A 223493-nucleotide genomic window follows, 5' to 3' on the forward strand; every position below is an offset into this window, starting at 1 on the left:
CTGGTGACGGGCCGGGTGTGGAAGGGCACCGCCTTCGGCGGCGCCAAGGGCCGCACCGACGTGCCGAAGTTCGTCGACTGGTACATGGACGGCAAGATCGAGATCGACCCGATGATCACCCACAAGCTGACCCTCGACGAGATCAACCACGGCTTCGATCTTATGCACGAGGGCAAGTCGATCCGCGCGGTGGTGGAGTTCTGATCCATCCGGGCAACCGGCACGAAATTTCTCTCGGCGGGCGCTTGGCTTGCCGGGAGTCCCGCGCCACCCTATAGCTTCGAGGAACCGGAAGGGGACGGCGGACATGGGCCTGCGCGACAAGCTGAGGGAACTCTACGAGGGCGACGGCGATGAGGCGCATCGCTTCCGCTACGCGCTGCTCGGCTTCGACATATTCACCGTTCTCTTCGTCATCGCCACCTCCTTCACCTCGCATGGCCGCGTGGTTGAGATCATCGACGTCGCCTTCGGCTTGGTGATCCTCGCGGATTTCCTCGCCCGGCTCTGGATCGCGCCCAAGAAAACCGGCTTCCTGCTCAGTCCGACCACCGTGGCCGACCTGGTCTCGATGATCTCCTTTCTTGCGCCGCTCGCGGGCGAGGGGCTGGGCTTCCTGCGGGTGCTGCGGACGCTGCGGCTCTTGCACACCTACCAGCTCAGCAAGCGCCTGCGCGAAGACTTCCGGTTCTTCCGCCAGAACGAGGATGTGCTCATCGCGGTGGTGAACCTGATGGTCTTCCTCTTCGTGATGACAGGGCTTGTCTACGCCACGCAGTACCGGACCAACCCGGACATCGACAACTACGCGGACGCGCTCTATTTCACTGTCACCACGCTCACCACCACCGGCTATGGCGACATCACGCTCGACGGGTCCTGGGGGCGTATCATCTCGGTGCTGGTGATGATCTGCGGCGTGACCCTTTTCCTGCGCCTTGCTCAGGTGCTGTTCCGGCCGATCAAGGTGAAGAAGACCTGCGACACCTGCGGGCTTCGCCTGCATGACGCCGACGCCATACATTGCAAACACTGCGGCGAAATCATCCGCATCGAGACCGAGGGACAGAGTTGATGAGCGAGACGCTGGAGCTGCGCGCCTATGCCCCCGCCGACGCCGAGGCGGTCTGGCAGATGCTGGAGCCGGTGTTCCGCGCCGGCGACACCTACGCCATCGACGCCGACATCTCGCGCGAGGCGGCGATCGCCTATTGGACGGGCCCGGAACGCCGCGTCTTCGTCATGAGTGACGGCGCGCGCCTGCTCGGCACCTATTACATCGTCCGCAACCAGAAGGGCGGGGGCTCGCACGTCTGCAACTGCGGCTATATCACTGCGGCCGAGGCCCGCGGGCGCGGCGTGGCGCGGCGGATGCTGGCGCATTCGCTGGAGATCGCACCGAGCCTCGGGTTCCGCGCCATGCAATTCAACTTTGTGGTTTCGACCAACACCCGCGCGATCGACACCTGGCTGCGCGCCGGCTTCGAGATCGTCGGTCGCCTTCCCGGCGCCTTCCATCACCCGACACAGGGCGACGTTGACGCGCTGGTCCTTTACAAGACACTTGCGGGCAGCTGAAGCTGAGCCCGCTGAGGAGTATCCCATGCGAGACGACACCCGCCTGCTTGCGGTCCTGATCGACGCGGACAACACGTCCCCCAAATATGCCAAGGCAATCTTCGACGAACTGGCCAGCCTCGGCGAGGCCAGCGTGCGCCGCTGCTACGGCGATTTTTCCAGTCAGCAAATGGCGGGCTGGTCGAAGATCGCCGCCGAGTTCGGCCTGGTGCCGCATCACCAGCCGGCCAATACCGTGGGCAAGAACGCCAGTGACATCGCTCTGGTGATCGATGCCATGGACCTGATGCACTCGGGCCGCTTCGACGGCTTCGTGCTGGTCAGCTCGGACAGCGATTTCACCCGCCTCGCCAGCCGCATCCGCGAGCAGGGGCTCGACGTCTTCGGCATGGGCATGCAGAAAACGCCAGACGCCTTCCGCAAGGCCTGCAAGCGGTTCATCTTTCTCGAGAACCTCGACAGCGCCCCGGAAAAGGCGGCGGGCATCAAGCCGCAGAAGAGCGGCAGCCTCGAGGATGCGCGCAATCTCTTCTTCACCGCCATGGATGCGATCGAGCAGGAAGACGACTGGTACACGCTCGGCCAGCTTGGCCAGTTCATCACCGCGGCCAACCCCGATTTCGACACCCGCAGCTACGGCAAGCGCAAGCTCTCGGATCTGGTGGACGAGCTCAAGGTCTTCGAGACCAAGCGTGGGCCGGGCAACCAGATGCTGGTGCGGCGGCTCGACTGACCGGCACTCAAGCGCCGTAGCGCGCGAGGAAGGTCGCGACTGCGCCATCGACGGTGCGGGCGATCTCGGCCTCGCAGGGCGCCTTGGCCACGCCGAAGACGCAGCGGGTCCAGAGGCTGGCCTTGCAGAGCTCGGTGAACTGGTCGGCGGCGAGTTCGAGGTCGTCGATGGCGACCTCGCCGCGGTCGCGCGCGGTGGCAAGGTAGCTGACCAGCTTGCCGCGCATGGTCATCGGCCCGCTCTGGTAGAACTGCCGCCCGAGGTCGGGAAAGCGGTCCGCCTCGGCGATGCAGATTCGAAAGATGCGCTGGCCCATCTCCGAGAGCACGAACTTCAGGAAGCTGCGCGCCACCAGCGGCAGCACCTCGGCGGGCGGGCGGCTGGGGTCGATCTTCAGCATCGCCTCGTCGGCCTGCAGCGCGCATTGCCGGCTGGCCATCTCCATGAAGAGCAGCCGCTTGTCGGGGAAATAGCTGTAAAGCGTTGCCTTGGAGACCCCCGCCGCGCGGGCGATGTCATCCACATTGGCCCCTTCGAACCCGTCGCGCAGGAAGATGCTGCGCGCACCTTCCAGCACCTGCTCGAACTTGCGCCCGCGGCGCACACCAGCGGTCTCGGTCTCCATCAGGCAGCTCCTTTGTCCGGATGAGTTTAAACCGGGCAGTTCAGTTCAGGCAAGCAACATGCCGCGGGCCAAGAAGATTCTGCCGCTTGCGCATGGCGTAAACCGCTTTAGATTGGAATCATTCTAAAGTGATTACAGGCCGGAGCTTCCCATGCGATTCTTCACCCAGCGCCGTCATTTCCGCGATCTGAGCGAACAGGAGGTGCTTGCCTTGGCGATTTCCTCGGAGGAGGACGACGCGCGGATCTACCGCTCCTATGGCGAGCGGCTGCGCGCCGAATACCCCGACTCCGCGGCGATCTTCGACGGCATGGCCGAAGAGGAGGACGGCCACCGCCGCGCGCTGATCAACCTGCACCGGATGCGCTTTGGCGAGGTGATCCCGCTGATCCGGCGCGAGCACGTGGCCGGCTTCTACGCGCGCCGACCGGTCTGGCTGGTGCAGAACCTGCCGCTCGAGCGCATCCGCGATGAGGCCGAGGCGATGGAGCGCGAGGCCGAGCGCTTCTACCACGAGGCCGCCAAGCGCAGCAGCGACGCCGCCACGCGCAAGCTGCTGGGCGATCTCGCTGCCGCCGAGGCCGGTCACGAGGAGCGCGCCGGAGAATTGATCGAGAAACATCTCGACGGCGCGGCGCGCGACAGCGAGGATCGCATGGCGCACCGGCAGTTCGTGCTCACCTGGGTGCAGCCGGGGCTCGCGGGGCTGATGGATGGCTCGGTCTCCACCCTCGCGCCGATCTTCGCCACCGCCTTCGCCACGCAGGACACCTGGACCACATTCCTCGTCGGCCTCGCCGCCTCGGTTGGCGCCGGCATCTCCATGGGGTTCACTGAGGCCGCCTCGGACGACGGCGAGCTTTCGGGCCGCGGTTCGCCGCTGAAGCGCGGTTTGGCCTCGGGGGTGATGACCGCGGTGGGAGGCCTCGGCCACGCGCTTCCCTATCTCATCCCGCATTTCTGGACCGCGACGATCATCGCCTGGATCGTCGTCTTCTTCGAGCTTTGGGCCATCGCCTGGATCCAGAAGCGCTACATGGAGACGCCCTTCCTGCGCGCCGCGCTGCAGGTGGTCCTCGGCGGCGCGCTGGTGTTGGCCGCGGGTGTGCTGATCGGCAGCGGTTGAGCCCAGCGTCTGCCCGGCTCGGGTGGCGCCCTCTTCTGCCCGGTTTGCGGTCGTGGCGGGGGCGCTCGTGGGCCCGTCTGGTGATCCCCTCTGGCACCCCGCGCCCGCCCGTGGCAAACCCTTGCAAAAGCGCGAGGCCAAGGAGACGCCACCATGACCCAGTTCGGCAAAGGCTGCCACCTGCATCTGATCGACGGTTCGGCCTTCATCTTCCGGGCCTACCACGCGCTGCCGCCGCTCACGCGCAAATCCGACGGGCTGCCCATCGGCGCTGTCTCGGGCTTTTGCAACATGCTGCAGAAATACGTGGAGGACAGCTCCGGCCCCGATGCGCCGACCCATGTGGCGGTGATCTTCGACAAGGGCAGCCATACCTTCCGCAACGACCTCTACGACCAGTACAAGGCCAATCGCGAGGCGATGCCCGAGGACCTGCGCCCGCAGATCCCGCTAACCCGCGAGGCCACGATCGCCTTCAACATCGCCTGCAAGGAACTCGAGGGCTACGAGGCCGATGACATCATCGCCACGCTGTCGTGCCAGGCGCGCGAGGCGGGCGGGCGCGTGACGATCATCTCCTCGGACAAGGACCTCATGCAGCTGGTCGGCGACGGCGTCGAAATGCTGGATGCGATGAAAAACCGCCGCATCGACCGCGACGGCGTGATCGAGAAGTTCGGCGTTGGGCCGGAGCGGGTGGTCGACGTGCAGGCGCTGGCCGGGGACTCTGTCGACAACGTGCCGGGCGCGCCGGGCATCGGCATCAAGACCGCCGCGCTGCTAATCAACGAATACGGATCGCTCGAGGAGCTTCTCGATCGCGCCGAGGAGATCAAGCAGCCCAAGCGCCGCCAGACGCTGGTCGAGAACCGCGCGCAGATCGAGCTGTCGAAGAAGCTGGTACAACTCGACTGCGACACGCCGCTCGATTTCACGCTGGACGATCTCGAGGTACAGGATCCCGATCCCGAGAAGCTGCTCGCCTTCCTCGCCGCAATGGAATTCTCGACCCTCACCAAGCGCATCGCAAACACCCTCGGGGCCGAGGCGCCGGTGATCACCGAGGCCAAGGCCCCGGCGGCCAATGCGCCCGCAGCCGCGGATGCGCCCGAGATGCCGCCCATCGACCCCGCCAACTATACTTGGGTCAAAAGCGCCGCCGACCTCGCGCCGTGGATCGCGCAGGCGCGCCAGCGCGGCTGGGTGGCGGTGGACACCGAGACCACGGGCCTCAACGAGATGACCTGCGAGCTGGTCGGTATCTCGCTGGCCATCGAGCCGGGGCAGGCCTGCTATATCCCGCTGGCGCACCGCGCGGCGGGGGGCGAGGCGGATCTCTTCGGTTCGGACGATCTCGCCGAGGGGCAGATGCCGATGAACGAGGCGCTCGACCTGCTCAAGCCGCTGCTGGAAGACCCGGCGGTGATGAAGATCGGCCAGAACATGAAATACGATGCCAAGGTGCTGTCGCGCTACGGCATCGGCGTCGCGCCAATCGACGACACCATGCTGATCTCCTATGCGCTGAACGCCGGGCTGCACAATCACGGCATGGATGCACTGTCCGAGCGCTACCTCGGCCACGTGCCGATCCCGATCAAGGACCTGCTCGGCTCGGGCAAGAAGATGATCACCTTCGACCGGGTGCCGATCGAGGACGCGGTGAAATACGCCGCCGAAGACGCCGACATCACCCTGCGCCTGTGGAAGCTGCTGAAGCCGAGGCTGCACCAGTCCCGTGTCACCCGCGTCTACGAGGGCACCGAGCGCCCGCTGGTGCCGGTGCTGGCCGAGATGGAGCTTGCCGGCGTGCAGGTGGATCGGAACACGCTATCGCGCATGTCCACCGCCTTTGCCCAGAAGATGGCAGGGCTGGAGGCCGAGCTGCACGAGCTGGCGGGGCATTCGTTCAACGTCAACTCCCCGGCGCAGGTGGGCGAGATCCTCTTTGCCGAGATGGGGCTCGAGGGCGGCAAGAAGACCAAGACCGGCGCCTGGTCGACACCCGCCGAGGTGCTGGAGGATCTGGCGACCGAGCATGACTTCGCCGCCCGCGTGCTGGACTACCGCCAGCTGCAGAAGCTGAAGTCGACCTATACCGACGCGCTGCAGGAGCACATCAACCCCGAGACCGGTCGTGTGCACACCTCCTATTCCATCGCCGGGGCCAATACTGGCCGTCTCGCCTCGACCGAGCCGAACCTGCAGAACATCCCGGTCCGCTCGGAAGAGGGGCGGCGCATCCGCGAGGCGTTCGTCGCGCCCGAGGGCAAGGTCATCGTCTCGCTCGACTACAGCCAGATCGAGCTGCGCATCCTCGCACATATGGCCGATATCGACGCGCTGAAGCAGGCGTTTCGCGACGGGCAGGACATCCACGCCATGACTGCGTCCGAGATGTTCGGCGTGCCGATGGAGGAGATGACCTCTGAGGTGCGCCGCCGCGCCAAGGCAATCAACTTCGGCGTCATCTACGGCATCTCGGGCTTTGGTCTTGCCCGCAACCTGCGGATCCCGCGTGGCGAAGCGCAGGCCTTCATCGATCGCTATTTCGAGCGGTTCCCGGGCATCAAGACCTACATGGACGACACCATCGCCTTCGCCAAGGAACACGACCGGGTCGAGACGCTCTTCGGCCGGGTGATCCACACGCCCGAGATCAACGCCAAGGGACCGCATGCCGGGTTTGCCCGCCGCGCGGCGATCAACGCGCCGATCCAGGGCACGGCGGCGGATATCATCCGGCGGGCGATGATCCGCATGCCTGCAGCGATCGAGGGCCAGCCCGCCAAGATGCTGCTGCAGGTCCACGACGAACTGATCTTCGAGGTTGCCGAGGAGGGGGTCGACAAGCTGATCGCCACCGCGCGCGAGGTCATGGAAGGTGCCGCCGAGCCGGTGGTGAAGCTCGACGTGCCCTTGGTGGTGGACGCCGGGCAGGGCAAGAACTGGGCCGAGGCGCACTGAGCCCCGGTCATCGCGGCAAAGAAAAACGGCGTCCCCGCGGGGACGCCGTTTCTGGTTTCAGCGGCAGCTTCTGGGGCAGGGGGCTCAGAGCAGCCCGGCCTGTTTGAACAGCTCGGGCAGGCTGGCCTCGGGGCGCGGTCCCATGTGGGTGATCACCTCGGTCGCGGCCACGGTGCCCATGCGGCCCGCGGTCAGCATGTCGGTGCCCGTCGCGAGGCCATAGAGGAAGCCCGCGGCGAACTGATCACCCGCGCCGGTTGCGTCGACAGGAACGATCTTGGTCACGGGCACATCGGTGCGCACGCCATCCTTGACGATGGTCACCCCGTCGCCAGAGCGGGTGCAGATCACCAGCGGGCAGATCGCCGCGACTCGTTGCAGGTCTGCCTCCAGCGAGTTGTCCTGATAGAGCGAGCGGATCTCGGCCTCGTTGCCGATCACGTAGTCCATCTCGTGCTCGATGAGCTGCAGGAAGTCCTCGCGGTGGCGTTCGACGCAGAACGGATCCGAGATGGCGATGCCGGCCTTGCCCCCCGCCGCGCGGCAGGCGCGGGCGAGGCGGATGAAGGCCTCCTTGCCCTTGTCCTTGTCGAAAAGATAGCCCTCGAGGAAGACGATCTCGGCTTCGGCGGCGACCGCCTCATCCACATCTTCCGGCCCCAGCTCGGCCGAGATGCCGAGGTAGGTGTTCATCGACCGCTCGCCGTCCGGGGACACGAAGATCATCGAGCGCGAGGTCGGCAGCTCGCCGCCGGGCACCGGCGGGTTGACGAAGGCGGTGCCGTCCTTCTCCATCGCCTCGGCGTAGAAGCGCCCCAGAGCATCGTCATGCACGCGGCCGATGAAGGCGGTGCGCAGCCCGAGATTGCCGAGGCCTGCGAGCGTGTTCGCGACCGAGCCGCCGGGGGCCTGCACGCGCCCGTCCATGGCGCCGTAAAGCAGTTCGGCGCGCTCGCGCTCGATCAGCTGCATGATGCCCTTGGTGATGCCCATGTGCTCGAGAAACGAGTCATCGGCCCGCGTCAGCACATCGACGATGGCGTTGCCGATTCCGACAACCTGGTACTTCTTCATAGGGTCTTTTCCTCGAACTGGCAGAGGTCGCGGATCAGGCAGGCCCCGCATTTGGGCTTGCGAGCGACGCAGGTGTAGCGCCCGTGCAGAATCATCCAGTGATGCGCATGCTGCTGGAAATCCACGGGGATATTGTCTTCGATGGCGCGCTCGACAGCGACCACGTCCTTGCCCGGACAGACGCCCGAGCGATTGCCGAAGCGGAAGATATGCGTGTCCACCGCCTGCGCCGGGTAGTGCCACCACATGTTGAGCACGACGTTGGCGGTCTTGCGCCCGACGCCCGGCAGGCTCTCCAGCGCGGCGCGCGAGCAGGGCACCTCGCCGCCGTAGTCCTCGACGAGGATCTTCGACAGCTTCATGACGTTCTTGGCCTTGTTGCGGTAAAGCCCGATGGTCTTGATGTGCTGGGTCAGGGCCTCTTCGCCCAAGGCGAGCATCTTCTCGGGCGTGTCGGCGATCTTGAACAGCGCGTGCGTGGCACGGTTCACACCAGCGTCCGTCGCTTGCGCAGAGAGCGCCACCGCCACAACCAGCGTGTAGGCGTTGACGTGATCGAGCTCCCCCTTCGGCTCCGGTTCGGAGGCGTGAAAGCGGGTGAAGATCTCGCGGATCGTGTGATAATCGAGCTGCTTGGCCATGTTTGAGCTATGCAACGACGGGCTCCGTGCCGCAAGTCCGGCGTCTTCTCTTTGACAAATACGCCTGCGGTGCCCGCGCCGCTTGCGCAACATTCGGGTCGCGCGATACGCCCGTTTCCCGCTATTCCAGAGGTGAGAGCATAGGAGGCCGCGATGGGCGAGCTTGCACAGCAGGGCTACCACTTCCACGTCATGCGCCGGGCGATCGAATTGATCGACGCGGGCGGCCCGCAAATGACGCTCGAGCGGCTGGCCGACGAGATGGACATGAGCCCGGCGCATTTCCAGCGCCTCTTTTCGCGGTGGGCGGGAGTCTCGCCCAAGCGGTTCCAACAGTATCTCGCGCTCGGCCATGCAAAGGCGCTGCTGTCGGAACGCTTTTCGACGCTGGAGACCGCGCATGCGGCGGGGCTCTCGGGCGGCGGGCGGCTGCATGACCTCTTCCTGCGCTGGGAGGCGATGAGCCCCGGCGAGTTCGCCCGGGGAGGGCAAGGGCTGACGATCTTCTGGGGCTGGTTCGAGAGCCCGTTCGGCCCGGCGCTGGCCATGGGCACCGAGAAGGGCATCTGCGGCATGGGGTTTGCCGCCGAGGCAGGAGAGGAAGAAACCTTCCGCGACCTGCTCGCCCGCTGGCCCAAAGCCGAGTTCATCGAGGACCCGATGTTCTTGCGACCTTGGGTGCTAGCTGCCTTCGGGGTGCAGCAGCAGGGCGAGGTCCCGATCTATCTCATCGGCGCGCCCTTCCAGATCAAGGTCTGGGAGGCGCTGATGCGCATCCCCTCGGGCCATGTCACCAGCTATTCGGAGATCGCCGAGGCCATCGGCAGCCCGCGCGCGGTGCGTGCCGTGGGCACGGCAGTGGGGCGCAACCCGGTCTCGTGGCTGATCCCCTGCCACCGGGCGCTGCGCAAGTCGGGTGGGCTGGGGGGCTATCATTGGGGCCTGCCGGTCAAGCGGGCGATACTCGCCTGGGAGTCGGCGCGGCTCGAGGCGGAAGAGCGCGCGCTCTGAGCAGGAGATGTTGCAGCCATGGGCGGAGACTTGCCAACATTGTGCGTGGACGGCCATTGGCGAAACGGCGCGGCGCACTATAACTGGGGCACACCCAGTTTGGGCAAATGACACGAGGCATTACATGTTCCGGGCAAAGACCACAGTTTTCCTGACGCTTGCAGCAGCCATGGCGCTGACCGCCTGTACTGACGTCAACGACCCCAACCGCCAGGCGAAGAACGGCGTGATGATCGGCGCGCTCGGCGGCGCCGTCGCCGGCCGCGCCATTGGCGGCAACAACGACGACGCGGTGAAGAACGCTCTGGCCGGTGCGGCTGCGGGCGCCATCGCCGGCGGCCTCATTGGCAACAATCTCGACAAGCAGGAAGCGGCTCTGCGCCAGCAGCTGGGCAACAACGTCGGCATCACCAACACCGGTGACCGCCTGATCGTGACCATGCCGCAGGACATCCTGTTCGCCACCGACAGCGCCTCGCTGCGCCCCGACCTGCAGGGCGATATCGCCACCGTCGGCCGGAGCCTGCTCGAGTACCCGAACACCACCGTGCAGGTGATCGGCCACACTGACAGCGACGGCGCAGCCGCCTACAACCAGTCGCTGTCGCAGCGCCGTGCGTCTTCGGTGGCCGCACTGCTGATGCAGCAGGGTGTTCCGTCGTACCGCGTGCAGGCTATCGGTCGCGGTGAAGACCAGCCGATCGCGTCGAACCTGACGCCGGAAGGCAAGCAGCAGAACCGCCGCGTCGAGATCGTCATCCTGCCGAACGGCTGATCCGCGCAGCACAGCGTGCAATCGAGAAGGGTGCTCCGGGAGACCGGAGCGCCCTTTTTTGCTGTCATCGGGCAGAGGGTCAGCAGCCGGTGCCGACCCAGACCACCTTCGCCGTCCGCAGCAGCAGCTTGAGGTCGGTGACCAGCGACACGTCGCGCAGGTAGTCGGTGTCGAAACGGGCACGTTCGGTGAAGCTGGCCTCGTTGCGCACAGACGTCTGCCAGAAGCCGGTGATGCCGGGGCGCAGCGCGTAATAGGCAGTGCCGGGGTAGATCGCCCGTTGCTCGACCATCATCGGACGCGGACCGACAAGCGACATGTCACCGCGCAGCACGTTCCACAGCTGCGGCAGCTCATCGATCGAGCTCTTGCGGATGATCCGCCCGATCGGGGTGATCCGGGGGTCGTTGCGCAGCTTCTGGGCGAACTCCCATTCCATGCGCGCCTGTGGGTGGGAGCGCAGATGCGCTTCGAGAAGCCGGTCGGCATCGGGGACCATCGAGCGCAGTTTCCACATGTGGAAGACGCTGCCATTCCGCCCCACGCGCTTCTGCAGGTAAATCGGTGAGTGACCGTCCCGCGCGATGAGGGCGGCGCAGATCAGCACAACGAGGAGCGCAGGAAGCGCGAGCAGCAGAACGAGGGTCACGTCGAGCAGGCGCTTGAACAGGGAGCGGTAGGCGATGTGACGCGGCGCGCCCGACAGCGTTTCGTCGATCAGTGTCTCGAGTTCGAGCACCGCACTGCGCGGCAAAGAAACATGCGTCGTCAATTCGACCTCCTCGAGGGTCATCGACGGAAGCGCTGCAAGGCGGTGGGGCTCTCCGGCAGAGGCTCGGCATGCACGGACCCGGCGCATTGCCAGGCGGCAATACGAGACGCAGGTTCCCGATCATGTCCGAGTGTTAGTTCCGAAAGACCTTCAGCAAACTCGCAAACACTCCCAAAAGTGGAAGCACCAACCCCCAGTGCCGACATGTGGCCGAAATAAGGCGTTCGACCGACAGGACCGGTTATGCATCCGCCTGCCGTACGCGTCAACGCAACCTTTGGAGTGCAACTCGGGGACGAATGGGTAGGGTCCGGGCGCGGATGGGGAGGGCTGCGCCGGGCAAGGCGGGAGACGCCCGCAAGACGCGCTGGGCGAGCCTGGAGCGGCGGCGTAGTGACCGGTTTATCATCCTGCAGTCGGAAACAGTTTTCGCTCCCGCATATGCCGGTGTGCGCACAGGCACTGGACAATCTGCGTCTTCAAGACGGACTGTTGCAACAACTTCGCAAGTTCCGGCCGCTGTCCCGTCGCGGCGCGGTTCTAAAGCCGAAACAGTTCCGCATGGCGTGTCACGCCGTGTTCCGCAGTGTCACACGGGGTGAGCTATTGAGCGGCCTGTGGACTGGGTGGATCTGGGCGACACGCAGGGGGTGAGTGGAGTCGCTCACGAAATGTTACAAGCGTATGCTTTACGAGAGGTTTAGGTCCGAATCACACCGCGGGTTCGCCGAAAATCTGCCTCAGAAAGCGCAATTGATGTCATAATTTGATGGATGCGGACGGGGAGTATGGCGGTCCTGCCTTGCCACGCGCAGTTGCATGGCGCCGGGCTCGGGCCTATGTGCGGGCGTGCGGGTGAGTTGCAAGCGAAAGGGCCGTCATGGCGAACCATCTTTATCAGGGGGATCTGCCGGACGGGCTTGATCTTGGTCCGGCCGTGGCCATCGACTGCGAGACCATGGGGCTCAACCCGCAACGGGACCGGCTCTGCGTGGTGCAGCTCTCTGGCGGCGACGGCGAGGCCCATCTCGTGCAGATCGCCCGTGGACAGACCGAGGCGCCGAACCTCTGCCGCCTGCTCGAGGATCCACAGGTGCTGAAGCTCTTCCACTTCGGCCGCTTCGACATCGCCGCCATGTACCATGCCTTCGGCGCTCTGGCCGCACCGGTCTATTGCACCAAGATCGCCAGCCGGCTGGTGCGCACCTATACAGACCGCCACGGGCTGAAGAACCTCACGCACGAATTGCTCGGCGTCGACATCTCGAAGCAGCAGCAGTCGAGCGACTGGGGTGCCGCCGAGCTCAAGCCCGCGCAACTCGACTATGCCGCCTCGGACGTGCTGCACCTGCACCGCCTGCGCGCGGTTCTGGACGCGATGCTGGAGCGCGAGGGGCGCCGCGAGATCGCCCAGGCCTGTTTCGAGTTCCTGCCGACCCGAGCGAAGCTCGACCTCGCCGGCTGGCCGGACACTGACATCTTTGCCCATGTCTGACCGATGGTGCAGCGCGGGGACACATACTCACGGCTGATCGCCTGGCTGAAGCTGCTCCTTCCGCTGGTGGCGTTGGCGTCGCTTTCGACGCTGTTCCTGCTGTCGCGCGGCTCGCAGACTTCGCAGGATCTGCCCTTCGCCGAGGGCAGCGTGCCGGATTCGGAAGTGGTGATGGCGCCGCAATACGCCGGGACCACGGCGCGCGGCGATGCCATCACCATGACCGCACAGCGCCTCCGCCCAACGGGCAAACGCGAGGGCGAACTGGAGGCGGATGGCTTTTCCGCCACCATGGACATGACCGACGGCAGCCATCTGACGCTCGACGCCGACCTCGCCACGATCCGCGAGGAGGAGAAGGGCGCACTGCTGCAGAAGAGCGTCCGCATCACCAGTTCCGCGGGCTACGAGATGGTCACCGAGAAGATGCGCACCGCGCTCGACCGGATCGAGGCGGAGACGCTGGCTCCGGTCAGCGGAGAAGGGCCGGCCGGCCGTTTCACTGCGGGTCGGCTCAAAATCACCTCTTCCGGCGAAACCGATGACGTGCAACTGCTTTTCACCGATGGCGTGAAGCTGATATACGATCCGAAAAAGAAGTGAGATCCCGATGGTCCGCAGTGTCGCCCTGATGATTGCCCTCTTCGCCTGGAGCGGGCTTGCCGCTGCCCAGGGCACGCAGGTGGCCTTTGGCGGCATGACGCAGGACACCAGCGCGCCGGTCGAGGTCACCGCCGATCAGCTCGAGGTCAACCAGACCGACGGGACCGCGCTCTATACTGGCAATGTTGTCATCGGGCAGGGCGAGATGCGCCTCGCCGCGCCGCGGGTGCTGGTGGTCTATGCCGAAGGGCAGGACGGCGGCCAGGGTCGGATCCAGCGCATGGAGGCCAGCGGCGGCGTCACGCTGGTCAGCGGCGAGGAAGCCGCCGAGGCCGAACGTGCCGATTACGACATCGATGGCGGCACCGTGGTGATGTCCGGCAATGTCCTGCTGACACAGGGGGGCAACGCGCTGACTTCCGAGCGCATGGTGGTGAACCTGACAAACGGCACGGCGCAGATGGCCGGGCGGGTGAAGACGGTGATCAATCAGGACGGCAGCGGGCAGGGACAGAACTGATGGCGCGTCCGACGCTCACCGTCACCGAAGGCAGCCACGGCCTGCGGATCGATCACCTGCGCAAGAGCTACCGCAAGCGCACGGTCATCCGCGACGTTTCGCTCAAGCTCGACCGCGGCGAGGTCGTCGCGCTGCTCGGGCCAAACGGCTCCGGCAAGACCACGACCTTTTATTCCATCGCCGGCCTTGTGAACCCCGAGGGCGGTCAGGTCACCATCGACGGGCGCGACGTGACCTACCTGCCGATGTACCGCCGCGCGCGGCTCGGCATTGGCTACCTGCCGCAGGAGAAGTCGATCTTCCGCGGCCTCTCGGTCGAGGACAACATCGCCGCGGTGCTCGATATCGCCGAGAGCGATCGCCACCGCCGCCGCGAGCGGCTCGAGGAGTTGCTCGGCAGTTTCTCGATCGAGCATCTGCGCCGCGCGCCGTCGCTGGCGCTGTCGGGCGGCGAGCGGCGCCGGGTCGAGATTGCCCGCTGCCTCGCAGCCAACCCCAAGTACCTGCTGCTCGACGAACCCTTCGCCGGTGTCGACCCGATCAGCGTCGGCGACATCCGGCATCTCGTGGCCGATCTGAAGAAGCGCGGCATTGGCGTGCTGATCACCGACCATAACGTTCGCGAGACGCTCGAGATCGTCGACCGGGCCTATATCCTGCACGACGGGCATGTGCTCATGTCGGGCACGCCGGCCGAGGTGGTGCAAAACGAAAACGTGCGCCGCGTTTACCTAGGTGAGAATTTCCGCATCAGCTGACGCGATTCTCCGAGCGAATCCGCCTATGATGGGCTCACCCGTTCGCGACAGATCATTGACAAATCGGGGGCTGCTGACCTCAAATGAGTGTATGACGCACCGTTATTCTGCAGCTCCGGAACTCGCGTCCCCTGAGGAGAGGGACTCCCGGATCCATTCTGCAGCGGGCTTGCGTCACCCCTGATCCGCACCACATCTGAGGCAGCCCTAGGGCTGGATGCGAACGGATCCAAAGAGAGAAGGAACAAAGATGCGCTATCAGATCACAGGAAAGCAGATCGATATCGGCGACGCACTTCAAACCCATGTCAAACAAGAGCTTGGCACGGTATTTGGCAAGTACTCCGGGCGTCCGACCGATGCGACTATCACCTTTTCCAAGAGTGCGCATGAATATGTCTGCGAGGTCACGGTTCACCTCTCTACAGGGCTGACCACCTCGGCCAAGGACAAGGCGACCGAGATCTACTCAGCCTTCGACGGCTGCGGCGAAAAGATCGACAAGCAGCTGCGGCGCTACAAGCGGCGGCTGAAGGACCATCACAAGGATCGCGCGGAGCCCGTTGAACTCCACAACGCGGCCTCGTATATCCTCGCCCGCGAAGAGGACTCTCAGGACTACGACGAGCCCGACACGCTGCAGCCGATCATCGTGGCTGAGATGGAAACCAAGATTCCCTCTCTGACCGTCGGCGAAGCCGTTATGCAGATGGAACTGGCCGGAGCTCCCGTCCTGGTCTTCCGCAATGATAAGAAGGATGGCGTGAACGTCGTTTATCGGCGTGAAGACGGCAATATCGGCTGGATCGATCCGTAAGGGATGGGGCAGTCGGTGGATCGGCGCCTTCGAGCAGACAGTAAAGGGCGGTCAATGACCTTTCTTGAACTCCTGAAACCGCAGGCCGTGAAGGTCGTCGGGGCGGCAAGCAGCAAGAAGCGGCTGATGCATGACATCGCTGAGCTGGCCGAATCCGCCTATGGCATTCACGCGGCCTCGGCCGTGGAGGCTCTGATGGAGCGCGAAAGCCTCGGACCCACTGGTGTGGGCCACGGCGTGGCGCTGCCGCATGCCCGTATCACCGGTATCGACCGGGTGCACGGCGTGTTCATCCTGTTGGAGAAACCCGTCGAATTCGAGGCGGTGGACCGGCAACCGGTGGACATCGTCTTTGCCCTTTTCGCGCCGGAAGATGCCGGCGTGGAGCACCTGAAGGCGCTGGCGCTGGTGTCGCGTTCGCTGCGCGACGCGGCGCTCTGCACCAAGCTGCGGGCGAACCCCGATCCGTCGACGCTCTACGCTGTGCTGACCGAGGACCGCTCGTCGCAGGCGGCCTGAGCTGGACAGACAGGACATTCCAGAGGAGCGGGCCGAGAGGTCCGCTCCTTGTCTTTTCCGTGTCCGGCTCGGGGGAGACCGGTTCAACCCAGATCGCCAAAGCCGAACATCAGGTAATCGCGCTGGTAGGCCTCGCGGGCGAGCGATTCCAGAGAGGCGTCGTAGATGTCCGCCAGCGCGTAGGGTGCGGCATCCTGCTGCGGCTCGGCCTCCGGTTCAGGGGGCGCGGCGTGGCCAACCTGCATCGCAAGAGCCGGCAGGTAGATGGCCATCTCCTCCTCGCGGACGATCATGTCGGGCAGGGTGAATTCGGCCATTCCCTGCAGGCATTGCGCCTGCGAGGCCCAATGGCCGTCGACCCGCACCGCGGTCTGCCCGGCGAGGTTGGCCTTGAGGAAGACCAGGAAGGCGGCAAAGGCGTCGCGGTGCTGGGCGAGGCTGTAGCCGGCACCGGGCGCACCCTCGGGCAGGGGCAGGCCATGGGCGCGGCGCAGGGTCTTGCGGATGCGCCCGAAGCTGCCGGGACCGGTCGACAGGATACGGCTGCAGAAGGCCTCATGGGCGCGGGCAAGGGGATGGCGGATCACCGTGAAGCTGCGGTGCCCGGGCCGCGCGCGTTTCCATTGGCGCAGGGACTTTTGGCTGAAGTCGCCGGTGAGGGCCTCGTCCTCGACCAAGTCGAGGGCGCAGAGCCAGCGGCGCACGGTGCCGGTCGGGCCGGAGTGGATCGGCATGTAGAGCAGCGGCGTCTCGGCAGCGGCGACATAGCCCGGCACCACTGGCCCGCGCCTCGGCTCGAAATTGGGGGTGCGGGACAGGTTAAACCGGTCGAGCCGGGTCAACGCGCGCTCCATCTCGCCAGCATTGGCGACTTTCTCGATTACCGGCTCGGGGTTCTGCCGCTTGAGCTTGCCGTCAAGCGACTCGAGCCGCGACGGTGTGCCGAGCCATTTGGCCAGCCCGTTCATCACCTCGAGGCTCTGCAGGTCCTCGTAGCCCACGTAAAAGGCCGTCTGCCCGCTCACCTGCAGCGCGGTCATCAGCCGGAGCTGGAAGTCCTGCAGACGCGCCAGATGCGTTTCGAACTCCGCGCCGTCGAAGGTGGCCTGCGCGTCCTTGCGCTTGCTGACGTTGGTCAGCTTCCACTGGCCGGTGGTCTGGGCGATCTTCCAGCTGACGTAGCTTTCCACCGGGTTGCGGGTCAGCACGATCTTGGCGACGCGCTCGTCGTCCAGCAAAGGCTGCAACACCCGAGGGTCATGGTCGTGGAAGAAACGGAAGCCGCCCATCCCGGGCGTCTCCTGCCGGATCGCTTGCAGGAGACGGACCGGATCGGCTTCGCGCTCGGGCTGGCTGATCCCGAGGATATCGCTCGCGTTGGGATAGCCGATGAAATGCGGATTGAAGGCCTCGCCGTGGCAGGTGACGCCGTCCAGCGCGTTGAGGTTGGCCTCGAGGAAATTCGAGCCGGTGCGCATCTCGGCAAAGACGACGAAACTGTCGAAACGATCGGACATGAAAACTCAGTTCTTCACGAGGTAGGGCTTGCGGGTGGGTGCGGCGGTGGGGCGTGGGGCCGGCTCGACCGGGAAGTCGCCCATGAGGTAGGGGTGCATCCCTTGGTTCTTGAGGTTTTGCAGGAAGCGCCCGAAGCCGTCGAGGTCCCGCAGCACCGGTGCTTCGGCAAGCCGGCGCGGTTCCTTCTGGCCGATCTCATCGAGGATCAGCTGCAGCGGCTCCATCGGCGCCTCGATGAACTCGGCCATTGTCCAGATGCGGATGCGCGCCTTGGCCTCGGGCGAGCGCAGCTCGTCGAGCAGCAGGTGCTCGGCCCTCTGCAGCGCGGCCGCCTCGGCGCGGAGGGTGGAGAAATCCCCGCCCGCGCGGAACAGCGGCACGGCCCAGGCGCCCGAGATGACGCTGATCTGCGCATTGGGATCGCGTGCGAGGTCCCACATGATCTCGGGAGCATCGTGTGGGCCGAACTGGAAGCACTGGCGGGTGCCACGGGTGTTCCAGATGAGGTTGGTCAGGAAGGCCCGGTGGTTCCAGTCGCGCAGCGCGGCGCTGTCCGAAAGCGCGCCGCTCAGAACGCGCTGCCCTTCGGCGAACCCCGCCCGCTCGGGGGCGAAGAGGTGGCCATGCACCTGCGCACCGGTTGCGCGGGCGAGCCAAGGCTCGAATTCCTCGAAGAGCTCGGAAAACCCCTGGAAGACCGAATACGGCCCGGCGGTCATCCCGTTTTCCCAACCGAAGTTGGGGAAGCGCGACTGCATGTAAAGCCCGGCGCGGCCCCGGGTCCGCCGGTCCACCGCCTTGGCAAAGACGCGGTCGATCTTGCCGGGCTTCGGCTCTTGCCGGTTGGCGAGGCTTTCGGGGTGGTTGAGGAAGGCGTCATAGAGACGCCTCGCATACGGCCAGATCTTGCGCGCAACGAAACAGTCGGAGCGGCGCAGGAGCTGCAAGTGGTCGTCGTAGAAGGTGTGCGGCTTGCCCTGGAAGTCGAACTTCGACAGCGTCAGCGACCGGCTTTCGATATTGCGCGAATGCAGGCGGGCGAGGGACTGGAAGTAGCTCTCGTCTGGGATCCAGACGCGGCGGAAATAGCGCTCGTGCCGGCGTCGCTCCGGCGAGGAGAGGATCGCCGACAGTGTGTGCCGGGTCAGACACCACCATTGGCTGCCCATGTGCGGCACCACGCCCCTGGGGATACGGCGGCTCACGCGGAGCACACGCTGCACCTCTACCAGCCGGTCGAAGAGATAGCGGTTCCGGCGCCAGGAGAAGGGGAAGAAGAGGGTGAAGCGCTCATGGTCGAGCCCGCCCACGGTCCAGGGCACATCGGCGGTGGTGGCGCTTTCGATGAAATCGGTCTGCGGGCGCGCGTCGAGGTAGTCGATCAGCTCCTCCACCGGGCGAAGCGGCAGGCAGGAACCCGAGGTTAGATAGACATGGCGCACGCCCTCGAAGCGCTCGAGCATCAGCTCGGCGGCGTCCTGGCTGGCGGCGACAAGCCCCCAGGTGCCCCAGTCGCAGCGATGGCGGCGCGAGAACAGTGTCTGCGGCAGGTCCGACAGCGCCGTGGTGAAGGCGGAATAGGTTTTCCTTGCCACCTTCTCGTCGACATGGATCACCACGGGGCAGCCCGCCTTCGCCCAGTGCCGCGCCACCTGCTCGGCGCGGTCGAAGGCGGTGTGCACCAGCATGACGATCCCGACGCTCATGCCCAGTTGCCCTTGGACATGAGGCCGAGGATCTCGAGCTGGCGCCAGTTGATGTACTTCTCGGACCACTTGCACCAGAGATCCGGGTTGTCGCGGATGCCGTCCGCGTAGGCGATGTACTCGGTCGAGCCCGCGTAGTGCTGTTTGCGGCTCAGCTCTTCCTCGGCCTTGGCATTGAACGTGTCGAGGAACTTGGTGTGCAGCAGCAGGCCCGAGGCCTTCTCTCCTCCCCATTCGTCATAGACGAGGTTCAATCCGCGCGGCAGCAGCATGTGTGTAGAGCTGACGTAGGTGTAGCGCCGGTCCCATTTCACAAGCGGCACCTTGTTCAGCGCCGGGGCGCGCTCGGGCTGGTCCGGAAAGAACACCCGCGCCCTCGGCCCGCCCTGGATCCAGAGGTTTCCGAAGCGCTTGTTGCGCTTCACCGAGTAGTTGCCCGAGTCGAACCACGACGCGATCTCCAGCGGATCCTGCCCAGCGGTGTAGGGCTGCGCGTCGAGCCGCCCCTTGGGATACATGTCGAGCAGCATGGCCGAGAAGCTCTTGATCGACGAGGCGTCGAGCCAGTCGGTCAGGGCACGCAGCGGGCGGGTGTCACAGAACGGGTAGAGGAAGAGCTCGTCGGGATCGACCACCAGCACCCAGTGCCCGTCACCATAGGTGCGCAGCAGCCAATTGATCCAGTCCATGCCGAAGCGCGCGCGCTTGTAGCTGGCCCGCGTGTGCCAGACCGACACGTCCTCTTGCCGGGCGAGATAGTCGAGCGAGCCATCGGTGCTGTCGTTGTCGACCATGACGAAATGGTTCACGCCCATGTCGCGATAGTACTCGAGGAACCACGGGAGGCGCACACCCTCGTTCCGGGCAGTGCAGAAGACAATAAGGTCAGAAGGACGGATGCGGTCGGTGCGGTCGGAGACGCAGCGCAGCTCGCGCCGCTTGCGCAACGCCCGGATCAGCCACCGCTTGCGCTGCAGCCGAAGCCTGTATGACTGCCATGCACCCACAACACTTCCCTCGTTCGGGGCAGGGCCCCGGAGCCGGCCCCCCGGCATCGGCTCGGGCACCGGCTATCAGATCAGGGTTAACACGGCTTTGAAATGGGAGTCCCACGTCGGCGGGAGATACCCTGCCTGCGTGGCATCCGCCTCGTCCGGTTGCGCCCGATACCCCTTGGCCATTTGCCTTATTCTTGCGGCCCAAAGATATCGGTCCGATTCGTCTGCGTAAATGGGTATATCGCCAAGTACTTCGCGCAGGACCGGAAGTGGCGCAGCGAGCACGGGCACGCCGAGCGCGGCGGCTTCGACCGGGGGCAGGCCGTAGCCTTCGGCATGGCTGGGGAACAGCAGCCCGGCGCTCCGGGCGAGCAGACCTGCGATCTCGGCGTCGTTGAGGCCCGGGAGCTCGTGCACATTCGCGATGCCGGCGTCGAGGGCGGCGAAGACCTCGGTATTGTTCCAGCCGCGTGCGCCGCAGATGAGTAGATGCGCGGGCGGGGTCAACTCGCGCCAGATATCCAGAAGCAGAGCGTGGTTCTTGCGCGGCTCGATGGTGCCGAGGACGACGAAGTAGGGCGCATTGGCCCATGGCCCCTCGGGCGGAATGCCGATGGCGTGCGGCTGGACGCCCAGATGCGCGACGACAGTCTTGGGCAGAAGGGGTGGGCCAAGGTGCCGGGTCATGTCGGCGCGGGTCACCTCGGAATTGCAGATCACCAAATCGGCATTTTCAGCGACACGTTGCAGGAAACTGGCGAAGCGCTGGGCGCTGCCCGCGCGCTGGAACTGCGGCCAGTCGAGCGGAATGGTGTCGTGCAGCAGCACCGCGATGCGGCTGTCCTCGACGCGGTGCAGCGCCGCGACGACCTGTTCCGAGAAGTTGGAGTGCCCGGTATTGAGATAGACCGCTCCCGCGGGCAGGTGGCGCCGGAGCATGCGTCCCAGCGTTGCGGGAATGGCGCGCGCAAGGGCGCTGGCTCGGAGCGCGGTCTCAGCCCCGGCGCGGCGAGGGTCTCTGCGCCGGGCAAGTCGGCCCAGCACGTCTGGTTCAGGCCAGTCCCCCGCATCCAGCCGCCGCTTCAGCGCGCGGCACCCCGCACCGTCGAGCAGCAGGTAGCCCAGCGAGGTTCTCACCAGGCCAAAAAGCGGAACCGGCTCCTGCAGGAGCCGGCCCAGGTAGGCGTATTCCACACGGTCCACCCCGGTCCTAACCCGGCCCGCGCGGCTGACCAGTCGGGTCAGGTCGAGCAGCCGGGCGGGGGGGTTGGTCTCAGTGATCGTAGTGCCCATTGAGATGCCAGTTCCAAGCATCGGCGATCATCTGCGGCATGGTCGAGCGCGACGGCTCCCAGCCGAGCTCGGCCAGCGCCCGCGTCGAGCCCGAGACCAGCTTGGTCGCATCCCCCGCGCGGCGCGGCCCTTCGGAGTGCGGCACCTCGCGGTTGGTCACCGCGCGCGACGCGTCAATCACTTCGCGCACCGAGAAGCCCTTGCCCGTGCCGAGGTTGAAGACCGAGGACGGCTTGCCCTGTTCAAGCCATTTCAGGCCCAGCACATGCGCGTCGACGAGGTCCATCACATGCACGTAGTCGCGGATACAGGTGCCGTCGGGCGTGTCGTAGTCCGTGCCGTGGATGGTCAGCGCCGGGCGCTTTCCGTCGATGGCCTCGAGCATGACCGGAATCAGGTGCGTTTCGGGACGGTGGTGCTCGCCCACCTCGCCCTCGGGATCGGCGCCCGCGACGTTGAAGTAGCGAAAGATCACGTGGTTCAGCCCGTCAGAAGCGGCGAAGTCGCGCAGGATATTTTCCACCGCGCGCTTCGAGGCGCCATAGGCGTTGAGCGGGATCTGCGGCGTCTCTTCGTCGAGCACCACGTTGTCATGCTCGCCGTAGGTGGCGCAGGTCGAGGAGAAGACGAAACTCTTGCAGCCAGCGGCGCAGGCGGCCTCGATCAGCGTCAGCGAGCCCTCGACGTTGTTGCGCCAGTAGAGGCCGGGCTGGGACATCGCCTCGCCGACCTGGCTGAGCGCGGCGAAATGCATCACCGCGACCGGCTGGTACTTTGCAAAGACCTCGTCGAGCCGCGTGCGATCCGAAAGGCTGCCCTTTTCGAAGGGGCCGAATTTCACCGCCTGCTGCCAGCCGGTGACAAGATTGTCGTAAGCAACGGGCGTGTAGCCCGCCGCCTTGAGTGCCTTGCAGGCGTGCGAGCCGATGTAGCCCGCGCCGCCGGTAACCAGAACGTTTGTCATGGAATGCTCAGGCGTGCCTTATTGCGCGGCTTTTCGCGCGGACATGACCTCGTGCAGGTAGCCTTCGAGATCGTCGCGCAGTTCGTCGCGGCTGAGGCCGAAGGAGACGGTGGCCTGCAGGAAGCCGGCCTTGGAGCCGCAGTCGAAGCGCTGGCCGTTGAAGCGGAAGCCGTAGACGCCCTCGTCGGTGCCGATCTGCTTGGCGATGGCATCGGTCAGCTGAATCTCGCCGCCGGCGCCGACCTGCTTGTCCTCGAGGTTCTGCAGGACCTGCGGCGACAGGATGTAGCGGCCGATCACCGCCAGGTTCGACGGCGCCGTGCCGGGCGCGGGCTTTTCGACCATGCCTTTGACCGAGACCAGCGAGCCCATGTCTTCCTGCACGTCGAGGACGCCGTAGGACGAGGCCTTGTCGGCGGGCACTTCCATCGCGGCGACCATGTTGCCGCCCACTTCCTCGTAGGCCTCGACCATCTGCTGCAGGCAGGGTTTGTCGGCGGCGATCACGTCATCGGGCAGCATCACCGCGAAGGGCTCGTCGCCGATCAGCCGGCGCGCGCACCAGATCGCGTGGCCGAGGCCGAGCGCCTTATGCTGGCGGATGTAGGCGATCTCGCCCGAATCCATGTTGGTGTCCTGCAGGATTTTCAGCAGCTTATCCTTGCCCTTGGCTTCAAGCTCGCGCTCGAGCTGCGGGGCGTGGTCGAAATAGTCCTCGAGCGCGCCCTTGCCGCGCGAGGTGACGAAGATGAATTCCTTGATGCCGGCGGCGCGCGCCTCGTCGATGGCGTATTGAACGAGCGGGCGGTCGACCAGGGTCATAATTTCCTTGGGCACCGACTTGGTTGCCGGAAGAAAACGGGTGCCGAGACCGGCGACGGGGAAAATTGCTTTGGTAACCTTGCGGGACATGGGAGGTGCTCCTGGTACTTTCTCTGGGCCTCGGGCCCGAGAGTGAATCAATTAATCAACAGCATATTGCTGCGATAGCGTAAAAGTAAATCTAGCGTCTATGGAAGAGCAAAGACCCGATTGAGCCACGGACTTTCTCGGTGCGAGAGATTTCTTTGCTCGTGCGGGATTCGAAACTCTGGAAACGAAGAATTTTTCCTGTCCTTTCGCTGCGCCCGAACAGCCCGCCGGCCTGTTCCCAGAATCCGCCGGGATGGAAGCGCAGTTGGTGGAAAATCGCCGTCCGCGAGAAACGGTAGACTGTGACAATGTGCTGCTCTTCGGCGTATTGTTTCGCCTGCATTCGCAGCGCCCGGCGCTGCGCTGCGCGGCCCGCGAGGGCAATGCGCTTTGCAGCGTGACGCCCGGGGTAGGGCAGAAATGGCGCAACCGGGGCAGAGAGTGGCGTCATTCCGCTGCCTGCGGGACGCTGGGCGCCGTCCTGCCAACCACGGTCCAGTCCCCGCAGCAGCCGCGCCACGTCGTCCGCGCCGAGCGGGCCGCGCTGCATGCACCGCAGCAGACGCGCGCGCTGCGCTTCGCGGAGTCGCGCCCAGGCGGCCCTGCGTTCGGCTTGCGGGCAATGCCGCTCGAGAAAGCAGCGAATCGAGGCGCCGATCTCGGTCAGGTCGCGCGGCGTGCGGTCCGCGCCCCGGCGCGGGCTTGCGGCGTAGCCGTGATGCACTTCGGCCAGCGGAGCGACGGCGACAAGATGGCCCGCCGCGGCGTGGCGCAGGTCGAGGTCGGTTTCATCGAGGTAGAAGCGGAAGGCCGAATCGAAGCCCCCCAACGCGGCGAGCGGCGCGCGCCGGTGCGCCATGTTGGTGCCCTGCAGCTTCACCGTCTCGCCGGGCGGAAGTTCGAGCAGGTGCGGGCCGGGGGCGTCCAGCCCAAGGTCGCGCTCGCGCAGATCGCGCGTCACCGAACGGGCGCGCCACTGGAAAGAGATGCCGTTGCGCCCGCGCACGAAGCCGCCACAGGCGGCGACCCGCGGATCGGTGAAGGGGGCGCAGAGGTGATGCAGCCAGAGCGGCTCGGGCACCGCGTCGTCATCGAGGAAGGCGACGATCTCGCCCGCCGCCTGCGTGATGCCGAGATTGCGGGCCGCTGAGATGTTGCCCTCGTCGAACTGCACGAGCTTGATGTGCGGCCGGTCGGCCCGGGCCGCGACGACAGCGGCCCCGGCGGGGCATGCGACCACCACCACCTCGAAGGCGGGGTGGTCGAGCTGCGAGACGCCGGTCAGGCAGAGATCGAGCGCCGCGGGGCGTCCGCGGCTCACGACAACCACGCTGACCGGCAGGGCGGTCATGCCCGCCTCAGCCCTCTTTCAGTGCGACGTCGGGCGAGTAGGCGATGAAGAACGGGTTGGCGAAGCCGGGCTTGCCGTAGGCCAGCGGGGTGTGATCGTCGAAACGCACCACGCGCCCGCCCGCGCCTTGCAGCACGGCCTGGCCGGCGGCGGTGTCCCATTCCATTGTCCGCCCGAGACGCGGGTAGATGTCCGCCTCGCCGGTGGCCACGAGGCAGAATTTCAGCGACGAGCCGGCGCTCTTCATGTCGGCGGTGCTGTACTTGTTGATGTAATCGTCGGTCGCCTGATCGCGGTGGGATTTCGAGGCGACGACCAGCAGCGCCGAATTGTCGGGGGTCGAGACCCTGATCGGCTTGGTCTCGCCGGGGGTCTCCTTGTCGAAGGGGCCCAGTTCCTCGACCGAATTGCCGACGCTGTCGGTGTAGAACATGCGCTCCTTGGCCGGGGCGTAGACCACGCCGAAGGTCGGCACGCCGTCCTGAACCAGCGCGATGTTCACGGTGAAATCGCCGCGGCGGTTGACAAATTCCTTGGTGCCGTCGAGCGGATCGACAATGAGGAAGGTCATCGCCTGCACGTCGTGGCTGTCGGCCTGTTCCTCGGTGACCAGAGGCATGTCGGGGAACGCCTCACGCAGGCCGGCCGAGATCAGCGCGTCGGCGGCTTCATCGGCTTCGGTCACCGGGCTGGAGTCGGACTTGGACTTCACTTCAAAATCGTCGGAGTTGTAAATTTCCATGATCTTGTCCCCCGCTTCGAGCGCGAGACGACGGATCACGGCAACAAGATTTTCATAATTCAAAGAGCTACTCCTTTCCGCAGCGCGGATTTATTGATTTGAAGGCCTGCGACTCTTATGCTGCGCAGCGTGAAGATGGGCAAGCAGACCCGTCTGTTTGAGCCCGTACCGGAGCCGAGTTGCCATGTTTCAGTCCACAAAGCCGCGCTCCCGGCTCGGGTCCGCCATCTACATTTGCGAGCTGATCTACCACAATTCGGTGCGCGCCGTGCGCAAGAGCCATGGAAATGCGTTCATCGCGATTTTCATGAACATGCTTCAGACGGTCATCTTCGTGCTCGCCTTCTACTTCATGTTCCATGTTCTGGGGATGCGCGGCTCGGCGATCCGCGGCGACTTCATGATTTACATCATGACCGGCGTCTTTCTCTACATGACCCATTCCAAGACCTTGGGGGCAGTCGCGGGCTCCGAGGGACCGGCGAGCCCGATGATGCAGCACGCGCCGATGAACACGGCGATCGCCATCGCCTCGGCCATGCTCTCGACGCTCTACATCCAGGTGCTGTCGCTTTTCGCGATCCTCTTCGTCTACGACGTGGCGTTCAATCCCTTCGTCATGAGCGAGATTCACGATCCCATCGGCGCGTTGGGGATGCTGCTACTGTCCTGGTTCTCCGGCGCGGCGATCGGCATGGTCCTGCTTGCGGCAAAGCCCTGGTTCCCGACGCCGGTGTCGATCGTCACCACGGTCTATCAGCGTGCAAACATGATCGCTTCGGGCAAGATGTTCGTGGCCAATTCGCTGACGCCGGGGATGCTCGCGATCTTCGACTGGAACCCGCTCTTCCACACCATCGACCAGTCGCGCGGCTATGCCTTCGCCAACTATTTCCCGCGCAACTCGAGCTGGGAATATGCGCTTTGGGTGTCGATCGTGCTGTTGATGATCGGCTTGATGGGCGAATTCTACACCCGCAAGCACGCCTCGGCCTCCTGGTCGGCGCGGCGATAGGCGGCGTTCCCAGGCGGTGCTGGACGCAGCGCGACCGTCTGCGCATGATGTGGGGTGACGGACCCCGGGAAGGAGCCTTTCATGCGCCATGTCATCACGCTGACCGCCCTTTTGCTCACGACATCTGCCGCGGCCCAGGAGTTGCCCGCCTTCTACGCGGTCACCGGTGTTGCGCTGGATGACGTGCTGAACATCCGCGCGGCGCCCGATCCCACGGCGGCGGTGCTCGGAACCCTCGCACCCACCGCGGTGGCGGTGCAGGTCGGCGCGCTGAACGAAGCGGGCACCTGGGGGCGGATCACATCGGGAGAGGGCGTGGGCTGGGTCTCGATGGAGTTCCTCGCTCCAGAGGAAAACGGCAGCCTGCCACAGGTCGAGGGGCTGCGCTGCTTCGGCACCGAGCCCTTCTGGAGCTACGAGGTCCGGCAGGGCGAGACGGCGACCTGGACAACGCCCGAGGACCCCGAGGAGGTTCTGCTGGCCGGCACTTTCGAGGCTGCCAGCGGTCAGCGCTGGCCGTTCAGCTCGGTGGCTGGAGCGGACCAACTGCAGGCGGTGCTGGTCACCAGCCCGGACGCACAGTGCAGCGACGGCATGTCCGACCAACTCTACGGGCTCTCGGCGGTGCTGGTGCTGACCGGCCGGGTCAACCGCACGCTGTCGGGGTGCTGCGAGTTGATGCGCTGAGCCTCAGGTGACCACGCGCAGGGTGAGGTTGATCCGCCCGCCCTGCGGCAGCAGCGTCGACGAGCCGAAGCGGATGCGGTCAACGCCGTGGTGTTTCAGACGCGCCGCGCCGCCCATCACCACCACATCCCCGGACTTCAGCCAGACCGACTCGGTCTTGCCGCCCCGCGCCTCGTTGCCCATGCGAAACAGACCCTCGTCGCCCAGCGAGACCGAAAGCACCGGGCAGGAGAAATCCGCCTCGTCCTTGTCCTGGTGCAGCCCCATGCGGGCGCCTTCGCCGTACCAGTTGATCAGGCAGCATTCGGGATCGCGCGCCACGCCCGAGAGCGCGCGCCAGATCGACAGCACTTCTTCCGGGATCGGCGGCCAGTCCATGCCGCCGGGGTGGCGCGGCTCGTAGCGGTAGCCACGGCGGTCGGTGACCCAGCCGAAGCGGCCGGCCGCGCTCATCCGTACCGACATCTTCTGACCGCGCGGGGTGACCGGCTGATAGAGCGGCGCAACGCGCAGCAGATTGCGCAGCGCGTCGACAAGCGACTCCTGCGCCGGGCGGTCGAGGAAACCCTGGAAGAGCTGGAAGCCACGGATGTCGAGAGGGGCCGTCATGGCCTTCTTGTCGGGCATTCCGTGGCGACGCGCAAAGAAAATCGCCGGAAATGCAGGCAAAGCCCCGCCAAGGCCGCTTGCAGGGCTCAAACCCCCTCCTTATATACCCTCCGAACGCCGCGAGGCCCCCGCCGGACGGCTTCTTCAACAAGCGGGGCTGGATGCCGTAACGGGTCCGTATGCCTCGCGTCATCGCCTTGAATTGGAAAAGGGATCGAATCATGGGCAAAGTGATCGGTATCGACCTCGGCACCACGAACTCCTGCGTCGCCATTATGGACGGCAGCCAGGCTCGCGTGATCGAAAACGCCGAAGGCGCACGTACCACCCCGTCGATCGTCGCCTTCACCGACGACGAACGCCTCGTCGGCCAGCCCGCCAAGCGGCAGGCCGTGACCAACCCGGAAGCCACCATCTTCGCCGTTAAGCGTCTGATCGGTCGCCGCACCACCGATGCGGAAGTGACCAAGGACCAGAACATCGTCCCCTACAAGATCGTGGACGGCGGCAATGGCGATGCCTGGGTTGAAGCCAAGGGTGAGAAATACTCCCCGTCGCAAATCTCTGCCTTCATCCTCGGCAAGATGAAGGAAACCGCCGAGAGCTACCTCGGCGAGGAAGTGACCCAGGCCGTCATCACGGTCCCGGCCTACTTCAACGACGCCCAGCGTCAGGCCACCAAGGACGCCGGCAAGATCGCTGGCCTCGAAGTGCTGCGGATCATCAACGAGCCGACCGCGGCTGCGCTCGCCTACGGCCTCGACAAGAAAGAATCGAAGACCATCGCGGTCTATGACCTCGGCGGCGGCACCTTCGACGTGACCATCCTCGAGATCGACGATGGCCTCTTCGAGGTGAAGTCCACCAACGGCGACACGTTCCTCGGCGGTGAAGACTTCGACATGCGGATCGTCAACTACCTGGCGGACGAGTTCAAGAAAGAGCATTCGGTCGACCTGACCAAGGACAAGATGGCCCTGCAGCGTCTCAAGGAAGCTGCCGAGAAGGCCAAGATCGAGCTGTCCAGCTCGAGCCAGACCGAGATCAACCAGCCGTTCATCTCGATGGGCTCGAACGGCCAGCCGCTGCACATGGTCATGAAGCTGACCCGTGCCAAGCTGGAAAGCCTCGTGGGCGACCTGATCAAGGCCTCGCTGAAGCCCTGCGCCGCCGCGCTGAAGGATGCCGGCATTTCGAAGGAAGAGATCGACGAGGTCGTTCTGGTCGGCGGTCAGACCCGTATGCCGAAGGTCATCGAAGAGGTGACCAAGTTCTTCGGCAAGGAGCCGCACAAGGGCGTGAACCCGGACGAAGTGGTTGCCATGGGCGCCGCGATCCAGGCCGGTGTTCTGCAGGGTGACGTGAAGGACGTGGTCCTGCTCGACGTGACCCCGCTGTCGCTGGGCATCGAGACGCTGGGTGGCGTGTTCACCCGCCTGATCGACCGCAACACCACGATCCCGACCAAGAAGTCGCAGATCTTCTCGACCGCCGAGGACAACCAAGGCGCCGTGACGATCCGTGTCTTCCAGGGTGAGCGCGAGATGGCGGCCGACAACAAGCTGCTCGGCCAGTTCAACCTCGAGAACATCCCGCCGGCGCCGCGCGGCATGCCGCAGATCGAGGTGACCTTCGACATCGACGCCAACGGCATCGTTTCCGTGTCGGCCAAGGACAAGGGCACCGGCAAGGAACAGAAGATCACCATCCAGGCATCGGGTGGCCTCACCGACGCGGACATCGAGCGCATGGTCAAGGACGCCGAGGAGAACGCCGAGGCGGACGGCAAGCGCAAGGAGCTCGTCGAGGCCCGCAACCAGGCCGAGAGCCTCATCCACTCGACCGAAAAGTCGATCGAGGAGCATGGCGACAAGGTCGATCCCTCGACCATCGAAGCCATCGAGCTGGCGATTGCCGCGCTCAAGGATGACCTCGAGAAGGACGATGTCACCGGCGAGAAGCTGAAGTCCGGCATCCAGAACGTGACCGAAGTGGCCATGCGTCTGGGCGAGGCGATCTACAAGGCGCAGGCCGAGGCGGGCGACAGCGCTCCCGAAGCCGACGCCGGCGACTCCGGCGACAAGTCGGGCCCGTCGGATGACGACAACATCGTGGACGCGGACTTCGAAGACCTCGACGACCGCAAGCGCAGCTAAGCCATAGCGGAACCAGACGGGGGCCGGTCCGGATGCCGGACCGGCCCTTTTCTGTTCCGGGCCAAGGAGGGCATGTATGTCCAAGCGTGACTATTACGAGCTGCTCGGCGTCGCCAAAGGGGCCTCCGCGGACGAGATCAAGAAGGGCTATCGCAAGAAAGCGAAGGAACTTCACCCCGACCGGAACGCGGACAACCCTGAGGCGGAAGCCCAGTTCAAGGAAATCAATGAGGCCTACGAGGTTCTCAAGGACGCCGACAAGAAGGCGGCCTATGACCGCTACGGCCACGCGGCCTTCGAAGGCGGCATGGGCGGCGGGGGACGTCCCGGCGGCGGCTTCGGCCAGCAGGGTGATTTCGCCTCGGCTTTCTCCGACGTCTTCGACGATCTCTTCGGCGACTTCATGGGCGGCGGCCGCGGTGGCGGCGGACGCCAGCGCGCGGCGCGCGGCGCGGACCTGCGCTACAATCTGCGCGTGACGCTGGAGGACGCCTACGGCGGCCTGCAGAAGACCATCAACGTGCCGACCTCGGTGCAATGCGGCGAGTGCCATGGCTCGGGTGCCGAGGGCGGCGCCGAGCCGGTGACCTGCCCGACCTGTTCGGGCATGGGCAAGGTCCGCGCAACGCAGGGCTTCTTCACGGTCGAGCGCACCTGTCCGACCTGTTCGGGTCTCGGCCAGATCATCAAGAACCCCTGTTCCTCCTGTGGCGGCCAAGGGCGTGTGCAGAAAGAGCGTTCGCTGTCGGTCAACATTCCTGCGGGGGTCGAGACCGGTACCCGCATCCGTCTGGCCGGTGAAGGCGAGGCGGGGATGCGCGGCGGTCCTCCGGGCGATCTCTACATCTTCATCGAGGTGAAGAAGCACGGCATCTTCGAGCGCGATGGCACCGAGCTGCATTGCCGCGTGCCGGTGTCGATGACCACCGCCGCACTTGGCGGCGACATCGAGGTGCCGACCATCGACGGCGGCCGCAGCCGGGTGAAAATCCCCTCTGGCAGCCAGTCCGGTCGCCAGATGCGCCTGCGTGGCAAGGGCATGCCCGCCCTGCGCGGCGGCCCGGCCGGGGATATGTTCATCGAGCTGGCGGTCGAGACCCCGGTAAACCTCACCTCGCGCCAGAAAGAACTTCTGCGCGAGTTCGAGGATCAGTCCGAGGATAACAACCCGGAATCGAAGAGCTTCTTCTCTTCGGTGAAGGGGTTCTGGGATTCGATGAAGGGCTGATCGGCCCTTTCACAAGGATCGGACACGGCGCGGGATGGTCCGCGCCGTTTTCTTTTGCGGCACTGCGGCCACGGGTGCGTTTCGGCCTGCGCTATGTCTCGCGCTTGGCTTAACGCTTTTCTAACCGTGATTCCGTCACCCTGACGCGATGAGCCCCCCCCGCCATTTCTCCGACATTCAGCCCTCGCTCTTTGCCGGCGACGAGGCACCGGTTCGCCCTGCGCCCGGCGGGCGGCCGCTCCCGTCCTACATCCGCGATCACCGGAGGCGGCTGCGCGATCGCTTTCTCACCGGGGGGGCCGATGCCGTGCCCGACTACGAGCTGCTGGAGCTGCTGCTGTTTCGTGCCATCCCCCGGCAGGACATGAAGCCGCTCGCCCGCCGCCTGCTCGAGCATTTCGGCGATTTCAACGCCGTTGTCTCGGCCCCGCCCGCCCGGCTGCGCGACGTTGACGGGGTGGGGGAGGCCGTGGTGACCGAGCTGAAGATCGTCGAGGCGGCGGCGCATCGTTTGGCACGCAGCCGGGTGCTGCAGCGGCAGGTGGTCAGCTCTTGGGAGGCGTTGCTGGACTATTGCCAGACCGCCATGGCGCACCGCGACACAGAGCAGTTCCGCGTGCTCTTCCTCGACCGCAAGAACGTGCTCATTGCCGACGAGCCGCAGGCGCGTGGCACGGTGGACCATGTCCCGGTCTACCCGCGCGAGGTGGTCAAACGGGCGCTGGAGCTGAACGCCAGCGCGCTCATTCTAGTGCACAACCATCCGTCGGGCGATCCCACGCCCAGCGATGCCGACATCGAGATGACCGAGCAGATCCGGCTGGCGGCAGAGGCTCTGGGCATCACCTTGCACGACCATCTGGTGATCGGCCGCTCGCGCGAATTGAGCTTCCGGGCCGAGGGGCTGCTCTGAGCCCTAGCGCAGCCAGACCTCGACGCGGCGGTTTACCTGCCGACCCCAGACCGTGTCGTCGCAGGCCATGGGCATGGCCTCGCCGAAGGCGTCGGTTTGCAGGGTAATGCCTGCAAGGTCATTGGCCTCGGCAGCCGCGATCACCGCGTCGCGGACCGAGGCGGCGCGCTCGGCGGCGATTTGCAGGTTGCCCTCGCTCGGCCCCTCTCCGTCCGAGAAGCCGACGAAGACCAGCGTGCGCCCATCGTACTCGCCCAGCTCCAGCGCCCGGGCGAGCTGCTGAACGTTCGAGCGGGACTGCGTGTCGAGCCCTGCCGAGCCCGCTTCGAAGCGGAAGGAGGTGGTCAGGCGACGCATCGGCGCGAGCGCGGCCACGAGCCGTTTCAGTTCGCTCAGGCCCGCGTCGCCCTCGGCAATGGCAATGGCGTTGGCCAGCCGGTCTCCTTGCGCGTCGAGCGGTAGCTCTTCGGGGCTCTGGTCGACGAAGCCGGCGCGTCGGATGACGATCTGCGCGGGGGCGGAGCGGGTGAACTCGAGGAACTCGCGCGCCAGCTTGGGCAGGCGGCGGGCGGGCATGTAGACGAAGACCGGCATGGTGAGCGGGTAGTCCTCGGTCTTGATCGCCTGCCGCGTGCCACGCAGGTGGAAGCCGCAGCTGCCGGTGAGCACGACGGGGCGGCTGTTGCCAACCTCTGCCGCGCTGACAAAGCCGAGCCCCAGGGCATCTTCGGAGACCGCCGCGGCGAGCGCCGAGGCGCTGTCATGGCGGACGGTTTCTGAGGTGCGCAGGGTCAGGGTGGGGGGCTGAAGGAGATGGTCCTCGAGCGCCTGCACCAGCCCCGACCCCTCGCGCGGGAGGTGCAGCACGATTGGCGCATCCGGGCCACCCAGGTCCTGCCAGTTGTCGATCTCGCCAGAGAGCACCGCCGCCAGGTTGGGCAGCGAGACCTTGGTGACCGGATTGGCGGGGGCCACCACCGGTACCAGCGCGTCGAGCGCCAGCACCCGGCTGCGGTTGGGCTGCGTCAGATCGCCAAGCCCCGCCTGCCGCGCAAGCTCCTGCTCGGCGGGACGGACCTCGCGCAGGGCGACGACGATATCGGCCTCGTCGGCGAGCAGGTCGGCAAAGCCCTCGTCGGTGCTGGACGGGGTGATGTCAAAATGGCCGATCTCGCGCTCGCCGTCGGTCAGCGCGTAGCGTGTGCCGCCCCCGGCCAGCGTGCCCGGCTCGGCGCCGTAGCCATTGCGCTGCGCGAAGCTCTCGATCAGCGCAGGCATCAGCAGCGCGCCCAGGGAGGTGGCTCCGGAAATGCGCAGCTCGGCGACGAAATCGGTCAGCGAGGGGCAACCGACGCCCTCGCAGAGCACGCCCGAGCTGTCGACGGTCAACTCGCCGTAGCGGCTGTCGATACGGTAGAACTCGCCGTCGAAGCCAAGCATGGTCCCGCTCAGCTCGATACCGCCGTCGCGCGAGCGCAGAGTCACATCCTGAGCTTCGGCGCGTGTCGGCAAGAGGAGGCCTGAAAGGGCGCCCGGAATGAAAAGTGCGGCGATGATCGCCGCACGGACCTGTCGCATCGGGGCCTCTTGACCGCTCGTTCTAGTTGGCGGCGATCTTCAGGTCTTCGAGCAGGTTTTTCAACACCAGAAAGTCGCCGGTGGCGCTGCAATCTGGCATGGAAAGCGTGAGGTCGCGGGCACGCAGGCTGCCGCCCAGGCGGAACTCCAGCGTCTGCGCCTCGATCCCCCGGCCGCAATTGGCCTTGGTGATCTCTGCCTCGATGGTGAGCGCGACCGCGCCGGCGGTCTTTGCCGCGGCGGCGGGGAAGGTGTAGACCTCGGCCATGCGCGCCTCGGGGCTGGTGGCATCGCCAAGGCGGGTCATGAACCCGCCCTCGCCGCGCGCGGTCCGGGTCAAATCTCCGGCGGCGGCGGCCCAGACGTGGCCCGCCTCGTCTCCGGTCGCGCCGAATTCATTTGCGTGAAGTGCAAGCCCGCTCTCGCCACGCCATTGCAGCACGACCCTGTCGTAGAAGGGCAGGGCCGGGACGTCGGCCATGGCGGTCGCCCCCGCGCCAGTGGCGAAGGAGGCGATGAAGAGCGCCTTCTCCGCCAGCGCGGGCACCTCGACACGGAGTGTGCCGTCGGGCTGAGTGACCTCGGTGAACATCAGTCCGTTGTGGTGGATCGTCACGCGCTCGGAAGCGAAGCAGGGGGCCACGATGTCGAGCGCGACCATCGCCCCGGCTCCGGAGCGCGCGGACATGGTGACCGAACAATCTGCGGCCGTGATCTCGGTCTCCTCGGGAAGGACCGCCGGGCGTGTCCCTGCCTCGGAGAGGGCGGCGGTGCGGATTTTCTGTGGCGCAGGCAGGCTGGCCTCGGCGGCACGATCAGCGGGAAGCTCCGGAAGCCGGACCGAGGAGGTGTCCTCGATCTGGGCGATCTGCATGGCCCCGGCGCGTTGGCCGCGGGCGTCGAGCTGCTGCATCGCGAAGCCGATGATGACGGCCGCGCTGAGGGTCATAATTGCAAGTCTGTAGCTCTTGATCCGTCCCATGATCGTCCCCGACAACTGAACTCGTACCGGAAACAATCTAAGCCGGAAAAGAGGCATGGTTGCGGCAGTGCGGAGGAGTCATCGGGGCGGGCCCGGGGCATTTGCGCCCCGGGCCCGCCCCGGAATGTCGGTCTGCGATGTCAGCGGCGCCTGATCAGGCGAGGCTACCATGGCAATGCTTGAACTTCTTGCCCGAGCCGCAGGGGCAGGGATCGTTGCGGCTCGGATTGCCCCAGGTTGCCGGCTCGTTCTCGTCGAAGCCGTCGACCAGCGGCTCGTGCGATTCCGGCACAGCCGCGTTCTCGCTCGGGCCGACCGCATGCGCCTGTTCGGCGAGCTTCTGCTGCTGCGCCTGTTGTTCGGCCATCTGCTGCAGCATCTTCTGCTGCTCTTCCTGGGTCATCGGGCGCACCCGGCCAAGCTGCTCGGTCACGCGCTCGCGCAGGGATTCCAGCATCGACTCGAAGAGCTGGAAGGCTTCGTTTTTATACTCGTTGAGCGGGTCACGCTGCGCATAGCCACGGAAGCCCACGACCGACCGCAGGTGCTCGAGCGTCAGAAGGTGCTCGCGCCACTTGGTGTCGATGGTCTGCAGCAGCACCTGCTTCTCGATCTGGCGCATGGTCTCGGGACCGAAGGCCTCGGCCTTCTCGGCCATCTGCTTGTCGGTGGCCTCTTCGATGCGCTCGCGGATGGTTTCCGCGTCGACGCCCTCTTCGTCGCCCCAGGCGATGACCGGCAGGTCGATGCCCAGCTTCTCGATGCAGGCGGCGTAGAGACCCTGCATGTCCCACTGGTCGGCATAAGCCTTCGCGGGCACATAGGTTTCCACCAGCTCGTCGATCACCTCGTGGCGCATGTCCTCTGCGATCTCCGAGAGATCCTTGGCTTCCATGATCTCCAGACGCTGCGCGAAGATCACCTTGCGCTGGTCGTTCATCACGTCGTCGAATTTCAGCAGCTGCTTGCGGATGTCGAAGTTGCGGCCTTCGACCTTGGCCTGCGCGCGCTCCAGCGACTTGTTCACCCAAGGGTGGATGATTGCCTCGCCTTCCTTCATGCCGAGCTTGGTCAACACCTTGTCGAGCCGCTCAGAGCCGAAGATGCGCATCAGGTCATCTTCGAGCGACAGGTAGAAGGAGCTGCGGCCCGGGTCACCCTGGCGGCCCGAACGGCCGCGCAACTGGTTGTCGATGCGGCGGCTCTCGTGGCGCTCGGTGGCCAGCACGAAGAGACCGCCGGCCTCCTTCACCTCGGCCTCGGCCTTGGCGTGCTCGGTCTCGATGCGGGCGCGGATTTCTTCAGGGTCGGCCTCGGGATCGGCGGCGATGGCCTCCATCACGAGGAATTCGAAGTTGCCGCCCAGCTTGATGTCGGTGCCGCGGCCAGCCATGTTCGTCGCGATGGTGACCGCGCCCAGCTTGCCGGCGTCAGCGACGATCTGCGCTTCCTGCTCGTGCTGGCGGGCGTTGAGCACGTTGTGCGTCAGCCCGGCCTTGCTCAGCAGCTGCGAGAGCAGTTCGGATTTCTCGATCGAGGTGGTGCCGACGAGAACCGGTTGTCCCTTCGCATGCGCGTTCTTGATCTCTTCGGTGATCGCCGCGTACTTCTCGGCGGTGGTGCGGTAGACCTTGTCGTCGTCGTCGATCCGCGCGATCGGCCGGTTGGTCGGCACTTCGACCACGCCCAGCTTGTAGATCTCGGCAAATTCCTCGGCCTCGGTCAGCGCGGTGCCGGTCATGCCCGACAGCTTGTCGTAAAGGCGGAAGTAGTTCTGGAAGGTCACGCTGGCGAGGGTGACGTTCTCGGGCTGGATCTGGCAGCCTTCCTTCGCCTCGATCGCCTGGTGCAGGCCATCCGACAGACGGCGGCCGGCCATCATCCGGCCGGTGAATTCGTCGATCAGCACGACCTGCCCGTCTCGGACGATGTAGTCCTTGTCACGGGTGTAGAGCTTATGTGCGCGCAGGCCCTGGTTGACGTGGTGCACCACGGTGGTGCTCTCCGGGTCGTAGAGCGTCTGGCCTTCGGGGAGGATGCCGCGGCGGTGGAGCATGTCCTCGAGCGCCTCGTTGCCCTCGTCGGTGAAGGTGACGTTGCGGCTCTTTTCATCGAGCGTGTAGCCGTCCTCGGGCAGTTCGGGGATCAGCCGGTCGATGGCGACATAGAGGTCCGAGCGGTCCTGGCTGGGGCCGGAGATGATCAGCGGGGTGCGGGCCTCGTCGATGAGGATCGAGTCCACCTCGTCAACCACGGCGAAGCCATGGCCGCGCTGCATCATCTGGTCCAGTTCGGACTTCATGTTGTCGCGCAGGTAGTCGAAGCCCAGCTCGTTGTTGGTGGCATAGGTGATGTCGCAGGCATAGGCCTGCTTCTTCTCGTCCTCGGGCTGCTGCGGGTAGACCACGCCGGTGGTCATGCCGAGCGCGGCGAACACCTTGGACATCCACTCGGCGTCACGGCGGGCCAGGTAGTCGTTCACCGTCACCACGTGCACGCTCTTTCCCGAAAGGGCGTTGAGGTACGACGGGAAGGTGGCGACCAGCGTTTTGCCCTCGCCGGTCTTCATCTCGGAGATGTTACCCTGGTGAAGGAAGATCCCGCCCATCAGCTGCACATCAAAGGCGCGCAGGCCGAGCGCGCGCTTGGCCGCCTCGCGGCAGTTGGCAAAGGCCTCGGGCAGCAGCGCGTCGAGGCTTTCGCCCTCGGCAAAGCGCTTGCGGAACTCCTCGGTCTTGGCGATCAGCGCGGCATCGTCCAGCGCCTCGTACTCGGGTTCCAGCGCGTTGATTTGAGAGATCAGAGGTCGGGTGGCCTTGATCTTGCGGTCGTTCGGGGTGCCGAACACCTTCCGCGCGAGTTTTCCCATTCCGAGCATGTGGCCTGCCTGTCCTGTCTGACAAAGTCGTGTTCCGCGTGAGGCATCCGCTTGCCCGCCTCGCACTCAACCCATATGACACAGGGGAACGACCGGCCTTGCAGAGCCTTGTGGCGATGTAAGCGGCAGGTTGGTAAGTGTCAACGCCGCCCGGTGGCGGGCGGCCAACTGGAAGGACGCCTAGATGCCCAAAACCCTCACCACACTGGGGGCGGCCGCGCTCGCCCTGACCCTCGCGCTGCCCCTTCACGCCCAGGATCAGGCTGCGGAGCAGACCGAGGCGCTGAGCGCCGACACCGTCGTGGCGACGGTGAATGGCACGGACATCACCCTCGGCGAGATGCTGGTCGTGCGCGCCAGCCTGCCCGAGCAGTACCAGCAGCTTGGCGATGACGTGCTCTGGGACGGCATCCTCGACCAGCTGGTTCAGCAGGAAGTGCTCGCACAGGACGAGAAGGCGGTCGAGACCAAGCGCGTGGACCTGTCGCTGAAGACCGAGCGCCGCACGCTGCTCGCCGCCGAGACCGTGTCGGCCGTGGCCGACGCCGCGGTGACCGACGAGGCGCTGCAGGCCGCCTATGACGCGCAGTTCGCCGATGCCGACCAGGGCCAGGAATACAACGCCTCGCACATCCTCGTGGAGAGCGAGGACGAAGCCAAGGCGATCATCGAGGAGCTGAACGGCGGCGCCGATTTCGCCACCGTGGCCAAGGAGAAATCCACCGGCCCGTCCGGCCCCAATGGCGGAGAACTCGGCTGGTTCAGCAAGGGCATGATGGTCGAGCCCTTCGAGACCGCGGTCGCGGACATGGAGCCGGGCGCGATCTCCGAAGCGCCGGTGCAGACCCAGTTCGGCTGGCATGTGATCAAGCTCAACGAGACTCGCGCCAAGGAAGCGCCGAAGCTCGACGAGGTGCGGGATCAGCTCGCCCAGCAGGTGCAGCAGCAAGCCGTCGCAGCCTATATGGACGACGCCGAGGCTGGCGCCGAGATCACCCGCAAGTCCTCGGGGGATATCGATCCCTCCATCCTGTCCAACCTGCAGCTGCTGGAGGACTGAGTGGCCAAGACCCTCGCCGTTTCCCCGCTGGCCCCTGCGGCCTTTCCCGACCTGCCGGTGATCGACGGGGTGCGTTTTGCCTCTGTCGCGGCGGGGGTGCGCTACGCGGGGCGCACCGACGTCATGCTGGCCCTGCTCGACGCAGGCAGCACCATGGCGGGGGTCTTCACCCGCTCGGCCACGCGCTCGGCCCCCGTGCTCGACTGCCAGGCCAAGATCGGCGCCACCTCTGACGAGGGCGCGGCGATCATCGTGAACTCGGGCAACTCCAATGCCTTCACCGGCCGCAATGGCATCGAGTCCACCCGCGCGGTGACCTCGGCGGTGGCGGCGGCGACGGGCCTGCCCGAGGCGCGCGTCTTCTCCTCCTCGACCGGGGTGATCGGCGAGCCGCTGCCGCATGAGCGCATCACCGCCAAAGTGGACGAGCTGGTGAATGCGCTTGATGCCACCGGCATCGCCGGCGCGGCCAAGGCGATCATGACCACCGACACCTTCCCCAAGGGCTCGACCGTCACGGTCGACTTGCCGGGCGGGCCGGTGAAGATCGCCGGCATCGCCAAGGGCTCGGGCATGATCGCGCCCGACATGGCGACCATGCTTGTCTACATCTTCACCGACGCGAAGGTGCCGCAGACCCTGCTGCAGAAACTGGTCAGCCAGATCAACGACCGCAGCTTCAACTGCATCACCGTCGACAGCGACACCTCCACTTCCGACACGCTGCTCATGGGCGCCACCGGCGCCTCGGGCATCGAGGTGACCGAAGCGGACACGGCCTTCGCCGAGGCGCTCGAGACCGTCTTCCTCGATCTCGCGCACCAGGTGGTCAAGGACGGCGAGGGGGCGACCAAGTTCGTCACCGTCGAAGTGACCGGCGCCGCCAGTGACGCCGACGCGCGCACCCACGCCATGGCCATCGCCAACTCACCGCTGGTCAAGACCGCCATCGCCGGCGAGGACCCGAACTGGGGCCGCATCGTCATGGCGATCGGCAAGTCCGGCGCGGCGGCGGATCGTGACCTTCTGACGATCCGCTTTGGCGACGTGCTGGTGGCGGAAAAGGGCTGGCGCTCGCCGGACTACCGCGAAGAAGACGGTGCCCGGCTGATGAAGGCGCCCGAGATCACCGTCTCGGTCGATCTTGGTCTGGGGCAGGGCATGGCCACCGTCTGGACCTGTGATCTGACCCACGGCTACATCTCGATCAACGCCGATTACCGGTCGTAACAGCCTTGCCCCTCTTTGTGGGGGCACATATCCCGGAGAGCGCGAGGGGCTCCGCCCCTCGCGTTTCTGCATCTACGGAAAGCCCCTCGCCATGAAAAACATCGTTCTCGTCTCTGCCGTTGCCCTCATCGACGTCGAGGGGCGCGTGCTCTTAGCGCAGCGGCCCGAGGGCAAGTCCATGGCCGGGCTCTGGGAATTTCCGGGGGGCAAGGTCGAGCCGGGCGAGACCCCGGAGGCGGCGCTCATCCGGGAACTGCACGAGGAGCTTGGGATCGAGACCTGGGACAGCTGCCTTGCGCCGCTGACCTTTGCCTCGCATGCCTATGACGATTTCCACCTGCTGATGCCGCTTTTTGCCTGTCGCAAATGGCAGGGCGTGCCCCAGGCGCGCGAGGGGCAGGTGCTGAAATGGGCGCGGGCGCGCGAACTCACCGACTACCCGATGCCGCCTGCCGACGTGCCACTGATACCGATTCTCAGGGATTTGCTCTGATCAAGGATTTCTTGATGCTTTGGGGCGTATGATCAGAAAATCAGCGCAAAAACAGGCAGTTTTGCTCATTATTGAAACAGTTTTGTGCAAGAATTGTGTAGTTTCGGATCGCCCACTGGGGTAATAATGGTTCGCACAGAGTTTTAGTTTAGGACACAACATGTTGCGCACCATCATCATGGGGAGCTGCATCTCGGTCCAGGGCTTTCTTGAGAAGACCCTTCCCGATGGGCGTCTCGTCGTCCGCGTCGGCCAGCAGGTTTTCACCGGGCGCCCGGTCTGATTGTACGCCCCGTAGAAGTCAACGACATGCGAGTCGCCTGAAAAGGCGGCTCGTATTTTTTTGCCCCAAGCTGACGTCGGCAAAGATCGCACGGTCCACGGTGCAGGGAAGATGAACGCTCCAAGGGCAAGCCAAAGGCTCAAGCAAAAAGGCCGGCGAGGTGATCGCCGGCCTTTTCAAATTCAGCTGCCGCAGGAGGGCAGGGCGATCAGAGCGACCGCTCGACTTCCTCGCGCTCGAAGATCTCGATGACATCGCCGGGGCGGATATCATCGTAGTTCTCGAAGGCCATGCCGCATTCCTGGCCGGATTGCACCTCGGCAACCTCGTCCTTGAAGCGCTTGAGGGTCTTCAGCGTGCCTTCGTGGATCACCACGTTGTCGCGCAGCAGGCGAACACCTGCGGAGCGGCGGGCGATGCCCTCGGTGACCAGGCAGCCGGCGACTTTGCCGACGTTGGACACCTTGAAGACTTCCTTGATCGCCGCGTAGCCGATGAAGTTCTCGCGGATTTCGTTCGACAGCAGGCCCGAGGCCGCCGCTCTCACATCGTCCACGAGGTCGTAGATCACCGAGTAGTAGCGGATCTCCACGCCCTTCTGGTTGGCCGCGTTGCGGGCCGGAGCGTTGGCACGGACGTTGAAGCCGATGACCGGGCAGCCCGAGGCTTCGGCGAGGCCGATGTCGGTCTCGGTGATCGCGCCCACACCGGAGTGGATGACGCGCACGCGGACCTCGTCGTTGCCGACCTTCTCGAGCGCCTGGACGATCGCTTCGGTCGAGCCCTGCACGTCCGCTTTCACGATGACGGGCAGTTCCGAGACGTTCTCGTCGTCCTTGGCCTTCTGCATCAGCTGTTCCAAGGTCGTCGCGGCACCGGCTGCGGCGCGCTTGTCCTTGGTCACATGTGCGCGGTACTCGGCGATCTCGCGTGCCTGCGCCTCGGTCTCGGTGACGTTGAGAACGTCGCCGGCCTCGGGCGTGCCGTTGAGACCCAGCACCTCGACAGGCACCGACGGTCCCGCTTCCTGAACGCGCTCACCCTTGTCGTTGATCAGCGCACGGACTTTGCCGTACTGCTCGCCCACGACGAAGATGTCGCCCTGCTTGAGCGTGCCGTTCTGCACGAGCACCGTCGCCACCGGACCACGGCCCACGTCGAGCTGCGCTTCGATGACAGCCCCCTGTGCGGCGCGGTTCGGGTTGGCCTTGAGCTCAAGGATTTCCGCCTGCAGCGCGATGGCTTCGAGCAGCGTGTCGAGACCCTGGCCGGTCTTGGCCGAAACCTCGACGTCCTGCACGTCACCCGACATTTCCTCGACGACGACTTCGTGCTGCAACAGGTCGGTGCGCACCTTGGTCGTGTTCGCGGACGGCTTGTCGACCTTGTTGATCGCCACGATCATCGGCACCTTGGCCGCTTTCGCGTGGCTGATCGCCTCGACCGTCTGCGGCATCACGGCGTCATCCGCGGCAACCACCAGCACGACGATGTCCGTCACCTGCGCGCCACGCGAGCGCATCGAGGTGAAGGCGGCGTGACCCGGGGTGTCGAGGAAGGACAGCACGTCGCCGTTCTTCGTCGTCACCTGGTAGGCGCCGATGTGCTGGGTGATGCCGCCGGCTTCGCCGGAGGTCACACTGGTGTTGCGGATCGCGTCGAGCAGCGAGGTCTTGCCGTGGTCGACGTGGCCCATGATCGTGATGACCGGCGGACGCGGCAGGAGGTCTTCCGGCTTGTCGTCCACGGTTTTGATCACGTCCTCGACGTCAGCATCGGACACGCGGGTCACGCGGTGGCCGAACTCCTCGATGATCAGTTCCGCCGTGTCGGCGTCAATGCTCTGGTTTTGCGTCGCCATGATGCCGCTCTGCATGAGCGACTTCACCACGTCAGCCACGCGCTCGGCCATACGGTTGGCGAGTTCCGCCACCGTGATCGCCTCGGGCAGCTGAACGTCGCGCACGACCTTCTCGCGCGACTGCGCACCGCCCATGGCCTTCTGACGCGCGCGCTCCTGCTTGCGCTTCATCGCGGCCATGGATTTCTGCCGGCCACCTTCGCCGCCCAGAGCCTGGTTCAGCGTCAGTTTGCCGGAGCGGCGGTTGCCATCGTCGCGGGCACGCGCCGAGCGGCCACGCTCTTCGCGCTCGCGTTCGGCCTTGCGCTGCGGCTGAGCCGCCGGCTTGGCCCCGGGCGCACCGCCTGCGCGGGCCGGAGCCCCTGCAGCGCTGTCGTCCTTGGCCGCAGCAGCGGCTTTCTTGGGCGCGGCTTCTGCCTTCTTGGCCGCTTCCGCGGCCTCGGCAGCTTCGCGGGCCTTGCGCTGTTCTTCCTCGGCTTTCGCCTTGGCACGCTCTTCGGCCTCGCGCTGCTCGCGCTCTTTCTGTTCCTTTTCGGCGCGCATGCGCTCACGCTCCTCGGCGCGGGCCTTTTCCACGGCCTCGCGCTGAGCAGTCTCTTCGGCTTCGCGCGCCTTAGCGGCCTGCAGCGCGCGCAGCCGGCGTTCCATCTCCGAGTCGGTGATGCCCGCCGGGCGCTTGCCCGATCCGCCATGCGATCCGCCGCCCGAACCCTTTGCACCGCCTGCGGCGCCCGCTTTCGGGACCACGACGCGTTTGCGCTTGGTTTCTACCACGACGTTCTTTGTGCGGCCGTGGCTGAAGCTCTGCTTCACGTTCCCCGAGTGGGAGCCGCCGCGCAAACCCAAAGTCTTCTTGCCGTCGTTATCGCTCATTAAGATTCTCTTATCCTTTCCGGCGGCCCTTGCCGCCCGCGGCAGCCCCTGCTGCCGTTTTCGCGTCTGCCGATGCGACGCGCAGGCCCTTCAAACGTTGGGCCTCCTCTACAACACGTTTGGTGAGTCCACCAGCGCCAAGCGCTGCATGTATCACCTTTTCGCGTCCGAAGGCCAGCCCCAGCTCGTCCGCAGTGAGCCAGCCGATGTAGTTCCCCCCGTAGGGAGTACTCAATTTCGTCTTCCCGCGGGCCGATCCGTCCTCGGCCTGGATCAGGACGCGGGCTTCCTCTTTCGAAAGCCAGTCCTTCACCTTTTCATAACCCGAGACCGCGCCGCCGCCCTTGCGGGCGAGACTGATCAGCTCGACCACCCGTCGGGCAAGCATGCCCTCGATGAGGTCTGGCAGCCCTTCGGGAACCGTTACCGGCCCCTTGGCCGCGCGGGCAAAGAGACCCTTGCCCGCCGCCTTTTCCAATGCCTTGCGATCGGCCGAGACCCAGATGCCCCGACCGGGCAGCTTGCCCGCGAGGTCAGGAACGACCTGACCCTCGGGCCCGACCACGAAACGGATCAGACCGCCCTTGGGCTCCACGTCGCCAGTGGCGATGCAGCGCCGTTCGGGCCCGTCTGCCCCGTCCTTATCCTGACCTCCGCGGCTCATCTGGGACTCAGGCCTCCGCCTCGTCGGGCTCGCCGTCGAGCTCATCGCTCTCTGCCGCGCCGGACACGAGTTCCTCGGGGTCGACCCAGCCCAGCATCACGCGGGCGGTCATGATCATATTCTGCGCCTCTTCGAGGTCCACGCCGAATTTCTCGAGCAGACCGTCGTCCTTCTGGCGCTGGCCGTCGACCGTGGTCCAGCCACCGGCAAGTTCCCAGTCTGCGCAGGTGGCGAAGTCTTCGAGCGACTTGATGTCGTCCTGCGCCAGTGCCTCTACCATCTGGGGAGTGAGGCCCTCGAATTCAATGAGGCTCTCCTCAACGCCCAGCTCGCGCGCCTTCTCGAGCGCCTTGCGGGCCTGCTCTTCGATGAACTCGCGGGCACGGGTCTGCAGCTCTTCGGCGGTGCCTTCGTCGACGCCGTCAATCACCAGCAGCTCGTCGAGCTCGACGTAGGCCACTTCCTCGAGGTTGGTGAAGCCCTCGGCCACCAGCAGCTGCGCGAAGAACTCGTCGACGTCCAGCGTGTCCATGAAGAGCTTGGTGCGCTCTTCGAACTCGGCCTGGCGGCGCTTCGATTCTTCTTCCTCGGTCATGATATCGATGTCGAGGCCGGTCAGCTGCGAGGCGAGGCGCACGTTCTGGCCGCGGCGGCCGATGGCCAGCGACAGCTGTTCATCGGGCACGACGACTTCGATGCGCTCGGCGTCCTCGTCGAGAACCACCTTCGACACTTCGGCCGGCTGCAGCGCGTTCACGAGGAAGGTCGGCATGTCCTCGTTCCACGGGATGATGTCGATCTTCTCGCCCTGCAGTTCGTTCACAACGGCCTGCACGCGGCTGCCGCGCATACCCACGCAAGCGCCGACCGGGTCGATCGAGCCATCGTAGGACACGACGCCGATCTTGGCGCGCGAGCCCGGGTCACGGGCCACGGCCTTGATCTCGATGATGCCGTCGTAGATTTCCGGCACTTCCATCTTGAACAGCTCGGCCATGAATTCCGGCGCGGTGCGCGACAGGAAGATCTGCGGGCCGCGCGCTTCGCGGCGCACGTCCTTGACGTAGCAGCGGATGCGGTCGCCGGGGCGGTAACTCTCGCGGCCGATCTTCTCGTTGCGGCGCAGGATGGCTTCGCCACGGCCCACGTCGACGATGACGTTGCCGTATTCCTCGCGCTTGACCTGGCCGTTGATGATCGTGCCCTGACGGTCCTTGAATTCCTCGTACTGGCGGTCACGCTCGGCTTCGCGCACCTTCTGCAGGATCACCTGCTTGGCGCTCTGCGCGGCGATACGGCCGAGGTCGACCGGCGGGACTTCCTCGACATAGGTGTCGCCGACCTTGGGCTCGGCCATGTACTGCTTGGCCTGCTGGACGGTCATCTCGGCCTGGTAGTTCTCGAGAAGGTCATCCTCGACCACGGTGCGCACGCGGGTGAAGCTGGCGCGACCGGTCTTGCGGTCGATCTTCACGCGGATGTCCATCTCCGAGCCGTAGCGGCTCTTGGCGGCGCGGGCGAGGCTCTCTTCCATCGCTTCGATCACCAGCGAGGGGTCGATCATCTTCTCGCGAGCGACGGCTTCTGCGGTCTGCAGAAGCTCGAGCTGGTTGGCAGAGGTGATGGCCATGGTCTTAGTCCTCCTGAGCGGCCGCGTCGTCGGCCTCGATGTCGTCGAATTTGGTTTCGTCCACTTCCTGCGCCTTGCGGGCACGAAGCATGTCTCGGATCAGATCGTCGGTGAGCACCAGCTTGGCGTCCGACAGCCAGTCGAATTGCAGGCCAATGGTTTGGTCTTCGCCGCCCTCCTCGATGTTGAGCAGCACTTCGCCGCCCTCGACCCCGGCGACCACGCCGCGCCAGCGCTTGCGGCCGTCGATCATCTCGGCGGTTTCGATCTTCACCTCGTAGCCCTCGAAGGTCTCGAAGTCCTTGAGGCGGGTGAGGGGGCGGTCGATCCCGGGCGAGGAAACCTCGAGCGTATACGCGTCGATGATCGGGTCCTCGACGTCGAGCACGGCGGAGACCGCGGTGGAGATGTCGGCGCATTCATCGACTTCGATGCCGCCCTCGGGGCGTTCGGCCATGATCTGCAGGGTGGCGGTCTTGCCCCCCATGAGACGGATGCGCACAAGTTCGAACCCCATGTCTTCGATGACGGGGCCGACGATCTCGGCGAGGCGCTTGTCGAGCGATGATTTGGCGATGAGGTCGGTCATGTTTCTCCGACTCCTTCGGAAACAAAAATACGGGCGCGCGGCCCGTCGGTGTTTCCCGGTGGAGCTTCGGTGCCAGGACCGACGCGCCGCTGTTGAAGGGGCATATACGTGTCTGCTGCGGATTTCGCAAGGGTGATTCACCCAAGGGCGGCTGTGGCTGCGCGCGCTTTGCCGCCGAGAACGCGCGCCACCGTCTCCACCCCTCACGCAATCCCCTTTCCATGCGCCCTCTGATGGGCTTGATTGATGCATGGGAACGCATGGTCGCCCCGAGAAGTTACCGACTCGTACCCCGCACATGAGAATCCCAGATGCAAATCTTCCGCTGCCCCGCCTGCTCGAGCAGGGTCTACTTCCACAACCTCGCCTGCAGCTGCGGGCAGGAGGTCAGCTTCGATCCCGACGCGCAGGCCATGCTCGCGGGCGCCCGGCATTGCGCCAATCGCGATGACATCGCCTGCAACTGGGTGGCAGAAGAGGGCGATCTCTGCCGGTCCTGCGCAATGACCGAGACGGTGCCCGACCTGCGCGCCGAGCAGAACCTTCCGCTCTGGGCCGACAGCGAGCTGGTCAAGCGCCAGATGCTCGCCGAGCTGGCGCGCTGGGGCTGGTTCACGCCCGCCGACATCGGCCCGCGCCCGGTCTTTCGCATGCTCTCGGAGGAGACGCTTCATGGCGAGGCGGACGTGGTCATGGGACATGCGAACGGGGTCATCACCATTAACGTCACCGAGGCGAGCGAGGCAGTCCTCGCGCGCCGGCAGGAGCAGTTCGAAGAACTCTACCGCACGATGCTCGGGCACATGCGGCACGAGATGGCGCATTTCCTCTTCCTGCGGCTGGCCGAGGATCCGGCCTTTCTCGAAGATTTCCGGGCGCGCTTCGGGGACGAGCGCGCGGATTACGCGGAGGCCCTGGATCAGCATTACAAGGCTCCGAAAGAGCCCGGCTCGGAGTACATCACGACCTATGCCACCGCCCACCCGCACGAGGACTGGGCCGAAACCCTCGCGCATCTGCAGCATCTTGTCTCGATGCTCGACAGCGGTCTGGCCAGCGGTTTGCGGCTGCCGGATTTCCCGGCGGAGGGCTACGATCCCTACCTAGAAACCGACACCGAGGCGCTGATCACCCGCGCCGTAAACCTGTCGATCGCGGTGAACCACGTGAACCGGGCGCTCGACCTGCCCGATCTCTATCCCTTCGTGCTGACCCAGCCGGTGCGCGAGAAGATGGCGCTGGCGCACCGCTGGCTGCGGCGTCTCTAAGGCGTGCTTTTAGCGCGCCAGCAATGCCGCGCTGCGCGCCGCATGGCGGAAGATCTCGGCATCCGCCCCGATTTCACGCCGCGCAAGACGGCTGAGGGCGCCTTCGGCGCGAGCCGGAGTTTCGCGGATGCGTTCGAGCCGGGCCAGCGCCGCCTTGAGTGCGCGGCGTTTGGCGGGAGGCGTGGCGGGGTTTGCGAGGATCTCATGCGCCCGCAGGGTCGCATGGCCAAGATCAAGCAGCGCCAGCCCGCTGTCTAGTGCGCTGCGCTGCGCCCTTGCCGAGCGCCCGGTCAGCCGGAAGAGCCGCAGCATTCGGTGATAGAACCGGGCGCGCCAGGCCGCGCGGTGGCGCAGCGCTTCGCCATCACCGGCCAACGCCGCCACATCGTGCAGCATCATCTTCGCCAGCGTGACCTGCTTGCGGCGCAGGGTCGGCGGATAGACCGTGCGATAGGCCACCAGTGCGGTGAGCGGCGCGGCTACAACGGCAAGAGCCATAAGCACAGAAGTGCCAAAATCGCCGGTGAGCGGCAGCGCCGGGTGCAGCAGGAGCAGCATCACCATGTTGACATCGAAGCTGACCCTCATGCCCCGGTCGTGCCCGCCGAGCAGGCCGCCAAGCAAGATGAACGGCAGCACCATCGCCACAAGCTGCCAATCCGCCCCCGCCTGCGGCCAGATCAGCCAGCGGATCGCCAGTGCCATGCCCGCGCCCATGAGCTGGCCAAGGAACACGTAGGGCAGCAGGGCGATCGGGTTCTCGAAGGTGGTGAAGATAGAGATCATGATCGACATCCCGAGCAGCAGGAAGGCGCCGGCCGCGAAGCCGGTGATCTGCCAGATCAGGCCGAAGAGCAGCAGTGCGCCGGTGGCGCGGATCGCCGCCTCGCGGGCGCCGATCCAATCGCGGTGCAGCACCACGGGCAAAAGGTGCTCGGCCCCCGGGGCCGAGCGGTTTTCGGGCGCGCGCCAGCGGGCGAGGGCCTGGACCAGGGGTTGCAGTGTCTCCGCAGCGTCGGGATCGGCCGCGGCGCGCCCGAGCGCGGCGTGCGCTGCAGCGCTGTCGCCCCCGCGCAGGGCCTCGGCGGCCTCATTCAGGGCCAAGCACGCGGCGTCGGGCAGGGTGTTTGCCTTTTGCCCGCGGTGCCAGAGCAGCACCGACAGCGCGGTCGACAGCAGCGCGCGGCTGGCGCGAGTCTCGCGGCGCGAGCGAAGCGAGCCAGCGGCATGCGGGTCGAGCGCCTCCTCAATGTCTGCCATGTCCGAGATCAGGCGCCGCGCCGCTTCGGGGTCGGAGCCATGCCTCGAAAGCTGGTCGCAGAGGTCGGCCAGTATGCCACGGACGCGCGAGCGCAACGCGTCGCCGTCGGCGGCGGGCGCAAAAAGCCAACCCACCACCAGCGCGGCGAGCACGCCCACCAGCACCGTCGCCATCCGGTCTGCGCCGAGCGCCCAGACGGTCTCGGGGTGGCCGACGTCGAGCAGGGCGACCATCGCGGCGGTATAGCCCGCCAGCACCGTGCCATAGGCGAAAAAGCCGCGCAGGAGGTTGGCGAGCCCGGTGCAGAGCCCGACCCAGAGTGCCAGCCCGATGACCAGCAGGGCCGGGTGGACCTGCATGGCCAGGATCAGCCCGACGCCGGCGACCGTGCCGATCACCGTGCCGGCGAAGCGGAAAAGGCCCTTTTCCAGCAATTGCCCCCGGACTGGCTGCGAGGCCGCCCAGACGGTCATCCCCGCCCATTGAGGGTGCTCCAGACCGAGCAGCCAGGCCGCCACCAGCGCCAGGCAGGCGGCAAAGGCGGTGCGCAGGGCAAAGGTCAGCCGGGCCTTGTTGAAGCCAAGGCTTTCCAGCGCGGCGCTCACGCCTCCGCCTCCTCGGTCAGCATGGCCTCGGCGCGGGCGGCGATGCGGGTGAAGGCGTCCAGCATGGCGCCTGTCTCGTCTTCGGTGATCTCGGCGAGGAGTTCACGTTCGGCCTGCAACAGCATGGCGCGGATGCGCGCGAGCTCGGTCCGCCCCTCCGCGGTCAGATGGATGCGGCGCGCGCGGCGGTCCGAGGAATCGACCCGCCGCTCGACGAGGCCGCGGGTCTCCAACATGTCGAGGAGCCGCACCAACGTCGAGGTGTCGAGGCTGATCCGCGCCGCGAGATCGCGCTGGCTTATGCCGTCTCCGCCTTCGGCGAGGTGGACGAGCGGACGCCAAGTGGCGTCGCTGAGGCCGGCTTCTGCAAGGCGCGTGTCGACCACCCGGTGCCATTGCCGGGCAAGGGTGATGAAGGCAAAGCCGAAGCGGTCGCGGGGGGAGGGAGTCTGTGTCATGAAAAGCATGTATGTCAAAATGATTTGGAATACAAATCAAACACTGATGCCGGGAGAGCGGCAAATGGTTGCAACGCTCGGCGTGTGTGCCGGCGGGGCCTCGCGCTCGCCGCCCCGTGAACGGGGCGCGGATTGCGCCGGGGAGCGGCGCGGTCTAGTCTTCGCGCCAACCAATCAACAGGAGGCGGCATGTCGGGCAAGGCATTCGGGACACTTCGCGGCACGGTTCTCGCGCTTGCACTGATGGTGGCAGGGGCCGGGGCGGTTTCCGCCGACAGCCTGTCGGGCGACTACCTTGCCGCACGGCAGGCCAGCTTCGCCGGGGACTTCAAGGCGGCGGCCCGCTACTACGGCGAGGCGGTCAAGCACGACCCCGAGAACGCAGACCTGCTCGAGCGCGCCGCGCTGGCGAACATCGGCCTCGGCGATTTCGTCCGGGCCGAGGCGCTGGCCGAACGTCTCACGGCACTGGGCCACAGCAGTCAGATCGGCCAGCTTGCCGAGATTGCCGTGCTGGCCCACGAAGAGAACTACGCCGAGCTGCTGAAGCGGATCGAAGAAGGCCGCTCGGCGGGGGCGCTGGTCGACGGGCTGCTGAAGGCCTGGGCCGAGCTGGGCCGCGGCGACGTGAGCGCGGCACTGGCCTCCTTCGATGCCGTGGCCGAAGAGCGTGGACTCGCCGGTTTCGCCGCCTATCACAAGGCCATGGCGCTGGCATCCGTCGGCGACTTCGAGGGGGCCGAGGCGATTTTTGCCGATCCTGCGGGCGGCGGCATGCAGATGACCCGCAGCGCGGTGCTGGCGCGGATCCAGATCTTGTCGCAGATCAACCGCCAGTCCGATGCCGTGTCGCTGATCGACGAGGCCTTCGGGCAGCAGCTCGACCCCGGCATGGAGGATCTGCGTGCCAAGCTCGAGGCGGGCGAGACGCTGCCATTCGACATCGTCACCTCGGCCCGCGACGGCATTGCCGAGGTCTTCTTCACCATTGCCGGTGCGCTGGCCAATGAATCCGCCGAGGATTACACGCTGCTGCACGTGCGCGTGGCCGAGTACCTGCGCCCCGATCACGTCGGCGCGCTGCTGATGGCGGGTGAACTGCTGGAGAAGATGGGCCAGTACGAGCTCGCCGCCGCTACCTATCGCCGCGTGCCACGCGAAGATGCCGCATACCACGTGGCAGAGCTGGGCCGGTCCGACGCGCTGCGCGCCGAGGGCAAGCTCGATGCCGCGGTCGAGGTGCTGGAACAGCTGGCCGACACGCATGGCAACCTGCCGGCGGTGCAATCGGCGCTTGGGGATCTGATGCGGCAGCTCGAGCGCTACGGGGAGGCGATCACCGCCTATGACCGGGCGCTGGCCACCTTCGCCGAGCCCGATCCGGCGCAATGGTTCCTCTATTACGCCCGCGGGATCTGCAAGGAGCGGGACGGGAACTGGGAGGCCGCCGAAAAGGACTTCCGCGCCGCGCTGGAGTTCGTGCCGAACCAGCCGCAGGTGCTGAACTACCTCGGGTATTCCATGGTCGAGCACCACGTGAACCTCGACGAGGCGCTGGAGATGATCGAGCGCGCCGTCGAGGCAGAGCCGCAGAGCGGCTATATCGTCGACAGCCTCGGCTGGGCGCTCTACCGGCTGGGGCGCTACGACGAGGCGGTGGGCCACATGGAGCGCGCTGCCGAGCTGATGGCGGTCGACCCGGTGGTCAACGACCACCTCGGCGACGTCTACTGGGCCGTCGGCCGCAAGACCGAGGCGCGCTTCCAGTGGCAGCGCGCGCTCTCCTTCGTCGGCTGGGAAGACGCCTCGGACGATGTCGAGCCAGAGCGTATCCGCCGGAAGCTGGCAGTTGGGCTCGATACCGTGCTTGCCGAAGAGGGCCGGCCGCCGCTGAAGGTGGCGCATGACGTGGAGTGACGTCTTCGCCCCGGCGAAGGTCAATCTGACCCTGCACATTACCGGCCAGCGCGACGACGGCTATCACCTGCTCGACTCGCTGGTCGCCTTCGCGCCGGTGGGCGACACGCTTCGCGTCGCGCCAGCCGAGGAGCTGACCCTTCGCCTCGAAGGGCCGGAGGCCGAGGGGCTGCCCGCCAATGGCGACAATCTCGCCCTGCGCGCCGCCGCCATGGTGGGGGAGGGTCAGGGCGCCGCGATCGTGCTGGAAAAGGTCCTGCCGGTGGCCTCGGGCATCGGCGGCGGCTCGGCGGACGCTGCGGCGGCGGCCCGCGCCGTGCTGGCCGAGGCCGGGGCGTTGGATGCCGATGGTCTGGCGCGGGCGGAAGCGGCGCTTCTGGCGCTCGGGGCGGACGTGCCCATGTGTCTTGCTTCGCGCCCGGTACGGGTTCGCGGGATCGGCGAAGGTCTGACGCACGTCAGCCTGCCCCCGCTGCCCGCTGTGCTCGTCAACCCGCGGGTGCCGGTCTCGACACCGCAGATTTTCCGTAGCCTCACCGCGCGCGACAATCCCCCGATGCCCGAGCATCTGCCGGAGTTCACCGAACCCGAGCCGCTGATCAACTGGCTGGCGGGCATGCGCAACGACATGGAGCCCGCGGCCATCGCGCTGGAGCCGGTGATCGGCACCCTGCTGGCGGAACTGGCCGCTCTGCCGGGCTGCCGGCTGGCGCGCATGTCGGGATCGGGGGCCACCTGCTTCGGGCTCTTCGCCACGATGGCAGAGGCAGGGGCGGGGGCAGAGGCCCTGCGCGCGGCCCGCCCGGAGTGGTGGATCGCCGAGGGGCTCTTGGGGGATCAGCAGGCGCGGGCGATGCCGCGCCGGGGCTGATCTTGGCCTTACCGCGACGGGCGCGGGCTCAGTAGAGCCGCGCCACCACGAAATCTGCCAACTCGATCATCACGTCGCGGAGTTCGGACTGCGGCAGCTGCGCCATCGCGGCCTTGGCCTTTTCCGACCAGCCGAGCGCATCCTCGCGCGTGGCGTCCAGCGCCCCGTGCTTGTGCAGCAGCTCGAGCGCGTAGTCGAGATCGCCCTCTTCCTGCTTGCCCTTCTCGATGGTGCGCTGCCAGAAGGCGCGCTCCTCGGAGTCGGCGGCGGCCACGGCCTTGATTACGGGCAGGGTCAACTTTCGTTCGCGGAAGTCGTCGCCGACGTTCTTGCCGGTGGCCGCGCTTTCACCCATGTAATCGAGCAGGTCATCGGCGATCTGGAAGGCGATGCCAAGCGCGTCGCCATAATCGAAGAGCGCCTGCACCTGCGCCGGGTCGGCCCCGGAAATGACTCCGCCCACCTCGGTCGCGGCCGAGAAGAGCGCGGCGGTCTTGCCGCGCACGACCTGCAGGTAGATGTCCTCGGTGGTGCCGAGATCCTGCGCAGCGGTGAGTTGCAGCACCTCGCCCTCGGCGATGGTTGCAGAGGCGTTCGACAGGATTTCCAGCACGCGCAAGTTGCCGGTCTCGGTCATCAGCTGGAAGCTGCGGGCAAAGAGATAGTCGCCGACCAGCACCGAGGACTTGTTGTCCCACAGCAGGTTGGCGGTGGGCCGGCCGCGCCGCTGCGCGCTTTCGTCGACCACGTCGTCATGCAGCAGGGTCGCGGTATGGATGAACTCCACCGTCGCGGCGAGATGCACGTGGTAGGGGCCGTCGTAGCCACAGATATTCGCCGCGGCCAGCGTCAGCATCGGACGCAGGCGCTTGCCGCCCGCCTCGACCAGATGCGCGGTCACCTCCGGGATGCGCGGCGCATGTTTCGAGGCCATCCGCTCGCGGATCAGGGTGTTCACCGCACCCATCTCGTCGGACAGCATCGACGCCAGGCGATCGTGCGGTTTCGCTTTTGCCGTATCCAAGCCCATCAGACCCCCGTCACAGGCTCGACAAGGCCGGGGCCCTGTCCTTACATCCCCAGTATGGAAGAACTTCTGCGCACAACCGACATCACCCTGATACCGCTGGCGAAGACCCTCCTTGATGGGCAGGGTATAGACAGCTTTGAGTTGGACGTAAATATGAGCGTCCTCGAGGGCTCCTTGGGTATACTTCCGCGCAGGCTGATGGTCCGCAGCGGCGAGCTCGAGGCGGCACGGCGGGTGCTGCGCGACTTCGGCATTTCGTTCGAGTCCGGCGCGTGAGACGCGACATCTTTGCCGAGGAGGCGCTGCGCTGCGACGACTTCCTCGGCGGGCGTGCAAAGATATGGCAGCCGAAACAAGGTCTTGGATATCGCGCCGGGGTGGATCCCGTACTGCTGGCGGCGAGTGTCGAGGCGCGGCCCGGGCAGGAGGTGCTGGAGCTCGGCTGCGGCGCAGCCCCGGCGCTGGTCTGTCTTGGCGTGCGTGTTGGCGGGCTGCGGGTGGCCGGCGTGGAGCTTCAGCCCGGCTATGCCGCGCTCGCGCGGCGTAACATTGCCGAGAACGGTCTCGAGGGGGAGATCCTCGAAGCGGACCTCGCGCGGCCGCCCGCCGCGCTGAAGGCGCGCTGCTTCGATCACGTTTTCGCCAACCCGCCGTATTTCGAGCCGGGCAAGCGCAGCGTCTCGCCGGATGCGGGGATCGAGCTGGCGCAGGCCGGCGCGCTTCCGCTGGGGGATTGGGTGGCGCTGGCCGCGAAGCGTCTCAAGCCACGCGGTACCGCGACCTTCGTGCAACGGGTGGAGCGGTTGCCGGAACTGCTGGCCGCGCTGAATGCGCATCTGGGCTCTGTCGAGGTGCTGCCGCTTGCCCCGCGCGAGGGCCGCGCGCCCCGGCTGATTCTCGCGCGCGGACGCAAAGGAGGGCGGGCAGCTTTCCGCCTTTGCCCGCCGCTCGTGCTTCACGCTGGCGCGTGCCACCTTGAAGACGGCGAAGATTATACAAATGTCGTTAAAGCAGCCTTGCGTGACGGAAAATCGATCATCTTTGGTGGGTGAGCGAAAGTCCGAGCATCGCCTTGAGCCTGCGCTAAGCAATGCTGCGGGTGCGGCGTGACAGAATGTAAAAGTTATGCTGCACTGTATGTGCCCAAAGCAAGAAGGAGGATATAATGAGCTTAACTTCTCACCTGCAGGAACTGAAGAAGAAGCACCAGAACCTCGCCACCACGGTGGAAGAAATGCAGCGTAGTCCGGGCGTGGACGACCTGCATGTTGCAGCCCTGAAGAAGCAGAAACTCCGGATCAAGGAAGAGATTAGCCGGCTCTCGGCAGAGGCCACCTAACTAGGCACGGGCAGGCAGCACCCGCGAGGGACAGCCACCTACCTGCCTCGAGAGTGGACGTGAGACACCGATCCAAGTGGCCGCCGCGCCTCAGGATCGCAGAGGTTCCGGGCCCGAATCTCCGGGCCCGGGCAGCAGGGCAAGGCGCCAACCGGCGCGCGACGATGCGGCATTTCAGAGCACGCCTTTCAACACGCATCCCTTTTCACCCTTGCAAGGATGGCCGCGGCCCGATTGGTCCGCGCATTCGGAAGGTCGTGCGTGCCGCGCCCTGTCAAAGAAAGCGCCCCCGGAGACCCAAACTCCGGGGGCGCTGCCTTGAGAGGAGGGATTCCAATCTGCGATAAATTGGTCCCGGAAGACATCAGTCGATGGGCTCGAGGGTCTTCTCGAGCTGCTCGCGCAGATGCGCGTGCTGACTCGGCAGCTTCAGCGCCTCGCCGAGGTGCGCGCGATCCTCGTCACGGTCGAAGCCGGGTTCGTTGGTCGCCACTTCGAAGAGAACGCCGCCGGGGCTTCGGAAGTAGATCGCATAGAAGTAATCCCGGTCGATCTGCGGCGTGATCTGGTAGCCCTGCTCGGTGAGCGCCTTGCGCACTTCGAGCTGTGCCGCGCGATCCTCCACCGCGAAGGCGATGTGATGGACGCTGCCGGCGCTCTGGGTTCCTTGGGGGGCGTCGACGGTTTCAATGTCGATGGTGCCCGCACCATTATGCTCCGGCAACACCAGGCGCATCACGTTGGCCTGGCGGCACTCTTCCTTGTAGCCCATGGCGCCCATCAGCTCGGCGGTCGGCCCCGCGTCGCGCAGGCGCATCTGCACCGAGTGGAAGCCGCGGATCGCAATGTCCTCACCGACACTGCCAACGGTCCAGGGAAGACGGCTGTCTTCGGCCTCGACCAGTGCCAGCCCTTCGCCGTCCGGTCCCTCGAAGGCGAGGCGGTGCTCGCCGTAGCGGTTGAGCCGGTCGATCCCGGTGACGCCGGCCTCGGTCAGTCGCGCCTCCCAGGCGTCGAGCGACCCCTCGGGGACGGCGAAGGCGGTGGTCGCGACCTCGCCGGTGCCCCGGCGGCCGCGGGTGGCATGGGGGAAGGGGAAGTAGGTCATGACGCTGCCGGGAGTGCCCAGTTCGTCACCGTAGTAAAGGTGATAGACGTCGGGGGCGTCGAAGTTGACGGTCTTTTTGACCCGCCGCAGGCCAAGCGTGTGGGTGAAGAAGGTGTTGTTCCGAGACGCACTGCTGGCCAGCGCGGTCACGTGATGCAGGCCCTTGATCTGTGTAAGCATGGTCTCTCTCCTGATGAAGAATTGATCCCCATATAGGCGCTAGCGGGTTTTCTGAAAACGAATATGGCCGCGCGAAAGGGCTGCATCAGTGCACAGCCGACGGAAAGGTGCCGACCTGTTATACCAAAAGGCCCCGGAGCGGGCGCCCGGGGCCTGTCATTGATCATGTCTGCGCGGGCGTCAGACGAAGAACTGACCGCCGTTGGCCGAGATTGTCGAGCCGTTCACGAAGCCAGCCTTCTCGTCGGCGAGGAAGACCACGCAGCGGGCGATCTCCTCGGGCTCGCCAAGGCGGCCGGCGGGGATCTGCGCGATGATCTGCTCGCGCACCTTCTCGGGCACGGCCATGACCATCTCGGTGGCGATGTACCCGGGGCAGATGGCATTGGCGGTGATGCCATAGCGTGCGCCTTCCTGCGCCAGAGACTTGATGATGCCTAGATCACCCGCCTTGGTTGCGGCGTAGTTCACTTGCGCGAACTGGCCCTTCTGGCCATTGATCGACGAGATGACGATGACCCGCCCGAACTTGCGCTCGCGCATGCCCGGCCAGAGCGGGTGCACGGTGTTGAACACGCCGGTGAGGTTGGTGTCGATGACCTCTTTCCATTGCTCGGGGGTCATCTTGTGGAAGGGCGCGTCGCGGGTGATGCCGGCATTGGCCACCACCACGTCGATCGGGCCGAGATCCGCCTCGACCTGCGCGATGCCAGCCTTGGATGCCTCGTAATCCGCGACGTTCCACTTGTAGGTCTTGATGCCCGTTTCCGCGGTGAAGGCCTGGGCCTTCTCGTCGTTGCCGGCGTATGTCGCTGCGACTTCGTAACCTTCGGCCTTGAGTGCCTTCGAGATCGCCTCCCCGATCCCGCGGCTGCCGCCGGTGACCAATGCAACTTTCGTCATTCTTCCCTCCAATTCGGAACCTTCGTAGTCCGGTAATGTTCTTACTCTGTTTAAAACTTTACAGCAATATTATTGCGCAGAGATTTTCCACGTGCGGCAATCCGCGCTAAGAAAAAGGGGCGCCGGGGCGCCCCTCTTCACGTCGTCAGTCTCGTTCGACACACAGGGCGACGCCCATACCGCCCCCGATGCAGAGCGTCGCGAGGCCCTTCTTGGCGTCGCGCCGCTTCATCTCGAAGAGCAGCGTGTTCAGAATGCGGGCGCCCGAGGCACCGATCGGGTGGCCGATGGCGATGGCGCCGCCGTTCACGTTCACGATCGCCGGATCCCAGCCCATGTCCTTGTTCACCGCGCAGGCCTGCGCGGCGAAGGCCTCGTTGGCCTCGACGAGATCGAGGTCCTCGGGCTTCCAGCCGGCTTTCTCCAGCGCCTTTCGCGAGGCGTGGATCGGTCCGACGCCCATGATCGACGGGTCGAGACCCGCGGTGGCGTAAGAGACGATGCGGGCGAGCGGCTCGATGCCGCGCTTTTCGGCATTGTCGGCGCTCATCAGCAGCACACCTGCGGCGCCGTCGTTGATGCCCGAGGCGTTGGCCGCGGTGACCGAGCCGTCCTTGGCGAAGGCCGGGCGCAGCTTCTGCATCGCCTCTATGGTGGCGCCGTGGCGGATGTACTCGTCCTTGTCGACGATGATCTCGCCCTTGCGGGTCTTGACGGTGAAGGGGATCACCTCGTCGTCGAACTTGCCGGCCTTCTGTGCCGCCTCGGCTTTGTTCTGCGAGGCCAGCGCGAATTCGTCCTGCTGCTCGCGGCTGATCTGCCACTGCTGCGCGACGTTTTCGGCGGTCTGGCCCATGTGGTACCCGTTGAAGGCATCCCAGAGGCCGTCGCGGATCATCGTGTCGATGTAGCTCACATCGCCCATCTTGTGGCCGGCGCGCAGATGCGCGGCATGGGGCGCAAGGGTCATGTTCTCCTGACCGCCGGCGCAGACGATGTCGGCGTCGCCAAGCAGGATGTGCTGTGCGCCCAGCATCACGGTGCGCAGGCCCGAGCCGCAGACTTGGTTGATCGACCAGGCCGAGCTTTCCTTGGGCAGACCGGCATTGATATGCGCCTGGCGCGCCGGGTTCTGACCCTGGGCCGCGGTGAGCACCTGGCCGAGGATGGTCTCGGACACCTCGCCCTTGTCGATGCCGGCGCGGGCGACCAGCGCGTCGAGCATGGCCGCGCCGAGGTCATGGGCGGGGGTATTGGCGAAGGCGCCGCTGAAGCTGCCCACGGCGGTACGTGCCGCGGACGCGATTACGACATTGGTCATGAAATTCTCCCTCCAAGCAAACATGCGATCGGACCGCGTCCCCTCGCCCTCTTGGCGGGGGCAGTGGCTCCGCATCTGGCCTTGGTTCTTTTGATAACGCGGGGATCCGCAACTGCACAGAGGCGGCGGCGTCGATTCTCACCTGTTTGCGCAATTCGTCGCAGGCTGTGAAGTCAGGCGGGAGAAAATCGTCCGCAGGGGGAGTTGCGCCGATTTTGCAAGAATTTAGGGAGAGGAGACGTTTGGCGCCTAGCCCAGCGTCCCTTTGAGCACGATCGGCGCGGCTTGGTCGTACCGATCCAGGCAGGTGTCCTCGGCGGTCGTGGCGAGCTCTGACTTGGTCCGCGTCTCAATCGATTCGGCCGCGGTGACGCGCAGCAGCACCGCTTCGTCCGGGGCCCGGTCGATGCCGCGGATCACCTGTCTGCCGATCTCGAGGATGTCGAAGCTGAAGCGCGTATACGGCCGAAGCGCGGTCATCGCCCGCCGAAATCGTGCATCGCAAGGTGGCGCGCACGGCGCTTCCCCCGCCCGCCTGCAGGCCGGCTGGAAGACCGGCAACACCTGCTGGTGATGGACCGCGACGCGCACGCTTCGTGGTGTCGGTGTCGCGCGGGCCGAGCGCCCCGTCAGGTTGCAGGCACGAGGTTTGGCATTGGATCAAGCGCCGCAGGGCCAGGGAAGACAGGGTGCGCCTGCAAACAGCAGTTGACTCCCACCGCGATCCCCATATAAGCGCCCGCTCATTGGTGTTGGTGGCCCCCGCAAGGGGATGCCTGTCGGCCTCCGGGCAGAAGGACAACGCCCTTCACAACTTATGAAGGAGATCAGCCGTGACCAAACGCACGTCTGCCAAGTACAAAATTGACCGCCGCATGGGCGAGAACATCTGGGGCCGTGCCAAGTCCCCGGTGAACAAGCGCGAATACGGCCCCGGCCAGCACGGCCAGCGCCGCAAGGGCAAGATGTCGGACTTCGGTCTGCAGCTCCGCGCCAAGCAGAAACTCAAGGGCTACTACGGTGACCTGACCGAGAAGCAGTTCCGTCGCATCTTCGGCGACGCGGAACGCCTCAAGGGTGACACCGGTGAGCTGCTCATCGGCCTGCTCGAGCGCCGCCTGGACGCCGTCGTCTACCGCGCCAAGTTCGTGCCGACCGTCTTCGCGGCCCGTCAGTTCGTGAACCACGGCCACGTGATGGTGAACGGCAAGCGCGTGAACATCCCCTCCTACCGCGTGAAGGAAGGCGACGTGATCGAGGTCCGCGAGAAGTCGAAGCAGATGGTTGTTCTGCTCGAGGCCGTCCAGCTCGCAGAGCGTGACGTTCCCGACTACATCGAGGCCGACCACTCCAAGATGACCGCGACCTTCGTGCGCACCCCCGGCCTCGCCGACGTGCCCTACGCGGTTCAGATGGAACCGAACCTCGTCATCGAATACTACGCGCAGAACTGATCCTTCTGTTCGTACGATCCTTGGAAGGCCGCGCAGCGATGCGCGGCCTTTCTGCGTTTCTGCCCGGGTTTTGAGCAATTTCCCCCGCGTCGGGCGATGCAATTATTTTACCGATTGATAAAAAATTTGACCTGTGAGAGCGTTTCTCCATTGCGCAAGGCAGCGGGGAGGCGACCGATGGACGCAAGACAACTGGCAGGAGGGATCCGCGCGGGACGGCTTGAGCCGCAGGCGCTGGAAGAGGGGTTCTCGGACCTGCACCCACCTTACGATGATCACGAGGCCCTGGTGGCGGCGGATCGCTGCTATTTCTGCCACGACGCGCCCTGCGCGACGGCATGCCCGACCTCGATCGACATTCCGCTCTTCATCCGGCAGATCGCCACCGGCACGCCCGAGGCGGCGGCCAAGACGATCCTGTCGCAGAACATCCTCGGCGGCATGTGCGCCCGGGTCTGCCCCACCGAGACGCTCTGCGAGGAGGTCTGCGTGCGCGAGGTGGCCGAGGGCAAGCCGGTCGAGATCGGTCGGCTGCAGCGCTACGCCACAGACCGCATCATGGCGCGCAACACCCACCCATTCGAGCGCGCCGCGCCGACGGGAAAGCGCGTTGCGGTGGTTGGGGCGGGGCCTGCGGGCCTGTCCTGCGCGCACCGTCTGGCGATGAAGGGTCATGACGTCGTGATCCTCGATGCGCGCGCCAAGCCCGGCGGGCTCAACGAGTTCGGCATCGCCGCCTACAAGAGCACAGACGATTTCGCCGCGCGCGAGGTGGACTGGCTGCTGGGAATCGGTGGCATCGCCATCGAGACGGGCCGGATGCTCGGGCGTGACATTACGTTGGCAGAGCTGAGCTCGGATTATGACGCGGTGTTCCTCGGACTGGGCCTTGGCGGGGTCAATGCGCTGGGGATCGGCGGCGACGATCGCGAGGGCGTCACGAACGCGGTCGATTTCATTGCCGATCTGCGGCAGGCGGGTGATCTCGCCGCGCTGCCGGTGGGCCGCGACGTGGTGGTGATTGGCGGTGGCATGACCGCAGTCGATGCCGCCGTGCAGTCGAAGTTGCTGGGCGCGCTCAACGTGACCATCGTCTACCGCCGCTCGCAGGAGCGCATGGCGGCGAGCGCATTCGAGCAGGAACTGGCGCAGGCCAAGGGCGTGCGGATCATCTGCAATGCCACGCCGAAGGCGGTACACGGCAACGGCGCGGTGCGCGAGATCGAGTTCGAGTTCACCGACGATGATCTGACGCCCACGGGCGAGAGCTTCCGCCTGCCCGCCGATCAGGTCTTCCGGGCCATCGGCCAGAGCCTGGTTGCCGAGGGCTTGCCAGAGCTCGATGGCCGCAAGATCGCGGTCGAGGGACCGGGGCGCACCTCCGTGCCCGGGGTCTGGGCCGGGGGCGACTGCGCCGCCGGGGGGGATGACCTGACCGTCACCGCCGTCGCCGAGGGCCGCGACGCGGCCGAAGACATCCACGCCACGTTGATGCGCTGAGGAGGGACCGACATGGCAAATCTGACGAGTGACTTCGTGGGCATCAAATCGCCCAACCCGTTCTGGCTGGCCTCCGCGCCGCCGACCGACAAGGAGTACAACGTCCGCCGCGCCTACGAGGCGGGCTGGGGCGGGGTGGTCTGGAAGACCCTCGGCGAGGAAGGCCCGCCGGTGGTCAACGTCAACGGCCCGCGCTACGGCGCGATCTGGGGGGCGGACCGGCGGCTTCTGGGGCTCAACAACATCGAGCTGATCACCGACCGCCCGCTCGAGGTGAACCTGCGCGAGATCAAGGCGGTCAAGCGCGACTATCCCGACCGCGCGCTCGTGGTCTCGCTCATGGTTCCTTGCGAAGAGGCGGCGTGGAAGGCGATCCTGCCGCTGGTCGAGGAGACCGGCGCGGATGGCGTCGAGTTGAACTTCGGCTGCCCGCACGGCATGAGCGAGCGCGGCATGGGCTCGGCGGTGGGGCAGGTGCCCGAGTACATCGAGATGGTGACCCGCTGGGTGAAGCAGAACTCGCGCATGCCCTGCATCGTCAAATTGACGCCCAACATCACCGACGTCCGCAAGCCCGCCGAGGCGGCCAAGCGCGGGGGCGCGGATGCGGTCAGCCTGATCAACACGATCAACTCGATCACCTCGGTCGATCTCGACCTCTTCGCTCCCGAGCCGACCATCGACGGCAAGGGCGCGCACGGCGGTTATTGCGGCCCGGCGGTGAAGCCCATCGCGCTCAACATGGTGGCCGAGATCGCCCGCTCGCCGGAAACGCGCGGGATGCCGATCTCGGGCATTGGCGGGGTGACGACGTGGCGCGACGCGGCGGAGTTCATGGCGCTGGGGGCGGGCAACGTGCAGGTCTGCACGGCGGCGATGACCTATGGCTTCAAGGTCGTGCAGGAGATGATCTCGGGGCTGTCGCAGTATCTCGACGAAAAGGGCGTCGAGCTGTCCGATCTGGTAGGCCGCGCGGTGCCGAACGTGTCGGACTGGCAGAACCTGAACCTCAACGCCATCTCCAAGGCGAAGATCGACCAGGACCTCTGCATCTCCTGCGGGCGCTGCTATGCGGCCTGCGAGGACACCTCGCATCAGGCCATCGCCATGTCCGAAGATCGGGTGTTCACGGTCAAGGACGATGAATGCGTGGCTTGCAACCTCTGCGTCAACGTCTGCCCGGTCGAGGGCTGCATCAGCATGGAGCGGATGGACGTGGGCGCGACGGACCCGCGCACCGGCAAGGTGGTGCCCGCCGAGTTCGACGATTGGACCACCCATCCCAACAACCCGATGGCCCGCGCGGCGGAGTGATCAAAGGGGCGGGGCCTATTGGCCCTGCCTTACCCCTCAGGCGTCAGGATCGCCCGGAAGATCGTTTCCACATGGGCATTGGCGGCCGTCCAGCCCGCCACCTCGTCGGGCACCAGCACCCGCACCTGCGTGTCGAAGTCGGCGAAATGCTGGGTCAGCGCCCAGATCGACATGATGAGCTGCTGCGGATCCTGCGGCGCCAGCTTGCCCGCCGCCATCCATCCCGCGATCAGCGCGCATTTCTCGTCGAAGAGCGGCTTCAGATCGCTTTCGAGGTGCGGCAGCATGCGCGGCGCGCCCTGGATGATCTCGATCGCGAAGAGCCGGCTCTCGCGCGGGAACTGGCGGCTCATCTCCATCTTGCGGCGCACGTAGCCGAGGATCTCCTCGAGCGGGTCGCCTTGCGCATCAAGCTCGCGCAGCGGGTCGAGCCATTCGGTCATCAGCGCGTTCAGCAGGGCGACGTGGATCGCCTCCTTGCCGTCGAAATAATAGATGAGGTTGGGCTTGGACATGCCTGCCGCCTCGGCGATCTGGTCGAGCGTCGCGCCGCGGAAGCCGTGCTGCGAGAAGATATCAAGTGCTGCGTCCATGATCTTGCGGCGGTTGCGGATCTGGATTCGGCTAGGCTTCTTTTCGGGGCGGATTTCGGAGGGAGCGGGCATGGCATTCCTTGGCTGCTGCTTTTCCGGGCGGCGCTGCCCGCTCTATGCGCATCCGTTCCGGGAGCCAAGGCAGGGATTTCTTGACAGGTTCGGGGCGCATTGCAATCGTGGCTTTACCAAATGGTAAAAAACACGCGCGGCCCGCGCAAGCGCGACCGCGCAATGCAAGATGCAAAGCAAGGCAGCGAGGACAAAAAGATGGCGGCACCGGGCGAGAACCTCCGGATCGATGGCGACCGACTCTGGGACAGCCTGATGGAGATGGCCAAGATCGGCCCCGGCATCGCGGGGGGCAACAACCGCCAGACGCTCACCGACGAGGATGCCGAGGGGCGCGCGCTGTTCCAGAACTGGTGCGAGGCCGCGGGCATGACCATGGGTGTTGACGCCATGGGTAGCATGTTCGCCACCCGCCCCGGTGAGGACCCGGACGCGCTGCCCGTCTACGTCGGCTCGCACCTCGATACCCAGCCAACCGGCGGCAAGTACGACGGGGTGCTTGGGGTGCTCGGCGCGCTCGAGGCGGTGCGCACGATGAACGATCTCGGCATCAAGACCAAGCACCCGATCGTGGTCACCAACTGGGCCAACGAGGAAGGCGCGCGCTTTGCCCCCGCCATGCTGGCTTCGGGGGTCTTCGCCGGGGTGCTTGACCTCGATTACGCCTACGGACGTAAGGATCTCGAGGGCAAGACCTACGGCGACGAGCTTAAGCGCATCGGCTGGCTGGGCGAGGAAGAGGTCGGCGCGCGCAAGATGCACGCCTATTACGAACTGCACATCGAGCAAGGGCCGATTCTCGAGGCCGAGGGCAAGGACATCGGCGTGGTCACCCATTGCCAAGGGCTCTGGTGGCTCGAGTTTACTTTGACCGGCAAGGCCGCGCACACCGGCTCGACTCCGATGGACATGCGGGTGAACGCGGGTCTGGCCATGGGCCGTATCTTCGAGATGGTGCAGGAGGTGGCAATGGCCGCGCAGCCCGGCGCCGTCGGCGGGGTGGGGCAGGTGACCTTCTCGCCCAATTCGCGGAACGTGCTGCCCGGCAGCGTGGTCTTCACCGTCGACATTCGCTCGCCCGACCAGGCCAAGCTCGACGGCATGCGCGCCGAGATCGAGCAACGCGCCGCGGAAATCTGCACGGAGCTGGGCGTCGGCTGCGCGGTCGACCCGGTCGGCCACTTCGACCCGGTGACCTTCGCCCCCGAGCTGGTCGAGAACGTCCGCAATGCCGCCGAGCGGCTGGGCTACTCGCATATGAACCTCATCTCGGGCGCGGGCCACGATGCCTGCTGGGCCGCCAAGGTGGCGCCCGCGACCATGGTCATGTGCCCCTGCGTCGACGGCATCTCGCACAACGAGGCCGAGGAGATCTCGAAGGACTGGGCGGCGGCGGGCACAGACGTGCTGTTTCACGCGGTGCTCGAGACCGCGGAGATCGTCGCCTGAGGCCGGTGAAAGATAGGGGGCTCAGCCCCGTCCGCGGCCCGCGGGCCGCGGGCCTCCCGGGATATTCTTGCCTAGAAGACATCCCGGACACGGACTTCCAAGGGAGGGAAACATGTCCACAGTGATCAAGGGCGGCACCATCGTCACCGCCGACCTGAGCTATGACGCAGACGTGCTGGTCGAAGGCGGCCGCATTGTCGAGATCGGCCAGAACCTCAAGGGCGACGAGGTGCTGGACGCCTCGGGCTGCTACGTGATGCCCGGCGGGATCGACCCGCACACCCACCTCGAGATGCCCTTCATGGGGACCTATTCGGCCGACGACTTCGACAGCGGCACCCGCGCGGCGCTGGCCGGTGGCACCACCATGGTGGTCGACTTCGCGCTGCCCTCGCCGGGGCAGGGGCTGCTCGACGCGCTGCAGATGTGGGACAACAAATCGACCCGCGCGCATTGCGACTATTCGTTCCACATGGCGGTCACATGGTGGAGCGAGCAAGTCTTCAACGAGATGAAGGAGGTGGTAGATCGCGGCATCACCACCTTCAAGCACTTCATGGCCTATAAGGGCGCGCTGATGGTGAACGACGACGAGCTCTTCGCCTCGTTCCAGCGCTGCGCCGAGCTGGGGGCGATCCCGCTGGTGCATGCCGAGAACGGCGACGTGGTGGCCGAGCTCTCCGCCAAGCTGCTCGCCGCCGGCAACAACGGCCCCGAGGCGCACGCCTACTCGCGCCCGCCGCAGGTCGAGGGCGAGGCCACCAACCGCGCCATCATGATCGCCGACATGGCCGGTGTGCCGCTCTACGTGGTGCATGTCAGCTGCGAGGAAAGCCACGAGGCGATCCGCCGCGCGCGGCAGGCGGGCAAGCGGGTCTGGGGCGAGCCGCTGATCCAGCACCTGACGCTCGACGAGAGCGAATATGCGAGCCCCGATTGGGACCATGCCGCGCGCCGCGTGATGTCGCCGCCGTTCCGCAACAAGGCGCATCAAGACAGCCTCTGGGCCGGGCTGGCCGCGGGCTCGCTCTCCTGCGTGGCGACGGACCATTGCGCCTTCACAACCGACCAGAAGCGCTACGGGGTCGGTGATTTCACCAAGATTCCGAATGGCACCGGCGGGCTCGAGGACCGGCTGCCGATGCTCTGGACTCAGGGCGTGGGCACTGGCCGGCTGACGCCGCAGGAGTTCGTGGCGGTGACCTCGACCAACATCGCCAAGATCCTCAACATCTATCCGCGCAAGGGGGCGATCCTCGTGGGGGCCGATGCCGACATCGTCGTGCTCGACCCCAACCGCGAGAAGGTGATCTCGGCCAAGACCCAGCAATCGGCGATCGACTACAACGTCTTCGAGGGGATGACGGTCAAGGGTCTGCCGCGATTCGTGCTGAGCCGCGGCAAGGTCTCGGTCACCGAAGGCGCGATGAGCTCCGAAGAGGGCCACGGCCAGTTCGTCGCCCGCCCGCCCGCCGGGCCGGTGAACAAGGCGCTGAGCTCGTGGAAGGAGCTGACCGCCCCGCGCAAGGTGGAGCGTACGGGCATCCCGGCATCCGGGGTGTGATGCCGAAAACATGGACTGACGAAGACTGAAGACGACCGGGGCAGGGGGCCAGAAGACGCCCCCGCCCCAAACAGGGAATGAAGATGATGACAGAACAAGCGGTCGCTTCAGCGGCCAGGGTCCTGCATGCTCCGACGGTGATCTCGGCCGAGGGGCTGAACCTCGTCTACGAGACGAACGACGGCCCGGTTCAGGCGCTGAAAGACGTGGACTTGAAAATCGGCAAGGGCGACTTCGTCTCCTTCATCGGTCCCTCGGGTTGTGGCAAGACCACCTTCCTGCGGGTGATGGCGGACCTCGAGACGCCGACCTCGGGCACGGTGCTGGTCAATGGCGTGACCCCCGAGGCCGCCCGCAAGGCGCGCGCCTATGGTTATGTCTTTCAGGCGGCGGGGCTCTACCCGTGGCGCACCATCGGTGGCAACATCCGCCTACCACTGGAGATCATGGGCTATTCGAAAGCCGAGCAGGCCGAGCGGGTGCAGCGCGTGCTCGACCTGGTGGAGCTGGCGGGCTTCGAGAAGAAGTACCCCTGGCAGCTTTCGGGCGGCATGCAGCAGCGGGCCTCCATCGCCCGGGCGCTGGCTTTCGATGCCGACATTCTGCTGATGGATGAGCCCTTCGGGGCGCTCGACGAGATCGTTCGCGATCACCTCAACGAGCAGCTTTTGGCGCTCTGGGCGCGCACCGAAAAGACCATCTGCTTCGTCACCCACTCGATCCCCGAAGCGGTGTACCTGTCGACCAGGATCGTCGTCATGTCGCCGCGCCCGGGGCGGATCACCGATATCATCGAGAGCCCGCTGCCGAAGGATCGCCCGCTCGAGATCCGCGACACGCCGGAATTCCTCGAGATCGCCCACCGCGTACGCGAGGGGCTGCGGGCGGGGCATGCCTATGACTGATCTGTCTGTCAGGCGCGCCGTGGACACCGACATTGGCACCTGCGCGGCGGTGTTGAACGGCTGGATCGACGCCACCCCGTGGTTCCCGCGCGTGCATTCGGCCGAAGAGGTCGAGGGCTTCCTGCGGGACGCCTTCCCAGCGCGCGAGGTCTGGGTGATCGGCAATCCGGTCGAGGGCTATCTCTCGGTCGATCCCGAAGCGGGCAAAATCGGCGCTCTCTACTGTGCGCGCAGCGGCGCGGGGCTTGGCAAGGCGCTGATGGACAAGGCGAAGGAGGGGCGCGATCGGCTCTTCCTGCACACCCACGTTGCCAACGAGGCGGCGCAGCGCTTTTACCGGCGCGAGGGCTTCGTCGGCGCGGGGGCGGTCGATCCGGAGCCGCCGCACGAGCTGCCCGAGCTGCGGATGGAGTGGGTGCGATGAGAAACGTGATCCCGGTCCTCACCGTCGTTCTGGCAATCCTGGTGATCTGGTACGGCGCCGCCGTTATGCTCAACAAGCAATGGGTTCTCGACCAGGCGGCGCGACAGGACCGTGTGCTGACCACGCCCGAGCTGATCGCCGAGACCTGGGCACAAGAGAAACCCAAGCTGCCCGCGCCGCACCAAGTGGCGGCCGAGCTCTGGGACACGGTGGCGATGAAGAAGCCCACCTCGAAGCGCAGCCTCGTCTACCACGCCTGGGTGACCATGAGCGCCACGGTGCTGGGCTTCGGGCTCGGCACGCTGCTTGGTTTCGCGCTGGCGGTGGGCATCGTCTACAACCGGGTGATGGACAAATCGGTCATGCCTTGGGTGATCGCCAGCCAAACCATCCCCATCCTCGCCATCGCACCGATGATCATCGTGGTGCTGAACGCCATCGGCATCTCGGGGTTGCTGCCCAAGGCGATGATCTCGATGTACCTGTCGTTCTTCCCGGTGGTGGTGGGCATGGTGAAGGGGCTGCGCAGCCCGGACTCCATGCAGCTTGACCAGATGCGCACATGGAGCGCGACCCGGGCTCAGGAGTTCTGGCGGCTGCGGCTGCCGGCCTCGATGCCCTATCTCTTTGCCTCGATGAAGATCGCCATGGCGGCAAGCCTCGTTGGGGCCATCGTCGGCGAGCTGCCGACCGGCGCGGTGGCGGGGCTCGGCGCGCGGCTGCTGGCCGGAAGCTATTACGGGCAGACCATCCAGATCTGGTCGGCGCTGTTGATGGCGGCTGCTCTGGCAGCGGCGCTGGTGGGGCTGATCGGGCTCATTCAGCGTGTCACCCTCAAGCGGATGGGAATGGCATGAGCTGGATTGTTGCAGGGCTGATCATCTGGGCGCTGGGTCTCTGGGCCAACGTCCGGCTCTCGAAACGGAGGGGCCGGGTGGCGGCGCTGGCCGTGCCGGTGATCTTCGGGCTGGTGCTGGTCTTCGTCTGGGAGGCAGTGGTGCGCGGCTTCGGTATCTCGCCGGTGCTGCTGCCCGCGCCCTCGGTGATCGCGGCGCGCTTCGGGCAGTCGTCGAGCGTGCTCTGGCAGGACTTCGTGCAGACGGTGCTTAAAGGGGCGCTCACCGGCTACGTGCTGGGCTGCGGCGCGGCACTGCTGACGGCCGTCGTGGTCGATCGCTTCGACTTTCTGCGGCGCGGGCTTCTGCCGGTGGGCAACTTCGTCGCGGCGCTGCCGATCATCGGCATCGCGCCCATTCTGGTCATGTGGTTCGGTTTCGACTGGCAGTCCAAGGCGGCGGTCGTGGTGGTCATGGTGTTCTTTCCGGTGCTGGTCAACGCGGTGCAGGGGCTTTCCGACACCAGTGCCATGCAGCGCGATCTCATGCGCACCTATGCCGCCGGCTATTGGACCAGCCTTTGGAAGCTGCGCCTGCCGGCGGCGCTGCCCTTCATCTTCAACGGGCTGAAGATCGCCTCCACCCTCGCGCTGATTGGCGCCATCGTTGCCGAGTTCTTCGGCTCGCCGATCACCGGAATGGGCTTTCGTATTTCCACCAGCGTCGGGCTCTTGCAGCTCGACCTCGTGTGGGCAGAGATCGTGGTGGCCGCGCTTGCGGGCTCGGCCTTCTACGGCGGCGTGGCGCTGATCGAACGCGCCGCGACCTTCTGGCACCCGTCGCAGCGGGGTCGGTGAAAAAGCAAACTGCGGCAAAAGACAAAGAAACGCGCAATGCAACAGGAGAGACAGATGACCAAGTTTACCGGATGGGGGATCGCGTCGGCTATGCTGCTCGCTGCGGGCGGGGCACAGGCCGCGGACGAGCTGACGCTGCAGCTCAAATGGGTGACCCAGGCCCAGTTCGCCGGCTATTACGTGGCCGCCGAGAAGGGCTTTTACGAGGAAGAGGACCTCGACGTGACGATCAAGCCGGGCGGGCCGGACATCGCGCCGGTGCAGGTGCTGCTGGGCGGCGGCGCGGACGTGATGGTCGACTGGCTGCCCTCGGCGCTGGCCGCGCGAGAGAACGGCGCGCCGATCGTCAACATCGCCCAGCCCTTCAAATCCTCGGGTCTCATGCTGACCTGCCTCAAGGAGCACGGCATCGAGAGCCCCGAGGATTTCCCGGGCCACACGCTCGGCACCTGGTTCTTTGGCAACGAGCTGCCGCTCTATTCGTGGATGTCCAAGCTCGGCTACGCGACCGACGGCTCCGAGGGCGGGGTGACCATCCAGAAGATCAACTTCAACGTCGACCCGCTGCTGCAGAAGCAGGTCGAATGCGCCACCACCATGACCTACAACGAGTACTGGCAGGTGATCGACGCGGGACTCACCCCCGAGGACCTGGTGGTCTTCAAGTACCAGGACGAGGGCATCTCGACGCTCGAGGACGGTCTTTACACCACCGAGGAAAACCTCGCCGACCCCGAGATGACCGAAAAGTTGGTGCGCTTCGTGCGCGCCTCGATGAAGGGCTGGAAATATGCCGAGGAGAACCCGGATGAGGCCGCCGAGATCGTGCTCGAGAACGACGAGACCGGCGCCCAGACCGAAAAGCATCAGAAGCGCATGATGGGCGAGATCGCCAAGCTGACCGCCGGATCGAATGGCGCGCTGGACCCGGCCGATTTCACCCGCACCGTCGAGGTGCTGCTGAGCGCCGGCGCCGACCCGGTGATCACAAAGGACCCGGGCGAGGCCGCCTGGACCCATGCGATCACCGACGAAGCGCTGAAGTAAGCGCTCTCGGCCCTGCAAAGGAAAACGGGGGTGGCGCAAGCGCCACCCCCTTCTTCATTAAATCACTGCTATTTTGACCGGGGGCGCGGGGTAATCCGCAGGGGTACCACGGCACTCGCAAAGAACGCCCCGAGTCTTAGACCGCGCAGGTAACGCGGCGATGACAGCAGGGGGCGCGGCCCCGGCAGCCGTACCATTCAGCCCGCCCGTGCGCGGCTCAGAGTCAACAGGAGCTCGGCGCTGCTGAACGGGCGTTGAAGCACCTCGTAGGCGCAGGCGGGTCCCTGCTGCTCGGCGGCATCCCCGGCAAGCGCGATGCGGGTCCCGGCGGCGCTCAGCAACTGGCCGAGCGCGCTCTTGGGGACCTCTTCAGGGGCCATCTGCAGCAGTGCCACGCCCACATGTCCTTCGGACTGGACAAGCAGCAACGCCGCCTCGGGGGTGCGCGCGCAGACAACGCGCGCCGTGGGGTCGTGCTCGGAAATGCTTCGTGCAACATCTTCGGCCACGAAGGGATCATTCAACAGCACCAGAAACCCCGGCCCAGCGTCGGGCATGTCATCGGGAATCATGCGCGGTCTCCTCTCGTTGCGCGCAGACTGGAACCAAACCGGCAGGGACGCATTAATCTGTGACATAGGAGGTCGAGATGCGTCAGATATCCTGCCAGAGCTGCCCTTTGCGCCGCAAGGCTCTGTTCCGGCCATTCGAGGAGGACGAATTGGCCTTCATGGATCGCTTCAAGGTCGGAGAACTGAGCGTCGATCCCGGCACGCACCTGCTGATCGAGGGGGCGAATTCACCGCAGATCTTCACCGTCCTGGAGGGTATGGGCCTGCGTTACAAGACACTCGAGAACGGGCGGCGGCAGGTGATCAACTTCCTGCTGCCCGGCGATCTGACCGGGCTTCAGGCAGGGCTTCTGGGCGAGATGAAGCACTCTGTGCAGGCGACCAGCGCCATGCGCCTTTGCGTGTTCAACCGCTCGGACCTCTGGTCGCTCTACCGCAAGCAGCCGTCATTGGCCTATGATGTGACGTGGATTGCCGCCTCGGAGGAGCATTTCCTCGGCGAGACACTGGCCACCGTCGGCCAGCGCGACGCGGCGGAGCGCGTGGCCTGGGCGCTGCTGAAGATCTTCCGGCGGCTCTCCGAGATGGGGATCGGGCAGGGACCGCGTGTGCCGTTGCCCTACCGCCAGCAGGACCTTGCGGATGCGCTCGGCCTGTCGCTGGTCCACACCAACAAGACGTTGGCGCGGTTGCGGGCGCGGGGCCTGGCGGAATGGGCGGACGGTGAACTGCATGTCAGCGATGTTGACGGCATGGCCGAACTGGCCATGGCCGACGCCGACGAGCCCTCGGTACGTCCGCTTCTCTGAGCGCGGCGCGCCGGATCAGCGGCGCAGCGTGTCGCCGTAGGCGATCTTTGGGGTCAGTTCGACGATGCGCTCGTAATCCGCGTCGGGATTCTCGACCCGCGCCGCGATGATCTGGGCCGCCTTGCGACCGATTTCGGCCCGGTGCGCATCCATGGTCGCCAGCTGCCGCGGCAGCCCTTGCAGCAATTCGACTCCGTTAAAGCCGGCAAGGCCGATCTCGCCGGGGATGTCGCGGCCCTGTTCCATCAGGTAGAGCAGCCCGCCCGCGCCGATCATGTCGTTGGAGTAATAGAGGAAGTCGATCTCCGGCTCGCGCTCGAGGATGGCCTGCGTCATCTCGCGGCCCTTCTTCAGGGCCGAACCGCCGGAGTAGAACTCCTGATCCACCACCTCGACACCGCTTTTCGCCAGCGCCTCGGTGAAGCCCTCGAAGCGTTTCCGGGCGCGGTGGTCCAGCGGCATCTTGGTGCCGAGGAAGCCGATCTTCTGGTAGCCCGCGCGCAGGATCGCCTTGGCCATCTCGCGTCCGGCGCGGCGGTGCGAGATTCCGACGGCGCAATCGACCGGCGTGCCGTCGATGTCCATGATTTCGACCACGGGAATGCCGCTGGCCTTCATCATCGCCTTTGCGGCTTCGGTGTGCTCGAGCCCGGCGATGATCACACCCGAGGGGCGCCACGAGAGCATCTCGTAGAGCACCCGCTCTTCTTTTTCCGGCATGTAGTCGGTGATGCCGACCACCGGCTGCAGCTCTGTCTCCTCGAGCACCGATGCAATGCCCGCCATGACCTCGGGGAAGACCATGTTGCGCATCGACGGAATGATCACCGCGACAAGGTTCACCCGCTGGCTCGCCAGCGCCCCGGCGATCTTGTTGGGCACGTAGCCAAGCGTCTTGGCCGCTTCGAGCACCTTTGCCCGCGTGGCCTCGGACACGTCGCCCCGGTTGCGCAACACCCGGCTCACGGTCATCTCGGACACGCCGGAGGCCTCGGAGACGTCTCTGAGGGTGAGGGGGCGGGGATCGGTGTCGGCCACGGGCGGCTCCTTCGAAGCACTAAATACCTGAATGTTAGCCTTTCTGCCCCGCCATACAAGCCAAAGCCGCGGCGCGGCGAATTTTCCGCTTGCCGGGTGACAACCGGGTGAACGCGCGCTATTGGAAGGCCGTCGGTCCCGTGGCTCAACTGGATAGAGCAGCCCCCTCCTAAGGGGCAGGTTGCAGGTTCGAATCCTGCCGGGATCGCCAGCTTTCCTTGTCCGAATGTTTGAGAAGCCTGCGGCATCGCGCGTTCGTTGAGGGGGCCGACGAGGCGTGAGGCGGTTGGGATGTCCGGCTCCGGGTCTCCCGCCGGCGCCGTGCCCTAGGGGCGCAGCATCTCGTTCACCGGGTGGTGCTCTGCCTGGAGCTGCTTGACCAGATAAGGTTTCAGCAGATCGCCCATGTATCTTGCCCCTTCCGGCGTGAGGTGCGTGCCGTCGAACGTCAGCGGAGAGCCCGAGGGATCGGCGTTGGCGCAGGTCTCGTAGCTGCCGCACAGAAGCCTCTGAAGATCGACGTATTCGGCCAGCTTGGGAATTGTTTCGCTCATTTCGAGGCTGACCGCGGAAGGGTCTTCGGGAACCGGACGCCTGCCGATCAGTGCGTCAATGCCATCGGCAAAGACGCGATAGGTCAGCCGGTCTCCGAAATGCTTGCGCCCGAAGACGACGAGCTTGGCATCGGTGTCGGCCGAGAGCGCTTCGAGGGATTTGGGCAGCAGCGGCGCGGTCCAGGGGTTCCAGGACGACACCAGCCAGAGCTGATCGGCTTCGCGGAGCCGGGCTTGAAGCTTCGGGTCCTGGTAGCCGGGCAACCTGGCGCATTCCTCGCGGTTTTCGCGGTTTCGGTACTTGTCCAAGTTGTCGATCATCAGATTCCCGCACCGCCCGGGGATGTGGTAGGTCGAGAGGTCGAAGTCCCGGTCCATTCCCGTCTCGTAGAGCGCGTTCACCAGATCCTGCCCGTAGGAGTCTCCGACGATCAGCACCTTTGGAAGGTCGCCGTCGCCGCTGAACGCGCGGCCCTTCAGCGCGTCGAAGCGCGTCGGCACATAGTCGTCGGCCTCGACGAAGCTTCTGAGAATGCGTTGCTCTTCGGGGCTGTAGCGGCGCTCCCAGCCGGTGTCGGCGGTCAGGGCGAGGCCGAGAAGGGCGAAAAGGCTGAGCGCGGCGAAGGAGGAGGTCAGCACCCGTTTTGCGGGGACTCCCGGTGTCCGCCTCCGGAAAGGCTGCTCGATAAATTTCCAGGTCAGCCAGGCGAGGGGGAAGGTCAGAAGCGCGCATATCGCGACGCCGAGCTTATCGTCGGGAAAGGCGTGCCGGTAAAAGGTCATGAGCGGCTGGTGCCAAAGGTAGGCGCTGTAGGAGATCAGTCCGATCAGCACGATCCAGCGCGTTGTCAGAATGCGGTGCACCACCGTTCCGGGCTTTGTATAGAGGATGACCAGCGCGGCGCCCAGACAGGCGGGCAGCGCATAAAGGCCGCTCGACAGTCGGGTTTCATCGACGATGGCATAACTGATCAGGATCGCCGCGAAGCCGGCCAGCGACAGGAGGCCGTAAAGAGATGGGCGGGGAGAGACTTCGGTTCTGGCGAAGGACAGCGACGCGAGCGCGCCGATCAGAAGCTCCCATGCGCGCATCGGGAAGAGGTAGAAGGCATACTTGGGGTCCGATGCGACCGAGTTCATCACCAGTGCCAGGCTCAGCAGAGCGGCGCCGATCAAGGCATGGACCAGGTAGCGCCGGGCCTTGCGATAGATGAGCGCCAGGAAGATCGGATAGACAATGTAGAATTGCTCCTCGACCGCGAGACTCCAAGTGTGGAGGAGGGGATTCAGCTCTGCATGGGTATGGAAATAATTGATTTCCTTCAGGAAGAAGATATTCGACAGAAAGGTCATCGCGGCCACCACGCTCTTTCCGAACGTTTGCAGGTCGCTAGGGGGAAGAAAGATCAATGCGGCGGGAATGGTGCATGCAATGATGAAGATCAAGGCCGGCAGAATACGCCTTGCGCGCCTCTCGTAGAAATCGACAATACTGAATCTGTCGGATTTCAGGTCAGACATCAGAAGGGATGTGATTAGAAACCCGCTTATGACGAAAAAGACATCAACCCCGATGAAGCCGCCGGGGACTGCAGTGTGAGACGCGTGAAAGGCAATAACTGGAACGACAGCAAAGGCGCGCAAGCCATCAATATGTGCTTTGTAATTCACTAAGCGGCTCCAAATATTCAAAAAAATTTTGGGACAAATGACACATGGGCCGGGGAGGAAACGGACCCAAGTTGCGTCCCTCCATGAATGCTAGTGCATGGGTGGCACTCGATCCACCACGTTGAACCTCGCCGCGGCTCCCTCTCCAAGAGCGCAATCTCGCCGTCTTGCCTCGAGAGGCGCCCCATGCTGCGCAACGCCAAATTGTTGGAAGAGATAGCAGGCACATAGCGCCGACGAAGCGGGCAGACGCCTGCCGCGCGCCGAGTCCGCCTCGGTGACGCCTTTTCCGTGCAGGAGGCAGATGTCTGCCGATCGCCTTTTCATTCGGCAGTAGGTTCCAGGCTTTCGTCGGAGCGCCGAGGCGGGGGTGATTCTCGCCCCCCGGCCTCCGAGACCCGCCGCGCGCGGTCTGCGGGCCGGATCCGAGGCGGGCGGGGCCTGGATTGCGCCCGCTGATCATTGCCGAGACACCCGGTGCGTATCTGCATAAAATCTCAAATAACTTGCGTGGTCTGCGAGGCGATCTTCTCGGTCCCATCCGCACCAAATTTCATGGTCCCAAATATTCCAAACTCGCGTACAACATTATGCCGCGACCGTTTGTCTCACTTTCGTCTCGGTGCTCCACAGATGCTCCGGGACAGCGCACATGTCTGATCATGCAGAATTCGGAGTTTCGACGATGCCGAGCCTTCTCGATTGCTGCGCAGGTCGGCAGACCCGCCTCGGGATTCCGGGATATTTCCGGCGCGCGTGTTTTCGCCTCGGTCGTCGCCTGTACGCTCGACGGGGACGCGGCGGGATTTCGCGAAGACGACATGTGCGAGCTCCACATGAGCGAGGTCCCGAGCGCGCAGAACGGATGGCGCGGCCTGTTCGTGCTCCTTTCTGGCACAAGGACGCTTGCTGCCAAGATCCTCACGGGCTTTGCGCGCCGGAATGGACGGTCGAACGCGAGGCGACGCGCGCGCAGGCGATCCGGCATTGCCCTTGCCGATCTCGCGAGCGATCATGATCGAAACCGTGTGTTTCTATAGGTCTTCATGATCGCCAAGCTGGAAATGTTCATTGCGCTTGCTCGGGAGAAGCATTTTGGTCGGGCGGCGCTCAGCCTCGGCATCACCCAGCCAACGCTCTCCACCGGCATCCGCCAGCTCGAGGAGCAGCTCGGCGTCAAGCTGGTGCAGCGCGGTTCGCGCTTTGGCGGGCTGACGCCCGAGGGCCAGCGCGCGCTGGTCTGGGCGCGTCAGATCGTCGGAGACACGCGGCGGCTGCGCGATGAGATGCGTGCGTCGCGTGAGGGTCTGGCCGGTCACCTGCGGCTTGCGGTGATCCCCACCGCGTTGACGTGGGCCTCGACGCTCACGGCGCGCTTCATCGAGCGTCACCCGCGGGTAACCTTCACCGTGCTCTCGCGTGCCTCGGCGGAGATCCTCTCGATGCTCGACGATCTGGAGATTGACGCCGGCATCTCCTACCTCGACAACGAGCCGCTGGGCCGGGTCACCACCCGCCCGCTCTACCGAGAGGCTTACCAACTCGTCTGCCGCAAGGATCATCCGTTGGCCGGGCGAAAGATGCTGGATTGGGCCGAGCTCGGAAGCCTGAAGCTCTGCCTGCTGACCCCCGAGATGCAGAACCGCCGGATCATCAACCGGCAATTCATGGAGGCCGGGGTCGCGCCGGTCTCGGCCATTGAATCAAACTCCACGGTTGTACTGGTGAGCAACGTGCTGACAGGCGACTGGGTCACGATCCTGCCGACCGACCTCGCGAAGTTCCTTGCCGAAGGCAAACCGCTTTCGTTGGTGCCGCTTGCGACGGACAGCCGCGCGCATGAGGTCGGGCTTATCGCACCTTGGCAGGAGCCCTACACGCCGGTCCTGCAGGCGCTGCTCGACGAGGCAAAGGCCCTTGCGCGCCCCGGCTGACGCCGAAGCATTTGATCCGGCTCAAATCAGGCCGCGCCTCGCTGCCCTAGGGTGGCAACAGAGGAGGGCCTGCCATGTCGCATCCGCCGCCGATCTACCGTGTCGAAGGGCTCACCCGTGTGTACGGCGAGGGGGCGTCGGCCGTGCATGCGCTGCGCGGGGTCGACCTGGAGCTGCCGCCGGGCGAGATCACAGTGCTGCTCGGCCCCTCGGGCAGCGGCAAGTCGACCTTGCTCAACATTCTCGGCGGGCTCGACCGGCCGAGCGACGGCCGTGCCTGGTTCCGGGGTGAGGATCTGACCGCCATGTCGGACCGGGCGCTCACCCGCTACCGGCGTGACAACCTCGGCTTCGTCTTCCAGTTCTACAATCTCATGCCCTCGCTCACTGCAGAGGAAAACGTCGAGCTCGTCACCGAGATTGCCCGCGATCCGATGGACCCCGAGGAGGCACTGGCGCTGGTTGGCCTCGGCAGCCGAAAGGATCACTTTCCGAGCCAGCTTTCGGGGGGCGAGCAGCAACGCGTCGCAATTGCTCGTGCGGTGGCCAAGCAGCCCGACGTGCTGCTCTGCGACGAGCCGACCGGGGCGCTCGACAGCGCCACCGGTCGCGAGGTGCTGGGGGTGCTGCAGCATCTCAACCGCAGCCTCGGGACCACGGTGATGATCGTCACCCATGCCGCCGCGACCGCCGAGATGGCCGACCGTGTGATCCGTTTCGCCGACGGCGCGATCCGCACGGTCGAGCGCAACGACGCCCCGCGCGCCGCCGCCGAGATCGAGTGGTGAGCGCATGAGTAGCCTCGACCGCAAGCTCTCGCGCGACCTTTGGCGGATGAAGGGGCAGGCGGCGGCGATTGCCGTCGTCATGGCGCTGGGCGTGATGATGCAGGTGATGATGGCCGGTCTCGTCGTGACGCTCGACGAGACCCGCCGGGGCTACTACGAGCGCTACCGCTTCGCCGAGGTCTTCGCCCCGGTGACCCGCGCGCCGGGTCACCTGCTGCACCAGGTTGCGGCACTTCCAGGCGTGGCGCGGGCCGAGGGGCGCATCTCCGGCGCGGCGCGGATCGAGCTGCCGGACCACGCGGTCCCGGTGGCGGCCCGGGCCCTGTCCTTGCCCGACCACGCCGAACCCGCGCTCAACGCCATCAGGGTGCAGCAGGGGCGGCTCTTCAACCCCGGCGCGCCCGAGGAGGTGGTCCTGCTCGACACGTTCGCCGCCGCGCATGGACTGCGGCCCGGCGACAGCCTGCAGGTGGTCATGAACGGCGCGCGGCGCAGTCTGCGGATCACCGGGCTCGCGCGCTCGCCGGAATTTCTCTACGCCGCGGCACCGGGCGAGATGGTGCCGGACGATACGCGCTTTGCCGTGCTGTGGATGTCGCAGACCTCGCTTGCCGCCGCCTTCGACATGAAGGGTGCCTATTCCGAGTTTCTCGTCACGCTCACCCGCGGCACCGATCCGCGTGGGGTGATCGCGGCGCTCGATCACCTTCTCAAGCCTTGGGGCGCGGCGGGGGCCTATGACCGCGAGGACCAGTTCTCGCATCGCTTCGTCTCGGAGGAGATCAGCGGGCTGCGCGACACGGCAGCGGCGATCCCGCCGGTGTTCCTCGGCATCGCCGCCTTCCTGCTGAACATCGTCATCGCCCGGATGGTGCAGGCCGAGCGCGAGGAGATCGGCCTGCTCAAGGCCTTCGGCTACCGCGGTGCCGAGATCGGCGGGCACTACCTCAAGCTGGTGCTGGCGATCGCCGTGGCCGGAGCGCTGCTGGGCGCGCTGCTTGGCATCCTCGCGGGGCGCGGGATGGTGCAGCTCTACCTGCAGTTCTACAAGTTTCCCTTCCTTGTCTTCCGGCTCGACCCGGGCGCGCTGGCTCTGGGGCTGGTGGTGAGCGTGCTGGCGGCGGCGGCGGGAGGGGCGGTGGTGCTGCGCCGCATCTTCGCGCTGCAACCGGCCGAGGCGATGCGCCCGCCCACCCCCGCCGACTACCGCCGCGCCGGCCGCTGGGCGCGGGCGGTGAAGTCGCTTGACCAGCCCACCCGCATGGTGCTGCGCCGCTTCACCCGCACGCCCTTTCGCATGCTCGGTGCCGTGGTGGGGATCACCTTCGGCATGGGGCTCTCGGTGGGGATGCTGACCATCCACGCGGGGTTCAACCAGGCGGTGGCGCTCAGCTTCGACGTGCTCGATCGCTCCGAGGCTAGCGTGACCTTTACCCATGCCGTGTCGCAGAAGACCCTGCTCGAGCTGGCGCGCCACCCGGGCGTGCTGCAGGCCGAGGGCTCACGTGCGGTGGCGGTGGTGCTGCGCAATGGACGCCTGACCCACCGGGGAGCGATCACCGGGCTGCCGCCGAAGCCCGAGTTGGTCCGCGCATTGACACCCGACTTTGTCCCTCTCGCGCTCGACGGCTCGGGGCTGGTGCTGAGCACGGCACTGGCGCGCAAGCTGAAGGCGCAGGCGGGGGACGTGCTGACCGTCGAGGTGCGCGAGGGCGCGCAGCCAGTGCTGCGCCTGCCGGTCACAGGCGTTTCGGAGACCGTGCTCGGCGCCCCTGCCTATATGGCGCTGGCGGCGCTGGACCGGGCGCTCTTCGAGCCGGGCCGGATTTCCAGCGCCGCCCTGAGGCTCGACCCGGCGCAGGCCGAGGCGGTGCAGGTCTGGCTGCGCGACCAGCCGGTGGTGGCCGGGGTGAGCCTCAAGTCCGAGGCGCGCGCGGCCTTCGAGCGGGTGATGAACCAGGGCACCGGCGCGACGCGCTTCATCATGGCGGCGGTGGCCTTCACCATCACCTTCGGCATCATCTACAACGCCGCGCGCATCGCGCTCGCCGAACGCGCCCACGACCTCGCCAGCCTGCGTGTCATCGGCTTTTCCAAAGGCGAGGCTGCCTATGTGCTGCTTGGTGAACTCGGGCTGGTGACGCTGCTGGCGCTGCCCTGCGGCGCGCTGCTCGGCTGGGGCATCGCGCATATGCTGGCCGCCGCCTATTCCTCGGACCTCTACACGATCACGGTGGTGTTCCGGCCCGCCGCCTTCGGATTCGCCGCGTTGGTGGTGATCGCGGGCGCGGTCCTCTCGGGGCTGCTAGTGAAACGCGACGTGGACCGCGCCGACCTCGTCGCCGCGCTCAAGACACGGGATTGACCTCATGGCTCTCAACCGACCCCGCAACCGCACCCGGCTGGTCCTTGGCCTCGGTCTTGCGCTGCTGCTCGTTCTGACGCTGGCCGCCGCCTTCTGGCCACGGTCCGAGCTCGTCGATCTCGGGCGGGTGACGCGCGGGCCGCTGGTGGTGACCATTGACGAGGAGGGCAAGACCGAGGTGCGCGACGTCTACGTGGTGACCACGCCCGTCGCCGGGCGGCTCTTGCGGGTGCAGGCCATCGATGGTGACGCGGTGACGCAGGGCGACGTGGTGGCGCACATGCGCCCCGCCGCGCCCTCGGTGCTCGACCTGCGCACGCGCGAGCAGGCGCGGGCGGTGGTGGCGGCGGCGCAGGCGGCCTTGCTGCAGGCCAAGGCCGAGGTGAACGTGGCGCAGGCGGACGTGGAGCTGGCGGTCTCGGACCATGACCGGGCCAAGGCGCTGGCGGCACGGGGCACGATCTCGACCGCGGCGCTTGATCAGGCGCGGACCGCGGCGCTGGCGTCGCAGGCCCGGCTCGAGACGGCGCGCGCGGCGGTGGCCATGCGCGAGGCGGAGCTGGCCAACGCGCAGGCCCAGCTCATCGGCTTTGACGATCAGGGCCTGGCCGAGGCGCTGGCCGAGGTCGGGGCCTCGGACATCCCGCTGCGCGCCCCGGTCGACGGGCGCATCCTGCGGGTGGTCGAGGAGTCCGAGACCTCACTGGCGGCGGGGGCGCCGGTGCTCGAGATCGGCAACATCGCGCAGGACTTGCAGGTGGCGGTGGACCTCATTTCCTCGGACGCGGTGCAGGTGGTGCCGGGCGCGCGTGTGATGCTGGAAGACTGGGGCGGGTCGGGCGCGTTGGAGGCGCAGGTCGAGCGGATCGCGCCGCTTGGCACCACCGAGATCTCGGCGCTGGGGGTCGAGGAGCAGCGGGTGCGGGTGATCCTGCGGTTCATGGCGCCCCCCGAGGCCCGCGCGGCGCTGGGGCATGGCTACCGCGTGCTGGCGAGGATCGTGATCTGGGAGGAGGCGGAGACGCTGCAGATCCCGCAGAGCGCGGCCTTCCGCGAGGGGGCGGGCTGGGCGGTGTTCCGCGTCGAAGACGGGCGCGCGGCGAAGCTGCCGGTCACGCTCGGGCAGGGGAATGGGCGGCAGGTCCAGGTGCTCGAGGGGCTGGAGGAGGGCGATCATATCGTGCTCTACCCGCCCGCGGATCTGTTGGATGGCGGTCTCGTGGCGCAGCGGCGGGCCGGATGAAACGTAGGCGACCCGGGGCTTGTCGCCCCGGGCCCGCGACTGGGCCCGGGGAATGGGAGCGAGGATCAGGCGCGCCGACCGCTCCGGGTCAGCCCTGACCTTTTTCCAGCGCGTCGAGGCGCGCCTTGAGGGCCTCGTTCTCTTCGCGGGCCTTCTGCGCCATGGCGCGGACCGCGTCGAATTCCTCGCGGGTCACGAAATCGCGATCCGCCAGCCAGCGGTCGATCATCGATTTCATCGCCGTTTCGGCCTCATCCTTCGCGCCCTGCGCCACGCCCATGGCGTTGGTCATGAGCTGCGACAGATCTTCGAATACCTTGTTGCGCGTCTGCATTGGGCTCTCCGTCATATGCTTGTCTCCTATATGGGCCGAGAGCCCCCGGGTCACAAGGTTGACTTCCCCCGGAAACTCCCGTCACTCATCGCGCATGAAAGCCGCAATTCCTTTTCCGCCCCTGTCCTCCGAGGTCTTCTCGATCTCGGTCTTCGGCATGGATTTCGCCCTGCGCTGGTACGCGCTTGCCTATATCGCGGGCATCGTCATCGGCTGGCGCATCGCCGTCGCCGCGGTGAAACGCGTCCACCTCTGGCCGGGCGACCAGCCGCCGATGAGCCCGGCACAGGTCGAGCAGCTGCTGACGTGGGTGATCCTCGGTATCATCCTCGGCGGGCGGCTCGGATTTGTGCTGTTCTACCAGCCCGCCTACTACCTGAGCCACCCGGCCGAGATCCTGATGGTCTGGCATGGTGGCATGTCCTTCCATGGCGGCTTCCTGGGGGTGCTGATCGGCTTCCTCGGTTTCTGCCTGAAGAACCGCATCCGGATCGGGTCCACTGCCGATATGCTGGCGATCGCCGTGCCGCCGGGACTGCTGCTTGGCCGCATCGCCAATTTCGTCAACGCCGAGCTCTGGGGCCGCCCGACCGAGCTGCCCTGGGGGGTGATCTTCCCCGGCGAGGCGGCGCAGGCGTGCGGACAGGCGGTGGGCGAGTTTTGCGCCCGCCACCCGTCGCAGCTCTACGAAGCGGCGCTCGAGGGCATATTGCTCGGCGGTCTTCTGCTTTGGCTGGCGCTTCGCAAGGGCGGGCTGAAGACGCCGTGGCAGATGGCGGGCGTGTTTCTCGCCGGCTATGGCATCGCGCGCTTCCTCGTGGAATTCGTGCGCCAGCCCGACGCGCAGTTCGTCTCGCCCGGCAACCCCCTGGGGCTGGCCTGGCACCTTGGGGGCTACGGGCTCACCATGGGACAGATGCTGTCGCTGCCGATGGTGCTTGTCGGGATCGGCCTGATCCTCTGGGCGCGGCGCCGCGCATGAGCGCGCTGCTCCCGTTGCTCGAGGCGCGCATCGCGGCCGAGGGGCCGATGAGCGTTGCCGAATACATGACGTGGTGCCTGCTGCATCCGCAGCACGGCTATTACACCACCCGCGATCCGCTTGGCGCCAAGGGCGATTTCACCACCGCGCCGGAGATCAGCCAGATGTTCGGCGAGCTGCTGGGCCTGGCGCTGGCGCAGAGCTGGGTGGATCAGGGGCGCCCGGAGCGGGTCATCCTTGCCGAGCTGGGGCCCGGGCGTGGCACGCTGATGGCCGACGCGCTGCGCGCCATGCGCGCGGTGCCCGAACTGATCGCGGCGGCAGAACTGCATCTCGTCGAGGCCTCGCCCGCACTTCGCGCCGAACAGGCCAAGCGGCTCGGCGGCTTTGCGCCCAGATGGCATGACAGCCTGGCCGACCTGCCCGAGGGGCCGCTCTTCCTGCTCGCCAACGAGTTCTTCGACGTGCTGCCGGTGCGCCAGTTCCTGCGCGACGGAGAGGGCTGGCGCGAGCGCGTGGTGGGCTGGCACGAGGGGCAGCTGTCCTTCGGGCTCACCGACATCGCGCCACAGGCCGCGCTCGAGCACCGGCTGGCCGACACCGAGCAGGGCGACATGGTCGAAATCTGCGCCCCCGCCGAGGCCCTCGTGCAAGAGGTCGGACGGCGAATCGCGGCCCATGGCGGCGCCGCGCTGGTCATCGATTACGGCAGCTGGGGCAGCCTAGGCGACACGCTTCAGGCGGTGCGGTCGCATGAAAGAACGGCACCGCTGGAGACCCCCGGAGAGGCCGATCTGACCGCCCATGTGGACTTTCGCGCACTGGCACAGGCGGCTGCCCCGGCAGCCCACGCGCCTTTGACCGCGCAGGGCGTCTTCCTTGAACGGCTCGGCATCACCGAGCGCGCCCGCGCGCTCGCGGCTCGGTTGCAGGGTGCGGCACTGGAAAGCCACATCGCCGCACATCGCCGGTTGACGCACCCCGGTGAAATGGGAAGTTTGTTCAAGGTTCTGGCGCTGCACGCGCCGCACTCACCGCCGCCGCCCGGATTGGACATATGACGCTGGAAATCATCACCGCCGAGTCACTCAGCCCCCTCCGGCACGGGTTCTTCACCCGCAAGGGAGGCGCGTCCTCTGGGGTGTTTTCCGGTCTCAACTGCGGGCCGGGCTCGTCGGACCAGCGCGAGATCGTTGCGATCAACCGCGCCCGGGTGGCGCAGGCCATGGAAGTGCCCAACGAAGCGCTGGTCACGGTCAGCCAAGTCCATTCCTCCAAAGTGGTCACGGTGACCGGGCCGCTATCCAACCCGCGTCCCGAGGCCGACGGGCTTGTGACCCGCGAGCCGGGCATCGCGCTCGCCGTGCTCACCGCCGACTGCCAGCCGGTGCTCTTTGCCGACTCCGAGGCTGGGGTGATCGGCGCCGCCCACGCGGGCTGGCGCGGCGCGCAGGCCGGCGTGCTGGAAGAGACGATCGACGCGATGATCGCCCTCGGCGCCAGCCGCGATGGCATCCGCGCGGTGATCGGGCCGACCATCAGCCAGCGCGCCTACGAGGTCGGGCCGGAATTCCTCGAGGAGTTCATGGCGGAGGACCCGGGCAACGGTCGTTTCTTCGCGGGCGGGCAGGGCAATCGCGCGCAGTTCGACCTGCCGGCCTATGGGCTGCACCGGCTGCGCAGCGCGGGGGTCGCGGCAGAATGGACCCGCCACTGCACCTATTCCGACCCGGACCGCTTCTACTCCTTCCGCCGGGCGACCCACCTGCGCGAGGCCGACTATGGTCGGCTGATCTCGGCGATCCGTCTCTGACGCAGCCGCAGTTCCGGAGCGAGGGCGCTGCCACGATTCGTCCGCGTGTTGGGCAAAATATGGCAAGGTGGTTCTCGTATCTCGGACAATCCCTATCTGCAGCTGGGATTGAGCGAATAAGTCGCTGTCAATTCATCGAAATTTTGACAGAAATGCCCGAATTCGGCCAGATCGTGTCAGTCGATTAGACGTCCTTCTGTCGTTGTTGGTGGGGGCCAGCACGGATGTGACAGCCTGCCAAGGGATGTTGATATGACCAGTTTTCATCACGTGGCCCGCGGCCACGACGGTGTCGTTTCGCAAGATACTCCGCGGCCTCCGGCTTCTCTCCGGAACGGGCGGCCTCGTCGCGCCACTTCTCTCATGCGCAAGTACGAGGTCGCTGCCCTGTCGCCCGATCTCTCGATCTCGATGAAACAGCAGGTGGCGCCGGCGCTGCCGCTGTTCGAAGAGGCCTGCTCTGCCTTTGCGCGCGGCACCTTGATCCAGACCCTGCGCGGCCCCGTGGCCGTCGAGGATCTTCTGCCGGGTGATTACATCGAGACCAGCAGGGGCACCCAGTCGATCACCTGGATCGGCTCGACTACCTATGTGCCGGGGGTGCATTCCGACGAGAGTGCGCTCGACTCGCTCATCCGGGTCACCGCGGAGGCCTTCGGTCTCGGCCGTCCCGGCGTCGACCTTCTGCTTGGCCCGGCAGCCCGCATGGTCGTCACCCGCGCCCGCTTCCGGGCGCTGCTCGGGCAGGACAGCGTGCTGGTGCCGGTCATCGACGAGGCGGATTGGGATCGCATCGTGCCGGTGACCCCGGCGGGCGGGGTGCAACTCTACCACCTGATGGTACAGCGCCACGCGACAATCAGGGTCGGCGGGCTCGAGATGGAGACCTACCACCCGGGCAAGATGCTGCACAGCTTGACCAGCCCGAACATGCGCGCGCTGTTCCTGTCGATGTTCGACAACCTGTCGGAGCTTCAGGACTTCGGCGAGCTGTCTATGACCCGTTCCTCGCGCGAGGCGGTCGACAGCCTGTTGGCCAGCTGAGCGGATCGCAAAGCCGGCACCGGCCCGCCGTCAGGCGGTCCGGTTCAGCCGTTCCTCGAGCACGTCAAAGGGCACGCCCGGCTCGTCCTTGGCGCCGCGGATGACCAGCGAGGTCTTGACCGAGGCGACGTTCGGCGCGGTCAGCAGTTTCTCGGTCAGAAAGGCCTGGAAGGTCGATAGATCGGGCGCCACGCACTTGAGGATGAAGTCCACCTCGCCGTTGAGCATGTGACACTCGCGCACCAGCGGCCAGCTGCGGCAGCGGTCCTCGAAGGCGCGCAGATCGGCCTCGGCCTGGCTCTGCAAACCGACGCTGGCAAACACCTGCACCTCGAAGCCGAGTTCGCGGGAATCGACTTCGGCGTGGTAGCCCTTGATGAAGCCCTGCTCCTCGAGTGTGCGCACGCGGCGGAGGCAGGGCGGGGCCGAAATGCCCACGCGGCGGGCAAGTTCGACGTTGGTCATGCGGCCATCGGCCTGCAGTTCTGCCAGAATCTTACGATCGATGGGATCAAGCCTGTGGGCGGGCATGCGTCTTCCTTGAGCTTTTCGCGATTATTATACCAGCCGGAACGTTAGCGCAATAATCTTTCATATTCGTGAAAGATTATTAACTGGACGAGATTCCGGGGGACATGGCGGAGGCACGGGGTTTGCGTCGCCGCCGCGCGTGGCTATATGCAATTCCCAAACCGAATGCCATAGCTCGCGAGAGGCACGATATGTCTGACACCCGCCACACACGGCTCCTCATCATCGGCTCCGGCCCGGCCGGCTACACCGCGGGAGTCTACGCCTCGCGCGCCATGCTTTCGCCGCTGCTCGTGCAGGGCCTCGAGCCCGGCGGCCAGCTGACCACCACCACCGAGGTCGAAAACTGGCCCGGCGAAACCGAGATTCAAGGCCCTGACCTGATGGTGAAGATGGAAGCCCATGCCCGCGCCATGGGGTGCGAGATCGTCGGCGACATCATCACCGATCTCGACCTCGGCCAGCGCCCCTTCGTTGCGAAGGGCGACAGCGGCACCACCTACACCGCCGACGCGGTGGTGCTCGCGACCGGCGCGCGGGCGAAGTGGCTGGGCCTGCCGACCGAGGAAGAATTCAAGGGCTTCGGCGTTTCCGCCTGCGCGACCTGTGACGGCTTCTTCTACCGCGGGCAGGAGATCGTGGTGATCGGCGGCGGCAACACCGCCGTGGAAGAGGCGCTGTTTCTGACCAACTTCGCCTCGAAGGTCACGCTGATCCACCGCCGCGACGAGCTGCGCGCCGAGAAGATCCTGCAGGAACGCCTGTTCAACCACCCCAAGATCGAGACCCTCTGGCACCATCAGCTCGAGGAAGTGGTCGGCGAGGACATGCCCAAGGGCGTCACCGGCGTAAAGGTCAAGCACGTGACCACGGGCGAGATCACCGAGATCCCCGCGAAGGGTGTCTTCGTCGCCATCGGACATGCGCCCGCATCGGAGCTGGTGAAGGACCAGCTCGAGACCCACATGGGCGGCTACGTGGTGACCAAGCCCGGCACCACCGAGACCTCGATCCCCGGCGTCTTTGCCGCGGGGGACCTGACCGACCACACCTACCGCCAGGCGGTGACCTCGGCGGGCATGGGCTGCATGGCGGCGCTGGAAGCCGAGCGCTGGCTCGCCGAGCAGGGGCTCGACGCGGGCAAGGACACCTCCGAGCCGCTCGGCTACGGGGCGCCGGTCGAACAGGCCTCCTGATCCTCGCCCACAGTGTGCGACGCGAGCGCGATGCCGGGACCCGGCGTCGCGCTTTTTCTTTGCCGGCGCTGAAAGCGCGGGACATCTGCGCGGAGACAGTGCGACGCTGCGTCTCTCGCGCGAAATTGAGTGCAGATGCGGCGCCGAGGACTTTGCTGCCAAATCGCTGCCCCTTATGTCTGGGCCAAGCCACAAGACCACAGACCTCGCCCCAGCGCCGCCTCGCGGCGCACGGCTGCAAACCTCCAGCCCGGCCCCATGTCGCCCTGACCTCTCCCCCGGAGGACGCCATGAAGACCGCACTTCTGATGCGCAGGCTTGCGCTGCTGACCTGTCTTCTGCCCGCCGCGCCCGCGCTGGCGGCGGACCAGTTGCGCACGGCTTATCGCAGCAGCGTCTCGACCACCCTCAACGCCTCGGTCGGGGCCTTCGACAGCGTCCTGGGTCATGCGCTGAACGGCTATGGCAAGGTGCGGCTGAACAGCAAGGGGCTGTTCCTGGCGACGCCGGGACCGGGATCTGCGCCGCGCATGTGGTGGGCCTTCGAGGCCCGCGAGTACCATGGCAGCACCTTCGGCCGAAAATTCGACATGCTGCTGGGGATCGAGAAGCCGATCGGAACGGGCACGCGGCTGGGTTTTGCCACCGGCTACGGGGTGGCAGATCTTGATACCGGGCGTGACATCCGCACCCAGACCTTCAGCTTCGCGCCCTACGTGCAAACCGCGCTGACGGACCATATCGGACTCAAGGCCTGGGCGGCGCTGGCGCGGCCCGACTACCGGCTCGGCAACTCGCCGCGCAGCGCTTGGCGCACCGCCGCGGGGCTCAACGCGAATGGCAGCTACGAGCTTCGGCGCATGGATGTTTCGGGGGCGGCCGGCCTGTCGCTGTCGCAGCAGACCAGCAGTGGCATCGGGGATCTCTCGACCTGGCAGGTGGGCAAGCTCTCGGCCTCGCTGCGCACCCGCGCCACGCTGCGGCTCGAGCGCAACTTCCGCCCCTATTTCGAGCTGGGCTACAACTATGGCAGCTGGATCGATGCGGGCAAGTCCGGCGAGACCCATGCCCCCAGCCTCAAGACCGGCCTGAGCTGGACCCACAAGAAGCGCAGCTTCACGCTGAGCCTGATCGGCACGCAGGTCTTCGACCCGGTGCAGCCGCTTGTGCTCAACACGCGCTACAGCATCCGCTTCTGAGCAAGGAGGGATGTCGGCTCAGAGGTGGATCTCGCCAGAGATCAGCACATGCGCCTGCCCGCCGACCCGCACGCCGGTGATCGCCTCGGGCGGCCCGAGCACCTCGACCTGCGCCTGGCCCGGGCGGCCCATGCCATGGCCCTGCTCGGCTGTGAAGACGGGGGCTGCGATCAGCCCCTTCGACCAGAGATAGGCTGCCATGGCGCCGGTGGCCGAGCCGGTGAAGGGATCTTCGGGTGGGTTCGGAGGCGGAAGCAGCAATCGCGCATAGGTGGCGCCGGCGTCTGTCGCGCCTTCGAGGGTGACGAGGAAGGGCTCGGCGAACTCTGCCTCGCCCCTGCCGAGCGCCACGTGGAGGCGGCTCAGCGCCTCGGGGTCCAGCAGGGCGCGGTCGAGCGCCGCGCGGTCTTTCAGCACGGTCACGCAGCAGGGCAGGCCGGTCGAAACCAGTTGCGGCTGGCCGAGAATGTCGGACGGCGAGAGAGAGACCGCGTCAGCCACCAGCGCCTTGTCGGGGCAAGGACCGAACTCCGGGGACTTCTGGGTCATCACGATGCGCGGCGGGCTCACCGAGCGGTCGATCTCGACTGGGATGAGCCCGGCCAGGGTCTCGAGGGTCAGCCGGTCGCCCGTGACCAGTCCCCGGTGCACCAGCGCCGCGACGGTGGCGATGGTGGGATGGCCGGCAAAGGGAATTTCGCCGCTGGCGAGGAAGTAGCGCACCCGCACGTCCGCCACCTCGGAGGGGCCGGTGAAGGTGCATTCGACCAGTGATGTCTCGCGCACGACGCGGATGCAGGTCTCGTCGTCCAGCGCCGCCCCGCCATGCAGGACGGCGCAGCCGTTGCCGCCAAAGGGCACGTCCGTGAAGGCGTCGGCCCAGTCAAGCGGCAGCTTGGTCATGCGGTGCTCTCCGGGCGCGCCCCTAGTGGACGGTGACAGGGGCGAGGTCGTTCTGCCGGGCCAGCGCAAAGGCGAGGCCGCGATCGCGGACCAGCGCCAGCCGCTCGCCATCGGCGCGGTGTACCGCGTAGAGGCGGGTCTGGTCACCGACCTGTTCCTGCACGTCCTCGGGCAACTCGCTCACCTCGACCGAGCGGACGTAGACGATGCGCTCTGCGTCAAACTCGGAGAAATCATACTTCGTGTTCATGGCTCAACCCTTTCTGATGTTGATGGTCTGCACCACCGTCTCGGGACGGGACATGGTCAGATCCACGTGCAGCAGACCGTTTTCCATGACCGCTTCCCCCACCTCGACGCCATCGGCCAGCACGAAGCTGCGCTGGAACTGCCGCGCCGCGATGCCGCGGTGCAGGAAGATCCGGTCGGACCCGTCGTCGCGCTGCCGTCCGCGGATCACCAGCTGGCGGTCCTCGACGGTGATGGCGAGATCGGCCTCCGAGAAGCCGGCCACGGCGAGCGTGATCCGGTAGGAGTGATCCGACGTCTGTTCGATGTTGAAGGGGGGGTATCCCTCGCTCGACTTGGCCGTGCGCTCGAGCAGGCGCTCGAGTTGCTCGAAGCCGAGCATGTGCGGATAGGAACCCAGGGTCAGTTTGCTCATGACATGTCCTTGACAGGGAAGCGACCGTCCGCCGGGCCCCGTGAGCGGCAACCCGACATCAGGGAATATGGGAAGGGCCGAAGGGCAGTGCAAGGGCTTTGCGGGCGCGGCAAGACTTGGTAGTCTAATGTTTCCCGTGACGTCGAAGGACAGACCCTCATGAATGCGCCGCAAGACATCTCGATGAAGACGGAAGAGGTGTTGCGTGTTGAGCTGGAAGTCTTCCGGCGCGAGCACCGCGATCTCGACGAGGCAATCCTTGCCTTGCAGGAGCGCGGCACCGCCGATCAGCTGACCCTGCAGCGGCTGAAGAAGAAGAAGCTCTTCCTCAAGGACAAGATCGCGATGATCGAGGACCGGCTGACCCCCGACATCATCGCCTGACCCTGCGCGGGTTCGCGCCGGGCGCCCGGCGCCCGGCGCCGGTGTCATCTTGCTGCCCGCCCCCTGTGGGATCGCGGGCTAAGCTATGGCGTGCGAAGGCCCGCTTTGCGGGCGATTTTCCTTCGTAGAGCAAAACTAGAGCCCACATTTCCGCCTTTTCGACCGGGGCGTTGCGCGATCTGGTTTGCCCGCGTATCACAGCCACGACGTCGACAGGAGGGATCGCCATGAAGGACGGTGAGCTGGCGCAGCGCGGTTTGGTGTTGCTGGGATGCGGGAAGATGGGATCGGCCATGCTCGAGGGCTGGCTGGGACGGGGGCTGCCGCCCGCGTCGGTCTGGGTCAACGACCCGAACCCCTCGGAGCGGCTGCAGGCGCAGGGCGTGCGTCTCAACGAGGTGCTGCCCGAAAGCCCGGCGATCGTGCTCATCGCGGTCAAGCCGCAGATGATGGCCGATGCGCTGCCGGTGCTGGCGAGCTACGGCAATGCCGACACGGTCTTCCTGTCGGTGGCGGCGGGTGTGACCATCGCCACCTACGAGCGGATGCTCGGCGACAAGACCCCGATCATCCGCGCCATGCCCAACACCCCCGCCGCCGTGGGGCAGGGGATCACGGCCATCTCCGGCAACACCAACGCGCGCGCCGAGGACATGGCCATGGCCGAGGAGCTGCTCTCGGCAGTGGGTGAGGTCGTGCGCCTCGAAGGTGAGGGCCAGATGGACGCGGTCACCGGCGTCAGCGGCTCGGGCCCGGCTTACGTCTTCCACATGATCGAATGCCTCGCCAAGGCCGGCGAAGCCGAGGGTCTGGCCCCCGAGCTCGCCATGCAACTCGCCAAGGCCACCGTCGCGGGGGCCGGCGCGCTGGCGATGCAGGCGGCCGAGGATCCGGCGCAGCTGCGCAAGAACGTGACCTCGCCCAACGGCACCACACAGGCCGGGCTCGACGTGCTGATGGACGACGACAAGGGCCTGCCGCCGCTGATCCGCGCCACCGTCTCTGCCGCCGTGCGGCGCTCGCAAGAGCTGGCAAATGGCTGAGATCAGCTACGACGACTTCCTCAAGGTCGATATCCGCGTGGGCCGGGTGACCCGCGCGGAGCCCTTCCCCGAGGCCCGCAAGCCCGCCATCAAGCTCTGGATCGATTTCGGCCCCGAGCTCGGCGAAAAGAAGAGCTCGGCGCAGATCACAGTCCATTATGCGCCCGAGGCGCTGGTGGGCAAATCGGTCATGGCGGTGGTGAATTTCCCGCCGCGGCAGATTGGGCCCTTCATGTCCGAGGTTCTTGTTCTAGGTTTCTCCGACGAGACCGGGGCGATCGTGCTCGCGACCCCCGACAAGACCGTACCGCCGGGAGGACGCCTGCATTGACCAAGATCCTGATCGCCCGAAACCTACCCGAGAGCGTCGTCGCCGAGGCCCGCGCCGCGTTCGACGTGACCTATCGCGACCGGCCCGACCCGATGAGCCGCGACGAGATGCTGGCCTCGCTGTCGGACTACGACGGCGTGCTGATGACGCTGGGCGACCAGTACAATGCCGAGGTCTTCGCCGCCGCCGGGGTGCCGCGGGCCAGGATCCTTGCCAACTTCGGGGTGGGCTTCAACCACATCGACGTCGAGGTGGCCAAGCACGCCGGGATCACCGTTACGAACACGCCCGGCGCTGTCACCGATGCCACCGCGGACATTGCGATGACGCTGATCCTGATGTCCTGCCGCCGCGCGGGCGAGGGCGAGCGGCTTGTGCGCATGGGCAATTGGCGGGGCTGGCACCCGGTGCAGATGCTCGGCCTGCACGTGACCGGCAAGACCGTCGGGATCCTCGGCATGGGGCGCATCGGCCAGGCCATCGCCCGGCGCTGCCACTACGGCTTTGGCATGGAGGTGGCCTACATGAGCCGCTCCGAGAAAGCGCTCGATCATCCGGCCACGCGCTACGACACGCCCCAGGACCTCGCGGCCAATGTCGACATCCTCGTCACCGCCCTGCCAGGCGGCGCCCAGACGCACCACACGGTGAACGAAAGCGTTCTGGCGGCGATGCGCCCGCATGCGCATTTCGTCAACATTGCGCGCGGCGACGTGGTCGACGAGGCGGCGCTGATCGCGGCGCTGCAGCAGAAGCGGATCGCCGGCGCCGGGCTCGACGTCTACGAGTTCGAACCCCGGGTGCCCGACGCTCTGCGCGATCTCGAGAGCGTGGTGCTGCTGCCGCATCTCGGCACGGCGGCGCTGGAAGTGCGCGAGGACATGGGGCGCATGGCCGTGGCCAACCTGCGGGCCTTCTTCGCCGGTGAGCCCGTACCGAACCCGGTCTGAGACCCGCAGACCCGGGCGGTCCCCGCCCGGGACCTGCTCAGGCGGGGGTGTCGCCCATCGCCGCGCGCCAGTGCTTGCGGCAGAGCGAGACATAGGTCTCGTTGCCGCCGATCTGCACCTGAGCACCATCGCTGAGCGCCTTGCCGGTCTCGTCCTGCCGGATCACCATGGTCGCCTTCCGCCCGCAATGGCAGATGGTGCGCACCTCGCGCAGCGAATCTGCGAGCGCCAGCAACGCCGCCGAGCCGGGAAAGAGCTGACCGCGGAAATCCACCCGCAGCCCATAGGCCATGGCCGGCAGCCCAAGATCGTCCACCACCCGCGCCAGCTGCCAGACCTGCTTCTCGGTGAGGAACTGGGCCTCGTCGATGAACACGCAGGCGAGCGGGGTCTTGCGGTGCGCCGCGGCGATCACCGCGAAGAGATCGTCCTCGCCGCCGAAGGTCTCGGCATCCTGTCCCAGACCGATGCGCGAGCCGATGCGGCCATGACCGGCGCGCGTGTCGAGCCGCGCAGTTAGCAGGAAGACCTCCATGCCCCGTTCGCGGTAGTTGTGCGCCGCCTGCAGCAGCAGGGTCGATTTGCCGGCGTTCATGGTGGAGTAGTGGAAATGCAGCTTGGCCATGGCGGTTTCTTGCACCAGCCCGGAAGGGGGAGCAAGGCTCAGGGAGCTGCGCGCTCCGCCTGACCGAAGATCAAGTCCAGCTGCTTCTCGGAGGGCACGCGTTTCAGCGAGAGCTTCTGCATCGGCGCATCGAGCAGGCTGAGCAGCTCTTGGTCGGTCATCCGCGCGTAGTCGCGCTTCCAGTGCCGCACCATGAGGTGCCGGTAGGAGGGGCGTTTCGGCACCTCGGCCCAGGCGGTGCGGAAGGGCTCGCTGCGGTGAAGTTGCAAATCGAACAAGTAGTGCGGCCAGAAATAGGGGTGCACCGGGCGCTCGGCCCCACCGCCGGACTGCACGGACCACAGGCGGTCCTTCGGCTCGATCACCCGCTTGCGCGTCTCGCCGCCGCGCATCCCGGCAAGCCGGCAGGCGAGCGCCCCCTTGCCGCCGCGGTCGAGCTCGCGCCGGGCGCTCTGTGCGCGGCGGGGGCGGTCCCAATAGCCGCGCATCGCCTCGAGCCACCCGCGGGTGATCGCATGGCCGGGCTCGGAGACAAGGAACCAGTTCTCCACCGGGCGGTGCCGGTAGGGGTCGTGGAACGCGAAGAAACCAGCATGGGTCAGCGATTCCAGCCACGCGTCGAGCGGCGCGCAGGGGATGGTACCGCAATCGACATAGACCCCGCCGTTGCGGTCGAGATCTTGCACGCGGAAGATGTCGCCGCGGCCCTGCAGCGTGGTGGGGACATGCGTGAGCCCAAGATCGCGAAACGACGCCTCGGCGTGGCTTTCGTCGGCGATCTCCAGCGACCAGCCCGGGTTGAGCCGCGCCCAGGCGTCCCAACAGCGTTTCACCAGGTCGGGGGCGGCGGCTTCGCCTTGCGCCCAGAACATCGAAATGCGCCTTGGTATCATGCCTGCCTCGTGGTCCTGACGTCCGCCCTGTTGCGCAGACTGCGCAACTTGGTCAAAAGGAAACGCACCCGGCTTAGCCCGGGCACCGGCCCCGCGCAAGCGGCGGACCCCCGGCCGCAACGAATGGAGAACAGCCTTGTCCCTCGCCCTAATGAAGCTGCGCACCATCGTGAAGTACCGCCGGATGACCCGCGCCCTGCGCAAAACCGTGCGCCGCATCGAGCATGACAGCAGCGGCATCTCCAACGAGTTCGACCGCGCGCCGCTGCAGCGCGAGGCCCTGTTGCCGCTGATCGGCAGCGCGCCGGTGCATGCGGGCGAGAGCAGCGAGATGGCGGTCTACTCGACCTACTGCGGCCCGCTCGGCAGCTTCACCTACGACAAGAACAACCGGCCCACGACCTGGCCTCATTACTTCGTGTCGAACAACCGAAGCGCGCTTGAGATCGTCGAGGGGCTGGGGTGGAAGCCGATCTTCCTCGACCTGCCGGTGTCGAAGAACCCGGTGCTGAGCGCGCATCAGGCCAAGGTGGCCAAGGCGTTGCCGCATCTTTTCCCCGATCTCGCGCGGCACCGCTTCCTGACTTACATGGACGACAAGCGGCGTATCCCGCACGGCGATCTCGAAGGCATCCGCGACCAGCTGGTCGAGGCGGGCGGCGCCATGGCGCTGAGGCTGAGCCCGCATATCGAGGGCAATATCCTCTGGGAGTTCACCGACTCTCTGTTCCAGGACCGCTATCGCGAGCAGGCGCACCAGATGCTGCGCTACACGCTGGCGCAGATGGAGTCCGGCAAGACGCTGGAGACAGATCGGCTCTTCACCACCAACTTCATCCTGCGCGACATGGCAGACCCGCGGATCGCGGCGCTGAACGAGCGCTGGTACGACGATATCCTTGCCTGCGGCATCGACTGTCAGCTTGCCTTTGCCTTCCTCGCGCAGGGCGAGCCGGCGATCGTCGACCTGCCGGCCCCGCCGCGCAAGAAGTATCTTGGCAAGAAGATCGCCGCGCCCGAAGGCGCGGCCTGAGTCTCAGACCAGCCGGCCCCAGAGGTCGTACTCGCCGGCCTCGTCCACCTCGACGGTGACCATGTCGCCGGGCTTGAGGTGTTCGAAGCCCTCGTCGATGAAGAGGTTGCCGTCGATCTCCGGCGCATCGGCCTTGGTGCGGCAGGTGGCGGCCTCCTCGTCGACCTCGTCCACGAGCACCTGCATCGTCGTGCCGACCTTGGCCGCGAGCTTGGCTTCCGAGATGGCCTGCGCCTTCTCCATGAATCGCTCCCAGCGCTCCTGCTTGATCTCTTCGGGCAGGTGATCGGGCAGCGCGTTGGAGCGCGCGCCGTCGACATTCTCGTATTTAAAGCAGCCGACCCGGTCGAGCTGCGCCTCGTCCATCCAGTCGAGCAGGGTCTGGAACTCATCCTCGGTCTCGCCGGGGTAGCCGACGATGAAGGTCGAGCGCAGGGTGATGTCCGGGCAGTCCGACCGCCAGGCGGCGATCTCGTCGAGCGTGCGCGCTGCGGCGGCGGGGCGGGCCATGCGCTTCAGCGTCTCGGGATGGGCGTGCTGGAAGGGGATGTCGAGATAGGGGAGCACCAGCCCTTCGGCCATCGCCGGAATGAGCTCGCGGACATGCGGGTACGGATAGACGTAATGCATCCGCACCCAGGCGCCGAGCTGTCCCAGCTCACGCGCCAGCGAGAGGATCGGGAACTTCTCGTCCCGATTCTTCCAGTCGGTGCCATAGGCTGAGGTGTCTTGCGAGATCACCAGCAGCTCTTTCACGCCCGCCTCGACCAGCTTCTCGGCCTCGCGCAGAACAGCGCGCTGCGGCCGCGAGGTCAGCAGGCCGCGCATGTCGGGGATGATGCAGAACTTGCACTTGTGGTTACAGCCCTCGGAGATCTTCAGGTAGCTGTAGTGGCGCGGCGTGAGCTTCACGCCCGAGGCCGGCAGCAGGTCGACAAAGGGATCGGGAACCGGCGGCACGGCGCCATGCACCGCGTCGAGCACCTGCTCGTATTGATGCGGGCCGGTCACCGCGAGCACCTTGGGGTGCACGCCGGTGATATACTCGGGTTCGGCGCCGAGACAGCCGGTGACGATGACCCGGCCGTTTTCCTTCAACGCCTCGCCGATCGCCTCGAGGCTTTCGGCCTTGGCGCTGTCGAGAAACCCGCAAGTGTTGACGATCACCGCGTCGGCGCCGGCGTAGTCGGCCGAGATGCCATAGCCCTCGGCGCGCAGCCGGGTGAGGATGCGTTCGCTGTCGACCAGCGCCTTCGGGCAGCCAAGCGAGACCATGCCGATGGTCGGCTGGCCGTCGCGGCGGGTTTCCATGACGCGGGCGCGGGCAAGGTCGGGGCGAAGATCGGGCGGATTCTGCATGGGCGGCATATACGCGCTCTCTCGCTCTGCGAAAAGGGTGGTCGCGCGCGGCGCGTCAATCCGCGGCGCCGTGCGTCTGGGGGCGGACGGGCAGGCGTACTTGGAGCGGCGAAGAAGTCCCCAGTGCCCCCCGAAACTTCTTCTCTTTTCAGTCACGCAGGGGTCGAACGCGCAGCGCCGAAGGGGCATCGCCCCTTCGCTGCCTTAGCCGAACAGCCAGAGGATCCCGCCGCAGGCGGCCAGCGCGGCGACGAGGTTCATCGCCAGCCCGATCTTCAGGAAGTCGGAGAATCGGTAGTTCCCGGCGCCGTAGACCAACGTGTTGGTCTGGTAGCCGATGGGCGTGGCGAAGCTGGCCGAGGCGCCGAACATCACCGCCATCGTCAGCGCGCGGGGATCGAGCCCGGTGCTCTCGGCGAGTCCGATGGCAATCGGGGTGAAGACCACGGCGACGGCATTGTTGGTGACGGTCTCGGTGAGCAGCGAGGCCAGCAGGTAGACCGCCAGCAGCGCGAAGAAGGGCGGCAGCCCAGAGATCGGCGGCGCCAGCCAGCTGACCAGCAGGTCCATCGCGCCGGTGTTCTGCAGCCCGAGGCCGACCACAAGCATCGCGAAGATCAGCACCAGCACCGAGCCGTCAATCGCCCCCCAGGCCTCATCGGCATCGATACAGCGCAACAGGAGGATCGCCGCGACCGCGATGATCGAGAGCGTCGCGATGTCCATCAGCCCGAGGGCGCCAAGGGCGACGACGGCGGCCAGTGCCGCCAGCACGAGCGGCGCGCGACCGCGGCGGAAAGCGCGGCCGGTGGGGCGGCTGACCGAGACAAGCTGCGCCTCGTCCTCCAGCGTCTGGAAGGCGGTGGCGGGCCCCTCGAGCAGCAGCTTGTCGGCCGGGCGCAGCTGGACGGAGCCGAGGTCGGGGCCCGGGTTGTGCTCGTGGCGATGCGCCCCCAGCACCCGAACGCCGAAGCGCCGTCCCAGCGACATGCTGCGCAGGCTGCGGCCGAGCGAGGACTTGCGCGGTGAGACGACCACCTCGACGGTCACCAGCTCGCCCTCGGGCGGCTCGCCGCGGCGCAGGCCGATTTTCAACCCCGGATCGTCGTGCAGGGTCAGCAGCTCGGAAGTGGGCGCGCGCAGGATCACCGTGTCGCCTTTCTGCAGCACCTGCTCTTCGAGGGGCGCGGGCAAAGGACTGCCCTTGCGCCGCAGACCGGTCACCCGCACCCCGCCGCGCGCAAGCGGTGCGATCTCGGAGAGCGGCTTGCCCGCGTAGGTGTCATCGGCCAGCGCCGCTTCCGACAGGAAGGTGGTCTCTCCCAGCATCTGCTCGGGATCGCTCGCCTCTCGGTCCGGCAACAGGAGCGGTCCGAGCAGGGCGAGGGTGGCGCCGCCGGCGAGGGCCACGATCAGCCCCACCGGGGTGATCTCGAATATGCCGAAGGGCTCTAGCCCCTGGCCGCGCGCCACGCCGTCGACCAGCAGGTTGGTCGAGGTGCCGATCAGCGTGCAGGTGCCGCCGAGAATCGCCACGTAGCTCAGTGGGATCAGCAGCCGGGTCGGCGCTTTGCCGAGCGCGGCGGCAAGGCGGATCACCACCGGGATCAGCACCAGGACCACAGGCGTGTTGTTGACAAAGCCCGAGGCGAACAAGGTCACGCTCAGGATCACCCCCAACGCGAGGCCGGGGCGTTCCTTCGCCTGGCTGATCACCAGATCCGAGATCGCTTCGAGCACCCCTGTGCGTACCAGCGCGCCGGACAGCACGAACATCGCTGCGATGGTCAACGGCGCTGGATTGGAGAAGACGGAAAGGAGTTGGTCCGACGTGACGTAGCCGAAGGCCACGAACAAGGCTGCGAGCCCGGCGGCGGGCACCTCGGGCGGATAGAGCTCGAGCATGAAGATAACGAAGAGACCGACGATCAACCCCAATGCGATCACGGCGTCATAGTCGGCGATCAGCGAAAAATAGTCTGTCATCTCTGCTCACTCTTGCGTCTCGTATAACGCTGGAGTGCGCGAGTAGGTTGCGCAACCCCCTGCCGTTCGGGGAAAAATCGCGCGGGCAGACGATATTGCGCGGGGAGGGCGGGGAAGCGGCAAAGAAAAACCGCCCGGGCCGGGAGGGCTCGGGCGGTTGATGGTCTTGCGGAGCGGCTCAGCGGCGGCGGTCGCGGCGCGAGGACATCGGCTGGAAGGCCACGCCCACATGCGCCTCGCAGTAGGGTTTGCCCTGCTGCACAGGCAGGCCGCAGAACCAGAAGTCGTCGGTCGCGGGGTCGCCCACGGGCCACTTGCAGGTCCGCTCGGTGAGATCCATCAGCGAGAGCTTCTTCGCCTTCTTCTCGATCTCACTGACCTTGGCCAGTGCCTCGGGGCTGATCTCGTTGGCCGAGGGCTGCGGCGGCAGCGGCTGGCCCGCGGGCACGATCGGCTTGCGCGACGGGCCGAGCGGGGCCGGGCGCGTCTCGACTGCCGTGGCGGTCTCGCGCGCGGGTTCGGAGGCTGCGGCCGGTTCGGGTTTCGGGGCGGGCTTGGCCTTGGCCTCTTTGGGCGCAGGCTTGGCTTCCTTGGCAGGGGCCGCCGGGGCGACAGGGGCCGCCGCGCCCGCAGGGGCGGTGCGGTTCGACAGGCCGAGCCGGTGCACCTTGCCGATCACCGCGTTGCGGGTGACGCCGCCAAGTTCCTTGGCGATCTGGCTGGCCGACTGGCCCTCGGCCCACATCTTCTTGAGAAGCTCGACGCGCTCATCCGTCCAGGACATGTCCGATCCTTGCTTGAGAAAAAGCGGCCCGTGATCCAGAGCCGCCTGAAAATTCCATCAGGGGGCCTATTGTAGTCATCAACCGGCGAGTTACAAGCCGGACCCAGACGGAAAGGAGACCTTATGGACAGCCAACCCCGCCATGAGCCCGGAGCGCGCCGGTTCGGTGCCGTGAACTGGCTCGGACTCGCCACCCTCTGCCGCAGGGAAACCCAGCGCTTCCTCGCGGTCTGGACCCAGACCCTGCTGGCGCCGCTGGTCACTGCGGGGCTGTTCCTGGTGATCTTCACCATCGCGATAGGCCCGAGCCGTGGCGAGGTGATGGGGGTGCCCTTCACCCGGTTCATCGCGCCGGGCATCCTGATGATGACGGTGATCCAGAACGCCTTTGCCAATACCTCCTCGTCGATCGTGATCTCCAAGGTGCAGGGCAATATCGTCGACACGCTGATGCCGCCGCTCGCGCCCTTCGAGTTGGTGATCGGCTATCTCGCGGGCGGAGTCGCGCGCGGGCTGGTGGTGGCCTGCGCGATCCTGGTGGGGCTCTGGGTGACCACCGGGCTGGTGCCGGCGCATCCAATGATCGTGCTGGGTTTCGTCCTCCTTGGCGGGGCCTTCCTGTCGGCGGTGGGCATCGTCGCGGGGCTCTTTGCCAACAAGTTTGACCAGATGGCCGCGATCACCAACTTCATTGTCACGCCGCTCGCCTTCCTGTCGGGCACCTTCTACTCGGTCGAGGCGTTGCCCCGGGGGCTCTACGAGATCACCCATTTCAACCCCGTTTTCTACCTGATCGACGGGGCACGCTATGGCGTGCTGGGTGTCTCCGACGCCAATCCGGCGCTCGGCGCCGCGGTGGCGATCTTCGCCACGCTGCTGGTCTCGCTGATGGCGTGGGGGCTGTTCCGCACCGGCTGGCGGCTCAAGGCCTGAGCCGACTGCGGGATGCAGGCGATGAAAAGGGGGCCTTGGCCCCCTTTTTTTGTTCGTGTGCTCTCTCGGAAAAGACGCCTCGTCAGGCGCGCTTCGCTTCGGCCTGCGGCACGACCTGCTGCGCGATACCGGCGAACAGCAGGTAGACCGAGGTGACAACGAGGCCCCAGTGCGCCCAGCTCTGCGGGTGGAAATCGACCCAGGCGGCCCAGCCGGCGAAGAACGTCCAGGCAATGGCGATGGGCAGCGACAGCGGGCGCCAGCGCTCGGTGCGCACGGGGTGGATAAACTTCAGCGGCAGGAACATCGCCACGGCAAGCAGGCTCACCAGCGCGAGGATCACCCAGAAGTTCGGCTGCAGCGCGAAGAGCACCAGCACCAGCATGTTCCAGCAGCCCGGAAAGCCGTGGAAGGAATTGTCCGAAGTCTTCATTCTGCAGTCGGCGAAGTACATCGCCGAGGCGAAGGTGATGATGATGATCGCGATCCAGCCGGTCCAGCCAGGCAGCAGGCCCGAATGGAAAAGCGCGAACGCCGGGATGAAGACGTAAGTCAGATAGTCGATGATCAGGTCGAGCAGCACGCCATCAAAGCGCGGCGCGTTCGACTTCACGTCGTACTTGCGGGCCAGCGGTCCGTCGACGCCGTCGACGAAGAAGGCCACGACCAGCCAGAGGAACATGATCGACCATTGCTCCTGCGCGGCGGCAAGCATGGCGAGCATGGCGAAGACCGCGCCGGTGGCGGTCAGCAGGTGAACGATGAGAGCACGGGTTTTCAGGGTCATGCCGCCTGACATGACCGATCTGCGCGCGCCTTGCAATCATCACGCCTCGTCTGGCGGAGGATCCTGCATGAGCGTGGCCAGCCCGCCGAGCTCCTGGCCGAAGCCCGTCTCGATGTGTGCGGCCGCGGAGAGGCGCATCTGCGCTGTCTTGTTCTGCGAGAGCTTCCAGGTGCTGTCGATCTCGTCGATGTGCAGGCGGAAAGGCAGGATCATGCGCTGAAGCCTGCTGCGGACCTCAGGGTCCATCTTGTCCATGGTCCAGGGGGTCTTGGGGGCAAGCCTGCCTTCGAAGGCGGCGCTTTGCGCGGCGAGCAACAGGTCGATTTGCTCGTGTGGCAGCGGTGCAAGGCGGCCGATGAGGTGGACGGCGACGTAGTTCCAGGTCGGCACCTGTCCGGGATCGCCGTACCAGTCGGGCGAGATGTAGCCATCAGGACCGCTCACCGCGAGCCTGGCCGGGGTTCCCTCGCGGGCAGCGCGGCAGATCGGGTTCGATCGAACGAGGTGCAGATCGGCGTAGGAGCCATCCTCGGACAGCAGGAAGGGCACATGTGACAACAGCGGCGCGCCCTCGGCGCTGACCGCCAGCGTGCCGAAGGCCCGGTCGCGCACCAGCTCGAGGCTCGGGGCCTTCTCAGTGCGGCGAAAGACCGAGTTTGGGTGCACCGGCTCAGGCCGCCGTCAGCTGGGTGCCGCGGATGCCGGTGATCGCCGCGGTGACGATGGCACCTTCGGTCTGCGGACTGTCGAAGAGCACCTCGGTGAACTGCTCGGTGCGGCCCATCACCGGGCTCTCCATCAGGATGTGATGGGTGCGGCCGGGCTGGGCGGCGAGGTGGCGCTCCACGGCAGCGTCTCCGGCGGCGCGCAGGCGGGCGGCGCGCTCCTTGATCACGGTGCCATTCACCTTGCTCGGGATGCGTGCGGCGGGGGTGCCGGGGCGCGAGGAGTAGGGGAAGACGTGCAGCCAGGTCAGGTCGCAGTCCTCGACCAGCTTCAGCGAGTTGGCGAAATGCTCTTCGGTCTCGGTGGGGAAGCCGGCGATGATGTCGGCGCCAAAGGTCATCTCGGGGCGCAGCTTGCGCGCCTCCTCGCAGAATCGGATGGCATCGTCGCGCAAGTGGCGGCGCTTCATGCGCTTGAGGATCAGGTCGTCGCCGTGCTGAAGGGACAGGTGCAGGTGGGGCATCAGCCGCGGTTCGGTGGCGATGGCCTGCATCAGGTTCTCGTCGGCCTCGATGGAATCGATCGACGAGATGCGCAGGCGCGGCAGATCGGGGATCAGCTTGAGGATGCGCATGACCAGATCGCCAAGCCGCGGCGTCCCCGGCAGGTCGGCACCCCAGGAGGTGAGATCAACGCCGGTCAGCACCACCTCGTTGTAGCCCTGCTGCACCAGCCGCTTGATCTGGTCCACGACCACACCGGCGGGGACCGAGCGGGAATTGCCGCGGCCATAGGGGATGATGCAGAAGGTGCAGCGGTGATCGCAGCCGTTCTGCACCTGCACGTAGGCGCGCGACCGGGTGCCGAAGCCGTCGATCAGGTGGCCGGCGGTTTCGGTCACCGACATGATGTCGTTGACCATGACCCGCTCGGTCTCGCCGATAAAGCCGTTCGACAGTCGCGACCAGGTCTCGGGAGCCATCTTCTCGGTGTTGCCGATGACCGCGTCGACCTCGGTCATCGCGGCAAAGCTGTCGGGGTCGATCTGCGCGGCGCAGCCGGTGACGATGACCTTGGCATCGGGGTTCTCGCGGCGGAGGCGGCGGATCTCCTGCCGCGCCTTGCGCACCGCCTCGGAGGTCACGGCGCAGGTGTTCACGATCACCGCGTTTTCCATGCCGGCCTGCGCGGCAAGATCCTTCATCGCCTCGGTCTCATAGGCATTGAGACGGCAGCCGAGGGTGGTGAACTTGGGTGCGCCTGTCACGAGACCATCTCCAGCCAGTCGTGGGTGAAATGCCCGTCAAAGACGTGGGCGGTGGGGCCGGTCATCCAGACGCCATCCTCGCGCCAGTCGACCTGCAGCGTGCCACCGTCGAGCTCGATGGTCACCTTGCGCCCGGTGAGGCCGCGGCGCGCCGCGGCAACGGCGGTGGCGCAGGAGGACGAGCCCGAGGCCAGCGTGAGCCCTGCGCCGCGCTCCCACACGCGCATCCGCAGGTGGTCAGGGCCGATCAGGCTCGCAACCTGCACATTGGTGCGCTGCGGGTAGAGCGGGTGATGTTCATGTGCCGGGCCGAAGCTCTCGATGTCCACCGACTCGGCATCCTCGACGAAGAAGGTGCAGTGCGGGTTGCCCATGCCGGTGGCGGTGGGCTTGCCCTCGATCGGCAGCTCCAGCGTGTCCATTTCGGAGGCGAGGGGGATCTCGTGCCACTCGAGCTGCGGCGGGCCCATGTTCACAGACGTTAGCCCCTCACCAGCGTCGCGGGCAAAGAGCGTGCCGCGCTCGGTGGTGAGGGTGAGCTCGGATTTGCCGGTCTCGTCCATCAGGAAGCGCGCGATGCAGCGCGTGGCGTTGCCGCAAGCGCCCGCGGTCGAGCCGTCGGCGTTATAGAAGGTCAGATGCGCATCGCCGCTGCCCTGCTCGATCAGCGCCAGTTGGTCGAAGCCGACGCCGCGGTGGCGGTCGGCGATCGCCATGGCGAGGGCAGGGGTCATGACGACGGAGCGCGCACGCGCGTCCAGCACGACGAAGTCGTTTCCGAGCCCGTGCATTTTCATGAAGGGCAAGTTTTGTGCGCGCGTGTGTTTCATCCGGGCGCATATACGCTTCTTGAGGGTACGTTTCCAGCCTACGTTGCGGGGGGCAGCCTTGCTGCGAATGCATGCGCCGGCGAAGGGCGGGGCCAGGGCCGCGGGAGAAGTTCGGCAGGATTGTCATTTTTCCGCTTGACCCCCCACGCCACAGTTCCTAGAAGCCGCCCACACACAGTGGGCCGTTAGCTCAGTTGGTAGAGCAACTGACTTTTAATCAGTGGGTCGCAGGTTCGAATCCTGCACGGCTCACCACTGTGTCAAAGTCCCGAGAGAGTGGGCCGTTAGCTCAGTTGGTAGAGCAACTGACTTTTAATCAGTGGGTCGCAGGTTCGAATCCTGCACGGCTCACCACTCTGGCAAGTTTCCCGATATGAAAAAGACTTGGCGCTTACCCCGTTGGGGTCTTGCGGCTTGATCGGGCCCGCGGGGGCCGCGCGCGAATCCGTCGCCGTTTCCTGCGCGCCGCTCGGCCCGGTCAGCGGGCACCGTGCAATGGCCACGGCTGAACATTCCCCTGGTTGGCTGGCCCGGGGAGGCGTGATTCCGGCCGCGTCCGTGCTCGCCGGGCGACGCAGAATCGGTCAGCGGGTCCGGACGGGATAGGGCTCGGTCACGCGGCGGGTCCTGAACTGGAGTGCTGGGTGATCGGCGTAGATGCAGCGGATGATCATCAGCGACTCGGCGGCGAGCGAGACCACATACCAGAGGAATCGCGGGATTCCGTCCTGAAGAAAGGTCATTGCCGCCAGATAGCCGACGAAGGCGGCGCAGAAGGCGACCAGCCGCCTTGCCATCAGCTCGTCCCCGACGCTGCGCGCGAGCGCGGCGCCTCGGAAAAAACTCACAGCGCCGAAGGCGGCGAAGCCGAGAAAGACCATCAGCCCGATCAGCCCCTGCTCGGTGAGGAACTCGAGGTAAAGACTGTGAGTCGCCCGGGCCTCGCCGCGGAAGATCAGCCCGTCCTCGAGCGCGTTGTTCTGGTAGTGGACCTTGAAGTTGCCTACGCCGACTCCGAGCCAAGGATGCTCGTTGAAGAGGTTGTAGGCCACCGTCCAGCTCGCAAGGCGGCCTTCGGTGCTGGTGTCCTGCGCCGCTCCCGCGGCGGCGGTGTCGAATATGCTGGTGAATCGGTCGATAAAGCGGTCGCCGGCGAAAACACCGGCCAAGACCACCACCAGCCCGCCGATCGCCGCAGCGGCGACGAACTGCTTGCGGGTGAAGCTGGTGCTCAGAACCACCAGTCCGAGGGCAAGCCCGATCAGCGCGCCGCGGGACTGCGTGGCGAGCAGCCCGGCGATCAGGATGCCGCAGGCCAGGGTCCAGAGCAACATCTTGGTGGGGCTGCGCGCGTTGAGCAGGTGGAAAAGTCCCAGCGGCAGGACGAAGACCACGATCGCACCGAAGAAGTTGGGGTCGAACAGCATCCCCGAGAACCGGCCGGACCCATAGGTGAACCGCGAGAAGCCGAAAAAGCCGGTGGGCGAGTAGTCGACCAGCAGCTGGTAAAGGCCAAGCCCGCAGATCAATACGATGGGCAGCACTGTGGACAGCGCCACGGTCTCGAAGCCGCGCTTGTTGTTCATGAAGGCAAGGGCCAGGATCGCCACCGCGGCTTCCTTGAGGAAGTCGATCGAGAGCGCGATGCTCAGCTCCCAGCGCAGGGCGTAGGTCGCGCTCAGCATCTTCATGGCAAAGATTATCGACAGGAAGATGATCGCGATGCGCGGTATATAGGGCAGCTCGCGGTAGACCGCGTAGCGCGCGGCCAGCAGCACGAAGAGACCGGGTGCGGTGATCTTCGCGAGCGAAGGGGCCCCGAAGGACTCGATCAGGTTGTCCGACATGTTGGTCATGATCAGGACCAGAAGACCCGCCAGCGCGATCATCGGAAAGCGGATGCCGACGGCAAAGATCAGCAGGGCGAAGGGGAAAGCGATCAGCAGGGTGTCACGGCCGAGGAGCACGAAGCTGGCCGCCATGGCAAAGAGACCGCAGACCAGGATTATCGCCGAACCGCGCCAGTCAAAGCCCTTGCGTGGGGGGAGGGTGGCGTCGCTCATTCCGGCCTCCGCGTGCGGGTCCGGCCTTCGGAGGGGGCTGGTGTGGCTGCGCCGCGCCGCGAGCGGGCGTTTCCGAGAATCTCGCGCATGGCATGGTGCAGGGGCACCCAGCCGGCTTGGTCGCGCCGGCCCTGCCCGGGGCGGGAGCTGGCAAAACTCGAAGTGGCTTGCACCGCGGTCCGCGGCTGTCTCGGCGGTGTCATGCGCGCCTCCGCTTTAGGATGAAGCGATGCCCGGCCGCGAAGGCTCCTGGCAGCATCACCCGGAGCGCGACGAGATAGACCGCCGCGAAGGCCGTGGCTCCAGCCATCAGGCGCAGCAGCTCGGAACCGGTGTGCATCTGAAGCGCCAGAAAGGCGGCCAGCGAGGCGCTGGCGGCGCAGATCAGCGCCGGGCGCAGCGCGGCGAATATCTTGGCAATCGTCACGTTCATCACCCGCTTGGTGGCCAAGTAGATCGGGATGAAGCGGATGAAGGCCATCGCGAGCTGCGCCGCGGCGACCGCGGTGATGCCGAAAGGGATCGCTCCGGCCAGCAGCAGGATGAAGATTGGCAGGTTGAAGAGCGCGGCGCGGAACATGAGGTCGGTGCGGCTCACCGCCTTGAGCAGCTCGCCGGGCACCATGTTCAGCGTGCTGACGGCGAGGGCGGCCGCGATGAACTGCATCGGCGCGACCATGCCGTACCATTTCTCGGTGTAGAGCACATGCACGGTGGGCTCGGCGAGCACAGCGATCGCCGCGCCGATGCCGAACATCAGCAGCGCGCAGTAGCGCAGCGCCTGGTAGTAGTATTTCGCCAGATCCTCGGGGTGGGTCTGCATTTTCGACATCACGGGGTGGAGCACCGTGCCCGCGACAGAGGTGAAGCTCTTGATCGCCAGCTCGGGGATTCGATAGGCGATGGCGTAGATTCCCAGCGCCGCCGGCCCGAGGAACTTGCCGACAAGCAGGTTGTCAAGCAGACGCGGCGTGGCGTTGATGGTCTCGGCGCCGATCAGGTAGGAGCCGAAGCTCATCACGTAACGCACGGTTGGCCAGTCTGGGAGGGCGCTGGGCTTCCAGGGTCGGATCCAGAAGAGCAGCAGCGTCGAGACCAGCGCTCCGGCGACGTAGCCGATCACCAGTGACCACACCCCGTATCCCAGGATCGCGAGGGCGATCGAGATCAGCCCCTTTGCCAGGCCCTGCGCCACGTCGGGCACCAGCTTCTTGCGCAGGTTGAGCTCGCGGAACAGCAGGCTGTAGTGCACCGAGCCGAGCGCGCGGATCACCAGCACCAGGCAGACGGTGCCCAGAAGTGGCTCCAGTTCGGGCGATTCGAAGAGCCCGGAGATTGCGCCCGAGCCCCACCAGAGCAGCAGCGCCATGAGGGTCGAGGTGAAGATCGCGCAGTAGAAGACCGCGTTGGCGGTCTCCTCTTGCCGATCCTTGACCGAGATCAGCGCCGCGCCGAGGCCGAACTTCGAGATGATCTCGAAATAGCCCATGATCGCGAGGCAGATCGCCATCAGGCCGAATTCGACCGGATCGACGTAGCGGGCAATGATGATGACCGCGACGAAGTTCAGAAGCTTGGTGGAGATGAAAGAGAGGTAGGCCCAGAACAGGTTCTTGGAGGTGGCCTTGCCGGGAGAGAATACCATGCAGCAAATCCTCGAAAACATGAGGAGAAAAATGAAAAATCCGACCTGAAAAATGCAGTGGCCGGGCGTGAGAATCGAGATCAGTCTAAGGGCATCCCCGCGCAGGGCAAAGCTTTAAACCGCCTTGGACGGACTGCTGCCCAAGATTGCCGCGTTCGGACCCAAAGGGCGCTCACTTGCGTGTGAACTCTGCCGCAAGCCGTTCGAAATATTGCCGCAGGGCGGCGCGAGTGCTACAGTCATTCCCCGGAAGACTACATTTTTGATCTATTTCTATTTCTTTTTTACCGACGCCGCATGGTGTCCATGGATTGGTTTGACCGTGAAACGCATCATTCTTGCTATTGTCGTGTTCGGCGCAACTCTCACCCCCATGCTTTTCGCCATCAAGGAGTCGACCCCCACGTTCGAGGCGCGGTCGCTGGTGTCCTTCGCTCTCGGGCGCGAATATGTCTACGTGCCAGACCCCAGCCTCACGGATATCCGTGCGCCCAACGCCGGGGACTTCCAGGGCTTTGTGAACGCCGAGATGCTGCTTCTCGACAACCCCAAGCTGGTGCGCAAGGCGATCGAGAAGGTGGGTCTGAATCGTGTGTACCCCAACATGCCCGACACCGCGGAGGGACTCGTCGAGGCGACGATTTGGCTTGATGAAAGCACGATGATTGAGCTGATCACCGGATCCTACGTGGTGAAGGTGTCGGTCTTTCACAGCAATCCGGTGATCGCGGCGGAACTGGTGAACGCGCTGGTCGAGGCCTTCCTCGATCACCGCCGGGTCATGTACACAGAGCGCGAGCTTTCCACGATCACGGCGCGGTTGGACAAGGCGCAGCAGGAAGCCGAAGAGATCGACGCGGCGCTGATCGCTCTGCTCGGCGCACCCGATGCGACCGGTCTGCAGATCGAATACGAGAACGCGGTGCGCGACGAGGTCGCGCTCAATGCCGAGTTGCGCGAGGCGCGGCTGAACATGATCTCGCTGCAACAGCGCAAGGCATCTTTGGAAAACCGGCTGGGCTTCGAGGCGGATGCGCTGGAAGCGGAGACGGAGATCGAGGAGGCGCAGAGCCGGATCAGCTATCTCGAGCAGGAGTTCCAGAACACCCAATCTCATATTTCGGGCCTGTCAGAGGTGATGCCGAAGGCGCGGCTCCTGCAGGCACGTCAGGAAGCGCAGACCGAAAGGATCGCCGAGCTTGACCTGCGGTTGCGCGATGCGCGGGCGGTGGAGGTCTCGGGCTTTGACAACGTGCGGGTGATCGAAGAGGGCACGCCGCCGATAAACCCGGTCAGCCTGTCGCCAAAGGCGCAGTTCGCCATCGCGATCATCGTTGCGGGGATCGCTGCCTTTGCAGCCTACATGATCGCCTTCCTGCTGGCCTCGCGGCCCAAGAAGACCCGAGAGGAAGATCTGCATGCGCCCGGGGTGACAGTGATGAAGCAATCGCCGCGCGGCGACGATCGTCCGGCGCATCTGGCGCGCTGAGCAAGACGCGCGCGACCGGGTCCGGCCGCGCGTTGCCTCCCTTATGCAAGGCGGACTTTCCCATGAAGGCTGCGAAGATTGATCTGCAAGGCCATGCGCTTGCCGTGGACGATCCGGCGCCGTTGCGCCTCGGCTACATGATCGACACCCTGTTAACTGGCGGCGCCGAGCGGCTTGTGCTTACCTTTGCCGAAGCGGTGCGCGGGCGGGCGGACATGAGCCTCACGGTGTTCGTGCTGAGCGATCTCGAGACGCCGTTCCTCCAGCGGCTGAGGGACACGGGCACCAAGGTGGTGTTGCTGCCGGGGCGCAATCTCGTGGACCTCGGGCGCTTCCGGCGGCTGGTCGCGGCGCTGCGGGCCCACCGGATCGAATACCTGCACGCGCATCTCGCCTCATCGAGCACGCTCGGGGCCTATGCCGCGCGCCTGCTGGGGATCCCCTTCATCACCACGATCCACAATGTGAAACCCTCGGTGCGAAGAATTCGCCCCGGCCGGCGCCTGTTGCAGGGCATCGCCATGCGCCTGCCCGGAGTCAACAAGATCGCTGTCGGCGAGGCCGTCGCCGTGGCCGCGGCGGGCGAGATCGGGCCGGCTGGCTGCCGGGTGGTGCCGAATGCGGTTTCCGAAAACGTGGTGGCCCCCTTCGGCGCGCGGGCGCGGCTTCGCCGCGAGCTTGGCCTCGGCGACGAGCAAGTCGCGCTTGTCTGCGTCGGCGCCATCATCGGCCAGAAGGCGCATGAGGTGCTTCTGGATGCCTTCGCCGCGATTCGCGCGCGGGCACCGCAGGCGGTTCTGCTGCTTGTCGGCGACGCCCGCGACGCCCTGCGCTTCGAAGCCCTTCTCGCGCAAGCGGGACAACTCGGCCTTGGCGACGAGCTGCGCTTCCTGGGCATGCGCAGCGACATCCCCGAAGTGCTGGCGGCCAGCGACATTTTTGTCAGCGCGTCGCATTGGGAAGGGGCGCCGGTCTCCCTGCTCGAGGCCATGGCCAACGGGCTGCCGCCAGTGGTGACCGATGTGGGCGAGAACGCGCTGGTTCTGGAGGGGACCGGCGCCATTCTCGTGCGGCCACGCGATCCGGAGGCACTGGCGCGGGGCGTTCTCGAGATGATCGAGACGAAGGGCCTGGCGGAGCGCACCGCCCATGCGGTCCGCGAGCGGGCGCTGGGGCGTTACGGCGTGGCCACCTGGGTTGAGCGGCTCTTGGCGATCTACGCCGAGACCGGTCGCCGCAGCGACTGGCACAGGGCGCGGCCGGATGTTCCCGCGCCCCGCCTGCAACCTCGGCGGGTGCCGCGGTGACGGGCAGAACGGTCACTCTTCGGTGTGCCTCCCGGCGCGCAGGTCTTAATTCCTTGACGCGTCTTCCGGCGGTTGCGTATCGTCGGGGCATAGTAACGCGCAACGGGTCCGCCGCTGGTTTTGGTCCGGGTCCATATTTTTGGAATTTGTCCCAAATGTTTAGGGGGACCAAGTGTCGGTCATCATTGCCAACCCGGCTGAAACACCTTCGGATCTTCTCCGATTGGTCAGGATTGGAAGATGCCACTCAACACTCTAGAAAGGAGGCTACGTGTCACGCGCGGTCGCGGTTCTGCAGACCCGTCGCAAACATCGCCCATGGACAAGCAGGCTGAACGGCCGCCGCGGCGAGACCGCCAGTATGTCCGGCAGGCGATACTCATTATTTCTTGTGCGCTAACCGCAATTTTTTACGCTTGGCTTATTTCATTCATCGTTGGTTTCAGCCTTGGGGCGGTTGCCTGGATCGGGATTGCATTTTTGGGCGCTCTTGCCGGGTTCTTTCTGTCGATCATCCTCTGATCGTCTGACCCGGGCGCTCCGAACGGCCCCGCAAATCGGCCAATTTATGGCCTCGATCCGTGCGATCATCCCGAAATTCACTCTGGCGCCGCTGCGGCGCCGTGGCCCGAGGCGACCGGCGACGCAGTAGGAGACGCTGCCTGTGTCGACGCATTCCCTTCCGTCTGATCCCGAACCAATATCTCGGGCGGACCTCTTTCCGCCCGCCGCCTACCTGATCGGCGCGCCGAAATGCGGCACGACGGCGTTGGGACACTATCTTGCGGGGCACCCGGGGGTGGGCTTCAGCAACCCCAAGGAGCCGCACTACTTTTCGCGCGACCTGCGCGGGCTGTGCCTGTGCGATGACCTTGAAGCCTATCGCGCGACCTTCGCGCCGGGTCCGCAGGCCGAGGTGCTGATGGAAGGATCGGTCTGGTATCTCTATTCGGACAGCGCGATCACCGAGATCCTCAAGGCGCGGCCCGATGCGAAATTCATCGTCATGTTGCGCAATCCGGTGAAGATGCTGGCCTCGTTGCATCGGCAGCTGATCCATGCGCTCGACGAGAGCGAAGAGGACTTCCGCACGGCCTGGGACCTCTCGGATGCGCGCGCTGCGGGCAAGAACATCCCCCGCAGCTGTCGCGCCCCGTCAACGTTGCTCTACAAGCGCACCGCCGCTTTCGGAGAAATGCTCTCACGGCTCTACGCCCGGGTGCCGCGCGATCGGGTCTTGGTGCTGTTCCAAGAGGACATGCGGGCGGACACGCCCGGCATCTACCGCCGGACTCTGGCGTTCCTCGGTCTCGAGGACGACGGGCGGCGGGACTTCCCTTCGATCAACGAGGCCAAGCGAGCGCGCTCGAAGCTGGTGCGCTACGTGGTGACGCGGGCCGGTCCCGCGCGCCAGCTCGTGTCACGACCGATCAAGCGCGCCTTCGGGCTCGAGTCGCTGGGACTGCTGAAAAAACTGGATGCGCTCAATACCGCCAAGCTCGCCAAGGTGCCGGTCCCCGCCGACCTCGCCGAGGAGATCGCGGCAACCTACGCCGAGGACATGCTGCTGCTCCAGCTGCTTGTCGGACGTGACCTCGCCGATCTGGGCTGGCCGATGCCGGACCCGGCGCGGCCCAAATCCGCCGCGGTGGGATGATCCCCTGGGCGACATGTTTTTTTGTGACTGATTTGATTCATTTTTTTGAAAAGGAAGCACCATGTTGAAGCGCAATTACGACAGTCGAAAGCGCATCCTCGTCACTGGGGGGGCGGGTTTTCTGGGCTCGCATCTGTGCGACCGGCTGCTGGAACGCGGGGCAGAGGTCCTGTGCGTCGACAACCTGTTCACCGGCACGAAACGCAATATCGAGCATCTGCTCGGCAATCCGCGTTTCGAGTTCCTGCGCCATGACGTGACCATCCCTCTCTATGTCGAGGTGGACGAGATCTATAATCTCGCCTGTCCGGCCTCGCCGATCCACTACCAGCACGACCCGGTGCAGACGACCAAGACCTCGGTGCACGGCGCGATCAACATGCTGGGGCTGGCGCGGCGGCTGAAATGCCCGATCCTGCAGGCTTCGACCTCTGAAGTTTACGGTGACGCGCTGGTCAGCCCGCAGGCCGAAGGCTACTGGGGCAATGTGAACCCGATCGGCGTGCGCTCCTGCTACGACGAGGGCAAGCGCTGCGCCGAGACGCTGTTCTTCGACTACAACCGCCAGCACGGCCTCCCGATCAAGGTGGTACGCATCTTCAACACCTACGGTCCGCGCATGCACCCGCAGGATGGCCGCGTGGTGTCGAACTTCATCCGGCAGGCGCTCTACGACGAGGACATTACCATCTACGGCGATGGCAGCCAGACCCGGTCGTTCTGCTACATGGATGAGTTGATCGAGGGCATGATGCGCATGATGGCCACCGACGAAGGCTTCACCGGCCCGGTGAATCTTGGCAACCCGCAGGAATGCACCGTGAAGCAGCTTGCGGAGATGATCGTGGCGCAAACCGGCTCGAAGTCGAAGCTGGTGTCGCGGGAACTGCCCAGCGACGATCCGGTGCAGCGCCGCCCCGACATCACCCTCGCGCGCAAGCATCTCGGCTGGAGCCCTTCGATCGAGCTTTCCGAGGGCATCGCCAAGACCATCGCCTACTTCGAGGACCTGCTCGGCAAGAAGTCCCGCCAGATGCAGACGACCTCCTGAGCAGAAGGCGCGCGCCGCTGGCGGCGCGTGCTCCGACCGACCCTAGTGAGCCCGGTCGCTCCGGCGTCCGGGTGTGACGTTGTTCTTCATGGGAGCAGGTGATGACCCTTTTTGTGTCTCCTCGGCGCCGTATGGTGCTGGCATGTTTCATTCTCTCGACCGCTTTGGCGGGATTTTCGCTGCCCGTCGACCTCGTCCGGGCGGATACCGCCTCCTCGGCGGATGACCCGGAGCAGGCTGGTTTCGGCGCCCTGACCCGTGGCGGCGGTGATGGCCGCACCATCCACGTGACCACGCTGGCCGACGACGGGCCGGGCAGTCTCCGCTGGGCCGCCGAACAGGAGCAGGGGCCGCGCATCATCCACTTCGATGTCGGGGGGACCATAGCTCTGTCGCACCAGATCCAGATCGGACCGGACGTCACGCTCGATGGTCGCAGCGCGCCGGGGGGGATCACCCTCACCGGCGGACGGCTGCGGGTGGTGGGCAGCAACGTGATCGTGCGCGGGATGCACCTGCGCCCGGGCGACGGTCCGGGCGATGCGCCCGACAACCGCGACGGGCTGTCGATCGGGGACGGATCCAAGCCGATCCGCAATGTGCTGATCGAGGGCAATTCGATCAGCTGGGCGGTCGACGAGAACCTCGCGGTCTGGGGCAACGTGGCCGATGTCACCATCTCCAACAACATCATCGCCGAGGCGCTCGACCAGTCGATCCATCCCAAGGGGCGGCACAGCATGGGGCTTCTTATCGGCGGCGGCTCGGCCAAGCGCATCACCGTGATCGGCAATCTTCTCGCGCATAACCGGCATCGCAACCCCAACATCAAGGATGACAGCCGGCAGATCGAGTTCATCAACAACCTGGTGTACAATTGGGGCCCGAGCGGCTTTCAGGGCACCGGTTCGACGGTCAACATCATCGGCAATGTCTACATCCCCGGACCGAACAGCGTCGAGCGGCCGCCACTTCACCTGCAGGACGCGGGGCGTCCCGGCCCGAACTTCTACGTATCGGACACCGAGGGCGAGATCCGCGCCGATGCGGAGGTCGCGCTCTCGAAAGCCCCGGCGTTCGCAGGCAGCGGAGCGCCGGTGATCCCCTCGGCGCAGGTCGAGGACGCCGTGCTCGCCAACGCGGGCGCGCGCCACCCTCAGGTTGATGCCACTGATCTTCGGCTCCTCGAAGAGGTGAGGGGACGCACCGGGTACATCATCGATTCGCCCCGGCAGGTGATCCAGGGCCGCCTGCCGAGAAAGGCGGGAGGAAATGCGGGCGAGGCCGCACAAAGTTCGAACTAAGTCCCCGCCATTAAAGGCGAAACTTGGGAAAAAATGGGGCTGGACAGCGAGGCGCCTGATTTGGTGGGAGAAGCTATTGTTGCGACGTGCTGCACAGTGTCCGTGCAACCTTTGCGTGACAAGCCCACGAAGTCCCTAGTTGTTCCGGGTTTGCGGTCTAGGTCCCAAAAAACAGCTTTGCACCGCTGGCCCATAAAGTTAGTATTTTCGACAGAATGATGCGCTTTAATTAACATACAAAACGATCTGTCCCCGTATTGGTCAGGGGACATTTGAGGCAGTTTCTGGCCGAAGTCCGAGCATCATGAAGGTTTTCATGATCGCCGCGCGTCTATGCGGCACCGTTTGCATTTTGCTTTTTGGCTAGGGTTTTTCCCAGGCTCCTTGAGTTTTCCGAGGATATTTCCGATGAATTTTTCAACACAAAAAGAACTAGAAAAACCGCATACATACAGAACTTTAGACGACTCCTCCCCCCGCTTCAGCGATTTCCAATCCTCCCACTACCGCACGGAGCTCTCCTCCCAATCCGTGCGCGACACTGGCTATGCGAGCGGCGCGGTCGCCGGAGCCGAGGCATGGCCGTCGGGCGGCCGGCGCGCCATTTGGCCGCGGTTCTCGGTCGGCTTCCAGCCGCGCTCGCGGTTTGTTTACCGGGCTTACAATTTCGCCATCGCCATGACGCTCTTTCTGATGGTCCTGCCGCTGTTCCTGGTGATCACCGCGCTTCTCGCCCTCACCCAAGGTGCACCGATTTTCTACCGCGGCCCGCGTATCGGCGAGAACGGCGAGCTCTTCGACGTTTTCAAGTTCCGCAGCCTCGACAGCAACAAGGCGGCGATGATCACCAAGGACAAGGTGCTGCCCAAGGGGTCGGGCATCGAAACGCCGATGGGACTGTTCCTGCGTGAAACCCGTCTCGACGAGATTCCGCAGCTTCTGAACGTGATCAAGGGCGACATGAACATGTGCGGCCCGCGCCCCGTGCGCCCGGAGATCGCGGCACAATATGCCGCCACGATCCCCGACTACGAACGCCGGTTCCGGGTCAAGCCCGGGATGATAGGCCCGGCCCAGGCTTTCATGAGCCACGGGACCTCCAAGGCGATCCGCTCGCGGCTGAACAACAAGCTGTGCCGCACCGAGGTGTCTTATCTCGGCGAGATCTCCCTCGTGTTCATCGTCGGGGCCTGCGTGGTTGCGCGGACGGTGTCCCGGATCGGCGCGACGGTCTTCGGTCGCCGGTCAGAACGTATCGAGGCCGCGCGTGCGCGGGTCTACGACATGCGCTTCGTTTCTGATGACGGCCAGTCGCGGGCGGTGTTCTGGGTCGACGAGGACCAGCTTATCCTCGACCAGGGGAACGCGCTGAACGTGCCGCTCTTGGGTCGGCTGACCATGCTCCTTCCGGACGGTCAGACCCGCAATGCGGCGGTGGAACTGAGCACGGTCCAGGCGACGGCGCCGAACGGCCGGGTGCAGGTCAGTTACAAGCCGAAAAGCGAATACGCCGAACACATCCTAAGCCGCTACCTGTTCCAGGCAGTTGTTGTGCCACACCGGTCCGAGTTCCTTTCCGCAAAGCTGCGACGCGCGCTCACCCGCTCGACCGCGGCATGATGCCGGACGGGGCTTAGCCCCTCCGGCAATCGCGAGTTCCTCTGCCACGGCGCAGGCCAAAAAAACCGTAATTAATTAAAAACAAAAAATAAAAACTGATTTCATAGTTGATTTTACCCCTCTCATCAGAGGACTCTATTATGCCCGATACCATTACATTCGGTGTCACTGATCTTTCCGGGGAACAGAGCACCAACCCGACGGCGCTGGATTTCAGCGAAACGGGAAATCCGGTGCTTTTTGTCGCCCAGCAAAATGGCACCATCTATCGCTACGAAATCGAACGGCAGCCGGATGGGGCGGATGCCGACACGAGCCCCGACTTTGTCGTGACCTCGTCGACGGCGATTGGCGTCATTCCGGCCGAAACCCAGAACTTCAACGATGACGGAACCCTGAACTCCAAGACGTTCCGCCAAATGACCGGCCTCGTCGCGACCACCGACGCGGAGGGCAACGACGTGCTCTACGTCACCTCCTCCGACTGGCGCATCTCGGTGGGTGAAGACAGCGGGCTTGACACCAACTCGAGCCAGATTCATCGGCTCGTGCTGGATCCGGACACCGGCGAGGTGCTTTCCAATGTCGCCATCGTGCGCGGCCTGCCGCGTTCGGAAGAGAACCATTCGATCAATGGGCTCGACCTGTCGGTGGACCCCGACACCGGCGATACCTACCTGTGGGTCGCGATAGGCGGCAATACCAACAAGGGCGCGCCTGGCAACAACTTTGCCGGGACGGTGGATTTCGCCTACTCGGCCTCGGTCATTAAGATCAACCTGACCGACCTGGAATCCTACGACATTCGCACGGACGCCAGCGGGAACCTTTTCATTCTGGACATGCCGACGCTCGACGATCCCTCGCGTCCGAACGTCGATCTCACCACGCTGGACATCGAGAACCTGAATCTCGATCCCAACTTCACGCTCGACAACAACGGCAGCAGCGGCGGTGTTCTGCGGCCCGATTGGGCGGGAGGGAACAATGGCCTCAACATGGCCAAGATCACTGACTACGTGCTGGTCAGCGAGGATGGGCAGCTCAAGCTGGTCGACAACCCGCTGACCATCCATTCGCCGGGATTCCGCAATCCCTTTGACGTGCTGGTGACCGAGGACGGCCAGGTCTACACCTTTGACAACGGTCCCAACGGTGGCTGGGGCGGCCAAGCAGTCTCGTACTCCGATGGCGCGATCGTTGACGACTGGACCTCGGAATTCGCCACCAACCATTTCAGCGAAGACGGCAGCAAGGGCTACGGCGACCAGCTGCATTACCTTGGCGAGATCACCGACGAATACGGCCCCTACGGCGGCCATGCCAACCCGATCCGCGCCGCGGCCGAAGCGCTGTCGCTGGCCTTCAAAAGCGACGGGAGCTATGCCGGGGCGACCTCCGGTTCACCGATCATGGCCTATGGCGCGGTGCTCTTTGCCAATGAGGCGCAGGCGCGCGATTTCCTGTCCGAGCTGCTGATCATCTACGCGCAGGATTCCGCGGGAAGCTGGGTCGATACGACGTCGCTCACCGGTCTGCCGGATGATTTCTTCGACGTGGTCTCGGGCTACGACTGGGAGCATCCCGGAAGTTCGATCGCCAACGTGCTGGATTTCTTCGACGGCACCTCAGTGATGGATGGCACGGCGCATTCGCCCGAAGCCCAGCTGCTCGATTACACCCAAGACGGATCGCTGCTCACGCTGCCGGAATCCACCAACGGGCTCGAGGAATACACCGCGACATTCTTCGGCGGAGCGCTGCAGAACACCGTCGTCGCAGCCAGCTTCGACGGCACGCTCTATTTCGTCAAGGTCGAGGACACCGACGGTGACGGCCGCACGGATTCCGCCTCGGTGGTCTACGAGCTGGGCAACTTCGGCTCGCAGCCGCTGGCCGTGACGGCGCTGGGGGACGACGGGCTCGGGGTCTTCATCGACAATGACGGGGATGGGCTGGACGATTTCGCCGGGCTCATCGTCAGCGGTGTCTACGGCAAGGACAATATCGCCATCTTCATCCCCGGCGGCGAGCCGCTCGATCCGAGCGACGATCTCGACCTCGACGGGGTGGATAACATCCTCGACAGCCACGTCGGCGACCCGACCGATGGCACCGGCGTCAACGTGGGGCCGAATTCGACGGCCAAGTGGGACTTCGAATTGAACAACCCCGCCTCGACTCCGCCCGGCGCCGTGCCAAGCGGCGACAGCATCGCGGGCGGCATAGGCGTCAACGCGGTGTGGCGCAACAACGTGCTTCCGGCAACCGACAATGCCGGAGATCCGACGCAGGGTCTCTATAATGGCGGCGTGTTCAACCTTGGTGGCGCCTCGAGCTTTGTCAGCATCGACGAAGCCTATGCGGGCACCGCTGTCGGCGCGGCGAACACCCAGCAGGACGTGCTTGGCATCGGCTTCATGTCCTCGGGGGCGCAGCAGCTCGCGATCACCAGCGAGATGGTCAACATCTTCACCTATTCGCTCAACAAGGACGCGCCGGCCAAGACCTGGGACGGCGGCGAGAAAGTCGGCCTCATGGTCGGGCCGGGCGATCAGGACACCTTCGTCGAGGCCACGATCGCCGTCGTCGAAGAGGGCGGCACGATCAAATACGGCGTGCAACTGATCGTCGAGGAAAACAACAGCTATGTCAGCAGCTTCGTCGAGGTGCCGGGGATCGAGGATCCGGATATCCTCGGTGTCGGCGATCCGAACTTCGAGGTGGCGATCGACCTCGACATGACCTCCGGGGCCGAGACCGCCACCGCGCGGGCGCGCTACGTGAACAACGGCGTCTACACGGACTGGGTGCCGACCGCGACGCTGGCGCTTCCGGCGGCCGTCGTCGAGGCGGTGAAGGGTGAGTATGACAACCTCGGCTCGGTCACCGGCGCAGTGGTCGGCATGGTTGCCTCGACCCCCACCGGGGACGACAGCTTTGCCGCCTCGTGGGACTGGATCGAGGTCACCAACACCTCGGAGGGCGAGGTCGTGCACCGATGGGTCGGCGGCAATTCCGACGTGGCGGCCAGCGATGGGGGCATGGACTGGAGCAGCTCGACCTCGGTGCTGGTGGCCGGCACCACGTCGGTGTCGACGTTCAACCTCGCAACGCTTGACAGCTCGGTGCCCTCGAGCACCCCGCTCGGTGTCTTCGCGCAGGAACGCTGGGCGCAGCCCACCGGCCAGGGCATGCAGTATGAGTTCGCCGTGGATCCGGGCAGCTACGCGATCCGCCTCTACATGGGCAACGGCTACAACGGCACTGACCAGGTCGGTGAGCGGATTTTCGACGTGTCTATCGAGGGCTCACTCTTCTTGAACGACTTCGACCTCGTGGCGGCTTTCGGCAGCGGCGTCGGCGGTATGGTGCAATGGACCGGCCAGATCAACGACGGGATCGCCGACATCGACTTCGCGTCGGTGCTGGAGAATCCGCTGATCAACGCCATCGAGATCATCGCCATCGACGACGTCGCGCCGGGTCCGTCGATCTCGGTCGGTGACGCAATTGCCGGCGAGGCCGACGGCTCGGTCACCGTCGCGCTCTCGGCGAGCAACTACGTGCCCTCCGAGAGCACCGTGCTCGTGCAGTTCGAGGTGCGTCCGCTCACCGCGACGGCGGGCAGCGACTACACCGTGGCCAATGCGACGCTGAACGCCGCGACCGGCGTCTACAGCGGCAGCCGGCAGATCGCGGGCGGCGCGGCGGATACCAGCGTGCTGATCAATATTCTGAACGACACGCTGGTCGAGGGGGCCGAGAGGTTCGAGGTGGTGATCACCGGGGTCAGCGGAGCCAATGCAACCATCGGGGAGGACACCGGCTTGGTAACGATTCTTGACAACGACAGCGGCACGCCCGGGTCAGGGGGTGGCGCGGTCACACTGGCGATCACCCCGACGGCCGACAACGTACAGAAGTCGAACTACGACTCCGGCTCCTTCGTGCTCAGCAATACCGGGACCAAGGTGGTCACCAAGGTCGAGATCGATGTCTCGGGGGCGGTGCTGAAGGACGCGGTCTTCGATCCTTTCGGCCTCGCCGGGGATACCGTCGCCAAGGCGCTGACCATCAACAGCGCAGGCAATACCGGCGTGGTCGCGCCGAACAACAATGCCAGCGATCCGAACAATGCGACCTACGTCGGCGCTGGCGGCACTGCTGGCTACGAAGGCATCGTCCTGACCTTCAACCAGGCGACTGCGGGTGGCTTCCAATCCGGCGAGACGGTGACCTTCTCGGTCGACATGGACCCCAACTCCATCGCCGGCGCAAAGAAGTCGACGCTCGATGCGGGCACGTCTCCCAATTGGGACGTGGGCGGGGTCTCGGGGGCCGAGCTGATCGGCTCGAGCTTCACCGTGACCTATGCCGACGGCACCACCAGCACGGGATACCTGCAGGGCACCGACACGCAAGCGGGCGCCAAGGGGCTTTCGTCGCAGTCTGCGGCCGGCACCGAGGCCAGCATCGTGGTCAACGGGCTTATCGAGGGTGGCGTCGGGACCTACAGCGACAGCGACTTCAGCATGATGGTCAGCGGCCCGGCCGGGGCGACCATGCGGGTCGTGCTGATGAAGGGCATGATCCAGCCCACCACCAACGCCTTCTCGACCGGCACCAGCACGGAGCAGGCCTATGCGCCGCAGCTCGATGCGCAGCTGGCAGCGCTGGCGGCATCGGACTTCCCGGCCAATAACGCCGTGGAATTCCAGACCGTTGACATTACCCTGACAGGCGGCGTGCAGGACATATCGTCGATGTTCGACCTCTCGGGGGTGGCGGCCTATGACTTCACCGGCGAAGACCAGCTCCCGCTCGGCATCGTCGCGGCGGTGATCGACCCGAGCAACGGCAACCTGCCTGTGGGCCCGACCACGTCGCCGATCTACCTGACCTACGACGCCGACAGCTCGAGCGGCGGCGGCAATGGCGGTGGCGGAAATGGAGGCGGCGGCACGCCCATCGGCGATCCGTTCATCGTCGAGGCCGAGGACATGACCCTCGTGCAGGGCTTCGCGGTCTTCGGCAACCCGCACGCCTCGGGCGACCAGCTGATCCAGGCCACCGACCCGGGCACGCAGATCGCCAATTACACCGTGGCCACGGCCGGGACCTTCGACATCAAGATCGGCTATTTCGACGAATCCGACGGTCAATCGGTGCTGAACGTGCTGGTCAACGGCACGGTGATCGACAGCTTTACCTGGGATCTCGATGCGGCCGAGACGACGGTCACCCCGTCCTCCTTTGCCGAGCACATCATCTCGGGCGTCGAGTTGAAGGTGGGCGACACCCTGCAACTGTCGGGCGTGTCCGACGGCGGCGAGCCGCTGCGCATCGACTTTGCCGAGTTCACCCCTGTCGAGGGTAGTCCCGGCGGCGGCGGCACTGGCGGCACCGGGGGTGGCGGCACGGGCGGAGGCTCTAGCTCGGGCGAGACCTTCCGCGTCGAGGCCGAGAGCCTCAGCCTCGTGCAAGGTTTCGCGGTCTTCGGCAACCCGCATGCTTCGGGCGATCAGCTCATCCAGGCCACGGATCCGGGCACGCAGATTGCCAGCTACAGCGTGACACAGTCTGGCAGCTTCGATCTCACCCTCGGGTATTTTGATGAATCCGATGGGCAGTCGGTGCTGAACGTCGTGCTCAATGGCTCGGTGATCGACAGTTTCACCTGGGATCTCGATGCGGACGGGACGACGGTCACCCCGGGCGCCCTAGCCGAACGCACCATTTCGGGACTCGATCTGGTGGCCGGCGATATCCTGGAGCTGTCGGGCGTCTCCAACGGCGGTGAGCCGCTGCGCATAGACTACCTCGACTTCACTCCGCTCGACGGCGGCTCGGGCGGCGGCAGTGCGCCTGCCAACCCGGGCGAGCTGGTGCGCCTCGAGGCCGAGACTTTCTCGCTCGACCAAGGTTTCATCATCAGCAGCAATGGCCATGCCTCCGGGGATCAATTGATCAGGGCGGGCGACGCGGGCGTGCAGAGCGCAAGCTTCGTCTTTGCGGATGCGACCGGAACCTATAACCTTACCTTGGGTCACTTTGACGAGTCCGATGGTCAGTCGCAGCTCGACATCGAGGTGAACGGCGTGGTGGTGGACAGCTTCGTCTGGAACCTCGATGCGGGCGATGCGATCGTGAACGGCACATCTTTTGCCGAGCACAGCACCTTCGGGGTCGAACTCGCGGCGGGCGACGTGGTCAGTCTCACCGGTATTTCGGACGGCGGCGAGCCGCTCAGAATTGATTATCTGGACTACATTTACGTGGATGGGATCATTGGGTGAGATGAAGGATTTTTCAATGGTTGGTCCCGCACGGTCGCGGGGATTGTTCGTGATCCGCGGGAGCTTCTCGCACATCAATGCCCAACTCGAGGCGGCCCTGCGCAGGGTCCGCCCCGAGATCGATCTCGATGTCATCGACGTCGGAAAGGAGTTCAAGGAGAACATGCTGAGCCAGCTGCGGTGCCTCCTCGGGGTGCAGCGCGAGTACGGGCTGTCCAGCTGGAGTTCCAAGGACATGCTGCGCTACCGCCTGGCGCGCTCGCGGACGTACTACCAGGCGGTGAGCGAGATGGTGCGGGATCGGTTCGATCCCGCCGACTACGACTTCACCCTGCAGACCCAGTCGCTGTTCAACGCGGCACTGCCCGGCATCCCCAACTTCGTCTATACCGACCACGTGGCGCGGGCGGGGATGTCGAGCCTGCAGGGCCTCTTCGGGGCGCCCAGCGACGGTTGGTTCGCCTGCGAGAGCGAGATCTACACTCAGGCCCGGCATGTCTTCACCTTCGGGCCCAAAATTCGCCGGATGCTCACCGAGCAATACCGCATCGCGCCGGAAAAGAGCTCGGCCATCGGGGCAGGGGCCTCGGTGCTTCCCAAGCGGCCGGTGGATCTGAGCACCGAGCGTTTCGCCCGACGCCGCATCCTCTTTGTCGGGGTCGACTGGGAGCGCAAGGGCGGGCCCGAGTTGGTCGATGCCTTCAAGCTGCTCCGCACGCGGCTGCCGGATGCGACACTCACCGTGATCGGCTGCAGCCCCGAGTTGCAGGTCGAGGGGGTCGAGGTGTTGGGGCGCCTGCCTCTGGAGGAGGTCGCCGAACATTTCCACGAGGCTTCCTGCTTCTGCATGCCCTCGCGGCTCGAGCCCTTCGGCGTGGTCTTCTGCGAGGCCATGCAGTTCGGCCTGCCGGTGGTCTCGACCGACGTCGGCGACATTGGCTCCATCGTGGTCGAGGGCGAGACCGGCCACGTGGTCCCGGTGCGGAGCCCCGAGGCGCTTTCCGAAGCGCTCTTTCAGACGCTCGCCATGCCCGACCGCGCCCTGCGCCTCGGCACGGCGGCCAAGGCACGTGCAACGCAGTTCACCTGGGACGCGGTGGCGGAACGGATCGCCGCGCATTTTCCGGGCGAGCCCGCCATGCCGCGCGCCGAACTGGAGGTGGCCTGGTGAGCAAGCGCATTCTCTACGTAATCGACAGCCTCAAGTTCGGCGGCGCCGAGATGCTGCTGCTGGGCCTGCTGGATGCGGCGCGGGACCGTGGCTGCGAGGCGCATGTGGCCTATTTCACGCCTGGCCCGCTCGAGGCGCGTGTGGCCGAGCGCGACGTCGGCATGACCCGGCTGAGCACCAGGGGGCTGCGCGATCCGCGCGCGCTCGCACGCTGCATGAAGCTGATCCGCGACTGGCGGCCCGACATCGTGCACAGCCACCTGATCAAGAGCGATCTCGTCGGCCAGACGGCCGCGCGCCTCTCGGGCGTGCCGCGCATCATAACCTTGCACAACACCGATCCTTGGCGCGAGAAGAAGGCCAAGAGCCTGATGTATCGGACAATCACAGCTGGGGCCGACGCCTGTATCGGCGTGTCGGATCGGGTGGCCAACCACGTCGCCCGCACCGGAGGCTTCCGCGCCGAACGCATCGAGACCATCGTCAACGGCATCGACCTGCATCACTTCGACCCGGCGCGCACCCAGCCGCTCGATCTGGCCCGCTACGGCGTGCAACCGGGGGCGAAGGTCGTGGCGGTGATCGGCAGCCTTACGCCGCAGAAGGACCACGAGAATTTCCTGCGCAGCGCCGCCATCCTCGCGCAGCGCGTCCCGCAGGCGGTGTTCCTCGTCGTGGGCGAGGGGCCATTGGGGCCGCAGATCGAGGCGCAGGCCCGCGGGCTTGGGCTGGGGCCGGAAAGGCTCATCCTGACCGGGGCCATCAGCCGGATGCGCGAGCTCTTGGCGGCGCTCGACGTGATGGTGGTCTCTTCGGCCTGGGAAGGGCTGCCGATGGTGCTGCTCGAGGGCATGGCGATGCAATGCGCCGTCGCCTCGACCGATGTCGGCGGCATTCCCGATGTGCTCGAAGATGGCCGCTCCGGACGCCTCGTGCCCGCGCATGATCCCGAGGCGCTGGCGCAGGCGGTGGCCGGGCTGCTGGCCGATCCGGCCGCCGCCGCCCGGCTTGGCGGCGCGGCACGCGACACCGTGGTTGCCCGGTTCAGCGCCGAGGTCATGCGCGAGCGCATCTTCGCCCTTTACGACAGCAAGACCCGTCCGCGCCCCGGCGCGCATCGCCAGCCCGGCGCGCCGCGGCTGGACAGTCCCAACTGAGGAGTAGCGAGAATGGTTGTTTATCTTCGCCAGTTTGCCGCCTGCACGGCGCTTGCCCTGGCCCTCGCCGTGACCGGCGGGCCGGCCAAGGCCGACACGCCCGACTACCACGTCGACGTGGGCGACCGGCTGACCATCTCGGTCTATGGCAAGCCCGAGATGTCGGGCAATTTCCAGGTCCGCGCCGACGGCCAGATCGCGATGCACCTGCTGGGGCCGATCGATGTGGCCGGGCTGACCATGCGCCAGGTCGAGGAGCGCATCGAGACCGAGGCGCGCGAGCGCTTCTCCAGCCGAGAATCGGTGGTGGTCGATATGCTCGAATACCGCGATGTCTTCGTGCTCGGCGCGGTCGACACGCCCGGCGCCTACGAGTTCCGCCCCGGGCTGACGGTGATGAAGGCCATCGCCATGGCGGGCGGCATCGAGCGCGTTCAGGAAGACCTGCGCAGCGAGCGTGACATCGAGAACGCCCGCAACAACCTCGCCGAGGCGCAGAGCCGCCTGACCTTTGCCCAGTCCGAGCGCGACGCCCTGGCGCGGGAACTGGCCCGGCTCGACGGGGTGACCACCGAGGCCCAGGTGCCCGAGGCCCGTCTCGACCAGGAACAGGAACAGCTCGTCGGCCTGCGCCGCTCGCTGATGCAGGACCTGATGGAAGGCGCCACCATGCGCAGCACGCTTGCCGACGAGGAAGCCGGGATGCTCGACCAGCGCCGGGAACTGATCAACGAGCGGCTCGACGCCACGCAGGAGCAGCTCGAGAGCATGCAGGAACTTGAGGCCCGCGGTCTCGCTCGCAAGGAGCAGACGCTGGGGCTGAAGATTGACCTCTCCGAATACAACGCCGACCTGCTCGAGGTCGCCGCCTTCGTCTCGCGCGCCAAGCAGACCCGTGCCAATGCCGAGAGCGACATCCAGGAGGCCCAGACCGAGTACCGGCTGAACCTGCTGCAGGACAAGATCGAGGCCGAGCAGCGCGTGGCGCAGGAGCGTACCGAGGTGCAGATGGCGCTGAATTTCCTGCGCCGTGCCAGTCCCGCCGCCGCCGCCGAGTTGGGCGAGGCAGTCGAGACCGTCTACGAAGTCTTCCGCAACGGTTCGGATACGCCCGAGCGGGTGGCGCCGACGGCGCTGCTCGGCCCCGAGGACGTGCTGAACATCAGCTTCGAGGCGGTGATGCAGTGAAACGCGCGAGCGCGGCTCAGGCGGTCCCGGACACCGCCTCGGCCTCGCGCACGGCCAGATCGGCCATCGCGAGGATTGCCTCGCGGCTGCCCGCCACGGCGATGAAGCGCCCGTTGTGGCAGAACTTTGCCCCCGCGACGCCGCTTGCCTCTTCCAGCGCCGCGTCGGTCAGCCCGGCCCAGGCGGCGGGAAGATCGGCGCGCTGCTCGAAGCCGTCGGCGTTCTTGCGGATGCCGGTGAGCGCCCAATCTTCGCCGCGCGGGTGCACCACGAAGAGCAGGTGATCGGCCCCCGCGGCCACCACTGCCGAGCGGAAGGGCATGCCCTGCGGCAGCTCCAGCACGCGGCCCGCACCGGCGGTCTCGATCGCCGCCATCACCTGCGCTTCGGCGCGGCGCTTGGCGGCCTTGCGGCGGATCTGCGCCTCGACGAAGGCGCGCGCGATGTGCAGCGCATCGGCAAATGCCATGTCTTCGGCCTCGGGCGCCTTGTCATCATAGACCGGCTTGAGGCTTTCCAGCAGCATGGGCAGCGTGAGATCCGACAGCATCGGGCCAGCCTCGGACGGGCTGAGAGCGCCGTTGTCCATCAGGTCGACCGGCAGCACGAAGCCCGAATCGAAGCTGGCGTGGATGCCTTCGAGATCGGCCTCTGGCACCTCCAGCGCGCGCAGGTAGTCGCGGCCATAGTGTTTCCAGATCAGCCCGAAGGAGCTGAACGGCTGGCCGTCATCGCGCAGCGGTGCGTCTTTCTGGTGGTGGTCGTAGATGCCCTGCGCGTGGTCGTATGCGCGGCCCACGTCGTAGATGATCTTGTCCGCTCCGGGCGTGATCCATGCCGCGTCGCGGGTGCGGAGGATCTCGGCCTCGGGGTGGAGCCGGGTGAGGATCACCGACGACAGCAGCTCGTCGGCATGGAAGCCGCCGGAATGGGTGACAAGGTGGGTGATCTGCATCGTCGGCCTCTGGATTGCTCGGCGCCCCCATATCGCGGGAGCGCCCTGCTGCCAAGGCGCGAGCGGTCAGGCGCAGGCGCCGGTCCGGGTGCGGGTCAGCCCGCCGCTAGCCTCAGCCGCACTGCCCGGGCCAGCAGAGCCGCAGTTTCCTGCGCAAAGCCGTGCGCCTCGGCGCGGACGTCCGGGCTTTCGGCAAGGCCTGATGCGCGAGCCTGCCAAGCCTCGCAGGCCACAACCAGACTGGGCTCTGCGCCGCCGAGCCGCGTCACCAGTGCCGCGAACTGACCGATGGCCGCGCCGCCCTCCAGCTTCAGCCCGCGTGTCGCCAGCGTCAGCGCGTGGATGCCATTCGCCCCCTCGTAGATCGAGGTGATCCGCGCATCGCGCCAGACCTGCGCCATGCCGTATTCTTCCAGATAACCGTAGCCGCCGAGAATCTGGATGCCGAGATCCGCCGCGCGGATGCCCGCCTCGGTGGCGTAGATCTTGCACAGCGGCGTCAGGAACTCGATCAAGGCAGGTGTCTCGCCCGTTTCAAGCTCGGCCAGCGCGAGATGGCACATGCCGCGGGCGGTGCGGGCGAGATCCTGCTGTTCGTCAAGCATGCGTCGCACGTCGGGGTGGTCGGTGAGCAGCGCCGGAGCGCCCTCGATGGTGCGGCCTTGCGTGCGCTCCGCGGCATAGGCGCTGGCGATTGCGCAGGCGCGGGTTGCATGCGCAACACCCTGCAGAGCGACGTCGAGCCGCGCGTGGTTCATCATGGTGAACATCGCCACCAGGCCGCGCCCCTCGCCGCCGACGAGCTCGGCCTTGGCACCGTCGAATTCCATCTGGCAGGTCGGCGAGGCGTGCAGGCCGAGCTTTTCCTCGATGCGGGTGACGGTGATGGCGTTGCGCAGGCCATCGATTTCCGAGGCGCAAAGGAACAGCGACAGGCCCTTCACCCCGTCCTCTGCCGTTCCGGTGCGGGCGAGGACGAGATGCAAGATGCCCTGCGACATGTCCTGATCGCCGCCCGAGATGAAGATCTTCTGCCCCTCGATCGTCCACCCATCCGCATCCCGTGTCGCCTTGCAGCGGATGCGCGACAGATCCGATCCCGCCCCGGCCTCGGTCAGGCACATGGTCGAGAGCCACGCACCGGAGGTGAGGCGCGGGATATAGGCTGCCTGTTGCTCGGCCGTGCCATGGGCGAGCAGGGTCGAGATCGCGCCAGGTACCAGCCCCGTCACCATCTGCAGCGCGTGATTGGCGCCCGAGAAGATCTCGGAAACCGCCGCCGCCGTCAGATGATCGAGCGCCTGACCGCCGAACGCCTCGGGGGCGGTGAGCCCCTGCCAGCCACTCTCGGCCAGTTCGGAATAGGCCGCGGCGAAGCCTTCGGGCATCCGCACACGGCCATTCTCCAGCCGGCACCCTTGCCGGTCTCCGGGTTCGTTGAGCGGGGCGAGCACGCCCTCGGCGAAGGCGGCGAAATGCTGGGTGATCTCCTGCGAGAGCTCGGCATCCCAGCCGGGGGCATTGCCGGCAAAGATATGTAGGCTGTGGAAGATCTCGTCGGTGGGGGCCTGGAAGGGGATCATCTGTGCCTCGCTCGCAAGGGGAAACAGGGCGGCGCAGGAGCACCGCCGTAGAGCCGGGACCGGCTCCGCGCATAAAGGAGGAAGGTCCGCGCGCCGGAACGCGCGGAAGAAGGTCAGGCCTCGATGCCCAGCAGGCGCATCGCGTTCTGTTTGAGGATCAACGGGCGCACCTCCTCCTTGAACTCGACCTGATCGAAGGCGTTGAGCCACTTCTCGGGCGCGATCATCGGCCAATCCGAGCCGAAGAGCATCTTCTTCTTCAGGATCGAGTTGGCGTACTGCACGAGGATCTTCGGGAAGTACTTCGGCGACCAGCCCGAGAGGTCGATGTAGACGTTGGGCTTGTGCTGGGCGACGGAAAGCGCCTCTTCCTGCCAGGGGAAAGAGGGATGCGCGAGGATGATCGGCATATCGGGGAAATCCACCGCCAGGTCATCCATGTACATCGGGTTCGAATACTTCAACCGCATGCCATTGCCACCGCGCATGCCCGAGCCGACGCCGGTCTGGCCGGTGTGGAAGAGCGCGGGCACCCCGGCCTCCGCGATCGCCTCGTAAAGCGGGTAGGCCATGCGGTCGTTGGGGTAGAAGCCCTGCATCGTGGGGTGGAACTTGAAACCCTTGATGCCGTGGTTCTCCACCAGATCGCGGGCCTCGCGCGCTCCGAGCTTGCCCTTCGCCGGGTCGATCGAGGCGAAGGGGATGAGGATGTCGTCGTTCTTGGCGCAGGCGTCGGCGACCTCGTAGTTGTCGTAGCGCCGGTAGCCGGTCTCGCGCTCGCTATCGACGGGGAAGATCACAGCCGCGATGTTCATTTCGCGGTAATGCGCGGCGGTCTCGTCGATGGTCGGGGGATGCGCCCAGGGCGCGCCGAAATACTTGGCCATCGTCGATTGCAGCTCGTCGTAGCCGTCGTCGGTATGACAGCCGCAGGCTTCCTCGGCGTGGGTATGGAAATCGATCGCGCGGATCTTGGCGAAGTCGATCATGGTTGCCTCCTCAGACGCGGATAAGTGCCGGGTCTTCGTTGTCGTAGAGCCGCTCCAGCAGGTCGGCGCGGCGGGTCAGGATCTTCTTGATGTTGAGCGAGCCCTTGTCGGTGATCTCGTGATGCTCCAGCGAGGGCGGCTCGGCAAGCACCAGCGCGCGGGTGACGCGCTTGGCCGAGCCCGTCACATGCGCGTTCATCTCGCGCAGCCGCAGCTCGATCTTGGTCATCAGCTCCGCGTCCGTGACGGCGCCCTGGGTGATCTCGCCCGGCTTGGCCGCACCGGCGGCGGGGAAGACGAAGAGCCCCACCTCGCCCCGGTCATGGCCGCAGATCACCACGTCCTGCGCCAGGCCGGCCAGTTCCTTCAGCGCGCTCATGCGCAGGTTGCCCGCCTGCACCCAAGTGCCGGTGTCGAGCTTGAAGTCCTCGGACACGCGTCCGTCGAAGACGAGGCCGCGGTTGGCGTCCTCGGGATCGACGAAACGCACCGCGTCGCCGGTGATGAAATAGCCTTCCTCGTCGAAGGCCGCGGCGGTCTTCTCGGGGTCATTGAAGTAGCCCTGCATCACGTTGGGGCCCTTCACCCGGATCTCGCAGCGCATGTCCTCGTCGGGGATCAGCTTGACCTCGACGCCGGGCAGCGGCACGCCGATCACCCCCGAGCGGCCGATGGGCTCATGCACCATGAGGCAGGCGGGGGCGGTCTCGGTCAGGCCCCAGCTCGAGATCATCATCGGCAGCCCGCCGCGGGCGTGGATGCAGAACTGCTCGAGCGCCTCCCACACGTCCTGCGGCAGCGAGGCGCCGGCATAGAACAGCAGCTGCTGGTCCTTGAAGAGATGCTCCTGCAGCGCCGGATCATCCTTGATCGCCTCCACGAGCATGTTCCAGCCAACCGGGACGTTGAAGGCCAGCGTACCGGGGCGGTCGGTGCGGTTCTTGAGCGTCGTGGCGAAGCCCTTGCCGGTGGGCTTGCCGCTGTCGATGGTCAGCGTGCCGCCATGGGCGAGCATCATGTTCACGTTGTGCGAGCCGCCAAAGACGTGGTTCCACGGCAGCCAGTCGGTGATGCGCGGCGCGTGGTCCATCAGGAAGGGCAGGGCGACCTGCATCTGCACCTGGTTGACGCACATCATGCGGTGCGTGGTCAGCACCCCTTTGGGATCGGAGCTTGAACCCGAGGTGAAAAGGATCTTCGCCAGAGTCTCCGGCCCGACAGTGGCGTGCACCGCGTCAAGCTCGGGGCTTTCCTCGGTGGCGAGAAGCTCGGCCATCGGGGTCACCGGGCGCCCGGCCTCGCCGCGCGCGGCCACGATCTCGACCTCGGCGAGATGCGGCAGGGCGAGCGCAGAGGCGTAGCGCGTCGCGTCATCGACGAAGGCGAGCTTCGGGGTCACCTTGTCGAGCACGTAGGTGAGGCGGCCATGCGCCTCGGGGATCAGCGAATACTGCTCAGCCAGCGGCACCACCGGCACGCCGATGTATTGCGCCGCCAGCGAGACCAGCAAGTGGTCGAGCCCGTTGCCGGACAGCATGGCGATGGTGTCGCCCTGTCCCAGCCCGCGCGCCATCAGCGCCGAGGCGATGGCGCGCACCTGCTGCAAGAGCTCGAGATAAGTCACGTTGCGCCAGCCGGGGCCTTCGGTGGGGCGCTCCGAGACGGCGACGCGGTAGGGTGCCTTGACGGCCCATTCGTGCAGCCAGGCGCCGGTATTCTCCACAGCCTCGGGCAGCTCGTAGCCCGAGCGCAGCAGGATCGTGCCGTCCTCGCGGTCCTCGCGGATCACCTTGTGCGGCACGTAGCGGGTCAGCGTGTGTCGTCTGGCCCAGTCGGCGCGGGCCTCGTGTCCGGTCGGGGCGCTTTCTACGATGGTCATGTCCATTCCTCCTCCCTCCGTCCGGCTCAGCGGAACACGGGCGCGCGCTTCTCGAGGAAGGCGTTCAGCCCCTCTTCGGCATCCGGCGTTGTCTGCACCAGCGCGGCGCAGAGGCTCTCGGTGAAGAGCCCGTCGTTGCGCGACATGTCGTTGATCCGGCTCAGCGCCTGCACCATGAAGTAATTCGACATCGGCGCGTTCCCGGCGATCTGCTCCGCCAGCTTGCGCGCCAGCGGCAGCGCCTCGCCCTCTCCGACGCTGTAGTGGGTCAGTCCTAGCCGCAACCCTTCCTCGGCATTGTATTTGCGCCCGGTGAGCATCATCTCGACCATCCGGTCCGCTCCGAGGATGCGCCCGACGCGCACCGAGGCCCCACCGCCGACGAAGATGCCGCGCCGCCCCTCGGGCAGCTGGAAGATCACCGAGGGCTCGGCGATGCGCACATGGGTCGAGGCCGCCAGCTCCAGCCCGCCGCCGATCACCGCGCCTTGCATGGCGGAGACCGTGACCTTGCCGCCGAACTGGATCATCTCCATCACCCGGTGCCAGTTGCGCGAGTGGTAGACGCCGTCCTCGGCGCTGCGCGAGACGTGCTCCGACAGATCAAGCCCCGAGCAGAAATGCCCGCCCGCGCCGGTCAGGATCACCACGCGCACCTCTTTCGGGAGCGTCGCGTAGGCATTCTCCAGCGCCGCGATCAGCCCGTCGCTCATGGCATTGCGCTTGTCGGTGCGGATCATGGTGAGGGTGGCGATCTGGCCGTCCACCTCGGTGGTCAGGTACTTGGCGTGGTCGGACATGGCGGTCTCCTTGGGGACGTCTTGGAGTAGGGTCATTTGGGGGCGAGCCGGGCGGCACTGTCGAGGCGGATGACCTCGCCGTTCAGCAGCGGGTTCTCGATGATCTGCTGCACCAGCAGGGCAAACTCGTCGGGCTTTCCCATGCGCGAGGGGAAGGGCAGTCCGGCCTCGAGCGCGGCGCGGGCGTCCGGCGGGAGCCCGGCGCTCATCGCGGTCTCGAAGAGGCCCGGGGCGATGGTCATCACGCGGATGCCGAAACGGGCAAGCTCGCGTGCGGCGGGCAGGGTGAGCGAGGCGATTCCGCCCTTAGAGGCGGCATAGGCGGCCTGTCCGATCTGCCCGTCCTGGTAGGCGACCGAGGCGGTGTGGAGGATGATCCCCCGCGCACCATCCGCATCGACCGGATCAAGTCCCGACATGGCGCGGGCGGCGTGGCTGAGCACGATGTAGCTGCCGAGCGTGTTGATCTTCAGCGTGCGCTCGAAGGCCTCGATGGGCAGTGAACCGTCGCGGGGCAGGATGCGGGTGGCGGTGCCGATACCGGCGCAATTGACCGTGATGCGGGGCGTGCCGATCTTTCCGATGACCTCGGCAAAGGCGGCTTCCACCGCCGCTGCGTCCGAGACGTCGACCGCCAGGGCCATGCCGCCGATGTCGCCAGCGACGCGTTGACCGGCCTCGGGTGAAAGGTCCAGCACGGCCACCGTCGCACCTGCCGCCGCCAGCCGCCGCGCGGTGGCCTCTCCAAGGCCGCTTCCGGCGCCGGTGACGAGGGCGATGGTTCCTTTTATGTCCATGAAAGACCTCCTCAGAAGAAGCCGCGCAGGGCGAGCATGCCGCCGACCAACACGAGGTCGGCGAGGATGAAGGGCACGATCCCCGCGAAGACCTGCTCCAGCCGCACGTAGTCGCGGGCGACGGAATGGATGACGAAGACGTTGAGCCCCACCGGCGGCGTGATCATCCCGATCTCCAGCAGCTTGGCGACAAGCAGGCCGAACCACAGCTTGTCGACGCCGTGCTGTGCAAGGATCGGCAGGAACAGCGGCAGGGTCAGCAGCAGCGCCCCGATCGGCTCGAGGAACATGCCGAGGATCAGGTAGATCACCACGATCACCAGCAACAGCGCAAAGGTGCCAAGGCCGAGCCCCTCGACGAACATGCCCATCTGCATCGACAGGCCGGACATGGCCACGAGCCGGGTGAAGAGGTTGGCGCCGATGGTGATGATGAAGAGCGCCCCCGACGAAAGCAGCGTGTCGATCAGGCTTTCCTTGAAGTCGGCCCAGCTCAGCGAGCGGCGGGCGATACCGAGCAGCAGCGCGACGAAGCTGCCGAAGGCGCCCGCCTCGGTGGCGGTGAAGAAGCCGGTGAAGAGCCCGCCGAACACCGCGCCGATGAGCAGCAGCACGGGCCAGATCTCGGCGGTCTTCTGCCAGCGGTCGCCCATGGTGTAGGGCTCGGCGCGGGGCAGGCTTTCGGGATTGCGCCACCAGACGATCAGCACGGCGCAGATGTAGAAGGCCAGCGAGGCAAGGCCGACGAAGAGCCCGCCGAGGAAGAGGTCGTTGATCGAGATCTCGGCCTGGATGCCGAAGAGGATCAGGATGATCGAGGGCGGGATCAGCGCGCCGATGGTGCCGCCCGCCGCGACCGCGCCGGTGGCGATGCGCAGGTCGTACTTCTGCCGCGCCATCTCGGGCACCGCGATGCGGCCGATGGCGGCGGAACAGGCAACCGACGAGCCCGAGACCGCAGCAAAGCCCGAGGCGCCCGCGAGAGAGGCGATGGCCAGCCCGCCGGGCAGCCAGCCCCACCAGACCCGCGCCGCCTCGAACAGGCCGCGTGTCAGGCCCGAGTGATAGGCGATGTATCCCATCAGCAGGAACATCGGGATCGAGCTGAGCGTCCAGCTGGCCGAGGTCGTGTAGGGGATGGTCGAGAGCATCGACAGCGCCGGGCGGAGGCCCGCGACGGCCCAGATGCCGAGGAAGGAAACGAGGATCAGGCTGGCGGCGATGGGCACGCGCAGGCCGATCAGGATGAGCAGGGCGACGAGCGCCAGAATGCCGATGGTGACGGGATCCATCAGATGTCCTCTCCGGAATTGGACGTGTCTTCGAGGGCGCCGACGGGATCGTGGTCATGCGCGCCGAAGCGTCCGGTCAGCACCTCGTAGATGCGGATCGACATGATCAGCAGGGCGAGGCCGAAGGAAATGGGCAGGATCCAGTAGCTCGGCCAGGTGACGAAGCGCAGCGTGCCGGCCTCGATATAGGCGCCGCGCGACATCTGGCGCATCGCCTCGAGGCAGGAGCCATAGGTCAGCACCGCCAGCACCGCCGCGAAGATGCCGAACCCGAGCAGCTGCACCAGTTTCAACGGCGTGCCGGTGAGCGTCTGGGTGAACACCGTCGCCTCGATGTGGCGGCGCTTCAGCTCGGTCAGCGCGAGCGGCAGAACGCTGACGGCGACCATGTAATACTTGCCGACAAGATCAGCGGTGGCGGGGAAACCGGCGCCGAGAAAGGCGCGCATGAAGACGTCCACCACGACCTGCAGCATCATCGCCAGCAGCACGAGGCCGCCCAATATCATACTGATCCGCGCCACGGCGGTCTCAATCGGAGCAAGCATCCGATCCTCCGGGGGGTGAGAGGGAAAACTCTGGAAGGCGCGCGCCGGGAGAGCGCCGGCGCACGCTTGGCAGGCTTAGCTGCCGTAGGAGGTCAGGTCGATCTTCGACCAGATTTCCTCGGTGCGCAGCGCGCCCAGATCTTCGGGGGACATGCCGGGGGTGACCAGTCCTTCCCACTTTTCGATAAGCGCCATGTAGCGGTCGATCTTCGTCTGGGCGTCGCTCACGCCACGCTCCTCGAGGATCGAGGCCGCATTCGCGAGGCGCTCCTCGTTGAAGCTGTCGCGGGCGTCGATCAGGCTCTGGTCGGGCTCGATGAACTCGACCATGTCGCCGGCGCGGACCTCCTCGATCTGCCGATCAAAGGCGGCCATGCCGGTCGCGATGCCGTATTGCGCTGCGGTGGCCAGCGCCATGCGGTCGTCGGCATCCATGCGGTCCCAGAGCATCGTGCTCGCGGTGGTGATCGCGGCGCCGTTGAACACGCCCTGCTCGATCTCGGTCACGTAGTCGACCACGTCGCCGAGGCGGTTGGCGATGATCTCGTGCGGCGAAGAGAAGGTCGCGTCGATCACGCCCTGGCTGAGGCTCTCGAAGAGCTCGGACGAGGGCATCTGCACCGGTGCACCGCCGACACTTTCGATGAAGGCCGCGTAGAAGGGCGACCCCGAACGGACCTTGAGGCCCTTCATGTCGTCCAAGGTCTTCACCGGCTTTGTCGACAGCAGGTCATAGAGCGGCGTGGTGTCCGAGCCGAGGTAGATCTGCCCGTTACGGGTGAACTCGGCCTGGCAGGGCTCGCAGGTGGCGATGTACTCGGTCACCGCAGAGCTGACGACCGCGGCGCTGGAGCCCAGCATCGAAAGTTCCGACACGAGCACGCTCTCGGGGTACTCGGCGACGAAATAGGGCATGAGCAGCGCGCCGAACTCGGTCACGCCGTCGCGCAGGCCGGTGGACATCTCGTTCGGGGCGACCAGCCCCGAGGGCGTGTCCTGACCTGTCCAGCGCCCGTCCGTCAGCTCTTCGAGCTTTTTGAACATCGTCGGATAGACGTCCTTGGCGACGGCGTGGTTGGGGCCGAAGCCACTGGTGGCGCGGATGGTGTCCGCCGAAGCGCTGACGGCAAGCGCGGAAATCGAGCAGGCGAGCAGGCTCGCTGCAAAATGCATCTTCATGGTTATCCTCCCTGTGACAGTTCGCGGCCGGACTCCTCTGCCGCCCGCGCCCTTCGTTCAGCGCGTATTGTCCTCGAGCCGCTGCAAGACGGCCATCAGGTGCGCGCGGTCCTTTTCGTCGAGCCGGCCGATGATCTGGTCCTCGGCCGTTCTCACCTTCTGAGCGGCACGGTCGCGCAGGCGGCGTCCACGCAGCGTTGCCGCCAGCGCGTAGCGCCGACGGTCGGTGGGAACCTTCTTGCGGGTGATGAGGCCGCGCTGTTCCAGCTCGTCGATGATCACGACAAGGTTCGAGCGCTCCATCTGCAAGGCGTCCGCAAGCTCCGACTGCACGATCCCGGCGTTGTCGGCGATGATCGACAGACACGAAAAGCTGACCACGCGCAGGTCGTCCTCGGCCAGCGCACGCTGCGCCTCGGGCTGAATCTGCATGTAGGCGCGTTTCAGCCGGTATCCGATCAGCTCGCCAAGCACCGTATCCTCCACAGTCGGCCCGCCACGGTCTTCGGAAAGGTCGTCAGTCTGCGGCATGGGCTCCTCCTTCGCAAAACGGTATGTAGGATAATAGTTATAGTCAATAACTATTTCCGCAGGCGCTTTGCCGCCCATGGCGGGGCGGCGGGCCGAAGGCGTCCACCGAGCTAAGCTGGGAGCAGAAAGCCATTGAAGTAAATAGAAATTTCATCCTCTGCGTCGAGTGGGAGAACCTGCGCGACATACTGGTCCGGACGCAGGACAATCAGCGCCCCGCGCGACCTGTCGATGCCGCGAAGGTCGAAGATATCGGGGCCGTTGGGCGCCGGGCAGAAGGCTTTTTCAAAGTCGGTCAGCCCATGTCTGCCCTTCTTCGGCAGCAGCGCGGGGGGCAGTGCCTCGAGTCGCATCGCGCGGTGCGGGGTCTGGAAGACCGCACGCAGGTCGATGACGCTGTCTGGATCCGCGCCCTTCGGCGTGAACCGCGCGATCACCGGCACCAACGCGTCGCAGAGCCGAGCGATGGCGCCGCCCGGCTGGCCGCTGTCGCCTTGGGGCGCGAAGGCCAGCACCCGCCAGCGTCCGTCGGCCTTGAACGCATGGCCGAGCTGCATCGGCTTCGCATCCGCCAGCCGTACCACCGGCGCTGAATGGAAGCGCTCGCCGACCACTTGCCCTGCCGCCAGTGCCTGGTGCTCGGTGCCGCCGGTGATCAGCGAGGCATCGTAGCGCGTTTCGACCCCGGCGGTGTAGCGCCCGTGCTGCTTGAAATAGCGTTGGAACTGAGCGGCCTCGGCATCGTCCTTCGGCTTGGCGCTGAACAGCCGCGCCATGTCGCGGTCGAAGTCGATCAGCTCCTTGGCCTTGGCGCGGCGCTCTTCGGAGTAGGTGTCGAGCAGGGCAGGGGCGGCGCGTCCGCGCAGCACGGCAGCGAGCTTCCAGCCGAGGTTGAACGTATCGGCCATGCTGACGTTCATGCCTTGCCCGGCCTTGGGGCTGTGGGTGTGGCAGGCGTCCCCGGCGATGAAGACGCGCGGGCTGCGGGTGCCGCGCGCGTCCTCGGGTACGTCGTCGAAGGCATCGCAGACGCGCTGGCCGATCTCGTAGGCGGACCACCAGGCGACTTCCTTTACCTCGAGCGTGTAAGGAGACAGAATCGCCTGCGCCTTGGCGATCAGCAGCGCGGCGCTCACATCGCGGTCGGCGGCGCGTTCGTCGCCGCGCAGGTCGCCCAATTCGATGTAGAGGCGCACCATGTAGCCGCCTTCGCGCGGGATGATCAGCACGCTGCCCTGACCCTCGGACTGGATCGCCGCCTTGAGCCGGATGTCAGGGAAATCCGTCACCGGCAGTACATCCATCACGCCCCAGAGCTGGCGCGCCGACTCGCCCTTGAGCGCATGGCCCATCGCGCCGCGCACGGTGCTGCGCGCGCCGTCACAGCCGACGACGTAACGGGCGCGGATGGTCTCGGTGCCCTTGCCGTCGCGCCGGTTGAACGTGGCCTGCATCGGGTGGTCGGCATCGTCGCTCTTGGACAGCGCCACCAACTCGCGGTTGTAGTCCGGTGTCAGGCGGCGTGGAGAATTGCGCATGATCTCCAGATAGAAATCATGCACGCGGGCCTGATTGAGGATCACATGCGGCATCTCGGACAGATCATCCGCGACATCCTGGATGCGGTCGGCGCGGTGCAGGGTGCCGTCCGTGTCCGGGCGCCAGAAGGCGACCTCGTTGACCCAGTAGCCCTCTTTCATGACCTTTTCGGCAAAGCCAAAGGCCTCGAACATCTCCACCGAACGGCAGGCGATGCCATCGGCCTGTCCAACCTCGAGCGGGCCGGGCTTGCGCTCGGCGATGCGCACCGTGATTTCCGGGAAGGCCGAGAGCTGGGCGGCCAGCGTGAGCCCGGCCGGGCCGCAGCCGACAATCAGCACATCGACGTCCTGCGCCTTGTGATCTGCGCCGGGCAGGGCAGGGGCGACGGCGGGATCCCCGCTGCGAAATCCGTTCAGGTGAAACTGCATGGTCCAATCCTCCCCATTTAGTAAGTGTACATATTATAATCCTGTGGTCGGGCGTCGAGTCAATATGGTAAGTTCACGTATCATCTATCGGAGCCTACCCCATGACGTCACGGGACGATCTTAACAGGATGCCCGGCCACCTGATCCGCAGGCTGAACCAGCGCTCGACCGCGGTTTTCTCGGAGCGGTTGAAATCGGCACCTGTGGAGCTGACCTCGGTGCAATATGCCGCGCTCGACGTGCTGGCGCGCGAGCCGGGGATCGACCAGGCCCGGCTTGCAGCGCTCATCGCCTATGACCGGGCGACGATCGGCGAGGTGGTGAAGCGGCTCGAGAGAAAGGAGCTGGTGGCGCGGCAGGTGAACGAGGAGGATCGGCGCGCCCGCAGCCTGCGCCTGACCGCAGCGGGCGAGATCGCCCTCGCGCAGGTCGCCCCGATGGTCGCGGCGCTGCAGGCAGAGATACTTGGCAATCTCGATGAGGACGAAAGAACGCAGTTCATGGAGCTCCTGCGCAAGGCGGTGGAAGCCTGAAGGGTTTTTTCCGCCCCGGGGGGTGACTTCGTGAGCGGGCTAAATACATTCACTGTGTAGAATGTGATCGGACGGTCCGACCTGCTTGACCGCAAGGAGACAAAGATGACCCCAAGCCCCGTCGTTAAGTCGTTCTGGGACGAGCCCACCGGCAGCTGGCAATACGTTTTCCATGACCCGCGGACCCTGAAGGGCGCCATCGTCGACCCGGTGCTGGACTTTGACCCGCTGGCCGCTGCGACGCGGACCCATAACGCCGATGCGATCATTGCCTACGTGCGCGAGGCCGGGATCGAGATCACCCACATCCTCGACACGCACCCCCACGCCGACCATTTCTCGGCCGCGCCCTACATTAAGTCAAAGATCGGTGGCACCACCGCCATTGGCGAACACGTGACCAAGGTGCAGAAGCTCTGGCAGGACATCTACAACCTGCCCGACCTGCCGACCGACGGTGCGCAATGGGACGTGCTCTATGCCGACGGCGACGCGTTCTTGGTCGGCGACATCCCGGTGCAGGTGATCTTCAGCCCTGGCCACACGCTGGCCTCGATCACCTATGTGGCGGGCGACGCGGCCTTCGTGCATGACACCTTCATGATGCCCGACAGCGGCACCTCGCGGGCGGACTTCCCGGGAGGCAGCTCGGCGGACCTCTACGAGAGCCTGATGAGGATCCTCTCCCTGCCGGACGAGACGCGGCTCTACGTCGGCCACGACTACGCCCCCGACGGCCGCGAGGCGCAATGCTGCGCCACGGTGGCCGAGCACAAGGCGCGCAACATCCATCTCAAAGGCGCCCCGACAGAGGCCGAGTACCGCGCGGTGCGCGACGAGCGCGACGCGACATTGCCGCTTCCCAAGCTGATGCTTGCGGCGCTGCAGGTGAACATCCGCGGCGGGCGCCTGCCCGAGGCCGAGGAGAACGGCCGCAGCTACCTCAAGATCCCGCTGAACCACTTCGAGCCGCGGTAAGGACGCCGTGCCGCCCGCCGCGCTGACCGTCTCAGGCGTGCTCGGCCCCGGTAAGGCCCGCGAACTTCCCGTCGTGGTAGAGCAGCGGATCCGAGGGGCTGCCCCAATCGGTGACCGCGACCACCTCGCCGATGAAGATCGTGTGGGTGCCGAAGCTGCTCTTCTGCGCCGGGCGGCAGTCGAAGCTCACCTGTGCGCCACGCAGGGCAGGGGCGCCGGTTTCCAGCGCCGACCACTCGCCCATTTCGAAGCGGGTCTCGCGGTCCCTGGGGGTGGCGAAGCGCATGGCCACGTCTTTCTGGTCGCGCGACAGCACGTTGACGCAGAATGACCGGGCCTCGCTCAGGTGCTCGTGGATCGAGGCCGAGGCGTTGACGCAGATCAGCAGGCTCGGCGGCTCGGCGCTGAGCGAGGTGACGGCGGTGGCGATCAGCCCGTGCCGCGCATTGCCTGCCTCGCAGGTGACCAGCGAAACGCCGGCGGCAAGGCGGCGCATGCCGGATTTGAAATCGTTGGGATCCATTCAGTCATCCTTTCCTTCGGTCACGGCGGGCCGGGAGGAAGCCAGCGCCGGGGCAATCCGGGGGGCACGCCGCGCTGCGGGCCGAGCGGCGGCGGGTCCGGGACTGCTGGTCCATGAATGCAGGGCACCGGCGCCGCCGTCCAGAGCACATCGACCTTCGAAAGGCTGGGCCGGCCCCGGCGTCACGAAAGCGCCCTGTCATTTGCGAGAGGCCGCGGGTGCCGCCGGGTGCCCGGATCTTGGGCACCCGGTGCGTGACATGGCGCCCCGGGGAGCCTCCGCTCCGGGGCGAAGGCCCGTCGCTCTTGCACCCGCTCTCCGGGCGGGGGAAGTCATCGAGCGGCGCCCCGCCCCCGACGCCCGAATGACGACTGAAAGGCAAGATAGATGAAAGACCTCCTCCCCACCGGCGCGCTCGACGCCGAGGCGCTCGACACGCTTTTCCTCGAGGCCCGCAGCCAGAACGCCTGGCAGGACAAGGACATCCCCGAGGAGACCCTCGAACAGCTCTATGATCTGGTAAAGATGGGCCCGACCTCGGCCAACTGTTCCCCCGCGCGCTTCGTCTTCATCCGCAGCCGGGAGGCCAAGGAACTGCTCGCCCCCGCCCTGTCGAGCGGCAACCGCGACAAGACCATGTCGGCCCCGGTCACCGTCATCGTCTGTCAGGACATGGCGTTCTACGACAAGCTCGGAGAACTCTTCCCGCATGTCGATGCGAAGCCCTGGTTCACCGGCTCCGAGGCGATGATCTCCGAGACTGCCTTCCGCAATTCCTCGCTTCAGGGCGGCTACCTGATCATGGCGGCCCGTGCGCTTGGTCTCGACTGTGGTCCGATGTCGGGCTTCGATGCCAATCTGGTCGAGCAGACGTTCCTCGCCGGCACCAGTTGGAAAGTGAACTTCATGGTGAACCTCGGCTACGGTGATCCCTCGCAGGTCTTCGGACGCCTGCCGCGCCTGAAGATGGAAGACGCCTGCAAGCTGCTCTGACGCGTGCCTGCTCCGGCGCGCGCCACCGGAGCCTTTCTCCGTCTCTTTCCCAATATCCCGCGGGTGACTTGGTCGCAGGCCAAGAGAGGCATCGCTTGCTCTCTCCGTCCGGGCCCGGGGACCTCTCCGGGCCAACCCCCTTTCCCCTCCCGCCTCATTCCGCTAAGGACCGGAGCCAAGCGAAACCAAGCCGGGCCGAGAGATGAAATTCACGCTTTCCTGGTTGAAAGACCACCTCGACACCTCCGCCACGGTGGAGGAAATCACCGAGGCACTGACCGATCTGGGGCTGGAAGTCGAAGGGGTCGAGAACCCCGCCGACCGCCTGTCGGCCTTTACCATCGGCAAGGTGCTCAAGGCCGAGAAACACCCCGACGCCGACAAGCTGCGCGTCTGCACGGTCATGACGGACGAGGGTGAGAGCCAGATCATCTGCGGCGCCCCCAACGCGCGCGAGGGGATCACCGTCGTCGTCGCCAAGCCCGGCACCTATGTGCCCGGCATCGACACCACCATTCAGGTCGGCAAGATCCGCGGCATCGAGAGCTTCGGCATGATGTGCTCCGAGCGCGAGATGGAGCTCTCGGAAGAGCATGACGGCATCATCGAGCTGCCCTCGGGCGAGGTCGGCGAGCGCTTCATCGACTGGCTGGCGTCCAACGATCCGGCCAAGGTCGACCCGGTGATCGAGATCGCCATCACCCCGAACCGCCCCGACGCGCTCGGCGTGCATGGCATCGCCCGCGACCTTGCGGCGCGCGGCCTCGGCACGCTGAAGCCGCTGCCCGAGGTCACCGTGCCCGGCAGCTTCGCCTCGCCGATCAGCGTGACCATCGACGAAGACACGCTGGACGACTGCCCGGTGTTCTACGGCCGTGTCATCCGCGGCGTGAAGAACGGCCCCTCGCCTGAGTGGCTGCAGGACCGGCTGAAGGCCATCGGCCTGCGCCCGATCAGCTTCCTCGTCGATGTGACCAACTATTTCACCTTCGACCGCAACCGCCCGCTCCACGTCTTCGACGCCGGCAAGGTAACAGGCGATCTGCGCGTGCACCGCGCCAAGGGCGGCGAGACGCTGGAGGCGCTGGACGAGCGCACCTACACGCTCGAGCCCGGCATGGTGGTGATCTCGGCGGGTGACACCGTGGAAAGCCTTGGCGGCGTGATGGGCGGCGAGCCCACGGGCGTGTCGGACGAGACCGTCGACGTCTTCCTCGAGGCCGCGTATTTCCAGACCGTCCGCACCGCCTACACGGGCCGCGCGCTGAAGATCAACTCCGACGCCCGCTACCGCTTCGAGCGCGGCATCGACCCGGCCTCTGCCGCTCCGGGCATCGAGGCGGCCACCCAGATGATCCTCGAGATCGCCGGTGGCGAGGCTTCGGACGTTGTCGTCGCGGGCGCCACGCCGGACGTCAGCCGCGCGTACAAGCTCGACACCGATCGGGTGATCAGCCTCGTGGGCATGGAGATCCCGGCGGACGAACAGCGCGCCACGCTGACCGCGCTCGGCTTCACCTTCGACGGTGACATGGCAAATGTCCCGAGCTGGCGTCCCGACGTGATGGGCGAGGCCGATCTGGTGGAAGAGGTGGCCCGCGTCGCCTCGCTCACCAAGCTGCAGGGCCAGCCGATGCGCCGTGCCCAGCCGGGCGTGCCGAAGCCGATCCTTTCGCCGCTTCAGAAGCGCGAGCAGGTCGCGCGCCGCACCACGGCGGAGCTCGGCTACAACGAGTGCGTCACCTATAGCTTCGTCGATCAGGCCTCGGCCGAGATTTTCGGCGGCGGCACCGATGCGACCATGCTGGCCAACCCGATCAGCTCTGAGATGAGCCACATGCGCCCCTCGCTGCTGCCGGGGCTGCTGCAGGCTGCGGCGCGCAACCAGGCGCGCGGATTTGCCGACATGGCGCTCTTCGAGTGCGGGCCCGCCTTCGCAGGCGGTGAGCCGGGCGAGCAGGCCACGCAGGTCTCCGGCATTCTCGTCGGCCGCACTGGTCCCAAGGACGTGCACGGTGCCTCGCGCCCGGTGGATGTGTTCGATGCCAAGGCCGACGCCGAGGCGATCCTTGCCGCCCTGGGCGCGCCCGCCAAGATGCAGATCCTGCGCGGCGCCGAAGAGTGGTGGCACCCGGGCCGTCATGGCAAGCTCTGCCTTGGCCCGAAGAAGGTGCTGGGCGTCTTCGGAGAGCTGCACCCCAAGGTGCTGCAGGCGATGGACGTGAAGGGGCCGGTCGTGGCCTTCACCCTCTACCCGCAGGAGATCCCGCTGCCGCGCAACGCAGGCGGTGCGCGTCCGGCGCTGAAGCTGAACGACCTGCAGGCTGTCGAGCGCGACTTCGCCTTCGTGGTGGATGCGGATGTGGCGGCTCTCGACCTGGTGAACGCCGCTGCCGGTGCCGACAAGGCGCTGATCGAGGATGTGCGCGTGTTCGACGAGTTCATCGGCGGCAGCCTCGGGGAGGGCAAGAAGTCGCTCGCCATCACCGTGCGCCTGCAGCCGAGCGACGCGACGCTGAAGGAAAAGGACATCGAGGCGGTTGCGGCCAAGATCGTCGCCAAGGTCGAGAAGGCTACCGGCGGCACGCTGCGCGGCTGAGCCCGGTTCGTATGATGACAAAGGCCCCGGCGGAGCGTTCCGCCGGGGCCTTTTTTCTTAATCAGGGGGCCTTTTTGTGCATCGGAGGAAGGCTGCTCAGCCGAGCAGACGTCGCGCGATCACCTGGGCCTGGATCTCCGCCGCCCCCTCGAAGATGTTGAGGATGCGCGCGTCGCACAGGATGCGGCTGATCGAATATTCCAGCGCGAACCCGTTGCCGCCGTGGATCTGCAGCGCATTGTCGGCATTGGCCCATGCCACGCGCGCGCCGAGCAGCTTGGCCATCCCGGCTTCGAGGTCGCAGCGGATGCCCTCGTCCTTTTCGCGGGCCGAGAAATAGGTGAGCTGGCGGGCGATCATGATCTCGACGGCCATCATCGCCAGCTTGCCCGATACGCGCGGGAAGGCGATCAGCGATTTGCCGAACTGCTTGCGCTCCTGCGCGTAGCGCATCCCGACGTCGAGCGCCGATTGCGCGACGCCGATGGCGCGGGCGGCGGTCTGGATGCGGGCGCTCTCGAAGGTCTCCATGAGCTGCTTGAAGCCCTTGCCCTCCTCCCCGCCGAGCAGGTTCTCGCCCTTCACCTTGAAGCCGTCGAAGCCAAGCTCGAACTCCTTCATGCCGCGATAGCCGAGCACCTCGATCTCGCCGCCCGTCATGCCGGTGGTGGGGAAGGGGGTCTCGTCGTCGCCGGGGGTCTTCTCGGCGAGGAACATCGACAGGCCCTTGTAGTCGGAGCTGCCGGGATCGGTGCGCGCGAGCAGGGTCATCACATGGGCGCGGGCGGCATGGGTGATCCAGGTCTTGTTGCCGGTGACCATGTAGTCGCCCTGTTCATCCTTCACCGCCCGAGTGCGCAGAGAGCCGAGGTCGGAGCCGGTGTTGGGCTCGGTGAAAACCGCCGTCGGGAGCTTTTCGCCGCTCGCGATCTGCGGCAGCCATTTGGCTTTCTGCTCTTCGGTGCCGCCGGCGAGGATCAGCTCTGCCGCAATCTCCGAGCGGGTGCCGAGGGAGCCGACGCCGATATAGCCGCGCGAAAGCTCCTCGGAGACGACGCACATCGAGGCCTTCGACAGGCCGAAACCGCCGAATTCCTCGGGGATAGTCAAGCCGAAGACGCCCATCTCGGCCAGTTCCTCGATCACCTCCATCGGGATGTAGTCGTCCTTGAGGTGCCACTCATGGGCAACGGGCTCGACCTTCTCGACGGCGTAGCGGCGGAACTGCTCGCGGATCATCTCAAGCTCGTCGTCGAGGCCGGTGCGGCCGACGGTGATCTCGGCGCTGCGCTCCTCCATGAGCGCGACTAGACGGCTGCGGGCGGACTGAGAGTTGCCGCTGGCGGCAAGCGTCCCTGCGGCGCCCTCGTGAAGTGGCGCGGCGGCAGAGGCGGGCAGGCCGAGGTCGGTGAGGCGCACCATTTCGCCCTGGTTCATCTGGATGCCGCCAGCGATCTGGCTCAGGTATTCGCCAAAGGCGATCTGCAAGAGGAGTTGCTCGACTTCGCCGAAGGTGCCTTCGGCCTCCAACCGCTCGGCCCAGCCATGCATCTGGCGCAGCGACTCGGCGTAGGTGGCGAGCCATGCAAGGCCGTGGGCGGCGAACTGGTGGGCCTCGATCAGTGTGCCCGAGACGCGGCCATGCTCCTCGACGCGCGCGCGGACGGCAGCGCGGGCCGCGTCGAAGATCTGCTCGACCGGGGTAATTGCCGCGCCGGTCAGTTCCAGGAGGTTTGCAAGCACGACGCCCTGTTCCGCCGCGCCACCCTGTCCGTCATGAGCCATGAATCATCTCCTCCTGCTGCCGAAGATCGAGATAACGATTTTGCAACCGCAGCGCAACAAAAATACCAATGGAACGATTATATGGTTCTAATATTACCTTGTTGATTGTGGCTGTCTGGGCGTTCCGCGCATGATATGAGCGACTTATGGACGCGCTCTTGACCCTTGTATCGCCGCCGATGCTGGCGCTCGCTTTCGCCGTTGCAGCACTGGCGGGGATGGTCAAGGGCATGGTCGGTTTCGCCATGCCGATGATCATGATCTCGGGCCTGGGCTCGGTGGTCTCACCCGAGCTTGCGCTCGCCGGGCTGATCTTGCCGACACTGGCCACCAACGCCTTTCAGGCCTTCGGCGAGGGACCGGGCGCCGCCTGGGAGACGGTCAAGCGCTTCAAGGTCTTCCTCATCGTCGCCTTCGTCATGCTGGCGCTCTCGGCGCAGCTGGTGCGGGTGCTGCCGGTGCAGGTGCTGCTGGCGATGATCGGCGGGCCGGTCTTTGTCTTTTGCCTGATGCAGCTGGCGGGCTGGCGGCCGAACCTGCCGAACGGGCCGACCCCGAGGATCGAGGCGGCGGTGGGCGGCGTGGCCGGGTTCATCGGCGGCATGTCCGGCGTCTGGGGGCCGCCTTTCGTGGCGTACCTCACGGCGATCGGCACGGAAAAGCGCGATCAGATCCGGGTGCAGGGCGTCGCCTACGGGCTGGGGGCGATCTCGCTCACCGCCGCGCATTGGGTGTCGGGCGTGTTCAACGCCCAGACGGCGCCCTTCTCGGCGGCGATGCTGGTCCCGGCCATGGGCGGCATGTGGCTGGGTCGGCGCATCCACGACCGCATCGACCAGGCGATGTTCCGCAAGCTGACGTTGATCGTTCTGCTGGTGGCGGCGCTGAACCTGCTGCGGCGGGCGTTCTTCGGCTGAGATCCTTGCTGGAGGGGCTCCTGCCCCCGTCCGCCTCTGGCGGGCTCGACACGGTATGTTGCTGTCTAAAGCAAAGCGCGCGGGTCAATCGAACTGCAGCTCGGGGTAGCCGGTGCGTGGATCGATCATGCGCCGGAAGTGCACCGGGGCGAGGCCGATCACCACCTCGACGGTGGTGCGCACCAGAGAGCCCTCGAGCAGGTGACCGCCAAGCATCGCGCCGCTGGAATCCGACACGGCGATGTGCAGGTGCGGGCCATGCTCCGAGAAGGTGCCAGAGAGCGAGACGATTTCCAGCGTGACCTCCAGCGCCAGCGGCGAGTCGAGGCCGGCCGGGCGCAGGCTGACCTTCGACAGGCTGCCGACGCAGGCGACGATGAATCCCGCATGCTCGCGCTCGGCGGCAAAGGCCTGCTCCAGAGCTTGCCGCAGATCAGCGCCCGGCAAAAGGCGCAGGGCGAGAAAGCGCGTGGCAGCGCCGGGCCAGGTGGATTTCAGTGCGGCGTCCAGCTTGGGGTCCATGACGTTCAGGATGCCACAGCGCGGGCCACTCCCCCAAGCGCTTTGCGTCCCCTTTGCGGCAAGGGGCGGCGTTTCAGGGGTGACGCGGCGGCGCGCCGGCTGCTAGGAAACGGCACCTTCAGCGCCAGGAGCCTGCCGTGTTCGATTTCTCGCATCCTTTCTTCCGGCCGCTCTGGCTGCGCGTGGCGATCACCCTCGTCTGCCTCGGCTGGGGGCTGTTGGAGACGCAGATCGGATCGCCCGGCTGGGCGGTGGTCTTTCTTGGGCTGGGGGCGATCTGTGGCTACAAGCTGCTGCTGACCTACCAGCCACCGAGCGGCGGGGAATGACAATAGCAGGCCACCCTCCGCCGGCGGCAGCGGGCGTCGCGAGGGAAGCGGATTTTCCCGCTGTTCCCCTGTTGACCCTGCCAACAGAACCTTCTAATTAGCGCAGCACCACAGGGGTATAGCTCAGCTGGTAGAGCGACGGTCTCCAAAACCGTAGGTCGCGGGTTCGAACCCTGCTGCCCCTGCCAAGCATCTTTCGACGGATGCGCCTTTCCCGACATTATAATTCGATGCCGCCTTGGCCCTTGGCCCTGTTGCGGCTGCATTCTTCCGTGGCGAAATTGTCCAGTTTCCGCTGGGTCAACCTCATGCGCGGAAAAGTTGTTTCGTGGAACGGGCGAATGCGCCTAGGCTTCGCAGTAGCGTGATCTCGGTCCCTTTTTCTGCATGACATTTGATTGGAGCGCTCCCATGACCAAATTCTCCCTAGCCTTTTTGCCTGGCGTCGCCGCAACGCTGCTTGCGACCCCGCTCTTTGCACAAGCATCGTCCGACGCGGCGGAACTGCAAAAGCAGCTCTCGAATCCAGTCGCGTCGCTGATTTCGGTGCCGTTCCAGTTCAACTTCGATGACAATATCGGCCCGAAGGGCAAGGGCGAACGCTGGACGATGAACATCCAGCCCGTCATCCCCTTCGATCTCGGAGGCGGCTGGAATCTGATCTCGCGGACCATCGTGCCCGTCGTGTCGCAATATAACCTTCCCTCGCAGGGCCAGGACGACTGGGGGCTTGGCGATACCACGCAGAGTTTCTTCTTCTCGCCGGCCGCGAGCGCGGGCGGGCTGATCTGGGGCGTCGGCCCTGCCTTCTTGTTCCCGACCGCGACCGAGGACACCCTCGGGCTCGATACCTTTGCCGCGGGGGTGACGGGCGTGGTTCTCAAGCAGAACGGGCCCTGGACGCTGGGGGTGCTGGCCAATCACCTCTGGGACTGGGACGGGCCTGTGGAAATCGACTCGACCTTCACCCAGCCGTTCCTCGCCTATGCCTACGACAACGGTTGGACCGCGACGCTGCAGGCAGAATGGACGCATGATTGGGTCAACGACACCGACTCCGCGCCGATCGGCCTGCTTGCGTCCAAGCTCGGCAGTATCGGCGGCCAGCCGGTGAGCTGGCAGGGCGGGGTGCGCTACTACGCGGATTCCGCTCCGAACGGGCCGGAAGGCTGGGGCGCGCGCTTCGGCGTGACGCTTCTCTTCCCGAAGTGATGCGGCGCGCCCTCACGCGATCAGGCGTCGACAGGGCACTGCAGCCGGACCTGGGCGGCATGAGGCCGCCCAAGCGTCGGAAGAAGAACAGTATTTTTGGGTCGAGCGGGAACCAGTGGCGGCATCTGCGTGTTCTGGCCGGTGGAGCGTCACACGGACGATACATCGATTCGCCATAAGGCGGGCGAACAGTGAAGGAACATGCCCGGATGCCGACATTTTCCGATGGCCGGAGCGCCCGCACCTCTTATCGCAGCCTGTTCATCTCCGACTTGCACCTGGGCGCGCGCGCCTGCCGGACCGGCCCCATCCTTGACTTCCTGCGCGGCGTCGAGGCGGAGACCATCTACCTCGTCGGCGACATCTTCGATCTCTGGCACGGCGGGCGGTTGCACTGGGCGGCGGCGCATGACGCGATCATGGCCGAGCTTCGCGCGCGGGCGAAGGCGGGCACGCGGGTGGTCTACCTGCCCGGCAACCACGATGCGAGGATGCGCGATCCGGGTGCGGCAATCGAGGGATGGGAGCTGCGCGAGGCGGTGATTCACACGGCGGCTGACGGGCGGCGCTACCTCGTGCTGCACGGAGACCAATGCGATCCCCGCATCCTGCGTTGGCATTTGATGACCCGGCTCGGCAGCCGCGCCGACGCGCTGCTGCGCCAGTTCGACGGCCACCTGCGCCGCCGAGCGGGGCTGACCGAATGGGAACAGAGCTTCGTCGACCGGATGCTCTCGGCGGCCAACACCCTGCTGGCCATGGGCGACCGCTTCGAGCGCAAGCTGACCAGGCTGGCCGGGGCGGCCGGGGCAGTGGGGGTGATCTGCGGTCATTCGCACAAGCCCGGCCTGCGACGTCACAACGGTGTGGTCTACGGCAATTGCGGCGACTGGGTCGATAGCCTGACCGCGCTGGCCGAGGATTTCGACGGCAAGATGCGCCTGCTCAGCTACGAGCGCGCGCCCGTGCCCGCGGCGATGCCACGCCCGGCGCGTCCTGCCGAAGGCAAGGCCGAGGCGGGCGCCTTGGCCGAGGGGGCGATGTGATGGTGCTGGGGCTTCTCGCGCTGCTGCTGGTGCCGCTGGCGATCCATCTTGCCAGCGCGGCGCTGGCCGGTTGGCGCTATGTCACCCCGGGCCCGCAGCCGACACGCAGGGGGAAACCCTTCCTGTCGCTGATCCGCCCGGTGTGCGGGCGCGACGCCTTCGACGAGGAGACCTTGCGCTCGTCCTTCCAACAGGCCTATCCGGCCTATGAGGTGATCTTTTGCGCCGCCCGCGAAACGGACCCGGCGGTGCCGCTGCTGCGTCGGCTGATCGCCGAGCATCCGCATGTGCCCGCGCAGCTGCTGATCGGCGAGACGCGGCTCACCGGCAATCCCAAGCTCAACAACCTTTTCAAGGGCATAGCCGCTGCACAGAGCGACGGGTTGGTGATGACCGACAGCAACCTGCTGCTGGACCGCGACTACCTGACCCGCTTGGTGGCCACTTGGCGCGAGGACACCGGCCTCGTCTCGGCGCCGCCCGTGGGCAGCCGCCCGGGCAACTTCTGGGGGGCGGTGGAATGCGCCTTCCTGAACAGCTCGCAGGGACGCTGGCAGTTGGCGGCGGACAGCCTGGGTCTCGGCTTTGCACAGGGCAAGACGCTTTTCTGGAAGCGCGCGGTGCTCGAGTCCGGTGGCGGGCTCGAGGCGCTGGGGCGCAACCTCGCCGAGGATGTGGCCTCCACCAAGCTGGTGCGCGCGCAGGGGCTGAAGGTGCGGCTGGCGCGACGGCTCTTCGCGCAGCCCATCGGCAAGCGGCAGGCCCGCGCGGTCTGGGACCGGCAGCTGCGCTGGTCGCGGGTGCGGCGTGACGGCTTCCCCGGGCTCTTCATGGGGGAAATCGTGCAGGGCCCGCTGCTGTCGCTGGTCGGCCTCGCAGGGCTCGTCTCCGTCGGCGTCGCGAGCTTCTGGACGCTGCCGCTGCTCCTGGCGCTGTGGTATGCTGTGGAATGGGCGCTCTGCCGCGTGGCGGGCTGGCCCGCCGCGCCGCGGGATATCGCCGCCATGCTGGTCCGCGACCTCTTGCTCCCGGCGATCTGGGTGGCCACATGGGTGGGGCGCGGCATCTCTTGGCGCGGAACGGACATGGCCCCAGACATGGTCCCAGGCATGGCGTCTGGCAACGCTGCGAAATCGACTGCGGGGGCCGCGGAGTAAAGACGTGATCGGACTGGAAACCGTAACAGCCCTCATCGCCAAGGAAGGCCTGGCGATCCTCGCGCCCATTGCCATGCTAGAGGGGCCGATCGTCACCGTGATCGCTGCCTGGCTGGCGAGCCGAGGCTTGCTGGACATCTGGAGCGTGACGCTGGTGGTGATCGCCGCCGACATCGCCGGTGACATGCTATACTACGCCATCGGACGCTGGGGGCTGAACCGTCTGCCGCAGGGCTGGCTGATGAAGATGGGTCTCAACCGCGCCCGGCTCTCGGCGCTGGCCGGGCATTTCCACCACAAGGGCGGACGCACGCTGGTGATCGGCAAGATCACCCACAGCGCCGGGGCGCCGATCCTCGTGGCGGCGGGTCTCGCACATATGTCGATCTGGCGCTTTTTCTGGGTCAACACGCTGGCGACCATTCCCAAGAGCCTGTTCTTCGTCGCGCTCGGCTATACGCTGGGCTCGGCCTATAGCCAGATTGACAACTGGATTGCACGCGCCTCGCTTGTGCTGCTGGGCGGGCTGGTGCTCTTCGGCCTTGGCTGGGTGCTGCGCCGGGGCGTGAAGGGCGGTTGGAAGACGGGTCTCAGGATCGGAGGCAGACCGTGACGACCTGCGCGCTCAGCTGCATCATCCCCGCCTACAACGAGGCACCTCGCATCGCGGCGGTGCTCTCCGTGGTGCTGGATCACCCGCTGATCGGCGAGGTGGTGGTCGTCGACGACGGCTCGTCGGACGGCACCGCCGAGGTGGCCGAGGCGGCGGGGCAGGGACACGCCAAGCTGCGCGTGCTGCGCCAGTCGCAGAACGGCGGCAAGACCCGCGCCGTGGCCCGAGGCATTGCCGCGGCTCGGGGTGGGCATGTGCTGCTGCTGGACAGCGATCTTTTGGGGCTGGGCGAGGGGCACCTGACCGCGCTGGCCAGGCCGGTGCTCGAAGGCCGCGCCGATGCTGCCATGAGCCTCCGTCGCAATGCGCCGCTGCTGTGGCGGGTGATCGGCATCGACTACATCTCGGGCGAGAGGGTCATGCCCCGCGCGGTGCTGGCCGCGCAGTTGGAGGCGCTGCACGCATTGCCGCGCTTCGGGCTCGAGGTCTACATGAACCGCCTGTGGATCGAGGCCGGGCTGCGTGTCGCCGTGGTGCGCTGGCCCGAGGTGGAAAGCCCGTGGAAGCACGACAAGCGCGGCGGCTGGATCGCCGGGCTGCGCGCGGATGCGGCGATGATGGGCGACATCTTCCGCACCGTGCGTCCGGACGAGGCGCTGCGGCAGGTGCTGGCCTTGCGGGCGCGCCGGGTCTCCTGACCGCGCTGCGCTGTTTGCGAGCGCTTGAACCCCGCGCAAAGCCGGTCCAAGACTTGCCGTCATGATCGACGCTTACCTCCTGCCGTTGCAGCGCCGCGTGCTGCATCCCATCGCCCGCGCACTGCACGAGCGGGGCATCAAGGCCGACTGGGTCACGTTGGCGGGCTTCGCCTGCGGCCTCGCGGGGGCAGGGGCCGCGGCCTGCGGCGCCTTCGGGCTGGCGCTGGCCGGGCTGGCGGCGAACCGGCTGGCAGACGGGCTCGACGGCGAGATCGCCCGGCGCGCCGGGCCGACGGACCGCGGCGCGTTTCTCGACATCGCGCTCGATTTCCTCTTCTACGCGCTCTTCCCGCTCGGCTTCGCGTTGGCCGACCCGCAGGCCAATGCGCTCGCCGCGGCGGCGCTGATCGCCAGTTTCATCGGCACCGGGTCTTCGTTCCTCGCCTTCTCGCTGATCGCCGAGCGGCGCAAGATGACGGCGGAAGACTACCCGAGCAAGGGCATATATTACCTCGGCGGGCTGACCGAGGGGGCGGAGACCATCCTGCTTTTCGCAGCCTTCTGCCTCGTCCCCTCGGCTTTTGTGCCGCTCGCCTGGGTCTTTTCTGCGGCCTGCGCCATAACCACTGCGACGCGGATGGTGGCGGGCTGGCGGCTGTTCGGCTGACGCGCTGGCAACATCCGATCGTCCAGTCTGGGTGCGACGTCGGCTGGATTGCCCTTTGCCGCGCGCGTCTTTCGCAAGCGGTGGGCAGATCGTGCGGCGCCGTCTTGAGCAAGCGCCTGACCGGCGGCCAAGCGGGCAACCAAACAATAGAAGCAGGCAAGCAAAAGGGGCGGTCCCAGACGGGCCGCCCCTTCGCGTTGCGGGGGAAGGCCCCCGCGAAATCCGGTGCTCAGGCGAGCTGGATGTTCACGGCGCTTTCGCGGCCGTCACGGCCAGCTTGCAGCTCGTAGGTCACCTTCTGGTTGTCGGCGAGGCCAGTGAGGCCCGAACGCTCGACTGCAGAGATGTGGACGAAAACGTCCTTGGAGCCGCCATCGGGAGCGATGAAGCCATAACCCTTGGTGGTGTTGAACCACTTCACGGTACCAGTTGCCATGGGATAAACCCCTTCCTGTCAATCTGCTGCCCACGGAACTGCGGCAGCCCGGCGTAGAAACGTCTGTATCGATAGACTGCGTGCCGGGTCGGAACTGGGTCGTCGAATAGAAGCCTAAGCGGGCAGCAAATTGCCATGTTTAGGCCCGAAAATCAAGGGGATTCGAGTTTGGTGGCGCGGGTCTCCGCCAGCGGCAGTGCCGGATAGCCACTGCGGCTCTCGAGGTTTTTCCGCGCGGCGGCTGCGCACTCAGGGTACGGTGGCACGGATCAGAGCCCCCCGGCGCTTCGGCCCTTGCGCTCCGGCTGCCCCTGCGGCAAGCCTGTCGCGCCAAGGGAGGGACGTGATGCAGCAAGTGTTTGTCGGGATTGCCATGGGGCTGGGGGGAACCGTCGCCATGGACCTCTGGGCGCTGCTTCTTCATCTTCTGCAGGGGACCCCAAAGCCCGCGTGGCATAACCAGGGGCGCTGGGTGCTCCGCGCGCTCGGGGGCAATGTCTTCCACGACGACATCACCGCGACTCCCCGGATTCCGAATGAGAGCGCCATCGGATGGAGTTTCCACTACGCGGTGGGCATCGCCTATGGGGTGATCTTCATGGTCCTCGCGGGGCCGGGATGGCTGGAGGCGCCGCGCTTCTTGCCGCTGTGGCTCTTCGCGCTGGTCACCATCGGCGCGGGATGGTTCCTGATGCAGCCGGGCATGGGGCTTGGCTGGGCGCTGTCGAAAACGCCCACCCCCTGGAAGGGGCGGGCGCTGGGTCTGCTGGCCCACACGGTGTTCGGCCTGGGCATGTGGGCGGTGGCGCTGCTCGCCACCTGAGCGTCAGATCATCGCCCAGTCGGTGAAGCGGAACTCCGGCTGTTGCTGGGGCTCCGGTTGCTTGCGGGCCGTCTGCTGCGATGCCTGTGCGGACTGCGTGCTCATATCAAATTCTCAGACTCATTGCTGTTTGCCCGGGAGCTTGCGAGTCATCGCCTCTCCCGTGGCGGGGCAGGTAATCCGTCGTCGGGGGAAACGAAAGACCCCACGCACGGTGACGTGCGTGGGGCTGATCGCTTCGTGAAGTTCGAGCGGCGGAAACCGGCTCAGCGCGCGAATTTCTTGAACTTCACGCGGGTCGGCTCGAGCGCTGCGGCGCCGAGGCGGCGCTTCTTGTCTTCCTCGTAGTCCTCGAAGTTGCCTTCGAACCATTCCACATGCGCCTCGCCCTCGAAGGCCAGGATGTGCGTGCAGATACGGTCGAGGAAGAAGCGGTCGTGCGAAATCACCACGGCGCAGCCGGCGAAGTCGACAAGCGCGTCCTCAAGCGCGCGGAGGGTCTCCACGTCGAGGTCGTTGGTCGGTTCGTCGAGCAGCAGGACGTTGCCACCCTCTTTCAGCAGACGCGCCATGTGCACGCGGTTGCGCTCACCACCCGAGAGCAGGCCGACCTTCTTCTGCTGGTCGCCGCCCTTGAAGTTGAACGCCCCGCAATAGGCGCGGCTGTTGATCTGCGCGTCGCCGAGCTGGATGATCTCGGCACCGCCGGAGATTGCTTCCCAGACCGTGGCGTCGCTGGCGAGATCGTCGCGCGACTGATCGACGTACGACAGCTTGACCGTGTCGCCGTAGCTCACAGAGCCCTCGTCCGGCTGTTCCTGCCCGGTGAGCATCTTGAACAGCGTCGATTTACCGGCGCCGTTCGGGCCGATGACACCGACGATGCCACCCGGCGGCAGCGAGAAGTCCAGATCCTCGATCAGAAGCTTGTCGCCCATGGCCTTCTTCAGGCCCTCGACCTCGATCACCTTGCTGCCAAGGCGCGGGCCGTTGGGGATGATGATCTGCGCCTTGCCGACCTTCTCGCGCTCGGACTGGCCTGCCATTTCCTCGTAGGCCGCGATACGGGCCTTGGACTTCGCCTGGCGCGCCTTGGCACCCTGGCGCATCCACTCGAGTTCGCGCTCGAGGGTCTTTTGCTTGGCCTTGTCTTCGCGGGCCTCGTGCTCGAGGCGCTTGGCCTTCTGCTCGAGCCAGCTCGAGTAGTTGCCCTCGTAGGGGATGCCGCGGCCGCGGTCGAGCTCGAGGATCCAGCCGGTGATGTCGTCGAGGAAGTAACGGTCGTGCGTGACGCAGAGGATCGTGCCCTTGTACTCGATGAGGTGGTTCTGCAGCCAGGCGATGGTCTCGGCGTCGAGGTGGTTGGTCGGTTCGTCGAGCAGCAGCATCTCGGGCGCTTCGAGCAGCAGCTTGCAGAGCGCGACGCGGCGCTTCTCACCGCCCGAGAGAGTGCTGACATCCGCATCGTCCGGCGGGCAGCGCAGGGCTTCCATGGCGACGTCGATCTGGCTGTCGAGATCCCACAGGTTCTGCGAATCGATCTCGTCCTGCAATTGCGCCATCTCGTCGGCGGTCTCGTCGCTGTAGTTCATCGCCAGTTCGTTGAACCGGTCGAGCTTGGCCTTCTTGGCCGCGACGCCGAGCATGACGTTACCGCGCACGTCGAGCGACGGGTCGAGCACGGGCTCCTGCGGCAGGTAGCCGACCTTGGCGCCCTCGGCGGCCCAGGCCTCGCCCGAGAAGTCCTTGTCGATGCCCGCCATGATGCGGAGCAGGGTCGATTTACCGGCGCCGTTGACGCCGACGACACCGATTTTCACCCCGGGCAAAAAGCTGAGACGGATGTTCTCGAAGCATTTCTTGCCGCCGGGATAGGTCTTGGAGACGCCGTCCATGTGGTAGACGTACTGATAGCTGGCCATCGGTTCCTCCGGTGAAAAAGCTTTGCGGGCGTGTATGGCACCGCAAGGGGGGAAAGCAAATGCCTTGTTTTGCAGGAGCCGAGGGGGCTGGCGGGCGGCAGCCGGAAAAATCCGGTTGATCCCTGAGCAAAATCCTGTGCCTTTGGGCATTCATTCCTGAAGGAAGGGGCGGGATGCTCTGGAATGCGCATCAGACCGGGTTTCATCTGGCACCCGGGCAGAGGATCGGATTGCTCGGCGGATCGTTCGACCCGCCGCACGAGGGCCATGTCCGCATCACCCTCGAGGCGCTGAAACGCTTCCGGCTCGACCGCGTCCTCTGGTTGGTCAGTCCTGGCAACCCGCTGAAACCAAAGGGCCCCGCGCCGCTCGAGGCGCGCATCGCCGCCGCCCGCGATCTGATGCAGCATCCGCGGGTGCGCATCAGCGGCTTCGAGGCTCTGGCCGGCACCCGTCACACCGCCCGCACCTTGGAGCTGCTGCAGAAGGGCCACCCCGGCGTGCGCTTCGTCTGGCTGATGGGCGCGGACAACCTTGCACAGCTGCATCGCTGGGAGGACTGGCGCGAGATCATGCGCCGCGTGCCCGTGGGCGTGCTGGCGCGCCCCGGCAGCCGGCTTGCCGCGCAGGGCTCGGTGGCGGCCTCGGTCTTCCGCCACGCCCGCCTGCCGGGCAGCGCCGCGCCGCTGCTGCCGCTCAGCGCGCCGCCAAGCTGGTGCTTCGTCAACCTGCCGATGTCAGATCTCAGCTCGACCGCCCTGCGGGCGCGTGCACCGCGACGAGCGAGCGCGGAACCGGCGGAAATGTGAAGCGATCCGAGCGCCTGCACGCTTGCTGCGCTCTGTGTGCATCGGTTAGATCGGCGGAATGAACCGCGGTCTCTCTCGTCGTCACTTCCTGCTCTCCCTTGCTGCATCGGGGCTTGCCTCGGCTGCTGCCCCGGCTTTGGCGGAGGCGCCCGAACGCTCGCTAAGGCCGCTGGGGCGCGGCGACAACGTCGCCGTGCGCACCCTCGACACCCCGGAGGAGCTGATCGCCAAGGCGCGGCTCGGTGACGGGATCGTGGGCTATGCCGTGCTCAGCGCCGCCACCGGCAAGCTGCTCGAAAGCCATCGCGGCACGCTCGGCCTTCCGCCGGCCAGCGTCGCCAAGTCGCTGACCGCCGCCTACGGGCTCGACCTGCTGGGGCCGGACTACCGTTTCTCGACAGAACTCTGGACGACCGGCGCCATCGTCGGCGGTGAGCTGAAGGGCGATCTGGTGCTGGTGGGGGGCGGCGATCCCACGCTGGACACCGATGGGCTGGCCAAGCTGGCGCGCAGCCTCGAGGAAGTGGGGATCAAGTCGATCACCGGGCGCTTCATCGTGGACGGTGGCGTGCTGCCCTATTCGCCGGTCATCGACACCGAGCAGCCGGTGCATGTCGCCTACAACCCCGCCGTCGCGGGCATCAACCTCAACTACAACCGCGTCAGCTTCGAGTGGGAGAAGGCCGGCGACGGCTACGAGGTCAGCATGGACGCCCCCTCGATGGCGGGGCGACAGGCGGTGCGCATGGCGCATATGGCGGTCGCCGACCGCAACGGGCCGATCTACACCTATGACGATCTCAACGGCCGCGACGCGTGGAGCGTGGCGAAACATGCGCTCGGCAAGGGGGGCTCGCGCTGGCTGCCGGTGCGCAAGCCCGAGCTCTACGTGGGCGAGGTCTTCCAGGCGCTGGCCGGCTCGAAGGGGCTGCAGCTTCCCGAGCCGGTGATCGAGCACGGGGTCGAGCGGGTGGACTTCATCGGCCGCGTCGAGAGCGAGCCGCTGCACGTCGTGCTCAAGGATATGCTGAAGTACTCGACCAACCTCACCGCCGAGCTGGTGGGGCTGACAGCCACACGCAAGCGGCTCGGTCATGCGTTGTCGATCAAGCAGTCGGCAGAAGAGATGAACACCTGGGCGCGCGAGAGCATGGGGCTGACCCATGTGGCGATGGTCGATCACTCGGGTCTGGGCGGCGACAGCCGTGTGGCCGCCGCGGATGTGGCCTTGGCTGTGCTGCAGGCCGAGCGGCGACTGAACCTGAAACCGCTGATGAAGCCGATCACCGTGCTCGACAAGCGCGGTCGCCCGGTGAAAGACACCTCGCTCAAGGTCCACGCCAAGACAGGCACGCTCAACTTCGTCAGCGGGCTGGCGGGCTATGTCGATCTGCCGAGTGGCGAGGAACTGGTCTTTGCGATCTTCTGCGGGGACGTGCCGCGTCGTGACGCGATCCCGATCGAGGCGCGCGAGCGCCCGCCGGGCATGATGGAGTGGAACACCCGCGCCAAGATGCTGCAGCAGGATCTGATCCGGCGCTGGGGCGACCTTTTCCCCGAGGGCAAGGGGCTCGAGGCCGTGGGGCTGCCCGGGGTGACTCCGACCACGCAGACCTCGTCGGGCGCCATGGCCTTCACGGGAACCGCGGAGCCCTGACGCCCGAAGGCTTTTGTCAGCCGGGCCGGCGTCAGGCGCGCAGGTGACGCGCCCGGGCGCCGCGCTCGATGGCGGCGGCATGAAGCCGGTCGATGTCGAGCTCGTAACGGATTTCCTCGAGCAGCCGCAGCTCTTCCTCGCGCAGCGTGCCATCCGCGGCGGCCACGTCGCAGGCCAGCGCGTAGGCGGTCTCGTTCAGCCGTTCCGGCAGGTTGTCTCGCAGCAGGCCGAAGAGCGCGTCGAGCCCGTCTTCCTGCTCGAAGAGGTCGAACACCAGATCGGTGATCACCCGCATGCGGTCGATGTCATAATCGCTGAAGATCGGCAGCATGTTGACGGCGGATTCGATCTTCACCAGCTCTGCGGTGCGCATGTTCTCGTCAGAGGCCGAGACGGCGATCATCAGCGCGACAAGACAGTCTTGCGGTGTCATCGGGTGCGGGGCGGCGTCGGGCACTGGAATACTCCGGAAAAATCATGCTACGGGCAATTTATTGACCCCGTGCCCCGCCTGCAATAGGAGGCTGGCGCACTGCCCCGTGATCGTGGGCGTTTCTTCCCCTAAGGAGTGTTTTCTCATGTCCGAACTGCGCGACGCAGCAATGAGCTCGAAGGCCTGGCCCTTTGAAGAGGCGCGCCGGGTGCTGAAACGCTACGAGAAGACGCCGCCCGAGAAGGGATACGTGCTGTTCGAGACCGGCTACGGTCCATCGGGGCTGCCGCATATCGGCACCTTCGGCGAGGTTGCGCGCACGACGATGATCCGCCGCGCCTTCGAGGTGATCTCGGACATTCCGACCCGGCTGATCTGTTTCTCGGACGACATGGACGGGATGCGCAAGGTGCCCGAGAACGTGCCGAACCAGGCGCTCTTGCAGGAGAACCTGCAGCGCCCGCTGACCTCGGTGCCGGACCCCTTCGAGGAGTTCGAGAGCTTCGGTCATCACAACAACGCCATGCTGCGCCGCTTCCTCGATACCTTCGGGTTCGAGTACGAGTTCTATTCGGCCACCGATTTCTACAAGTCCGGCCAGTTCGACGAGATCCTGCTGCGCTGCTGCGAGAGATACGATGATCTGATGAAGATCATGCTCAAATCGCTGCGCGAGGAGCGGGCCTCGACCTATTCGATCTTCCTGCCCATCCACCCCGAGACCGGCCGCGTGCTCTACGTGCCGGTGAAACACGTCGACGCTGCCGAGGGCACCATCACCTTTGACGATGACGACGGCAAGGAGTGGACAGTCCCGGTGACCGGCGGCAACGTGAAGCTGCAGTGGAAGCCCGACTTCGGCGCCCGCTGGGCGGCGCTCGGCGTCGACTTCGAGATGTACGGCAAGGATCACTCGACCAACACGCCGATCTACGACGGCATCTGCCGCACGCTGGGCGTGCGCGCGCCCGAGCATTTCACCTACGAGCTTTTCCTCGACGAGAACGGCGAGAAGATCTCGAAGTCCAAGGGCAACGGGCTGTCGATCGACGAGTGGCTGACCTATGCCTCTTCGGAGTCGCTGTCCTACTTCATGTTCCAAAAGCCGAAGACCGCGAAGCGGCTCTGGTGGGACGTGATCCCCAAGGCGATGGACGAGTACCACCAGCAGCTCCGCGCCTACCCGACGCAGGACGTGAAGGCGCAGCTCGCCAACCCGGTGTGGCATATCCACGGCGGCGATGTGCCCGAATCGAAGATGGTCGTGCCCTTCTCGATGCTGCTCAACCTCGCCTCGGCCGCAGGTGCCGAGGACAAGGATGCGATGTGGGGCTTCATTCGCCGCTACGCGCCCGACGCCGCGCCGAAGACCCACCCGGATCTCGACGCCGCAGCGGGCTTTGCGGTGCGCTACTTCAACGACTTCGTGAAGCCGACCAAGCAGTTCCGCGCGCCCACCGACCAGGAGCGGGCGGCGATGGAGGACCTCGCGGCGCAGCTCGAGGGCTACGACGGCGCGGTCGACGACGAGGCGCTGCAGACGCTGGTCTTCTCGGTCGGCAAGGAGCACGGCTTCGAGAACCTGCGCGCATGGTTCCAGGCGCTCTACGAGGTCTTGCTGGGTCAGAGCCAGGGGCCGCGCTTTGGCGGGTTCATCGCGCTTTACGGCGTCACCGAGACCGCCGCACTGATCCGCAAGGGTCTGGCGGGCGAGCTGGGCTGAAGTTTCTGACAGCATGAGTTGAAAGGGCCTTCCCGAGCGATCGGGGAGGCCCTTTTGCATTGCTTGGCCCCGCCGTTGCGCGGGCAGGGCACGGTACTGCCAGAGCGCTTTAACCTCTGCCCGTCAGCCTTGTCTTCCGTGGGATCGGCACGACCCCGCGAGGCGACAGAGAGCAGAGGTGCAAGCCATGAACATTGCGGTGACCGACGGGGTGGTGCTGACCCCCACGCCCTTTTCCGAAGGGCTGGGTGTCTGGTCGCGGGGTGACGGGCGGCCCGGATCAGACACCTATGCCTCCTATCCCTCGGCGGCCTTTGTCCCGGCGGATGCGGATTTCGGTGGCTGTCTCGAACTGCAGAAGGCCGAGCCGACGCAGAAGCTGCGCTACATGGGGCAGACGCCGATCCTGCCCGGGGTGTACCTGCGGATCACTGCACGGGTGAAGGCGGTCTCGGGCAACCTGCCCTCGGTGCGTATCGCAGGCTGGGCGGGCAGCGGCAGCGATGTCGAGGTGACCGGCCTGCCGATGCTTGGGCCTTCGGTCGCGCTGACCAGCTACGGCGAGGTGGTCGAGGTCTCGGCCATCGTCGGAACCGGATCGCGCGGCGGCGTCGACATGGCCTGGGGCATGGCGCCAAGCTATGGCCACTTCGGGCTCGACCTGACCGGGCTCAGCGGCGGGGTGGTGCGGATCGACGACCTTCGGATCGAGGATGTGACCGGGGACTTCCTGCGCGGCATGATGGCCAGCGTCGATGTGCGGGACTACGGCGCACGCGGCGATGGCAGCACCGACGACAGCGCGGCCTTCGAGGCTGCCGACGCCGCGGCCGACGGGCGGCAGATCGTGGTGCCCGCGGGGACCTACCGGCTCGCCAGTTCGGTGACGCTGGAGAACCCCGTGCGCTTCGAGGGGCAGGTGAGCATGCCCGCCTCGGCGATCCTGTCGTTGACCCGGGACTTCCACTTCTCCGCCTATCTCGCGGCCTTCGGCTGCGACGAGGCGTTGGCGCTGGCCAAGGGGCTGCAGTCGCTGCTCAACAACGCCGACCACGAGAGCTTCGATCTCTGCGGGCGACGGGTGTCGCTGAGCGCGCCGCTCGACGTGCGGGCGGCAGTCAACAATCGCGACACCTATTCCCAGCGCCGGGTTCTGCGCAACGGTCAGCTCCGTGCCGAGGCGGGCGGAGGCTGGGACCCGGCCAGCGTCACCGGAACCGCGACCTACGCGGCCGCCAACCCTTGGCAGCTGACCAATGTGTCGAACGTCGCAAATATCGAGGTGGGCAGCCTGGTGACCGGCGCCGGGGTGGGGCGCGAGATCTACGTGAAGGACAAGAACGTCGGCGCCGCGACGATCACCCTGTCGCAGCCGCTCTCGGACGCCATCGGCACGCAGAGCTATACCTTCACCCGCTTCCGCTACCTGCTCGATTTCTCGGGCTTCACCAAGCTCGAGAAATTCGAGATCGAGGGCGTGGAATTCCAGTGCTCTGAAGTGGCGAGCGGGGTGATGCTGCCGCCCGCAGGCACGGTCAACGTCATCCGCAGCTGCGTCTTCAACCGTCCCGGTCACCGCGGCATCACCTCGCCGGGCGACGGCTGTCAGGGGCTGCTGGTCGATCACAACCAGTTCCTGAGCGCCGAGGCCGATCTTGCCACCACGAGCCGCCAGTCAGTGGCGATCAACACCAACGCCAACGACGTGAAGATCCGCAACAATCGCGCCTCGCAGTTCCGGCATTTCGCGGTGGTTTCGGGGGCGCATGCGGTGATCTCGGGCAATCATTTCTTCCAGGGCGACGACAGCGGCGTGGGCATTCGCTCGGCGGGGATCGTGCTTTGCCTGCGCGCCTGCAACACGACGATCACCGGAAATTACATCGACAACTGCTTTATCGAATGGACCAACGAGCGCGAGCCGGAGCCCGATTTTACCGGCGGCTTCGGTTTCGCGGGCCTGTCGCTGACCGGCAATGTCATGCTCTGCTCGGATGTCGCCGAGTGGTTCTCCTTTCTGGTGGTGAAGCCCTATGGCGCGGGCCACATGGTCAACGGGCTCACCCTGTCGGGGAACCTCTTTCGCTGCGTCGGCGGGACGATCGTGCGGGTGGACCGGGTCGACACCTCCTTCGCCCCCCTGAACCTGAATGCGATGCGGCGGGTCTTTTTCAGCGCGAACACCTTTCACAATGTCGAACTGCAGACCGAGAACCCGCTGCAGGTCGCCCATGCGCAGAACAGCCACGCAAGCACATGGGTCGTCGAGACCGGCAACCGGCTGCCCTTTGGCGGGCAGGCGCGCGAGGTGCAGAGCCTCGTGCTGCGCTCGCGCCCGCGCGATGCGGGCGATGCCAGCACCTTTGTCACACCCTATGCTGTCACCGAGGGCGGCAGCGCAAAGGACGAGGTGCATGTGGTCTGGCCCGAGCCGCTGCGGGGCGATCTGACGATGATGGTGCGGATGGACTACTGAGCCGTGCCGCGATGCAGACGGGCGGGCCGGTGCCGCGGTGCGCCGGCCTCCCGCCCTTCAGAACTCGCTCCAGAGTCCCATGAAGATTCCCGAGCTGTCATCGCCGGTCAGCCCCTGGTTGGCGCCGATCTCGATCTGCAGGCGTCTGCGCAGGGGCAGAACCAGCGAGGGGGCCAAGCGCGCAAAGGCTTCGTCTCCCTGCTGCGCGCCGCTCTGGATTTGCAGGATGAGCCGCGCTTTGCGCGGCAGGCGCAGCCCCAGTGTGAGGTCGAGTTTGTAGTCGGTCCCCTCGGCCTCGCGAATCTCCGCCAGCAGATCGGCGTTGAGCCAGCCCTGCTCCAGCCCGAAGCCAACCGAGAGCCCCGGTCGCAGGGCCCGCACGCCCTCGATCTGGCCCAGCCCCAGTTCGCCGGCGACGCGCAGCGGACCCGTGCCGAGCAGGGGAAACCGCACGAAGGCCACGGCCTTGCCGCCGCCCGAGATCGCACGCCCCAGATCGGTGCCGAAGGTCAGCCGGCGGCTGGCCCCGTATTCGAGATAGAACGTGTCATAGCGCATCTCGGCGCGCGGCCAGTTCTGCACTGGCTGATCCTGCGCCCAGGAGAGCCGGGTGGTCGTGCTGGCAAATCCGCGCCCCGGCGGCTGCAGCCAGGCTCCGGCGCGCAGCGGCGTGGCGGCGGTGCCGAGCAGCGTGCAGATCAGGGCGTGCAAGAGCAGGTGCCGCATCAGAAGCCTCCTGCCAGGCAGCGTGGCGGAATTGTCCTTAAGGTCGGGTGAATCCCTGCGCCGAAGCGCTCCGGCAGAACGCCTCACCCCGCGTCATCTGGCCACTGGACGGGGGGCCGTCTTCGGCTATGCTGCAGGTGCGAAATGGCCCGGCGCGGGCCGTCGCATCGCATGGGGGGCTTTCATGACCGGATCGGTGATCACCGTCGCGCAGCAGAAGGGGGGCTCGGGCAAGACCACGCTCTCGGCCAATCTCGCCATCGGCTTCCTTGCGCAGGGCAAATCCGTGGCCTTGGTCGACATTGACCCGCAGGGCAGCCTCGGGCGCTGGTTCATGACCCGGCTGGAGCGCGACCCCGGCGCGCTCGGGACGCTGGAGTTCGCCACATCTTCGGCCTGGGGGGTGACCTACGAATGCCGCAAGCTGGCGGCGAGCCACGACGTGGTGATCGTCGACACCCCGCCGAAGGCCGACAGCGATCTGCGCCCGGCGCTGCGCGCCGCCGACCTGGTGGTGGTGCCCGTTTCGATGAGCCATCTCGACCTCTGGGCCACCGAGGGGGTGCTCGACCTCGCCCGCCGGGAGAATCGCGCGGCGCTTGTGGTGCTCAACCGCACCCGGCCCGGCACCCGGCTGTCGGGCGAGATCGCCGAGGCTGTGAAGGCCATGGAAGTGCCCATCGCCGCTGCGCAGCTGGCCAACCGGGTGGGCTATGCCGAGGCCTTCGGCCGCGGCCAGAGCGCCGCCGAGGGCCGCAAGACCCCGGCCCGCGCCGAGATCGCCGCCCTGACCGCAGAGGTGGCGGAGGCGCTGGCAAACGGGTAAAGCGGGCGGCAACAGGAGACATGACCCAGATGACCGATCACGCCGCGCTCGCCGAGACCATCCGCCGCCACCAGCAGGGGCAGGGTCAGCCGATCTCGCGCCTTGGGTATTTCTGCGCCCCCTTCCGGCCGGTGGACGGCCCCTTCGCCGACAAGGTGGTCAAGGTCTACCGGGGCCTGCCCGACGGCGCGGCGCTGGAGCGGCTGGCGCGGGCGCATGATGCCTATGTCGCCGCGCTGCAGCAAACCGGCGTGCCGTTGCCGCAGACCGAGTTCCTGCTGATGGAAAGCGAGCAGGGCCGGGTGCCGGTGATCCTGCAGGAGGCGCTGCCCGAGAGCGCGCTGATGCGCCCGCGCATGCAGCGCGAGGATCTGGCCTCGACGCTGGCGATGATGGAAAGCGCCGGGCAGGTGATCGCGCAGTTCTGGAACAACGCCGACCAGATCGAGGGCCGCATCGGCTTTCATCCCTCGATCCGCAACTTCGCGGTGGTGGAGGGGCAGGCGATCTTCTACGACACCTTCCCGCCGCTGATCGGCTACAGCCGCGACGAGATGGGCGAGCTGCTGCTGCAGTTCTCCGAAAAGCGCCTGATGCGCTGGGTCGGGCCTTTCCTCAAGTCCAAGGTGACCGGCATCCAGGACGAATGGTACTCGGCCCCCGAGACGCTCGTCGGCCTCGTCGGCTCGGCCTGCCGGCTGCGCCCCGAGCACGCCGATGCCTATCTCGACTGGGGCCGCGACTTCGCCCCGCGCGCCATGCCGCGCTTCGCCGAGGAGGCGCTCGAGGGGCTGTCGCAGCCGCCGCGCCTGCCGGGCTACTGGACCGGCTTCCGCAAGCTGCTGGGCCTGCAGGGTGAGCCCAACCTCTGAGCGCGCCGCCGGCCCTACTAACCATTAATTAACCAATCTGCGCGCAGGTTGACCGCGCGGTAGAGGCTCGCGAGCCGATGACCGCAAGACGAGGAGCCCCGCGCAGGGCAGGAGTGGGTGCAAAGAAAAAGGCCCGCCTCCGAAGAGACGGGCCCTGATGTCCGGGTTTGCCGAATCAGACGATCTTGATTCCGGCCTTCTCGGCGTCGGCGAGGAAGGCGGAGAGGCCCTTGTCGGTCAGCACGTGGTTCGCCATGGCCTTGATCACCGAGGGCGGCGCGGTGCAGACGTCGGCACCGATCTTGGCACATTCCGACATGTGGTTGGCCGAGCGGATCGAGGCGGCCAGCACCTGGGTCTCGTAGCCGTAGTTGTCATAGATCGCGCGGATGTCGGCGATCAGCTGCAGACCGTCGAGGTTCAGGTCATCGAGGCGGCCGATGAACGGCGAGATGAAGGTCGCGCCGGCCTTGGCGGCGAGCAGCGCCTGGTTGGCCGAGAAGCAGAGCGTCACGTTGACCATGTTGCCCTCTTCCGAGAGCACCTTGCAGGCCTTGAGCCCGTCCCAGGTCAGCGGCACCTTCACGGCGATGTTCGGCGCGATCTCGGCCAGCTTGCGGCCTTCCTCGATCATCGCCTCGGCGTCGATTGCGACCACTTCCGCAGAGACCGGGCCGGGGACCAGTTCGCAGATTTCCTTAGTGACCTCGAGGATGTCACGGCCGGACTTGGCGATCAGAGAGGGGTTGGTGGTGACGCCATCCACCATGCCGAGCTCGTGAAGCTCGCGGATTGCGTCGACGTCAGCGGTATCGACAAAGAATTTCATCTGAGTAAGCCCTCCAGGCTTGGCTTGGCATTCGGTCGCGCCTGTCTTACCTCATGCAGTGAGGGGCGAAAACCCCCTTGGAAATAGCGCTAACGGACCTGCCCTCAATGGATGACTTCTACGACGAAGGCACGCTGATCTCGGTGCTGACCACGCAGCCCCTTGACCGGCTGCTGGACTACAAGGCGCCGGTGGGGGGCTGCGCGCAGGGGTCCTATGTCGAGGTGCCGCTGGGGCCGCGCAAGGTGCTGGGCGTGGTCTGGGGGCCGGGGCAGGGTGGGTTCGATCCGGCCAAGGTCCGCGCCGCCTTCCGGGTGCTCGATGCGCCCCCCATGCGTGCCGAGCTGCGCGAGTTTCTCGAGCGTGCCGCCGATTACACGCTGACCCCGCGCACCGCCATGCTGCGCCTTGCCACCCGCGCGCCGGGGCTCGGCGACGGGCCGGCGATGCGCAAGATCTACCGACGCGGCGACGCCGAGCCCGACCGGATGACCGATGCCCGGCGCCGGGTGCTGGAGGTGCTCGACGAGATGGGCGGCCTGTCGCTGACGCTCAAGGAGCTGGCCGATGCCGCCGGGGTGACATCTTCGGTGGTCAAGGGTCTCGCCAAGCAGGGGGCGGTGCGCGAGGAGGAGGCGCCGCGCGACACCGCCTTTGCCCGGCTCGATCCCGACTACGGCGGCAAGGCGCTGACCGAGGATCAGGCCGCCGCCGCCGAGGTGCTGCGCGACGGTGTGCGTTCAGGCAGCTATGGTACGGTGCTTCTGAAGGGGGTGACCGGCTCGGGCAAGACCGAGGTCTACCTTGAAGCCGTGGCCGAATGCCTGCGCAGGGGCCGACAGGCGCTGGTGCTGCTGCCCGAGATCGCGCTCACCTCTGAGTTCCTCACCCGGGTCGAGGCCCGCTTCGGCGCGCGCCCTGCCGAGTGGCACTCGGGCGTCACGGTGACCGAGCGCCGGCGGGTCTGGCGGCAGGTGGCCGAGGGCGGCGCGCAGCTGGTGGTGGGCGCGCGTTCGGCGCTCTTCCTGCCGTTCCGCGACCTGGGCCTGACGGTCGTCGATGAGGAGCACGACACCTCCTACAAGCAGGAGGAGGGCGTGCTTTACAACGCCCGCGACATGGCGGTGCTGCGCGCCTCGATCTGCGCGGGGCGGGTGGTGCTGGCCTCGGCCACGCCCTCGCTGGAAAGTTGGGCCAATGCCGACGCGGGCAAGTACCAGCGGCTCGATCTGGTCTCGCGCTTCGGTCCGGCGGTGATGCCGCAGATGCGGGCGCTCGACATGCGCGGCGAGGATCTGCCGGGCAGCCGCTGGATCTCGCCCTCCTTGCAGTCGGCGGTGAAGCGGCGGATCGCGCAGGGTGAACAGTCGCTGCTGTTTCTCAACCGGCGCGGCTATGCCCCGGTCACCATCTGCCGCGCCTGCGGCCACCAGATCGCCTGCCCGCATTGCGACGCGCGCATGGTCGAGCACCGCTTCCAGCAGCGGCTGATCTGCCACCAATGCGGCGAGAGCACGCCGAAGCCCGAAAAATGCCCCTCCTGCGAGGTCGAGGGCAAGCTGGCGGCGGTGGGGCCGGGGGTCGAGCGGCTGGCCGAGGAGGCAGCCGAGGTCTTTCCCGACGCCCGGCTGGCGGTGCTGTCGTCGGACCTCTTCGGCTCGGCGCGGCAGCTCAAGGCCGAGATCGAGAAGATCGCCATGGGCGGGGCCGACATCGTCATCGGCACGCAGCTTGTCGCCAAGGGGCATAACTTTCCCAACCTTACGCTGGTGGGGGTGATCGACGCCGACCTCGGGCTGCAGGGCTCGGACCTGCGGGCGGCGGAGCGGACCTTCCAACTGATGCGGCAGGTGGCCGGGCGTGCCGGTCGGGCCGAGAAGCCGGGCACGGCGCTTCTGCAGACCTTCCAGCCCGAGCACCCGGTGATCCGGGCGATCCTCTCGGGCGACGAGGAGGGGTTCTGGAAGGCCGAGGCCGACGAGCGCCGCGCCGCCGGGATGCCGCCCTATGGCCGTCTGGCTGGGGTGATCCTGTCCTCGACCGAGGTGCAGGAGGTCTTTGATCTCGGCGCGGCGATGGCACGGCAGGACGGGCCGCTGCGGCGCATCGGAGCGCAGGTCTACGGGCCGGCGCCGGCGCCCATCGCCCGCGTGCGCGGGCGGCACCGGGTGCGGTTGCTGGTCAAGGCGCCGAAGGGCGTGGCGCTGCAAGCGGCGCTCGCCGAATGGGCCGGGCAGTTCCGTCTGAAGGGCGAGTTGCGCATGGCGATCGACATCGACCCGCAGAGCTTTTTCTGAAGGCAGGGCAGCGCGCGCCGCTAGCCCGCCCGGTTCAGCTTCGTGCTGAGATGGATCAGGCTCTCGGAGCTTCTTACCCCGCGCGCCTCTGCGATCTTGTCGAGCGTGGCATCCAGCTCCTCGGTGCTGCGGGCGCTCACCTGCACCAGCAGGTCGACCCGCCCCGAGGTCGTATGCGCCGCCTCGACCGCCGGCATCTGGCGCAGCCGGGCGAGCACTTCGGGCTGGCTGCGCGGCTCGATGCACACGAGGACCGTGGCGCGGATCGGCGCCATTAGCGCGGCACCGCGGCGCAGGGTGAAGCCGGCGATGATGCCGCGTGCCAGCAGCCGATCGATGCGCGCCTGAACCGTGGTCCGCGCCAGCCCCAGCTTTCGGGCGAGATCGGCCACCGGCAGCCGTGCATCCGCCTCGAGCAGCGCGATGAGCTGCCGGTCGGTTTCGTCAATCTGAATGGTCTTTTCGTCAATCTGTCGCATCACGCCTGACATTCTGTGCCATCTGCCACGCGAATCCGAGCGTTTTCTGCGTCAGTCTGGGAAGAAAAGCGACAGGAGGCAGTGCCCATGCGGATCGATCCCACCCTTTCCCCGACCCCGGAATCCTGGCTCGCGGCCAATGCCCCAGACGAACCGGTGTTCCTCTTCCACCCGGGGAGGCTTGCGGAGGTTGCCCGCGAGTTCCTGACCGGCTTTCCGGGTCTCGTGACCTATGCGGTCAAGGCCAATCCCGCGCCCGAGATGATCCGCGTCTTGCATGCGGCGGGCATCACCGCCTTCGACGTGGCCTCGCCCGCCGAGATGGCGCTGGTCCGGGCCGAGGCGCCGGGGGCGATCTTGCACTACCACAACCCGGTGCGCTCGGCGGCGGAAATCGTGGCGGGTCTGGAGGCGGGTTGCGTCTCGTGGTCGGTGGACCGGATGGCCGAACTGGAGAAGTTGGCGGGCCTGCCGCGCGGCACCGAGATCGCCGTGAGGCTCAAGCTGCCTGTGGCTGGGGCGGCCTATGACTTCGGCGCCAAGTTCGGAGCCACGCCCGAGCAGGCCGTGCAGTTGCTGCGGCGGGTGGAGGCGCTGGGGTTCACCCCGTCGATCACCTTCCACCCGGGCACGCAATGCACCAGCCCCGCGCCTTGGGGACGTTACATCAACGAGGCTGCCGCGGTGGCGCGCTCGGCCGGGGTCACGCTGCACCGGCTCAACGTCGGCGGCGGCTTCCCCGCGCACCGCGACACGGGCAAGCCCGACCTGCAGGCCATCTTCGACACCATCCGCGAGGCGGCGCAGGGCGCCTTCGACAGTCCGCCGGAATTGGTCTGCGAGCCGGGGCGCGCGCTGGCCGCCGAGGCGCTGACGCTGGCCACGCGCGTCAAGGGGGTGCACGACGAGGCGGTCTTTCTCAACGACGGCGTCTACGGCGGTCTGGCCGAATGGCGCGACATCGCGCCGATGGACCGGGTCCGCGCGGTCAGCCGCAGCGGCGCCCCCCTGACCGGAGCACAAACCCGCCGCGTGGTCTTCGGCCCGACCTGCGACAGCATCGACCGGCTGCCCGAATTGCTGCCACTGCCATGCGACCTCACGGAAGGCGACTACCTGCTCTTCGAGGGCATGGGAGCCTATTCCCGGGCGCTCGTCACCGGGTTCAATGGCTACGGCGTGCGCAGAGTCGTGGAAATCGAAAATCAGGACTGAGATCACAGTCCCGGGCGCTGGACTCTGCGGCTGCGGCCTCTACAGTCGCGACAAATACGCCGTCGCGGGAGGATCAGTCAGATGGAAAAATTCGGCAAGAGCCAGTCGTTTAAGCGCAGCGAGGACGTACGTTTCCTCACCGGGCATGGCCGTTATGTCGATGATATCGCACCTGACGGGGCGCTGCATGCCTATGTGCTGCGCTCGCCGGTCGCCCATGCGGAGATCGCCAAGCTCGACGTGTCGGACGCGCGCGAGATGCCGGGGGTGCACATGGTGGCGACGGTCGAGGACCTGGTCGCCTCGGGCATGGACATCTCGATGGGCGGCACGGTGATCAAGAACCGCGACGGCAGCAAGGCCGCCGATCCGCTGCGCCCGATCCTGGCGCAGGGGCGCGTGCGCCACGTCGGCGAGCCGGTGGCGCTGATCGTCGCCGAGACGATGATCGAGGCCAAGGATGCCGCCGAGGCCATCGTCTTCGACTTCGACGAACTGCCAGTCCACATGGCGCTGGAGGCGGGTGGCGACGCGATCCACCCCGAGGCACCCGACAACCGCGCCTTCGACTTCGGGCTCGGCAACGAGGCCGAAACCGAGGAGGCCTTTGCCAAGGCAGCCAAGGTGGTCAGCCTCGAGGTCGGAGACAACCGCGTCATCGTCAACGCCATGGAGCCGCGCGGCGCCTACGCCGAATGGGACGGCGAGAAACTGCACGTCGCCTTCAACGGGCAGGGTGTCTGGGCGCTGAAATCCGAGCTGGCACAGGCCTTCGGCCTGCCGGTCGAGCAGATCCGCGTCACCAATCCCGACGTCGGCGGCGGCTTTGGCATGAAGGCCCCGGGCTATCCCGAGTATTTCGCCATCGCCTTTGCCGCCAAGGAGCTCGGCCGCCCGGTGCGCTGGATGTCGGACCGCACCGAGGCGATGCTCTCGGACCACGCCGGGCGCGACCTGGTGACGCTGGCCGAGCTGGCCTTCGACGCGGACAACCGCATCCTCGGCTACCGCAACCACACCCGCTGCAACCTCGGTGCCTACAACTCGAACTTCGGGCAGGCGATCCAGACCGCGCTTTACGCCAAGGTGCTCACCGGCACCTATGACATCAAGGCCGCCTACATGCGGGTCGAGGGCTTCTACACCAACACCACGCAGGTCGACGCCTATCGCGGAGCGGGCCGCCCCGAGGCGATCTACACGCTCGAGCGGATCATGGACCGCGCGGCGCGCGAGCTCGGCGTCGATCCGATGGAGCTGCGCCGGATCAACTTCGTACAGGAGTTCCCTTACAAGACCGTCACGGGCGAGAATTACGACGTGGGCGATTTTTCCCGCGTGCTGGCGCATGCCGAGGAGGATGCCGACATCAAGGGCTACCCCGCCCGCAAGGCCGCGTCGGAGGCGCAGGGCAAGCTGCGCGGGCTGGGGCTGTGCTATTACATCGAGAGCATCCTCGGCGATCCCGCCGAGGACGTGAAGGTCGAGTTCACCGAGGATGGCGGTGCAACCATCTATGTCGGTACCCAGTCGAACGGGCAGGGGCACGAGACGGTGTTTGCCAAGTTCCTGTCGGATCACACCGGCATCCCGGCCGAGAAGATCGGCTTCGTGCAGGGTGACAGCGACCTGATCCCGCGCGGCGGCGGTACGGGGGGCTCGCGCTCGGTGACCACGCAGGCGACGGTGACGCTCACCGCGGTGCGCGACATGATCGCGGGCTTTTCGGAGTTTCTTGCGGGCGAGATGGGGGTCGATCCCGACGAGGTGCGATTCGACGACGAGCAGTTCCGCGCGGATGGCTCGAACCTGCACCCGACCATGCTCGAGGCCGCCGCGCTGGCGCGCGAGAAGGGCCGCGAGGATCTGCTGAGCTGGTCGGCCCGCACAGCGATCGACGCCCGCTCCTATCCCAATGGCGCGCATTTCTGCGAGGTCGAGATCGACCCCGAGACCGGCGTCACGCAGGTGGTGAAATATACGGTGGTCGATGATTTCGGCAATCTCATCAATCCGATGCTGGCCGAGGGACAGGTGCATGGCGGGGTGGTGCAGGGGTTGGGCCAGGCGCTGACCGAGCACACGGTCTACGACGAGGACGGCCAGCTGCTGACTGCGACCTTCATGGATTACGCGATGCCGCGCGCCAAGGATTCGCCGTGGATCGCCTTCGATGTCGAGCCGGTGCCGTCGACCGGCAACCCCATGGGCATGAAGGGCTGCGGCGAGGCCGGTACCGTCGGCTCGATGGCCGCCGTGTCCAATGCCGTGCAGGATGCGCTCTGGGAGAGAGGGATTCGTCAGGCCGACATGCCCTTCACCCCGCACCGGGTGTGGCAGATGTTGACCAATGAGGCGATTGCCGCAGAATGATGCGCCAGCACGTCGCGGACGGAAGGTCAAGAATTATTCATCACATGATCGCGAGGACCCTTCAATCTGTGTCATTTTCGCCTATCTCTGATGCAGAGGCGCGGAACTGGAACCTCCGCGACCCCTTCACTGTCCCTCGTTCCGTAACTTGCGTCCGGGTTTTACCCGGACGCTTTTTCTTTTTGTGGGAGGCCGCGCCGCGCCCGCGCTTCGTGCCTTCCTCTTCCCGCGGCGCTGTGACAGGCTGAGGTTCATGAGCTACTCCGACACCTTCCTCAAAGACATCCTGACCCGCACCCGGGTCATCGCCGTGGTCGGGATCTCGACCAACCCGGTGCGGCCGAGCCACTACGTCTCGCGGTTCCTGCACCAGCGCGGCTATCGGATCATCCCGGTCAACCCGGCGCATGTGGGCCAGACAATCTTCGGCGAGGAGTTCCGCGCCGGGCTCTCGGAGATCGACGCACCGGTGGACATGGTGGATATCTTCCGCCGTCACGACGCGGTGCCCTCGGTGGTCGGCGCGGCGCTGTCACACCTGCCGCAGCTGCGCACCATCTGGATGCAGCTCGGCGTCGCGCATGCCGAGGCCGCAGCGAAGGCCGAGGGCAAGGGCGTTGACGTGGTGCAGGACCGCTGCACCAAGATCGAATACGAACGGCTCCTCGGCGCAGCCGTGCCGCTGGCCGAGGTGACCGGCGGCTGACCTCGGTAGGGGGCGCTGGCCCCGCCGCGCTGCGCGTGTTCCCCTCCGACTATTCTTGTTCAGATGGCAGGTGGAACAGGATCCGCCGCAGCGCAGCGCGTTTCGTCTCTTTGTAAATACGCCAGGGATGCGCCGCGCAACGGCGAGGGGCAGCGCCCCAGTGCGCGGGGATCAGTCCTTGGGGCGGGCGGCCTTTTCGGCGAGGCCGGAGCGGCTTTGGCGGCGCTGCAGCTCGGCCATGACCTCAGACAGCGGCAGCTCGCGGGCGCGCAGCATCACGAGGAAGTGGAAGAGCACGTCGGCGGCCTCGGAGGCGAGCTTCTCGCGGTCGCCCTTGACCGCCTCGATGATCGCCTCGATGGCTTCCTCGCCGAATTTCTCGGCGCATTTCTCCGGACCCTTGGCGAGCAGCTTGGCGGTCCAGCTCTCGTCGGGCGAGGCGGCGGCGCGGGCGGCGACCACCTCTTCGAGTTTCTCGAGCGTCATCTCGGTCATGTCAGGGCCTCTCAGAGCCGCACCGGAACGCCGGAGGCGGCCATATGGGCCTTGGCCTCGGCGATGGTGTAGGTGCCGAAGTGGAAGATCGACGCGGCGAGCACCGCCGAGGCATGGCCCTCGGTCACGCCCTCGACCAGATGGTCGAGCGTGCCGACGCCACCCGAGGCGATCACCGGGATCGGCACCGCATCGGCGATGGCGCGGGTGAGCGGCAGGTTGAACCCCGCCTTGGTGCCGTCGCGGTCCATCGAGGTGAGCAGGATTTCCCCCGCGCCCTTGCGCGCCATGGTGACGGCAAATTCAACGGCGTCGATGCCGGTGGGGCGGCGGCCGCCATGGGTGAAGATCTCCCAGCGACCGGGCGCGACGGTCTTGGCGTCTATGGCGCAGACGATGCACTGGCTGCCGAAGTGATCGGCGGCCTCGGCCACCACGTCGGGATTGGCGACGGCGGCGGAGTTGAACGACACCTTGTCGGCCCCGGCCAGCAGCAGCGCCCGCACGTCGCCGACGGTGCGCACGCCCCCGCCCACGGTGAGCGGGATGAAGCATTGCTCGGCGGTACGGGTGACCACGTCGAACATCGTGCCGCGGTTTTCATGCGTGGCGTGGATATCGAGGAAGCAGATCTCGTCGGCGCCGGCGGCGTCATAGGCTCGGGCAGCGTCGACCGGGTCGCCCGCATCGCGCAGGTCGACGAAGTTGACGCCCTTGACCACGCGGCCATCGGCCACGTCGAGGCAGGGGATGATGCGCGTCTTCAGCATGAGGCCCTGATAGTGCGGAATTTCCCCGGGGGGAAGAGGATGTTGCGGAGACGATCCCCGGTGTGGACCCCGGCGTGAACCCCGGTGTGAAAAGGGGCGCGCCGTCTCCGGCACGCCCCCGCGTCCTGTTGCCCTCGGAGCGGATCACTCGGAAATGGTGATCCGGCCGTCGGTGGCGGGCGTGTAGGGCGTGTTGGCGGCGATGAACTCTGCGGCCACGTCGGCGAGGTCGGGCCCGAAGTCGTAGGCCTGCTTGGCGGAGATGAACATCTTGTAGCCGTCGCCGCCGTTGCGCACGAAGTTGTTCGAGACCACGCCGTAGGTCTTGGCCTCGTCGAGCGCGGCGTCGCCGACCATCACGTCGGAAATCCGGCTGCCGACTTCTGCGGAGGGGGTCACGGTGAAGCTGATCCCCGAGACCTGCGGGAAGCGGCCGCCGCCTTCCTCCATCTCGCTGACGCCATTCTCCAGCGCTTCCTTGATCACCGCGCCGGTGACCTGGAAGGTCGAAAGCGTGTTCTGGAAGGGCAGCACGGTCAGCACCTCGCCCATGGTCACCTCGCCCGAGTCGATCGAGGCGCGCAGCCCGCCGCCGTTGGTGATCGCGATCTCGATTCCCTGGTCCTTGACCCGGTCGAGCATGGCGTCGGCCACGAGGTTGCCCATCGGGCATTCCTCGGCGCGGCACATGTCGCGGCTACCGTTGATCTCGTCGGTCGATTCGCCAATCACTTTGTTGCGGATCTCGTCGAGCGGCTTGGCGGCCTCCGAGATGCGCTCCTTGGTGGCGGCATCCTCGGTCACCGCGGCATCCATGATTAGCGGCGCGCCCGAGGCCTCGGTGATGTTGCCCTCGTCGTCGAAAGTGACGTTCAACTCGCCGAGGAACTTGCCATAGGCATAGGCCGAGACGATGGCGGTGTCCTTGACCATGGTCGGATAGGGGCCCTCGGCGCCGTCCATGTCGCCGAGCAGCGTGTTGGAGTGGCCGCCGACGATCACGTCGACGCCGGTGGTCTCTTCTGCGACCTTGAGGTCGACGTTGTAGCCCGAGTGCGACAACACGACGATCTTGTTCACGCCCTCTTCGGTCAGCTTGTCGACCTCGCTCTGCACGGCGTCGACCGGATTGGTGAAGATCACGTTCTTGCCGGGGCTCGAAAGCTCGTCGGTATCCTGCGGGGTGAGGCCGATGAGGCCGATCTTCTCGCCGTCCTTCTCGATGATGGTCGATTTCTGGATCTCACCCTTCAGCAAGTCCTCACCGGAGAGGTCGGCGTTGGACATCAGCACCGGGAAGTCGACGGAATCGACGAAGCCGCGCAGCACCTCGGGGCCGTCGTCGAACTCGTGGTTGCCCACGGTCATCGCGTCGTAACCCATCTGGTTCATCATCTCGGCGGCGAGCTTGCCCTTGTAGTAGGTGTAGAAGAGCGTGCCCTGGAACTGGTCGCCGCCATCCACGAGCAGGTAGTTCCCGGCGCGCTCCTTGGCCTCGGTGATCGCGGTCTGCAGGCGGGGCGAGCCGCCGAAGCAATTGCCCTCGGTGTTGTCTTCCTCGCCGCAGGTGGAATCGTACTTGCTGATCGGCTCGAACCGCGCGTGGAAGTCGTTGGTGTGCAGGATGGTAATCGAATAGTCCGCGCTGGCGGCGCCGGCGGTCAGGGCGAGCGCGGCGGCGCTGGTCAGAAGACGAAGCGACATGGGAATCCTCTCTGTCGGGTTTTTTCTTATCTCCCGATCCTGCAACGGGTTTTACGGGCTGTCAAAACACGTTGGGCGAAAATTTGGCGCAATGCCCGGCGATGGATCAGAACGCGGGCAAGTGTCCATGGACCCACGCATATTCCGGAGGGCCGGCGGTCAAACTGTCGCCGCGCCCCCTTCTGTCCGCGACCTGCCGCGGGTCTTGCTCACAGCCCAAACGGTGACCCGGATGACTGCCACGTATGTCCCGGGGGCGCTGCCGGGGCCGACGCTGAGCGCGGTTTCGCCCAATGAGGGTTGACTGCGGGGATTGACCGGGACGGGGTTCCGCGGCATCAGCCCTGCATGCTGATCTACAAAATCCTCCGGGCCGACGAATGGGCGGCGCTGCAGGCGCAGGGCGAGACCGCCGGTGCGCCGATCGACGTGGCCGATGGCTACATCCATTTCTCCACCGCCGAGCAGGTGCGGGAGACGGCGGCGAAGCACTTCGCCGGTGTCGAGGGGCTGTACCTGCTCTGCTACGAGGTCGAGGATTTCGGCGACAGGATCACCTGGGAGCCGTCGCGTGGCGGGGCGCTCTTCCCGCATCTCTATTCCGCGCTGCCGCTGGCCGGGCTACTGTGGTCGCGTCCGCTGCCGGTGGGCGAGGGCGGGGCGCATGAGTTTCCGGACGATCTGGCATGATGAGATTTCTTGAAAAGGCGGGTCTGCCGCTCTTGCACAAGGTCGACCCCGAGCAGGCGCACGGGCTGGCGATCATGGCGCTGAAGATGGGCATGGCCCCGGCGCCGGGGCTGATCACCTCGGACCGCCTGCGCTGCGAGCTGGCGGGGCTGAAGCTGCCCAACCCGATCGGGCTGGCTGCCGGCTTCGACAAGAACGCCGCCGCGTTGCAGGGCCTGTCGCGGGCCGGCTTCGGCTTCGTCGAGGTCGGCGCGGTCACCCCGCGCCCGCAGCCGGGCAACCCCAAGCCGCGGCTCTTTCGCCTGACCGAGGACCGCGCGGCGATCAACCGTTTCGGCTTCAACAACGAGGGTATGGAGGTCGTCGCGCAGCGGCTGGTCCAGCGCCCGAGCGGCATGGTGCTGGGGCTCAACCTCGGCGCCAACAAGGACAGCGAGGACCGCGCGGCGGATTTCGCCAAGGTGCTGTCGCGCTGCGGCGAGCATCTGGATTTCGCCACCGTCAACGTCAGCTCGCCCAACACCGAGCGGCTGCGCGACCTGCAGGGCAAGGACGCGCTGGCGGCGCTGCTGGGCGGGGTCATGGACGCGCGCGCGCATCTCGACGACCGCATCCCGGTGTTCCTCAAGATCGCGCCCGATCTCGATGAGCAGGGTCTCAAGGACGTCGCCGAGGTCGCCATGGCCTCCAAGGTCGACGCGGTGATCGCCACCAACACCACTCTCTCGCGCGAGGGGCTTTCCTCGCCCTTCTCGTCCGAGGCGGGCGGCATGTCAGGCCAGCCCTTGTTCGAGAAATCCACCCGCGTCCTGGCCAAGCTCTCGGAGCTGACCGGGGGCCAGATGCCACTGGTCGGCGTCGGTGGCATCGGCTCGGCCGAGCAGGCCTACCAGAAGATACGCGCGGGGGCCTCTGCGGTGCAGGTCTACACGGCGCTGGTCTTTGGTGGGCTGTCGCTGGTGCAGGACATCGCCGAGGGGCTGGACGCGCTCTTGGCGCGGGACGGCTTCGCCTCGGTCGAGGAAGCCGTCGGCACCGGGCGCGGAGACTGGACATGATCCTTTGGCACAACCCGCGCTGCAGCAAGTCGCGCGAGGCGCTGGCCCTGCTGCAGGCCAAGGACATCGAGCCGGAGGTGAGGCGCTACCTCGAGGACGCGCCGAGTGTCGATGAGTTGAAGGCGGCGCAGGCCGCGCTCGGCGTTCCGGCGATCGAGATGGTCCGCACAAAGGAAGCCGAGTTCAAGGCGGCGGGGCTGAGCAGGGATAGCGACGACGAGACGTTGCTGCGCGCCATGGCCGAAACGCCGAAGCTGATCGAGCGTCCGGTGGCCTTTGCCAGCGGGCGCGCGGTGATCGGCCGACCGCCCGAGCGCGTGCTCGAGCTGCTCTGACGGGACATGTGATGGACAAGACCTTCGAGATTTTCCTGGCCTGCGCGCCGGGGCTGGAGCCCGTTCTGGTGGCCGAGGCAAAGTCGCTCGGCTTCGGTCCGCTGAAGCCCGAACAGGGCGGCGTGTCGTTCCAGGGCGGCTGGCCCCAAGTGGCGCGCGCCAACCTCGAGCTGCGCGGCGCGGCTCGGGTGCTGGCGCGCATCGGCGGCTTCCCGGCGGTGCATCTGGCGCAGCTCGACAAGCGGGCGCGCAAGTTCCCCTGGGGCGATGTCCTGCGGCCCGACGTGCCGGTGAGGGTCGAGGCGCTGAGCCGCAAGTCGAAGATCTACCACGCCGGGGCCGCCAAGCAGCGGATCGAGCGCGCCATCACCGAGGAGCTTGGCGCGCCGCTCGCCGACGATGGCGTGCGCATCCTCGCGCGGATCGAGGACAATCTCGTGTCGTTCTCCGTCGACACTTCGGGCCAGCCGCTGCACCGGCGCGGGCTCAAGCAGGCGGTCAGCAAGGCGCCGATGCGCGAAACGCTGGCCTCGCTCTTCCTGCGCGCCTGCGGCTACGATGGCAGCGAGCCGGTGCTCGATCCCATGTGCGGCTCGGGGACCTTCCCGATCGAGGCCGCCGAGATCGCCGCCGGCCTGCTGCCGGGCCGGGCGCGCGCCTTCGATTTCGAGCGTCTGGCGGTCTTCGCGCCCGCCGACCTCAAGGGCCTGAAGCGGCAGGAGCCTCTGCGGGCACCCGGCTCGCGCTACTATGGTTCGGACCGGGACGCGGGCGCGGTGCGCTTTGCCACCGAGAACGCCGCGCGCGCGGGCGTCACCGACTGGACCCGCTTCGACTGCCGCCCGGTGGCCGATCTGGAACGCCCCGAGGGGCCTCCGGGTCTTGTCATGGTCAATCCGCCCTACGGCGCGCGGATCGGCGAGAAGGGCCCGCTGCACGCGCTGCACGCCTCGCTCGGCACGGTGCTGAAGGAGAGGTTCGCGGGCTGGCGCGTCGGCATCATCACCACCGAGCCGGGGCTGGCCAAGGCGACCGGCCTGCGCTTCCTGCCGACCGGCGCGCCGGTGGCGCATGGCAGTCTGAAGGTGAAGCTCTACCGCACCGAGCCGCTCTGACGGCGCCGGATCCGCCGGACCAGCCAGAGCGCCCCCAGCACCATCACGATGAGCCCGGCAAAGGGCAGGGTGAGCAGCGCGAACCAGCCCGACACGAAAAGTGTGCTGAGCGGCCCGCCGAGGTCATGGCCGAGCACGACGCAGGGATAGCCGCCGGCCTCGTCGAGGCGGCAGCCTGCCAATTCGGCGATGGCCGTGGACACGAGAACGCCCGCGACGGGCAGCAGGCAGATCAGCAGTGCCCCAAGCAGGATCAGGGTGAGCGCGCGGCTCACCCCTTCAGCGCGGTCAGCGCCTCTTTCAGGTCGATCGCCCCGTCGTAGAGCGCCCGGCCCGAGATCGCGCCATTGAGCTCGGCGCCGCAGTCGCGCAGCGCAATGAGGTCCGCCAGCTTCGACACGCCGCCCGAGGCGATCACCGGAATCGACACGGCGCGCGCCATGGCGGCGGTGTACTCGATGTTCGGGCCCTGCATGGCGCCGTCGCGGTTGATGTCGGTGTAGATGATCGCCGCCACGCCGTCGTCCTCGAAGCTGCGCGCGAGATCCACCGCATCGACATCGGTCACCTCGGCCCAGCCCTTGGTCGCCACGCGCCCGTCACGTGCATCGATGCCCACGGCGACCTTCCCGGGGAAGGCCTTTGCCGCCTCGCGCACCAGTGCGGGGTTCTCGACTGCCACCGTGCCGAGGATGACCCGCGCGAGGCCCTTGTCGAGCCAGCGCTCGATGGTCGCCATGTCGCGGATGCCGCCGCCGAGCTGCGCCGGAACCTTGGTGCGGGCAAGGATCGCCTCGACCGCCGCGGCGTTCACCGGCTCTCCGGCGAAGGCGCCGTTGAGATCCACAAGGTGCAGCCAGTCGCAGCCCGCCTCGACGAATTCCATCGCCTGCGCGGCGGGATCGTCGTTGAAGACCGTGGCCTTCTCCATGTCGCCGCGCAGCAGGCGCACGGCCTTGCCGTCCTTGAGGTCGATGGCGGGGTAGAGGATCATGGCGCGGCTCCGCAAATTCTGTGACGGCCCCCTATAGCCGCGCCGGGGCGCGCTTTGCAATGCGCGCCGCCCCGATGCGAGGGTGCGTTCCGGGCACCGCGCTTACGGCGCCCAGGTGAGGAAGTTGCCAATCATCCGCAGGCCGGTGTCGGCGCTCTTTTCGGGGTGGAACTGGAAGCCGAGCATGTTGCCCTGCCCGACGACGGCGGTGATCGTGCCGCCGTAATCGACATGCGCCAGACGGTGCTCGGGGGTCAGCATGCGCATCTGGTAAGAATGCACGAAATACGCGTGATCGCCGGTCTTCACGCCGTCCAGCACCGGGTGCGCGCGGTCGATGACCAGCTCGTTCCAGCCCATGTGCGGCACCTTCAGCGACGTGTCCGAGGGCAGGATCTTCTCGACCTCGCCGTCGACCCAGCCGAGGCCGGGCGTTTCTTCGTATTCGTGGCCGACACGGGCCATCAGCTGCATGCCGACGCAGATCCCGAGGAAGGGCCGGCCCTTGACGGTCACCGCCTCGACCATGGCGTCGAAACAGCCCGAGAGCCGCAGGGCCTTTGCGCAGGCGGGAAAAGCGCCGTCGCCGGGCAGCACGATCCGGTCCGCCTTGGCGACCACCTCGGGCGCGTCGGTGACCACGACGTCGCCCGCGCCCAGCTCGCGCGCCATGCGCTGAAAGGCTTTTTCGGCGGAATGCAGGTTGCCGCTCTCGTAATCGATGATCGCCGTCAGCATCTCGCCTCCTGTCCGGGCGGCGGGTCCGCCCAAGTGTCATGGGTGTGTCTAGTGGGATCAAAGACCCCGGTGAGCGCGAGGGGTTGGCCCCTCGGCTCGGTCGTAAGCTCTCAGAGCGCGCCCTTGGTCGAGGGGATCGCGTCGCCCTTGCGCGGGTCGGGCTCGACCGCCTCGCGCAGGGCGCGGGCCACGGCCTTGAAGGCCGCCTCGACGATGTGGTGCGAGTTGACGCCGTCGATGGCCTCGATGTGCAGGGTGATGCCGCCGTGAGTCGCCAGCGCCTGGAAGAACTCGCGCACCAGCTCGCAATCGAAGGAGCCGATCTTCTCGGTGGGCAGATCGACTTTCCAGACGAGGAAGGGCCGCGCCGAGAGGTCGAGCGCCGCGCGCACCAGCGCGTCATCCATCGGCAAGAGGCAGGCGCCGTAGCGGCGGATGCCGCGCTTGTCTCCAAGCGCCTTGGCCAGCGCCTGGCCGATGGCGATGCCGGTGTCCTCGACGGTGTGGTGGTCGTCGATGTGCAGGTCGCCCTCGGCGCGCACCACCATGTCGATCAGCGAATGGCGCGCCAGCTGGTCCAGCATGTGGTCGAAGAACCCCACGCCGGTCTTCATGTCGTAGCTGCCGGTGCCGTCGAGATCGAGGGCGACCTCGATCTTCGTCTCGGCGGTGCTGCGGCTCACCTCGGCCTTGCGCATGGACCATACTCCTCGATGTCTCGCAGGGGCTTATAGGGCGGGGCAGGGCGCAGGCCAAGCCCCGCGCGCGCGTGAGAGGCCGGGCGCGCTTGCGGCGGCGGGAGCGCTGTGACAGCTTGCGCGCATATCATCGAGAGGCCCGCCATGACCACCTGCGTCTTCGTCCAGATCCGCTGCAAGCCCGGTGCCACCTATGAGGTGGCCGACCAGATCGCGCTCCGGGAGATCCACTCCGAGCTCTATTCGACGTCGGGCGAGTGGGACCTGCTGCTCAAGCTTTATATCCCCGAGGGTGCCGACGTGGGGCATTTCATCAACGAGAACCTTCTCACGGTGCCGGGAATCGAGCGCACGCTGACCACGCTGACCTTCAAGGCCTTCTGAGCCGGAGCCGGGCGGCCTGAGGGTCGCCCTCTGCCTAGGGTCGCCCTGTGCCTTGGGCGGAGTGCGCGCATTCGCGCAGACGCGAAACACCCGGCGTCGCGTCACCGCGGCCGGACAATCGCGTGTCGTATCTTGAAGAGATCTTTCGGAGGGAAAGTGGTGAATGGAGCGGGCGAGGCGATTCGAACGCCCGACCCTTACCTTGGCAAGGTAATGCTCTACCCCTGAGCTACGCCCGCATACCATTCATCATGTGGGTCTTTCGACCCTTGGCCTTTCAGCCAGCCGGCCTCTCACCGGTCCGACTTGCGCCGGAGGTCCAACTGGAGCGGGCGAGGCGATTCGAACGCCCGACCCTTACCTTGGCAAGGTAATGCTCTACCCCTGAGCTACGCCCGCTTCCTTGTTGGTGTGGGCGATTTAGAGTTTCCCGCGGACCTCCGCAAGAGGAAAAATGACCTTTTTCCGGGAAATTTCCCGCGCGGCGAAAAAACCCAATAAGACGCGACGGAAACCCAACCGCCGCGCCGCGATCCCCTTAACGGCAGAGGAGAGGTGCGACGAGGCGGCGGCCGCATTTGCCAAAAAAGAAAGCCCGGAGGGCGCTGCCCCGGGCCTTCTTCTAGGGTCGGATGTCGCGGCGGAGGGGTTGCGGCGGCGGGGACAGAGCCCCGAAAGCGGGCGATCGGATCAGAAGGGCACGTCGCCCGCCGAATCCGCCGCCGTGACGAAACGCGCCACCACCTTCTTCACCCCGGCTTTCTCGAAGCTGATCTCAAGCTTGTCGCCCTCGAGGCCGATGATCTCGCCGTAGCCAAACTTCTGGTGGAAGACCCGCTCGCCCATCTCGAAGGCCGAGACCGCTTGCAGGTCGATCACCGTGTTGCGGCTCTCGCGCGGCTGGCTGACTGGGCGCGCGCTCGATGAGCGCTCCTGCAGCCGCTTCCAACCCGGCGAATTGTAGACATTGGCCTCGGCTGCACGGGTTTCGAGCCCGGAGCCGCCGCCAAAGCCGCCGCTCATGCCGGCCGCGCCGTAGCCACCGCCGTAGAGCCCGGGCGGCGTGAGAATCTCGACATGTGCCTCGGGCAGCTCGTCGATGAATCGCGAGGGCAGGGCGGATTGCCACTGTCCGAAGACCCGGCGGTTCGCCGCAAAGGAGATGGTGCAGAGCTCCTCGGCGCGGGTGATGCCCACATAGGCGAGGCGCCGCTCCTCTTCGAGGCCCTTGAGGCCGCTTTCGTCCATCGAGCGCTGCGAGGGGAAGAGCCCGTCCTCCCAGCCCGGCAGGAAGACCGCCGGGAACTCGAGCCCCTTGGCCGCGTGCAGCGTCATGATCGAGACCTTGGCGCCGGTCTCCTCGGTCTCGTTGTCCATGATCAGCGCGACGTGCTCGAGGAAACCCTGCAGGTTGTCGAAGCTTTCCAGCGCTTTCACCAGTTCCTTGAGGTTCTCGAGCCGTCCCGGCGAGTCGGGGTTCTTGTCGAGCTGCCACATCTCGGTGTAGCCGCTTTCGTCGAGCATGGTCTCGGCCAGTTCCATGTGGCTGACCACCTTGCTCAGCGGCTTGTCCTCGTCGATCAACACAAGGTCGTCGTCGTCCTGCTGCACCTCCGAGGGCAGGCCGAGCTGCTGCCGGGCCACCTCGTGCCAGCGCTCGATCTGATCGACGAAGGTGGCAAGCTTGGCCGCGCCTTTGCCGGTGATCTCCTTGTCGCGCAGCAGCAGCCGCGCGCCCACCAGCAGCGGCACGCCATGCTCGCGCGCTTTGAGCTGGATCTTCTGCTGCGCCTTGTCGCCGAGGCCGCGTTTCGGGGTGTTGACGATGCGCTCGAAGGCAAGATCGTCCTCGGGCGAGACCACCAGCCGGAAATAGGCCATGGCATCGCGAATCTCGAGCCGCTCGTAGAAGCGCGGGCCACCGATCACCCGGTAGGGCAGGCCGATGGTCAGGAAGCGGTCCTCGAAGGCGCGCATCTGGTGCGACGCGCGCACGAGGATCGCCATGTCGTCGAGCGAGAAGGCGTGCATCCCGCGCGAGCCGCGCTGCGCCGCCTCGATCTCCTCGCCAATCCAGCGGGCTTCTTCCTCGCCGTCCCAATGGCCGATGAGGCGGACCTTCTCGCCGCCCTGCGCTTCGGTCCACAGCTCCTTGCCGAGCCGGTTCTCGTTGCCGCGGATCACCGAGGAGGCGGCGGCGAGGATATGCGCGGTCGAGCGGTAGTTCTGTTCCAGCCGCACCACGTGGGCGCCGGGGAAGTCTTTTTCGAAGCGCAGGATGTTGCCCACCTCGGCGCCGCGCCAGCCGTAGATCGACTGGTCGTCGTCGCCGACGCAGCAGATGTTGGTATGCCCCTGCGCCAGGAGCCGTAGCCAGAGGTACTGGGCGACGTTGGTATCCTGATACTCGTCCACCAGGATGAAGCGGAACCATCGCTGGTATTGCTCGAGCACATCGGCGTGCTGCTGGAAGATCGTCACCACATGCAGCAAGAGATCCCCGAAATCGCAGGCGTTCAGCTCGCGCAGGCGGGTCTGGTACTGGTCGTAAAGCTCGGTGCCGCGGTTGTTGAAGGCCGAAGCCTCGGCAGCGGGCACCCGGTCGGGCGTCCAGGCGCGGTTCTTCCAGTTGTCGATCAGCCCCGAAAGCTGCCGCGCGGGCCAGCGCTTTTCATCAATGTTGTTGGCCGCGATCACCTGCTTCAGCAGGCGGATCTGGTCGTCGGTGTCGAGGATGGTGAAGTTCGACTTCAGCCCGACCAGCTCGGCATGGCGGCGCAGCAGCTTGACGCAGATCGAGTGGAAGGTCCCCATCCAGGGCATGCCTTCGACCGCGTGGCCGAGCAGGCGGCCGACCCGCTCCTTCATCTCGCGCGCGGCCTTGTTGGTGAAGGTCACCGAGAGGATCTCGTTTGGCCGCGCCCGGCCGGTGGTCAGCAGGTGCGCGATGCGGGAGGTGAGCGCCTTGGTCTTGCCGGTGCCCGCCCCCGCGAGCATCAGCACGGGGCCGTCCAGCCGCTCCACCGCCTCGCGCTGCGCCGGGTTGAGATCGTCGAGATAGGGCGCGGGACGCGCCGCCATGGCCCGCGCCGACAGCGAGGCCCCCTCGAATGCATCCATGTCGTCGAAACTGCTCATGCGCCAAACTTAGCGCGGCACAGGGCGCTGCGAAAGGTGCGTTCTTTGTTTGTTCATCAAATTGATCGCGCGGCCACCCCTCTCGCCCTCCGCGGCCTGATACCGGCCCTCGGCGTGCCACGTCGTGGGGATTCGCGTCCCTCGACAGCAAGATCACACCCCGGAGAAAGTCGCAGAAGCCTGGGAAAAGGTCGCGGCCCCGCCGCGTCGATCAAGTCAACTTTGCAAATCATGCGCTAACATTAGCATAATTTGCAAAGCCTCTTGCGCTGCAGCGCGGCATGCCCTTGAGTTCGGAATGCGATGCCTCCGGGAGCGGCATTTCGCATTCAAAGGAGGAAGATTTGATGCCCGAGTTCCAGAAGATCCTCATCGCCAACCGTGGCGAGATCGCGATCCGCATCATGCGTGCGGCGAACGAGATGGGAAAGAAGACCGTTGCCGTCTACGCCGAAGAGGACAAGCTGGGGCTCCACCGCTTCAAGGCCGACGAGGCCTATCGCATCGGCGAGGGGCTGGGCCCGGTCGCGGCTTACCTCTCGATCCCCGAGATCATCCGCGTGGCCAAGGAGTCGGGCGCCGACGCGATTCACCCGGGCTACGGGCTGCTGTCGGAGAACCCCGAGTTCGTCGATGCCTGCGATGCGGCGGGCATCACCTTCATCGGCCCCAGGGCGGCGACCATGCGCGCGCTCGGCGACAAGGCCAGCGCCCGCAAGGTGGCCATCGAGGCCGGCGTGCCGGTCATCCCCGCGACCGAGGTGCTGGGCGACGACTTCAAGGCCATCGCCAAGGAGGCCGAAGAAATCGGCTACCCGCTGATGCTCAAGGCGTCCTGGGGCGGCGGCGGGCGCGGCATGCGTCCGATCGAGGGGCCGAAGGAGCTGAAGGAGAAGGTGCTCGAGGGCCGGCGCGAGGCCGAGGCGGCCTTTGGCAACGGCGAGGGCTATCTCGAGAAGATGATCACCCGCGCCCGCCACGTCGAGGTGCAGATCCTCGGCGACAAGATGGGCAATATCTACCACCTCTACGAGCGCGATTGCTCGGTGCAGCGCCGCAACCAGAAGGTCGTCGAACGCGCCCCCGCGCCCTATCTCAGCGAAGCGCAGCGCGAGGAGATCTGCGAGCTTGGCCGCAAGATTTGCGCCCATGTGAACTATGAGTGCGCCGGCACCGTCGAGTTCCTGATGGATATGGACAGCGGCAAGTTCTACTTCATCGAAGTGAACCCGCGCGTGCAGGTCGAGCACACCGTCACCGAAGAGGTGACCGGCATCGACATCGTGCAGGCGCAGATCATGATCGCCGAAGGCAAGAGCCTCGCCGAGGCCACCGGCAAGGCCAGCCAGTACGATATCCGCCTCACCGGCCACGCGCTGCAGACCCGGATCACCACCGAGGATCCGACCAACAACTTCATCCCCGACTACGGCCGGATCACCGCCTACCGCTCGGCCACCGGCATGGGCATCCGGCTCGACGGCGGCACTGCCTACGCGGGCGGGGTGATCACCCGCTATTACGATTCGCTGCTGGTCAAGGTCACCGCCAAGGCGCCGACGCCGGAGAAGGCCATCGCCCGCATGGACCGCGCCCTGCGTGAGTTCCGCATCCGCGGCGTGAGCACGAACATCGACTTCGTGATCAACCTGCTCAAGCACCCGACCTTCCTGAGCAACCAGTACACCACCAAGTTCATCGACACGACGCCCGAGCTCTTCGACTTCAAGAAGCGCCGCGACCGCGGCACCAAGGTGCTGACCTACATCGCCGACATCACCGTCAACGGGCACCCCGAGGTGCAGGGCCGGCCCAAGCCGCATGCCGAGCTGAAGCCCGCCCGCGCGCCCGAACTGCGCGCCGAGACGCCGCCGCCGGGCACCCGCACGCTGCTGGAAGAGAAGGGGGCGCAGGCGGTGGCCGACTGGATGGCGGCGCAAAAGCAGCTTTTGATCACCGACACCACCATGCGCGACGGTCACCAGTCGCTGCTGGCGACCCGGATGCGCTCGATCGACATGATCAAGGTGGCCCCGGCCTATGCGGCGAACCTGCCCGGGCTCTTCTCGGTGGAATGCTGGGGCGGGGCGACCTTCGACGTGGCCTATCGCTTCTTGCAGGAATGCCCGTGGCAGCGGCTGCGCGACATCCGCGCCAAGATGCCCAACATCCTGACGCAGATGCTGCTGCGCGCCTCGAACGGCGTCGGCTACACGAACTACCCCGACAACGTGGTGCAGAGCTTCGTGGCGCAGGCGGCCGAGAGCGGCGTCGACGTCTTCCGCGTCTTCGACTCGCTCAACTGGGTCGAGAACATGCGCGTCGCCATGGATGCGGTGATCGAGAGCGGCAAGATCTGCGAGGGCACCGTCTGCTACACCGGGGACATCCTCGACCCGGCGCGCGCCAAGTACGACCTCAAGTACTACGTCGAGATGGGCAAGGAGCTGAAGGCCGCCGGCGCGCATGTGCTGGGCCTGAAGGACATGGCGGGCCTGCTGAAACCCTCCGCCGCCGGCGCGCTGATCAAGGCGCTGAAGGAAGAGGTCGGCCTGCCGATCCACTTCCACACCCATGACACCTCGGGCGCCGCCATCGCCACCATCATGGAGGCCTCGAAAGCGGGCGTCGACGCGGTCGACGCGGCGATGGACGCGCTCTCGGGCAACACCTCGCAGCCCACATTGGGCTCGATCGTCGAGGCGCTGCGCCACACCGATCGCGACACCGGGCTCGACGTCGATGTGATCCGCGAGGTCTCGAACTACTGGGAGGCGGTGCGCGGGCAATACGCGGCGTTTGAATCGGGCATGCAGGCCCCGGCGTCCGAGGTCTATCTGCACGAGATGCCGGGCGGGCAGTTCACCAACCTCAAGGCGCAGGCGCGCTCGCTGGGGCTCGAAGAGCGCTGGCACGAGGTCGCCAAGACCTATGCCGACGTGAACATGATGTTCGGAGACATCGTGAAGGTGACGCCCTCGTCGAAGGTCGTGGGCGACATGGCGCTGATGATGGTCAGCCAGGGGCTCACCCGGGCGCAGGTCGAGGACCCGAAAAGCGACGTCAGCTTCCCCGACTCGGTGATCGACATGATGCGCGGCAACCTCGGCCAGCCGCCGGGCGGCTTCCCGGAAGGCATCGTCAAGAAGGTGCTGAAGGGCGAGACACCCAACACCGAGCGCCCGGGCAAGCACCTGCCGCCCGCCGATTTCGCCAAGCTGCGCGCTGAGCTGGACGCGAAGTTCGAGGACGTCGAGTTCGACGACGAGGACTTCAACGGCTACCTCATGTACCCCAAGGTCTTCACCGATTACGTGGCGCGGCACGAGGATTATGGCCCCGTCCGGGTGCTGCCGACGCTGACCTACTTCTATGGCATGCAGCCGGGCGAGGAGATCACCGCCGAGATCGACCCCGGCAAGACACTGGAGATCCGCCTCATCACCGTCGGCGACACGCAGGACGACGGCGAGGTGCGGGTGTTCTTCGAGCTCAACGGCCAGCCGCGCGCGGTGCGCGTGCCCAACCGCAAAGCCAAGGCAGCGAGCGGCGCCAAGCCCAAGGCCGAGGCGGGCAACCCGAACCACATCGGCGCGCCGATGCCGGGCGTCGTCGCCACCATCGCGGTGCAGGCGGGGTCCAAGGTCAAGGAAGGCGACCTGCTGCTGACCATAGAGGCCATGAAGATGGAGACCGGCCTGCATGCCGAGCGCGACGCCACGGTCAAGGCGGTGCACGTGCTGCCGGGCGGCCAGATCGACGCCAAGGACCTGCTGATCGAGCTGGAGTGAGGGGAGGGGCACTGTCGTCGCCTGGCAAGGCGCGGCAGGACATGGAGGACAGGGCTCCACCCCCCCGCCGCGCTGCGCGTGCCTCCCCCTTGAATATTTGGACTTGTAAGAAGGAGGGGGTCGCGCGTGCGGCCCCTTCTTCCTTTTCGTTGACACATGCGCCCCCCTGAGGCGGTTCTGCGCGGGCCGCAGGCGCGGCCTGCCGGGCGAAGCCCCGCAAAACTCCCGCAGGCTCCAATGGAAAAGCAGGCGCGCGTCTGGTGCGCGCCGCGCGGCTCTTGTAGGGTCGCGCGCATGACGGCGCCCGCGATCAGTTTTTCCGAGGATCAGGCCGAAGCCTGGGACCGCGTGGCCGAGATGCTGCGCGGTGCCGGCGTCGATCTGGATGAAGGCACCACCGAGCCCGCCCGCGAGGGGCTCTCGAAGGTTATGGCGCTGATGGGCAAGGCCGGCTCGGGCAAGACATTGCTTCTGGCCGAGCTGAGCAAGGCTCTGCAGGATGCGGGCTGCGAGGTCGTCTCGGGCGATTTCGAGAGCCGCAAGAAGCGCGAGAAGCGAACGCTTGCGATCCTCGCGCCCACCAACAAGGCCGCCTCGGTGCTGCGTATGCGCGGCGTGCCAGCGACCACCATTCACCGCATTCTCTATACCCCGGTCTATGATCCGGTCTACGAGCGCATCGCCGAATGGCTGATGGGCAACGAGGAACGGCCCGAGATTGACACGCTGACCCCCGAGGCGCTCGACCGGGCGTATTCCGCCTACCAGAGCCACAGCTCGGTGCCGGCCGCGCTGGCGGCGGCGGGGCTGCGCGGCAGCGATTTCATCACCGGCTGGAAGCGCCGCGAGGAGCCGCTCGACATCGGCTTCGTGGACGAGGCCTCGATGCTCGACGACCGGCAGTTCGAGGATCTCCAGGAGATCTTCCCCAACCTGCTGCTCTTCGGCGACCCGGCGCAGCTGGCGCCGGTGAACCAGTCGGGCAAGATGGTTTTCGACGCGGTGCCCGAGGACCGCAAGATGGAACTCAGCCGCATCCACCGGCAGGAGGCCTCGAGCCCGATCCTCGATCTCGCCCACGCGCTGGCCGATCCGGAGGTGGATTTCTACCGCTTCGAGCGGCTGGTCGAGGAGATGGCCGCCAAGGACGACCGCGTGGTCTGGGGCCAGCGGGTCGAGGTCGACCTGATGGCGCGCTCACCGGTGCTCGTCTGGCGCAACGCCACGCGCATCCGGCTGATCAACGCCTTCCGCGCCGTGCATGGCGCGCCCGAGACCGAGCTCCTGCCCGGCGAGCCGCTGATCTGCGACGGCATCGAGCTGCCGCTCAAGCACCGCAAGAAGCGGCTCGATCTGGAAGCGCGCGGGCTCATCAAGGGCGCGCAGGTGGTCTATCTCGGGCCGGGCAAGAAGCCCGGCTTCTCGCGGCTGCACGTCATTGGCGCGCCCGATCCGCAGGTCTCGGCCGCGTCGATCGTGAAGATCGAGAAGCCCGACGAGGAAGAGCCCTTCATCCCCTTCGCCGCGCGCATGGGGGCGACCTTCCTGCATGGCGCCGCGGTGACCATCCACAAGGCGCAGGGCTCGCAATGGGAGAACGTACAGGTCTTCGGTCCCGATCTTTATGCGGCGGCGCGCATGGGGCGGGTCGAGGCGGGCCAGCCGCTGTGGAAGCGGCTCGCCTATGTCGCGGTCACCCGCGCCTCGGACCGGCTCTACTGGGTGGTGCGCAACCGGCTGTCGCGGCCCTCGGGGCCGCTGCGGGTGGACGATCTCGGCGGCGCGCCGGTGCCGCTCGAGCTTGAGATGCAGGGCGAGGAGGCGGCGGGCTGAGCTGCTCATCTCGCAGGCGCCCGGCATTTGCCCTTGCCATCGGTGGGGGCGATCCGCCACTCTGCCTCGGGATTTCGCACAGATCGGGAGACGGGATGCAGCGCGAGAAAGCACTGAACGGGGGAGCGCGCCATGCCGGCTGAGGCCATTCTGCAGATGGAACCGAAGGTCTCGCGCTGGTTCACGCTTGACGCCGAGACCGTGGCCCGCTTCGGCGAGGTGACCGGGGACCTGAAATTTTTCCATTCCGACCCCGAGCGCTCCGCAGATTTCCTTTTCGGCGCGCCCGTCGCGCAGGGGTTCCTGACGCTCTCGCTGCTCTCGGCCATGTGCGCCGATGCCGTGCCGCCCTTTCCCGGGCAGATCGCCAACGTCAATTACGGCTTCGACCGGGTGCGCTTCGTCACCCCGGTGCCGGTGGGCTCGCGGGTGCGCGGGCATTTCACCGTAGGCGGTGTCGAGGAGGGGGACGATCGGCTCGCCGTGCATTGGGACGTGGAGATCGAGATTGAGGGGCAGGGGCGCGACCAGCCGGCGCTCGTGGCGCAATGGGTGACCTTCCTCGAGCTGCGCGACTGATCTGCCCGGCTGACCGGCTCGCCTGATCGACCCGCGCGGAGCATGGCTTGACGCTGGGCCGCGCAGCGCCGAGAACGGCGCGACAGAGCAGGAGAGCCCCATGGACAAGCACAGCGCGGAGATGCCCATCACCGAGGCGCCCTCGGGCTACCTGTCGCACCTCGGCATCGAGATGACCGGCTGGCGGCAGGATTTCGCGCGCTTCGAAGTGCAGCTCGGGCCGGAGCATCTCAACCGCCACGACAACCCGCACGGCGGGGTGCATGCCTCGATGCTCGACACGGCCATGGGCTACGCGGGCTGCTGGACCGGCGATCCGCAGGACAGGCTCATGGCGCTCACCCTTTCGCTCAACGTCCAGTACCTGTCGCGGCCGAAGGGCAGCCGGCTGATCGTCGAGGGCGCGCGCACCGGCGGAGGCAAGAGCACCTTTTTCGCCGAGGGCACCGTCACCGATGAGACCGGTGAGCTGATCGCCAAGGGCTCGGGCGTGTTCCGCTACCGCCGCCGGGGCTGAGCCGGCCGGCGCTCACTCTCCGGGGCGCTTGAGTTCGAAGACCTCGCGGATCACCGAGTAATCGCGGTAGCCGAGGCGGGTGAGCGGCTGGAAGGTCGTCACGTCGAACCGCCCGTCCACGAGGCAGTCGTCGCGCATGTGCACGCCGGTGACCTCGCCGAAGACGGCGAAGTTTGTGGCTCCCTCGAGCCTCACGATCTGCGTCACCTTGCATTCCAGCGAGGCTGGCGCCCCGGCGACGCGCGGGCAGTCGATGGTTTCGCACTCGGCCTTGTCGATCCCTGCGAGGGCAAATTCGTCCTCACCCGCGGGCCAGGGGCCGGAGCTGAGGTTCATCACGTCGCGCGCCGCGTATTCCACGATATTCACGCAGAAGACCCCGCTCTCGCGGATCTGGGCGACGCTGTCCTTGGTGCCCTCGCGGTCCTCCTTGGCAGAGGTCGAGGAGAACATCACCTGCGGCGGCACATAGGCCACGGCATTGAAGAAAGAGTACGGCGCGAGGTTGTCCCCGAGCGTGCCGCGGGTCGAGATCCAGCCGATGGGCCGGGGCGAGACGATGGCGTTGAACGGGTTGTGCGGCAGCCCGTGGCCGTCTTCGGGGCGATAGAACATGCCTGTCCTCTCAGGTGTTTGCGCGACTGTCAGACCCGTGATAGGGCGGATTCGTCCGAAACGCCACGGGGGAGACCGGGTCTCTGTACAGCTTGCATCAGGAACGCCCGGATGATCGCTGGGAAGTCGAGGCGCTCTACGACCTGTGCTTCGCGCCGGGTCGCGAGTTGCTGTCCTCTTACCGTTTGCGCGACGGGGTGGCCCCGGTCTCCGAGCTTTGCCGGGTGGCCAAGGACGACAGCGGCAGCATCGGCGGGGCGATCCGTTACTGGCCGGTGCGCGTCGGCGCGGCGCAACTGCTGTTGCTGGGGCCGGTGGCGGTGCATCCCACGGCGCAGGGCGAAGGGCTGGGCGCGGCGCTGATCCGCGACACGCTGGAACGGGCGCGGGCCTTGGAATGGGGCCGGGTGCTGCTGGTCGGCGACGAGCCCTACTACCGCCGCTTCGGGTTTTCCAAGATCGAGGGGGTCCAGATGCCTCCGCCGACCAACCCCGAGCGGGTTCTGGCGCTGGAGCTGCTTCCGGGCGCTTGGCAGGGCGTCACCGGCGAGGTCATGCGCAAGGCTTGATTTCCCGCGCGGCGCGCCGATCTTCTAGGGGAGACCCGAGGAGGCCCGCCCATGACCGCACCCGTTTCCGGAACGCAGCTCGTTCCCCTCAGCATCGACGCCGAGATCGCCGCGCTGGCCCGCCGCCACCGGGCCGCGGGCGGGGTCGGGCTGCAGGTGCTCAACATCATCGGCGGCCAGGCCGAGAACCTGCTCGAACGCCTGCCCGACCGGGTGAAGGAGCGGCTCGAGACCAGCACCGCCAAGGCGCTCGAGCTGGCGCTGAAGGCCGCCACGGGCTCGCGCCGCGCCGTACCCGACCAGAAGGGCTGGCTGAACACCGCGCTCGCGACCGCCATGGGCGCGGCGGGCGGCGCCGGGGGACTGCCGACCGCTCTGGCCGAGTTGCCGGTGACCGTGACGGTGCTGCTGCGCGCGATCCAGGGGATCGCGGCGGAATACGGCTTCGACCCCGAGATGCCCGAGATCAAGCGCGAGTGCCTCAGCGTCTTTGCCTCGGCTGGACCGCTCGAGGCGGATGATGGCGCGGATCTGGGATTCCTTGCCACCCGGGTCACGCTCACCGGGGCGACGGTGCACGGGCTGATCGGCAAGGTCGCGCCGCGGCTGGCGACGGCGATGGGTCAGAAGCTGGCGGCGCAGACCGTGCCGGTGCTGGGCGCGGCGGCGGGGGCGGCGACCAACTACGCCTATACCAGCTACTACCAGCAGATGGCGCATGTGCACTTCGGCTTGCTGCGGCTTGCCGAGCAGAGCGGCCGTCCGCGCGCCGAGTTGGTGGCCGCTCTGCAGGAAAAGCTGGCGCTGCGCGCTTAACCACTTCGCAAGGTTAATGGCTTATCAGGTGCTCGGGGCGTGGTGTAATCCGCGCCGCAGCACTCGCGCAGAAGGCGCGGGGGGCGTCCCGTGCCAGAACGGCCGGAGATGCGCGCACGACCACTATCGCCCGGGGTGCGGGGGACCGATGCGCCGGGCGAGCTTCGTGGTCCGACCGGGACGAGGGCATGGAGCGCGAGAAACTGGGCGCGCTCCGCCCCGGCTCATCCCTGCCAGCGCATGTACTCCATGACAGCGCCGCGCACCGATTGCTCGCCGCGCTCGCGGGCGTCGCAGATCACGTCGTAAAGCGCGTCGAGATCCGTGCGCATGATCAGGCTCTTCACCGGCCCGATCGAGGCCGGGCGCATCGACAGACGATGCAGCCCGATGGCGGCGAGGCAGATTGCCTCGATCGGTCGGCCCGCATCCTCGCCGCAGAAGCTGAGCGGCGTGCCGGTGGCCGAGCAGCGCTGCACGATCTGCTCGAGGAACGTCAGGAAGCTGACGTTCAGCGTGTCGTAGCGCCGCCGCACCCGCTCGTTCTCGCGGTCGGCGGCAAAGAAGAACTGCTTGAGATCGTTGCCGCCGATCGAGACGAACTCGACCTCCTCGAAAAACTTGTTCGAGGCGTAGGCGAGGCTCGGGGTCTCGAGCATGGTGCCGACCGATATCTTCTCGGGCACCACGTGGCCGAGCTTGCGCTCGGTGGCGATGGCCTTGTCGACCTCGGCGCGGGCGGCGCGGAACTCTTCCCATTGGGCAACAAAGGGGAACATCAGCGTCAGCGGCCGACCTTCGCAGGCGCGCAGGAGCGCCTGCAGCTGCATGCGCATGACGCCGGGCCGGTCGAGACCGACGCGGATCGCCCGCCAGCCGAGCGCCGGGTTGGGCTCGTCGGTGGGCTTCATGTAGGGCAGCACCTTGTCCGAGCCGATGTCGAGCGTGCGGAAGATTACCGGCTTGTCACCGGCGGCCTCGGCGGCCTCGATCACGCGTTTGTAGACGGCGACCAGTTCGGTCCGCGAGGGCATCTTGTTTCGCACCAGGAACTGCAGTTCGGTGCGGAAGAGGCCCACGCCCTCGGCGCCGGAGTTCTCGAGCGAAGGCAGGTCGGCGAGCAGGCCCGCGTTCATGTGGAGGCTGATCCGCTTGCCGCAGAGCGAGACCGCGGGCTTCTGGCGGATCGAGGCATAGCGTTCCTGCGCCTCGGCCTGCATGGCGATCTTGTCGCGGAAGGCGGTGACGACCGTGTCGTCGGGGCGCAGGTGCACCACGCCCTGATCGCCGTCGACCATGATGTGGTCGCCGTTCAGCGCCTCGGTGGTGATGCGCGGCGCGTTGATCACCAGCGGGATCGCCAGCGCGCGGGCGACGACGGCGGCGTGGCTGCCGACCGAGCCTTCCTCGAGGACGATGCCACGCAGCTGGCGGCCATAGTCCAGCAGCTCGGCGGGGCCGATGCTGCGGGCAACGAGAATGGGATCGGCGGGCATCGAGGCGCCGGTGTCCTTGCCCTGTCCGGTGAGGATGCGCAGCAAGCGATTCGACAGGTCGTCCAGATCGTGCAGCCGCTCGCGCAGGTAGTTGTCGGCGACCTGGCTCATCCGGGCGCGGGCCGCGGATTGTTCCTTTTCCACGGCGGCCTCGGCGGAGAGCCCGCGCGAGATGTCTTCCTCCATGCGCCGACGCCAGCCCTTCGAGTTGGCGAACATGCGATAGGCCTCGAGCACTTCGAGCTGTTCGGCATCCTGGACCGCGCCGGCGAGCATCTCGTCAACGCTGACGCGTAGCTGTTCGATGGCCTCATCCAGCCGCTGGCGCTCTCGCTCGGGGTCGTCGGCGACGAGGTTGGTCACCATCACTCGCGGCTCGTGCAGCCAGACGTGGCCCTCGGCGGTGCCTTCCTGACCGGTGCCGCCACGCAGCATGGTGGGCTGGGTGTGCCGTGCCGAAAGCGCCGCGGTGTCGCCGACGAAGGCGCCGAGCTCGGTCATCTCGGCCAGCACCATGGCGACCACTTCCAGCGCGTAGACCTCGTCCGCGGTGAACTCGCGTTTCTGCTTGGTCTGCACGACCAGCACGCCCAGCGTCTCGCCAAGGCGCTGGATCGGGACGCCGAGGAAGCTGGAGTAAATCTCTTCGCCGGTCTCGGGCATGTAGCGAAAGCCCTTGGCCGAGGGGGCGTCGGCGGTGTTGACCACCTTGCCGCTGCGCGCGACGCGGCCCACGAGGCCTTCGCCCATGCGCATCCGGGTCTGGTGTACGGCCTCTTTCTTGAGCCCCTCGGTGGCGCAGAGCTCGAGCGTGTCCTCGTCGCGGAAGAGGTAAATCGAGCAGACTTCGGAGCCCATGGAATCGGCGGTCAGATGCATGATCTTGTCGAGGCGCGCCTGCCCGGCGGCATCCTCGGCCATCGTGTCTCTCAGCCGCCCCAGAAGCTTGCGGCTTTCGCTTTCCGTGCCATCCGGCATTTTGCTGCCCGTCTTCATTCGTTCCGCTTGGGATCAGCTATATGCGGTTTGCCCGAAGAAAGGAAACGGGATCAAATAGGACGGTCGAATTCCCGCGCGTTGAAACGACCATTTGCCGCGCCTTTCCGCGCCTTTGAGAAGGGATCGCCGCGACAGGGCGGTATTTCCGGGAAGATTGTCGCGCATATGGGCGCGGAAAAGAACTGTCGCCTTGGCCAATAAAAGAAGCGGCGCCCCGAGAGGCGCCGCCATCGATGATTTTCGGGGTGCGCGAGGCGCCTCCGGTCAGTTGGCCCTTTCGAGTTCGAAGGCGTCGTGAAGGGCCTGCACCGCGAGTTCCATGTACTTGCGTTCGATCAGCACGGAGATCTTGATCTCGGACGTGGTGATGACCTGGATGTTGATGTTCTCGTCCGAGAGCACCTTGAACATCTTCGCCGCCACACCGGCCGCCGAACGCATGCCGATGCCGACGACCGAGACCTTGGCGACCTCGGTTTCCGATTCGAGCTTGTCGAAGGTCAGCGTGCCGGCTTCCTGCGCATCGGCCAGTGCCTTCTCCGCGCGCTTCACCTGGTTGACCGGGCAGGAGAAGGTCATGTCGGTAACGCCGCCCTCATGACCCTTGTAGTTGGTTTCCGAGACGTTCTGCACAATCATGTCGACGTTCACGCCGGCATCGGCCAGCGTGCCGAAGATCGCGGCGGCGATGCCCGGACGGTCTGCGATGGTGACGAGGGTCATCTTGGCCTCGTCGCGCGAAAAGGCCACACCGGCCACAACTTTGGATTCCATGATATCCTCCTCGTCGCAAACGAGCGTCCCGGCGTCGTCCGACTGTTCCTCGAAGCTGGAGAGGACCCGCAGCTTCACCTTGTAACGCATGGCGAGTTCGACCGAGCGGGTCTGCAGCACCTTGGCGCCCAGCGAGGCCAGCTCGAGCATTTCCTCGAAAGAGATGCGGTCGAGCTTTCGGGCCTTCTCGCAGATTCGCGGGTCGGTGGTATAGACGCCGTCGACATCGGTGTAGATGTCGCAGCGCTCGGCCTCGAAGGCTGCGGCGAAGGCGACGGCGGTGGTGTCCGAGCCGCCCCGGCCCAGCGTGGTGATGCGGCCCTCGGGGCTGATGCCCTGGAAACCGGCAACCACGGCCACCTTCATGCCCTCGGCGAACTTGCGGTTGATGTTCTCGGGGGGGATGCCTTCGATCCGCGCGGCGCTATGTGCCGAAGTGGTCAGCAGAGGCACCTGCCAGCCCTGCCAGCTGCGCGCGGGGATATCCATTTCCTGCAGCGTCAGCGCCATCAGGCCGGCGGTCACGTTCTCGCCCGAAGAGACGACGGCGTCATATTCGCGCGCGTCGAACAGCGGCGAGGTCTCCTCGACGTAGCCGACGAGCTTGTTGGTCTCGCCCGACATGGCCGAGACGATGACGATCACGTCGTAGCCCTTGGCCACTTCGACGCCGACGCGTTTGGCGGCCCGGCGGATCCGGTCAAGCGTGGCGACGGAGGTGCCGCCGAATTTCATCACGAGAACGGGCATGGCGCCTCCCCGGCATGGTCCTTTGAATCAGCGGTGCTTTACTTGGGGGGGCGGGGCTGCGCAAGGGGATTGCGCGCCCGCCGCGAGCGATCGCTGCGTGGGTCCGGGGCATTCTGGCATATTCGAAAAGATGGGGCCGCCGGCGCTTCGCGGTTCTTCGTTTGCGGCTTTGCGGGAGCGCGGCCGCCGGGGTCCGGCGGCGCGCCGGGCGCTCAGTAGGCGTGCGCGCGGCCGTCCCAGGTTTCGAAGCAGCCGGTGGTCCCAAGGCTCAGCGCGTCGAGCCGATCGGCGAGTCCGGCGGCGGATTGCTCGGGGGTAAGCTCGGCGCCGCTGCCCCCCATCTCGGTGCTCACCCAGCCGGGGTGATAGATGCCCACGGCGATGCCTCGCGGCTTCAGCGCGGCGGCAAGGTTGGTGCCGAGATTCAGCGCCGCGGCCTTGCTGGCGCGGTAGATCAGCGCGTTGCCCTTGGCCAGCGCGTTCGAGCCCATCTGCGAGGAGATGATCATGATCTTCGGCGTCTCGGCCCGTTCCAGCAGCGGCAGCATCGCTTGCACCGTCAGGAAGACCCCGGTGACATTGACCGCGAACATTTCGGCCCACATCTCGGGCGGGTAGCCGGTGTCGAGCGGTTCCGGCTTGTCGAGATAGACCCCGGCGTTGCAGATCAGCGCGTCGAGCGTGCTCTCGCCGAGGTGCTCGGCCAGTGCCTTCGGCGAGGCCGGGTCGCTCACGTCGAGCGGCAGCAGCCCGGGGGTATGTCGCGCCGTGCCCAGCACCTCGTGCCCACGCGCCGAGAGGGTCTTTACGAGCGCCGCGCCTATGCCGCGGTTCGCGCCGGTGATCAGCAAGGTCATGGCATGTCTTTCAGTTGGATTTTCGTGTCGGCATGAAGGGCAGGGGCGCCACGGGCACGCCGTCCTCGATCAAGGCCTTGGCCTCGTCGCCTCGGGTTTCGCCCCAGATCGGGCGGTGCGGAGCATCGCCGCTGTGCATGGCGCGCGCCTCGCGGGCAAAATCGCGGCCAACGTAGTCCGAGGTCTTTTCGACGTGCTCGCGCAGCGCGCGCAGCGCCTGCTCGGCGGGCGAGGAGGGCTCGGAGAGGTTGGGCTTTTCCTTGGCGGGGGTCGGCGCGCTTTCGGGGCGCGCGGCGCCGCTGTTCACGCGCGGAGCCATGAGCACCTTTTCCACCTTTGGCGTGCCGCAGACGGCGCAGGCCACCATGCCCGCGGCATGCAGCTTGTCGAAGGCGCTGGCGGATTGGAACCAACTGTCGAAGCGATGGTCATCCGCGCATTTGAGTGAGTATTGGATCATGCGGCTGTTCCGAAATGATCCCTTTTACCTAGTCAAAATCCGCGCAGGTTCAAGCCGATGTCAGTGCTTGCGGGAAAAGGGGCGGAAGCCAAGGAGCAGCTTGGCCAGTTCCGGGTGATCGACCATCTCGGCGGCACGCTTCGGGCTGACCCAACGTTGCTTGCGTTCGCGCCGCTCGGGAAACTTCTTGTCGAGCTCCACCACTTCGAGTGGATAGACCAATGCCATATGCGGCCGGTTCGAGCTGCGCTTCTGGTAGCTGTAGCCGCCGACGCAGAGCTCGTCCACGAGCCCCTTTACCCCGGCTTCTTCCCAGGCCTCGCGGGCGGCGGCCTTGGCCGGGCTGCGGCCCTGCATCGGCCATCCCTTGGGCAGGGTCCAGCGTCTGCGGCCGCGGCTGGTGATGAGGAGGATCTGCACCTTGCCGTCGCGGATGCGGTAGCAGAGCGCCGCATATTGCACATGGGTTCGCTTGGGCAGGGTTCTGATGCCCGGTCCGCGAGAAACGATGTCCAGTGAAGCGCCCATCCTGTTGTCCTGCTCGTTTTTAGAGGAGGATGCGCCTATTTGGCAGCTGCGTCCATATGTTGTGTCAGCTCGGAAACAAGTTCGTCCGCCGATGCCTCCGGAGCGAGCAGCGCGCGGGCCGCGGCCCCTGCGCGCTGCTGTGCCTTCTCCTCGGTCAGCGAGAGCAGCGCGGCGGCAAGGCCCGCTGCGTCCTCGATGGGGAGGGCAGCTCCGGCGTCGTCGAGCAGACGAAAGGGCACGCGGAAGTTGCGCACGTCGGGGCCGTGGATCAGCGCATCGCCAAAGGCCGCGGGCTCGTAGGGCGTGTGGCCGCCGCGGTCGGTCAGCGTGCCGGCGATGAAGACCCGGCCCGCAAGGCGGTAGAAGAGCGCCATCTCTCCCAGGGTGTCGGCCAGGTAGACCTCGGCGCCACTCGGCGGCTCGCCGAGGCTGCGGCGCGCGCAGCTGAGCCCCTGTGCGGCGGCGAGCCGGGTAATTTGCTCGGCCCGATGCGGGTGGCGCGGGGCGAGTATCAGCCGCAGTCCGGGATCCTGTTTCCGCGCCTCGGCGTGGGCTGCAAGCACGGTTTCGTCCTCGCCCTCGTGGGTGGAGGCGGCGAGCCAGGTGCGGGCGCGAGAAAATTCGGCCTCGAGTGCAGCGTCGTGCTGATCGGGAGGGGTGTAGAGAGCCTTGAGATCAACCACCGGCCCCTGCGCCGCCTTAGGCAGTCCGGCGGCGACGAAACGGTCGCGCGAGTCGGGATCCTGGGCCGAGAGGAAGGCGACGCGGTGCAACACCCGTGCCTGCAGTCCGCCGAAGAAGCGCCAGCCCTTGGCTGTGCTCTCGGTGAGTCGCCCGCCGAGCACCAGCACCGGGCCGGGGCAGCTCAGCAGGCGGTTCGGCCAGAGTTCGGATTCCATGGTGATATGGCTGGTCACGTTCCAGCGCCGGTGCAGGCGCTTCGAGGCCCGCGCGAGGTCGAGCGGTGCGAGTCGCGCGCAGAGCCCCCAGCTTTGCGCCAGCGCCACGCCCGACTGGGAATTGCAGGTGACCAGCAGCTTCATCCCGGGTCGGGCGGCGAGCAGCGCCTCGATCACAGGTTTCGCCGAGGCCAGCTCTCCGTTCGAGGCAGCGTGCAGCCAGACATGCGCGCCAGGCTGCGCCTTGCCATGGCCGAGCCGTGCGCGAATCCCGTCCCAGTCGCGCTTGAGCGCGGCCCGGCCAAGCACGATGGCCGCGAAAAGGGACAGAAGCAGACGGTAGCGCAACATTGGCGGGACAGGGTCCTCGGGGCAAGATCGTTATATCAAAACGGCACTTAGGCCGAAGGGCTAAGCGCCGCAACACTCGGGCACGCGGGGGTGCCGCGCTGCCGGAAGCTTGATATATATTGATATATAAGGAGATGTTTCCGAAGAGGGAAAGTGGTGGGCGACCCTGGAATCGAACCAGGCGTGCGTCTCCGCGAGGGAGTTACAGTCCCCTGCCACACCTTGCGGCCTGTCGCCCACTTTCCGCCAGTCTCTGGCGTCCGGCGCCGTATGACCGGCGTCGTGGGGCGCTGACTACAAGCACTCAAAAGGGTCGTCAACAGGAAAATATCTTGCAGCGCGTCACGGGGCGATGCAGAGACCGAAGCTCAGGAAAAAAGGACGCGTGGCATGGTCAAGAAACCGAAATGGGTGGTCGAGAAGGAACAGGGGAAGAAGGCCAAGGCGGCCGAGACCGTCTGGCTGTTCGGCCTGCATGCGGTGCGTGATGCGCTGATGAACCCCAAGCGCGAAAAGCTGCGCTTGATCTTGACACTAAACGCAAAATCCAAGCTGGAAGACGCGCTGGAAGCGGGCGGGATCGAGCCCGAGATCCACGATCCTCGCAAGTTCGGAGCGCCGCTTGACCCGCAGTCCGTGCACCAGGGGGCGGCACTGGAAGTGAAGCCGCTGAACTGGGGCCGACTCGAGGATGTGGCGCTGGGAGACGGCGACACGCCCCCCCGTCTGGTGCTTCTCGACCGGGTCACCGATCCGCATAACGTTGGGGCAATCCTGCGCTCGGCCGAGGTTTTCGGCGCGCAGGCGGTGATCGGCACGCTGCATCACTCGGCGCCCGAGACCGGCGCGCTGGCAAAGACCGCGTCTGGTGCGCTCGAGCGCCAGCCCTACCTGCGCGAGCGCAACCTCGCAGACACCATCGTGGCGCTGCAGGGGATGGGCTACATCGTTCTTGGCCTCGACGGGGAGGCGGAGGTCAGCATCGACGCCGCGATGGACGGCAGGCGCGACCGTGCCGTGGCGCTGGTGCTGGGCGCCGAGGGGCCGGGGCTGCGCCAGCGCACCAAGGAAACCGTCGACCAGCTGGTGAAGATCGACTTCGCGAGGGGCTTCGGCTCGCTCAACGTGTCAAACGCGGCAGCAGTGGCGCTCTACGCCGCAAGGCCCTGATCCGGGGCGCGAACTTGCGGCGGGGCGGCGGCGCGCCCATATCGGGGGCATGGTCCAGACGATTGCCACCTGTTGCTACTGCGGAAGCCGCGCCGCGCTCGTTCTGAGCGGCACGCAGCGCCACGAACTCAGCTGCGCCTCCTGCGGGGCGCCGCTGCGCCAGCTCAAGAACCTCAAGTCCGAGACCGGGCGCTGCGCCACCGGTCCTGCCCCGGCGCAGGCGAGGCCGATGCCACATCCCTCCAAAACGCAGCGCAAGGCCGAGAAGGCCGCGCGCAAGATGGCGAAGAAGCACCTCAAGAAACGGCGCTCTCCGGCGCAACGGGCGGCCAAGGGGATCTTTGATCTGCTCGAGGACATCTTCGACTGAAGCCGCGCGCCCAGGCATGCACAGGATGCCGCACGGTGGCGCACAAAAACCGGCCTAGTCTTTCTTGCCCTCCTGTCTTATTTGGCGGGGGACGAAATGCGAGGCGACATGGCGGACTACGAAAACCCGGGACCGGTTGAAGAAAACTGGAAAGACGCGATTTCCTCGGTCGAGGAGATCATCGAGGATGCCCGCAACGGGCGGATGTTCATCCTCGTCGACCACGAGGACCGCGAGAACGAGGGCGACCTCGTGATCCCGGCGCAATGGGCGACCCCCGACGCGATCAACTTCATGGCCACCCATGGCCGGGGCCTGATCTGCCTGTCGATGACCTCGAAGCGCATCGACGAGCTGGGCCTGCACCTGATGTCGGTCAACAACTCGTCGCGCCACGAGACGGCCTTCACCATCTCGATCGAGGCGCGCGAGGGTGTGACCACCGGCATCTCGGCTGCCGACCGGGCGAAGACCGTCGCCGTGGCCATCGACGCCTCGAAGGGCGCGGCGGACATCGCCACCCCGGGGCACGTCTTCCCGCTGCGCGCCAAGGATGGCGGCGTGCTGGTCCGCGCCGGCCACACCGAGGCCGCCGTGGACGTCTCGCGGCTGGCGGGGCTGAACCCCGCCGGCGTGATCTGCGAGATCATGAACGAGGACGGCACCATGTCGCGCCTGCCCGAGCTGGTCGCCTTCGCGCAGCGCCACGGGCTGAAGATCGGCACGATCTCGGATCTCATCGCCTACCGCCGCCGCCACGACAACCTAGTGCGCGTGCGCTCCGAAGAGGTGATCCGCTCGGAATTCGGCGGCGACTGGAACATGCGCATCTACACCGACCAGTCCCACGGCGACGAGCACATCGTGCTGACCAAGGGCGACATCTCCGGCGACGAGCCGGTGCTGGTGCGGATGCATGCGCTCGATCCCATGCTCGACATCATCGGCACCGGACATGGCGGGCGCTCGGACGAGTTCCGCGACTCGATGAAGGCTGTCGCCGATGAGGGGCGCGGCGTGGTCGTGTTGCTGCGCGACACGTCGATGAAGCTTGAGTTGCATGACGACGTCTCTCCGCGCACCCTGCGTCAATACGGGCTCGGGGCGCAGATTCTCTCGTCGCTCGGCCTGTCGAAGATGGTGCTGCTGACCAATTCGCCCACCCCGCGCGTCGTCGGGCTCGAGGCCTACGGGCTCGAGATCGTGGGCACCCGCAAGATCGGAGAGTGAAGATGGCCTCGAACGAAACCCATTACACCCTGCCGCGCGCCGAGTTCGACAGGCCGGCGAAGATCCTTATCGTCGTGGCACCTTACTACAAGGATATCGCCGACGAGCTGATCGCCGGTGCCATCGCCGAGATCGAGGCGGCGGGCGGCTTCCACGAGATCGTCGAGGTCCCCGGCGCGCTGGAAGTGCCGACCGCGATCGGCATCGCCGAGCGCATGTCGAACTTCGACGGCTACGTGGCGCTCGGCTGCGTGATCCGTGGCGAGACCACCCATTACGAGACCGTCTGCAACGACAGCTCGCGCGGGCTGACGCTGCTTGGCCTGCAGGGGCTCTGCATCGGCAACGGCGTCCTGACGGTCGAGAACTACGAGCAGGCGCGCGTGCGCGCCGAATCGGCCGGCCAGAACAAGGGCGGCGGCGCCGCGGCTGCAGCCTTGCATCTTGTCGCGCTGGCCCGTAGGTGGGGCGGCGCCCGCAAGGGGGTGGGATTCGTGCCCGCCCAGGATGAATACCAGATCGCGGGCGCTTCCAAAGGAAAGCATAGCGCATGACTACCCCGGTCCCCCCTTCCGGCAATCAGAAACGCCGTATGAAATCCGCATCCCGGCTCTACGCCGTGCAGGCGCTCTACCAGATGGAGCTTTCTGGCACGACGGCTGAGAAGACGATGCGTGAATTCCTCGACTACCGCTTCGGCGCGGAGGTCGAAGAGGGCGTGGAACTGGTGGACGGGGACGTGGATCTCTTCGGGAAGATCGTCGGCGAGGCGGTCAACTGGCAGGGCAAGATCGACCAGATGACCGACCGCGCGCTGGTGGCGAAATGGCCGATCGACCGCATCGACCCGATCCTGCGCGCGCTGTTCCGCGCCGCTGGCGCTGAGATGGTGGCGCTCGACACGCCGCCGAAAGTGGTGATCACCGAGTTCATCGACGTGGCCCGCGCCTTCTTCACCGACGGACGCGAGGTGCAATTCGTCAACGCGGTGCTCGACCACATGGCGCGCGAGGCGAAGCCCGAGGCGTTCTGAGGATCTGCAGGGGCAGGGGGCTCTCCGCACCACGCCTCCCCGGACTATTCGGACCTGGAAGAGAGGGCCGGTCGCGCGCGTCGTGACCGGCCCTTCTGTGATGGTCACCGCTGCCCTCGCGGAAGCGCGGCTTGCGTTTGGCTTTGGCCCCCCTACATTTGACTGTGACGGAGCGGAATATTCTGCGGGTCTTGTGCTTTGACGTGGGTCCGCTACGCTTGGTCCACCTGATGAAGGAGAGTCACATGCCGAAACTCGTCCGCCTCTACATCACCCAATGCGCGATCGGCTTCGGCCTGTCGGCGGGCTTCGTCGCGTTGCTGCTCTGGCAGAACGTCGGCAACCTGCAGCACCTGGTGACCCATACTGACGCGGGCATGATGGCAGTGGTTCTCTTGTGGCTTTTCAATGGTCTGGTGTTTGCCGGTGCGCAATTCGCGATGACCGTGATGCGCATGTCGGGCGATCACTTGCGGCCCTCGGGCGGCAAGCGCATGGCGCTCGAGCCGATGCCGATCCGCATCCCGGTCGAGCAAAAGCCGCGCCGCCTTCTCTGAACGCAAGACGGCCGAAATGATTCGAAGCGCCTCCTCGCGGGGCGCTTTTTTCATGCCCGGGTGCGGCGGGGTGCGCCGTCCGTGCTGTCAGCCATCTGTGGAAAAGCGGCGGGAACCGGTCCTTCCGTGGGGTTATCTCATTCCCGAGGACCTGTATATACAGGTGGGCGTCAGGTAACCGGACCAGGGCCCGGACAGAGCCAACTCCCTCGGAATTGCTTAAGGCCACCGGAATGCAACCATGCACGCAAAGGTCAGAACCCGCCTGAGCCGGAGATAGTGGTGCCGAGGCGCCGCGACAAGGGGCAAGCCGCGCTCCGTCAGCTTTCTTCTGTCACGAAGTTGTAGCGGGTCAGTTCCTCGGGCAGAAGGATGTAGATCTGATCAGCGGGGGTGGCGAGCGCGGGGCGCAGCACCATGGGGTCGATGCCCATTTCCTCGAGGTACTCCATCACCTCGCCCTGGCCGCGCTGGATCTGCTCGACCGCGACAAAGGCGGGCAGGATTGTGCTTTCACCGAAATAGTGCTGATGCACCCCGACCGAAGCGCCCTCGGCGATGTCCCGGGTTGTGCCGGAGGCGAGAAGGTAGGGGCAGGCGGAGTAGCAGAATTCGCCCTCCAACATGCGCGTTTCGAGCCCCATCTGCCGCACGTGCCGTCCGATGGCCAGCGCGTCGGGCACCGAGCCTCCGGGGCTCTGCAGGATCAGCGTGTCCAGCGAGGGTGCCTCGTCGAGCGCGGAGATGATCCGCTCGGCATCGCCCTCGGCGATGGTGCCTTCGAGCCGCCAGGTCGTGCCATCGCCTTGGGTCAGCGTCAGCCGGTTGGGCAGCTTGCCGGGATCGCGCAGCGGCGAGAGGGGCGGCAGGTCGCGGTTCGGCGCGAAGGTGCGGCGCTGGTCGCCGGGCTCCACCGGCTGCGACAGGCGCGGCGCGCTGGGACCGAAGCGGGGCAGGGAGAAGTTGCTGCTGGTCAGATCGCCCCAGACTAGGAAGCCGCCAAGGGCGACCTGCAGAATCAGCGCGCCGGTGAGGGCGCGGGCGACCGTCAGATGCCTCATGGCGTGCGCCCGGCGAAACGGGAGACCTCGGGGGGCTCGTCGGCGGCGGCGCTGGCGGGTGCCGGGGTCGGGTGTGCAGGGTGCAGCGTGGTCTCGACGTCGCGCATGGCGTGAAGCGCGGCGCGCAGCTCGGCGAGGGTCAGCGTGTCCTCGAGTTCGGCGCCTTCGCGGCCATGGCGAATCGCGCCATGTGTGACGGCGAGGATCAGCACCAGCACCGCCGGAAGCAGGTCGATGGCGATGGCCCCGGCCCAGGAGGGCACGAAGTTGCGGGCGTACATGATCACCGCGTCGGCGGCGGAGACCGGCGTATAGGTGACCTCTGCGGCGGGCTGCAACGCCAGCACGTTTTGTGCGGCGCGCTCCAGCGTTGTCGCCCGCTGCGCCAGCACGTCGAGCACCGAGGTGATGGTCGCCTGCTGACTGCCACGGTCGGCATCGCTCTGGCCGTCGAGCTCGGGCAGCACCACCGAGGCTGCCAGATCCTGCGCCGCCCGCTCGACCAGCGGCGCGACCGACAGCTGGCGGAGCTGGGCGATGAGCCCCTGCAATTCCACCGCGGCCTCGGAGAATTCCACCGAGCGCGGCTCGACGGGGCCGGGCTCGACGGTCAGCGCGCGCATCCGCGACAGGATCGTGTTGCCTTGGGCAAAGGCGCTGTCCACCAGCGGCGTCTGCTCGGCGATCTGCGCCTCGAGCGCCGAGAGCTCCGCTGCCTTCTGGCGCAGTACGCGGAAGACCGCGCCGCGCCCGGCGAGGCCCGAGAGCGAACCCTGTGCCTCCTGCTCCGAGAGGTCTTCGAAACTCTGCCGCACCCGCGCCACGTCACGCTCGAGAGACTGTCCGGTAAGCGCGATCTCATGGGTGCGTTCGAGGGCGCCCTGGTAGTCCTGCACTGTCTTCGCGAGGTGCTGCTCGACCGCCGCCGAGCCCGCCAGCGCTGCCGCGTTCAGCCAGGACGACATGGCGATGATTGCCAGCGAGCCAAGCCCCATGGCCGCCAGCAGCCCGACGCGCGAGCGGGTCGAGCGCATCGCCGGAAACAGCCGCATCAGGTAGGACCAAAAGACGAAGATGCCCACGGAAACCGCCACCGAATAGGCGATCGCGGCAAAGACGGTGAAGGCACCGCCCTCTTCCAGCAGCGAGGAGACGCCGAGATAAGTGTAGATGCCCGAGGCCACCGAAAGAACGCCGAGCGCGGTGCCCGAGAAGGTGTCGAGCCAGCCGAGGTGAGACTCGAGCTCGCGGGCGTGGCGGATGCCACGGGCCTTCGACCGGGCGGAGCGGGTGTCATCTGTCGCGGCCGTCGGGGCGTCTGTTGCGGCGTCTGTCATGGGCGGGGCCTCCTGCAACCATCTGACAGGAGATAGGCGTGAAGGGGGCGCAAAAAAGAGTGAGCGGGCTTCGGGTTGCCTTTGTTCACCTATTGTTCATATTGGAGGCATGAGCATCCTGAGCGAAACCCCAATGATGCCCGGCCAGCTGCTGGCCCGTGGCGTCTGTCGTCACCTTGCCAGCCTCGGCTTCGCGCCGGTCGAGGAATTCGTGCCTGAGCGCGGCCGCCGGGTCGACGTGATGGCGCTGGGGCCAAAGGGCGAGATCTGGGTGGTGGAATGCAAGAGCAGCCGCGCCGATTATATGTCTGACGGCAAATGGCAGGGCTATCTCGACTGGTGCGACCGCTATTTCTGGGCCGTGGACGAGCTGTTCCCGACCGACCTGCTGCCCGAGGGCACGGGCCTCATCATCGCCGACGCCTATGATGCGGAGATCCTTCGCATGGCGCCCGAGACGAAGCTCAGCGGCGCGCGGCGCAACGCGCTGATCCGGCGCTTTGCCACCCATGCGGCGCGGCGGCTGCAGGCGCTGCGCGACCCCGAGGCGCGGCTCGGCGCCTGGGGGTAAGGTCTGGAAATGTCAGGCGGGCTGGCGTCTCAGCGCTTGACCTTGCGCGCGGTGGCCGCGGCGGCGCGCAGCTCCTCGGCGATTTCCTCAGCTTCCTCGGGATCGAAATCCATCGGGATCTCGAGATCGCCGGCGTAAATGTAGAGACGCACCATGCCCTGGTCGGTCGGACCGATCTGCAGGTTGGCTTCGATGTCGCGTTCGGTGTTGATCCCCATGACCGTCCCCATGAAACTGGAATGGCGCGGGCTTAGCCCCGCGATGTGCATATTGCAAGCGAGAGGGGCGGGATGTCCACGTTGCACGCGCCGCGAGAGACCATCAAGCTGAAGCCCTACGCTGCCGAGGATCGGGCTTGGCTGGTGCGCCAGCATGCCGAGCTCTACGCGCGCGACGAGGGGTTCGACGACAGCTTCGGCCCGCTTGTGGAGAGCATCCTGCGGGATTTCGAGGCGGCGCATGACCCGGCGCGCGAGCGGGGGTGGATCGCTTGGGACGGGGAGGCCCGGCTCGGCAGCATTTTCTGCGTCGACGGGGGCGCGCGAGAGGGCGAGTCGCTGGCCAAGCTGCGGCTCTTCCTGCTGCTGCCGGAGGCGCGGGGCAGGGGACTCGGCCAGCGCCTGCTCGAGACCTGCATGGGATTCGCGCGTGACGTTGGGTACACTCGGATGACGCTCTGGACCCATGAAAGCCACCACGCCGCCTGCGCGCTCTATGCCAAGAACGGGTTTTCTCTTGTGTCCTCGGTACCTGTGACCAGCTTCGGGGTGCCGCTCGTCGAGCAGCATTGGGAGCGTGCGATTTAACTCAGGATTGGGGCTTGCAATCGAAAATGGCTGGCGTTATTTCCCCCGAGCGTGCCGCCTTAGCTCAGTAGGTTAGAGCGCTTGATTGTGGATCAAGAGGTCTCCCGTTCGAACCGGGAAGGCGGTACCATCTCCCCCTCATCAGTATGAGACAGGCCGAGACGCACAGTTTCCCTGTGCCGCGCCGGTTTGCGCCTCTGCCCAGTCCGTGCAGAGGCGCGGGCTGCCCGGGGTATTCTTGCGTAGAAGAAATACCCTCGGGGGGTCAGTCGGCAGAGGTGATCGTGATGGTCTGGCGCAGCTCTTGTGTCGCCCGGTCGAAGATCAGGATCTGGTCATCCGTGGTGACCACGGCATACCAATCGCCGCCCTGAGTGAAGGCCGAGGCCGTCGCGCCGGAGGGCAGGGCGATCTCGGCTGGCAAAGGCGCGGGCGGTTTGGTGGCAGCCGTGAACCGGATGACAATCAGCGACACAATGGCTACAAGCCCTGCGATCATCACCGCCGTAAGCACCGTGACCAGCCGCCGCAGGAAGCGCAGGTTGGCCGGTTCGGGCAGGATTTCGGGATCTTCAGGAGTATTGGACATGGAGCAGCCTCTGCGCGTCGTCATCGGGGAAGCCCCGCCGCCGCGTCTTGATAAGGCGCTGGCACGCGATGTGCCAGAGGAAGCCGCGCTGTCGCGCACGCGTCTCGCGAAACTCATCGCCGAGGGCGCGGTCACCCGTGCGGGTGAGGTGCTGTCCGACCCCAAGGCGAAGGTCGAGGAGGGCGACGTGCTGGAGATCTCCGTGCCACAGGCCGAGGAGAGCCACATCGGCCCCGAGGACATCCCGCTCGACATCGTCTGGGAAGACGAGGACCTCGTGGTGGTCAACAAGCCCGCGGGTATGGTCGTGCACCCGGCGCCCGGCACGCCCTCGGGGACGCTGGTCAATGCGCTGCTGTTTCACTTCGGCGAGGCGCTCTCGGGTGTCGGAGGGATGAAACGGCCGGGCATCGTGCACCGGATCGACAAGGATACCTCGGGTCTGCTGGTGGTGGCGAAATCCGACCGTGCGCATCACGGCCTTGCCGCGCAATTCGAAAAGCACAGCGCCGAGCGCGCCTATCTGGCGGTGGTGCACGGGGTGCCCTCGACCGCCGATCCGCGGCTGCGCGGCGTGAAAGGCGTGTCGGTCGAGCCCGGAGAGGTGATCCGCATCCAGTCCGGCCTCGCGCGGCACAAGACCGACCGGCAGAAGCAGGCGGTCTATTTCGACGGGCAGGGGCGGCATGCGACGACGCGGGCGCGGGTGCTCGAGACCTTCGGCACGCCCCCGGCGCTGGCGCTGGTGGAATGCCGGCTCGAGACGGGGCGCACCCACCAGATCCGCGTGCACATGGCCCATGCCGGGCATGGGTTGATCGGCGATCCGGTCTACGGCGGGCGCCGCAAGATCGCCGCCAAGGCTTTGCCCTCGCAGGTGGTGGCAGAGGTCGATCGCTTCGACCGGCAGGCGCTGCACGCGGCGCTTTTGGGGTTCGAGCACCCGGTGACCGGCGACGCGCTGCGCTTCGAGGCGGAGCTTCCCACGGACATGGCACATCTGCTGCAGACACTGCGCGGCGAGTGACATATCCTTCGCATCTGCGTGAGGTCGCCAAAATCCGGATCCGCACACCGGGACCATGCGTTAAACACGTGAAAACCTTGAACACCCTATGGTGCATCCGTGCACAGCGGGGTGGTTGAATTCCACCGAGGGGCTGCCCATATGGCATGTTAACCCTCATAACATTGGAGGAAGGGGCACGTGAGCAACTATGCGAATCTGCCGGCGCCATCGCCGGAAGCCGGCCTCAGCCGTTACCTGCAGGAGATTCGGAAGTTCCCTCTGCTGGAACCGGAAGAGGAATACATGCTGGCTAAGCGCTGGGTCGAGGAGCAGGACGCCGAGTCGGCCCACAAGATGGTCACCAGCCACCTGCGTCTCGCGGCGAAGATCGCCATGGGCTACCGCGGCTACGGCCTGCCGCAGGCCGAGGTGATCTCGGAGGCCAACGTCGGCCTGATGCAGGCGGTGAAACGCTTCGACCCCGAGAAGGGCTTCCGCCTTGCGACCTACGCCATGTGGTGGATCCGTGCCTCGATCCAGGAATACATCCTGCGGTCCTGGAGCCTCGTGAAGCTCGGCACCACCTCGGCGCAGAAGAAGCTCTTCTTCAACCTGCGCAAAGCGAAAAACCGCATCGGTGCGCTGGAGGAGGGTGACCTGCGCCCCGAGCACGTCGAGAAGATCGCCACCGACCTCGGCGTATCCGAGGACGAGGTGATCTCTATGAACCGGCGCATGTCGGGCGGAGATGCCTCGCTCAACGCCACTGTCGGCTCCGAGGGCGAAGGGTCAATGCAATGGCAGGACTGGCTCGAAGATGAAGACGCCGATCAGGCCGCCGATTATGCCGAGCGCGACGAGCTGGACGCGCGCCGTGCCCTGCTGGCGCAAGCCATGGACGTGCTGAATGAACGCGAGAAGGACATTCTCACCCAGCGCCGTCTTGCCGAGCAGGCGGTGACGCTTGAGGAGCTGTCGGGCATCTATGACGTCAGCCGCGAGCGGATTCGGCAGATCGAGGTGCGCGCCTTCGAGAAGCTGCAGAAGCGCATGCGTGAATTGGCGGTGGAGCAGGGGATGCTCACCGACGCCTGATCCTGTCTTGCAAGGCCCCTTGAACGCCCGTCGCCCTGCGGCGGGCGTTTTGCTTGCGAGGGACGCTGCGGGCGCTAACATCAGGCGCGACACAAAAAGGGAAGAGATCATGGCCGACCACGTCAGATGGGGCATCCTTGGCGCCGCCAATTTCGCGAAGAACTACATGGGTCCCGCGATCCACGCCGCGCGGGGCGGCGCGCTGAGCGCCATCGCCACCTCCAAGCCGGAAAAGGCCGTGCCCTTTGCCGAATTCGCGCCAGGGCTGAAGGTGCATGAGGGCTACGCGGCGCTTCTGGCCGATCCGGAGATCGATGCGGTCTACATCCCGCTGCCGAACAGCCTGCATGTAGAGTGGAGCCGCAAGGCCGCCGACGCCGGCAAGCACGTCCTTTGTGAAAAACCCATCGCGATGAGGGCCGAGGAGATAGACGAGCTGATCGCCGTGCGGCAGGCGACGGGAAAGTTGGTGGCCGAGGCGTGGATGGTGGCGCACCACCCCCAGTTCGCCAAGGCGCGCGAGCTTCTGCAGGCGGGCGAGATCGGCGACCTGGTGCGGGTCGACAGCACCCATAGTTTCTACAACGACGACCTCGGCAATATCCGCAACCAGGCAGATGTCGGTGGCGGCGCGTTGCGCGATGTGGGCGTCTACGCCCTCGGCTCGGTGCGGCTGATCACGGGGCAGGAGCCTGGCGAGATCCTGGCCGCCGATATCGACTGGCAGAACGAGGTCGACGCCAGTGCCCACGTGATGGCGCGCTTCCCGGGGTTCCTCTACACCGGCCGCGTCTCGACCCGTGCCGCGCCCTGGCAGGAGATCGTGCTGCATGGGACCAAGGCGGTGATGCGCCTGCCTGTGCCATTCAACGTGCAGGTCTTCGGCGAGGCGCGGCTCGAGCTGCACGGCCCGGGGCTGGAAACCCGGACCTGGCGCTGGCCGGCCGAGAATCATTACGTGTTGCAGGTCGAGGCCTTCAACCGGGCAGCGATGGGCGCGGCGGACTATCCGCTGCCGCTGGAGTTCTGCCGTGGCACCCAGGCCTTTGTCGACCGCATCTTCGCTGCGGCGCCGCAGGGGTGATGCTGCGCAGCATTTTCCGGGCCGCGGCGCAGCGAAATCGCTGGCCGCGCTCGGCAAGTGTCAGTGAAACTGATGCTTTTCTTTTTTTCTGCGCTCGCATAGGCTTCTTCTCAACTCTGCGTGGAGGGAGGGTCCATCGTGGCTGACAAGGAAAAACCGCTGCTCATCAAACGTTACGCGAGCAGGCGGCTCTACAATACCGAGACCAGCGACTACGTGACGCTCGAGGATATCTCGGGCTTCATTCGGGACGGCCGCGACGTGCAGATCATCGATCTGAAGTCGGGGGATGATCTTACACGGCAATACCTGCTGCAGATCGTCGCCGAGCACGAGAGCCGCGGCGAGAGCGTTCTGCCGATCAACGTGCTGACCGACCTCGTGCGCAGCTACACCACGCAGGCGACCTCGGTCGTGCCGCAGTTTCTTGCCGCCAGCTTCGAGATGTTCCGCGACAGCCAAAGCAAATGGGCGGACAGCATGAGCCACATGAACCCGATGATGCCGAAAATCCCGGGGCTCGAGGCGATGCAGGCGCAGCAGGAGGCCTTCCTCAAGGCGATGGCCGGGAACATGGGCAAGAGCTGGTCCGGCCCCGAGAAGGAAGAGCCGCAAGGCGAAAGCGAGGAAGACCTCGCCGCCATAAAGAAACAGCTCGCCGAGTTGCAGCAGAAGCTCTCGAAAATGGACAAGTGACGCGGCGGGCCCTTCGGGGCCCGAGGTGTTTCGGGGGGCGCCCGAGAGCACGACTTTCAGCGCCGCCGCGGCAATGCGCAGGATTCGGATTTCCTCTGCAGGCGGCTTGCGGCAAAGGAAGGGGATGGACACCGCATCTTCTCTCCGCATCGACCGCCGCTCGGGCCTGTTGCTGCTCACGCTGGCCGCGCTCTGGGGCAGCACCTTCCTCTTTGCGGAAATCGCGCTGACCGAACTCAGCCCGATGCAGGTGACGCTGCACCGGGTGGTGATCGCGGCCGTCGCGCTCTGGCTGGTGCTGCGCCTGCGTGGGGTCAAGCTGCCGCGCGCGCCGCGACTCTGGGGAGCCTACCTGGTCATGGGTGCACTCAACAACGCCTTGCCCTTCACGCTGATCTTTTGGGGCCAGACCCATATCGAGAGCGGGCTGGCGGCGATCCTCAACGCCTCGACCGGTGTGCTGGGCGCGGTGGTGGCAGGGCTTTTGCTGCGCGACGAGCGGCTGAGCTGGCGCAAGGTGGCCGGGGCGGGCCTGGGCTTGGCCGGGGTGGCGGTGGTGATCGGCCCGGACCGGCTCACCACGCTCGATCCGCGCAACCTGGGGCAGGGGGCGGTGCTGTTGGCGGCGCTGAGCTACTCGCTGGCCAGCGTCTGGGGCAAATTGCGGCTCGCCGGGCAGCCACCGCTGGCCAACGCCTTCGGCATGCTGGCGGGCGCCGCGGTGATCATGCTGCCGCTGGTGCTCTGGCAGGACGGGCTGCCGACGCTTGATTACGCGCCGCGCGTCTGGGCTGCGCTGCTGGGCCTGTCGCTGCTGGCCACGGCGCTGGCCTTCATCCTTTACTTCGCGATTCTCTCCCGGGCGGGCGCGGCGAACCTGATGTTGGTCACTCTGCTCATTCCCCCCTTCGCCATTGTCATCGGGCGCGTCGTCCTTGGCGAGCAGCTTCCGCCCGGCGTCTACCTCGGCCTCGGGATCATCGCCGCCGGGCTGGTGGTGACCGACGGGCGGCTGCTTGGGCGTCTTCGCCGCAAGCCGCCCGCCGACGAAGCTCAGGTGCCGTAGGCGCGCAGCGGACCCATCACGCTCTCGGCGGCGCCTATCAGCACCTCGGCCACTGCCTCGCAGTCGGCGAGGCTTAGCCGGGCGGGCAGGCGGGTGTCGCAGGCGCGCTCGAGCATGGCGCGGGTGCGCGGCAGCTCGGGCACCTCCTCGAGGAACTGCCAGTTCCAGAAGGCCCGGGCATTGTCTGTCGAGAGCCCGAAGAGCTGCACCTTCACGCCGCCCGCCTCGGCGGCAGACAGGAAGGCACGCATCTCCCCGGCGCTCATCCCGGTGAGGTTGAACTGCAGCGAGTCCGGCGCGCGCTCCTCAGGCGCCAGCTTCTCCGGCACCTCGATCCAGGGCGAGCGGTTGAGGAGTGCCGCCACGTGGTCATGGTTGCGCCGCCCGTCGCGGACACGGCGCGCGACGTGCTCAAGCTGCGGGCGGATCACCGCGGCGGCGAGGTTGGATAGGCGCAGGTTGTAAAGTGGAAGGCGGTTCTGCCAGCGGTCAAAGGCCTCTTCCAACTCGGGGGAATTGTCCCCCGGCGCCATATGCTTGCGCCAATTGTGTTCGTAGGCGCCCGAGAGGATTACCGCCCGCGCCACCAATTCGGCATCATCGGTGATCAGGATGCCGCCCTCGCCGGCATTGACCAGCTTGTAGCTCTGGAACGAGAAGCAGCCGACCCGGCCCAGCGTGCCGATGTTGCGCCCCGCCCAAGTGGTGCCGAGCGAATGCGCCGCATCCTCGATCACCGGCAGGCCGCGCGCGTCGCAAAGCGCCAGGATCGCGTCCATGTCCGAGGTGTGGCCGCGCATGTGGCTGATGATCACCGCGCTGACGCCCTCGAGCTTGGCCTCGAAATCGGCGATGTCGATGCGGTAGTTCTCGCCGACCTCGCAGAGCACCGGCACGCAGTCCGCATGCACGATCGAGGAGGGAACGGCGGCGAATGTGAAGCCGGGGATCAGAACCTTGGCGCCGCGTGGCAGGTCCAGCGCCTTCAGCGACAGGAAGAGCGCCGCCGAGCAACTCGACACCGCCAGCGCGTATTTGCTGCCCAGCAGCGCTGCGAACTCGCGTTCAAGCAGGGCGACAGGCGCGTTCTCGGGGGCGGTGTAGCGGAACAAATCGCCCGACAGCAGCAGGCGGTCGATCTCGGCGCGGGCGTCTTCGGGAATGGGCTCCGCATCATGCATGTTCGGAAGGCTGCTCATATCACTAAACCCAAATTGTTTCTTCTGAAAAACTTAAACACCTGATCTGTGACAGCCAAGTGAAAAGGCCTCCCCGGGGGGAGGCCTTGCGGAAACTTGCCCGGCGGCAGTCTCAGATCCCGATGCGGTCGCGCAGCGCGTACCAGCTCATCGCCAGCGCCAGAAGCGGCGTGCGCAGCGCCGCGCCCCCCGGGAAGCCGGGCACCGGCAGGGACGCCATGGCGTCGAACCCCGCCGACTGTCCGCGCACCGCCTCGGCCAGCAGTCGCCCTGCGTGCACCGCGGTGCCCACCCCGTGGCCGGAATAGCCCGAGGCGGTGAGCACGTTGGGCCCGAGCCGGGCCAGCAGCGGCAGGCGCTTCATTGTGATCGCCAGCGTGCCGCCCCAGGCGTAGTCGAGGCGCGCGTCCTCGAGCTGCGGGAAGATCTCCAGCATCGGCTTGCGCACCAGCGCCTTGATGTCAGCGGGGAAGCGGTAGCCGTAACTTTCGCCGCCGCCGAACAGCAGCCGCCCGTCGTGGCTGAGCCGGAAGTAGTTCACCACGAATTTGGAATCCGCCACTGCCACGTCGCGGGTGAGCACGTCGCGGGCGCGTTCTCCGAGCGGCTCGGTGGCGACAATAAAGTTGTTGATCGGCATGACCTTCGCCGCGACCTTCGGCTCGAGCCCGCCAAGATAGCCGTTGCAGGCAAAGATCACCTGACCCGCACGCAGAGTGCCGCCGCTGGTGTGGATCAGCACCTCGCGTCCCTGCTCGACGCTCTCGACATGACTGGTCTCGTAGATCCGTGCCCCGGCTCCGGCGGCGGCCTTGGCCAGCCCCAGCGCAAAGCGCAGCGGGTGCAGATGCGCCGCGCCCATATCGAGCACCCCGCCGCGATAGTCGGGCGAGGGGCAGAGCGCGTGGAAGGCCTCGCGGTCCAGCGCCTCGATCTGGTAGCCGTATTTCTCGCCCATGTGCGCGGCATAGTGGTGCAGGTGCTCCACGTCGCCCTTGCTCGAGCCGCACCAGGCGACGCCGTCACGCAGGTAACAGTCGATCTGATGCTTGGCGATCAGCGAGCGGCAGAGCTCCTTGGCCTCTTCGCCCAGATCCCAGAGAACCCGCGCGTTGCCTTCGCCGACCATCTTCTCAAGGCTCAGCTGATCCTGCCTCTGCCCCGAGCCGAGCTGCCCGCCATTGCGCCCCGAGGCGCCGAAGCCCACACGATGCGCCTCGAGCAGCGCCACGTCGAGCCCGGCCTCGGCAAGGTGCAGCGCGGCCGACAGCCCGGTATAGCCGCCGCCAATGACGCAGACATCGGCCCGCGCCTCACCCTCGAGCTTGGGGAAGGGCGGCAACATCTCCGCGGTGGCTGCGTACCAGCTCTGCGGATACTCGCCGCGCCGGTCGTTGGAGAACAGCAGGTCCATAAGGCGTCTCCCGTGGTTTCTTCTAGGCGAAAATATCCCGGGGGTGGGGGCACCCCCGCCGACGCCTCGGGCGATGGCGCGCGCTCAGACGTTGAGCAGCAGGTGCTCGCGCTCCCAGGGGGAGATCACGGCAAGGAACTCCTCGTACTCGGTGCGCTTCACGATCGAATAGACGCGCGCGAACTCCGGTCCCAGCACCTCGTGCAGCTTGGTCGCCTCGTCGAAGATGTCGAGCGCCTGGCCCAGCACGCGCGGAATGTCTCCCTCGCCTTCGTAGGCGTCGCCGCGGAATTGTTTCGAGGGCCGCAGTTCCTCCATCAGGCCGAGGTAGCCGCAGGCCAGCGAGGCGGCGATGCCGAGGTAGGGGTTGCAGTCCATCCCGGCGAGGCGGTTCTCGACGCGGCGCGCGGAGGGACCGGAAATCGGGATGCGAATACCGGTGGTCCGGTTGTCGCGGCCCCATTCGAGGTTGATCGGCGCTGCGCTGTCGCGCACGTAGCGGCGGTAGCTGTTGACGTAGGGCGCAAGCACAGCGATGGCCGCGGGCAGGTAGGTCTGCAGCCCGCCGATGAAGTGGAAGAAGGCGTCGGTCTCGCCTCCGGCGGGGCCGGAGAAGATGTTGCGGCCGGTCTCGATGTCCATCACCGAGTGGTGGATGTGCATTGCCGAGCCGGGCTCGTCGGCGATCGGCTTGGCCATGAAGGTGGCGAAGCAGTCGTGGCGCAGCGCCGCCTCGCGGATCAGGCGCTTGAAATAGAAGATTTCGTCGGCCAGCTTGACCGGGTCGCCGTGCTGCAGGTTGATCTCGAGCTGACCGGCGCCGCCCTCCTGGGTGATGCCGTCGATCTCGAAGCCCTGCGCCTCTGCGAAGTCGTAGATGTCGTCGATCACCGGGCCGAACTCGTCGACCGCGGTCATCGAATAGGCCTGGCGGGCAGCGGCGGGTCGACCCGAACGGCCCATCATGGGCTTGATGTCCTTGGCCGGATCAACGTTGCGCGCCACCAGGAAGAATTCCATCTCGGGCGCCACCACGGGCTCCCAGCCCTGCTTGCGGTAAAGCTCGACAACGCGCTTGAGCACGTTGCGCGGCGCGGCAGGGACCGGCTCGCCCTTGCGGTCGAACGCGTCGTGGATCACCTGAAGTGTCCAGTCAGCGGTCCAGGGCGCGGCGGTGGCGGTGCTCATGTCCGGGCGCAGGATCATGTCACGCTCGATGAAGCCGACGGTCTCGTCCGCCGCCTCGCCCCAGTCGCCGGTGATCGTCTGGTAGAAGATCGACTCGGGCAGGTGGAAATAGTCCTGCCGTGCGAACTTCGAGGCCGGAACCGCCTTGCCGCGGGCAATGCCGGGCAAGTCGGCGATCACGCATTCGACCTCGTCGAGCCGCCGCCCTTCGAGATAGGCGGTGGCGGGTTGCGGAAGCTGGCCTGTCCAGTCTTCGGTCATGCGAGAGCCTTTTGCTTGAAGAAATGCGCGAATTGATCGGCCACCGCCCGCTGGTCGAGCGGGGTGCCGAGCGCCTTGCCGGCGGCGTCGAGCCGCTCCTGCGGAACCACGCCGGGGCCGCGGGTCTCGATCAGGGCGCGGGTGAAATCGTCGCTGAACTCGGGATGGGGCTGCACCGTGTAGGCATGGCCCGGATAGAGCAGGGCGGCGTAATCGCAGAAGTCGGAGCTGGCCACGACCTCGGCCCCCTGCGGCAGCTCTGTGACCTGATCCTGGTGCCAGGCATTGATCACCTTTTCCTGCCCGTCCTTGAAGCGATAGGTTGTCGGCCCGACGACCCAGCCGCCGGGGTGCTTCTCGACCTTGCCGCCAAGCGCCTGCGCGATGATCTGGTGGCCGAAGCACACGCCGATCAGCGGCTTTTCGGCGGCGTAGATGTCGCGGATCAGCTGCTCGAGCGGCGGGATCCAGGCGTGATCCTCGTAGGCGCCGTGGCGCGAGCCGGTGATGAGCCAGCCGTCCGCCGACTCGGGGCCGTCTGGGAACTCGCCATTCACCACCGACCAGCTTTGAAAGTCGAAGCCGTAGCCGTCGAGGAGCCGGGCAAAGAAGGCGGGGTATTCACCGGTCTCACCCGCGAGTTCCGCGGGGACGAGGCCGGTTTGCAGTATGCCGATTTTCATGGATCACACATGTGGTTTCTGGCGCAAAGGTAGACTTGCCGCGACGAGGCGGCAAGGCCGTGCTCAGACTGTATCTAGGTAGATTTCGACCTGTTCGAGCGGCGAGAGCTCGGTCATGTAGAGCTGCTCCTGCCGCTTGGTCAGCAGCAGGTTGCGGATCAGCTCCTGCGGCAGGATGCGGGGCATGATCTCGCTCGTCTCGAAGGCGTCCATGGCCGAGACCCAGTCCGTCGGGATCATTGGAAGGTCCTGCGCGTAGGCGTTGCCGGTGATCGGCTCGGGTGGCTCGATCTCGTCCTCAATGCCATTGAGCGCCGCGCCGAGGATGGTGGCCATCAGCAGGTAGGGGTTCACGTCGCCGCCCGCCACGCGGTGCTCGATCCGCCGCGCCGCCGGGCTGCCCGAGGGCACACGGATGGCTGCGGTGCGGTTCTCGTAGGCCCAGGAGATGCCGCAGGGGGCGTGGTTCTCGGGGATCAGACGTTCGTAGGAGTTGAGGTGCGGCGCGAAGATCAGGGTGCTGTCGTGCATGGCTTCGACACATCCGCCGATGGCGTGGCGCAGCACGTCGGTGCCCTTCGGACCGCCATCATCGAAGATGTTGTTGCCGTCCTCGTCGAGCACCGAGAAATGCATATGCATCCCCGAACCTGCGTAGTCCTCGTAGGGTTTGGCCATGAACGACGCGGCAAAGCCGTGGCGGCGGGCCAGCCCCTTCAGCAGCATCTTGAAGAGCCAGGCGTCATCGGCGGCGCGCAGCGCGTCGTCCTGATGCATCATGTTGATCTCGAACTGCCCCAGACCTGCCTCGGAGATGGCGGTGTCGGCGGGGATGTCCATGTCCTCGCAGGCATCGTAGAGATCGGTGAAGAAGATGTCGAAAGTGTCGAGCGCGCGGATCGAGAGCACTTCGGCGGCCTTGCGGCGCTTGCCCGAGCGGGGCGAGACCGGCACCTGCAGCTTCTTGGCGCTGTCGTCGATCAGGAAGAATTCCATCTCGAGCGCGACCACCGGGGTCAGCCCGTGGCGCTTGTAGCGGTTGACCACCTGCGCCAGCGCGTGGCGGGGGTCGCCCTCGTAGGGCTTGCCGCCCTCGTGGAACATCCAGATCGGCAGCAGGGCGGTGGGCGCCTCGAGCCAGGGCATGGGCACGAAGCCGCGCTCGGTGGGTTTCAGAACGCCATCGCGGTCGCCGGATTCAAAGACCAGCGGGCTGTCGTCGATGTCCTCGCCCCAGATGTCGAGATTCAGCGCCGAGAAGGGGAAGCGAGTGCCGTCCTCGACGACCTTGTGAGCGAAGCGGGAAGGAACGCGCTTGCCGCGCGGCTGTCCGTTGAGGTCGCATGCGGCCACACGGATGGTGCGGACCTGGGGGTTCTTGCGGAGCCAGGTTTTCGGGTCTGTCATTTTCTGTCCAAGAATTTGATCAAATTCAGCGTAGCGAGTCGGATGCTGACTGGCAAGCGGGGGTTGGGGGGAAGAAAGCGAGTATTTTTGGAAAGATGAACGGCTGGGCGTGACGCGGCCGGGAAAGCGATCATGAAAAAGCCGGGCGCTGGGGTGGCGTCCGGCTCTCGCGTCTCGTGCGTCGGCGGCTCAGCGCATCAGCAGCCGGGGGCGCATCCGCATCTTCTGGCGGCGTTCCTTCGGCAGGTGCCGGTTCAGCCGCTTGTTGATCAGCCCGAAGATCCCCACCACGCAGAGCGTCAGCAGGATGAAGAACCCCGCGAGGATCGGATAGGGCACGAAGGGGTTGAAGGTCTTGTCGGCGAAGTAGTTCGCGTAATAGAGCGCGTCGCCGCGTTGCTGCCACGCCGGGAAGCCCGAGAAGAAGACCAGCGTCGTGGCATGGAAGAGGAAGATCGCCTCGTTGGTATAGGCGGGCCAGGCCAGCCGCAGCATGGTCGGCCAGACAATCCGCCTGAAGCGCGGCCAGCCCGAGAAACCATAGGCATCCGCCGCCTCGACATCGCCCCGCGGGACCGACAGCAGCGCCCCGTAGAAGATCTCGCCGGTATAGGCCGCGGTGTTCAGGAACAGCACCAGCGCCGCCCCGAGCCATGCCGAAGTCAGCGGGTCGAAGGCGGGCGACACGCTCTTGAGGCTGAGGAACAGGAAATAGGCGAAGAAGAACTGGATGAACAGCGGCGAGCCGCGGAAGACGAAGATCACCCATTCCGCCAGCTTCCGCACTGGCGTGACCCTGGACGCCTTTCCGAGCGCCAGCGCCGTTGCGAGGAAAAAGCCGGTGACCAAAGCGACCACGCCGAAGTAGATGTTCCACAGCATGCCCGAGCCGATCAGCGTGACCTGCTGGCACAGGGTGAAATTGTCGCGCGGCAGCAGCCGCTCGCCGATGCCAATAGAGCGCAGCCCGTAGTCGGCGATGGTTTCCCAGCAGCTCATGCGGCCTTCCTCTGCGCTTCGCCGCCCATGGTCGCCTGCCCATGGGTGAGCCGTTTCATGATCCGGCCCAGAACGATTTCCGACACGCGGGTGAAGGCGAGGTAGAACACCAGCAGCGCCAGGAAGTACCACACGCGCCAGTCGGGGTGCGGGTAATCGGTGAATTTCGCGGTTTTCGACCCGCCCAGCTCGCGCGCCCAATAGACGATATCCTCGACCCCCAGCAGGAACAGCAGCGGCGTGGCCTTGATCAGCACCATCCAGAGGTTCGACAGGCCGGGCAGGGCGTAGACCCACATCTGCGGCACAAGGATGCGCCAGAAGGTCTGGCGGCGGCTCATGCCATAGGCCTCGGCGGTCTCGAGCTGGGCATGGGGCACGGCGCGTATGGCGCCGAAGAGCACGTTGGCGGCAAAGGCGCCGAAGACGATCGAGAAGGTCAGCACCGCGAGCGAGAAGCCGTACGTCTCGTGCACCCATTGGGCGGCGGTCGAGAGCGGCAGCTTTGCCTCGGGGCAGACCACGAAATCATTGCCTTGGCGGATCGGCTGGTCCCAGTCGGGACATTTCACCTCGTGCCGTATCCACTCGAAGAACTGGTCGAGGGCGATCACGAAGAACAGGAAGAAGGCGATATCCGGCACGCCGCGCACGATGGCGATATAGGCCTTCCCGAGCCAGGACAGCGGCGGGAAATGCGAGCGCGCGGCCATGGCGCCGCCGAAGCCGAAAGCAAGCGCGACGGGTGCGGTGACCGCCAGCAGCAGCAGCACGGTGCCTACCGAGACATAGATCGACAGGTGCTTGCCCGTGGTCAGGTAGCAGCTCAGCCATGCCAGGCCGTCGATCGCATTGGGGTCGGTACACCAGGAGAACATGTCTTATCAGCCGTCGAGGGGGCCGCAGGGGCCCCCTCGCTCTGGGGCGCTCAGAACGAGGCGCCGATTTCCCACTTTTCGATCAGCGCGTTGAGCGAGCCGTCGTCTTTCATCGACTGGATCGCCGCGTCGAACTTTTCCTTCAGCTCGGTGTCGCTCTGGCGCAGGCCCATGC

208 protein-coding genes, 8 tRNA genes and 1 pseudogene (1 of these 217 running past the window's edge) are annotated in these 223493 nt (G+C 66.4%); 120 read left to right on the plus strand and 97 right to left on the minus strand.

Annotation, left to right across the window (positions count from 1 at the left end; translation table 11 throughout):
- The 4 genes and pseudogenes from G0Q01_RS12755 to G0Q01_RS12770 form a co-directional block, all read left to right on the plus strand.
- Nucleotides 1-204: pseudogene (locus tag G0Q01_RS12755) on the plus strand (S-(hydroxymethyl)glutathione dehydrogenase); the annotation flags it as partial.
- Nucleotides 205-307: 103 nt separating this feature from the next.
- A complete protein-coding gene (locus G0Q01_RS12760; RefSeq protein ID WP_164195011.1) occupies nt 308-1075 on the plus strand; it encodes a potassium channel family protein in 768 nt (255 codons plus the stop codon).
- Entirely contained in the window at nt 1075-1578 is a 504-nt protein-coding gene (locus tag G0Q01_RS12765) for a GNAT family N-acetyltransferase (protein WP_235940116.1), read from the plus strand. The genes G0Q01_RS12760 and G0Q01_RS12765 overlap by 1 nt, the downstream gene beginning before the upstream one ends.
- A 25-nt stretch (nt 1579-1603) precedes the next feature.
- On the plus strand, nt 1604-2311 hold the full coding sequence (locus G0Q01_RS12770) for an NYN domain-containing protein (RefSeq protein ID WP_108964513.1): 708 nt from the start codon (nt 1604-1606) through the stop codon (nt 2309-2311).
- Nucleotides 2312-2318: 7 nt separating this feature from the next.
- Here G0Q01_RS12770 and G0Q01_RS12775 read toward each other — a convergent pair whose 3' ends face one another.
- The gene (locus G0Q01_RS12775) at nt 2319-2936 is read right to left on the minus strand and encodes a TetR/AcrR family transcriptional regulator (RefSeq protein ID WP_164195014.1); all 618 of its coding nucleotides are present in this window, start codon (nt 2934-2936) and stop codon (nt 2319-2321) included.
- A gap of 151 nt (nt 2937-3087) precedes the next feature.
- Between G0Q01_RS12775 and mbfA the strand changes: the two genes are divergently transcribed.
- Entirely contained in the window at nt 3088-4062 is a 975-nt protein-coding gene (gene mbfA, locus G0Q01_RS12780; protein ID WP_164195016.1) for an iron exporter MbfA, read from the plus strand.
- Nucleotides 4063-4215: 153 nt separating this feature from the next.
- On the plus strand, nt 4216-7029 hold the full coding sequence (gene polA / locus G0Q01_RS12785) for a DNA polymerase I (protein WP_164195018.1): 2814 nt from the start codon (nt 4216-4218) through the stop codon (nt 7027-7029).
- A gap of 84 nt (nt 7030-7113) precedes the next feature.
- Here polA and G0Q01_RS12790 read toward each other — a convergent pair whose 3' ends face one another.
- Together G0Q01_RS12790 and nth are read right to left on the minus strand one after the other, a co-directional pair.
- Nucleotides 7114-8103, minus strand: coding sequence for an adenosine kinase (locus G0Q01_RS12790; protein ID WP_164195021.1), 990 nt, complete (start codon nt 8101-8103; stop codon nt 7114-7116).
- Nucleotides 8100-8744: an endonuclease III gene (gene nth / locus G0Q01_RS12795; RefSeq protein ID WP_108964518.1), complete on the minus strand. Its 645-nt coding sequence runs from the start codon at nt 8742-8744 to the stop codon at nt 8100-8102. The genes G0Q01_RS12790 and nth overlap by 4 nt, the downstream gene beginning before the upstream one ends.
- Before the next feature lie 153 nt (nt 8745-8897).
- Here nth and G0Q01_RS12800 point away from each other — a divergent pair, with 153 nt between their 5' ends.
- The gene (locus G0Q01_RS12800; protein WP_164195023.1) at nt 8898-9755 is read left to right on the plus strand and encodes a bifunctional helix-turn-helix domain-containing protein/methylated-DNA--[protein]-cysteine S-methyltransferase; all 858 of its coding nucleotides are present in this window, start codon (nt 8898-8900) and stop codon (nt 9753-9755) included.
- A gap of 124 nt (nt 9756-9879) precedes the next feature.
- Complete coding sequence (locus G0Q01_RS12805; protein WP_164195025.1) at nt 9880-10530, plus strand: OmpA family protein; 651 nt, start codon at nt 9880-9882, stop codon at nt 10528-10530.
- 79 nt (nt 10531-10609) lie between these two features.
- On the opposite strand, the gene G0Q01_RS12810 is transcribed toward G0Q01_RS12805, so the two are convergent.
- On the minus strand, nt 10610-11302 hold the full coding sequence (locus G0Q01_RS12810) for a sugar transferase (RefSeq protein ID WP_235940118.1): 693 nt from the start codon (nt 11300-11302) through the stop codon (nt 10610-10612).
- A gap of 880 nt (nt 11303-12182) precedes the next feature.
- Between G0Q01_RS12810 and G0Q01_RS12815 the strand changes: the two genes are divergently transcribed.
- The 6 genes from G0Q01_RS12815 to G0Q01_RS12840 all read left to right on the plus strand — a co-directional run bounded on the left by G0Q01_RS12815 (nt 12183) and on the right by G0Q01_RS12840 (nt 16014).
- Nucleotides 12183-12797 (plus strand): ribonuclease D, encoded by a 615-nt coding sequence (locus G0Q01_RS12815; protein ID WP_108964522.1) that lies wholly within the window; start codon nt 12183-12185, stop codon nt 12795-12797.
- 3 nt (nt 12798-12800) lie between these two features.
- Nucleotides 12801-13400: an LPS export ABC transporter periplasmic protein LptC gene (lptC, locus tag G0Q01_RS12820; protein WP_108964523.1), complete on the plus strand. Its 600-nt coding sequence runs from the start codon at nt 12801-12803 to the stop codon at nt 13398-13400.
- 7 nt (nt 13401-13407) lie between these two features.
- Nucleotides 13408-13920, plus strand: a complete 513-nt coding sequence (locus tag G0Q01_RS12825; protein ID WP_108964524.1) for an LptA/OstA family protein — start codon at nt 13408-13410, stop codon at nt 13918-13920.
- Complete coding sequence (gene lptB / locus G0Q01_RS12830) at nt 13920-14678, plus strand: LPS export ABC transporter ATP-binding protein (RefSeq protein ID WP_108964525.1); 759 nt, start codon at nt 13920-13922, stop codon at nt 14676-14678. The genes G0Q01_RS12825 and lptB overlap by 1 nt, the downstream gene beginning before the upstream one ends.
- Nucleotides 14679-14928: 250 nt before the next feature.
- Nucleotides 14929-15495: a ribosome hibernation-promoting factor, HPF/YfiA family gene (hpf, locus tag G0Q01_RS12835; protein WP_108964526.1), complete on the plus strand. Its 567-nt coding sequence runs from the start codon at nt 14929-14931 to the stop codon at nt 15493-15495.
- A 54-nt stretch (nt 15496-15549) separates the two neighbouring features.
- Complete coding sequence (locus tag G0Q01_RS12840; protein WP_164195030.1) at nt 15550-16014, plus strand: PTS sugar transporter subunit IIA; 465 nt, start codon at nt 15550-15552, stop codon at nt 16012-16014.
- Between the two features lie 83 nt (nt 16015-16097).
- Here G0Q01_RS12840 and G0Q01_RS12845 read toward each other — a convergent pair whose 3' ends face one another.
- The 8 genes from G0Q01_RS12845 to cysQ all read right to left on the minus strand — a co-directional run bounded on the left by G0Q01_RS12845 (nt 16098) and on the right by cysQ (nt 25561).
- On the minus strand, nt 16098-17531 hold the full coding sequence (locus G0Q01_RS12845) for a nodulation protein NodH (protein ID WP_164195032.1): 1434 nt from the start codon (nt 17529-17531) through the stop codon (nt 16098-16100).
- Nucleotides 17532-17537: 6 nt separating this feature from the next.
- Nucleotides 17538-19238 (minus strand): beta-1,6-N-acetylglucosaminyltransferase, encoded by a 1701-nt coding sequence (locus G0Q01_RS12850; RefSeq protein WP_164195034.1) that lies wholly within the window; start codon nt 19236-19238, stop codon nt 17538-17540.
- Entirely contained in the window at nt 19235-20245 is a 1011-nt protein-coding gene (locus G0Q01_RS12855) for a glycosyltransferase family 2 protein (protein WP_164195037.1), read from the minus strand. Before G0Q01_RS12855 ends, G0Q01_RS12850 begins: the two co-directional genes overlap by 4 nt.
- Nucleotides 20246-20311: 66 nt before the next feature.
- Nucleotides 20312-21430 (minus strand): glycosyltransferase family 4 protein, encoded by a 1119-nt coding sequence (locus G0Q01_RS12860; RefSeq protein WP_370526730.1) that lies wholly within the window; start codon nt 21428-21430, stop codon nt 20312-20314.
- Nucleotides 21431-21509: 79 nt separating this feature from the next.
- Complete coding sequence (gene galE / locus G0Q01_RS12865; RefSeq protein WP_108964532.1) at nt 21510-22493, minus strand: UDP-glucose 4-epimerase GalE; 984 nt, start codon at nt 22491-22493, stop codon at nt 21510-21512.
- An 18-nt stretch (nt 22494-22511) separates the two neighbouring features.
- Nucleotides 22512-23405 (minus strand): UTP--glucose-1-phosphate uridylyltransferase GalU, encoded by an 894-nt coding sequence (galU, locus tag G0Q01_RS12870; RefSeq protein WP_164195041.1) that lies wholly within the window; start codon nt 23403-23405, stop codon nt 22512-22514.
- 91 nt (nt 23406-23496) lie between these two features.
- Nucleotides 23497-24756, minus strand: coding sequence for a glycosyltransferase family 2 protein (locus G0Q01_RS12875; RefSeq protein ID WP_164195044.1), 1260 nt, complete (start codon nt 24754-24756; stop codon nt 23497-23499).
- 7 nt (nt 24757-24763) lie between these two features.
- Entirely contained in the window at nt 24764-25561 is a 798-nt protein-coding gene (gene cysQ, locus G0Q01_RS12880) for a 3'(2'),5'-bisphosphate nucleotidase CysQ (RefSeq protein WP_108964535.1), read from the minus strand.
- A 121-nt stretch (nt 25562-25682) separates the two neighbouring features.
- Between cysQ and G0Q01_RS12885 the strand changes: the two genes are divergently transcribed.
- Nucleotides 25683-26513, plus strand: a complete 831-nt coding sequence (locus G0Q01_RS12885; RefSeq protein ID WP_164195046.1) for an ABC transporter permease — start codon at nt 25683-25685, stop codon at nt 26511-26513.
- 81 nt (nt 26514-26594) lie between these two features.
- Nucleotides 26595-27200: a COG3650 family protein gene (locus G0Q01_RS12890; protein ID WP_164195048.1), complete on the plus strand. Its 606-nt coding sequence runs from the start codon at nt 26595-26597 to the stop codon at nt 27198-27200.
- A gap of 3 nt (nt 27201-27203) precedes the next feature.
- On the opposite strand, the gene G0Q01_RS12895 is transcribed toward G0Q01_RS12890, so the two are convergent.
- A complete protein-coding gene (locus tag G0Q01_RS12895; RefSeq protein WP_164195050.1) occupies nt 27204-27809 on the minus strand; it encodes an alpha-ketoglutarate-dependent dioxygenase AlkB in 606 nt (201 codons plus the stop codon).
- 221 nt (nt 27810-28030) lie between these two features.
- On the opposite strand from G0Q01_RS12895, the gene dnaK reads away from it, so the two are divergent.
- From dnaK to radC, 3 genes are all read left to right on the plus strand, one after another.
- Nucleotides 28031-29965 carry a molecular chaperone DnaK gene (dnaK, locus tag G0Q01_RS12900; protein WP_164195052.1) on the plus strand — a complete coding sequence of 645 codons (1935 nt, stop codon included), beginning with the start codon at nt 28031-28033 and terminating at the stop codon, nt 29963-29965.
- Between the two features lie 76 nt (nt 29966-30041).
- The gene (gene dnaJ / locus G0Q01_RS12905) at nt 30042-31193 is read left to right on the plus strand and encodes a molecular chaperone DnaJ (RefSeq protein ID WP_164195055.1); all 1152 of its coding nucleotides are present in this window, start codon (nt 30042-30044) and stop codon (nt 31191-31193) included.
- Nucleotides 31194-31341: 148 nt separating this feature from the next.
- Nucleotides 31342-32106 (plus strand): DNA repair protein RadC, encoded by a 765-nt coding sequence (gene radC, locus G0Q01_RS12910; RefSeq protein WP_164195057.1) that lies wholly within the window; start codon nt 31342-31344, stop codon nt 32104-32106.
- A 3-nt stretch (nt 32107-32109) separates the two neighbouring features.
- On the opposite strand, the gene G0Q01_RS12915 is transcribed toward radC, so the two are convergent.
- The 3 genes from G0Q01_RS12915 to secA all read right to left on the minus strand — a co-directional run bounded on the left by G0Q01_RS12915 (nt 32110) and on the right by secA (nt 37544).
- A complete protein-coding gene (locus G0Q01_RS12915; RefSeq protein WP_164195059.1) occupies nt 32110-33684 on the minus strand; it encodes a phosphate ABC transporter substrate-binding/OmpA family protein in 1575 nt (524 codons plus the stop codon).
- Between the two features lie 22 nt (nt 33685-33706).
- A complete protein-coding gene (locus G0Q01_RS12920; protein WP_235940121.1) occupies nt 33707-34633 on the minus strand; it encodes a translocase in 927 nt (308 codons plus the stop codon).
- Nucleotides 34634-34820: 187 nt separating this feature from the next.
- Entirely contained in the window at nt 34821-37544 is a 2724-nt protein-coding gene (gene secA / locus G0Q01_RS12925; protein ID WP_164195064.1) for a preprotein translocase subunit SecA, read from the minus strand.
- A gap of 184 nt (nt 37545-37728) precedes the next feature.
- On the opposite strand from secA, the gene G0Q01_RS12930 reads away from it, so the two are divergent.
- From G0Q01_RS12930 to G0Q01_RS27100, 4 genes are all read left to right on the plus strand, one after another.
- Complete coding sequence (locus G0Q01_RS12930) at nt 37729-38604, plus strand: peptidylprolyl isomerase (protein ID WP_164213517.1); 876 nt, start codon at nt 37729-37731, stop codon at nt 38602-38604.
- Entirely contained in the window at nt 38605-39834 is a 1230-nt protein-coding gene (gene argJ, locus G0Q01_RS12935; RefSeq protein ID WP_164195068.1) for a bifunctional glutamate N-acetyltransferase/amino-acid acetyltransferase ArgJ, read from the plus strand.
- A 91-nt stretch (nt 39835-39925) separates the two neighbouring features.
- Entirely contained in the window at nt 39926-40327 is a 402-nt protein-coding gene (gene mutT / locus G0Q01_RS12940; protein ID WP_164195070.1) for an 8-oxo-dGTP diphosphatase MutT, read from the plus strand.
- 160 nt (nt 40328-40487) lie between these two features.
- A complete protein-coding gene (locus G0Q01_RS27100; protein WP_095882083.1) occupies nt 40488-40610 on the plus strand; it encodes a hypothetical protein in 123 nt (40 codons plus the stop codon).
- Nucleotides 40611-40818: 208 nt separating this feature from the next.
- On the opposite strand, the gene infB is transcribed toward G0Q01_RS27100, so the two are convergent.
- Genes infB through rimP form a run of 4 tightly spaced genes read right to left on the minus strand, consistent with a single transcriptional unit; the run spans nt 40819 to nt 46227 of the window.
- On the minus strand, nt 40819-43344 hold the full coding sequence (gene infB, locus G0Q01_RS12945; protein ID WP_108964548.1) for a translation initiation factor IF-2: 2526 nt from the start codon (nt 43342-43344) through the stop codon (nt 40819-40821).
- Nucleotides 43345-43354: 10 nt separating this feature from the next.
- The gene (locus G0Q01_RS12950; protein WP_108964549.1) at nt 43355-44008 is read right to left on the minus strand and encodes an RNA-binding protein; all 654 of its coding nucleotides are present in this window, start codon (nt 44006-44008) and stop codon (nt 43355-43357) included.
- Nucleotides 44009-44015: 7 nt separating this feature from the next.
- Nucleotides 44016-45638: a transcription termination factor NusA gene (gene nusA / locus G0Q01_RS12955; protein WP_108964550.1), complete on the minus strand. Its 1623-nt coding sequence runs from the start codon at nt 45636-45638 to the stop codon at nt 44016-44018.
- 4 nt (nt 45639-45642) lie between these two features.
- Nucleotides 45643-46227 carry a ribosome maturation factor RimP gene (gene rimP, locus G0Q01_RS12960; protein WP_108964551.1) on the minus strand — a complete coding sequence of 195 codons (585 nt, stop codon included), beginning with the start codon at nt 46225-46227 and terminating at the stop codon, nt 45643-45645.
- A gap of 311 nt (nt 46228-46538) precedes the next feature.
- Here rimP and G0Q01_RS12965 point away from each other — a divergent pair, with 311 nt between their 5' ends.
- Nucleotides 46539-47495: a putative zinc-binding metallopeptidase gene (locus G0Q01_RS12965; protein WP_164195072.1), complete on the plus strand. Its 957-nt coding sequence runs from the start codon at nt 46539-46541 to the stop codon at nt 47493-47495.
- 9 nt (nt 47496-47504) lie between these two features.
- On the opposite strand, the gene G0Q01_RS12970 is transcribed toward G0Q01_RS12965, so the two are convergent.
- Together G0Q01_RS12970 and G0Q01_RS12975 are read right to left on the minus strand one after the other, a co-directional pair.
- Nucleotides 47505-49361, minus strand: coding sequence for an FUSC family protein (locus G0Q01_RS12970; protein WP_164195074.1), 1857 nt, complete (start codon nt 49359-49361; stop codon nt 47505-47507).
- Complete coding sequence (locus G0Q01_RS12975; RefSeq protein ID WP_164195077.1) at nt 49358-49819, minus strand: MarR family winged helix-turn-helix transcriptional regulator; 462 nt, start codon at nt 49817-49819, stop codon at nt 49358-49360. The genes G0Q01_RS12970 and G0Q01_RS12975 overlap by 4 nt, the downstream gene beginning before the upstream one ends.
- 189 nt (nt 49820-50008) lie before the next feature.
- On the opposite strand from G0Q01_RS12975, the gene G0Q01_RS12980 reads away from it, so the two are divergent.
- The gene (locus G0Q01_RS12980) at nt 50009-51736 is read left to right on the plus strand and encodes a tetratricopeptide repeat protein (RefSeq protein WP_164195079.1); all 1728 of its coding nucleotides are present in this window, start codon (nt 50009-50011) and stop codon (nt 51734-51736) included.
- Nucleotides 51723-52607, plus strand: a complete 885-nt coding sequence (locus G0Q01_RS12985; RefSeq protein WP_164195081.1) for a 4-(cytidine 5'-diphospho)-2-C-methyl-D-erythritol kinase — start codon at nt 51723-51725, stop codon at nt 52605-52607. Before G0Q01_RS12980 ends, G0Q01_RS12985 begins: the two co-directional genes overlap by 14 nt.
- A gap of 28 nt (nt 52608-52635) precedes the next feature.
- On the opposite strand, the gene G0Q01_RS12990 is transcribed toward G0Q01_RS12985, so the two are convergent.
- Complete coding sequence (locus G0Q01_RS12990) at nt 52636-53637, minus strand: polyprenyl synthetase family protein (RefSeq protein ID WP_164195083.1); 1002 nt, start codon at nt 53635-53637, stop codon at nt 52636-52638.
- A 54-nt stretch (nt 53638-53691) separates the two neighbouring features.
- Between G0Q01_RS12990 and G0Q01_RS12995 the strand changes: the two genes are divergently transcribed.
- From G0Q01_RS12995 to G0Q01_RS13005, 3 genes are all read left to right on the plus strand, one after another.
- Nucleotides 53692-53913: a DUF2007 domain-containing protein gene (locus G0Q01_RS12995; RefSeq protein ID WP_108964557.1), complete on the plus strand. Its 222-nt coding sequence runs from the start codon at nt 53692-53694 to the stop codon at nt 53911-53913.
- A complete protein-coding gene (locus tag G0Q01_RS13000; protein WP_164195085.1) occupies nt 53910-54689 on the plus strand; it encodes a methyltransferase domain-containing protein in 780 nt (259 codons plus the stop codon). The genes G0Q01_RS12995 and G0Q01_RS13000 overlap by 4 nt, the downstream gene beginning before the upstream one ends.
- Before the next feature lie 113 nt (nt 54690-54802).
- Nucleotides 54803-54976: a YdcH family protein gene (locus tag G0Q01_RS13005; protein ID WP_095881329.1), complete on the plus strand. Its 174-nt coding sequence runs from the start codon at nt 54803-54805 to the stop codon at nt 54974-54976.
- Nucleotides 54977-55340: 364 nt separating this feature from the next.
- Here G0Q01_RS13005 and G0Q01_RS13010 read toward each other — a convergent pair whose 3' ends face one another.
- From G0Q01_RS13010 to G0Q01_RS13025, 4 genes are all read right to left on the minus strand, one after another.
- Nucleotides 55341-56264 (minus strand): VOC family protein, encoded by a 924-nt coding sequence (locus G0Q01_RS13010; protein WP_164213518.1) that lies wholly within the window; start codon nt 56262-56264, stop codon nt 55341-55343.
- Nucleotides 56265-56444: 180 nt separating this feature from the next.
- Complete coding sequence (phbB, locus tag G0Q01_RS13015) at nt 56445-57167, minus strand: acetoacetyl-CoA reductase (RefSeq protein WP_108964560.1); 723 nt, start codon at nt 57165-57167, stop codon at nt 56445-56447.
- Nucleotides 57168-57312: 145 nt separating this feature from the next.
- The gene (locus tag G0Q01_RS13020; RefSeq protein ID WP_108964561.1) at nt 57313-58488 is read right to left on the minus strand and encodes an acetyl-CoA C-acetyltransferase; all 1176 of its coding nucleotides are present in this window, start codon (nt 58486-58488) and stop codon (nt 57313-57315) included.
- 249 nt (nt 58489-58737) lie between these two features.
- On the minus strand, nt 58738-58968 hold the full coding sequence (locus G0Q01_RS13025; protein WP_164195089.1) for a hypothetical protein: 231 nt from the start codon (nt 58966-58968) through the stop codon (nt 58738-58740).
- Nucleotides 58969-59321: 353 nt separating this feature from the next.
- Here G0Q01_RS13025 and rpsD point away from each other — a divergent pair, with 353 nt between their 5' ends.
- From rpsD to preA, 3 genes are all read left to right on the plus strand, one after another.
- Nucleotides 59322-59942: a 30S ribosomal protein S4 gene (gene rpsD, locus G0Q01_RS13030; RefSeq protein WP_108964563.1), complete on the plus strand. Its 621-nt coding sequence runs from the start codon at nt 59322-59324 to the stop codon at nt 59940-59942.
- Between the two features lie 177 nt (nt 59943-60119).
- Nucleotides 60120-61442, plus strand: a complete 1323-nt coding sequence (locus G0Q01_RS13035) for an NAD(P)-dependent oxidoreductase (protein ID WP_164195091.1) — start codon at nt 60120-60122, stop codon at nt 61440-61442.
- A 12-nt stretch (nt 61443-61454) separates the two neighbouring features.
- Entirely contained in the window at nt 61455-62756 is a 1302-nt protein-coding gene (gene preA, locus G0Q01_RS13040) for an NAD-dependent dihydropyrimidine dehydrogenase subunit PreA (RefSeq protein ID WP_164195093.1), read from the plus strand.
- Nucleotides 62757-62785: 29 nt separating this feature from the next.
- On the opposite strand, the gene G0Q01_RS13045 is transcribed toward preA, so the two are convergent.
- Entirely contained in the window at nt 62786-63421 is a 636-nt protein-coding gene (locus G0Q01_RS13045; protein ID WP_164195096.1) for a TetR family transcriptional regulator C-terminal domain-containing protein, read from the minus strand.
- Nucleotides 63422-63619: 198 nt separating this feature from the next.
- Between G0Q01_RS13045 and G0Q01_RS13050 the strand changes: the two genes are divergently transcribed.
- From G0Q01_RS13050 to G0Q01_RS13080, 7 genes are all read left to right on the plus strand, one after another.
- Nucleotides 63620-64870 (plus strand): Zn-dependent hydrolase, encoded by a 1251-nt coding sequence (locus G0Q01_RS13050; protein WP_164195098.1) that lies wholly within the window; start codon nt 63620-63622, stop codon nt 64868-64870.
- 112 nt (nt 64871-64982) lie between these two features.
- Nucleotides 64983-66434: a dihydropyrimidinase gene (hydA, locus tag G0Q01_RS13055; RefSeq protein WP_164195100.1), complete on the plus strand. Its 1452-nt coding sequence runs from the start codon at nt 64983-64985 to the stop codon at nt 66432-66434.
- A gap of 86 nt (nt 66435-66520) precedes the next feature.
- Nucleotides 66521-67339 carry an ABC transporter ATP-binding protein gene (locus G0Q01_RS13060; RefSeq protein ID WP_203595017.1) on the plus strand — a complete coding sequence of 273 codons (819 nt, stop codon included), beginning with the start codon at nt 66521-66523 and terminating at the stop codon, nt 67337-67339.
- A complete protein-coding gene (locus G0Q01_RS13065) occupies nt 67332-67763 on the plus strand; it encodes a GNAT family N-acetyltransferase (protein WP_164195103.1) in 432 nt (143 codons plus the stop codon). Before G0Q01_RS13060 ends, G0Q01_RS13065 begins: the two co-directional genes overlap by 8 nt.
- On the plus strand, nt 67760-68620 hold the full coding sequence (locus G0Q01_RS13070; RefSeq protein ID WP_164213519.1) for an ABC transporter permease: 861 nt from the start codon (nt 67760-67762) through the stop codon (nt 68618-68620). The genes G0Q01_RS13065 and G0Q01_RS13070 overlap by 4 nt, the downstream gene beginning before the upstream one ends.
- Nucleotides 68617-69456 (plus strand): ABC transporter permease, encoded by an 840-nt coding sequence (locus tag G0Q01_RS13075; RefSeq protein ID WP_164213520.1) that lies wholly within the window; start codon nt 68617-68619, stop codon nt 69454-69456. The genes G0Q01_RS13070 and G0Q01_RS13075 overlap by 4 nt, the downstream gene beginning before the upstream one ends.
- 54 nt (nt 69457-69510) lie before the next feature.
- The gene (locus G0Q01_RS13080) at nt 69511-70503 is read left to right on the plus strand and encodes an ABC transporter substrate-binding protein (RefSeq protein ID WP_164195109.1); all 993 of its coding nucleotides are present in this window, start codon (nt 69511-69513) and stop codon (nt 70501-70503) included.
- A 197-nt stretch (nt 70504-70700) separates the two neighbouring features.
- Here the strand turns inward: G0Q01_RS13080 and G0Q01_RS13085 are convergent, their stop codons facing one another.
- Nucleotides 70701-71075 (minus strand): hypothetical protein, encoded by a 375-nt coding sequence (locus G0Q01_RS13085; RefSeq protein WP_164195112.1) that lies wholly within the window; start codon nt 71073-71075, stop codon nt 70701-70703.
- A gap of 77 nt (nt 71076-71152) precedes the next feature.
- Here G0Q01_RS13085 and G0Q01_RS13090 point away from each other — a divergent pair, with 77 nt between their 5' ends.
- Nucleotides 71153-71884, plus strand: coding sequence for a Crp/Fnr family transcriptional regulator (locus G0Q01_RS13090; RefSeq protein ID WP_108964573.1), 732 nt, complete (start codon nt 71153-71155; stop codon nt 71882-71884).
- Between the two features lie 15 nt (nt 71885-71899).
- On the opposite strand, the gene G0Q01_RS13095 is transcribed toward G0Q01_RS13090, so the two are convergent.
- Complete coding sequence (locus G0Q01_RS13095) at nt 71900-72922, minus strand: LacI family DNA-binding transcriptional regulator (RefSeq protein ID WP_108964574.1); 1023 nt, start codon at nt 72920-72922, stop codon at nt 71900-71902.
- A gap of 134 nt (nt 72923-73056) precedes the next feature.
- Here G0Q01_RS13095 and G0Q01_RS13100 point away from each other — a divergent pair.
- Nucleotides 73057-73133, plus strand: a tRNA-Arg gene (locus G0Q01_RS13100).
- Between the two features lie 115 nt (nt 73134-73248).
- Here the strand turns inward: G0Q01_RS13100 and G0Q01_RS13105 are convergent.
- On the minus strand, nt 73249-75147 hold the full coding sequence (locus G0Q01_RS13105; RefSeq protein WP_164213521.1) for an acyltransferase family protein: 1899 nt from the start codon (nt 75145-75147) through the stop codon (nt 73249-73251).
- Nucleotides 75148-75593: 446 nt separating this feature from the next.
- On the opposite strand from G0Q01_RS13105, the gene G0Q01_RS13110 reads away from it, so the two are divergent.
- From G0Q01_RS13110 to G0Q01_RS27195, 5 genes are all read left to right on the plus strand, one after another.
- Nucleotides 75594-76187 carry a hypothetical protein gene (locus tag G0Q01_RS13110; RefSeq protein ID WP_164213522.1) on the plus strand — a complete coding sequence of 198 codons (594 nt, stop codon included), beginning with the start codon at nt 75594-75596 and terminating at the stop codon, nt 76185-76187.
- A gap of 6 nt (nt 76188-76193) precedes the next feature.
- Nucleotides 76194-77081 (plus strand): LysR family transcriptional regulator, encoded by an 888-nt coding sequence (locus G0Q01_RS13115; RefSeq protein ID WP_164188520.1) that lies wholly within the window; start codon nt 76194-76196, stop codon nt 77079-77081.
- 74 nt (nt 77082-77155) lie between these two features.
- A complete protein-coding gene (locus tag G0Q01_RS13120; protein WP_164188522.1) occupies nt 77156-77869 on the plus strand; it encodes an ABC transporter ATP-binding protein in 714 nt (237 codons plus the stop codon).
- 4 nt (nt 77870-77873) lie between these two features.
- Nucleotides 77874-80234, plus strand: a complete 2361-nt coding sequence (locus G0Q01_RS13125) for an ABC transporter permease (protein ID WP_164188524.1) — start codon at nt 77874-77876, stop codon at nt 80232-80234.
- A gap of 4 nt (nt 80235-80238) precedes the next feature.
- The gene (locus tag G0Q01_RS27195) at nt 80239-81477 is read left to right on the plus strand and encodes an efflux RND transporter periplasmic adaptor subunit (RefSeq protein WP_164213523.1); all 1239 of its coding nucleotides are present in this window, start codon (nt 80239-80241) and stop codon (nt 81475-81477) included.
- A gap of 88 nt (nt 81478-81565) precedes the next feature.
- Here G0Q01_RS27195 and G0Q01_RS13135 read toward each other — a convergent pair whose 3' ends face one another.
- Nucleotides 81566-81811: an accessory factor UbiK family protein gene (locus G0Q01_RS13135; protein WP_066104340.1), complete on the minus strand. Its 246-nt coding sequence runs from the start codon at nt 81809-81811 to the stop codon at nt 81566-81568.
- Nucleotides 81812-81905: 94 nt separating this feature from the next.
- Between G0Q01_RS13135 and lgt the strand changes: the two genes are divergently transcribed.
- The 4 genes from lgt (at nt 81906) to G0Q01_RS13155 (ending at nt 85650) form a co-directional block, all read left to right on the plus strand.
- Nucleotides 81906-82793: a prolipoprotein diacylglyceryl transferase gene (lgt, locus tag G0Q01_RS13140; RefSeq protein ID WP_164188527.1), complete on the plus strand. Its 888-nt coding sequence runs from the start codon at nt 81906-81908 to the stop codon at nt 82791-82793.
- The gene (locus G0Q01_RS13145) at nt 82790-83854 is read left to right on the plus strand and encodes a class I SAM-dependent methyltransferase (RefSeq protein WP_164188529.1); all 1065 of its coding nucleotides are present in this window, start codon (nt 82790-82792) and stop codon (nt 83852-83854) included. The genes lgt and G0Q01_RS13145 overlap by 4 nt, the downstream gene beginning before the upstream one ends.
- A complete protein-coding gene (gene pgeF, locus G0Q01_RS13150; protein WP_164188531.1) occupies nt 83851-84606 on the plus strand; it encodes a peptidoglycan editing factor PgeF in 756 nt (251 codons plus the stop codon). Before G0Q01_RS13145 ends, pgeF begins: the two co-directional genes overlap by 4 nt.
- 363 nt (nt 84607-84969) lie before the next feature.
- Nucleotides 84970-85650, plus strand: a complete 681-nt coding sequence (locus tag G0Q01_RS13155) for a Hint domain-containing protein (RefSeq protein ID WP_164188533.1) — start codon at nt 84970-84972, stop codon at nt 85648-85650.
- Between the two features lie 30 nt (nt 85651-85680).
- On the opposite strand, the gene G0Q01_RS13160 is transcribed toward G0Q01_RS13155, so the two are convergent.
- Nucleotides 85681-86181 (minus strand): Lrp/AsnC family transcriptional regulator, encoded by a 501-nt coding sequence (locus G0Q01_RS13160; RefSeq protein ID WP_095881146.1) that lies wholly within the window; start codon nt 86179-86181, stop codon nt 85681-85683.
- 191 nt (nt 86182-86372) lie between these two features.
- Between G0Q01_RS13160 and trxB the strand changes: the two genes are divergently transcribed.
- Both trxB and G0Q01_RS13170 read left to right on the plus strand, forming a co-directional pair.
- Nucleotides 86373-87377 carry a thioredoxin-disulfide reductase gene (gene trxB, locus G0Q01_RS13165; protein ID WP_164188535.1) on the plus strand — a complete coding sequence of 335 codons (1005 nt, stop codon included), beginning with the start codon at nt 86373-86375 and terminating at the stop codon, nt 87375-87377.
- A 290-nt stretch (nt 87378-87667) separates the two neighbouring features.
- On the plus strand, nt 87668-88576 hold the full coding sequence (locus G0Q01_RS13170) for an autotransporter domain-containing protein (RefSeq protein ID WP_164188537.1): 909 nt from the start codon (nt 87668-87670) through the stop codon (nt 88574-88576).
- An 18-nt stretch (nt 88577-88594) separates the two neighbouring features.
- On the opposite strand, the gene G0Q01_RS13175 is transcribed toward G0Q01_RS13170, so the two are convergent.
- The 3 genes from G0Q01_RS13175 to G0Q01_RS13185 are packed head-to-tail and all read right to left on the minus strand — an operon-like array spanning nt 88595 to nt 90143.
- Complete coding sequence (locus G0Q01_RS13175; RefSeq protein WP_164188539.1) at nt 88595-89479, minus strand: PhzF family phenazine biosynthesis protein; 885 nt, start codon at nt 89477-89479, stop codon at nt 88595-88597.
- Nucleotides 89480-89501: 22 nt separating this feature from the next.
- Nucleotides 89502-89729 carry a DUF1150 family protein gene (locus G0Q01_RS13180; RefSeq protein ID WP_164188541.1) on the minus strand — a complete coding sequence of 76 codons (228 nt, stop codon included), beginning with the start codon at nt 89727-89729 and terminating at the stop codon, nt 89502-89504.
- Nucleotides 89730-89732: 3 nt separating this feature from the next.
- Complete coding sequence (locus G0Q01_RS13185; protein ID WP_066104369.1) at nt 89733-90143, minus strand: Hsp20 family protein; 411 nt, start codon at nt 90141-90143, stop codon at nt 89733-89735.
- A gap of 159 nt (nt 90144-90302) precedes the next feature.
- Here G0Q01_RS13185 and G0Q01_RS13190 point away from each other — a divergent pair, with 159 nt between their 5' ends.
- From G0Q01_RS13190 to G0Q01_RS13205, 4 genes are all read left to right on the plus strand, one after another.
- Nucleotides 90303-90527: a YdcH family protein gene (locus G0Q01_RS13190; protein WP_092423670.1), complete on the plus strand. Its 225-nt coding sequence runs from the start codon at nt 90303-90305 to the stop codon at nt 90525-90527.
- 227 nt (nt 90528-90754) lie between these two features.
- The gene (proC, locus tag G0Q01_RS13195; RefSeq protein ID WP_164188543.1) at nt 90755-91570 is read left to right on the plus strand and encodes a pyrroline-5-carboxylate reductase; all 816 of its coding nucleotides are present in this window, start codon (nt 90755-90757) and stop codon (nt 91568-91570) included.
- Nucleotides 91563-91901, plus strand: coding sequence for a tRNA-binding protein (locus G0Q01_RS13200; RefSeq protein WP_164188545.1), 339 nt, complete (start codon nt 91563-91565; stop codon nt 91899-91901). The genes proC and G0Q01_RS13200 overlap by 8 nt, the downstream gene beginning before the upstream one ends.
- Nucleotides 91898-92851 (plus strand): D-glycerate dehydrogenase, encoded by a 954-nt coding sequence (locus G0Q01_RS13205; RefSeq protein WP_164188547.1) that lies wholly within the window; start codon nt 91898-91900, stop codon nt 92849-92851. The genes G0Q01_RS13200 and G0Q01_RS13205 overlap by 4 nt, the downstream gene beginning before the upstream one ends.
- 37 nt (nt 92852-92888) lie before the next feature.
- On the opposite strand, the gene G0Q01_RS13210 is transcribed toward G0Q01_RS13205, so the two are convergent.
- Entirely contained in the window at nt 92889-93476 is a 588-nt protein-coding gene (locus tag G0Q01_RS13210; protein WP_164188549.1) for a thymidine kinase, read from the minus strand.
- 38 nt (nt 93477-93514) lie between these two features.
- The gene (locus G0Q01_RS13215) at nt 93515-94609 is read right to left on the minus strand and encodes a glycosyltransferase family 32 protein (protein ID WP_370457108.1); all 1095 of its coding nucleotides are present in this window, start codon (nt 94607-94609) and stop codon (nt 93515-93517) included.
- On the opposite strand from G0Q01_RS13215, the gene G0Q01_RS13220 reads away from it, so the two are divergent.
- The gene (locus G0Q01_RS13220) at nt 94506-95402 is read left to right on the plus strand and encodes a hypothetical protein (protein WP_164188552.1); all 897 of its coding nucleotides are present in this window, start codon (nt 94506-94508) and stop codon (nt 95400-95402) included. The genes G0Q01_RS13215 and G0Q01_RS13220 overlap by 104 nt on opposite strands.
- A 3-nt stretch (nt 95403-95405) precedes the next feature.
- Here G0Q01_RS13220 and rimO read toward each other — a convergent pair whose 3' ends face one another.
- The 3 genes from rimO to G0Q01_RS13235 form a co-directional block, all read right to left on the minus strand.
- The gene (rimO, locus tag G0Q01_RS13225; RefSeq protein ID WP_164188555.1) at nt 95406-96770 is read right to left on the minus strand and encodes a 30S ribosomal protein S12 methylthiotransferase RimO; all 1365 of its coding nucleotides are present in this window, start codon (nt 96768-96770) and stop codon (nt 95406-95408) included.
- A 195-nt stretch (nt 96771-96965) separates the two neighbouring features.
- Nucleotides 96966-98747, minus strand: coding sequence for an SLC13 family permease (locus G0Q01_RS13230; protein ID WP_164188557.1), 1782 nt, complete (start codon nt 98745-98747; stop codon nt 96966-96968).
- Between the two features lie 178 nt (nt 98748-98925).
- A complete protein-coding gene (locus G0Q01_RS13235) occupies nt 98926-99531 on the minus strand; it encodes a GcrA family cell cycle regulator (protein ID WP_164188559.1) in 606 nt (201 codons plus the stop codon).
- A 123-nt stretch (nt 99532-99654) separates the two neighbouring features.
- Between G0Q01_RS13235 and G0Q01_RS13240 the strand changes: the two genes are divergently transcribed.
- On the plus strand, nt 99655-100464 hold the full coding sequence (locus tag G0Q01_RS13240) for an ABC transporter permease (RefSeq protein WP_164188561.1): 810 nt from the start codon (nt 99655-99657) through the stop codon (nt 100462-100464).
- An 82-nt stretch (nt 100465-100546) separates the two neighbouring features.
- Here the strand turns inward: G0Q01_RS13240 and G0Q01_RS13245 are convergent, their stop codons facing one another.
- The 4 genes from G0Q01_RS13245 to dapF are packed head-to-tail and all read right to left on the minus strand — an operon-like array spanning nt 100547 to nt 104014.
- On the minus strand, nt 100547-101251 hold the full coding sequence (locus G0Q01_RS13245) for a phosphatidylcholine/phosphatidylserine synthase (protein WP_108967501.1): 705 nt from the start codon (nt 101249-101251) through the stop codon (nt 100547-100549).
- A 39-nt stretch (nt 101252-101290) separates the two neighbouring features.
- A complete protein-coding gene (locus G0Q01_RS13250) occupies nt 101291-101917 on the minus strand; it encodes an FMN-binding negative transcriptional regulator (protein ID WP_164188563.1) in 627 nt (208 codons plus the stop codon).
- Between the two features lie 4 nt (nt 101918-101921).
- Entirely contained in the window at nt 101922-103184 is a 1263-nt protein-coding gene (gene mtaB, locus G0Q01_RS13255; RefSeq protein ID WP_164188565.1) for a tRNA (N(6)-L-threonylcarbamoyladenosine(37)-C(2))-methylthiotransferase MtaB, read from the minus strand.
- The gene (gene dapF, locus G0Q01_RS13260) at nt 103181-104014 is read right to left on the minus strand and encodes a diaminopimelate epimerase (RefSeq protein ID WP_164188567.1); all 834 of its coding nucleotides are present in this window, start codon (nt 104012-104014) and stop codon (nt 103181-103183) included. The genes mtaB and dapF overlap by 4 nt, the downstream gene beginning before the upstream one ends.
- A 179-nt stretch (nt 104015-104193) precedes the next feature.
- On the opposite strand from dapF, the gene G0Q01_RS13265 reads away from it, so the two are divergent.
- Nucleotides 104194-104269 (plus strand) — tRNA-Lys (locus G0Q01_RS13265).
- Between the two features lie 23 nt (nt 104270-104292).
- Nucleotides 104293-104368: transfer RNA gene (locus G0Q01_RS13270), tRNA-Lys, on the plus strand.
- A 230-nt stretch (nt 104369-104598) separates the two neighbouring features.
- Here the strand turns inward: G0Q01_RS13270 and G0Q01_RS13275 are convergent.
- Both G0Q01_RS13275 and G0Q01_RS13280 read right to left on the minus strand, forming a co-directional pair.
- Nucleotides 104599-106077: an O-antigen ligase gene (locus tag G0Q01_RS13275; protein ID WP_164188569.1), complete on the minus strand. Its 1479-nt coding sequence runs from the start codon at nt 106075-106077 to the stop codon at nt 104599-104601.
- 199 nt (nt 106078-106276) lie between these two features.
- Nucleotides 106277-107722 (minus strand): lipopolysaccharide biosynthesis protein, encoded by a 1446-nt coding sequence (locus G0Q01_RS13280; protein WP_164188571.1) that lies wholly within the window; start codon nt 107720-107722, stop codon nt 106277-106279.
- A 124-nt stretch (nt 107723-107846) separates the two neighbouring features.
- Here G0Q01_RS13280 and G0Q01_RS13285 point away from each other — a divergent pair, with 124 nt between their 5' ends.
- The 11 genes from G0Q01_RS13285 (at nt 107847) to G0Q01_RS13335 (ending at nt 125965) form a co-directional block, all read left to right on the plus strand.
- Complete coding sequence (locus G0Q01_RS13285; RefSeq protein ID WP_164213524.1) at nt 107847-109211, plus strand: hypothetical protein; 1365 nt, start codon at nt 107847-107849, stop codon at nt 109209-109211.
- Between the two features lie 62 nt (nt 109212-109273).
- The gene (locus G0Q01_RS13290; protein ID WP_164213525.1) at nt 109274-110518 is read left to right on the plus strand and encodes a glycosyltransferase; all 1245 of its coding nucleotides are present in this window, start codon (nt 109274-109276) and stop codon (nt 110516-110518) included.
- A 240-nt stretch (nt 110519-110758) separates the two neighbouring features.
- Nucleotides 110759-111040 (plus strand): hypothetical protein, encoded by a 282-nt coding sequence (locus tag G0Q01_RS13295; RefSeq protein WP_159099537.1) that lies wholly within the window; start codon nt 110759-110761, stop codon nt 111038-111040.
- Between the two features lie 142 nt (nt 111041-111182).
- Nucleotides 111183-112175, plus strand: a complete 993-nt coding sequence (locus G0Q01_RS13300) for a sulfotransferase (protein WP_164188575.1) — start codon at nt 111183-111185, stop codon at nt 112173-112175.
- Nucleotides 112176-112236: 61 nt separating this feature from the next.
- Nucleotides 112237-113226 carry a UDP-glucuronic acid decarboxylase family protein gene (locus tag G0Q01_RS13305; RefSeq protein ID WP_203595009.1) on the plus strand — a complete coding sequence of 330 codons (990 nt, stop codon included), beginning with the start codon at nt 112237-112239 and terminating at the stop codon, nt 113224-113226.
- A 101-nt stretch (nt 113227-113327) separates the two neighbouring features.
- Entirely contained in the window at nt 113328-114530 is a 1203-nt protein-coding gene (locus G0Q01_RS13310) for a polysaccharide lyase family 1 protein (RefSeq protein WP_164188577.1), read from the plus strand.
- A gap of 531 nt (nt 114531-115061) precedes the next feature.
- Nucleotides 115062-116150: a sugar transferase gene (locus G0Q01_RS13315; RefSeq protein ID WP_164188579.1), complete on the plus strand. Its 1089-nt coding sequence runs from the start codon at nt 115062-115064 to the stop codon at nt 116148-116150.
- A gap of 140 nt (nt 116151-116290) precedes the next feature.
- A complete protein-coding gene (locus G0Q01_RS13320) occupies nt 116291-122449 on the plus strand; it encodes a malectin domain-containing carbohydrate-binding protein (RefSeq protein ID WP_164213526.1) in 6159 nt (2052 codons plus the stop codon).
- Nucleotides 122450-122498: 49 nt separating this feature from the next.
- Nucleotides 122499-123620 carry a glycosyltransferase family 4 protein gene (locus tag G0Q01_RS27345; protein ID WP_164188583.1) on the plus strand — a complete coding sequence of 374 codons (1122 nt, stop codon included), beginning with the start codon at nt 122499-122501 and terminating at the stop codon, nt 123618-123620.
- On the plus strand, nt 123617-124777 hold the full coding sequence (locus G0Q01_RS13330) for a glycosyltransferase (RefSeq protein ID WP_164188585.1): 1161 nt from the start codon (nt 123617-123619) through the stop codon (nt 124775-124777). The genes G0Q01_RS27345 and G0Q01_RS13330 overlap by 4 nt, the downstream gene beginning before the upstream one ends.
- Nucleotides 124778-124789: 12 nt before the next feature.
- The gene (locus G0Q01_RS13335) at nt 124790-125965 is read left to right on the plus strand and encodes a polysaccharide biosynthesis/export family protein (protein WP_164188587.1); all 1176 of its coding nucleotides are present in this window, start codon (nt 124790-124792) and stop codon (nt 125963-125965) included.
- 16 nt (nt 125966-125981) lie between these two features.
- Here the strand turns inward: G0Q01_RS13335 and G0Q01_RS13340 are convergent, their stop codons facing one another.
- The 11 genes from G0Q01_RS13340 to G0Q01_RS13390 form a co-directional block, all read right to left on the minus strand.
- The gene (locus G0Q01_RS13340; protein WP_164213527.1) at nt 125982-126920 is read right to left on the minus strand and encodes an MYG1 family protein; all 939 of its coding nucleotides are present in this window, start codon (nt 126918-126920) and stop codon (nt 125982-125984) included.
- 95 nt (nt 126921-127015) lie between these two features.
- Entirely contained in the window at nt 127016-128503 is a 1488-nt protein-coding gene (locus G0Q01_RS13345; RefSeq protein ID WP_164188591.1) for an acyl-CoA dehydrogenase family protein, read from the minus strand.
- A gap of 113 nt (nt 128504-128616) precedes the next feature.
- Entirely contained in the window at nt 128617-129492 is an 876-nt protein-coding gene (locus G0Q01_RS13350) for an amidohydrolase family protein (RefSeq protein WP_164188593.1), read from the minus strand.
- Nucleotides 129493-129502: 10 nt separating this feature from the next.
- A complete protein-coding gene (locus G0Q01_RS13355; protein WP_235940123.1) occupies nt 129503-131371 on the minus strand; it encodes a feruloyl-CoA synthase in 1869 nt (622 codons plus the stop codon).
- Nucleotides 131372-131397: 26 nt separating this feature from the next.
- Nucleotides 131398-132171 (minus strand): crotonase/enoyl-CoA hydratase family protein, encoded by a 774-nt coding sequence (locus G0Q01_RS13360; protein ID WP_108964618.1) that lies wholly within the window; start codon nt 132169-132171, stop codon nt 131398-131400.
- A gap of 32 nt (nt 132172-132203) precedes the next feature.
- The gene (locus G0Q01_RS13365) at nt 132204-132968 is read right to left on the minus strand and encodes an SDR family NAD(P)-dependent oxidoreductase (RefSeq protein WP_164213528.1); all 765 of its coding nucleotides are present in this window, start codon (nt 132966-132968) and stop codon (nt 132204-132206) included.
- Nucleotides 132969-132979: 11 nt separating this feature from the next.
- A complete protein-coding gene (locus tag G0Q01_RS13370) occupies nt 132980-134260 on the minus strand; it encodes a TRAP transporter large permease (RefSeq protein WP_164188599.1) in 1281 nt (426 codons plus the stop codon).
- Nucleotides 134260-134808, minus strand: coding sequence for a TRAP transporter small permease (locus G0Q01_RS13375; RefSeq protein ID WP_164188601.1), 549 nt, complete (start codon nt 134806-134808; stop codon nt 134260-134262). Before G0Q01_RS13375 ends, G0Q01_RS13370 begins: the two co-directional genes overlap by 1 nt.
- A 75-nt stretch (nt 134809-134883) precedes the next feature.
- Nucleotides 134884-135987 (minus strand): C4-dicarboxylate TRAP transporter substrate-binding protein, encoded by a 1104-nt coding sequence (locus G0Q01_RS13380; RefSeq protein WP_108964622.1) that lies wholly within the window; start codon nt 135985-135987, stop codon nt 134884-134886.
- A gap of 57 nt (nt 135988-136044) precedes the next feature.
- Nucleotides 136045-136518: a MarR family winged helix-turn-helix transcriptional regulator gene (locus G0Q01_RS13385; protein ID WP_164188603.1), complete on the minus strand. Its 474-nt coding sequence runs from the start codon at nt 136516-136518 to the stop codon at nt 136045-136047.
- Between the two features lie 110 nt (nt 136519-136628).
- Nucleotides 136629-138488, minus strand: coding sequence for an FAD-dependent monooxygenase (locus tag G0Q01_RS13390; RefSeq protein WP_164188605.1), 1860 nt, complete (start codon nt 138486-138488; stop codon nt 136629-136631).
- A 101-nt stretch (nt 138489-138589) separates the two neighbouring features.
- On the opposite strand from G0Q01_RS13390, the gene G0Q01_RS13395 reads away from it, so the two are divergent.
- Nucleotides 138590-139021: a MarR family winged helix-turn-helix transcriptional regulator gene (locus G0Q01_RS13395; RefSeq protein ID WP_235940126.1), complete on the plus strand. Its 432-nt coding sequence runs from the start codon at nt 138590-138592 to the stop codon at nt 139019-139021.
- 105 nt (nt 139022-139126) lie between these two features.
- The gene (locus G0Q01_RS13400) at nt 139127-139999 is read left to right on the plus strand and encodes an MBL fold metallo-hydrolase (protein ID WP_164213529.1); all 873 of its coding nucleotides are present in this window, start codon (nt 139127-139129) and stop codon (nt 139997-139999) included.
- 31 nt (nt 140000-140030) lie between these two features.
- Here the strand turns inward: G0Q01_RS13400 and G0Q01_RS13405 are convergent, their stop codons facing one another.
- Nucleotides 140031-140522, minus strand: a complete 492-nt coding sequence (locus G0Q01_RS13405; protein WP_164188609.1) for a flavin reductase family protein — start codon at nt 140520-140522, stop codon at nt 140031-140033.
- 387 nt (nt 140523-140909) lie between these two features.
- Between G0Q01_RS13405 and G0Q01_RS13410 the strand changes: the two genes are divergently transcribed.
- Nucleotides 140910-141515 carry a malonic semialdehyde reductase gene (locus tag G0Q01_RS13410; RefSeq protein WP_164188611.1) on the plus strand — a complete coding sequence of 202 codons (606 nt, stop codon included), beginning with the start codon at nt 140910-140912 and terminating at the stop codon, nt 141513-141515.
- A 202-nt stretch (nt 141516-141717) separates the two neighbouring features.
- Nucleotides 141718-144114 carry a phenylalanine--tRNA ligase subunit beta gene (gene pheT, locus G0Q01_RS13415; RefSeq protein WP_164188613.1) on the plus strand — a complete coding sequence of 799 codons (2397 nt, stop codon included), beginning with the start codon at nt 141718-141720 and terminating at the stop codon, nt 144112-144114.
- Nucleotides 144115-144210: 96 nt separating this feature from the next.
- Here pheT and G0Q01_RS13420 read toward each other — a convergent pair whose 3' ends face one another.
- Nucleotides 144211-145899, minus strand: coding sequence for an acyl-CoA dehydrogenase family protein (locus G0Q01_RS13420; RefSeq protein ID WP_164188615.1), 1689 nt, complete (start codon nt 145897-145899; stop codon nt 144211-144213).
- Between the two features lie 146 nt (nt 145900-146045).
- On the opposite strand from G0Q01_RS13420, the gene G0Q01_RS13425 reads away from it, so the two are divergent.
- Nucleotides 146046-146816 carry a sulfite exporter TauE/SafE family protein gene (locus G0Q01_RS13425; protein WP_108964632.1) on the plus strand — a complete coding sequence of 257 codons (771 nt, stop codon included), beginning with the start codon at nt 146046-146048 and terminating at the stop codon, nt 146814-146816.
- 84 nt (nt 146817-146900) lie between these two features.
- On the opposite strand, the gene G0Q01_RS13430 is transcribed toward G0Q01_RS13425, so the two are convergent.
- Nucleotides 146901-147338 (minus strand): PPC domain-containing DNA-binding protein, encoded by a 438-nt coding sequence (locus G0Q01_RS13430; RefSeq protein WP_108964633.1) that lies wholly within the window; start codon nt 147336-147338, stop codon nt 146901-146903.
- A gap of 137 nt (nt 147339-147475) precedes the next feature.
- Between G0Q01_RS13430 and G0Q01_RS13435 the strand changes: the two genes are divergently transcribed.
- The 8 genes from G0Q01_RS13435 (at nt 147476) to G0Q01_RS13470 (ending at nt 153060) form a co-directional block, all read left to right on the plus strand.
- On the plus strand, nt 147476-147667 hold the full coding sequence (locus G0Q01_RS13435; RefSeq protein WP_164188617.1) for a DUF3329 domain-containing protein: 192 nt from the start codon (nt 147476-147478) through the stop codon (nt 147665-147667).
- A 112-nt stretch (nt 147668-147779) separates the two neighbouring features.
- A tRNA-Trp gene (locus tag G0Q01_RS13440) sits at nt 147780-147855 on the plus strand.
- Nucleotides 147856-148078: 223 nt separating this feature from the next.
- Nucleotides 148079-148879, plus strand: coding sequence for a hypothetical protein (locus G0Q01_RS13445; RefSeq protein ID WP_108964635.1), 801 nt, complete (start codon nt 148079-148081; stop codon nt 148877-148879).
- 209 nt (nt 148880-149088) lie between these two features.
- Nucleotides 149089-149925 carry a UDP-2,3-diacylglucosamine diphosphatase gene (locus G0Q01_RS13450; protein ID WP_164188619.1) on the plus strand — a complete coding sequence of 279 codons (837 nt, stop codon included), beginning with the start codon at nt 149089-149091 and terminating at the stop codon, nt 149923-149925.
- The gene (locus G0Q01_RS13455; protein WP_164213530.1) at nt 149925-151082 is read left to right on the plus strand and encodes a ceramide glucosyltransferase; all 1158 of its coding nucleotides are present in this window, start codon (nt 149925-149927) and stop codon (nt 151080-151082) included. Before G0Q01_RS13450 ends, G0Q01_RS13455 begins: the two co-directional genes overlap by 1 nt.
- A 4-nt stretch (nt 151083-151086) precedes the next feature.
- The gene (locus G0Q01_RS13460; RefSeq protein WP_164188623.1) at nt 151087-151695 is read left to right on the plus strand and encodes a VTT domain-containing protein; all 609 of its coding nucleotides are present in this window, start codon (nt 151087-151089) and stop codon (nt 151693-151695) included.
- Complete coding sequence (locus G0Q01_RS13465; RefSeq protein WP_164188625.1) at nt 151692-152393, plus strand: glycosyltransferase family 2 protein; 702 nt, start codon at nt 151692-151694, stop codon at nt 152391-152393. The genes G0Q01_RS13460 and G0Q01_RS13465 overlap by 4 nt, the downstream gene beginning before the upstream one ends.
- A 61-nt stretch (nt 152394-152454) precedes the next feature.
- A complete protein-coding gene (locus G0Q01_RS13470; protein WP_164188627.1) occupies nt 152455-153060 on the plus strand; it encodes a CDP-alcohol phosphatidyltransferase family protein in 606 nt (201 codons plus the stop codon).
- Between the two features lie 229 nt (nt 153061-153289).
- Here the strand turns inward: G0Q01_RS13470 and G0Q01_RS13475 are convergent, their stop codons facing one another.
- On the minus strand, nt 153290-153496 hold the full coding sequence (locus tag G0Q01_RS13475; protein ID WP_066104551.1) for a cold-shock protein: 207 nt from the start codon (nt 153494-153496) through the stop codon (nt 153290-153292).
- A gap of 346 nt (nt 153497-153842) precedes the next feature.
- Here G0Q01_RS13475 and G0Q01_RS13480 point away from each other — a divergent pair, with 346 nt between their 5' ends.
- Nucleotides 153843-154319, plus strand: a complete 477-nt coding sequence (locus tag G0Q01_RS13480) for a DUF2938 family protein (RefSeq protein ID WP_164188629.1) — start codon at nt 153843-153845, stop codon at nt 154317-154319.
- Nucleotides 154320-154585: 266 nt separating this feature from the next.
- Here G0Q01_RS13480 and ettA read toward each other — a convergent pair whose 3' ends face one another.
- Nucleotides 154586-156241, minus strand: coding sequence for an energy-dependent translational throttle protein EttA (gene ettA, locus G0Q01_RS13485; protein ID WP_108964642.1), 1656 nt, complete (start codon nt 156239-156241; stop codon nt 154586-154588).
- A gap of 173 nt (nt 156242-156414) precedes the next feature.
- Between ettA and G0Q01_RS13490 the strand changes: the two genes are divergently transcribed.
- Both G0Q01_RS13490 and dacB read left to right on the plus strand, forming a co-directional pair.
- Nucleotides 156415-157050, plus strand: coding sequence for a nicotinate-nucleotide adenylyltransferase (locus G0Q01_RS13490; protein WP_164188631.1), 636 nt, complete (start codon nt 156415-156417; stop codon nt 157048-157050).
- Between the two features lie 58 nt (nt 157051-157108).
- The gene (dacB, locus tag G0Q01_RS13495; RefSeq protein WP_164188633.1) at nt 157109-158707 is read left to right on the plus strand and encodes a D-alanyl-D-alanine carboxypeptidase/D-alanyl-D-alanine-endopeptidase; all 1599 of its coding nucleotides are present in this window, start codon (nt 157109-157111) and stop codon (nt 158705-158707) included.
- Nucleotides 158708-158738: 31 nt separating this feature from the next.
- Here the strand turns inward: dacB and G0Q01_RS13500 are convergent, their stop codons facing one another.
- A complete protein-coding gene (locus G0Q01_RS13500) occupies nt 158739-159164 on the minus strand; it encodes a tellurite resistance TerB family protein (RefSeq protein ID WP_092423805.1) in 426 nt (141 codons plus the stop codon).
- Nucleotides 159165-159285: 121 nt separating this feature from the next.
- Between G0Q01_RS13500 and G0Q01_RS13505 the strand changes: the two genes are divergently transcribed.
- Together G0Q01_RS13505 and G0Q01_RS13510 are read left to right on the plus strand one after the other, a co-directional pair.
- Complete coding sequence (locus G0Q01_RS13505; protein WP_164188634.1) at nt 159286-160863, plus strand: lysine--tRNA ligase; 1578 nt, start codon at nt 159286-159288, stop codon at nt 160861-160863.
- A 187-nt stretch (nt 160864-161050) separates the two neighbouring features.
- Entirely contained in the window at nt 161051-163339 is a 2289-nt protein-coding gene (locus tag G0Q01_RS13510) for a right-handed parallel beta-helix repeat-containing protein (protein ID WP_164213531.1), read from the plus strand.
- Between the two features lie 57 nt (nt 163340-163396).
- Here G0Q01_RS13510 and G0Q01_RS13515 read toward each other — a convergent pair whose 3' ends face one another.
- Nucleotides 163397-164065 (minus strand): hypothetical protein, encoded by a 669-nt coding sequence (locus tag G0Q01_RS13515; RefSeq protein ID WP_164188639.1) that lies wholly within the window; start codon nt 164063-164065, stop codon nt 163397-163399.
- Nucleotides 164066-164249: 184 nt separating this feature from the next.
- Between G0Q01_RS13515 and parA the strand changes: the two genes are divergently transcribed.
- A complete protein-coding gene (gene parA / locus G0Q01_RS13520) occupies nt 164250-164891 on the plus strand; it encodes a ParA family partition ATPase (protein WP_164188641.1) in 642 nt (213 codons plus the stop codon).
- Nucleotides 164892-164911: 20 nt separating this feature from the next.
- Nucleotides 164912-165763, plus strand: coding sequence for a DUF6206 family protein (locus G0Q01_RS13525; RefSeq protein ID WP_370457112.1), 852 nt, complete (start codon nt 164912-164914; stop codon nt 165761-165763).
- A gap of 175 nt (nt 165764-165938) precedes the next feature.
- Here G0Q01_RS13525 and fsa read toward each other — a convergent pair whose 3' ends face one another.
- Nucleotides 165939-166592 (minus strand): fructose-6-phosphate aldolase, encoded by a 654-nt coding sequence (fsa, locus tag G0Q01_RS13530; protein ID WP_108964650.1) that lies wholly within the window; start codon nt 166590-166592, stop codon nt 165939-165941.
- Nucleotides 166593-166699: 107 nt separating this feature from the next.
- Here fsa and G0Q01_RS13535 point away from each other — a divergent pair, with 107 nt between their 5' ends.
- Entirely contained in the window at nt 166700-168889 is a 2190-nt protein-coding gene (locus tag G0Q01_RS13535; RefSeq protein ID WP_164188643.1) for a primosomal protein N', read from the plus strand.
- Nucleotides 168890-168909: 20 nt separating this feature from the next.
- On the opposite strand, the gene G0Q01_RS13540 is transcribed toward G0Q01_RS13535, so the two are convergent.
- The gene (locus tag G0Q01_RS13540) at nt 168910-169368 is read right to left on the minus strand and encodes an Lrp/AsnC family transcriptional regulator (protein WP_203595011.1); all 459 of its coding nucleotides are present in this window, start codon (nt 169366-169368) and stop codon (nt 168910-168912) included.
- Nucleotides 169369-169455: 87 nt separating this feature from the next.
- Here G0Q01_RS13540 and G0Q01_RS13545 point away from each other — a divergent pair, with 87 nt between their 5' ends.
- The 3 genes from G0Q01_RS13545 to G0Q01_RS13555 all read left to right on the plus strand — a co-directional run bounded on the left by G0Q01_RS13545 (nt 169456) and on the right by G0Q01_RS13555 (nt 173662).
- Nucleotides 169456-170583: a type III PLP-dependent enzyme gene (locus G0Q01_RS13545; protein WP_164188645.1), complete on the plus strand. Its 1128-nt coding sequence runs from the start codon at nt 169456-169458 to the stop codon at nt 170581-170583.
- Between the two features lie 81 nt (nt 170584-170664).
- Entirely contained in the window at nt 170665-172956 is a 2292-nt protein-coding gene (locus tag G0Q01_RS13550; protein ID WP_164188647.1) for a xanthine dehydrogenase family protein molybdopterin-binding subunit, read from the plus strand.
- Nucleotides 172957-173209: 253 nt separating this feature from the next.
- Nucleotides 173210-173662: a CoA-binding protein gene (locus G0Q01_RS13555; protein WP_108967508.1), complete on the plus strand. Its 453-nt coding sequence runs from the start codon at nt 173210-173212 to the stop codon at nt 173660-173662.
- Nucleotides 173663-173833: 171 nt separating this feature from the next.
- Here the strand turns inward: G0Q01_RS13555 and G0Q01_RS13560 are convergent, their stop codons facing one another.
- From G0Q01_RS13560 to G0Q01_RS13570, 3 genes are all read right to left on the minus strand, one after another.
- Nucleotides 173834-174148 (minus strand): phosphoribosyl-ATP diphosphatase, encoded by a 315-nt coding sequence (locus G0Q01_RS13560; protein ID WP_108967509.1) that lies wholly within the window; start codon nt 174146-174148, stop codon nt 173834-173836.
- 20 nt (nt 174149-174168) lie between these two features.
- On the minus strand, nt 174169-174927 hold the full coding sequence (gene hisF, locus G0Q01_RS13565; protein ID WP_164188649.1) for an imidazole glycerol phosphate synthase subunit HisF: 759 nt from the start codon (nt 174925-174927) through the stop codon (nt 174169-174171).
- A 144-nt stretch (nt 174928-175071) separates the two neighbouring features.
- A complete protein-coding gene (locus tag G0Q01_RS13570) occupies nt 175072-176631 on the minus strand; it encodes a bifunctional UDP-sugar hydrolase/5'-nucleotidase (protein WP_164188651.1) in 1560 nt (519 codons plus the stop codon).
- A 348-nt stretch (nt 176632-176979) separates the two neighbouring features.
- Between G0Q01_RS13570 and G0Q01_RS13575 the strand changes: the two genes are divergently transcribed.
- From G0Q01_RS13575 to G0Q01_RS13590, 4 genes are read left to right on the plus strand one after another with little or no spacing between them, the layout of a single operon-like run.
- Nucleotides 176980-177321 (plus strand): DUF952 domain-containing protein, encoded by a 342-nt coding sequence (locus G0Q01_RS13575; RefSeq protein WP_164188653.1) that lies wholly within the window; start codon nt 176980-176982, stop codon nt 177319-177321.
- Nucleotides 177321-178379 (plus strand): quinone-dependent dihydroorotate dehydrogenase, encoded by a 1059-nt coding sequence (locus tag G0Q01_RS13580; RefSeq protein ID WP_164188780.1) that lies wholly within the window; start codon nt 177321-177323, stop codon nt 178377-178379. Before G0Q01_RS13575 ends, G0Q01_RS13580 begins: the two co-directional genes overlap by 1 nt.
- Nucleotides 178376-178714, plus strand: a complete 339-nt coding sequence (arsC, locus tag G0Q01_RS13585; protein WP_164188655.1) for an arsenate reductase (glutaredoxin) — start codon at nt 178376-178378, stop codon at nt 178712-178714. Before G0Q01_RS13580 ends, arsC begins: the two co-directional genes overlap by 4 nt.
- A gap of 11 nt (nt 178715-178725) precedes the next feature.
- Entirely contained in the window at nt 178726-179829 is a 1104-nt protein-coding gene (locus tag G0Q01_RS13590) for a class I SAM-dependent RNA methyltransferase (RefSeq protein ID WP_164188657.1), read from the plus strand.
- Here the strand turns inward: G0Q01_RS13590 and G0Q01_RS13595 are convergent.
- From G0Q01_RS13595 to hisB, 4 genes are all read right to left on the minus strand, one after another.
- Entirely contained in the window at nt 179808-180104 is a 297-nt protein-coding gene (locus G0Q01_RS13595; RefSeq protein WP_164188659.1) for a hypothetical protein, read from the minus strand. The two genes, G0Q01_RS13590 and G0Q01_RS13595, sit on opposite strands and share 22 nt — an antisense overlap.
- The gene (hisA, locus tag G0Q01_RS13600; protein ID WP_164188661.1) at nt 180101-180823 is read right to left on the minus strand and encodes a 1-(5-phosphoribosyl)-5-[(5-phosphoribosylamino)methylideneamino]imidazole-4-carboxamide isomerase; all 723 of its coding nucleotides are present in this window, start codon (nt 180821-180823) and stop codon (nt 180101-180103) included. Before hisA ends, G0Q01_RS13595 begins: the two co-directional genes overlap by 4 nt.
- A gap of 102 nt (nt 180824-180925) precedes the next feature.
- Nucleotides 180926-181561, minus strand: a complete 636-nt coding sequence (gene hisH / locus G0Q01_RS13605; RefSeq protein WP_164188663.1) for an imidazole glycerol phosphate synthase subunit HisH — start codon at nt 181559-181561, stop codon at nt 180926-180928.
- A gap of 110 nt (nt 181562-181671) precedes the next feature.
- Nucleotides 181672-182259 (minus strand): imidazoleglycerol-phosphate dehydratase HisB, encoded by a 588-nt coding sequence (gene hisB / locus G0Q01_RS13610; RefSeq protein ID WP_164188665.1) that lies wholly within the window; start codon nt 182257-182259, stop codon nt 181672-181674.
- 144 nt (nt 182260-182403) lie between these two features.
- Here hisB and G0Q01_RS13615 point away from each other — a divergent pair, with 144 nt between their 5' ends.
- The gene (locus tag G0Q01_RS13615) at nt 182404-182643 is read left to right on the plus strand and encodes an Lrp/AsnC ligand binding domain-containing protein (protein ID WP_108964664.1); all 240 of its coding nucleotides are present in this window, start codon (nt 182404-182406) and stop codon (nt 182641-182643) included.
- A gap of 164 nt (nt 182644-182807) precedes the next feature.
- Here the strand turns inward: G0Q01_RS13615 and G0Q01_RS13620 are convergent.
- From G0Q01_RS13620 to G0Q01_RS13630, 3 genes are all read right to left on the minus strand, one after another.
- Nucleotides 182808-182882 (minus strand) — tRNA-Gly (locus G0Q01_RS13620).
- 85 nt (nt 182883-182967) lie between these two features.
- A tRNA-Gly gene (locus G0Q01_RS13625) sits at nt 182968-183042 on the minus strand.
- A gap of 291 nt (nt 183043-183333) precedes the next feature.
- A complete protein-coding gene (locus G0Q01_RS13630) occupies nt 183334-185781 on the minus strand; it encodes an ATP-dependent helicase (protein ID WP_164188667.1) in 2448 nt (815 codons plus the stop codon).
- 347 nt (nt 185782-186128) lie between these two features.
- Between G0Q01_RS13630 and G0Q01_RS13635 the strand changes: the two genes are divergently transcribed.
- The 4 genes from G0Q01_RS13635 to G0Q01_RS13650 all read left to right on the plus strand — a co-directional run bounded on the left by G0Q01_RS13635 (nt 186129) and on the right by G0Q01_RS13650 (nt 192501).
- Nucleotides 186129-189572, plus strand: a complete 3444-nt coding sequence (locus G0Q01_RS13635) for a pyruvate carboxylase (RefSeq protein ID WP_164188669.1) — start codon at nt 186129-186131, stop codon at nt 189570-189572.
- Nucleotides 189573-189866: 294 nt separating this feature from the next.
- On the plus strand, nt 189867-191405 hold the full coding sequence (locus tag G0Q01_RS13640; RefSeq protein ID WP_108964667.1) for an ATP-dependent RecD-like DNA helicase: 1539 nt from the start codon (nt 189867-189869) through the stop codon (nt 191403-191405).
- A 132-nt stretch (nt 191406-191537) separates the two neighbouring features.
- Complete coding sequence (locus G0Q01_RS13645) at nt 191538-191984, plus strand: MaoC family dehydratase (protein ID WP_164213532.1); 447 nt, start codon at nt 191538-191540, stop codon at nt 191982-191984.
- A gap of 100 nt (nt 191985-192084) precedes the next feature.
- A complete protein-coding gene (locus tag G0Q01_RS13650) occupies nt 192085-192501 on the plus strand; it encodes a PaaI family thioesterase (RefSeq protein ID WP_235940128.1) in 417 nt (138 codons plus the stop codon).
- 12 nt (nt 192502-192513) lie between these two features.
- Here the strand turns inward: G0Q01_RS13650 and G0Q01_RS13655 are convergent, their stop codons facing one another.
- Nucleotides 192514-193116 carry a flavin reductase family protein gene (locus G0Q01_RS13655; RefSeq protein ID WP_164188672.1) on the minus strand — a complete coding sequence of 201 codons (603 nt, stop codon included), beginning with the start codon at nt 193114-193116 and terminating at the stop codon, nt 192514-192516.
- A gap of 92 nt (nt 193117-193208) precedes the next feature.
- On the opposite strand from G0Q01_RS13655, the gene G0Q01_RS13660 reads away from it, so the two are divergent.
- Complete coding sequence (locus tag G0Q01_RS13660) at nt 193209-193685, plus strand: GNAT family N-acetyltransferase (RefSeq protein ID WP_370457115.1); 477 nt, start codon at nt 193209-193211, stop codon at nt 193683-193685.
- A 51-nt stretch (nt 193686-193736) separates the two neighbouring features.
- On the plus strand, nt 193737-194501 hold the full coding sequence (locus tag G0Q01_RS13665; protein ID WP_108964671.1) for an EcsC family protein: 765 nt from the start codon (nt 193737-193739) through the stop codon (nt 194499-194501).
- Nucleotides 194502-194725: 224 nt separating this feature from the next.
- Here the strand turns inward: G0Q01_RS13665 and ptsP are convergent, their stop codons facing one another.
- The 7 genes from ptsP to G0Q01_RS13700 all read right to left on the minus strand — a co-directional run bounded on the left by ptsP (nt 194726) and on the right by G0Q01_RS13700 (nt 201853).
- Nucleotides 194726-196975 (minus strand): phosphoenolpyruvate--protein phosphotransferase, encoded by a 2250-nt coding sequence (ptsP, locus tag G0Q01_RS13670; RefSeq protein ID WP_108967514.1) that lies wholly within the window; start codon nt 196973-196975, stop codon nt 194726-194728.
- 285 nt (nt 196976-197260) lie between these two features.
- On the minus strand, nt 197261-198520 hold the full coding sequence (locus G0Q01_RS13675) for an aspartate kinase (RefSeq protein ID WP_164188674.1): 1260 nt from the start codon (nt 198518-198520) through the stop codon (nt 197261-197263).
- A 212-nt stretch (nt 198521-198732) separates the two neighbouring features.
- Nucleotides 198733-199377, minus strand: coding sequence for an SDR family oxidoreductase (locus tag G0Q01_RS13680; protein WP_164188676.1), 645 nt, complete (start codon nt 199375-199377; stop codon nt 198733-198735).
- 10 nt (nt 199378-199387) lie between these two features.
- Entirely contained in the window at nt 199388-199837 is a 450-nt protein-coding gene (locus G0Q01_RS13685) for a DUF1178 family protein (protein WP_108964674.1), read from the minus strand.
- A 60-nt stretch (nt 199838-199897) separates the two neighbouring features.
- The gene (locus G0Q01_RS13690; RefSeq protein WP_164188678.1) at nt 199898-200365 is read right to left on the minus strand and encodes an NUDIX hydrolase; all 468 of its coding nucleotides are present in this window, start codon (nt 200363-200365) and stop codon (nt 199898-199900) included.
- A gap of 35 nt (nt 200366-200400) precedes the next feature.
- Complete coding sequence (locus G0Q01_RS13695; protein WP_164188681.1) at nt 200401-201615, minus strand: 3-deoxy-D-manno-octulosonic acid transferase; 1215 nt, start codon at nt 201613-201615, stop codon at nt 200401-200403.
- A 154-nt stretch (nt 201616-201769) separates the two neighbouring features.
- Nucleotides 201770-201853 (minus strand) — tRNA-Tyr (locus tag G0Q01_RS13700).
- A gap of 152 nt (nt 201854-202005) precedes the next feature.
- Between G0Q01_RS13700 and rlmB the strand changes: the two genes are divergently transcribed.
- From rlmB to G0Q01_RS13730, 6 genes are all read left to right on the plus strand, one after another.
- Nucleotides 202006-202785 carry a 23S rRNA (guanosine(2251)-2'-O)-methyltransferase RlmB gene (gene rlmB, locus G0Q01_RS13705; RefSeq protein ID WP_164188683.1) on the plus strand — a complete coding sequence of 260 codons (780 nt, stop codon included), beginning with the start codon at nt 202006-202008 and terminating at the stop codon, nt 202783-202785.
- Nucleotides 202786-202834: 49 nt separating this feature from the next.
- Nucleotides 202835-203155, plus strand: a complete 321-nt coding sequence (locus G0Q01_RS13710) for a hypothetical protein (RefSeq protein WP_164188685.1) — start codon at nt 202835-202837, stop codon at nt 203153-203155.
- A gap of 108 nt (nt 203156-203263) precedes the next feature.
- On the plus strand, nt 203264-204385 hold the full coding sequence (ribB, locus tag G0Q01_RS13715) for a 3,4-dihydroxy-2-butanone-4-phosphate synthase (protein ID WP_108964679.1): 1122 nt from the start codon (nt 203264-203266) through the stop codon (nt 204383-204385).
- Nucleotides 204386-204387: 2 nt separating this feature from the next.
- On the plus strand, nt 204388-204939 hold the full coding sequence (locus G0Q01_RS13720) for a 6,7-dimethyl-8-ribityllumazine synthase (RefSeq protein WP_164188687.1): 552 nt from the start codon (nt 204388-204390) through the stop codon (nt 204937-204939).
- Nucleotides 204936-205418: a transcription antitermination factor NusB gene (gene nusB / locus G0Q01_RS13725; protein WP_164188689.1), complete on the plus strand. Its 483-nt coding sequence runs from the start codon at nt 204936-204938 to the stop codon at nt 205416-205418. The genes G0Q01_RS13720 and nusB overlap by 4 nt, the downstream gene beginning before the upstream one ends.
- A 245-nt stretch (nt 205419-205663) precedes the next feature.
- A complete protein-coding gene (locus G0Q01_RS13730; protein ID WP_164188691.1) occupies nt 205664-205975 on the plus strand; it encodes a hypothetical protein in 312 nt (103 codons plus the stop codon).
- Nucleotides 205976-206295: 320 nt separating this feature from the next.
- On the opposite strand, the gene G0Q01_RS13735 is transcribed toward G0Q01_RS13730, so the two are convergent.
- On the minus strand, nt 206296-207036 hold the full coding sequence (locus G0Q01_RS13735) for a hypothetical protein (protein WP_164188694.1): 741 nt from the start codon (nt 207034-207036) through the stop codon (nt 206296-206298).
- Entirely contained in the window at nt 207033-208373 is a 1341-nt protein-coding gene (locus G0Q01_RS13740; protein ID WP_164188696.1) for a hypothetical protein, read from the minus strand. The genes G0Q01_RS13735 and G0Q01_RS13740 overlap by 4 nt, the downstream gene beginning before the upstream one ends.
- Nucleotides 208374-208482: 109 nt before the next feature.
- On the opposite strand from G0Q01_RS13740, the gene G0Q01_RS13745 reads away from it, so the two are divergent.
- Entirely contained in the window at nt 208483-208944 is a 462-nt protein-coding gene (locus G0Q01_RS13745) for an MmcB family DNA repair protein (protein ID WP_164188698.1), read from the plus strand.
- Between the two features lie 29 nt (nt 208945-208973).
- On the opposite strand, the gene G0Q01_RS13750 is transcribed toward G0Q01_RS13745, so the two are convergent.
- On the minus strand, nt 208974-209162 hold the full coding sequence (locus G0Q01_RS13750; protein ID WP_092424081.1) for a DUF6324 family protein: 189 nt from the start codon (nt 209160-209162) through the stop codon (nt 208974-208976).
- Between the two features lie 72 nt (nt 209163-209234).
- On the opposite strand from G0Q01_RS13750, the gene G0Q01_RS13755 reads away from it, so the two are divergent.
- Nucleotides 209235-209750: a GNAT family N-acetyltransferase gene (locus tag G0Q01_RS13755; protein ID WP_164188700.1), complete on the plus strand. Its 516-nt coding sequence runs from the start codon at nt 209235-209237 to the stop codon at nt 209748-209750.
- Between the two features lie 53 nt (nt 209751-209803).
- Nucleotides 209804-209880, plus strand: a tRNA-His gene (locus G0Q01_RS13760).
- 135 nt (nt 209881-210015) lie between these two features.
- On the opposite strand, the gene G0Q01_RS13765 is transcribed toward G0Q01_RS13760, so the two are convergent.
- Complete coding sequence (locus tag G0Q01_RS13765; protein ID WP_164188702.1) at nt 210016-210339, minus strand: DUF6476 family protein; 324 nt, start codon at nt 210337-210339, stop codon at nt 210016-210018.
- Between G0Q01_RS13765 and G0Q01_RS13770 the strand changes: the two genes are divergently transcribed.
- From G0Q01_RS13770 to G0Q01_RS13790, 5 genes are all read left to right on the plus strand, one after another.
- Entirely contained in the window at nt 210338-211366 is a 1029-nt protein-coding gene (locus G0Q01_RS13770) for an RluA family pseudouridine synthase (RefSeq protein WP_164188704.1), read from the plus strand. The two genes, G0Q01_RS13765 and G0Q01_RS13770, sit on opposite strands and share 2 nt — an antisense overlap.
- 180 nt (nt 211367-211546) lie before the next feature.
- Nucleotides 211547-212443 carry an RNA polymerase sigma factor RpoH gene (gene rpoH, locus G0Q01_RS13775; protein ID WP_164188706.1) on the plus strand — a complete coding sequence of 299 codons (897 nt, stop codon included), beginning with the start codon at nt 211547-211549 and terminating at the stop codon, nt 212441-212443.
- 109 nt (nt 212444-212552) lie between these two features.
- Nucleotides 212553-213527 (plus strand): Gfo/Idh/MocA family protein, encoded by a 975-nt coding sequence (locus G0Q01_RS13780; RefSeq protein WP_164188708.1) that lies wholly within the window; start codon nt 212553-212555, stop codon nt 213525-213527.
- Between the two features lie 138 nt (nt 213528-213665).
- Entirely contained in the window at nt 213666-214223 is a 558-nt protein-coding gene (phaR, locus tag G0Q01_RS13785) for a polyhydroxyalkanoate synthesis repressor PhaR (RefSeq protein WP_108964690.1), read from the plus strand.
- A gap of 124 nt (nt 214224-214347) precedes the next feature.
- The gene (locus tag G0Q01_RS13790) at nt 214348-215289 is read left to right on the plus strand and encodes a DMT family transporter (protein ID WP_164188710.1); all 942 of its coding nucleotides are present in this window, start codon (nt 214348-214350) and stop codon (nt 215287-215289) included.
- Here the strand turns inward: G0Q01_RS13790 and G0Q01_RS13795 are convergent.
- The 8 genes from G0Q01_RS13795 to G0Q01_RS13830 all read right to left on the minus strand — a co-directional run.
- A complete protein-coding gene (locus G0Q01_RS13795) occupies nt 215277-216488 on the minus strand; it encodes a DegT/DnrJ/EryC1/StrS aminotransferase family protein (protein WP_164188712.1) in 1212 nt (403 codons plus the stop codon). The genes G0Q01_RS13790 and G0Q01_RS13795 overlap by 13 nt on opposite strands.
- A 112-nt stretch (nt 216489-216600) precedes the next feature.
- Entirely contained in the window at nt 216601-217902 is a 1302-nt protein-coding gene (locus G0Q01_RS13800) for an FAD-binding oxidoreductase (RefSeq protein WP_164188714.1), read from the minus strand.
- Nucleotides 217903-217986: 84 nt separating this feature from the next.
- Nucleotides 217987-219351: a glutamine synthetase family protein gene (locus G0Q01_RS13805; protein ID WP_108964694.1), complete on the minus strand. Its 1365-nt coding sequence runs from the start codon at nt 219349-219351 to the stop codon at nt 217987-217989.
- Nucleotides 219348-220034 (minus strand): type 1 glutamine amidotransferase, encoded by a 687-nt coding sequence (locus G0Q01_RS13810; protein WP_164188716.1) that lies wholly within the window; start codon nt 220032-220034, stop codon nt 219348-219350. The genes G0Q01_RS13805 and G0Q01_RS13810 overlap by 4 nt, the downstream gene beginning before the upstream one ends.
- Nucleotides 220035-220097: 63 nt before the next feature.
- Entirely contained in the window at nt 220098-221441 is a 1344-nt protein-coding gene (locus G0Q01_RS13815) for a glutamine synthetase family protein (protein ID WP_108964696.1), read from the minus strand.
- Between the two features lie 189 nt (nt 221442-221630).
- Nucleotides 221631-222440, minus strand: a complete 810-nt coding sequence (locus G0Q01_RS13820; protein WP_108964697.1) for an ABC transporter permease — start codon at nt 222438-222440, stop codon at nt 221631-221633.
- Nucleotides 222437-223318 carry an ABC transporter permease gene (locus G0Q01_RS13825; RefSeq protein ID WP_164213533.1) on the minus strand — a complete coding sequence of 294 codons (882 nt, stop codon included), beginning with the start codon at nt 223316-223318 and terminating at the stop codon, nt 222437-222439. The genes G0Q01_RS13820 and G0Q01_RS13825 overlap by 4 nt, the downstream gene beginning before the upstream one ends.
- 50 nt (nt 223319-223368) lie before the next feature.
- A protein-coding gene (locus tag G0Q01_RS13830; RefSeq protein WP_164188720.1) for a transporter substrate-binding domain-containing protein crosses the window boundary here: on the minus strand, nt 223369-223493 show its final stretch. Its footprint extends 598 nt past the window's final position; 125 of the gene's 723 nt are visible here — the last part of the coding sequence; its start codon lies off the right edge, out of view; its stop codon occupies nt 223369-223371.

The sequence above is a fragment of the Salipiger sp. PrR007 genome, from assembly GCF_010499845.1.
Classification (GTDB): Bacteria; Pseudomonadota; Alphaproteobacteria; order Rhodobacterales; family Rhodobacteraceae; genus Salipiger; species Salipiger pacificus_A.

What these genes read in the sequence shown, in the direction of transcription:
- G0Q01_RS12760 (WP_164195011.1), top strand. Translation starts at nt 308, where the DNA reads ATGGGCCTGCGCGACAAGCTGAGGGAACTCTACGAGGGCGACGGCGAT.
- G0Q01_RS13810 (WP_164188716.1), bottom strand. Translation starts at nt 220,034, where the DNA reads ATGAAAATCGGCATACTGCAAACCGGCCTCGTCCCCGCGGAACTCGCG.
- pgeF (WP_164188531.1), top strand. Translation starts at nt 83,851, where the DNA reads ATGACGCTGGAAATCATCACCGCCGAGTCACTCAGCCCCCTCCGGCAC.
- trxB (WP_164188535.1), top strand. Translation starts at nt 86,373, where the DNA reads ATGTCTGACACCCGCCACACACGGCTCCTCATCATCGGCTCCGGCCCG.
- G0Q01_RS13615 (WP_108964664.1), top strand. Translation starts at nt 182,404, where the DNA reads ATGACCACCTGCGTCTTCGTCCAGATCCGCTGCAAGCCCGGTGCCACC.
- G0Q01_RS13675 (WP_164188674.1), bottom strand. Translation starts at nt 198,520, where the DNA reads ATGCCCGTTCTCGTGATGAAATTCGGCGGCACCTCCGTCGCCACGCTT.
- G0Q01_RS13035 (WP_164195091.1), top strand. Translation starts at nt 60,120, where the DNA reads ATGGACGCAAGACAACTGGCAGGAGGGATCCGCGCGGGACGGCTTGAG.
- G0Q01_RS13815 (WP_108964696.1), bottom strand. Translation starts at nt 221,441, where the DNA reads ATGACAGACCCGAAAACCTGGCTCCGCAAGAACCCCCAGGTCCGCACC.
- G0Q01_RS13180 (WP_164188541.1), bottom strand. Translation starts at nt 89,729, where the DNA reads ATGAACACGAAGTATGATTTCTCCGAGTTTGACGCAGAGCGCATCGTC.
- galU (WP_164195041.1), bottom strand. Translation starts at nt 23,405, where the DNA reads ATGTCCCGCAAGGTTACCAAAGCAATTTTCCCCGTCGCCGGTCTCGGC.
- G0Q01_RS12845 (WP_164195032.1), bottom strand. Translation starts at nt 17,531, where the DNA reads ATGTCCGATCGTTTCGACAGTTTCGTCGTCTTTGCCGAGATGCGCACC.
- G0Q01_RS13680 (WP_164188676.1), bottom strand. Translation starts at nt 199,377, where the DNA reads ATGACCTTGCTGATCACCGGCGCGAACCGCGGCATAGGCGCGGCGCTC.
- G0Q01_RS13290 (WP_164213525.1), top strand. Translation starts at nt 109,274, where the DNA reads ATGAAGGCTGCGAAGATTGATCTGCAAGGCCATGCGCTTGCCGTGGAC.
- G0Q01_RS13125 (WP_164188524.1), top strand. Translation starts at nt 77,874, where the DNA reads ATGAGTAGCCTCGACCGCAAGCTCTCGCGCGACCTTTGGCGGATGAAG.
- G0Q01_RS13170 (WP_164188537.1), top strand. Translation starts at nt 87,668, where the DNA reads ATGAAGACCGCACTTCTGATGCGCAGGCTTGCGCTGCTGACCTGTCTT.
- nth (WP_108964518.1), bottom strand. Translation starts at nt 8,744, where the DNA reads ATGGCCAAGCAGCTCGATTATCACACGATCCGCGAGATCTTCACCCGC.
- hpf (WP_108964526.1), top strand. Translation starts at nt 14,929, where the DNA reads ATGCGCTATCAGATCACAGGAAAGCAGATCGATATCGGCGACGCACTT.
- G0Q01_RS13320 (WP_164213526.1), top strand. Translation starts at nt 116,291, where the DNA reads ATGCCCGATACCATTACATTCGGTGTCACTGATCTTTCCGGGGAACAG.
- G0Q01_RS12915 (WP_164195059.1), bottom strand. Translation starts at nt 33,684, where the DNA reads ATGCGACAGGTCCGTGCGGCGATCATCGCCGCACTTTTCATTCCGGGC.
- G0Q01_RS13155 (WP_164188533.1), top strand. Translation starts at nt 84,970, where the DNA reads ATGCGCAAGTACGAGGTCGCTGCCCTGTCGCCCGATCTCTCGATCTCG.
- G0Q01_RS13560 (WP_108967509.1), bottom strand. Translation starts at nt 174,148, where the DNA reads ATGACGCTCGAGAAACTCGAAGAGGTGGTCGCCGCCCGCGCCGCCGCC.
- radC (WP_164195057.1), top strand. Translation starts at nt 31,342, where the DNA reads ATGAGCCCCCCCCGCCATTTCTCCGACATTCAGCCCTCGCTCTTTGCC.
- hydA (WP_164195100.1), top strand. Translation starts at nt 64,983, where the DNA reads ATGTCCACAGTGATCAAGGGCGGCACCATCGTCACCGCCGACCTGAGC.
- G0Q01_RS13145 (WP_164188529.1), top strand. Translation starts at nt 82,790, where the DNA reads ATGAGCGCGCTGCTCCCGTTGCTCGAGGCGCGCATCGCGGCCGAGGGG.
- dnaK (WP_164195052.1), top strand. Translation starts at nt 28,031, where the DNA reads ATGGGCAAAGTGATCGGTATCGACCTCGGCACCACGAACTCCTGCGTC.
- hisF (WP_164188649.1), bottom strand. Translation starts at nt 174,927, where the DNA reads ATGCTGAAGACGCGCATCATCCCCTGCCTCGACGTGGCCGATGGCCGC.
- G0Q01_RS13025 (WP_164195089.1), bottom strand. Translation starts at nt 58,968, where the DNA reads ATGACCGCGCTTCGGCCGTATACGCGCTTCAGCTTCGACATCCTCGAG.
- G0Q01_RS13590 (WP_164188657.1), top strand. Translation starts at nt 178,726, where the DNA reads ATGGACAAGACCTTCGAGATTTTCCTGGCCTGCGCGCCGGGGCTGGAG.
- G0Q01_RS13370 (WP_164188599.1), bottom strand. Translation starts at nt 134,260, where the DNA reads ATGGATCCCGTCACCATCGGCATTCTGGCGCTCGTCGCCCTGCTCATC.
- G0Q01_RS13395 (WP_235940126.1), top strand. Translation starts at nt 138,590, where the DNA reads ATGACGTCACGGGACGATCTTAACAGGATGCCCGGCCACCTGATCCGC.
- G0Q01_RS12875 (WP_164195044.1), bottom strand. Translation starts at nt 24,756, where the DNA reads ATGACCGCCCTGCCGGTCAGCGTGGTTGTCGTGAGCCGCGGACGCCCC.
- hisA (WP_164188661.1), bottom strand. Translation starts at nt 180,823, where the DNA reads ATGATCCTCTACCCCGCCATCGACCTCAAGGACGGCAAGGCCGTGCGC.
- G0Q01_RS13805 (WP_108964694.1), bottom strand. Translation starts at nt 219,351, where the DNA reads ATGACCGAAGACTGGACAGGCCAGCTTCCGCAACCCGCCACCGCCTAT.
- G0Q01_RS13555 (WP_108967508.1), top strand. Translation starts at nt 173,210, where the DNA reads ATGAGCTACTCCGACACCTTCCTCAAAGACATCCTGACCCGCACCCGG.
- G0Q01_RS13240 (WP_164188561.1), top strand. Translation starts at nt 99,655, where the DNA reads ATGGACAGCCAACCCCGCCATGAGCCCGGAGCGCGCCGGTTCGGTGCC.
- G0Q01_RS13045 (WP_164195096.1), bottom strand. Translation starts at nt 63,421, where the DNA reads ATGCCCGCTCCCTCCGAAATCCGCCCCGAAAAGAAGCCTAGCCGAATC.
- G0Q01_RS13745 (WP_164188698.1), top strand. Translation starts at nt 208,483, where the DNA reads ATGAGCATCCTGAGCGAAACCCCAATGATGCCCGGCCAGCTGCTGGCC.
- G0Q01_RS13640 (WP_108964667.1), top strand. Translation starts at nt 189,867, where the DNA reads ATGACGGCGCCCGCGATCAGTTTTTCCGAGGATCAGGCCGAAGCCTGG.
- G0Q01_RS12965 (WP_164195072.1), top strand. Translation starts at nt 46,539, where the DNA reads ATGCAAATCTTCCGCTGCCCCGCCTGCTCGAGCAGGGTCTACTTCCAC.
- G0Q01_RS13400 (WP_164213529.1), top strand. Translation starts at nt 139,127, where the DNA reads ATGACCCCAAGCCCCGTCGTTAAGTCGTTCTGGGACGAGCCCACCGGC.
- G0Q01_RS13490 (WP_164188631.1), top strand. Translation starts at nt 156,415, where the DNA reads ATGCTCTGGAATGCGCATCAGACCGGGTTTCATCTGGCACCCGGGCAG.
- pheT (WP_164188613.1), top strand. Translation starts at nt 141,718, where the DNA reads ATGAAATTCACGCTTTCCTGGTTGAAAGACCACCTCGACACCTCCGCC.
- G0Q01_RS13010 (WP_164213518.1), bottom strand. Translation starts at nt 56,264, where the DNA reads ATGCTTACACAGATCAAGGGCCTGCATCACGTGACCGCGCTGGCCAGC.
- mutT (WP_164195070.1), top strand. Translation starts at nt 39,926, where the DNA reads ATGAAAAACATCGTTCTCGTCTCTGCCGTTGCCCTCATCGACGTCGAG.
- G0Q01_RS12920 (WP_235940121.1), bottom strand. Translation starts at nt 34,633, where the DNA reads ATGACCCTCAGCGCGGCCGTCATCATCGGCTTCGCGATGCAGCAGCTC.
- G0Q01_RS13275 (WP_164188569.1), bottom strand. Translation starts at nt 106,077, where the DNA reads ATGAGCGACGCCACCCTCCCCCCACGCAAGGGCTTTGACTGGCGCGGT.
- G0Q01_RS12825 (WP_108964524.1), top strand. Translation starts at nt 13,408, where the DNA reads ATGGTCCGCAGTGTCGCCCTGATGATTGCCCTCTTCGCCTGGAGCGGG.
- G0Q01_RS13750 (WP_092424081.1), bottom strand. Translation starts at nt 209,162, where the DNA reads ATGGGGATCAACACCGAACGCGACATCGAAGCCAACCTGCAGATCGGT.
- phbB (WP_108964560.1), bottom strand. Translation starts at nt 57,167, where the DNA reads ATGACGAAAGTTGCATTGGTCACCGGCGGCAGCCGCGGGATCGGGGAG.
- G0Q01_RS13115 (WP_164188520.1), top strand. Translation starts at nt 76,194, where the DNA reads ATGATCGCCAAGCTGGAAATGTTCATTGCGCTTGCTCGGGAGAAGCAT.
- G0Q01_RS13825 (WP_164213533.1), bottom strand. Translation starts at nt 223,318, where the DNA reads ATGTTCTCCTGGTGTACCGACCCCAATGCGATCGACGGCCTGGCATGG.
- hisB (WP_164188665.1), bottom strand. Translation starts at nt 182,259, where the DNA reads ATGCGCAAGGCCGAGGTGAGCCGCAGCACCGCCGAGACGAAGATCGAG.
- G0Q01_RS12805 (WP_164195025.1), top strand. Translation starts at nt 9,880, where the DNA reads ATGTTCCGGGCAAAGACCACAGTTTTCCTGACGCTTGCAGCAGCCATG.
- G0Q01_RS13525 (WP_370457112.1), top strand. Translation starts at nt 164,912, where the DNA reads ATGACCCAGATGACCGATCACGCCGCGCTCGCCGAGACCATCCGCCGC.
- G0Q01_RS13375 (WP_164188601.1), bottom strand. Translation starts at nt 134,808, where the DNA reads ATGCTTGCTCCGATTGAGACCGCCGTGGCGCGGATCAGTATGATATTG.
- G0Q01_RS12800 (WP_164195023.1), top strand. Translation starts at nt 8,898, where the DNA reads ATGGGCGAGCTTGCACAGCAGGGCTACCACTTCCACGTCATGCGCCGG.
- G0Q01_RS13755 (WP_164188700.1), top strand. Translation starts at nt 209,235, where the DNA reads ATGTCCACGTTGCACGCGCCGCGAGAGACCATCAAGCTGAAGCCCTAC.
- G0Q01_RS13570 (WP_164188651.1), bottom strand. Translation starts at nt 176,631, where the DNA reads ATGTCGCTTCGTCTTCTGACCAGCGCCGCCGCGCTCGCCCTGACCGCC.
- G0Q01_RS13770 (WP_164188704.1), top strand. Translation starts at nt 210,338, where the DNA reads ATGGAGCAGCCTCTGCGCGTCGTCATCGGGGAAGCCCCGCCGCCGCGT.
- G0Q01_RS12950 (WP_108964549.1), bottom strand. Translation starts at nt 44,008, where the DNA reads ATGAGCCGCGGAGGTCAGGATAAGGACGGGGCAGACGGGCCCGAACGG.
- G0Q01_RS13075 (WP_164213520.1), top strand. Translation starts at nt 68,617, where the DNA reads ATGAGCTGGATTGTTGCAGGGCTGATCATCTGGGCGCTGGGTCTCTGG.
- nusA (WP_108964550.1), bottom strand. Translation starts at nt 45,638, where the DNA reads ATGGCCATCACCTCTGCCAACCAGCTCGAGCTTCTGCAGACCGCAGAA.
- G0Q01_RS13345 (WP_164188591.1), bottom strand. Translation starts at nt 128,503, where the DNA reads ATGATCCCCTTCCAGGCCCCCACCGACGAGATCTTCCACAGCCTACAT.
- G0Q01_RS13310 (WP_164188577.1), top strand. Translation starts at nt 113,328, where the DNA reads ATGACCCTTTTTGTGTCTCCTCGGCGCCGTATGGTGCTGGCATGTTTC.
- G0Q01_RS13200 (WP_164188545.1), top strand. Translation starts at nt 91,563, where the DNA reads ATGGCTGAGATCAGCTACGACGACTTCCTCAAGGTCGATATCCGCGTG.
- G0Q01_RS13335 (WP_164188587.1), top strand. Translation starts at nt 124,790, where the DNA reads ATGGTTGTTTATCTTCGCCAGTTTGCCGCCTGCACGGCGCTTGCCCTG.
- ptsP (WP_108967514.1), bottom strand. Translation starts at nt 196,975, where the DNA reads ATGCCGGATGGCACGGAAAGCGAAAGCCGCAAGCTTCTGGGGCGGCTG.
- G0Q01_RS12895 (WP_164195050.1), bottom strand. Translation starts at nt 27,809, where the DNA reads ATGACGGCCCCTCTCGACATCCGTGGCTTCCAGCTCTTCCAGGGTTTC.
- G0Q01_RS13740 (WP_164188696.1), bottom strand. Translation starts at nt 208,373, where the DNA reads ATGACAGACGCCGCAACAGACGCCCCGACGGCCGCGACAGATGACACC.
- G0Q01_RS13795 (WP_164188712.1), bottom strand. Translation starts at nt 216,488, where the DNA reads ATGAGCAGCCTTCCGAACATGCATGATGCGGAGCCCATTCCCGAAGAC.
- G0Q01_RS13135 (WP_066104340.1), bottom strand. Translation starts at nt 81,811, where the DNA reads ATGCAGACGCGCAACAAGGTATTCGAAGATCTGTCGCAGCTCATGACC.
- preA (WP_164195093.1), top strand. Translation starts at nt 61,455, where the DNA reads ATGGCAAATCTGACGAGTGACTTCGTGGGCATCAAATCGCCCAACCCG.
- G0Q01_RS13005 (WP_095881329.1), top strand. Translation starts at nt 54,803, where the DNA reads ATGAGCTTAACTTCTCACCTGCAGGAACTGAAGAAGAAGCACCAGAAC.
- G0Q01_RS12770 (WP_108964513.1), top strand. Translation starts at nt 1,604, where the DNA reads ATGCGAGACGACACCCGCCTGCTTGCGGTCCTGATCGACGCGGACAAC.
- G0Q01_RS13800 (WP_164188714.1), bottom strand. Translation starts at nt 217,902, where the DNA reads ATGGACCTGCTGTTCTCCAACGACCGGCGCGGCGAGTATCCGCAGAGC.
- G0Q01_RS12890 (WP_164195048.1), top strand. Translation starts at nt 26,595, where the DNA reads ATGCGCCATGTCATCACGCTGACCGCCCTTTTGCTCACGACATCTGCC.
- G0Q01_RS13720 (WP_164188687.1), top strand. Translation starts at nt 204,388, where the DNA reads ATGGCCTCGAACGAAACCCATTACACCCTGCCGCGCGCCGAGTTCGAC.
- G0Q01_RS13710 (WP_164188685.1), top strand. Translation starts at nt 202,835, where the DNA reads ATGGTCCAGACGATTGCCACCTGTTGCTACTGCGGAAGCCGCGCCGCG.
- G0Q01_RS13445 (WP_108964635.1), top strand. Translation starts at nt 148,079, where the DNA reads ATGACCAAATTCTCCCTAGCCTTTTTGCCTGGCGTCGCCGCAACGCTG.
- G0Q01_RS12980 (WP_164195079.1), top strand. Translation starts at nt 50,009, where the DNA reads ATGTCGGGCAAGGCATTCGGGACACTTCGCGGCACGGTTCTCGCGCTT.
- G0Q01_RS13475 (WP_066104551.1), bottom strand. Translation starts at nt 153,496, where the DNA reads ATGGCAACTGGTACCGTGAAGTGGTTCAACACCACCAAGGGTTATGGC.
- G0Q01_RS13295 (WP_159099537.1), top strand. Translation starts at nt 110,759, where the DNA reads ATGCCACTCAACACTCTAGAAAGGAGGCTACGTGTCACGCGCGGTCGC.
- G0Q01_RS13690 (WP_164188678.1), bottom strand. Translation starts at nt 200,365, where the DNA reads ATGGGCGCTTCACTGGACATCGTTTCTCGCGGACCGGGCATCAGAACC.
- G0Q01_RS12990 (WP_164195083.1), bottom strand. Translation starts at nt 53,637, where the DNA reads ATGGGCTTGGATACGGCAAAAGCGAAACCGCACGATCGCCTGGCGTCG.
- G0Q01_RS13070 (WP_164213519.1), top strand. Translation starts at nt 67,760, where the DNA reads ATGAGAAACGTGATCCCGGTCCTCACCGTCGTTCTGGCAATCCTGGTG.
- G0Q01_RS13540 (WP_203595011.1), bottom strand. Translation starts at nt 169,368, where the DNA reads ATGCGACAGATTGACGAAAAGACCATTCAGATTGACGAAACCGACCGG.
- rlmB (WP_164188683.1), top strand. Translation starts at nt 202,006, where the DNA reads ATGGTCAAGAAACCGAAATGGGTGGTCGAGAAGGAACAGGGGAAGAAG.
- G0Q01_RS13355 (WP_235940123.1), bottom strand. Translation starts at nt 131,371, where the DNA reads ATGACCATCGTAGAAAGCGCCCCGACCGGACACGAGGCCCGCGCCGAC.
- G0Q01_RS13575 (WP_164188653.1), top strand. Translation starts at nt 176,980, where the DNA reads ATGCTGATCTACAAAATCCTCCGGGCCGACGAATGGGCGGCGCTGCAG.
- G0Q01_RS13515 (WP_164188639.1), bottom strand. Translation starts at nt 164,065, where the DNA reads ATGCGGCACCTGCTCTTGCACGCCCTGATCTGCACGCTGCTCGGCACC.
- galE (WP_108964532.1), bottom strand. Translation starts at nt 22,493, where the DNA reads ATGACAAACGTTCTGGTTACCGGCGGCGCGGGCTACATCGGCTCGCAC.
- G0Q01_RS13820 (WP_108964697.1), bottom strand. Translation starts at nt 222,440, where the DNA reads ATGAGCTGCTGGGAAACCATCGCCGACTACGGGCTGCGCTCTATTGGC.
- lptC (WP_108964523.1), top strand. Translation starts at nt 12,801, where the DNA reads ATGGTGCAGCGCGGGGACACATACTCACGGCTGATCGCCTGGCTGAAG.
- polA (WP_164195018.1), top strand. Translation starts at nt 4,216, where the DNA reads ATGACCCAGTTCGGCAAAGGCTGCCACCTGCATCTGATCGACGGTTCG.
- G0Q01_RS13280 (WP_164188571.1), bottom strand. Translation starts at nt 107,722, where the DNA reads ATGGTATTCTCTCCCGGCAAGGCCACCTCCAAGAACCTGTTCTGGGCC.
- secA (WP_164195064.1), bottom strand. Translation starts at nt 37,544, where the DNA reads ATGCTCGGAATGGGAAAACTCGCGCGGAAGGTGTTCGGCACCCCGAAC.
- G0Q01_RS13185 (WP_066104369.1), bottom strand. Translation starts at nt 90,143, where the DNA reads ATGAGCAAACTGACCCTGGGTTCCTATCCGCACATGCTCGGCTTCGAG.
- G0Q01_RS13120 (WP_164188522.1), top strand. Translation starts at nt 77,156, where the DNA reads ATGTCGCATCCGCCGCCGATCTACCGTGTCGAAGGGCTCACCCGTGTG.
- G0Q01_RS13050 (WP_164195098.1), top strand. Translation starts at nt 63,620, where the DNA reads ATGGCGGCACCGGGCGAGAACCTCCGGATCGATGGCGACCGACTCTGG.
- G0Q01_RS13090 (WP_108964573.1), top strand. Translation starts at nt 71,153, where the DNA reads ATGCGTCAGATATCCTGCCAGAGCTGCCCTTTGCGCCGCAAGGCTCTG.
- G0Q01_RS13420 (WP_164188615.1), bottom strand. Translation starts at nt 145,899, where the DNA reads ATGGCTCATGACGGACAGGGTGGCGCGGCGGAACAGGGCGTCGTGCTT.
- arsC (WP_164188655.1), top strand. Translation starts at nt 178,376, where the DNA reads ATGATCCTTTGGCACAACCCGCGCTGCAGCAAGTCGCGCGAGGCGCTG.
- G0Q01_RS13080 (WP_164195109.1), top strand. Translation starts at nt 69,511, where the DNA reads ATGACCAAGTTTACCGGATGGGGGATCGCGTCGGCTATGCTGCTCGCT.
- G0Q01_RS13450 (WP_164188619.1), top strand. Translation starts at nt 149,089, where the DNA reads ATGCCGACATTTTCCGATGGCCGGAGCGCCCGCACCTCTTATCGCAGC.
- G0Q01_RS12765 (WP_235940116.1), top strand. Translation starts at nt 1,075, where the DNA reads ATGAGCGAGACGCTGGAGCTGCGCGCCTATGCCCCCGCCGACGCCGAG.
- G0Q01_RS13360 (WP_108964618.1), bottom strand. Translation starts at nt 132,171, where the DNA reads ATGTCCGACCACGCCAAGTACCTGACCACCGAGGTGGACGGCCAGATC.
- G0Q01_RS13350 (WP_164188593.1), bottom strand. Translation starts at nt 129,492, where the DNA reads ATGATCGACTTCGCCAAGATCCGCGCGATCGATTTCCATACCCACGCC.
- G0Q01_RS27100 (WP_095882083.1), top strand. Translation starts at nt 40,488, where the DNA reads ATGTTGCGCACCATCATCATGGGGAGCTGCATCTCGGTCCAGGGCTTT.
- G0Q01_RS13510 (WP_164213531.1), top strand. Translation starts at nt 161,051, where the DNA reads ATGAACATTGCGGTGACCGACGGGGTGGTGCTGACCCCCACGCCCTTT.
- G0Q01_RS13230 (WP_164188557.1), bottom strand. Translation starts at nt 98,747, where the DNA reads ATGACAGACTATTTTTCGCTGATCGCCGACTATGACGCCGTGATCGCA.
- G0Q01_RS13305 (WP_203595009.1), top strand. Translation starts at nt 112,237, where the DNA reads ATGTTGAAGCGCAATTACGACAGTCGAAAGCGCATCCTCGTCACTGGG.
- G0Q01_RS13390 (WP_164188605.1), bottom strand. Translation starts at nt 138,488, where the DNA reads ATGCAGTTTCACCTGAACGGATTTCGCAGCGGGGATCCCGCCGTCGCC.
- G0Q01_RS13215 (WP_370457108.1), bottom strand. Translation starts at nt 94,609, where the DNA reads ATGCCGCTGCTGTCATGCTCGATGCGGCGCACGGTTTTGCGCAGGGCG.
- G0Q01_RS12995 (WP_108964557.1), top strand. Translation starts at nt 53,692, where the DNA reads ATGGAAGAACTTCTGCGCACAACCGACATCACCCTGATACCGCTGGCG.
- infB (WP_108964548.1), bottom strand. Translation starts at nt 43,344, where the DNA reads ATGAGCGATAACGACGGCAAGAAGACTTTGGGTTTGCGCGGCGGCTCC.
- G0Q01_RS13630 (WP_164188667.1), bottom strand. Translation starts at nt 185,781, where the DNA reads ATGAGCAGTTTCGACGACATGGATGCATTCGAGGGGGCCTCGCTGTCG.
- G0Q01_RS13385 (WP_164188603.1), bottom strand. Translation starts at nt 136,518, where the DNA reads ATGCCGCAGACTGACGACCTTTCCGAAGACCGTGGCGGGCCGACTGTG.
- hisH (WP_164188663.1), bottom strand. Translation starts at nt 181,561, where the DNA reads ATGCTGACGGCGATCATCGATTACGAGAGCGGCAACCTGCATTCCGCC.
- rimO (WP_164188555.1), bottom strand. Translation starts at nt 96,770, where the DNA reads ATGCCGCCCATGCAGAATCCGCCCGATCTTCGCCCCGACCTTGCCCGC.
- G0Q01_RS13545 (WP_164188645.1), top strand. Translation starts at nt 169,456, where the DNA reads ATGCGGATCGATCCCACCCTTTCCCCGACCCCGGAATCCTGGCTCGCG.
- G0Q01_RS12930 (WP_164213517.1), top strand. Translation starts at nt 37,729, where the DNA reads ATGCCCAAAACCCTCACCACACTGGGGGCGGCCGCGCTCGCCCTGACC.
- G0Q01_RS12975 (WP_164195077.1), bottom strand. Translation starts at nt 49,819, where the DNA reads ATGACACAGACTCCCTCCCCCCGCGACCGCTTCGGCTTTGCCTTCATC.
- G0Q01_RS13730 (WP_164188691.1), top strand. Translation starts at nt 205,664, where the DNA reads ATGCCGAAACTCGTCCGCCTCTACATCACCCAATGCGCGATCGGCTTC.
- G0Q01_RS13340 (WP_164213527.1), bottom strand. Translation starts at nt 126,920, where the DNA reads ATGCAGATCACCCACCTTGTCACCCATTCCGGCGGCTTCCATGCCGAC.
- G0Q01_RS13780 (WP_164188708.1), top strand. Translation starts at nt 212,553, where the DNA reads ATGGCCGACCACGTCAGATGGGGCATCCTTGGCGCCGCCAATTTCGCG.
- G0Q01_RS12885 (WP_164195046.1), top strand. Translation starts at nt 25,683, where the DNA reads ATGTTTCAGTCCACAAAGCCGCGCTCCCGGCTCGGGTCCGCCATCTAC.
- G0Q01_RS13175 (WP_164188539.1), bottom strand. Translation starts at nt 89,479, where the DNA reads ATGACCAAGCTGCCGCTTGACTGGGCCGACGCCTTCACGGACGTGCCC.
- G0Q01_RS13650 (WP_235940128.1), top strand. Translation starts at nt 192,085, where the DNA reads ATGGACAAGCACAGCGCGGAGATGCCCATCACCGAGGCGCCCTCGGGC.
- G0Q01_RS13535 (WP_164188643.1), top strand. Translation starts at nt 166,700, where the DNA reads ATGGATGACTTCTACGACGAAGGCACGCTGATCTCGGTGCTGACCACG.
- G0Q01_RS13235 (WP_164188559.1), bottom strand. Translation starts at nt 99,531, where the DNA reads ATGTCCTGGACGGATGAGCGCGTCGAGCTTCTCAAGAAGATGTGGGCC.
- G0Q01_RS13455 (WP_164213530.1), top strand. Translation starts at nt 149,925, where the DNA reads ATGGTGCTGGGGCTTCTCGCGCTGCTGCTGGTGCCGCTGGCGATCCAT.
- lptB (WP_108964525.1), top strand. Translation starts at nt 13,920, where the DNA reads ATGGCGCGTCCGACGCTCACCGTCACCGAAGGCAGCCACGGCCTGCGG.
- G0Q01_RS13580 (WP_164188780.1), top strand. Translation starts at nt 177,321, where the DNA reads ATGAGATTTCTTGAAAAGGCGGGTCTGCCGCTCTTGCACAAGGTCGAC.
- G0Q01_RS13765 (WP_164188702.1), bottom strand. Translation starts at nt 210,339, where the DNA reads ATGTCCAATACTCCTGAAGATCCCGAAATCCTGCCCGAACCGGCCAAC.
- dapF (WP_164188567.1), bottom strand. Translation starts at nt 104,014, where the DNA reads ATGAAACACACGCGCGCACAAAACTTGCCCTTCATGAAAATGCACGGG.
- G0Q01_RS13085 (WP_164195112.1), bottom strand. Translation starts at nt 71,075, where the DNA reads ATGATTCCCGATGACATGCCCGACGCTGGGCCGGGGTTTCTGGTGCTG.
- G0Q01_RS13405 (WP_164188609.1), bottom strand. Translation starts at nt 140,522, where the DNA reads ATGGATCCCAACGATTTCAAATCCGGCATGCGCCGCCTTGCCGCCGGC.
- ribB (WP_108964679.1), top strand. Translation starts at nt 203,264, where the DNA reads ATGGCGGACTACGAAAACCCGGGACCGGTTGAAGAAAACTGGAAAGAC.
- G0Q01_RS13685 (WP_108964674.1), bottom strand. Translation starts at nt 199,837, where the DNA reads ATGATCCAATACTCACTCAAATGCGCGGATGACCATCGCTTCGACAGT.
- G0Q01_RS13505 (WP_164188634.1), top strand. Translation starts at nt 159,286, where the DNA reads ATGTCCGAACTGCGCGACGCAGCAATGAGCTCGAAGGCCTGGCCCTTT.
- G0Q01_RS13425 (WP_108964632.1), top strand. Translation starts at nt 146,046, where the DNA reads ATGGACGCGCTCTTGACCCTTGTATCGCCGCCGATGCTGGCGCTCGCT.
- G0Q01_RS12815 (WP_108964522.1), top strand. Translation starts at nt 12,183, where the DNA reads ATGGCGAACCATCTTTATCAGGGGGATCTGCCGGACGGGCTTGATCTT.
- fsa (WP_108964650.1), bottom strand. Translation starts at nt 166,592, where the DNA reads ATGAAATTCTTTGTCGATACCGCTGACGTCGACGCAATCCGCGAGCTT.
- dnaJ (WP_164195055.1), top strand. Translation starts at nt 30,042, where the DNA reads ATGTCCAAGCGTGACTATTACGAGCTGCTCGGCGTCGCCAAAGGGGCC.
- G0Q01_RS13695 (WP_164188681.1), bottom strand. Translation starts at nt 201,615, where the DNA reads ATGTTGCGCTACCGTCTGCTTCTGTCCCTTTTCGCGGCCATCGTGCTT.
- G0Q01_RS13065 (WP_164195103.1), top strand. Translation starts at nt 67,332, where the DNA reads ATGACTGATCTGTCTGTCAGGCGCGCCGTGGACACCGACATTGGCACC.
- G0Q01_RS13245 (WP_108967501.1), bottom strand. Translation starts at nt 101,251, where the DNA reads ATGACCCTGAAAACCCGTGCTCTCATCGTTCACCTGCTGACCGCCACC.
- G0Q01_RS13380 (WP_108964622.1), bottom strand. Translation starts at nt 135,987, where the DNA reads ATGAAGATGCATTTTGCAGCGAGCCTGCTCGCCTGCTCGATTTCCGCG.
- G0Q01_RS13430 (WP_108964633.1), bottom strand. Translation starts at nt 147,338, where the DNA reads ATGGACCCCAAGCTGGACGCCGCACTGAAATCCACCTGGCCCGGCGCT.
- rimP (WP_108964551.1), bottom strand. Translation starts at nt 46,227, where the DNA reads ATGACCGACCTCATCGCCAAATCATCGCTCGACAAGCGCCTCGCCGAG.
- G0Q01_RS12790 (WP_164195021.1), bottom strand. Translation starts at nt 8,103, where the DNA reads ATGAAGAAGTACCAGGTTGTCGGAATCGGCAACGCCATCGTCGATGTG.
- ettA (WP_108964642.1), bottom strand. Translation starts at nt 156,241, where the DNA reads ATGGCCAGCTATCAGTACGTCTACCACATGGACGGCGTCTCCAAGACC.
- G0Q01_RS13635 (WP_164188669.1), top strand. Translation starts at nt 186,129, where the DNA reads ATGCCCGAGTTCCAGAAGATCCTCATCGCCAACCGTGGCGAGATCGCG.
- G0Q01_RS13550 (WP_164188647.1), top strand. Translation starts at nt 170,665, where the DNA reads ATGGAAAAATTCGGCAAGAGCCAGTCGTTTAAGCGCAGCGAGGACGTA.
- G0Q01_RS12850 (WP_164195034.1), bottom strand. Translation starts at nt 19,238, where the DNA reads ATGAGCGTCGGGATCGTCATGCTGGTGCACACCGCCTTCGACCGCGCC.
- G0Q01_RS13470 (WP_164188627.1), top strand. Translation starts at nt 152,455, where the DNA reads ATGATCGACGCTTACCTCCTGCCGTTGCAGCGCCGCGTGCTGCATCCC.
- G0Q01_RS13410 (WP_164188611.1), top strand. Translation starts at nt 140,910, where the DNA reads ATGAAAGACCTCCTCCCCACCGGCGCGCTCGACGCCGAGGCGCTCGAC.
- G0Q01_RS13735 (WP_164188694.1), bottom strand. Translation starts at nt 207,036, where the DNA reads ATGAGGCATCTGACGGTCGCCCGCGCCCTCACCGGCGCGCTGATTCTG.
- G0Q01_RS13020 (WP_108964561.1), bottom strand. Translation starts at nt 58,488, where the DNA reads ATGACCAATGTCGTAATCGCGTCCGCGGCACGTACCGCCGTGGGCAGC.
- nusB (WP_164188689.1), top strand. Translation starts at nt 204,936, where the DNA reads ATGACTACCCCGGTCCCCCCTTCCGGCAATCAGAAACGCCGTATGAAA.
- G0Q01_RS13210 (WP_164188549.1), bottom strand. Translation starts at nt 93,476, where the DNA reads ATGGCCAAGCTGCATTTCCACTACTCCACCATGAACGCCGGCAAATCG.
- G0Q01_RS27195 (WP_164213523.1), top strand. Translation starts at nt 80,239, where the DNA reads ATGGCTCTCAACCGACCCCGCAACCGCACCCGGCTGGTCCTTGGCCTC.
- G0Q01_RS13480 (WP_164188629.1), top strand. Translation starts at nt 153,843, where the DNA reads ATGCAGCAAGTGTTTGTCGGGATTGCCATGGGGCTGGGGGGAACCGTC.
- G0Q01_RS12985 (WP_164195081.1), top strand. Translation starts at nt 51,723, where the DNA reads ATGACGTGGAGTGACGTCTTCGCCCCGGCGAAGGTCAATCTGACCCTG.
- G0Q01_RS12840 (WP_164195030.1), top strand. Translation starts at nt 15,550, where the DNA reads ATGACCTTTCTTGAACTCCTGAAACCGCAGGCCGTGAAGGTCGTCGGG.
- G0Q01_RS12775 (WP_164195014.1), bottom strand. Translation starts at nt 2,936, where the DNA reads ATGGAGACCGAGACCGCTGGTGTGCGCCGCGGGCGCAAGTTCGAGCAG.
- G0Q01_RS13645 (WP_164213532.1), top strand. Translation starts at nt 191,538, where the DNA reads ATGCCGGCTGAGGCCATTCTGCAGATGGAACCGAAGGTCTCGCGCTGG.
- lgt (WP_164188527.1), top strand. Translation starts at nt 81,906, where the DNA reads ATGAAAGCCGCAATTCCTTTTCCGCCCCTGTCCTCCGAGGTCTTCTCG.
- G0Q01_RS13665 (WP_108964671.1), top strand. Translation starts at nt 193,737, where the DNA reads ATGACCGCACCCGTTTCCGGAACGCAGCTCGTTCCCCTCAGCATCGAC.
- G0Q01_RS13160 (WP_095881146.1), bottom strand. Translation starts at nt 86,181, where the DNA reads ATGCCCGCCCACAGGCTTGATCCCATCGATCGTAAGATTCTGGCAGAA.
- dacB (WP_164188633.1), top strand. Translation starts at nt 157,109, where the DNA reads ATGAACCGCGGTCTCTCTCGTCGTCACTTCCTGCTCTCCCTTGCTGCA.
- G0Q01_RS13790 (WP_164188710.1), top strand. Translation starts at nt 214,348, where the DNA reads ATGGACACCGCATCTTCTCTCCGCATCGACCGCCGCTCGGGCCTGTTG.
- proC (WP_164188543.1), top strand. Translation starts at nt 90,755, where the DNA reads ATGAAGGACGGTGAGCTGGCGCAGCGCGGTTTGGTGTTGCTGGGATGC.
- parA (WP_164188641.1), top strand. Translation starts at nt 164,250, where the DNA reads ATGACCGGATCGGTGATCACCGTCGCGCAGCAGAAGGGGGGCTCGGGC.
- G0Q01_RS13655 (WP_164188672.1), bottom strand. Translation starts at nt 193,116, where the DNA reads ATGTTCTATCGCCCCGAAGACGGCCACGGGCTGCCGCACAACCCGTTC.
- G0Q01_RS13060 (WP_203595017.1), top strand. Translation starts at nt 66,521, where the DNA reads ATGACAGAACAAGCGGTCGCTTCAGCGGCCAGGGTCCTGCATGCTCCG.
- G0Q01_RS13190 (WP_092423670.1), top strand. Translation starts at nt 90,303, where the DNA reads ATGAATGCGCCGCAAGACATCTCGATGAAGACGGAAGAGGTGTTGCGT.
- mbfA (WP_164195016.1), top strand. Translation starts at nt 3,088, where the DNA reads ATGCGATTCTTCACCCAGCGCCGTCATTTCCGCGATCTGAGCGAACAG.
- G0Q01_RS13365 (WP_164213528.1), bottom strand. Translation starts at nt 132,968, where the DNA reads ATGGACATAAAAGGAACCATCGCCCTCGTCACCGGCGCCGGAAGCGGC.